The 227,486-nt window shown below is 69.7% G+C and carries 199 protein-coding genes, 16 pseudogenes and 1 riboswitch; of the genes and pseudogenes, 101 read left to right on the forward strand and 114 right to left on the reverse strand.

Features of this window, described 5'->3' with window-relative positions; all coding sequences use genetic code 11:
* Window positions 1-133 precede the first annotated feature (133 nt).
* The 4 genes from ACFY16_RS26755 to ACFY16_RS26770 all read right to left on the reverse strand — a co-directional run bounded on the left by ACFY16_RS26755 (window position 134) and on the right by ACFY16_RS26770 (window position 3,052).
* Window positions 134-1,060 carry a hypothetical protein gene (locus ACFY16_RS26755; RefSeq protein WP_390649733.1) on the reverse strand — a complete coding sequence of 309 codons (927 nt, stop codon included), beginning with the start codon at window positions 1,058-1,060 and terminating at the stop codon, window positions 134-136.
* A 103-nt stretch (window positions 1,061-1,163) separates the two neighbouring features.
* Entirely contained in the window at window positions 1,164-1,613 is a 450-nt protein-coding gene (locus ACFY16_RS26760; protein WP_390649734.1) for a hypothetical protein, read from the reverse strand.
* Window positions 1,614-1,796: 183 nt separating this feature from the next.
* Window positions 1,797-2,453, reverse strand: coding sequence for a DUF2218 domain-containing protein (locus tag ACFY16_RS26765; protein WP_390649735.1), 657 nt, complete (start codon window positions 2,451-2,453; stop codon window positions 1,797-1,799).
* Between the two features lie 35 nt (window positions 2,454-2,488).
* Window positions 2,489-3,052 (reverse strand): class I SAM-dependent methyltransferase, encoded by a 564-nt coding sequence (locus tag ACFY16_RS26770; protein ID WP_390649736.1) that lies wholly within the window; start codon window positions 3,050-3,052, stop codon window positions 2,489-2,491.
* Between the two features lie 187 nt (window positions 3,053-3,239).
* On the opposite strand from ACFY16_RS26770, the gene ACFY16_RS26775 reads away from it, so the two are divergent.
* Entirely contained in the window at window positions 3,240-3,815 is a 576-nt protein-coding gene (locus tag ACFY16_RS26775) for a TetR/AcrR family transcriptional regulator (RefSeq protein WP_390649737.1), read from the forward strand.
* Between the two features lie 268 nt (window positions 3,816-4,083).
* Here the strand turns inward: ACFY16_RS26775 and ACFY16_RS26780 are convergent, their stop codons facing one another.
* From ACFY16_RS26780 to sigJ, 7 genes are all read right to left on the reverse strand, one after another.
* Window positions 4,084-5,319, reverse strand: coding sequence for an FAD-dependent oxidoreductase (locus ACFY16_RS26780; RefSeq protein ID WP_390649738.1), 1,236 nt, complete (start codon window positions 5,317-5,319; stop codon window positions 4,084-4,086).
* A 547-nt stretch (window positions 5,320-5,866) separates the two neighbouring features.
* Window positions 5,867-6,523, reverse strand: coding sequence for a TOPRIM nucleotidyl transferase/hydrolase domain-containing protein (locus ACFY16_RS26785; protein WP_390649739.1), 657 nt, complete (start codon window positions 6,521-6,523; stop codon window positions 5,867-5,869).
* Between the two features lie 529 nt (window positions 6,524-7,052).
* Window positions 7,053-8,594 carry a long-chain fatty acid--CoA ligase gene (locus tag ACFY16_RS26790; RefSeq protein ID WP_390649740.1) on the reverse strand — a complete coding sequence of 514 codons (1,542 nt, stop codon included), beginning with the start codon at window positions 8,592-8,594 and terminating at the stop codon, window positions 7,053-7,055.
* 192 nt (window positions 8,595-8,786) lie between these two features.
* Window positions 8,787-9,347, reverse strand: a complete 561-nt coding sequence (locus tag ACFY16_RS26795; protein ID WP_390649741.1) for a MarR family winged helix-turn-helix transcriptional regulator — start codon at window positions 9,345-9,347, stop codon at window positions 8,787-8,789.
* Window positions 9,348-9,427: 80 nt separating this feature from the next.
* Window positions 9,428-9,940, reverse strand: a complete 513-nt coding sequence (gene paaI, locus ACFY16_RS26800; RefSeq protein WP_390649742.1) for a hydroxyphenylacetyl-CoA thioesterase PaaI — start codon at window positions 9,938-9,940, stop codon at window positions 9,428-9,430.
* Between the two features lie 504 nt (window positions 9,941-10,444).
* Window positions 10,445-11,638 carry an NAD(P)/FAD-dependent oxidoreductase gene (locus ACFY16_RS26805; RefSeq protein ID WP_390649743.1) on the reverse strand — a complete coding sequence of 398 codons (1,194 nt, stop codon included), beginning with the start codon at window positions 11,636-11,638 and terminating at the stop codon, window positions 10,445-10,447.
* Window positions 11,639-11,740: 102 nt separating this feature from the next.
* A complete protein-coding gene (sigJ, locus tag ACFY16_RS26810) occupies window positions 11,741-12,685 on the reverse strand; it encodes an RNA polymerase sigma factor SigJ (protein ID WP_390649744.1) in 945 nt (314 codons plus the stop codon).
* Window positions 12,686-12,897: 212 nt separating this feature from the next.
* Here sigJ and ACFY16_RS26815 point away from each other — a divergent pair.
* A pseudogene (locus ACFY16_RS26815) lies at window positions 12,898-13,029 on the forward strand (helix-turn-helix domain-containing protein); the annotation flags it as partial.
* Between the two features lie 15 nt (window positions 13,030-13,044).
* Here ACFY16_RS26815 and ACFY16_RS26820 read toward each other — a convergent pair.
* Window positions 13,045-13,734, reverse strand: coding sequence for a TetR/AcrR family transcriptional regulator (locus ACFY16_RS26820; RefSeq protein ID WP_390649745.1), 690 nt, complete (start codon window positions 13,732-13,734; stop codon window positions 13,045-13,047).
* 140 nt (window positions 13,735-13,874) lie between these two features.
* Between ACFY16_RS26820 and ACFY16_RS26825 the strand changes: the two genes are divergently transcribed.
* From ACFY16_RS26825 to ACFY16_RS26840, 4 genes are all read left to right on the forward strand, one after another.
* Window positions 13,875-14,111 (forward strand): hypothetical protein, encoded by a 237-nt coding sequence (locus ACFY16_RS26825; protein ID WP_390649746.1) that lies wholly within the window; start codon window positions 13,875-13,877, stop codon window positions 14,109-14,111.
* A 68-nt stretch (window positions 14,112-14,179) separates the two neighbouring features.
* Entirely contained in the window at window positions 14,180-14,488 is a 309-nt protein-coding gene (locus tag ACFY16_RS26830; RefSeq protein WP_390649929.1) for a hypothetical protein, read from the forward strand.
* A 120-nt stretch (window positions 14,489-14,608) separates the two neighbouring features.
* Window positions 14,609-15,352 carry an HAD family hydrolase gene (locus ACFY16_RS26835; protein WP_390649747.1) on the forward strand — a complete coding sequence of 248 codons (744 nt, stop codon included), beginning with the start codon at window positions 14,609-14,611 and terminating at the stop codon, window positions 15,350-15,352.
* Window positions 15,349-17,748, forward strand: coding sequence for a glycoside hydrolase family 65 protein (locus ACFY16_RS26840; RefSeq protein WP_390649748.1), 2,400 nt, complete (start codon window positions 15,349-15,351; stop codon window positions 17,746-17,748). The genes ACFY16_RS26835 and ACFY16_RS26840 overlap by 4 nt, the downstream gene beginning before the upstream one ends.
* Window positions 17,749-17,956: 208 nt before the next feature.
* Here the strand turns inward: ACFY16_RS26840 and ACFY16_RS26845 are convergent.
* From ACFY16_RS26845 to ACFY16_RS26860, 4 genes and pseudogenes are all read right to left on the reverse strand, one after another.
* Window positions 17,957-18,799: pseudogene (locus ACFY16_RS26845) on the reverse strand (alpha/beta fold hydrolase); the annotation flags it as partial.
* 433 nt (window positions 18,800-19,232) lie between these two features.
* Complete coding sequence (locus ACFY16_RS26850) at window positions 19,233-19,463, reverse strand: hypothetical protein (RefSeq protein WP_390649749.1); 231 nt, start codon at window positions 19,461-19,463, stop codon at window positions 19,233-19,235.
* Window positions 19,460-19,732: a hypothetical protein gene (locus ACFY16_RS26855; RefSeq protein WP_390649750.1), complete on the reverse strand. Its 273-nt coding sequence runs from the start codon at window positions 19,730-19,732 to the stop codon at window positions 19,460-19,462. Before ACFY16_RS26855 ends, ACFY16_RS26850 begins: the two co-directional genes overlap by 4 nt.
* A 178-nt stretch (window positions 19,733-19,910) precedes the next feature.
* Window positions 19,911-20,183 (reverse strand): annotated as a pseudogene (locus tag ACFY16_RS26860) (RNA polymerase subunit sigma-24); the annotation flags it as partial.
* 186 nt (window positions 20,184-20,369) lie between these two features.
* Between ACFY16_RS26860 and ACFY16_RS26865 the strand changes: the two are divergent.
* A complete protein-coding gene (locus tag ACFY16_RS26865; RefSeq protein ID WP_390649751.1) occupies window positions 20,370-21,164 on the forward strand; it encodes an SDR family NAD(P)-dependent oxidoreductase in 795 nt (264 codons plus the stop codon).
* Between the two features lie 146 nt (window positions 21,165-21,310).
* Here the strand turns inward: ACFY16_RS26865 and ACFY16_RS26870 are convergent, their stop codons facing one another.
* Both ACFY16_RS26870 and ACFY16_RS26875 read right to left on the reverse strand, forming a co-directional pair.
* Window positions 21,311-22,147 carry a maleylpyruvate isomerase family mycothiol-dependent enzyme gene (locus ACFY16_RS26870; RefSeq protein WP_390649752.1) on the reverse strand — a complete coding sequence of 279 codons (837 nt, stop codon included), beginning with the start codon at window positions 22,145-22,147 and terminating at the stop codon, window positions 21,311-21,313.
* Between the two features lie 256 nt (window positions 22,148-22,403).
* Entirely contained in the window at window positions 22,404-23,429 is a 1,026-nt protein-coding gene (locus tag ACFY16_RS26875; protein ID WP_390649753.1) for a Dyp-type peroxidase, read from the reverse strand.
* Between the two features lie 343 nt (window positions 23,430-23,772).
* On the opposite strand from ACFY16_RS26875, the gene ACFY16_RS26880 reads away from it, so the two are divergent.
* Window positions 23,773-23,970: a hypothetical protein gene (locus ACFY16_RS26880; RefSeq protein WP_390649754.1), complete on the forward strand. Its 198-nt coding sequence runs from the start codon at window positions 23,773-23,775 to the stop codon at window positions 23,968-23,970.
* A gap of 269 nt (window positions 23,971-24,239) precedes the next feature.
* Window positions 24,240-24,779: a manganese efflux pump MntP family protein gene (locus tag ACFY16_RS26885; protein WP_390649755.1), complete on the forward strand. Its 540-nt coding sequence runs from the start codon at window positions 24,240-24,242 to the stop codon at window positions 24,777-24,779.
* A gap of 111 nt (window positions 24,780-24,890) precedes the next feature.
* Here ACFY16_RS26885 and pqqE read toward each other — a convergent pair whose 3' ends face one another.
* The 12 genes from pqqE to ACFY16_RS26945 form a co-directional block, all read right to left on the reverse strand.
* Window positions 24,891-26,033 (reverse strand): pyrroloquinoline quinone biosynthesis protein PqqE, encoded by a 1,143-nt coding sequence (pqqE, locus tag ACFY16_RS26890; protein WP_390649756.1) that lies wholly within the window; start codon window positions 26,031-26,033, stop codon window positions 24,891-24,893.
* Window positions 26,026-26,355 carry a pyrroloquinoline quinone biosynthesis peptide chaperone PqqD gene (pqqD, locus tag ACFY16_RS26895; protein WP_390649757.1) on the reverse strand — a complete coding sequence of 110 codons (330 nt, stop codon included), beginning with the start codon at window positions 26,353-26,355 and terminating at the stop codon, window positions 26,026-26,028. Before pqqD ends, pqqE begins: the two co-directional genes overlap by 8 nt.
* A gap of 5 nt (window positions 26,356-26,360) precedes the next feature.
* Window positions 26,361-27,059 (reverse strand): pyrroloquinoline-quinone synthase PqqC, encoded by a 699-nt coding sequence (pqqC, locus tag ACFY16_RS26900; RefSeq protein ID WP_390649758.1) that lies wholly within the window; start codon window positions 27,057-27,059, stop codon window positions 26,361-26,363.
* Between the two features lie 4 nt (window positions 27,060-27,063).
* Window positions 27,064-27,951 (reverse strand): pyrroloquinoline quinone biosynthesis protein PqqB, encoded by an 888-nt coding sequence (gene pqqB, locus ACFY16_RS26905; protein ID WP_390649759.1) that lies wholly within the window; start codon window positions 27,949-27,951, stop codon window positions 27,064-27,066.
* A gap of 108 nt (window positions 27,952-28,059) precedes the next feature.
* Entirely contained in the window at window positions 28,060-28,155 is a 96-nt protein-coding gene (gene pqqA, locus ACFY16_RS26910) for a pyrroloquinoline quinone precursor peptide PqqA (RefSeq protein WP_390649760.1), read from the reverse strand.
* A 48-nt stretch (window positions 28,156-28,203) separates the two neighbouring features.
* Window positions 28,204-29,907 (reverse strand): PQQ-dependent dehydrogenase, methanol/ethanol family, encoded by a 1,704-nt coding sequence (locus tag ACFY16_RS26915; protein ID WP_390649761.1) that lies wholly within the window; start codon window positions 29,905-29,907, stop codon window positions 28,204-28,206.
* Between the two features lie 16 nt (window positions 29,908-29,923).
* A complete protein-coding gene (locus ACFY16_RS26920) occupies window positions 29,924-30,385 on the reverse strand; it encodes an MSMEG_3727 family PQQ-associated protein (RefSeq protein WP_390649762.1) in 462 nt (153 codons plus the stop codon).
* A gap of 477 nt (window positions 30,386-30,862) precedes the next feature.
* Window positions 30,863-33,010, reverse strand: coding sequence for a catalase/peroxidase HPI (gene katG, locus ACFY16_RS26925; protein WP_390649930.1), 2,148 nt, complete (start codon window positions 33,008-33,010; stop codon window positions 30,863-30,865).
* A gap of 135 nt (window positions 33,011-33,145) precedes the next feature.
* Window positions 33,146-34,540, reverse strand: a complete 1,395-nt coding sequence (locus ACFY16_RS26930) for a LytTR family transcriptional regulator DNA-binding domain-containing protein (RefSeq protein ID WP_390649763.1) — start codon at window positions 34,538-34,540, stop codon at window positions 33,146-33,148.
* Between the two features lie 673 nt (window positions 34,541-35,213).
* Window positions 35,214-35,861 (reverse strand): LuxR C-terminal-related transcriptional regulator, encoded by a 648-nt coding sequence (locus tag ACFY16_RS26935; RefSeq protein WP_390649764.1) that lies wholly within the window; start codon window positions 35,859-35,861, stop codon window positions 35,214-35,216.
* Window positions 35,849-37,903: a sensor histidine kinase gene (locus tag ACFY16_RS26940; protein ID WP_390649765.1), complete on the reverse strand. Its 2,055-nt coding sequence runs from the start codon at window positions 37,901-37,903 to the stop codon at window positions 35,849-35,851. The genes ACFY16_RS26935 and ACFY16_RS26940 overlap by 13 nt, the downstream gene beginning before the upstream one ends.
* On the reverse strand, window positions 37,900-38,259 hold the full coding sequence (locus ACFY16_RS26945; RefSeq protein ID WP_390649766.1) for a response regulator transcription factor: 360 nt from the start codon (window positions 38,257-38,259) through the stop codon (window positions 37,900-37,902). The genes ACFY16_RS26940 and ACFY16_RS26945 overlap by 4 nt, the downstream gene beginning before the upstream one ends.
* Window positions 38,260-38,395: 136 nt before the next feature.
* Between ACFY16_RS26945 and ACFY16_RS26950 the strand changes: the two genes are divergently transcribed.
* Entirely contained in the window at window positions 38,396-39,082 is a 687-nt protein-coding gene (locus ACFY16_RS26950; RefSeq protein WP_390649767.1) for a hypothetical protein, read from the forward strand.
* A 237-nt stretch (window positions 39,083-39,319) separates the two neighbouring features.
* Here ACFY16_RS26950 and ACFY16_RS26955 read toward each other — a convergent pair whose 3' ends face one another.
* Window positions 39,320-40,822, reverse strand: a complete 1,503-nt coding sequence (locus ACFY16_RS26955; protein ID WP_390649768.1) for a carboxylesterase/lipase family protein — start codon at window positions 40,820-40,822, stop codon at window positions 39,320-39,322.
* Window positions 40,823-41,016: 194 nt separating this feature from the next.
* On the opposite strand from ACFY16_RS26955, the pseudogene ACFY16_RS26960 reads away from it, so the two are divergent.
* A pseudogene (locus ACFY16_RS26960) lies at window positions 41,017-41,428 on the forward strand (IS200/IS605 family accessory protein TnpB-related protein); the annotation flags it as partial.
* A 60-nt stretch (window positions 41,429-41,488) separates the two neighbouring features.
* Here the strand turns inward: ACFY16_RS26960 and ACFY16_RS26965 are convergent.
* Both ACFY16_RS26965 and ACFY16_RS26970 read right to left on the reverse strand, forming a co-directional pair.
* Window positions 41,489-42,739: an MFS transporter gene (locus ACFY16_RS26965; RefSeq protein WP_390649769.1), complete on the reverse strand. Its 1,251-nt coding sequence runs from the start codon at window positions 42,737-42,739 to the stop codon at window positions 41,489-41,491.
* A gap of 33 nt (window positions 42,740-42,772) precedes the next feature.
* Complete coding sequence (locus tag ACFY16_RS26970) at window positions 42,773-43,306, reverse strand: cyclophilin-like fold protein (protein ID WP_390649770.1); 534 nt, start codon at window positions 43,304-43,306, stop codon at window positions 42,773-42,775.
* A gap of 320 nt (window positions 43,307-43,626) precedes the next feature.
* Between ACFY16_RS26970 and ACFY16_RS26975 the strand changes: the two genes are divergently transcribed.
* Window positions 43,627-44,514, forward strand: a complete 888-nt coding sequence (locus ACFY16_RS26975; RefSeq protein ID WP_390649771.1) for a helix-turn-helix transcriptional regulator — start codon at window positions 43,627-43,629, stop codon at window positions 44,512-44,514.
* Window positions 44,515-44,666: 152 nt separating this feature from the next.
* Here the strand turns inward: ACFY16_RS26975 and ACFY16_RS26980 are convergent, their stop codons facing one another.
* The gene (locus ACFY16_RS26980) at window positions 44,667-45,068 is read right to left on the reverse strand and encodes a cupin domain-containing protein (protein ID WP_390649772.1); all 402 of its coding nucleotides are present in this window, start codon (window positions 45,066-45,068) and stop codon (window positions 44,667-44,669) included.
* 38 nt (window positions 45,069-45,106) lie between these two features.
* A complete protein-coding gene (locus ACFY16_RS26985) occupies window positions 45,107-45,430 on the reverse strand; it encodes a carboxymuconolactone decarboxylase family protein (RefSeq protein ID WP_390649773.1) in 324 nt (107 codons plus the stop codon).
* A gap of 373 nt (window positions 45,431-45,803) precedes the next feature.
* On the opposite strand from ACFY16_RS26985, the gene ACFY16_RS26990 reads away from it, so the two are divergent.
* Genes ACFY16_RS26990 through ACFY16_RS27015 form a run of 6 tightly spaced genes read left to right on the forward strand, consistent with a single transcriptional unit; the run spans window position 45,804 to window position 52,305 of the window.
* Window positions 45,804-46,760, forward strand: coding sequence for an ABC transporter permease (locus tag ACFY16_RS26990; protein WP_390649774.1), 957 nt, complete (start codon window positions 45,804-45,806; stop codon window positions 46,758-46,760).
* A complete protein-coding gene (locus ACFY16_RS26995) occupies window positions 46,757-47,605 on the forward strand; it encodes an ABC transporter permease (protein WP_390649775.1) in 849 nt (282 codons plus the stop codon). The genes ACFY16_RS26990 and ACFY16_RS26995 overlap by 4 nt, the downstream gene beginning before the upstream one ends.
* Window positions 47,602-49,581 (forward strand): dipeptide ABC transporter ATP-binding protein, encoded by a 1,980-nt coding sequence (locus ACFY16_RS27000; protein ID WP_390649776.1) that lies wholly within the window; start codon window positions 47,602-47,604, stop codon window positions 49,579-49,581. The genes ACFY16_RS26995 and ACFY16_RS27000 overlap by 4 nt, the downstream gene beginning before the upstream one ends.
* A 31-nt stretch (window positions 49,582-49,612) precedes the next feature.
* Window positions 49,613-50,428 carry an alpha/beta fold hydrolase gene (locus ACFY16_RS27005; RefSeq protein WP_390649777.1) on the forward strand — a complete coding sequence of 272 codons (816 nt, stop codon included), beginning with the start codon at window positions 49,613-49,615 and terminating at the stop codon, window positions 50,426-50,428.
* A gap of 25 nt (window positions 50,429-50,453) precedes the next feature.
* Window positions 50,454-51,467: a 2-oxoglutarate and iron-dependent oxygenase domain-containing protein gene (locus ACFY16_RS27010; protein ID WP_390649778.1), complete on the forward strand. Its 1,014-nt coding sequence runs from the start codon at window positions 50,454-50,456 to the stop codon at window positions 51,465-51,467.
* 22 nt (window positions 51,468-51,489) lie between these two features.
* Window positions 51,490-52,305, forward strand: coding sequence for a DUF427 domain-containing protein (locus ACFY16_RS27015; RefSeq protein ID WP_390649779.1), 816 nt, complete (start codon window positions 51,490-51,492; stop codon window positions 52,303-52,305).
* A gap of 212 nt (window positions 52,306-52,517) precedes the next feature.
* Here ACFY16_RS27015 and ACFY16_RS27020 read toward each other — a convergent pair whose 3' ends face one another.
* From ACFY16_RS27020 to ACFY16_RS27030, 3 genes are all read right to left on the reverse strand, one after another.
* Window positions 52,518-53,339 carry a DUF1684 domain-containing protein gene (locus ACFY16_RS27020; protein ID WP_390649780.1) on the reverse strand — a complete coding sequence of 274 codons (822 nt, stop codon included), beginning with the start codon at window positions 53,337-53,339 and terminating at the stop codon, window positions 52,518-52,520.
* A 235-nt stretch (window positions 53,340-53,574) separates the two neighbouring features.
* Window positions 53,575-54,720: a homoserine O-acetyltransferase gene (locus ACFY16_RS27025; protein WP_390649931.1), complete on the reverse strand. Its 1,146-nt coding sequence runs from the start codon at window positions 54,718-54,720 to the stop codon at window positions 53,575-53,577.
* Window positions 54,717-56,078 carry a bifunctional o-acetylhomoserine/o-acetylserine sulfhydrylase gene (locus ACFY16_RS27030; RefSeq protein WP_390649781.1) on the reverse strand — a complete coding sequence of 454 codons (1,362 nt, stop codon included), beginning with the start codon at window positions 56,076-56,078 and terminating at the stop codon, window positions 54,717-54,719. The genes ACFY16_RS27025 and ACFY16_RS27030 overlap by 4 nt, the downstream gene beginning before the upstream one ends.
* Window positions 56,079-56,659: 581 nt before the next feature.
* Here ACFY16_RS27030 and ACFY16_RS27035 point away from each other — a divergent pair.
* The 11 genes and pseudogenes from ACFY16_RS27035 (at window position 56,660) to ACFY16_RS27085 (ending at window position 66,995) form a co-directional block, all read left to right on the forward strand.
* The gene (locus tag ACFY16_RS27035) at window positions 56,660-57,685 is read left to right on the forward strand and encodes an isopenicillin N synthase family dioxygenase (RefSeq protein WP_390649782.1); all 1,026 of its coding nucleotides are present in this window, start codon (window positions 56,660-56,662) and stop codon (window positions 57,683-57,685) included.
* Window positions 57,682-58,988: pseudogene (locus ACFY16_RS27040) on the forward strand (O-acetylhomoserine aminocarboxypropyltransferase/cysteine synthase family protein). The gene ACFY16_RS27035 and the pseudogene ACFY16_RS27040 overlap by 4 nt, the downstream one beginning before the upstream one ends.
* A gap of 56 nt (window positions 58,989-59,044) precedes the next feature.
* Window positions 59,045-59,395, forward strand: a complete 351-nt coding sequence (locus ACFY16_RS27045; RefSeq protein ID WP_390649783.1) for a hypothetical protein — start codon at window positions 59,045-59,047, stop codon at window positions 59,393-59,395.
* The gene (locus ACFY16_RS27050) at window positions 59,392-59,874 is read left to right on the forward strand and encodes a hypothetical protein (RefSeq protein ID WP_390649932.1); all 483 of its coding nucleotides are present in this window, start codon (window positions 59,392-59,394) and stop codon (window positions 59,872-59,874) included. The genes ACFY16_RS27045 and ACFY16_RS27050 overlap by 4 nt, the downstream gene beginning before the upstream one ends.
* Before the next feature lie 7 nt (window positions 59,875-59,881).
* Window positions 59,882-60,832, forward strand: coding sequence for an ABC transporter permease (locus ACFY16_RS27055; protein WP_390649784.1), 951 nt, complete (start codon window positions 59,882-59,884; stop codon window positions 60,830-60,832).
* Window positions 60,829-61,680, forward strand: coding sequence for an ABC transporter permease (locus ACFY16_RS27060; RefSeq protein WP_390649785.1), 852 nt, complete (start codon window positions 60,829-60,831; stop codon window positions 61,678-61,680). Before ACFY16_RS27055 ends, ACFY16_RS27060 begins: the two co-directional genes overlap by 4 nt.
* On the forward strand, window positions 61,677-62,465 hold the full coding sequence (locus tag ACFY16_RS27065; protein WP_390649786.1) for an ATP-binding cassette domain-containing protein: 789 nt from the start codon (window positions 61,677-61,679) through the stop codon (window positions 62,463-62,465). Before ACFY16_RS27060 ends, ACFY16_RS27065 begins: the two co-directional genes overlap by 4 nt.
* Complete coding sequence (locus ACFY16_RS27070) at window positions 62,462-63,247, forward strand: ATP-binding cassette domain-containing protein (protein WP_390649787.1); 786 nt, start codon at window positions 62,462-62,464, stop codon at window positions 63,245-63,247. Before ACFY16_RS27065 ends, ACFY16_RS27070 begins: the two co-directional genes overlap by 4 nt.
* Window positions 63,248-63,260: 13 nt before the next feature.
* A pseudogene (locus ACFY16_RS27075) lies at window positions 63,261-64,452 on the forward strand (NtaA/DmoA family FMN-dependent monooxygenase).
* A complete protein-coding gene (locus ACFY16_RS27080) occupies window positions 64,449-65,777 on the forward strand; it encodes an LLM class flavin-dependent oxidoreductase (RefSeq protein ID WP_390649788.1) in 1,329 nt (442 codons plus the stop codon). The pseudogene ACFY16_RS27075 and the gene ACFY16_RS27080 overlap by 4 nt, the downstream one beginning before the upstream one ends.
* Window positions 65,778-66,182: 405 nt before the next feature.
* Window positions 66,183-66,995 (forward strand): TauD/TfdA dioxygenase family protein, encoded by an 813-nt coding sequence (locus tag ACFY16_RS27085; RefSeq protein WP_390649789.1) that lies wholly within the window; start codon window positions 66,183-66,185, stop codon window positions 66,993-66,995.
* Between the two features lie 576 nt (window positions 66,996-67,571).
* On the opposite strand, the gene ssuE is transcribed toward ACFY16_RS27085, so the two are convergent.
* From ssuE to ACFY16_RS27140, 11 genes are all read right to left on the reverse strand, one after another.
* Window positions 67,572-68,126 (reverse strand): NADPH-dependent FMN reductase, encoded by a 555-nt coding sequence (ssuE, locus tag ACFY16_RS27090; protein WP_390649790.1) that lies wholly within the window; start codon window positions 68,124-68,126, stop codon window positions 67,572-67,574.
* 62 nt (window positions 68,127-68,188) lie between these two features.
* Window positions 68,189-68,956, reverse strand: coding sequence for an alpha/beta hydrolase (locus ACFY16_RS27095; protein ID WP_390649791.1), 768 nt, complete (start codon window positions 68,954-68,956; stop codon window positions 68,189-68,191).
* Complete coding sequence (locus ACFY16_RS27100; protein WP_390649792.1) at window positions 68,953-69,126, reverse strand: hypothetical protein; 174 nt, start codon at window positions 69,124-69,126, stop codon at window positions 68,953-68,955. The genes ACFY16_RS27095 and ACFY16_RS27100 overlap by 4 nt, the downstream gene beginning before the upstream one ends.
* Window positions 69,127-69,244: 118 nt before the next feature.
* Entirely contained in the window at window positions 69,245-70,585 is a 1,341-nt protein-coding gene (locus ACFY16_RS27105) for an LLM class flavin-dependent oxidoreductase (protein ID WP_390649793.1), read from the reverse strand.
* Window positions 70,586-70,609: 24 nt separating this feature from the next.
* Window positions 70,610-71,458, reverse strand: coding sequence for an ABC transporter ATP-binding protein (locus ACFY16_RS27110; protein ID WP_390649794.1), 849 nt, complete (start codon window positions 71,456-71,458; stop codon window positions 70,610-70,612).
* Window positions 71,455-72,336: an ABC transporter ATP-binding protein gene (locus tag ACFY16_RS27115; protein WP_390649795.1), complete on the reverse strand. Its 882-nt coding sequence runs from the start codon at window positions 72,334-72,336 to the stop codon at window positions 71,455-71,457. The genes ACFY16_RS27110 and ACFY16_RS27115 overlap by 4 nt, the downstream gene beginning before the upstream one ends.
* The gene (locus ACFY16_RS27120; RefSeq protein ID WP_351145683.1) at window positions 72,336-73,223 is read right to left on the reverse strand and encodes an ABC transporter permease; all 888 of its coding nucleotides are present in this window, start codon (window positions 73,221-73,223) and stop codon (window positions 72,336-72,338) included. Before ACFY16_RS27120 ends, ACFY16_RS27115 begins: the two co-directional genes overlap by 1 nt.
* Before the next feature lie 3 nt (window positions 73,224-73,226).
* On the reverse strand, window positions 73,227-74,255 hold the full coding sequence (locus ACFY16_RS27125) for an ABC transporter permease (RefSeq protein ID WP_390649796.1): 1,029 nt from the start codon (window positions 74,253-74,255) through the stop codon (window positions 73,227-73,229).
* A gap of 33 nt (window positions 74,256-74,288) precedes the next feature.
* On the reverse strand, window positions 74,289-75,857 hold the full coding sequence (locus ACFY16_RS27130) for an ABC transporter substrate-binding protein (RefSeq protein ID WP_390649797.1): 1,569 nt from the start codon (window positions 75,855-75,857) through the stop codon (window positions 74,289-74,291).
* A gap of 415 nt (window positions 75,858-76,272) precedes the next feature.
* Window positions 76,273-77,256 carry a DsbA family protein gene (locus tag ACFY16_RS27135; RefSeq protein WP_390649798.1) on the reverse strand — a complete coding sequence of 328 codons (984 nt, stop codon included), beginning with the start codon at window positions 77,254-77,256 and terminating at the stop codon, window positions 76,273-76,275.
* Window positions 77,253-77,687 carry an RrF2 family transcriptional regulator gene (locus ACFY16_RS27140; protein ID WP_390649799.1) on the reverse strand — a complete coding sequence of 145 codons (435 nt, stop codon included), beginning with the start codon at window positions 77,685-77,687 and terminating at the stop codon, window positions 77,253-77,255. The genes ACFY16_RS27135 and ACFY16_RS27140 overlap by 4 nt, the downstream gene beginning before the upstream one ends.
* A 138-nt stretch (window positions 77,688-77,825) precedes the next feature.
* On the opposite strand from ACFY16_RS27140, the gene ACFY16_RS27145 reads away from it, so the two are divergent.
* Complete coding sequence (locus ACFY16_RS27145; protein ID WP_390649800.1) at window positions 77,826-78,332, forward strand: cupin domain-containing protein; 507 nt, start codon at window positions 77,826-77,828, stop codon at window positions 78,330-78,332.
* 317 nt (window positions 78,333-78,649) lie between these two features.
* Window positions 78,650-80,284 (forward strand): IS200/IS605 family accessory protein TnpB-related protein, encoded by a 1,635-nt coding sequence (locus ACFY16_RS27150; protein WP_390649801.1) that lies wholly within the window; start codon window positions 78,650-78,652, stop codon window positions 80,282-80,284.
* Window positions 80,285-80,604: 320 nt separating this feature from the next.
* On the opposite strand, the gene ACFY16_RS27155 is transcribed toward ACFY16_RS27150, so the two are convergent.
* The 7 genes from ACFY16_RS27155 to ACFY16_RS27185 all read right to left on the reverse strand — a co-directional run bounded on the left by ACFY16_RS27155 (window position 80,605) and on the right by ACFY16_RS27185 (window position 87,313).
* A complete protein-coding gene (locus tag ACFY16_RS27155) occupies window positions 80,605-80,739 on the reverse strand; it encodes a hypothetical protein (protein ID WP_390649802.1) in 135 nt (44 codons plus the stop codon).
* A complete protein-coding gene (locus tag ACFY16_RS27160) occupies window positions 80,736-81,776 on the reverse strand; it encodes an LLM class flavin-dependent oxidoreductase (protein WP_390649803.1) in 1,041 nt (346 codons plus the stop codon). The genes ACFY16_RS27155 and ACFY16_RS27160 overlap by 4 nt, the downstream gene beginning before the upstream one ends.
* A gap of 13 nt (window positions 81,777-81,789) precedes the next feature.
* Window positions 81,790-83,466, reverse strand: coding sequence for a dipeptide ABC transporter ATP-binding protein (locus ACFY16_RS27165; protein ID WP_390649804.1), 1,677 nt, complete (start codon window positions 83,464-83,466; stop codon window positions 81,790-81,792).
* Complete coding sequence (locus tag ACFY16_RS27170) at window positions 83,463-84,386, reverse strand: ABC transporter permease (RefSeq protein ID WP_390649805.1); 924 nt, start codon at window positions 84,384-84,386, stop codon at window positions 83,463-83,465. Before ACFY16_RS27170 ends, ACFY16_RS27165 begins: the two co-directional genes overlap by 4 nt.
* The gene (locus tag ACFY16_RS27175) at window positions 84,383-85,342 is read right to left on the reverse strand and encodes an ABC transporter permease (protein ID WP_390649806.1); all 960 of its coding nucleotides are present in this window, start codon (window positions 85,340-85,342) and stop codon (window positions 84,383-84,385) included. Before ACFY16_RS27175 ends, ACFY16_RS27170 begins: the two co-directional genes overlap by 4 nt.
* Window positions 85,343-85,345: 3 nt before the next feature.
* Window positions 85,346-86,965 (reverse strand): ABC transporter substrate-binding protein, encoded by a 1,620-nt coding sequence (locus tag ACFY16_RS27180; protein ID WP_390649807.1) that lies wholly within the window; start codon window positions 86,963-86,965, stop codon window positions 85,346-85,348.
* A 216-nt stretch (window positions 86,966-87,181) separates the two neighbouring features.
* Window positions 87,182-87,313 carry a putative leader peptide gene (locus ACFY16_RS27185; protein ID WP_390649808.1) on the reverse strand — a complete coding sequence of 44 codons (132 nt, stop codon included), beginning with the start codon at window positions 87,311-87,313 and terminating at the stop codon, window positions 87,182-87,184.
* A gap of 19 nt (window positions 87,314-87,332) precedes the next feature.
* Window positions 87,333-87,445: riboswitch (SAM riboswitch) on the reverse strand.
* A 416-nt stretch (window positions 87,446-87,861) separates the two neighbouring features.
* Between ACFY16_RS27185 and ACFY16_RS27190 the strand changes: the two genes are divergently transcribed.
* The 7 genes from ACFY16_RS27190 (at window position 87,862) to ACFY16_RS27220 (ending at window position 96,001) form a co-directional block, all read left to right on the forward strand.
* Entirely contained in the window at window positions 87,862-89,196 is a 1,335-nt protein-coding gene (locus tag ACFY16_RS27190) for an MFS transporter (RefSeq protein ID WP_390649809.1), read from the forward strand.
* Window positions 89,189-90,274, forward strand: a complete 1,086-nt coding sequence (locus ACFY16_RS27195; RefSeq protein WP_390649810.1) for an LLM class flavin-dependent oxidoreductase — start codon at window positions 89,189-89,191, stop codon at window positions 90,272-90,274. Before ACFY16_RS27190 ends, ACFY16_RS27195 begins: the two co-directional genes overlap by 8 nt.
* Before the next feature lie 10 nt (window positions 90,275-90,284).
* Window positions 90,285-91,613, forward strand: a complete 1,329-nt coding sequence (locus tag ACFY16_RS27200) for an NtaA/DmoA family FMN-dependent monooxygenase (RefSeq protein WP_390649811.1) — start codon at window positions 90,285-90,287, stop codon at window positions 91,611-91,613.
* Window positions 91,614-92,041: 428 nt separating this feature from the next.
* A complete protein-coding gene (locus tag ACFY16_RS27205; protein ID WP_390649812.1) occupies window positions 92,042-92,251 on the forward strand; it encodes a ferredoxin in 210 nt (69 codons plus the stop codon).
* Entirely contained in the window at window positions 92,241-93,608 is a 1,368-nt protein-coding gene (locus ACFY16_RS27210; protein WP_390649813.1) for an NAD(P)/FAD-dependent oxidoreductase, read from the forward strand. The genes ACFY16_RS27205 and ACFY16_RS27210 overlap by 11 nt, the downstream gene beginning before the upstream one ends.
* 36 nt (window positions 93,609-93,644) lie before the next feature.
* On the forward strand, window positions 93,645-94,856 hold the full coding sequence (locus ACFY16_RS27215; RefSeq protein ID WP_390649814.1) for a cytochrome P450: 1,212 nt from the start codon (window positions 93,645-93,647) through the stop codon (window positions 94,854-94,856).
* Between the two features lie 527 nt (window positions 94,857-95,383).
* Window positions 95,384-96,001 (forward strand): hypothetical protein, encoded by a 618-nt coding sequence (locus tag ACFY16_RS27220; protein WP_390649815.1) that lies wholly within the window; start codon window positions 95,384-95,386, stop codon window positions 95,999-96,001.
* Window positions 96,002-96,360: 359 nt separating this feature from the next.
* Here the strand turns inward: ACFY16_RS27220 and ACFY16_RS27225 are convergent, their stop codons facing one another.
* The 4 genes from ACFY16_RS27225 to ACFY16_RS27240 form a co-directional block, all read right to left on the reverse strand.
* Entirely contained in the window at window positions 96,361-97,236 is an 876-nt protein-coding gene (locus ACFY16_RS27225; protein ID WP_390649816.1) for a hypothetical protein, read from the reverse strand.
* A gap of 105 nt (window positions 97,237-97,341) precedes the next feature.
* A complete protein-coding gene (locus ACFY16_RS27230; RefSeq protein WP_390649817.1) occupies window positions 97,342-97,974 on the reverse strand; it encodes a DUF6461 domain-containing protein in 633 nt (210 codons plus the stop codon).
* 57 nt (window positions 97,975-98,031) lie between these two features.
* Window positions 98,032-98,292, reverse strand: a complete 261-nt coding sequence (locus ACFY16_RS27235; RefSeq protein WP_390649818.1) for a hypothetical protein — start codon at window positions 98,290-98,292, stop codon at window positions 98,032-98,034.
* 164 nt (window positions 98,293-98,456) lie between these two features.
* A complete protein-coding gene (locus tag ACFY16_RS27240) occupies window positions 98,457-99,440 on the reverse strand; it encodes a LuxR C-terminal-related transcriptional regulator (RefSeq protein ID WP_390649819.1) in 984 nt (327 codons plus the stop codon).
* Between the two features lie 237 nt (window positions 99,441-99,677).
* Between ACFY16_RS27240 and ACFY16_RS27245 the strand changes: the two genes are divergently transcribed.
* The 4 genes from ACFY16_RS27245 to ACFY16_RS27260 all read left to right on the forward strand — a co-directional run bounded on the left by ACFY16_RS27245 (window position 99,678) and on the right by ACFY16_RS27260 (window position 108,307).
* Window positions 99,678-103,082 (forward strand): S8 family serine peptidase, encoded by a 3,405-nt coding sequence (locus tag ACFY16_RS27245; RefSeq protein ID WP_390649820.1) that lies wholly within the window; start codon window positions 99,678-99,680, stop codon window positions 103,080-103,082.
* Between the two features lie 290 nt (window positions 103,083-103,372).
* Window positions 103,373-107,170: a S8 family serine peptidase gene (locus ACFY16_RS27250; RefSeq protein WP_390649821.1), complete on the forward strand. Its 3,798-nt coding sequence runs from the start codon at window positions 103,373-103,375 to the stop codon at window positions 107,168-107,170.
* Window positions 107,171-107,366: 196 nt separating this feature from the next.
* A complete protein-coding gene (locus ACFY16_RS27255; RefSeq protein ID WP_390649822.1) occupies window positions 107,367-107,735 on the forward strand; it encodes a hypothetical protein in 369 nt (122 codons plus the stop codon).
* A 23-nt stretch (window positions 107,736-107,758) separates the two neighbouring features.
* Complete coding sequence (locus tag ACFY16_RS27260; RefSeq protein WP_390649823.1) at window positions 107,759-108,307, forward strand: DUF6529 family protein; 549 nt, start codon at window positions 107,759-107,761, stop codon at window positions 108,305-108,307.
* Between the two features lie 299 nt (window positions 108,308-108,606).
* On the opposite strand, the gene ACFY16_RS27265 is transcribed toward ACFY16_RS27260, so the two are convergent.
* Complete coding sequence (locus tag ACFY16_RS27265) at window positions 108,607-110,337, reverse strand: subtype B tannase (protein WP_390649824.1); 1,731 nt, start codon at window positions 110,335-110,337, stop codon at window positions 108,607-108,609.
* 439 nt (window positions 110,338-110,776) lie between these two features.
* On the reverse strand, window positions 110,777-111,622 hold the full coding sequence (locus tag ACFY16_RS27270; protein ID WP_390649933.1) for a LysR family transcriptional regulator: 846 nt from the start codon (window positions 111,620-111,622) through the stop codon (window positions 110,777-110,779).
* 129 nt (window positions 111,623-111,751) lie between these two features.
* Here ACFY16_RS27270 and ACFY16_RS27275 point away from each other — a divergent pair, with 129 nt between their 5' ends.
* Complete coding sequence (locus ACFY16_RS27275; protein WP_390649934.1) at window positions 111,752-112,654, forward strand: NAD(P)H-binding protein; 903 nt, start codon at window positions 111,752-111,754, stop codon at window positions 112,652-112,654.
* Between the two features lie 138 nt (window positions 112,655-112,792).
* Here the strand turns inward: ACFY16_RS27275 and ACFY16_RS27280 are convergent, their stop codons facing one another.
* On the reverse strand, window positions 112,793-113,113 hold the full coding sequence (locus ACFY16_RS27280) for a hypothetical protein (protein ID WP_390649825.1): 321 nt from the start codon (window positions 113,111-113,113) through the stop codon (window positions 112,793-112,795).
* Between the two features lie 19 nt (window positions 113,114-113,132).
* Here ACFY16_RS27280 and ACFY16_RS27285 point away from each other — a divergent pair, with 19 nt between their 5' ends.
* The 3 genes from ACFY16_RS27285 to ACFY16_RS27295 all read left to right on the forward strand — a co-directional run bounded on the left by ACFY16_RS27285 (window position 113,133) and on the right by ACFY16_RS27295 (window position 115,611).
* A complete protein-coding gene (locus tag ACFY16_RS27285; RefSeq protein WP_390649826.1) occupies window positions 113,133-113,558 on the forward strand; it encodes a hypothetical protein in 426 nt (141 codons plus the stop codon).
* A 68-nt stretch (window positions 113,559-113,626) separates the two neighbouring features.
* On the forward strand, window positions 113,627-114,469 hold the full coding sequence (locus ACFY16_RS27290; RefSeq protein ID WP_390649827.1) for a phosphotransferase: 843 nt from the start codon (window positions 113,627-113,629) through the stop codon (window positions 114,467-114,469).
* A 182-nt stretch (window positions 114,470-114,651) separates the two neighbouring features.
* Window positions 114,652-115,611: a hypothetical protein gene (locus ACFY16_RS27295; protein ID WP_390649828.1), complete on the forward strand. Its 960-nt coding sequence runs from the start codon at window positions 114,652-114,654 to the stop codon at window positions 115,609-115,611.
* Window positions 115,612-116,045: 434 nt separating this feature from the next.
* On the opposite strand, the gene ACFY16_RS27300 is transcribed toward ACFY16_RS27295, so the two are convergent.
* A complete protein-coding gene (locus ACFY16_RS27300; RefSeq protein ID WP_390649829.1) occupies window positions 116,046-116,225 on the reverse strand; it encodes a carboxymuconolactone decarboxylase family protein in 180 nt (59 codons plus the stop codon).
* A 122-nt stretch (window positions 116,226-116,347) separates the two neighbouring features.
* Window positions 116,348-117,742, reverse strand: a complete 1,395-nt coding sequence (locus tag ACFY16_RS27305) for an MFS transporter (protein WP_390649830.1) — start codon at window positions 117,740-117,742, stop codon at window positions 116,348-116,350.
* Between the two features lie 154 nt (window positions 117,743-117,896).
* Here ACFY16_RS27305 and ACFY16_RS27310 point away from each other — a divergent pair, with 154 nt between their 5' ends.
* A complete protein-coding gene (locus ACFY16_RS27310; protein WP_390649831.1) occupies window positions 117,897-118,769 on the forward strand; it encodes a helix-turn-helix transcriptional regulator in 873 nt (290 codons plus the stop codon).
* Window positions 118,770-119,129: 360 nt separating this feature from the next.
* On the opposite strand, the gene ACFY16_RS27315 is transcribed toward ACFY16_RS27310, so the two are convergent.
* Both ACFY16_RS27315 and ACFY16_RS27320 read right to left on the reverse strand, forming a co-directional pair.
* A complete protein-coding gene (locus tag ACFY16_RS27315; protein WP_390649832.1) occupies window positions 119,130-120,011 on the reverse strand; it encodes a YegS/Rv2252/BmrU family lipid kinase in 882 nt (293 codons plus the stop codon).
* Window positions 120,012-120,123: 112 nt separating this feature from the next.
* Window positions 120,124-121,716, reverse strand: a complete 1,593-nt coding sequence (locus ACFY16_RS27320; protein WP_390649833.1) for an FAD-binding oxidoreductase — start codon at window positions 121,714-121,716, stop codon at window positions 120,124-120,126.
* Window positions 121,717-121,792: 76 nt separating this feature from the next.
* On the opposite strand from ACFY16_RS27320, the gene ACFY16_RS27325 reads away from it, so the two are divergent.
* From ACFY16_RS27325 to ACFY16_RS27350, 6 genes and pseudogenes are all read left to right on the forward strand, one after another.
* Entirely contained in the window at window positions 121,793-122,392 is a 600-nt protein-coding gene (locus ACFY16_RS27325) for a TetR/AcrR family transcriptional regulator (protein ID WP_390649834.1), read from the forward strand.
* Window positions 122,389-123,987 carry a glycerol-3-phosphate dehydrogenase/oxidase gene (locus ACFY16_RS27330; protein WP_390649835.1) on the forward strand — a complete coding sequence of 533 codons (1,599 nt, stop codon included), beginning with the start codon at window positions 122,389-122,391 and terminating at the stop codon, window positions 123,985-123,987. Before ACFY16_RS27325 ends, ACFY16_RS27330 begins: the two co-directional genes overlap by 4 nt.
* Window positions 123,988-124,551: 564 nt before the next feature.
* On the forward strand, window positions 124,552-125,199 hold the full coding sequence (locus tag ACFY16_RS27335; RefSeq protein ID WP_390649836.1) for an isochorismatase family cysteine hydrolase: 648 nt from the start codon (window positions 124,552-124,554) through the stop codon (window positions 125,197-125,199).
* 76 nt (window positions 125,200-125,275) lie between these two features.
* On the forward strand, window positions 125,276-125,560 hold the full coding sequence (locus ACFY16_RS27340; RefSeq protein WP_390649837.1) for an SDR family oxidoreductase: 285 nt from the start codon (window positions 125,276-125,278) through the stop codon (window positions 125,558-125,560).
* Between the two features lie 324 nt (window positions 125,561-125,884).
* The gene (locus tag ACFY16_RS27345) at window positions 125,885-126,502 is read left to right on the forward strand and encodes a VOC family protein (protein WP_390649838.1); all 618 of its coding nucleotides are present in this window, start codon (window positions 125,885-125,887) and stop codon (window positions 126,500-126,502) included.
* 4 nt (window positions 126,503-126,506) lie between these two features.
* A pseudogene (locus ACFY16_RS27350) lies at window positions 126,507-126,753 on the forward strand (hypothetical protein); the annotation flags it as partial.
* On the opposite strand, the pseudogene ACFY16_RS27355 reads toward ACFY16_RS27350, so the two are convergent.
* A pseudogene (locus ACFY16_RS27355) lies at window positions 126,748-126,995 on the reverse strand (aldo/keto reductase); the annotation flags it as partial. The pseudogenes ACFY16_RS27350 and ACFY16_RS27355 sit on opposite strands and share 6 nt — an antisense overlap.
* A 314-nt stretch (window positions 126,996-127,309) precedes the next feature.
* Window positions 127,310-128,332: a LacI family DNA-binding transcriptional regulator gene (locus ACFY16_RS27360; protein WP_390649839.1), complete on the reverse strand. Its 1,023-nt coding sequence runs from the start codon at window positions 128,330-128,332 to the stop codon at window positions 127,310-127,312.
* Between the two features lie 205 nt (window positions 128,333-128,537).
* On the opposite strand from ACFY16_RS27360, the gene ACFY16_RS27365 reads away from it, so the two are divergent.
* Window positions 128,538-129,536: a glycosyl hydrolase 53 family protein gene (locus ACFY16_RS27365; RefSeq protein ID WP_390649840.1), complete on the forward strand. Its 999-nt coding sequence runs from the start codon at window positions 128,538-128,540 to the stop codon at window positions 129,534-129,536.
* Window positions 129,537-129,576: 40 nt separating this feature from the next.
* Window positions 129,577-130,914, forward strand: a complete 1,338-nt coding sequence (locus ACFY16_RS27370; protein WP_390649841.1) for a right-handed parallel beta-helix repeat-containing protein — start codon at window positions 129,577-129,579, stop codon at window positions 130,912-130,914.
* 580 nt (window positions 130,915-131,494) lie between these two features.
* On the opposite strand, the gene ACFY16_RS27375 is transcribed toward ACFY16_RS27370, so the two are convergent.
* Complete coding sequence (locus ACFY16_RS27375; protein WP_390649842.1) at window positions 131,495-132,259, reverse strand: SDR family NAD(P)-dependent oxidoreductase; 765 nt, start codon at window positions 132,257-132,259, stop codon at window positions 131,495-131,497.
* Between the two features lie 117 nt (window positions 132,260-132,376).
* On the opposite strand from ACFY16_RS27375, the gene ACFY16_RS27380 reads away from it, so the two are divergent.
* Complete coding sequence (locus ACFY16_RS27380) at window positions 132,377-133,042, forward strand: TetR/AcrR family transcriptional regulator C-terminal domain-containing protein (protein ID WP_390649843.1); 666 nt, start codon at window positions 132,377-132,379, stop codon at window positions 133,040-133,042.
* A 217-nt stretch (window positions 133,043-133,259) separates the two neighbouring features.
* Here the strand turns inward: ACFY16_RS27380 and ACFY16_RS27385 are convergent, their stop codons facing one another.
* The gene (locus ACFY16_RS27385) at window positions 133,260-134,039 is read right to left on the reverse strand and encodes a TetR/AcrR family transcriptional regulator (RefSeq protein ID WP_390649844.1); all 780 of its coding nucleotides are present in this window, start codon (window positions 134,037-134,039) and stop codon (window positions 133,260-133,262) included.
* Between the two features lie 75 nt (window positions 134,040-134,114).
* Here ACFY16_RS27385 and ACFY16_RS27390 point away from each other — a divergent pair, with 75 nt between their 5' ends.
* Window positions 134,115-135,014: an NmrA/HSCARG family protein gene (locus ACFY16_RS27390; RefSeq protein ID WP_390649845.1), complete on the forward strand. Its 900-nt coding sequence runs from the start codon at window positions 134,115-134,117 to the stop codon at window positions 135,012-135,014.
* A gap of 217 nt (window positions 135,015-135,231) precedes the next feature.
* On the opposite strand, the gene ACFY16_RS27395 is transcribed toward ACFY16_RS27390, so the two are convergent.
* From ACFY16_RS27395 to ACFY16_RS27410, 4 genes are read right to left on the reverse strand one after another with little or no spacing between them, the layout of a single operon-like run.
* Window positions 135,232-136,029, reverse strand: a complete 798-nt coding sequence (locus ACFY16_RS27395; protein ID WP_390649846.1) for an ABC transporter ATP-binding protein — start codon at window positions 136,027-136,029, stop codon at window positions 135,232-135,234.
* Window positions 136,022-137,029 (reverse strand): ABC transporter ATP-binding protein, encoded by a 1,008-nt coding sequence (locus ACFY16_RS27400; RefSeq protein WP_390649847.1) that lies wholly within the window; start codon window positions 137,027-137,029, stop codon window positions 136,022-136,024. The genes ACFY16_RS27395 and ACFY16_RS27400 overlap by 8 nt, the downstream gene beginning before the upstream one ends.
* Complete coding sequence (locus tag ACFY16_RS27405) at window positions 137,026-137,880, reverse strand: ABC transporter permease (protein ID WP_390649848.1); 855 nt, start codon at window positions 137,878-137,880, stop codon at window positions 137,026-137,028. Before ACFY16_RS27405 ends, ACFY16_RS27400 begins: the two co-directional genes overlap by 4 nt.
* Complete coding sequence (locus tag ACFY16_RS27410) at window positions 137,880-138,188, reverse strand: ABC transporter permease subunit (protein WP_390649849.1); 309 nt, start codon at window positions 138,186-138,188, stop codon at window positions 137,880-137,882. Before ACFY16_RS27410 ends, ACFY16_RS27405 begins: the two co-directional genes overlap by 1 nt.
* Here ACFY16_RS27410 and ACFY16_RS27415 point away from each other — a divergent pair.
* The 3 genes from ACFY16_RS27415 to ACFY16_RS27425 all read left to right on the forward strand — a co-directional run bounded on the left by ACFY16_RS27415 (window position 138,124) and on the right by ACFY16_RS27425 (window position 139,815).
* Window positions 138,124-138,768, forward strand: a complete 645-nt coding sequence (locus tag ACFY16_RS27415; RefSeq protein WP_390649850.1) for an amidase family protein — start codon at window positions 138,124-138,126, stop codon at window positions 138,766-138,768. The two genes, ACFY16_RS27410 and ACFY16_RS27415, sit on opposite strands and share 65 nt — an antisense overlap.
* A gap of 115 nt (window positions 138,769-138,883) precedes the next feature.
* Window positions 138,884-139,216: a non-heme iron oxygenase ferredoxin subunit gene (locus tag ACFY16_RS27420; RefSeq protein WP_390649851.1), complete on the forward strand. Its 333-nt coding sequence runs from the start codon at window positions 138,884-138,886 to the stop codon at window positions 139,214-139,216.
* The gene (locus ACFY16_RS27425) at window positions 139,213-139,815 is read left to right on the forward strand and encodes a TetR/AcrR family transcriptional regulator (RefSeq protein WP_390649852.1); all 603 of its coding nucleotides are present in this window, start codon (window positions 139,213-139,215) and stop codon (window positions 139,813-139,815) included. The genes ACFY16_RS27420 and ACFY16_RS27425 overlap by 4 nt, the downstream gene beginning before the upstream one ends.
* A gap of 113 nt (window positions 139,816-139,928) precedes the next feature.
* On the opposite strand, the pseudogene ACFY16_RS27430 reads toward ACFY16_RS27425, so the two are convergent.
* The 3 genes and pseudogenes from ACFY16_RS27430 to ACFY16_RS27440 all read right to left on the reverse strand — a co-directional run.
* Window positions 139,929-140,117, reverse strand: a pseudogene (locus tag ACFY16_RS27430) (CPCC family cysteine-rich protein); the annotation flags it as partial.
* Window positions 140,118-140,191: 74 nt separating this feature from the next.
* Entirely contained in the window at window positions 140,192-140,830 is a 639-nt protein-coding gene (locus tag ACFY16_RS27435) for a hypothetical protein (protein ID WP_390649853.1), read from the reverse strand.
* On the reverse strand, window positions 140,827-141,573 hold the full coding sequence (locus ACFY16_RS27440; protein WP_390649854.1) for a YqjF family protein: 747 nt from the start codon (window positions 141,571-141,573) through the stop codon (window positions 140,827-140,829). Before ACFY16_RS27440 ends, ACFY16_RS27435 begins: the two co-directional genes overlap by 4 nt.
* A 395-nt stretch (window positions 141,574-141,968) precedes the next feature.
* On the opposite strand from ACFY16_RS27440, the pseudogene ACFY16_RS27445 reads away from it, so the two are divergent.
* Together ACFY16_RS27445 and ACFY16_RS27450 are read left to right on the forward strand one after the other, a co-directional pair.
* A pseudogene (locus ACFY16_RS27445) lies at window positions 141,969-142,849 on the forward strand (hypothetical protein).
* Between the two features lie 455 nt (window positions 142,850-143,304).
* Window positions 143,305-143,703, forward strand: coding sequence for a VOC family protein (locus ACFY16_RS27450; RefSeq protein WP_390649855.1), 399 nt, complete (start codon window positions 143,305-143,307; stop codon window positions 143,701-143,703).
* A gap of 305 nt (window positions 143,704-144,008) precedes the next feature.
* Here ACFY16_RS27450 and ACFY16_RS27455 read toward each other — a convergent pair whose 3' ends face one another.
* The 4 genes from ACFY16_RS27455 to ACFY16_RS27470 all read right to left on the reverse strand — a co-directional run bounded on the left by ACFY16_RS27455 (window position 144,009) and on the right by ACFY16_RS27470 (window position 145,656).
* Window positions 144,009-144,374, reverse strand: a complete 366-nt coding sequence (locus ACFY16_RS27455; RefSeq protein WP_390649856.1) for a peptidoglycan-binding protein — start codon at window positions 144,372-144,374, stop codon at window positions 144,009-144,011.
* A gap of 135 nt (window positions 144,375-144,509) precedes the next feature.
* Complete coding sequence (locus tag ACFY16_RS27460) at window positions 144,510-144,755, reverse strand: hypothetical protein (protein ID WP_390649857.1); 246 nt, start codon at window positions 144,753-144,755, stop codon at window positions 144,510-144,512.
* Between the two features lie 194 nt (window positions 144,756-144,949).
* On the reverse strand, window positions 144,950-145,171 hold the full coding sequence (locus ACFY16_RS27465; RefSeq protein WP_390649858.1) for a helix-turn-helix domain-containing protein: 222 nt from the start codon (window positions 145,169-145,171) through the stop codon (window positions 144,950-144,952).
* The gene (locus tag ACFY16_RS27470) at window positions 145,171-145,656 is read right to left on the reverse strand and encodes a DUF2975 domain-containing protein (RefSeq protein WP_390649859.1); all 486 of its coding nucleotides are present in this window, start codon (window positions 145,654-145,656) and stop codon (window positions 145,171-145,173) included. Before ACFY16_RS27470 ends, ACFY16_RS27465 begins: the two co-directional genes overlap by 1 nt.
* Window positions 145,657-146,234: 578 nt before the next feature.
* Between ACFY16_RS27470 and ACFY16_RS27475 the strand changes: the two genes are divergently transcribed.
* Window positions 146,235-146,834, forward strand: a complete 600-nt coding sequence (locus ACFY16_RS27475; RefSeq protein ID WP_390649860.1) for an HD domain-containing protein — start codon at window positions 146,235-146,237, stop codon at window positions 146,832-146,834.
* A 317-nt stretch (window positions 146,835-147,151) separates the two neighbouring features.
* Here the strand turns inward: ACFY16_RS27475 and ACFY16_RS27480 are convergent.
* Window positions 147,152-147,367: pseudogene (locus ACFY16_RS27480) on the reverse strand (FadR/GntR family transcriptional regulator); the annotation flags it as partial.
* A 159-nt stretch (window positions 147,368-147,526) separates the two neighbouring features.
* Between ACFY16_RS27480 and ACFY16_RS27485 the strand changes: the two are divergent.
* Window positions 147,527-148,033 carry a hypothetical protein gene (locus ACFY16_RS27485; protein WP_390649861.1) on the forward strand — a complete coding sequence of 169 codons (507 nt, stop codon included), beginning with the start codon at window positions 147,527-147,529 and terminating at the stop codon, window positions 148,031-148,033.
* 281 nt (window positions 148,034-148,314) lie between these two features.
* Here the strand turns inward: ACFY16_RS27485 and ACFY16_RS27490 are convergent, their stop codons facing one another.
* The 6 genes and pseudogenes from ACFY16_RS27490 to ACFY16_RS27515 form a co-directional block, all read right to left on the reverse strand.
* Window positions 148,315-148,515: a hypothetical protein gene (locus tag ACFY16_RS27490; protein WP_390649862.1), complete on the reverse strand. Its 201-nt coding sequence runs from the start codon at window positions 148,513-148,515 to the stop codon at window positions 148,315-148,317.
* A 258-nt stretch (window positions 148,516-148,773) separates the two neighbouring features.
* Window positions 148,774-149,818, reverse strand: a pseudogene (locus tag ACFY16_RS27495) (LLM class flavin-dependent oxidoreductase).
* Window positions 149,819-149,880: 62 nt separating this feature from the next.
* The gene (locus ACFY16_RS27500) at window positions 149,881-150,519 is read right to left on the reverse strand and encodes an NAD(P)-dependent oxidoreductase (RefSeq protein ID WP_390649863.1); all 639 of its coding nucleotides are present in this window, start codon (window positions 150,517-150,519) and stop codon (window positions 149,881-149,883) included.
* 317 nt (window positions 150,520-150,836) lie between these two features.
* Window positions 150,837-151,088: a hypothetical protein gene (locus ACFY16_RS27505; RefSeq protein WP_390649864.1), complete on the reverse strand. Its 252-nt coding sequence runs from the start codon at window positions 151,086-151,088 to the stop codon at window positions 150,837-150,839.
* 82 nt (window positions 151,089-151,170) lie between these two features.
* The gene (locus tag ACFY16_RS27510) at window positions 151,171-151,851 is read right to left on the reverse strand and encodes an SDR family NAD(P)-dependent oxidoreductase (RefSeq protein WP_390649865.1); all 681 of its coding nucleotides are present in this window, start codon (window positions 151,849-151,851) and stop codon (window positions 151,171-151,173) included.
* 45 nt (window positions 151,852-151,896) lie between these two features.
* Window positions 151,897-152,835, reverse strand: a complete 939-nt coding sequence (locus ACFY16_RS27515; protein WP_390649866.1) for an NADP-dependent oxidoreductase — start codon at window positions 152,833-152,835, stop codon at window positions 151,897-151,899.
* Window positions 152,836-153,072: 237 nt separating this feature from the next.
* On the opposite strand from ACFY16_RS27515, the gene ACFY16_RS27520 reads away from it, so the two are divergent.
* From ACFY16_RS27520 to ACFY16_RS27530, 3 genes and pseudogenes are all read left to right on the forward strand, one after another.
* The gene (locus tag ACFY16_RS27520; RefSeq protein ID WP_390649867.1) at window positions 153,073-153,624 is read left to right on the forward strand and encodes a TetR/AcrR family transcriptional regulator; all 552 of its coding nucleotides are present in this window, start codon (window positions 153,073-153,075) and stop codon (window positions 153,622-153,624) included.
* Window positions 153,625-153,872: 248 nt separating this feature from the next.
* Window positions 153,873-154,248: pseudogene (locus tag ACFY16_RS27525) on the forward strand (aldehyde dehydrogenase family protein).
* A gap of 49 nt (window positions 154,249-154,297) precedes the next feature.
* Window positions 154,298-154,996 carry a TetR/AcrR family transcriptional regulator gene (locus ACFY16_RS27530; RefSeq protein WP_390649868.1) on the forward strand — a complete coding sequence of 233 codons (699 nt, stop codon included), beginning with the start codon at window positions 154,298-154,300 and terminating at the stop codon, window positions 154,994-154,996.
* 45 nt (window positions 154,997-155,041) lie between these two features.
* Here the strand turns inward: ACFY16_RS27530 and ACFY16_RS27535 are convergent.
* From ACFY16_RS27535 to ACFY16_RS27545, 3 genes and pseudogenes are all read right to left on the reverse strand, one after another.
* Window positions 155,042-155,374 (reverse strand): annotated as a pseudogene (locus tag ACFY16_RS27535) (winged-helix domain-containing protein); the annotation flags it as partial.
* Window positions 155,375-155,728: 354 nt separating this feature from the next.
* Window positions 155,729-157,126 (reverse strand): C4-dicarboxylate transporter DctA, encoded by a 1,398-nt coding sequence (gene dctA, locus ACFY16_RS27540; RefSeq protein WP_390649869.1) that lies wholly within the window; start codon window positions 157,124-157,126, stop codon window positions 155,729-155,731.
* Window positions 157,123-158,241 carry a PrpF domain-containing protein gene (locus ACFY16_RS27545; RefSeq protein WP_390649870.1) on the reverse strand — a complete coding sequence of 373 codons (1,119 nt, stop codon included), beginning with the start codon at window positions 158,239-158,241 and terminating at the stop codon, window positions 157,123-157,125. The genes dctA and ACFY16_RS27545 overlap by 4 nt, the downstream gene beginning before the upstream one ends.
* Before the next feature lie 146 nt (window positions 158,242-158,387).
* On the opposite strand from ACFY16_RS27545, the gene ACFY16_RS27550 reads away from it, so the two are divergent.
* The gene (locus ACFY16_RS27550; RefSeq protein WP_390649871.1) at window positions 158,388-159,293 is read left to right on the forward strand and encodes a LysR family transcriptional regulator; all 906 of its coding nucleotides are present in this window, start codon (window positions 158,388-158,390) and stop codon (window positions 159,291-159,293) included.
* Between the two features lie 628 nt (window positions 159,294-159,921).
* Here the strand turns inward: ACFY16_RS27550 and ACFY16_RS27555 are convergent.
* The gene (locus ACFY16_RS27555; RefSeq protein WP_390649872.1) at window positions 159,922-162,528 is read right to left on the reverse strand and encodes a DUF6185 family protein; all 2,607 of its coding nucleotides are present in this window, start codon (window positions 162,526-162,528) and stop codon (window positions 159,922-159,924) included.
* Window positions 162,529-162,791: 263 nt separating this feature from the next.
* Here ACFY16_RS27555 and ACFY16_RS27560 point away from each other — a divergent pair, with 263 nt between their 5' ends.
* Window positions 162,792-163,052, forward strand: coding sequence for a type ISP restriction/modification enzyme (locus ACFY16_RS27560; RefSeq protein WP_390649873.1), 261 nt, complete (start codon window positions 162,792-162,794; stop codon window positions 163,050-163,052).
* Between the two features lie 265 nt (window positions 163,053-163,317).
* Here the strand turns inward: ACFY16_RS27560 and ACFY16_RS27565 are convergent, their stop codons facing one another.
* Window positions 163,318-163,944, reverse strand: coding sequence for an SMI1/KNR4 family protein (locus ACFY16_RS27565; protein WP_390649874.1), 627 nt, complete (start codon window positions 163,942-163,944; stop codon window positions 163,318-163,320).
* Between the two features lie 273 nt (window positions 163,945-164,217).
* Here ACFY16_RS27565 and ACFY16_RS27570 point away from each other — a divergent pair, with 273 nt between their 5' ends.
* From ACFY16_RS27570 to ACFY16_RS27600, 7 genes are all read left to right on the forward strand, one after another.
* On the forward strand, window positions 164,218-164,502 hold the full coding sequence (locus ACFY16_RS27570; RefSeq protein ID WP_390649935.1) for a transposase family protein: 285 nt from the start codon (window positions 164,218-164,220) through the stop codon (window positions 164,500-164,502).
* Window positions 164,503-164,511: 9 nt separating this feature from the next.
* Entirely contained in the window at window positions 164,512-164,931 is a 420-nt protein-coding gene (locus ACFY16_RS27575) for a hypothetical protein (RefSeq protein WP_390649875.1), read from the forward strand.
* A gap of 339 nt (window positions 164,932-165,270) precedes the next feature.
* Window positions 165,271-166,104, forward strand: a complete 834-nt coding sequence (locus tag ACFY16_RS27580) for a PIG-L family deacetylase (protein ID WP_390649876.1) — start codon at window positions 165,271-165,273, stop codon at window positions 166,102-166,104.
* Between the two features lie 432 nt (window positions 166,105-166,536).
* Window positions 166,537-166,920 carry a hypothetical protein gene (locus ACFY16_RS27585; RefSeq protein WP_390649877.1) on the forward strand — a complete coding sequence of 128 codons (384 nt, stop codon included), beginning with the start codon at window positions 166,537-166,539 and terminating at the stop codon, window positions 166,918-166,920.
* A gap of 12 nt (window positions 166,921-166,932) precedes the next feature.
* Window positions 166,933-167,535 carry a GNAT family N-acetyltransferase gene (locus ACFY16_RS27590; protein ID WP_390649878.1) on the forward strand — a complete coding sequence of 201 codons (603 nt, stop codon included), beginning with the start codon at window positions 166,933-166,935 and terminating at the stop codon, window positions 167,533-167,535.
* A complete protein-coding gene (locus tag ACFY16_RS27595) occupies window positions 167,532-167,741 on the forward strand; it encodes a hypothetical protein (RefSeq protein ID WP_390649879.1) in 210 nt (69 codons plus the stop codon). The genes ACFY16_RS27590 and ACFY16_RS27595 overlap by 4 nt, the downstream gene beginning before the upstream one ends.
* A gap of 938 nt (window positions 167,742-168,679) precedes the next feature.
* Window positions 168,680-169,675 (forward strand): LacI family DNA-binding transcriptional regulator, encoded by a 996-nt coding sequence (locus ACFY16_RS27600; RefSeq protein ID WP_390649936.1) that lies wholly within the window; start codon window positions 168,680-168,682, stop codon window positions 169,673-169,675.
* Window positions 169,676-169,767: 92 nt separating this feature from the next.
* Here the strand turns inward: ACFY16_RS27600 and ACFY16_RS27605 are convergent, their stop codons facing one another.
* Complete coding sequence (locus ACFY16_RS27605; RefSeq protein WP_390649880.1) at window positions 169,768-171,543, reverse strand: glycoside hydrolase family 43 protein; 1,776 nt, start codon at window positions 171,541-171,543, stop codon at window positions 169,768-169,770.
* On the opposite strand from ACFY16_RS27605, the gene ACFY16_RS27610 reads away from it, so the two are divergent.
* The 4 genes from ACFY16_RS27610 to ACFY16_RS27625 all read left to right on the forward strand — a co-directional run bounded on the left by ACFY16_RS27610 (window position 171,534) and on the right by ACFY16_RS27625 (window position 176,035).
* A complete protein-coding gene (locus tag ACFY16_RS27610; protein ID WP_390649881.1) occupies window positions 171,534-172,895 on the forward strand; it encodes an ABC transporter substrate-binding protein in 1,362 nt (453 codons plus the stop codon). The two genes, ACFY16_RS27605 and ACFY16_RS27610, sit on opposite strands and share 10 nt — an antisense overlap.
* Before the next feature lie 59 nt (window positions 172,896-172,954).
* A complete protein-coding gene (locus ACFY16_RS27615) occupies window positions 172,955-173,914 on the forward strand; it encodes a carbohydrate ABC transporter permease (protein ID WP_390649882.1) in 960 nt (319 codons plus the stop codon).
* Window positions 173,911-174,804 (forward strand): carbohydrate ABC transporter permease, encoded by an 894-nt coding sequence (locus ACFY16_RS27620; protein ID WP_390649883.1) that lies wholly within the window; start codon window positions 173,911-173,913, stop codon window positions 174,802-174,804. The genes ACFY16_RS27615 and ACFY16_RS27620 overlap by 4 nt, the downstream gene beginning before the upstream one ends.
* A gap of 301 nt (window positions 174,805-175,105) precedes the next feature.
* Window positions 175,106-176,035, forward strand: coding sequence for an NAD(P)H-binding protein (locus tag ACFY16_RS27625; protein WP_390649884.1), 930 nt, complete (start codon window positions 175,106-175,108; stop codon window positions 176,033-176,035).
* Between the two features lie 902 nt (window positions 176,036-176,937).
* On the opposite strand, the gene ACFY16_RS27630 is transcribed toward ACFY16_RS27625, so the two are convergent.
* Together ACFY16_RS27630 and ACFY16_RS27635 are read right to left on the reverse strand one after the other, a co-directional pair.
* On the reverse strand, window positions 176,938-177,546 hold the full coding sequence (locus ACFY16_RS27630) for a superoxide dismutase (RefSeq protein ID WP_390649885.1): 609 nt from the start codon (window positions 177,544-177,546) through the stop codon (window positions 176,938-176,940).
* 907 nt (window positions 177,547-178,453) lie between these two features.
* Window positions 178,454-179,284: an oxidoreductase gene (locus ACFY16_RS27635; RefSeq protein WP_390649886.1), complete on the reverse strand. Its 831-nt coding sequence runs from the start codon at window positions 179,282-179,284 to the stop codon at window positions 178,454-178,456.
* A gap of 92 nt (window positions 179,285-179,376) precedes the next feature.
* Here ACFY16_RS27635 and ACFY16_RS27640 point away from each other — a divergent pair, with 92 nt between their 5' ends.
* Both ACFY16_RS27640 and ACFY16_RS27645 read left to right on the forward strand, forming a co-directional pair.
* Window positions 179,377-179,952, forward strand: a complete 576-nt coding sequence (locus tag ACFY16_RS27640) for a TetR/AcrR family transcriptional regulator (protein ID WP_390649887.1) — start codon at window positions 179,377-179,379, stop codon at window positions 179,950-179,952.
* Between the two features lie 289 nt (window positions 179,953-180,241).
* Window positions 180,242-180,778 (forward strand): radical SAM protein, encoded by a 537-nt coding sequence (locus ACFY16_RS27645; protein ID WP_390649888.1) that lies wholly within the window; start codon window positions 180,242-180,244, stop codon window positions 180,776-180,778.
* A gap of 1,429 nt (window positions 180,779-182,207) precedes the next feature.
* Here ACFY16_RS27645 and ACFY16_RS27650 read toward each other — a convergent pair.
* On the reverse strand, window positions 182,208-182,906 hold the full coding sequence (locus ACFY16_RS27650) for an SDR family NAD(P)-dependent oxidoreductase (protein WP_390649889.1): 699 nt from the start codon (window positions 182,904-182,906) through the stop codon (window positions 182,208-182,210).
* Between the two features lie 140 nt (window positions 182,907-183,046).
* Between ACFY16_RS27650 and ACFY16_RS27655 the strand changes: the two genes are divergently transcribed.
* The gene (locus tag ACFY16_RS27655) at window positions 183,047-183,913 is read left to right on the forward strand and encodes a helix-turn-helix domain-containing protein (protein ID WP_390649890.1); all 867 of its coding nucleotides are present in this window, start codon (window positions 183,047-183,049) and stop codon (window positions 183,911-183,913) included.
* Between the two features lie 211 nt (window positions 183,914-184,124).
* Here ACFY16_RS27655 and ACFY16_RS27660 read toward each other — a convergent pair whose 3' ends face one another.
* Window positions 184,125-184,421 carry a hypothetical protein gene (locus tag ACFY16_RS27660; RefSeq protein ID WP_390649891.1) on the reverse strand — a complete coding sequence of 99 codons (297 nt, stop codon included), beginning with the start codon at window positions 184,419-184,421 and terminating at the stop codon, window positions 184,125-184,127.
* A 22-nt stretch (window positions 184,422-184,443) separates the two neighbouring features.
* Here ACFY16_RS27660 and ACFY16_RS27665 point away from each other — a divergent pair, with 22 nt between their 5' ends.
* The 3 genes from ACFY16_RS27665 (at window position 184,444) to ACFY16_RS27675 (ending at window position 186,752) form a co-directional block, all read left to right on the forward strand.
* The gene (locus tag ACFY16_RS27665; protein ID WP_390649892.1) at window positions 184,444-185,610 is read left to right on the forward strand and encodes an epoxide hydrolase family protein; all 1,167 of its coding nucleotides are present in this window, start codon (window positions 184,444-184,446) and stop codon (window positions 185,608-185,610) included.
* Window positions 185,611-185,915: 305 nt separating this feature from the next.
* Complete coding sequence (locus tag ACFY16_RS27670; RefSeq protein ID WP_390649893.1) at window positions 185,916-186,284, forward strand: hypothetical protein; 369 nt, start codon at window positions 185,916-185,918, stop codon at window positions 186,282-186,284.
* A 183-nt stretch (window positions 186,285-186,467) separates the two neighbouring features.
* Window positions 186,468-186,752 carry a hypothetical protein gene (locus ACFY16_RS27675; RefSeq protein ID WP_390649894.1) on the forward strand — a complete coding sequence of 95 codons (285 nt, stop codon included), beginning with the start codon at window positions 186,468-186,470 and terminating at the stop codon, window positions 186,750-186,752.
* A 109-nt stretch (window positions 186,753-186,861) separates the two neighbouring features.
* Here ACFY16_RS27675 and ACFY16_RS27680 read toward each other — a convergent pair.
* From ACFY16_RS27680 to ACFY16_RS27725, 10 genes and pseudogenes are all read right to left on the reverse strand, one after another.
* Window positions 186,862-187,626: pseudogene (locus ACFY16_RS27680) on the reverse strand (transposase family protein); the annotation flags it as partial.
* On the reverse strand, window positions 187,508-188,872 hold the full coding sequence (locus ACFY16_RS27685; RefSeq protein ID WP_390649895.1) for an SWIM zinc finger family protein: 1,365 nt from the start codon (window positions 188,870-188,872) through the stop codon (window positions 187,508-187,510). The gene ACFY16_RS27685 and the pseudogene ACFY16_RS27680, both read right to left, overlap by 119 nt.
* Window positions 188,869-191,805 (reverse strand): DEAD/DEAH box helicase, encoded by a 2,937-nt coding sequence (locus ACFY16_RS27690; RefSeq protein ID WP_390649896.1) that lies wholly within the window; start codon window positions 191,803-191,805, stop codon window positions 188,869-188,871. The genes ACFY16_RS27685 and ACFY16_RS27690 overlap by 4 nt, the downstream gene beginning before the upstream one ends.
* Window positions 191,802-191,960 (reverse strand): hypothetical protein, encoded by a 159-nt coding sequence (locus tag ACFY16_RS27695; RefSeq protein WP_390649897.1) that lies wholly within the window; start codon window positions 191,958-191,960, stop codon window positions 191,802-191,804. Before ACFY16_RS27695 ends, ACFY16_RS27690 begins: the two co-directional genes overlap by 4 nt.
* On the reverse strand, window positions 191,957-194,203 hold the full coding sequence (locus tag ACFY16_RS27700) for a plasmid pRiA4b ORF-3 family protein (protein WP_390649898.1): 2,247 nt from the start codon (window positions 194,201-194,203) through the stop codon (window positions 191,957-191,959). Before ACFY16_RS27700 ends, ACFY16_RS27695 begins: the two co-directional genes overlap by 4 nt.
* Before the next feature lie 439 nt (window positions 194,204-194,642).
* Complete coding sequence (locus ACFY16_RS27705; protein WP_390649899.1) at window positions 194,643-198,887, reverse strand: trypsin-like peptidase domain-containing protein; 4,245 nt, start codon at window positions 198,885-198,887, stop codon at window positions 194,643-194,645.
* Window positions 198,884-199,231, reverse strand: a complete 348-nt coding sequence (locus tag ACFY16_RS27710) for a CU044_2847 family protein (RefSeq protein ID WP_390649900.1) — start codon at window positions 199,229-199,231, stop codon at window positions 198,884-198,886. The genes ACFY16_RS27705 and ACFY16_RS27710 overlap by 4 nt, the downstream gene beginning before the upstream one ends.
* A gap of 115 nt (window positions 199,232-199,346) precedes the next feature.
* Window positions 199,347-199,487: a hypothetical protein gene (locus ACFY16_RS27715; protein ID WP_390649901.1), complete on the reverse strand. Its 141-nt coding sequence runs from the start codon at window positions 199,485-199,487 to the stop codon at window positions 199,347-199,349.
* A 444-nt stretch (window positions 199,488-199,931) separates the two neighbouring features.
* Window positions 199,932-202,385 carry a hypothetical protein gene (locus ACFY16_RS27720; protein ID WP_390649902.1) on the reverse strand — a complete coding sequence of 818 codons (2,454 nt, stop codon included), beginning with the start codon at window positions 202,383-202,385 and terminating at the stop codon, window positions 199,932-199,934.
* A gap of 361 nt (window positions 202,386-202,746) precedes the next feature.
* Window positions 202,747-205,665, reverse strand: coding sequence for an AAA family ATPase (locus ACFY16_RS27725; RefSeq protein ID WP_390649903.1), 2,919 nt, complete (start codon window positions 205,663-205,665; stop codon window positions 202,747-202,749).
* Window positions 205,666-205,986: 321 nt separating this feature from the next.
* On the opposite strand from ACFY16_RS27725, the gene ACFY16_RS27730 reads away from it, so the two are divergent.
* Window positions 205,987-207,675 carry a heme peroxidase family protein gene (locus tag ACFY16_RS27730; RefSeq protein ID WP_390649904.1) on the forward strand — a complete coding sequence of 563 codons (1,689 nt, stop codon included), beginning with the start codon at window positions 205,987-205,989 and terminating at the stop codon, window positions 207,673-207,675.
* 344 nt (window positions 207,676-208,019) lie between these two features.
* Window positions 208,020-208,454 carry a hypothetical protein gene (locus ACFY16_RS27735; RefSeq protein WP_390649905.1) on the forward strand — a complete coding sequence of 145 codons (435 nt, stop codon included), beginning with the start codon at window positions 208,020-208,022 and terminating at the stop codon, window positions 208,452-208,454.
* A 467-nt stretch (window positions 208,455-208,921) separates the two neighbouring features.
* On the opposite strand, the gene ACFY16_RS27740 is transcribed toward ACFY16_RS27735, so the two are convergent.
* On the reverse strand, window positions 208,922-209,725 hold the full coding sequence (locus tag ACFY16_RS27740) for a Cof-type HAD-IIB family hydrolase (RefSeq protein ID WP_390649906.1): 804 nt from the start codon (window positions 209,723-209,725) through the stop codon (window positions 208,922-208,924).
* A 360-nt stretch (window positions 209,726-210,085) separates the two neighbouring features.
* On the opposite strand from ACFY16_RS27740, the gene ppgK reads away from it, so the two are divergent.
* The 7 genes from ppgK to ACFY16_RS27775 all read left to right on the forward strand — a co-directional run bounded on the left by ppgK (window position 210,086) and on the right by ACFY16_RS27775 (window position 217,341).
* The gene (ppgK, locus tag ACFY16_RS27745; RefSeq protein WP_390649907.1) at window positions 210,086-210,859 is read left to right on the forward strand and encodes a polyphosphate--glucose phosphotransferase; all 774 of its coding nucleotides are present in this window, start codon (window positions 210,086-210,088) and stop codon (window positions 210,857-210,859) included.
* A 51-nt stretch (window positions 210,860-210,910) separates the two neighbouring features.
* Entirely contained in the window at window positions 210,911-212,977 is a 2,067-nt protein-coding gene (gene tkt / locus ACFY16_RS27750) for a transketolase (RefSeq protein WP_390649908.1), read from the forward strand.
* 144 nt (window positions 212,978-213,121) lie between these two features.
* Window positions 213,122-214,153 carry a phosphogluconate dehydrogenase (NAD(+)-dependent, decarboxylating) gene (gnd, locus tag ACFY16_RS27755; protein WP_390649909.1) on the forward strand — a complete coding sequence of 344 codons (1,032 nt, stop codon included), beginning with the start codon at window positions 213,122-213,124 and terminating at the stop codon, window positions 214,151-214,153.
* A 5-nt stretch (window positions 214,154-214,158) separates the two neighbouring features.
* Window positions 214,159-214,860: a 6-phosphogluconolactonase gene (pgl, locus tag ACFY16_RS27760; protein WP_390649910.1), complete on the forward strand. Its 702-nt coding sequence runs from the start codon at window positions 214,159-214,161 to the stop codon at window positions 214,858-214,860.
* A 43-nt stretch (window positions 214,861-214,903) separates the two neighbouring features.
* Window positions 214,904-216,313: a glucose-6-phosphate dehydrogenase gene (zwf, locus tag ACFY16_RS27765; RefSeq protein WP_390649911.1), complete on the forward strand. Its 1,410-nt coding sequence runs from the start codon at window positions 214,904-214,906 to the stop codon at window positions 216,311-216,313.
* The gene (locus ACFY16_RS27770; RefSeq protein WP_390649937.1) at window positions 216,286-216,636 is read left to right on the forward strand and encodes a transposase; all 351 of its coding nucleotides are present in this window, start codon (window positions 216,286-216,288) and stop codon (window positions 216,634-216,636) included. The genes zwf and ACFY16_RS27770 overlap by 28 nt, the downstream gene beginning before the upstream one ends.
* A 216-nt stretch (window positions 216,637-216,852) precedes the next feature.
* Window positions 216,853-217,341 carry a GNAT family N-acetyltransferase gene (locus ACFY16_RS27775; RefSeq protein ID WP_390649912.1) on the forward strand — a complete coding sequence of 163 codons (489 nt, stop codon included), beginning with the start codon at window positions 216,853-216,855 and terminating at the stop codon, window positions 217,339-217,341.
* Window positions 217,342-217,633: 292 nt separating this feature from the next.
* Here ACFY16_RS27775 and ACFY16_RS27780 read toward each other — a convergent pair whose 3' ends face one another.
* Window positions 217,634-218,854 carry a metallophosphoesterase gene (locus tag ACFY16_RS27780; RefSeq protein WP_390649913.1) on the reverse strand — a complete coding sequence of 407 codons (1,221 nt, stop codon included), beginning with the start codon at window positions 218,852-218,854 and terminating at the stop codon, window positions 217,634-217,636.
* A 498-nt stretch (window positions 218,855-219,352) separates the two neighbouring features.
* Between ACFY16_RS27780 and ACFY16_RS27785 the strand changes: the two genes are divergently transcribed.
* Both ACFY16_RS27785 and ACFY16_RS27790 read left to right on the forward strand, forming a co-directional pair.
* Window positions 219,353-219,643, forward strand: a complete 291-nt coding sequence (locus ACFY16_RS27785) for a hypothetical protein (protein ID WP_390649914.1) — start codon at window positions 219,353-219,355, stop codon at window positions 219,641-219,643.
* Window positions 219,644-219,843: 200 nt separating this feature from the next.
* Entirely contained in the window at window positions 219,844-221,196 is a 1,353-nt protein-coding gene (locus tag ACFY16_RS27790; protein WP_390649915.1) for a tetratricopeptide repeat protein, read from the forward strand.
* Window positions 221,197-221,348: 152 nt separating this feature from the next.
* Here the strand turns inward: ACFY16_RS27790 and ACFY16_RS27795 are convergent, their stop codons facing one another.
* Entirely contained in the window at window positions 221,349-221,888 is a 540-nt protein-coding gene (locus tag ACFY16_RS27795; protein ID WP_390649916.1) for an AAA family ATPase, read from the reverse strand.
* A 247-nt stretch (window positions 221,889-222,135) separates the two neighbouring features.
* On the opposite strand from ACFY16_RS27795, the pseudogene ACFY16_RS27800 reads away from it, so the two are divergent.
* From ACFY16_RS27800 to ACFY16_RS27810, 3 genes and pseudogenes are all read left to right on the forward strand, one after another.
* A pseudogene (locus tag ACFY16_RS27800) lies at window positions 222,136-222,470 on the forward strand (glycosyltransferase); the annotation flags it as partial.
* A gap of 94 nt (window positions 222,471-222,564) precedes the next feature.
* Entirely contained in the window at window positions 222,565-223,887 is a 1,323-nt protein-coding gene (locus ACFY16_RS27805) for an RNA-guided endonuclease InsQ/TnpB family protein (protein ID WP_390649917.1), read from the forward strand.
* Between the two features lie 929 nt (window positions 223,888-224,816).
* Window positions 224,817-224,954: a trypco2 family protein gene (locus tag ACFY16_RS27810; protein WP_390649918.1), complete on the forward strand. Its 138-nt coding sequence runs from the start codon at window positions 224,817-224,819 to the stop codon at window positions 224,952-224,954.
* Between the two features lie 140 nt (window positions 224,955-225,094).
* Here the strand turns inward: ACFY16_RS27810 and ACFY16_RS27815 are convergent, their stop codons facing one another.
* Together ACFY16_RS27815 and ACFY16_RS27820 are read right to left on the reverse strand one after the other, a co-directional pair.
* The gene (locus ACFY16_RS27815; RefSeq protein ID WP_390649919.1) at window positions 225,095-225,607 is read right to left on the reverse strand and encodes a DUF402 domain-containing protein; all 513 of its coding nucleotides are present in this window, start codon (window positions 225,605-225,607) and stop codon (window positions 225,095-225,097) included.
* Window positions 225,608-225,737: 130 nt separating this feature from the next.
* Window positions 225,738-226,397: a TetR family transcriptional regulator gene (locus ACFY16_RS27820; protein WP_390649920.1), complete on the reverse strand. Its 660-nt coding sequence runs from the start codon at window positions 226,395-226,397 to the stop codon at window positions 225,738-225,740.
* Window positions 226,398-226,495: 98 nt separating this feature from the next.
* Between ACFY16_RS27820 and ACFY16_RS27825 the strand changes: the two genes are divergently transcribed.
* A complete protein-coding gene (locus ACFY16_RS27825; RefSeq protein ID WP_390649921.1) occupies window positions 226,496-227,404 on the forward strand; it encodes an SDR family oxidoreductase in 909 nt (302 codons plus the stop codon).
* Window positions 227,405-227,486 lie beyond the last annotated feature (82 nt).

Here is a 227,486-nt window from a genome sequence, read left to right on the forward strand (position 1 = left end):
TCCGGGCGTGAATCTAAACCGCCGACCCGGGCCTTTTGCCGGCCCCCCCCGCGCCCCCCCGGGGGGGGGGGGGGGGGGTGGGGGGGGGGGGGGGGGGGGGCCCCCCCGCGGGGGGCGCCCCACCGCACAGGGGTCAGCCCACGTGCAGGGTCAGGGCAGCGGTGTGCAGCGCGCCGCCGGTCTGGAACTGCAGGAACAGCCGCCAGTTGCCGGAGGTGGGCAGTTCGGCGTTGAAGGCCAGGTCGGGGCCGCCGTGGTCGCCGGTCACCTTGGTGGTGGGGTGAAGGTGGGCGAACGCGGCGTCGCCTTCGTGGAAGGCGGTCAGGTGGGCGTAGGTGTCCAGGTAGGGCTGCAGGTCGGTGACGGGCTTGCCGTCCTTGGCGATGGAGACGGTCAGCGGGTGCGCCATGCCCGCCATCGGCTCGCCCTTGACGGTGACGCTGTACCCGTCGACCTGCGTGCTGCCGGCGGGGGCGGGCAGCGGGGTCTTGGTGGCTTCGCCGGGCACGGTGACGGTGCGCGACAGCACGAAGTCCTTGCCCTTGCCGGGCCCGGAATCGGGGGCGAAGGAGGCGAACAGGCGCCAGGAGCCGGGGGCGAGGGAGGTCAGGTCGGCACTCCAGGTGCCGTCGGCGGCCATGGTGGGGTGGATGTGCTGGAAGCCGCTCAGGTCGGAGCGGATGGCGTAGAAGTGCATCCGCTTGGTCTGGTCGGGGGCGAAGCCGGTGACCGGCTTGCCGTCCGGGTCGGTCACCGTGAACCGGTAGGTGGTCTGCTTGCCGGACGGCAGGGCCGCTGTTTTGGAGGTGAGGCGGTAGCCGTCCTGGGTGTCGGACAGGCCGTTGCCGGAGGCCATGTGGTCCATGCCGGGCATGTCACCCATCGCTTGCGACGTGCTGGGCGAGGAGGACACGGAGGACTTGCTGCCGTGGTCCATGCCGGGCATGGACGAGGAGTCGCTGGAGGAACCGCAGGCGGCCAGCGTCAGCGCCAGAGCGGTCGCGACGCTTGCCGCTGCGAGGCTGCGGCGGCGCGCAGTGAAACGGGAAGAGACGAACATCGAAGTGGGATCTTTCCGGGTGGGCACACCACACCGGTGGTGCGCGGAAACGAGCAGGACACGGTTGCCGGTTCCGGTCTGGGCCGGGTTCGGCACGCGCCTGTCATGTCCGCGCGATGCACACTTGGAGCAGAAGATCTCGTCCGCCGGCTGGTGGCCCGCGCCACACCGTCCCGCCCGCCGCCGCCCGCAGTCGGGCCGGCATCCATAGGGCGAGTACGGCGGCGCCTGCCACGGTGAGCAGGCCGGGCGTAGGCAAGGGGGTCCGCTCGTGGGCGGGGGTCGACACGCACAGCACGCCGGGCATCCCGGGCGCGTCGGCAGCCAGGACGGCGGGGCCGGGATCGTGCGCGGCCCGCGCGGCTGTGGTCATCACAGCGGCGTCGTGGCCGCCGGTCATCGGCGGGGCCGCGATCGCGGGCATGGTGCCGTGGCAGCCCTCCGCGGCCGTGGCCGGGGCGCCATGCATGAGGAACAGGCCGAACAACACCGCGCACACCGCCAGCAGCCGGGTGGTGCCCCGCCTGTCTGCCTGTGCGCTGTCCACGGCCATGCCCTTCCTTCTCGTTCGGTGCCCGCCATCGGACAATACCCCACCTGGGTATCGATGGCTCGATCCGGGTTCGGGTCCTGCCCCCGTGGGACTGCCTGTGTGGGGACTGGCCGGGACCTGCCGGCATGCCCCTGCGCCTGTCCGACCTCGCTCAGCCGAACGCGCGCCGCGGTGCGCTGCGAGCTACTCTGCGTGTCGCCGACTGCGGCGATGCACCTGACGGCCGAGCACTGTCAGTGCCGTGATCTTCACGACGATGACTGCCAGGACGGCACCGACGACCCGGCCCGCCCAGTGTGGCCCGGAGAACACCGCATCGGCCAGGCCTAGATGGACGGCCACGGCAAGGGTGCCGAGGACCGTGATACCTGCCCAGGTGAGACGCCTGCGCCACGCCGAGCCCGATGCCGCGGGTGGGGGCGTGGTGCCGGAGACCTCTGCGCGCTGGGCGGCAGGCTCTTCTTGCTGTTGCCAGTCCACTCGCAGCTCGTCGCGCCTGCCGAACCTGCCGATGTGCGTTTCCAGGAGGTCCTGGAGCCGCCGCAGCCCCTGCTCGTCGTCGGCCTCGGCGTGCAGCACCAGCGCGTCCGGCTCGGCATCCAAGGCGCACCGGCCCCACGGCAGGCTCAGGACGCCCCGGGTCTGGGACCACTCGACGTGGATCTGCTCCGGCTCGAGTTCGGGTGGCAGGTGCGTACCGGCCGGCGGCGTGGCGTCGCCACTCTGGTGAGACCGCGCACGGTCGCCGAGGTGGCGGCCCTTGTTGGTGAAGTGCTTGCACAACTGGACGAGATACCGGCTGGGCCGGTCGGTGGAGATGCGGGCTTCGGCGATCGGCATGGCGATCCTCGGGTCGGTGGCCGTCAAAGGGAGGTTCAGGTCCTGGTCAGAGCGGCGAGCCATGCCTCGACACGGCCCGGGGCGGCGCTGAGTTCGATGGCGGACGGTTCGACGGAGTCGATACGCCAGCCGTCGGCGAACGCCGCTTCGATCTCGCCACGCGTCACCTTGTGGACCGGACCCCATGCGCCGCGGTCCCGGTCACTGATGCAGAGCATGAAACAGCGGCCGCCCGGCCGCAGTGCGGACCGCAGGCCGTCGACGTACGCGGTGCGGTCCTCGCTGTCGAGGACGTGGAAGAGCCCGCAATCGAGCACGGTGTCGAAGCGCTCACCTAAGTCGGCCAGTTGCCGGGCGTCGTGACGCAGGAACAGTGCCGCCAGGTCGCGGGCACGCGCCTTCTCCTCCGCGGTGCGCAGGGCTCGCGCCGCGAGGTCGATGCCAGTGGCGTCGAGCCCGAGGCCGGCGGCCATGAGCACGTGCTCCCCGGTACCGCAGCCGGCATCCAGTACCCGGCCCCTGAGCGCGCCTGCCTCGGCGAGGACGAGGAAGGCGGGCTGGGGGCGGCCGATGTCCCAGGGCGGTGGGGTGACATACAAGTCGTCGGGCTCCCGGGGAGCCGTTGAGGCTGGGTGATGCGATGAGACGGACATGGGGTGCTCCCCTTGTGCGGTCGGATCCTGATGGCCGGGGACAGGGCCCCGGGCGACACTCCCAGATTTATCGAGACACTCTGTCTACGTCAAGTCATGGTGTTTCCAACCGGTCGCCACGTACACTACGGGTGTGCCGAAACTGTGGAACGAGACGATCCAGGAGCACCGCCGCGCGGTACGGGACACGGTGCTGGAGGTCACGGCAGCTCTCGTGGCCGAGCACGGGCTACGGGGCGTGACGATGTCCCGGATCGCCGAGGGGACCGGGATCGGCCGGGCCACGCTGTACAAGTACTTTCCGGACGTCGAATCGATCCTCACGGCGTGGCACGAGCGCCAGATCGCCGACCATCTACAGGAACTTTCGGCGCTGCGCGACGGGCCCGGGGGACCCGGCGAGCGGCTGACGGCGGTCCTCGGTGCCTACGCCTCCATCCAGCGGCGCCGTCACGGTCACGACGCGGAGATCGGTGCCGTGCTGCACCGCGGAGAGCACGTCGCCCACGCCGAGCGGCATCTGCTCCGGTTCGTCAGTGAACTGCTCGCCGGGGGCGTGGAGGCCGGTGAGGTGCGCGATGACGTGTCACCCGACGAGCTGGCCGCCTACTGCCTGCACGCCCTCGGCGCGGCGGGCGGGCTGCGGTCCCAGGCCGCGGCGCGCAGACTCGTCCAGGTCACGATGGACGGCCTGCGCCCCTCGCGCTGAAGGTCCGGCCTCGCGTTGCAGGAACGGGGAGGTCGGTGCCGACACACGCTTCCCCGAGGGGCAGCCCTTGCCGGGGAGATTGGTGGCGCGGGCAGAGCGTACGCCGTCCCGGCACCTGGAAGGTGCGCTGAGAGCACGGGCAAAGCTGCTCGGCCGGGCCGAGATCGACGTCGATGAACAACGGCGCACCTGGCCGGAGTTGCCGTCGGCACCGTGGCCTCGATCGGCGCCGCCCCGCTTGCCTCAGCCCTGGCCGCCACGCTTGCCGTCAGCGCCGCACGGACGCGTCCGGTGGCCGCTCCCGTAGCGCGCCATAGGCGATGAAGTACGCGGGGAGACGGCGTATCAGGCGTGACCCGGTGAGCAGCGCAGTGATGCGCCGGGCCCGGTCCGCGCTGCCGAAAGGTGGCTGTCCCTGCAGGACGGGCGCGATGAAGCGGGCGTGGGCCGTCCGCTGGAGTGCCTGTGTCGCGACGGTGGTGGGACGTCGACGGCGCTGCACCGCGCGCACGTCGCGCAGGCCCACCGCCCCGCGGCGCAGCGGCTCGACCAGGTGTCGGGCGGCGGCCACGGCGTCCTCCACGGCGAGATTGATACCGATGCCGAAGACCGGTGACATCGCGTGCGCCGCGTCGCCGATGCACAGCAGCCCGGGACGATGCCAGCGGCGCAGACGGTCCAGGTGCACGTCGAGCAGCTTGACGTCGTCCCAGGAACGCAGTGCGTGCGTGCGGTCCGCGAGCCAGGGAACGGCGGCTGCATAGTCCGCCAGGAAGCGGTCGAGGCCGGCGGCGCGTCGCTCGGGGTCGGTGCCCTTGGGGATGAGTGCGGCGCACTGCCAGTAGTCCCCGCGGTCGATCATCGCGGTGAGGAAGCGGTCGCCGGCGCCGCCGACGAGTCCGCGTGGATCGCCCTCGTGCCGCGGCAGCCGGAACCACCAGGCGTCCATGGGGCAGTCGAAGCGGTGCAGTCCCAGTTCGGGCCGGGCGCGGGCCAGTGATCCGCGCCCGTCGCAGGCGACCGTGAGAACGGCGCGCAGTTCGCCGGTGCGGCCGTCGCGAGTGCGGTAGCGCACCCCGGTCACCCGCCCGCCTTCGATCAGGAGGGAGGTCGCCTCGGTGTTCATCCGCAGGTGGAAGGATGGTTCGCGGCGGGCCTCGTCGGCGAGAAGGTCGAGCAGGTCCCACTGGGGCACCATCGCCACGTAGTTGTACGGGCCGGGCAGCACCGCGAGGTCCGCGATCGTGATCATCGACCGGCCGGCCCCGACGGGCAACTGGACGGTGCGGACCCGGCGCTGCGGCAGCCGGGCGAAGCGCTCGGCCAAACCCAGATCGTCCAGCAGCGCCAGCGTCGACGGGTGCACGGTGTCGCCGCGAAAGTCGCGCAGGAAGTCGCCGTGCTTCTCCAGCACGGTCACAGCGATGCCCGCCCGGGCCATCAGCAGGGCGAGGACCATGCCCGCGGGGCCGCCTCCCACCACACAACACGTGGTCCGCTCCATCACGGCCCCACCTTCCGGGTGAGCAGTAATTCATCGTCCGATGAAAATTATACTCCCGTGCGGACGTGGCCCAGCCACAGCCGGCAATGTCGGCCCAGCGGTACAACCCGATCACCGCACCCGCGAGGGCCCCACCCGCAAGCCCGTCCAGGGGCCGGTCCGGCAAGGTGGAGAAGAACGGGATCGGATCACCGATGAGGAGATTCCAGAACGGATCGATCTGGGCCAAACCCGCGAGAAGGCCCCCACACAGGAGGCCGACGGCCGTCCCGCCGAGCGCCTTGTGCCTGAAGCGAGCCTGTCGGGGCCCGGATACAGTTGCGGCGTGGTCGTACCGCGGCCAGTGGTCGATCGCGTTGTTCGCGGTGAATGCGCTGATACCACCGATGAACGCGCCGGTGAGTGCCATGCCCCAAGCCCCAACCGTGGCGTCGGGCCAGTCCTTTGACGGTAAGAAGGCTCCCACGATCGCACCGGCGATCGAGCCGAGGACCGCCCATGTCGCGACCTGCACCCAGGGCAGTACCGCGCATGGCGTCGGCCGGTGTCAGACGCGCGTGAGAAGGCGTTCCAGCGGCCGGGGAACGCGCTTGAGGTCCAGGTGCGCGACCAGCGCCTGCGCGTAGAGTGCCTTGCGACCGCTGTGCGTGCCCATGAAGCGCCGCAGTTGGTGTTCCACGGGCCGTTCCCGCTGAGCCGGCTGGCCCTGGAAGGTGCGGAAGGGGCGCATCTCGCCCTGGGCCTCGATCACCTGCTGCACGTCCTCCGCCCCGAGAGCGCGGATCAGCTCGTCCTCCAGGTCGGCGACGCACAGCTGGAACCCGAGTGTCTCCAGACTGGTGTGCGTGAGACCGGACCCGAGCCCGACCCGCTCCAGATGACGCCGGAAGTGCCGCTCCTCGCCGATGTCGCAGAGGCCGGCCAGCGGGCGATCGAGCCCCGGAGGACCGCACACGTCCAGGAAGCGCCCGATGTTCGTCGCTCCTCCGAGCGGTACGACCGCGACACCCTCCGCGCCGAGGTCCCGGCCGTAGCGCGTGGCCAGCGCTTCGAGCGCGACCTGATCACTGCTCCCCTCGACGAGCACGATCGTCCGCAGACCGCCGTCGGCCAGCTCCCGCGCGACCTCGGCGGCCGCACTTGCCCCCGCTCCGCCGGCCGCCCACGCGGCCAGCGCCAGGCGGAATCGCCTCAACTCATCCACGAAACCTCGCCTCCCGACGCCATCCTGGCACGGCCGAGATCCCGTACGCACGCACGTTTTCCGGGCGAAAGGACTCAAGCCCCGGGGCCTCGGCGGACCGTGTGCTGCGAGCCAAGCCTGGGAAGCGGTGGTGGGGCACACCCATCCGCAGCGTTGTCATCAGGCGAGTGAGGAGAATGAATCGAACGCGATGCGATGCAGGCACTCATCCTGCTCTAGGAGGGCCTGTCCGGCTACCAGCTTCCAGGCGGAGGCCCGGAAGCGGGCGGTGAGGACACGGAGGCGCCGGGCGAGCCGGTCCCTGCGTCTTGGGCGCGCGGGTGCCGCGGATCTGTGGTCGGGGGAGGGGAGAGCGGGCAGCGCGGGACCGGCGTCCCGGTTCAGGCAGCCGGAGCGGGCGGGGCCGACCGCGGCAGGGGTGGTGCCCCGCAGGAACTCGCCTGCGTAGGCGGCAGGCCGGGTACCGGCTCGGCCGACAGGGCCGACGGGTGGACGAGGACGACGGACGGCGGCGGAGTGCAGTACTTGTTCACTTCAGCTGCCGTTTGAGGATCTTGCCGCTGGCGGTCATGGGCAGTTCGTCGCAGAACTCGAACAGGCGCGGGTACTTGTAGGCGGCCATGGCGCTCTTGCACCAGGTGCGGAGGGCGTCTTGCGAGAGGTGCGATCCCTGGCGTCGTACGACGTACGCCTTGACTTCCTCGCCGTGTACGGGGTGCGGGACGCCGACCACTGCGGCCAGGCTCACGTCGGGGTGGGTGAGCAGGGCTTCTTCGAGTTCGCGGGGATAGACGTTGTATCCGCCCCGGATGATGAGGTCCTTGGCGCGGTCGACGAGGACGTAGTCGCCGTCGGCGTCACGCCGTGCGATGTCCCCGGTGAAGAACCAGCCGTCGCGCAGGACCTCGGCGGTGGCGTCGGGGCGGCCGAAATAGCCCTTCATGACGTTGTGTCCGCGGATGGCGACCTCGCCCGGCTCACCGTCGGTGACCTCGGTGCCCGAGGGGTCGACCAGACGCATCTCCACGCCCCATACCGGGCCGCCCACCGAGCCGGGTTTCGGCGGGCGGCCGGGATGCTGGAAGGTGACCATGGGGCTGGTCTCGGACAGCCCGTATCCCTCATGGATGCTGATGCCGAAGGCCTTGCGGAAGCGTTCGGCGATCTCGACGGCGAGCGCCGCGCCGCCCGAAATCGCCATGCGGAGCCGCGTGGTGACGGCCTTGCGGGTGTCGTCGTCGACGGGCTCTTCGAGGAGCTTCCAGTACATGGTCGGGACGCCGGCGAAGACGGTGACTTTCTCGCGGGCCAGCGTCCGCATGACCTTCGCCGCCTCGAAGCGCGGCATGAGCACCATGCGGGCGCCGATGCCGAAGATGGCGTTCATCTGGACGGTCTGGCCGAAGCTGTGGAACAGCGGCAGGACGATCAGGTGTACGTCGTCCTGGCGTGCCTCGATGGTGCGGTGGCAGGTGAGCGCGTTGAGCGTCATGTTGGCGTGGGTGAGTTCCGCGCCCTTCGGACTGCCTGTGGTGCCGCTGGTGTAGAGGATCACCGCGGTGTCCGACTCCAGGGTGCAGACGCTCTCGTGCACGTCGCTCCTGCTCGCCAGCACCGTACTCAGAGTGGGGACGTCGGCCAGGGGGGAATCGTCCGCCGGGTCGTCGGTGATCAGGATCAGGTGCTCGCAGGAGGGCGCCTGCGCCACGGCCTCGGCGACCGCTGAGGCCGGCACCGCAGCGGTCGGGCCCGCGTGGCAGAAGAAGGCTTTGACCTGCGAGTCGGTCAGGTGGTAGGCGATCTCCCGTGGCTGCAGCATGACGTTGAGCGGGACGACGGCGGCTCCCGCCTTGAGGATGCCGTAGTAGAGCGTGGGGAATTCGACGCGGTTGGGACAGCTGAGCGCCACCCGGTCGCCGCGGCCGATGCCGCGGTCGGCGAGCAGGTTCGCCACGCGGTTGGCGGCGGCGTCGAGCTCGGCGTAGGTCAGGCGCAGGGGGCCTTGGGTCACGGCCTCGCGATCGGGGTGGTGCCGTGCGGTGTACTCCAGCATGGAGGCGAGATTCAGCATGATCGACTTCCGGTGAGTGCCATCGCGGGAGCGGGCCGTTCGGCTGCGGCGAGGGCCGGTGGCGGCGTTCCGGCTGTGTGTGCGCTATAAGAAGTTTCTAGTGCGTTAAATGAACAACGCTAGGGCTTGATTGTCAATGGGTTGACATAATTTCGGACGGGTGGGGCCTGTACGCGCTGCTGGTGGGCGACGTCAGCCCTGGGTCTTCTTCGCCGACTTGGCGATCCCGCCGGCCACCTTGGTCAGCAGGTCCTTCAAGGTGGCCTGCTCCGCCTCGGTCAAGTCCGCGAACCAGTCCCGCTCGAGCTGGTTCTGGCGTGCGAACGCGTCCTTGATGGCGGCATGGCCGGCCTCGCTCAGCCGTACCGTCACCAGGCGTCGGTCGGTGCTCGACAGCCGTTCTCGGATCACCAGGCCGTCGGCTTCCAGCGTCGCCAGGACACTGGAAGCGGCCTGACGGCTCATGCCCGCCAGGCGCGCGATGTCCCGGGCCTCCGCCTGTCGGAAGATCCACACGATGTACAGGATCCGGAAGCCGCTGTGGCTGAAGCCGCGCGGACGGTGGACGAGACGCTCGGAGTGCTGGCTGTGGGTGTTGGCGGTGCGCAGCAGGAGCATGCCCAGGTGGAAGGCCATGCCGTCGATGTCCGGAAGTTCCCGCCGGGTGAGTTCCAGGGCGACATCACTGAACTCGGGCCCCTGGACCTCGGAAGCGGCTACGGGAGTGGTGTCCGCCGACCCGTCGTCTGTCACCGTTCGCCTCGCCGCTTCCTGCTCGCCGTGGATCCTGCCCTGTGATGCAGTGCAGAGTACCGAGCGGCCCTGCCCCCGCCTCAGCCGCGGGGGCGGTCCGCCGCGGTTCCCGGGGACAGGGCACCCTGCCGCGGTACGACGTTCTTCGTATGCAGACTCTGGCCACGGAAGGTCGCGATCACGTCGCCGTCCTGGTGGGCCACGACGACGTCGTACAAGCCGCTCTTGGGGCCCTGGTGCACTGCCCGGCATGTGGCGCTCAAAGTGTCCCCCGGGCGGGCGGGGGCGAGGTAGTGAACCTGTGCCCCTGTGGAGACGGCCGGCGTCTCTCCCGCGTTCGCGGCGTAGGCGAGCGCGGTGTCGGCGAGCAGGAAGATGATCCCGCCGTGGCAGATTCCGTGACTGTTGAGCATGTCGGGCCGCACGGTCAGGGACAGCCGTGAGTGCCCATCGCCGGCCTCTTCGACGATGATCCCGTGGGCATGGGCGCAGGCGTCCCGCGCCAGAAGGGCCTGAGTGCGGGGCGGCAGATGCCCCGGTGCGGCTGCCTCCCAGGGGTCCCGGAGTGCGGCGTCGTGGTCCGAGGGGGCCATGGATTCCTCGCCTTCGTTCAGAGTGGGGGCGCCGGTGTGGGCGCACCTCGCCATAAAGGCAAAGGATAGACTGTCAACGCCTTGACTTTCTCTGTGGGGGGCATGACCTCCGGGTCACCGGGGCCCGTCGCCCCAGTCGCGCGGCGTTCCGCAGATCCGGCCGCCGACGGTTTGCCCTTCCTCCCTCGGCGCCTGTCTCGTGGCGGCCGTCGCGATTGGGGCCGAGCATGCCGACGGCGCGGCCCAAGGGTGATCGCAGAAGAGGGCGACGAAGCGGTCGCGGTGGCCGTGGTGGAACCGCAGTCGGTGAACCACCACCTCTCCTACCGCTTCGGCAGCCGAAACCCGCTGGGCGTGGGAGCGGCCGGCCTCGCCCTGGCGTCCCTGCACGCCCCTTGCCCGGGCGAGCCCGACGCGCCGGCTGAGGTGCGGCGCGCCGGGGTACGCAGGCACGTACGGCCGCGTCGAGCCGGGCGGGTATGGGCTGCCGTGCCCTTGCGTGAGTCAGGCCGGCGTCTTGAGTGCCGCGCCCGTCCGGGCCGGCCGGCGTACGACGTGGCGGCGCCGGGTCGGCATGAGTGTCGGGTTGGCGACGCCCCAGGCCGCGCCTTTGCAGACGAGCTCCTTGTAGACGGCGGCGAGCCGTCCTGTCAGGGCCGCCCGGACGGCACGGTCGTCGGCGGTGACGTACTGGATCAGGCCTTCCTTGCGGCCCAGCGAGATGCACTGGTTGAAGTAGCGCAGCGGCACGTTCGGGGGCTTCCCGCCGGTCAGGCGCGCCGCGATGGCGTCGGCGGCCTGCCATGCGGTGGGGACGCCCGAGGCGCACGACATCCGCAGTGGCTTGTCGCCGGGGCCCGTCACCATGGCCGCGTCGCCGATGGCGTACACGTCCGGGTGCGAGAGCGAGCGCATGGTCCGGTCGACCACGATTCGGCCTGTGTCGGTCAACTCCAGGGTGGTGGCGTTCGCGATCGGGTGGACGGCGAAGCCGGTGGTCCACACGGTGACCTCGGCCGGGATGGACGTGCCGTCGGCGGTGGCGACGCGGTCGGCCTCGACGCCGGTGACGGCGGCGTGCTCGTGCACGGTGATGCCGAGCTTGTCGAAGACCTTCCGCAGGTGCCGGCGGCCCTTGGGCGAGAGCCAGTCGCCGAGGCCGCCGCGGGCGGCGAGGGCGACATCGAGGTCCGGGCGGGCCTCGGCGATCTCGGTCGCGGCCTCCAGGCCGGTGAGGCCGCCGCCGACAACCACCACGGGCTGTCCGGCGTCGAGGCCGACCAGGCGCTCACGCAGCCGCAGCGCTCCAGGGCGACTGGCGATCTGGTGGGCGTGTTCGGCGGTGCCCGGGACGCCCTGGTCGTTCCAGCCGCTGCCGAGGGCGTACACGAGGGTGTCGTACGCCAGTTCCTCGGCGCCGTTCGCGTCGAGGACGGCGACGGTCTTGCGGTCGACGTCGACGCCGGTGACCTTCGCGAGCCTCAGTTCGACGCCGGTGCCCGCGAACATCTCGGTGAAGGGCCGGGACTTGAGGTCCTGGCCGACCGCGAGCTGGTGCATCCGGACGCGCTCGACGAAGTCGGGCTCGGCGTTGACGAGGGTGATGGCGACGTCTTCGCGGTGCAGCCGCTTGGCGATGCGCCCGGCGGCGATGGCTCCGGTGTATCCGGCTCCGAGGACGACGATGCGGTGCTGCATGTCCTAGCTCCTGTCTTCAGCGGATTCGCCACTTGAACCGGGCAGCCCGCCATTTCCTGACAGCAACGTGATGTGAAGCACCTCACACCAGGGTCTGGAGGGTCAGAAGGCGTTGAGCAGGGGTTCGCCGTGGTCGGAGGCCGCCCACCGCCGGGTCGCCCGTTCGAGCTTGTCGGGGTTGACCTGGTTGCGGGACGCGGCGATGCCCTCGGCGGTGACCTGCAGGCACATGACGCCGATGACCCGGCCGTCGAGGACGGCCACGATGGCGGGGTCGCCGTTGGCGGTCGTGGCGTAGACCTCGGGCGATCCGCCGGCCAGGACGCGCTTGGCCTTGCTCGGTTTGAACAGGCCCCGCATGAACTTCGCGACCGCGAGAGCACCTTCGAACGCCTTGGCACGAGCCGGGACCTTCCCGCCGCCGTCGCCGATCGAGACGGCGTCCTGGGTGAGCAGCCGCACCAGCGGCTCGGTCCGGCCGCTGGTGGCGGCTGCGAGGAACTCCTCGACGATCCGCCGGGCAGCGGCCTCGTCGATCTCCGTGCGGGCCCTGCCGTCCGCGACGTGCTTCTTGGCGCGGTGGAAGATCTGCTGGCTGGCCGCCTCGGTGATGTCGAGGATCTCGGCGATCTCCCGGTGCGGGTAGTCGAAGGCCTCCCGCAGCACGTACACCGCCCGCTCGTTGGCGGAGAGGCGCTCCAGTAGCGTGAGGACCGCGTACGAGACCGATTCTCGCTGTTCGGCGGTGTCGGCCGGGCCGAGCATCGGGTCTCCGGCGAGCAGCGGTTCGGGGAGCCATTGGCCCACATAGGTCTCGCGCCGTGCGCGGGCCGAGGTGAGCTGGTTGAGGCACAGGTTGGTGAGAACCTTCGTCAGCCAGGCCTCAGGGACCTCGATGTGGTCGACGTCGGCGGCCTGCCAGCGCAGGAACGTCTCCTGCACGGCGTCCTCGGCTTCGCTCGCGGAGCCGAAAAGTCGGTAGGCGATGGCCTCCAGGCGGGGCCTGGATGCCTCGAACCGGTCCACGTCGTTCACGGTCAGGGCCATGGCCCGGATCCTAGCTTCCGCGGTACGCGACGGGCGCTGCATTTGCGGCCTTGCGCTACCGGGATTCATTCGCAGTGCACCGGCGTTCACGCCGGTGGTGAAGCGAATCTGAGCATGGCGACGTGGAGCGTCGCCGGATCGTTCCTTCCAGCGGAGCTGGATCCGGCTGGTCCGTCCCCGGGTTGTCGGTGCCTGGTGTCGGCGTCCGGATCGTGCAGCTTCGGTATGCCTTCCGCCTCGACCCGACGCCGGGTCAGCGCAGCGCGCCGGCCCGGGCGTTCGGGTGTGCGCGGGTGGTGAACAACGACGCGATCGCGGCGCGGGAGCGGGCGCGGGGCGGCGGGGGAGGCGTTGAGTTCTCAGGCGGGTCCGGGGCGGGTGATGCGGACCATGGCGCGGTAGAGGGCGGTGTCGGTGGGGGGTTCGGGGAGCGGGGGGAGGGGCGCGCCGGGGGTGGCGTAGGAGCGGAGCATGTGGGCGACGAGGCGGTGCCAAGTGTCGGGGGCTGCGTCGCCTGCTGCGTTGATGACGCCGGCGTTGGCCATGAGCAGGATGACGAGGTCCTGGCTGGTGAAGTCGTCGCGGAGGTGGCCGCTGGTCTTGGCGCGGGCGATGACTTCGAGGAAGCCGTTGTATGCCTCGGCGCGGCGGGCTTCTACGGCTTTGGCGGCGGGGAAGGTCATGGTCAGGACGTCGGCGAAGCCGCGGTCGGCGGCTTGCATGGCGCAGACGGTGTGGATGTAGCCGGTGAAGCCGTGCCAGGGGTCGTCGTCGGCCAGGGCGGTGGCGACGGCGTCGGCGTAGGCGTCCATGCGGTCGGCGAAAACTGCGTTGATCAGTTCGTCGCGGGTGGCGAAGCGGCGGGAGAGGGTGGCTTTGCCGACGCCGGCCTCGCGGGCGACGGAGGCCATGGAGACGCCGAGCCCTTCGGTGGCGAAGAGTCGGCGGGCGGCGGCGAGGATGCGCTCGCGATTGCGTTCGGCGTCGGCGCGCAGCCCCGTCTCGGGCGTGCGACCAGGGTTTTCGTCGGGGGCTGCGATGCGGGTCATGTCACCACCCTACCGAACTGGAACAGGCGGCCCACTTCTTTTGTCGGGCTGGGCAACGTGGCATCGGGACGGCCGTTCCAGTTACCGAGAGGTGTTGTCATGCGTGCTGTCGACTCCATGAAGTCACCGCCGCTCCGGCCGTGGCCGAGGCCGAGACCCCGCGCCCGCAGGCGGGTGAGCTGCTGGTGAGGGTGGCGGTGTCGTCGGTGAACGGCTTCGACGCCGCGACGGCGGCCGGCTACCTGCTGGCGCAGAGCACTTGTTCCGTGGCTGTCGTATTCCTGAGCAAGAAGGTCCGCAAGCCCCCTCGTACGTGGCTCTGCGCTGTGCGAATTCGCTGGTCGACGGGGGCCCCGTACGGGATGCTGCACGCGTGATCGAGCGAGAAGCCGCCGTTCGAGCTGTCGAAGAACAGCTGGAGCGCGACTATCAGCAGTGGCGGGCTGTGAGTGTGGAAGCGGTGCGGATGGCTGTGGTCCGTGTCGAGGAGCACGAACTGGTGTGGATCGTCTCCTGGCAGTCCGAGGAGTTCGCACGCGACCTGACGGATGACTGGAAAGCCAGTCGGTATGCCGAGCGCGCATCCGGTCCCGTTCGTCGGACGTGGCGAGGAAGACGTCGGCGCCACCGTCGCACCAGATGCGTGGCGCCCGGCAGCGGAGCGAACGCGGGCGACCAGCGTGACCAACACCGTTCGGAGCACGCGGCTGAGCAACAGCGGTCCTGGATGCAGGACTCGCTCCTCAGTCTGTAGGAACGGTACGAAAGGCGACGCCCCTGGCTGCTGCTCGGGCCTCGGCCGAGCGGGTGCCTTCCCGGCGTGCCGGGCGGTATCTTGCCGCCGCCGACAGCATGCGCCTTCTAGCCTCGGCGCATGCTGGGGCTTCCTGCTCGCGTCCGCGCCTGCTTGTTCGATCTCGACGGGGTGCTCACCCAGACCGCGAAAGTGCACGCGGTCGCCTGGAAGGAGATGTTCGACGGTTTTCTCCGCGAGCGCGCGACCAGGGAGGGGACCTCGTTCGTGCCTTTTGACGCGGTCGACGACTACGACGAGTACGTGGACGGGCGCCCCCGTGAGGACGGGGTGCGCACATTCCTCGCCGCGCGCGGGGTGCACCTGCCTGAGGGATCACCGGACGACCCACCGGAGGCGGAGACCGTGAACGGGCTGGGCAACCGGAAGAACAACCTGGTGCTGCGGCGGATCCGGGAGGACGGGGTGGAACCCTACGAGGGCTCGGTCCGCTTCGTTCACGCGGCGCGGGAAGCCGGCCTGCGGTGCGCGGTGGTGTCGTCCAGCGCGAACTGCCGGGACGTCCTGGTGGCGGCCGGGATCGAGGGCCTGTTCGACGAGCGGATCGACGGAGTGGTGGCCCACGAACGTCATTTGCGCGGCAAGCCCGCCCCGGACACCTACCTGGAGGCGGCGCGCGGTCTGGGAACGGACCCGGACGAGGCTGCCGTGTTCGAAGACGCCCTGGCCGGCGTCGAGGCGGGCCGGGCGGGCCGGTTCGCCGTGGTCGTCGGGGTCGACCGGGTGGGCCAGGCGGAGCAGTTGCGGGCCCACGGGGCGGATGTGGTCGTCCGGGACCTGGCTGACCTGCTGGAGTCCCGGTGATCACTCATCCCAGCTTCACAGTCGAGCCGTGGTGCCTGCGCGAGACCGAGCTGAACCTCGACGTGCTCGCTCAGAGCGAATCGGTGTTCGCGCTGTCCAACGGGCACATCGGGTGGCGCGGAAACCTCGACGAGGGCGAGCCGCACGGACTGCCCGGCGCGTACCTCAATGGTGTCTACGAGCGGCATCCGCTGCCCTATGCGGAAGCGGGCTACGGATATCCCGAGTCCGGCCAGACGCTGATCAACATTACCGACGGCAAGATCATCCGGCTGCTCGTCGACGACCACCCGTGCGATCTGCGTTACGGCCGGCTGCTGGCGCACGAGCGGGTTCTCGACTTCCGCTCCGGTGTGCTCAGTCGGACCGCGCGGTGGACCTCGCCCGGCGGCCGCACCATCCGCATCACCTCACGCCGGCTCGTGTCCTTCACCCAGCGAGCGGTGGCCGCGGTGGTGTACGAGGTGGAGCCGATCGACGGACCGAGCACGGTGGCCGTACAGTCCGAGTTGGTCGCCAACGAACAGCTGCCCCGCTTCGAGGGCGACCCGCGCGTCGCGGCGGCGACCGAGTCCCCGCTGGTGCCCGAGGAGCACTTTGCGCAGGAGACCCGGCTGCGGCTCGTGCACTCCACCACCCGTAGCGCACTGCGGGTGGCGGCGGCGGCCGACCACCTCGTGGAGGGGCCCGAGAGCACGAGCTGGACGGTGCAGAGCGAGCCCGACGTAGCCCGTCTGACAGTGACCGCGGACCTGACGCCCGGTCAGCCACTGAGGCTGGTCAAGTTCGTGGCGTACGGCTGGTCGGGCGAACGCTCGCTGCCGGCCGTGCACGATCAGGTGGACGGGGCGGTGGCGGCCGCGGTCAGCACCGGCTGGGACGGACTGGTTGCCGCCCAACGGACGTACCTGGACCGCTTCTGGGCCGGCGCGGACGTCGAGGTGGAGGGCGACGCGGAGATCCAACAGGCGGTGCGATTCGCGCTTTTCCATGTCCTCCAGGCGGCGGCCCGCGGCGAGAACCGGGCGATCCCGGCGAAGGGCCTGACCGGAACCGGGTACGACGGGCACTCCTTCTGGGACACCGAGTCCTACGTGCTGCCGGTACTGACGTTCACCGCGCCGGAGGCCGTCGCGTCGGCGCTGAGATGGCGGCACCAGACGCTGCCGGCGGCGCGGGACCGCGCCAGTCAACTCGGGCTGTCGGGGGCGACGTTCCCCTGGCGAACCATCGACGGGGCCGAGTGCTCCGCCTACTGGCCCGCCGGGACAGCCGCCTTCCACGTGAACGCCGACATCGCCATGGCCGCCGTACGGTACGTCATGGTGACCGGAGACAAGGATTTCGAACGGAGCGAGGGCCTCGACCTTCTGGTGAACACCGCCCGGTTGTGGCGATCCCTCGGTCACCACGACGCGGAAGGCGTCTTCCACATCGACGGGGTCACCGGACCGGACGAGTACAGCGCCTTCGCCCGGGACAATCTGTACACCAACCTGGTGGCCCGGCAGAACTTGCTCGCTGCCGCGGACGTGGCCCTGCGTCATCCGGACCGGGCCACCGAGCTCGGTGTCGACGAAGAGGAGGCTGCGGTGTGGCGGGACGCCGCGGCCCGCATGGCGGTGCCGTACAACGAGTCTCTCGGCGTCCACGAACAGTCGGCCGGTTTCACGACCTTCCAGCACTGGGACTTCGACGCGACCCCGTCCGACAACTACCCGCTGCTGCTGCACTATCCCTACTTCGACCTCTACCGCAAGCAGGTGGTGAAGCAGGCGGACCTTGTGCTGGCGATGATGGAGTGCCCGAACGCCTTCACCGACGAGCAGAAGGCACGCAATTTCGCGTACTACGAAGCGCTGACCGTGCGCGATTCCTCCCTGTCGGCATCCTGCCAGGCGGTGCTCGCCGCTGAGACCGGGCACATGCGGCTGGCCTACAGCTACCTCGGCGAGGCCGCGCTGATGGACCTGGACGATCTCGAGCACAACACCCGTGACGGGCTGCACATCGCTTCCCTCGCCGGGACCTGGATCGCCCTGGTCGCGGGCTTCGGGGGAATGCGCAGGTACGTCGAGGAGGACGGCACGTCGGACCGGCTGGCGTTCGCACCGCGCTTGCCGGAAGCGCTGTCCAGAGTGGCGTTCACCGTGCTGGTTCGCGGACGCAGGCTGAAGGTGGACATCCGCCAGACCCATGCGCGGTACCAGGTGGTCGAAGGAGAACCGCTGGTCGTACTGCACCACGGAGAGCCGATGACCGTGCTCAGCGACGCGCCGGTCGACCGCCGGGTGCCTCCGGCGCCCTCGCGCCCCGAGCCGCAACAGCCGCAGGGCCGTCGGCCGATGGGTCTGCCCATGGGGGAGGACTCCCGGACAGGGACACCACCCGAGTAGCGCGGTACAGACTGAAGAACAAGCGTCAGCGACCGCTTTTCGCTTCCGATCGCCATCGGCGGCCGAGGAGGACGACGGCAGAACCGGCGGCCACCGACGCACCGGCTATGCCGCCGAGGGCGATGGCCTGTGTGGTCGGCCGCCCGGAGCCGCTGTTCGCGAGGGTGGGGCCGGAAGGATCGGCGCCGGTCATCGTCGCCGTGGTGGCGGTGGCCTGGGCTGCCTGCTCGACCAGGCGGGTGACCTGGCCCGGCTGGGAGACCGAGACGGCGTGGGACGCTTTGACCTCGACGGTGTGTGCGTGGGCGCGCTGGGCCATGAAGCGCTGCGCGGCCGGTGGGATGTTGCGGTCCTCGGTGGTGATCAGGGTCCAGGTGGGGATGGTCTTCCAGGCGGCCTTGGTGGCCTTTTCCCCCAGGGCCGAGGCGGCCACGGGACGCTGGGTGGCGGCCATCAGGTCGGTGACTGACCTGGGCACGTCGGCGGCGAACTGGTCGTGGAATTTGTCGGCCTTGATGTACTGGTCGGTGCCGGTGCCACCGCCAGGAAGGGGGAAGGGCACCGAGTTGAGGGCGCTGCCAAGAGTGCTCCCGGGGAACTTGTTGGACAGTCCCAGGGAACTTTCCCCCTCCGCGGGGCTGAAGGCCGCGATGTAGACCAGCGCCTTGACCTGGGCGTCACCGACGGCAGCCTCGCTGATCACGGAGCCGCCGTAGGAGTGACCGACGAGCACGACCGGACCGTCCACGCTCTTCAGCACACTGTGGATGTACTCGGCGTCACTGGCCAGCCCGCGCAGCGGGTTGGCGGGAGCGATGACCGAATAACCCGCCTGCTGCAGGCGGGTTATTACCCCGTTCCAGCTTGAGGCGTCCGCGAACGCGCCGTGCACCAGCACCACCGTCGGCTTCTTCTGCATCGAGCGAGGCTCGGCCTTCGCGGCACCGGCCGGACCCGCCGTGGCCGTCAGCGTGAGTGCTGCCGTGCCCGCGAGTGCGCCGAGCGCAGCGGCGTGCCTGAGGGTGGGGGAGAAGACGGCCTTGAGGTTCATGGTGTGTCTCCTTGAAGTGTGGTGACGTGGACGCGACTTGGTGCGTCCGCACCTCGGTGAGGGAGGCTTGTGGCCGCTGTGTCAAGCAGCCGCCCAGCCTGCGTCACGGCTGGGCTTGCCCCAACGTGGTGACGACGGCATGGGTGTACGCGGGGCCCTTCAGCCCCGGCGCGGTGTACACCTCGTGGGAGGAAGGACGGAGAGGCACACCCGCCGGCCTGTCCGCTGCTTGCGTACCTGATCGACGAGAACGACCGCAGAACCGGCGGCCACAGACGCGCCCCGGATGCCGCCGAAAATGATCTCCTCCGTGGTGCGCCGCCAGGAGTCAGTGCTCGCGAGGGCCGGCCGACGGGATCGGCGGCAGTGATCGTGGAGGCAATGGCAGCCTGCAGGATCAGGCCGGCGACGGCATCGGCGTCGGGGCGGGCGATCAGAGATATGTAGCAGGTGTTGATCTCCACGGTGTGGAGTCGGTGCGCATGGCCTTGAAGCGTTCCAGGTCCGGATTGGTGGCCATGTCCTGCCGGACTATGGCGGTGTCGAGGGTGCTGGGGAACCGGGCGGACAACGTCATGCCACTCCTGCCCACGTCGGGCATCAACGCCGGGACGTACACCAGGGCCTTGACGTGGGGATGGCCGGCTTCGGCTGTGCTGATCACGGTTCCGCCGTAGAAGTGGTCAGCCAGCGCCCCTTGATGCTGTTGAGCACGGAGGCGATGTGGGTCGAGTCGCTGAACAGCCCGCACAGCCGTTTTGCCAGGGCCATGACCGTGTAGCCGCGGCGTTCCAGCCACTCGATCAGCCCGCTCCGGCCGGAACCACCGGCGAAGGCGCCGTGCACCGGAACGACGGTGGGCTTCCCGCCGCCTGTGTCACCGTCCGTGACAGCCGGTGCCGCCGGGGCCACGCACAGGGTGGCGACGGCCAATCCCCCTACCGCGCTGTGGAGACGCCGCGTGCGGCGTCGTATGCCATGGACCGCATTCATTCTGTTCTCGCCTTCCGTCAGACCCTACGGCAACAGCTTCACGCGTCGGTGGCCCCGAGCCAGCTCATCCAGTGCAATCGGGTGAAATCGGCATGGCAGTCGATGTGACCGCGACCTGTCAGCGACACCAGTGGGCGTTGAGCCCGGCGGCCCGGTGCGTCAGGTGGTCGCGCTCGGCGAGATCGGGTGTCTTCCGGGCCGTCTCGGCGTACAGCCGTGCCGCCGTCGCCAGGTCGCCGTCGCGCTCGTGGAGGCACGCCGTCATCCCGGCGTGGCGGGGCAGCGAGTCGTCCAGCGCGATGAGCGCCGCCAGTCCGGCGCGCGGTCCGTCGGCCTCGCCGACGGCCACGGCGCGATCGAGCCGGACGACCGGGCCGTCGGTCAGGCGTGAGTTCGTCCTTGCCGGGCACGAAGTCCTCCCAGTGCAGCAGGGGCGGGAACAGCTCCCGTACGGCGTCCGCATCCGCGGCTACGAATGATGGATCGCCAGGAGACGGGGTCCGGCTGCTCGCCTGAGCCAGCGGCGCCGGTTCCGCTTACCCTCGACACATGCGGTGATCAATCCAGAAGGAGCGCCATGGACCTCCAGCTCGAGAACAAGGTCGCCGTCGTCACTGGGGCCAGCAAGGGCATCGGCCTCGCCATCGCCGCCGCGTTCGCCCGTGAAGGCGTACACGTCATCGCCGGCAGCCGGAGCATCACTCCCGAGCTCGAAGCGCTCCACGAGAAGTACGGCGCCATCGCAGTCCCCGTCGACCTGTCCACCGCAGACGGACCAGACACACTCGTCCGGCTCGCGGTGGACGAGTTCGGCAGGGTCGACGTCCTGGTCAACAACCTGGGTGTCGCGACACCCCGCCCGAGCTTCCTGGACATCGACGACACCGAGTGGCAACGCATCTTCAACGTGACCCTGTTCAGCGCGGTCCGGGCCAGCCGCGCGGCGCTTCCCCACCTGCTGGACGCGGACGGGGGATCCATCATCAACATCAGCTCGATCAACGCGCGCCTGCCGTTCCCCGCAGTCGTGGACTACTCCGCAGCCAAGGCCGGCCTGAGCAGCCTGACCAAGTCACTGTCCGAAGAGTTCGCACCCCGAGGTGTCCGGGTCAACGCGATCGCCCCGGGACCGGTCCGCACTCCCTTCTGGACCGCGCCGGGCGGCTTCGCCGATGCCACGGCGGCCCAGGCGGGTACCACCGCGCAGGAAGCCATTGACGTCGTCGTGCCGCAGAGCATGGGCATCTCCACCGGCCGTGTCACCGAAGCCCGCGAAGTCGCCGATCTGGCTCTCTTCCTCGCCTCGCCGCTCGCCGGCAACATCACAGGAGCCGAGTTCACCATCGACGGCGGCCAGATCAAGACGGTGTGACTCCCTGCCCATGCCTACCCCGGCCCATCGGGAACGACACCGACAGAGCCGGGCGCCTGCCCAGGGCGGCGGAGAGACCGACAGGGCGGCGGAGAGACCGTTCACTCCAGCGGTGGTACGTGGTGCGTTGGCTGCTCGGTATGGGATCAGGGCGCGGTGAACAGGGTCGGGAAACGGGGCGCCAGCCAGGGTTTGCGTCCCCAGGCAACGACCTGTCCCTGTCCGATGGCCCGCCAGGGGTTGCGACGGCCCAGGGCTATGAGGAGGAAGGTCACGGGTTCGATCAGGATGGTGCAGTCTGGACGTTCCAGCGGCGTCGGGGTCACGTGCACTGCGCCGTCGCCCAAGGTGACGCCGAACGCCGCGCCGCCCCGGAGGCGGATGGCGTAGCGGACAGCCAGATCAGCGATGGCGGCCGGGTCGACGACGCGCGGCATGACCGAGAGCATGAACGGCATGCACAGCCCGACACGATCGCGGTCGATCATGTGCGGGCGCTTCAGCGCACGAGCGAGGTCGTAACCGTGGCCCAGCATGTGCGTCAGCAGGTAGGACGCGAGAACGTGCCGGTTCATGGGACCCAGGGGTGTGACGAGTGCCGGGGCGGCGGCGCTCTCGTCCCTCGCGCTCCGCTCCACGGCGTCGAGGAATGTGTCGGCCTGCTTTGTGATCATCGACGCCAGCGGCTGTGCGCCGCGCTCCCCGAACGTGGCGAGGGACTGTGCGTTGGCAGTGGCCAGACTCTGCGGGGTGCCGTCCCCGTAGGGGCGTTCGTGCCCGGCTGCGAGGTCGGCCATCAGCTCGTTGGCCAGTGCCAGATGGGCGGCCGCCTCGCCGACCGTCCACTCCGAATCCGGTACGGGAACGGTCGTGTCGGAGGCGCTTTTCAACAGCGTGGCGATGTCACCGGCAGTCTCACGTATTCCTCGTGCGAGCCCTTCGGGTAGCGGCCCGCCGATGTCCTGCTGCGTCGTAGGCTGCACGCTGCCTGTCCCCTCCCGCCTGCCGCGCCCCTCGCGTATCCGGCGCGCCGAACCCAATCAGACTTGAGGACGCCCGACAAGCCCTGGCACTCCATGGTGCTGTCCGGCCTCGAGGTGTGGTCCGGACGACGGGACCTCGGGCGTGCTCGTGGGCGCCGAAAGCCATGCCACTGACGATCCCCCATTACGCCTCGGTCGTGGTCTTCTGCCTGCCTCGTCGGTGCCGGGGCCGGTGCCAGTGCGCGGTGGGGGTTGTTCATCGGGGGGTGCCCCGCTTGAGGTCGCCGATGCCCAAGGATCCGTCGGAGGCCCGAGCCGAGAGCGTCGCTTCCGGCGCGGCCGGCGGGTCGTCGAGGAAGTCGGCGGTGGGTACGTGGAACAGGGTGCCGGTGACCGCTGTGGAGAAGTCGAGCAGCCGATCGTGGTTGCCCCGCGGATCGCCGATGAACATGTTCTCCAGCATGCGCTCGATGACCGACGGGGTGCTGGCGTAGCCGATGAAGTACGTGCCGAACTCGCCGCGTCCGGGTGCACCGAAGGGCATGTTGTCGCGCAGGATCTGCCGCTCCGTGCCGTCCGGGTCGGTGATCGTGGTGAGCGCGACGTGCGAATCGGCAGGTTTGAGGTCGTCGGGCAGCTCGATGTCGGAGAGTTTGCGGCGTCCGACCGCCCGTTCCTGCGCCTCGACCGGCAGGGCGTTCCACGCCGGCAGGTCGTGCAGGTACTTCTGCACCACGACGTAGCTGCCCCCGGTGAAGTCCGGGTCCTGCTCCGGATCGGCGGCACCGATCACGACGGCGGTGCGCGCGGCGAGGCCGGTGGGGTTCTCGGTGCCGTCGACGAAGCCGAGGAGATCGCGCTCGTCGAAGTACTTGAAACCGGACACCTCGTCGCGGACGGTGACCATGCCGCGCAGCCGGTCCATCAGCTGCGTGGCCAGCTCGAAGCACAGGTCCGGCTGCCGGGCCTTGATGTGGAAGAGCAGGTCCCCCGGGGTGGCGGGTGCGGTGTGCCGAGCGCCGGCCACCTCCCGGAAGGGATGCAGCTCGGCTGGTCTGGGGCCGACGAACAGCCGGTCCCAGACATCGGAGCCGATGCCGGTGACGCAGGTCAGCTCCCCTTCCGGGATCCGGAAACCGACGGACCGCACCAGAGCGGCGAGGTCGGTCAGCAGCTCCCGTACGACCGGCTCCCCGCCGGGATCGACGGTCACGACCAGGAAGACGGCGGAACCGGTGAGTGGGCTCAGTACCGCCTGCGCGACGGATTGCGGCTCGGGCACGAACTCTCCTTATTCTTCGGCGAAATCCTTCGGTGAACACGGAGGCCGGACTCGATCAGCCTCTCATCCGGAACTCACTTCTTCGCGGCGTCATCAAGGATCCGCGGCACCGCCTACGGCTCGGTGCGAGCCGTAGGCGGCCCGGCGGTCGGGCGTGGCTCTCTGGCCGCCCTCGACGCGAGGTCAACCGGCCGCCCCCGCCGACCAGGTTGCCGACCGGCTGTAGCCCCGCCTGTCTCACCCCCTGAGCGGCGCCGTCCAGGTGCGGCGAGTGGCAGCCACGCCGGGGCCGGCAGAGGATGAGAGGGCTGCTCCCGCGCCGTGCCGCTAAGGACGGCCGGACATGTGCTGGTGGTCGTCGCTGATCACGGTCGGCCGGGACGGGCTGCGCATTCAACGGGCATTCGCCGCACCGTCGGCGATCGCACCGACCAGCCGCGCCGTCGCTCTGAGCACCGCAACCGTCGACGCCGTCGAGGCCCTTGCCGTCACCATCGCCTCCCGCCACCGCCACCGCCCCCGTCGCCACGCGGCAGCCTGACATTCCGCAGGGTTGTCGTCCCCCTCGACCTAGGTGTATTGCCATCGCTGCGAGACGCCTGCACCTCCTACCGCGGTCTGACACCAAAGCAGTCACCTGTCGAGTTGCGCGCGACGCGCTGGTCGCGCAAACAGCAGTTGCAGGCCGTAAATCACCTGCGATTAATCAGCGAGCCTTCTGGAAGCGATGGCGGGCGAGTAGTGTCGAAGTTTTCCGTAAATCGGGTTGCCAGGTTTTTTTCGCGAAACATCTGAGATACCATATAAATTATGATCTGGGAAATGCTCGTCCTGGGTTTCGTGCTCAGTCTCGACAATTTCCGAGTATCGATCGCGCTCGGTACCATCCCCTTCGGTCTGAAGCGCGCGGTGCAGGTTGCGCTGATCTTCGGGCTGTGGGACGCGATCATGCCCCTGGTCGGGATGTTGATCGGTCGCCAGATCGGGGAGTCCGTCGGGGACGTCGCCGATTTGGTGGGCGCGGCCGCGCTCGGCGGGTACGGTCTCTACCTCGTCATCTCGGCCCTTCGGAACCCCGAGCCGGACGAGTTGGACCACCCGTGGGCGTTGTTCGGCATCCCGTTGACGCTGAGTCTCGACAACTTGTTCGCCGGGGCGAGCCTGGGGATCCTTGGGCTCTCGCCGTGGTTCTCGGCCGCCGTCTTCGGCGCCATGACGGCAGTGTTGTCGCTCGTCGGGCTGCGGCTCGGGCGGGCCGCAGCGCGCCTCATCCCGATCCGCTCGGACCTGTTGAGCGGGGTCACCTTGATCATCGCCGCTGCCGCGCTGCCGTTGTGGTTCGGCGGCTAGCCCGCTCACTTGACCCTGGGAGCGGGCCCCACCCGCTCCACCGGGACGCAGGCCACGGGAGGCGGGCCGGCCGGCGGGCTGGGGATCAGCGGAAGATCGTCGGCCCGTGAGTCAGCAGCCTTGGCGGCCTCGAGCGCCCGGGCGACCAGGTCGCGGTCGGGCGACAGGTCGCAGACCGGGTCGGTGCGAGCGGGGGATCAGCGGATCGTCGGCCCGCGAGTCGGCGTTGGCGGCCTCGACCGCCCGGGCGACCAGATCGTGGTCGGGCGACAGGTAGCAGACCGGGTCGGTACGGGCGGCGTCACCAGTGAGCAGGAACGCCTGGCAGCGGCACCCGCCGAAGTCCACCTCCCGCCGGAAGCAGCTCCGGCAGGGCTCCGGCATCCAGTCGGTCCCCCGGAACGCGGTCATCACCGGGGACTCGGCCCAGATCCACTCCAGCGAGTCCTCCCGTACGCTGGCCCGCGGCAACGGCAGGGACTGGGCAGCCGGACAGGGCAGGACGTCGCCGTTCGGCGTCACGGTCAGCTGCCGGGACGCCCAGCCGCCCATGCACGGCTTCGGGTAACGGCTGTAGTAGTCGGAGATGACGTAGATGACGTCCATGCGGTCCCGCAACCGCTCACAGGCGGCCCGCACGACGGCCTCGGCGGCCTTGAGCTGCGCCCGGCTCGGCAGCAGCGCGCCACGGTTCCGCCAGGCCCAGCCGTAGTACTGGGTGTTGGCGAGCTCCAGCCGGTCGGCGCCCACCTCCTCGGCCAGCTTGAGGACGTCGGCAACACGGTCGATGTTGTGCCGGTGCAGCACCACGTTCATGGTCAGCGGCCAGCCCAGCTCCTTGACCACGCCCATCGCCTCGATCTTGCGCTGGAAGGACGGGATGCCGGCGATCCGGTCGGACACGGCCGCTTCGTCGGCCTGGATGCTGATCTGCACGTGGTCCAGGCCGGCGGCCCGCAGCTGCTCGGCCCTCGGACGCGAGAGCCCGACGGCGCTGGTGATGAGGTTGGTGTAAAGGCCCAGGTCGTGGGCGTCCGCCACGATCTCCACCAGGTCGCGCCGCAGCAGCGGTTCCCCGCCGGACAGGTGGCATTGCAGAACCCCGAGGTCGCCGGCCTCGACGAGCACCCGCCGCCACTCGTCGGTGGACAGCTCGTCCTGGTAGCCGGCCATGTTCAGCGGGTTGGAGCAGTACGGGCAGGCCAGCGGGCAGCGGTAGGTGAGCTCGGCGAGCAAACCGAACGGGCTATCCATCGGTGAGCTCCATCCAGCGCCGGGCGACGAGCCGGGTCAGGAACTGCCGCACCTCGTCCCCGGGGACGGTCTGGTAGCGGGCGCCCAGCTCGGTCACGATCTCGGCTACGGTGCGCCGCCCGTCGCACAGCTCGAGGATGGCCGCGCCGCTGCCGTTCAGAACCACCACCGTCTCGGGATGCAGCAGGATCTGACGCTGCCTGGTCCGGCAGAAGGTCAGCCGGACATGGCGCGCCAACCGGGGCCGGTCCGAGCCGGACACCTCGACGCCGGGTCCGGTCCTGGTTCTGGTCTGGGTCGCTCCGGTACGGCTCGGGTCCATGGTGCTCACTCCGGGTAGGCCTGTTCGATGGCGTCCATCAGGCTCCACAGGACGTCGCACTTGAACGACAGCGCGTCGACGGCGCGCGCCTGGGACTCGGCGGACAGGCAGTGCGCGGTGACCACCTCGAGGGCGTGCTCGCAGTCGCGTGGGGCCTGCTCCAGGCGGGTCCGGAAATAGGCAAGGCCCCCGGGGTCGATCCACGGGTACCACCGCTCGAACGCGGCCAGCCGCGCCGTCATCAGGTCGGGCGCGAACAGCTCGGTGAGCGAGGACGCCACCGCCTCCACCCACGGGCGGTTCCGGGCGAAGTTCACATACGCGTCGACGGCGAACCGCACCCCGGGTACCAGGTGGCGGTGGTCGCGGACCTCCTGGCGGGTCAGCCCGGCGGCCTCGCCGAGGCGCAGCCACGCCTCGATGCCACCCTCGCCGGCGGCGGTGCCGTCGTGGTCGACGATCCGTCGGATCCAGCGGCGGCGGACATCGAGGTCGGGGCAGTTGGAAAGGATCGCGGCATCCTTGCGGGGAATGCTCTCCTGGTAGTAGAAGCGGTTGGCCACCCAGCCCCGGACCTGCCGGCGACTCAGCCGGCCGGCGTTCATCCGGACGTGGAACGGGTGCTGGTCGTGGTACCGCCGCGAGTGGGCCCGCAACGCCTCGACGAAGCCGTCGGCGCCGGTTCTGCTGGTCGTTGTCGTCACGGCTCTACACCCGGACCTCGAGGCCGTCCATGGCCACTTCCATGCCGCTCTCCTCCAAGGTACGCCGCTCGGGCGTGCCCTCCAGGAGGATCGGGTTGGTGTTGTTCATGTGCACGAAGACCGTCCGCCCCACGCCCAGCGGCGGGAGCTGCGCCAGGCTGCCGTCCGGGCCGTCGATGGGCAGGTGGCCCATCTCCCGGGACGTCTTGCCGGCCAGGCCGAGCCGTACGAGTTCGTCGTCGCGCCAGCAGGTCCCGTCGATCAGCAGGCATGCGCAGCCCTCGATCTCCGCGCGCAGCGCCGGTGTCAGCGATTGCACCGCCGGCAGGTACACCAGTGTCCCTCCGCTGCGCTCGTCGGTCAGCCGGTAGCCCACGACGCGGCCGTGGTCCACGCCGGCTCCGAACCGATCGCGCTTGACGGTGGGCACGTCGAACGCCCGGCAGGACAGTCCGTCCGCCAGGGCAAGGTCGGCGCCAGGGATCACTGCCCGCCACTCGACCGGGCAGTAGCGCTCGAGCGTGCGCAGAATCCCCGAACCGTCACACAGAGTCTTGTGCACCGCAGACGTGGCGTACAGCCGCAGAGCGCGGGCCTCGCGCAACAGAAGCAGGCCCAACGTGTGGTCCAGCTCGGCGTCGGTGAGCAGCACCGCCTCCAGCGGCGTCGTCCGGTCGTCGTGCGGGTGCAGGCCGGGGAAGGCCTCGATCTGGGTGCGGACGTCGGGCGAGGCGTTGAGGAGGAACCACCGGTGTCGGTCGGCGCTGACCGCGACCGACGACTGGGTGCGCGCGAGGCCGCCCCGGGAGCGGACCGCGGCACACACCGGGCAGCCGCAGTTCCACTGCGGGGAGCCGCCCCCCGCTGCCGAGCCCAGCACTCGCAGCAACACGCCGGCACTCCGTCCATCGAAGATCCGGGCCCGTCGCAGGCCCGGCCGTCTGTGGCGTCCCGAACCGCCGGAGGGCGCCGGACCAGGTCCGGCGCCGTCCTCCGTCCGCTAGTCCTCCATCCGATCGAGATACATGGTCACTTCGGCCGCGACTGTGATCTCGTCAAACTCGGGCGTCTCCCACACATCGAGCTGAGACTCCATGGATCCACCTCCTGTCTGCCCGGATTACGGCAGGTTCCGGGGCACGCGTCACGACGGTTCCGGGAGCGCGAAGACGATCAGGGCGCTTCCGTGTCCCGCGCCGAGCATGCCGGGGAGGAACCCCTCGGCCCATCCGCCCCAACCGACCGGCACGGCGATGTACTGCCTGCCGTCGACCATGTAGGTGGTCGGGCTGCTGTGGTGGCCGCTCCCGCACTGGAACTGCCAGAGCAGCTCCCCGTTGCGGGAGTCGAGCGCGTTGAACTCCCCGGAGGCTTCACCGGCGAACACCAGGTCGCCGCCGGTGGCCAGCACCGAGGCGCACATCGGGAGTTCGTTGCGCCAGCGCCACTTCTCCTCGCCGGTGGCGTCGAACGCGCTGATGGACCCCGCCATGTCGTCGATGTCCACCTGAACGCCCGCGCCCCAGTACGGAATGCTCTCCTTGAACTCCCGGCGCCGCCGGGTTGCCGTGGCTCCGGTGTCCTGGACCGGGACGTAGAAGAGCCCGGTCTTCGGGCTGTAGGCCGCATGGGTCCATTCCTTGGCGCCGGCCGGACCCGGGTAGAAGTGGACCGGCTCTCCCTCCTTCTCCGGGTACACCTTGGCCGTCACCCTGCCGTCCCTCGTGATCGCCCCCCACGTGATCCGGTCCACGAAGGGAGTGATCTGGACCCTCTCGCCGCTCGTGCGGTCAAGGACGAAGAAGTAGCCGTTCTTGTCGAAGTGCCCGAGCAGTTTGCGCCCGTCCTGCTCGAACAGGATGCACTCGGCGATGCTGTCGTAGTCCCACAGGTCGTGCGGGGTGCACTGGTAGTGCCAGCGGATCTGACCGCTGTCCACATCGACGGCGATGATGCTGTCGGTGAAGAGGTTGTCGCCCTCGCGGACGCCTCCGTCGAAGTCGGGCGCCGGGTTGCCGGTGCCGACGTACAGCAGGTTCGTCTCCGGGTCGAAGGTGCCGGTGACCCAGCAGTTCGCCCCGCCCCGTGCCCAGGCCTCGCCGTCGGCGGGCCAGGTCTCCGAGCCGGGCTCCCCAGGCTTCGGCACCGTGTAGCAGCGCCACTGGTGCTCGCCGGTTTCGAGGTCGAACGCGTCGAGGTGGCCGCGTACGCCGAACTCGCCGCCGGAACTCCCGACGATGACCATGTTCTTCACGATCAGCGGGGCGACCGTGGCGCTCTCCCCGGCCCGGACGTCTCCGTAGGTCTTGTCCCAGACCTGCTTGCCGGTGGTGGCGTCGAGTGCGAGCACACGGGCATTCGCCGTGACGAAGAAGACCTTCCCCTGAGCCACGGCGACCCCACGGTTCACGTTCCCGCAGCACAGGGAGACGTCGAAGGGGACCGCATGCTTGTACCGCCAGATCTCCACGCCCGTCTTCGCGTCGAGGGCCCAGACCCAGCCGTCCCAGCCGGAGAGGAACATGACCCCGTCGACGATGATCGGGGCGGCCTCGAACGAGTAGGTCGACGCGCCCGCGATCAGGCCGGTCGTGCCGGCCTGGAAGACCCAGGCGGGGACCATGCGCTTGACGTTCTCCGTGTTGATCTGGTCCAGCGGGCTGTACCGCTGTCCGTTGTAGGCGCCGTAGTAGGTCAGCCAGTTCTGGGGTTCCTCGCGGGCATTGAGGAGGCGCTCGTAGTTGACGCCGGCCACCACCGGCGGGGCAACGTCCCCGCCCGCGACCTTGCCGCTCAGCCTCCCCTGGTCGACAGCCTCACCCGCGTCCACGTAGTCGACGGTGGTCATCTGCTCCTCCTTCTTCCTACGGCCGCGGCTGTTCGGGACGGTCGAGGCGAGCCTCCGGCGGGGCGTCCCCCAGGACGACGATGGCCCCGGTCAGTCCCCGGCCCTCGTCATTGCCCGTGGGCGAGCTGAACCAGTAGTAGCCAGGCCCGTCGAGGTTGAGGTGCGCCCGTCCCCGAGAATGGTTGACCAACCAGATGAACTTCCGGTCGCCATTGCTCGGCAGGAGCGCGCAGTGCGTGTTCATGTCGTCATTGACGAGCTCGAGATCGAGATCGCCTCCATGGGGCATGACCAGAATGGAGGGATCCCAGGCCAGCTCATCCGGGTGGATACGAATGGTGGCCTGCATGTGGCCTTCCGATCCCTCGGTGGCCTGCCCGACACTTCCGGTTCCCAGCACTTGTCCCAGCGTTGCCTTGTTCTGTGCGGCCAACCCGATCTTGTCCAGCAGGTCGGCTCGCTCCTGCGCGGTCGTCATCGGGGCTTCACTCCCCTCATTCCGAATCCATATTCATTCCGCATCGCCGCGCTGGCCGCATCGCCGCGCTGGCGGCGGCACGTCACAGCCGGTTGCACACCACCGCTCGGCGAAAATGTTCTCCGAATCGACCTCGAAAATTCCTTTTTTCGCGTCGCCCGATGCCCGGCTGCAATCGGTAGTCAGGGAGCGCGCTGCGCCGGATGAATCACACCGAAAAGGGTGAGAAATTACTAGTCAATAAGCACGCTACGCCGGATGAATCACACCGACAAGGGTGAGCGCCGGTTCGGGCCCGCTCATGCCGTTCGTCCGCGACCAGCTACCGTTCGTACCCGATATGCCACCGTTGGGAGGAGGCGAGCCGCACTGCATCGCCTCGCGCCGGGGCCGGCGGCAGCCCCGATCAATCGTCGCCGATCAACACCGGCTGACCGGTCAGGACGGCTCTCCTGACATCTGGGCCTCGATGGGGGATCAAGCCAGGTCGTACCGATCGAGGTTCATGACCTTGTCCCAGGCGGCGACGAAGTCCTGCACGAACTTCTCCCGTGCGTCGTCGCTCGCGTAGACCTCCGCGACGGCACGCAGCTCGGAGTTCGAGCCGAAGACGAGGTCGACACGGCTACCGGTCCACTTGACCCCGCCGGTGGCGCGGTCGCGGCCCTCGAAGGTCTCGGCGGTCGCGGATGTCGGCTTCCATTCCGTGCCCGTGTCGAGCAGATTCACGAAGAAGTCGTTGGTCAGCGACCCGGGCGCCGAGGTGAAGACGCCCAGCGGCGACTGCTGGTAGTTGGCGCCCAGCACCCGCAGACCACCCACGAGGACGGTCATCTCGGGCGCGCTCAGATTCAGCAAGTTGGCGCGGTCGACCAGCAGATGCTCCGACCGCAGCCGGTTGCCCTTGCCGCGGTAGTAGTTGCGGAACCCGTCCGCTGTCGGCTCGAGCGGGGCGAAGGACTCCACATCGGTCCACTCCTGCGTGGCGTCCGTGCGTCCCGGAGTGAAGGGGACCTGGACGTGGTAGCCGGCGGTCTTGGCGGCCTGCTCGACGGCGGCGGCTCCGCCGAGCACGATGAGGTCGGCCAGCGAGATCTTCACGTCCCCGGTCCGGGAGCTGTCGAAGGACTTCTGGATCCCCTCCAGGGTGCGCAGCACTTGTGCCAGCGTGTCGGGGTCGTTGACCTCCCAGCCCCGCTGCGGCTCGAGGCGGATGCGCGCGCCGTTCGCCCCGCCACGCTTGTCGCTGATGCGGAACGTCGAGGCCGACGCCCACGCGGTCGAGACGAGTTGGGAGACCGACAGCCCGGAGGCGAGGATCTGGCTCTTGAGCGCGGCGGTGTCCGCCGCCCCGACGAGCTCTTGGTCCGCGGCGGGGATCGGGTCCTGCCAGATCAGCGTCTCCTGGGGGACCAGCGGTCCGAGGTAGCGCTGGATCGGGCCCATGTCGAGGTGCGTCAGCTTGAACCAGGCCCGGGCGAACGCATCCGCGAGCTGGTCCGGGTTCTCCAGGAAGCGCCGCGAGATCGGCTCGTAGACCGGGTCCAGCCGCAGCGCGAGGTCGGTGGTCAGCATGGTCGGGGCGTGTGTCGTCGATGGGTCGTGGGCGTCCGGCACGGTGCCGGCCCCGCCGCCGTCTCTCGGGATCCACTGCCACAGACCCGCGGGGCTCAGCTCCAGGTCCCACTCGTAGCCGAACAGGGTCTCGAAGAAGCTGTTGTCCCATCTCGTCGGGGTGGGTGTCCACGTACCCTCGAGCCCGCTGGAGATGGCGTCCGTGCCCTTCCCGGTGCCGTAGCTGCTCTTCCACCCCAGGCCCTGCTCCTCGAGGGGGGCGCCCTCGGGTTCGGGGCCGAGGTAGACGTCCGGGGCGGCCGCGCCGTGGGTCTTGCCGAACGTGTGGCCGCCCGCGATCAGCGCGACGGTCTCCTCGTCGTTCATCCCCATGCGCCGGAACGTCTCGCGGATGTCCCGGGCCGCGGTGAGCGGGTCCGGGACGGTGTTCGGTCCCTCCGGGTTGACGTAGATGAGGCCCATCTGGACGGCGGCCAGAGGGTTCTCCAGCTCCCGGACGCCGCCGTAGCGTTCGTTGCCGAGCCAGGCGCGCTCGGGACCCCAGTAGATGTCCTCGTCGGGCTCCCAGACGTCCGGCCGGCCGCCGGCGAAGCCGAAGGTCGTGAAGCCCATCGTCTCCAGGGCGCGGTTGCCCGCGAAGATCATCAGGTCGGCCCACGAAATCTTGCGGCCGTATTTCTTCTTCACCGGCCAGAGCAGCCGGCGCGCCTTGTCGAGGTTGCGATTGTCCGGCCAGCTGTTCAGCGGCGCGAAACGCTGCATGCCCGCGCCGGCGCCGCCGCGGCCGTCGTCGATGCGGTACGTCCCGGCGCAATGCCACACCATCCGGATCACGAGCGGCCCGTAGTGGCCGAAGTCGGCCGGCCACCATTCCTGCGACGTCGTCAGCACCTGGTCGACGTCCCGCGCCAGGGCGTCGAGGTCGAGCGTCCGGAACTCCGCGGCGTAGTCGAAGTCCTCGCCCATGGGGTCGGCCATGACGGGGTGTTTCCGGAGGATCGTCAGGTCGAGCTGGTTCGGCCACCAGTCGCGGTTGCTCGCGCTGCCGATGGGGTGGCTGCGGTGCCCGGCCGGGACAGAGAGGCCGAGGCCGCCCGCGCTCACATCGTTCCTCTCGCCGACAACGGCGTCCGGGCTGTCAGACACGGGATCTTCCTTCCGGGAACCATGGTCGTCCCGGGGAACTCAGATGTCCAGCGCGCGCCGCACGGCCGGCGCGTTCCGCCGGGAAACCGGCACCATCTGGTGCATCCGGTCGTCCATGATCAGAGACAGCTCGCCCTTGAGCCCGCGCTCGATCTCCCGGATGCGGCTGAGGTTGACCACATACCGGCGGTGCACCCGCAGGAAGCCGGCATCCGCCAGCTCACTGTCGAGCTTGTCCAGGCTCAGAGAGGCGGCTCGCAACCGCCCCTGATCGGTGGAGAGCCACACGTCGTTTCCCTGCGATTCGGCGAAGGAGACTTCCGGCAGCCGCAGCAGCACCATCCGGTTGTCGCGCATCGCGACCAGTCGGCGCGGCCGCACCCGAGGGTGCGCGGGCCCCTCCGCCTGGGGCAACCGTGCCCCCTCGGAGACGCCGAACGAGACCAGGTTCCCGATCAGGTGTCCGGACGAGAAGACGGGTCGGATGCTGATCGATGTCGGCTCGTCGGCGAGGTGGGCGAAGATCTGCGTCGAGCCGACCCAGTCAGGATTGTGGGCTGCCTGCCTGGTGGCGTACCGGGCGGCTGTGATCAGTTCCGGCAGCCCGGGGTTCCATCGCAGCGTGGGGTCGACCGCCGGGGTGCATGCCGGGACGCCCAGGAGCACACTTGCCATGTCGTCGGCGATCACCACCTTGCCCGCGGTGTCCACCGCGGCGAGCGCCACACCGGAGCGCGCCCTGGCCTGGGTGTAGGCCGCGACCAGCTCGGCGCCGCTGTCCCGGGCGCGCCTCTTCAGCGGGTGCTGGGTCATGGTGGCCGCGTTCGCCAGCCAGCTTTCCGCGGACGCGGGAAGCCGGCTGCGCCAGCAGCAGAGGTTCAGGACCGCGATCGGTTCCCTGGTCACCACGTCCCGCACCGCGATGCCCGCGCAGACCCAGTTGTGGAACGCCTGGCACCAGTGCTCCGCGCCCCTGATCGGTACCGGGCCGTGCGCCTCGAGCGCCGTGCCCATGCCGTTCGTGCCGACCGCGCACTCGGACCAGCAGAACCAGGGCGCCAGATTGGAGTCGCCGGCTCTGGCGAGGGTGGCTTGATCACCCCACTCGGCCAGGATCCGGCCAGTGGCGTCGGTGACGGTGACGACGCCACCGAGGTTGCCCACTTCATGTGCCACGGAGGCGGCACGGAAACCCAGCTCAGCGAATACGACATCGTGCTCGGGCATGTGGTCGGGCTCCACGACGGCTACCGGAGCCTGTGTGAGGTGAGGATCGACCCGGTATTGCTCCCGGCAGCGATGCCAGGAGATCGCCACCAGGGGCCGGACACCCGGGACGTGATCCTCGCCTTGTACGAACCGTTCCCACGCCGCGAGCACGGTGCCGCTGCCCAGGTTCGCCGAGACGGGCTCAAGCCGATGTACGTCCCTCATGGTTCAGAACCACCCTTGGTTCATCCCCCGACGCCCGACGGCGTGCGCGCGGTCCGCGCCGATCGCTCATCGCGGCCGGGCCTACAGCGGACTGGACACCGCGTCGCGCGTCTTCCTGCGTCACTCGTTCCAGGCTGTGTCACAGACCTGCACTCCCCACCCTAGGTACCGTGGGCGGGCTGCGCACGTCCCTCTCCGGCCGGTGTGTGCGAAATGTAGCTTCCTGGCCGGCCGTGGACAGCGCGCACCCGCGGGCGAGGTACCCGGCTCACAGCAGCCGGTCCACCCGGTGGATCGGTACTCGAAGCAGCGCCCGTGCCCAGCCGGACGCGCAAGTCTTCTGCCGATATCGGCTTCTGCTGAGCCATGCGATGCGCTTTGTCCTGCCGCCGGTGAAGTCTCGGTCGACCAGGTCCGGCGGTCGGGGTGCCCACTGCTCCGGCACGGTGGTGCGGCGCCGCCGGCCGCCGATGACGCTCTCGATGCCGAGGTCGGCCGTGGAACGACTGGAAGCCGCCTCGTCATGTCGATACCTGGAATTCTGAGAACGGGTGTGGCCAGCGAACACGCTCAGCCGGACAGCAATCCATGGACGCATGACGAGCGGGGCCCCAGGCACGGGGTCGGGCTGACGGTCGAGCAGGCAGCCCTGCTGAGTCTTCCTCCGGGACTGTCAATTGGCCCGGAGAAACGTCAGGACCGCGAGGACGCGGCGGTGGTCGGCGGCGTCCTGGGGCAGGTTGAGTTTGGTGAAGATGCTCCGCACGTGCGCCTCGATGGTCTTGGGGCTCAGATACAGCTCTGTGGACAGGGCGAGGTTGGAGCGGCCCTGGGCCATGAGTTCCAGGACCCGCCGCTCGCGTTGGGTGAGCGGTGCCAGCGGGTCGTGCACGCGCTTGCGGCCGAGGAGGCGAGCGATGAGTTCGGGGTCGAGTACGCAGTCGCCGTTCGCGACCCGTCGCACATCGTTGGTGAACGCCTGTAGGTCCGCCACCCGATCCTTGAGCAGGTAGCCGACGCCGGACTGGAATTCGGTCATCAGTTGCATGGCGTAGGACGTTTCGACGTGCTGGGACAGGAGCAGCAGCCCGACGTCGGGGTGTGCGCGCCGGAGTTGGATCGCGGCCTGCATACCCTCGTCGGAGTGGCCCGGCGGCATTCGGATGTCGATGATCGCAACGGCGGGCGGCTCGTGCCGTACGAGCGCCATGAGCTCGATGGCGTCGCCGGCCTTGCCGGTGACGTCGAAGCCCGCCTCGGCCAGGATGCGGGCCAGGCCCTCGCGGAAGAGTACGGTGTCGTCGGCGACTACCACGCGCATGGAATCTCCGCTCGGAGTCGGGTGCCGCTGTCGGCGGGGCTGTGTACCGTCAGCCGGCCGTTGAGCGTCGCCAGCCGGTCGAGGATGCCTTGGAGACCATTGCCCCACCGCCCGTCCGCGCCGCCTCGGCCGTCGTCGGCCACTTCCACGCTCAGCCGGTTGTCGGCGATCTGGCCGGTGACCACGATGGCCGTGGCGCCCGAGTGCTTGGTGGCGTTGGTCAGGGCCTCGCTGACGATGAAGTAGGCGGCCGCTTCGACCTCGCGGGGAAGTCGGGTGCCGAGCGGCACGTCGACAGTGACGGGGATCGGTGAGCGTTCGGCGAGAGAGCCGAGCGCCGCGCCGAGTCCTTCCTGGGTGAGGACGGCCGGGTGGATGCCGCGTGCGAGTTCACGCAGCTCGGCCAGCGCGAGGTTCAGCTGGCGGCGGGCGTCCTCGATCGTGCCGGCGAGGGCGACGTCGGGTGCCGCCCGCGTGGCTATCGCCTGGAGGGTGAGCGTGAGAACGACGAGGCGCTGCTGGGCCCCGTCGTGGAGATCGCGCTCCAGACAACGGCGCGCCTCGTCCTGCGCCGCGACGATGCGCTTTGCCGCCGCTTGCAACTCGACTGCCTGCACCGAGATCTGATGCAGCCGACGCCGCAGCTCCTCGCCGAGTCCGATGTTGTCGAGTACGAGTTCGGCCTGCGCCACCAGGTCCTGCAGCAACCGGTCCTCGGCGACGGTCAGCACTTCGCCGCGCGCCTTGGTCAGCGCCACCGCGCCGCGCACGGCACCTCGGCAATCGATCGGCCGCACGTGGGTGCGCCCGCCGTCGGCCAGCGCCGCGAGCGAGGTCGGCGCGGGGACGACGGGCGTACCGGGGGCGGCCGTCGGAGGCCAGGTGGCCACCGCCACGAGTTCCGCCTCGGCGCCCACCCACAGAGTGACCTCGGCCGCACCGACGCCGTCGGCGATGGTCGAGGCGAGGCCGGTGAACAGGTCGGCGTCGTGGCCGCCATGGCTGACGTGGGTGGACAACCGTGCCAGCGACTCGTACGGCGTGGGCCGGCGCCCGTAGACGAGCCGGTCCGCAGCCGTCTGGACCCGTCGGCGCACCCGTTCGAACACGACGGCGACGACTGCCGTCGCAGCCAGCGGCAACCACGGGCCGCCGGCGTCGGCAACGCCGATGAGCCGCCCGATGCCGACCACTACGACCACGTACACCGTCGTGACGATGACGGCCAGCGCGCCGTACACCACGGTCTTGTTGATCAGCAGGTCGATGTCGTACAACCGGTACTTGACGATCGCCACGGCCGCGGCGATGGCCACCAGCGGCACCGCCAGCACCCCGAGCGCGGGAGTACGGAACACGACAAGGCCGACGCCCATGGCTACCGCACCCATGACCACGGCGTACGCGAACCAGCGCAACTGCCGTGCCTCGTCGCCGCACGCGCGGCGGAGCCGGACGACGGCGCCGATCACCCACACAAGCTGGAACAGCAGATAAGCCGCGGGCCCGAGCACGTTCCACACACGTTGTGCCATCTCGTAGCCGACGACGCGAAACGGGTGCGCGATGGCGAGGCCGTTGTCCGCGTACTCGACCGGCCACACCGCCGAGGTCAGCGAGAGCAGTGCGGCCGCAGGCACCATCGCTGCCACCACGACCCGCCAACGCGGCGAGGGCAGCCTGCCGTCGGGGAAACACAGCAGGGTTACGCCGGACAGCGCCAGCACCAGCGCGAGCGGCCAGGCGCCCAGCCAACCGAGCCACACGGCGCTCGGCTCGTCCGCGCCGACGGACCCGATCGCGTACTGGCGGCCGAAGAACATGACCGCATGCGCGACCCCCGTCGCGAGGAACAGCCAGCCCTCGCGGTGTCCCGGCCGCCGGTCGAGTACGAACACTCCGACAGCTGTGAACGTCGTCGCGATCAGCCCGTTGTGGAGATTGGCCAAGAAGACGCCGCAAGCGAAGCCGCCGGCAACGAGGGCGCCGGAGATCAGGCCGAGGCCGAACGGGGCGAGGCGGGGGCGGCGATGCTCGGTCATGGTCTGTCGATGACCTGGGCGAGACTGGCCACCGACAGGTCGGCCTTCGGGATGAACCCGGTGGCGCCACTGTTGGCCACGCGGCGCCCGTAGTCCGCCGTGTCACGCGTGGAGACCAACACGATGGTGACGCCCTCGCTGAGGGTCATGATCTGCGGTATCAGGTCGAACCCGCTGACATCGGGCAGCTGGATGTCCAACAGCACCACCTCCGGACGGACCGCGGCGATGGCCTCGAGCGCGGACCGCCCGTCCGGGCACAACGCCGCAACCTCGAACCCGGCCGCCGACACGAGTTCGGCGGCCAGCGCCCTGAACTCGGCGTGGTCGTCCACGATGACGGCGTTCCGGTGCATGCACAGATGCTGGCACAACCGCGCCGTTCCCCGCTTGAGGGCTAACCCTTATCAGCTCGAGGGCACGCCCTGATGAACGGCCACGCCGGGATTCCTACGGTTCCGGTAGTCGTTCGCCAGTCCGGAAGGATGTCCCATGTCAACTACGCCAACTCCCGCGCCCGTCACACGGGCCAGGGCAACGATCATCGGGTGGCTGCTGCTCGCCGGCGGCACCGCCTTCCTCGTCGGCGGCGGCATACATCCGAGGGCCGACGCGTCCGACGGCGGCGCCAGGGAACGGTTGCGGGTCATGTTCGAGGACGGGGGCTGGTACCCGTCGCAGGCGTTCATGCTGGCCGGCACCGCTGCCATGGCAGTCGCACTGGTCGCGCTCGTACGGTGCCGCCGGCTGACGGGCGCGTCGTGGGCGCGGTACGCGGCCGTGGTTGCGGCGGTGGGCGCGGCGCTGGCCTCGGTGGCACTGCTGTTGCACCTGCTCGCCGCGGGCGAGGCGGACCGGCTTGCCGAGGGCGGCAGCGCGCCGATCACCGACACAGTGGTGGTGGTCGACACGATCGTCATTCCCGTGTTCGGCCTTGGCATCGCGGCACTCGCGTCGGTCGGAGCGATCACGCGGGCCGTCGGCAACGTGGTGGTCGCGATTCCCGGTGTCGTCGGTGGGGTGGGTTACGCCCTCGCCGCCGGAACCATCCTGATCTCCGACCACCTCGACGCGCTGTTCCCTACCGCCATCGGCATCGCGCTCTGGGCTGCGGCGGTAGGCGTGCAGCTGCTGCTGCTGGACCGCCGCGCCGCGGCCACGGTAGCGGATTCGGCGTAGCGGCACCGCGCCGGACCGGCCACGTGAGGGGGCGGCCGAGTCGCTGAGGCGGGAACGGCTCGAGAACTGCGGTGACTTCTCGAGCTTCGCCACCAGGGACTCGACCGCGCCCGCCCTTGTGGGCGAGACCGACGGCATCGGCGGTGGCCGGTCGTTGAGCAGCTCATGGGACGGGACGAGGCGCATGTGGGCCAGTGACTACTTGGGCTGTTCGAGGTGTCGGGGTGGTTCCCCAGTTCACGGACACAGGACTGGAAAGTCGGCCTTGACCCATAGAGCGCGGATAGCGGCGGCCTTGTCATCGACGGGCTCGTCGTCGGTGCTCCAAATCTTGGCCTGGGCTGTGGAGTTGTTGACCGACGGCCAGCCCGGGTTCCCGGTGGTGGCGAAATCAGCCCACGCGCGCACCATGCGGCGTGCCAGTCCGTGGTCTGCGGAGGTGGGTGCGCCGCCGATGAGGAAAGCCAGGCAATCGCTGTCGAGGTTGCCGAAGGCGAAGGGGATGTCCGCACAGTGCCAGGCTCGCACGACCCCGTTCGGGCCGGTGCGCCGACGATCGAAACGCGACAGGAACGCCCGGCCGCCGGCTTGGGCGTGAAGCTCGACGAGTCGGTTGCTGTACTCGCCGAACAGCAGATCCCCGAAGACGGCCAGGTAGACGTCGAGCACCGGGGCGTGGGGCATCGCAGCGCGGTAGCCGGCCACCAGGCCGTCAGGGAGGCTGAAGTCTTCGGCGAAGAGGGCCAGCTGTTCATCGGTGGTGATCTTCGCGCTGCTGCCGACGGCGTCGAGCAGCCAGTACTCCTCCGTGGTGTGGCAGACCAGCAGGTCCACCCCCCGGGTCGCGCCGGCGGCCATCCCCGTGAGGGGGTCGGTGGGCAGTACAGCGCCGTCGAGGACGGGGGCGTAGAGCGCGGGGTCGTAGTGGCGGGACCCGGAGGCGGGGTCACGCCGGTAGTCGTCGACCACCCGGTCGGAGGCGATGACCAGGGCCTCCGGGGTCGCTGAAGTCAGGCCCTCGGCTGTGGCGGGGCAGCCCGCTGCCGCAGCGATCTCGCGGGTGGTCGCCGCAGCGATTTCAAGCGTGTAGCAAGGGCTGGCGGCGCTGTGGGCGATGGCACGGTGGAACAGGCCGCGGGCGCGATCCATCACCATCAGGCAGGCAACCGAAGCGGCCCCGGAGGACTGGCCGGCGACCGTGACGTTGCCAGGATCGCCACCGAAGGCGGCGATGTTCTCACGAACCCAGCGCAGGGCCGCGACCTGATCGAGCAGGCCCCGGTTGTCCGGGTAGGCGGTTGCTTCGGCGGCGGGGACGTGGCCGAAACCTTCGAAACCGAGCCGATAGTTGAGGGTGACCACGACCAGACCGGCACCTGCCAGCGCAGTGCCGTCGAAGTCGGGTTGGGCTGAGGATCCGAAAGTGTAGGCACCGCCATGGATCCAGACCAGGACGGGGAGACGGCCGCCTTCGGGGGCCGGGGTCCATATGTTGACGGTGAGGATGTCCTCGTCGTCGGGCGACCACACGGGTGCGCCGGGCAGTTGCGCCGACTGCGGGGCGATTGGGCCGAAGGCCGTGCAGTCCCGCACTCCGGTCCACGCGGGTGCCGGGAAAGGTTCCCGGAACCGGTTGACGCCGAACGGCGCGGCGGCATAGGGGATACCAAGGACGGCGACGACTTCGGCAGAGGCCCGAAAACCTTGGACCGAACCGTTCTTCGTCTTGAAGGTGTCCATCGGAAGACTGCCTCTCATTGCACGCCAGATCGCCGAGGAGGACGGGGCTTCAGCTTTGCACTGCGCGGCACCCCAGGACCAACACCAAGATCATGATGATTGACGCACCAGTGATGTCAATCCCCCGCTGCTACAAGTGGGGGTCGACCGATCAGCAGTCGACCGACCGTCAGAACCGCGTTCTGGCCGAGGCCGGAACGATGGCCGCCGAGCAGGACATCGCCATCGTGGCGGTCGACCCGGCATACACCTCCCGGTGGGGGCCCAGCACTGGCAGCAGCCACTGACGAGCAGTAACCCACAGGTTTCCCGGCACGATGCGGCGAGCATCGCGATCGGGCGACGCGCCCTCGGACACCCGAACAGGCGACGGACGGCACCGCCCCCACACGACCAGAGCGATCGTGTCGGGCATCGGACCGCCCAGGCCGAACCGGGAACCCGTAGGCGTGAGGAACCCCGCCCCGCGTCCCCGGACCACGCACCAGATGCGTGCCGACCGGCAGCGGAGCGAAAGCGGGCGACCAGCGTGCCCAACACCGTTCGGAGCACGCGGCTGAACAACAGCGGTCCTGGATGCAGGACCCGCTCCCGCACAGTCTCTAGGAACGGTTCATGACGATTGCTCCCAACAGGATCTGTGCGAGGCGGATTTGGGTTGGGGACTCAGCGGGCGTCCTCTGTCGGCTTCTGTTCTGAGTGGCCCCTGGTGGGGCCGTGCTGGGCGACGATCCGTGCCGGGCGGGATGTGCCGCTGAGCGCGAGGACGATGAGCGGAATGAGGGTGAGAGCCGCGGAGACGGTACCGACCAGGGCCGGGCCGGTCAGACCGAGAGAGGAGCCCAGGGCCCGTCCGGCGATCGCGGAGCCGGCCGCGATGCCGGTGTTGTACGCCGACGTGGTCAGGGCGGAGGTGAGGGTGGGGGAGTCGCCGGCGAAGCGGACGGCGAGCGAGGTGACGACCGGGTTGACGGTGAACCCGGTCAGCGCCATCAGGAAGACCAGGACGACGGCTGCGACCGGGCTGGTCGACAGCGGGATCAGCACCAGCAGCGTGACAGCGGTCCCGGCGGCGGCCGTGATCGTCGTGGCCATGGGGAAGCAGTCACCCAGACGGCCGCCGATCGCGGTGCCGCCGAGAGCGCCGATACCGAAAGCGATCAGGACCAGCGGCACGACACCGGCCGCGATGCCGGCGCGGTCGGTCAGCAGCGGGGTGATGTACGTGTACGTGGCGAGGACACCGCCCATGATCAGCACCGCGGCGGCGAGCGCCAGCCACAGCCTGCCCTGCCGCAGCGCACGAATCTCGGCACGCACGGACACCTGACCCCGCTGCTCCATCTGACGGATGAAGCGCCCGACGAACACGGCGGCCAGGACAGCCAGCACGGCCAGTGCCCAGAACGGACCGCGCCAGCCCGTGTGCTGCCCGACGAACGAGCCGATCGGCACACCGACGACGTTGGCCAGGGTCAGACCGCCCATCATGACGCCGACCGCACGGGTCGAGTTGGCGGGGCCCGCGGCGGCGGTGGCGATGACGAATCCGACGGCCCAGAACGCGCCGGTGGCCAGTGCCGTGACCGCCCGGGCGGCGAGCACGACGGCGAACGAGGTGCTCAGTACGGCGACGACATGGCCGAGCGCGAAGACTACCAGGGCCAGGACGAGCGTGCGGCGCTGCGGCAGGCGCAGGGTGGCCAGGGCCATGGTCGGCCCGCCGACGATCATGCCGACGGCGAAGGCGGTGATCAGCAGTCCGGCGTGCGAGACGCTGACGCCGAGATCGCCGGCGATCTCCGGCAGGAGTCCCGCGATGACGAACTCGGTGGTTCCCATCAGGAACGTGCCGGCTGCGAGTACCCAGACGACGAAGGGCAGCTTGCCGGTGGCGGATCCGGCTGCTGGGGACATCAAAGACTTCTTTCCGTACGAGTAGCGGGGTGTTCAGGAGGCGGGCTCGATGGTGATCCGCTCGGCCCGGGCCAGCTGATCGGGGGCCGCGTCGATGTGGCCGAGGATGAGGAGGTCCGGGGAGGCGGAGGGGCCGTCCTGGTAGAAGAGGGCGAGGTTGCCCCACGGCGCGAAGTAGGCGATGTCGCCGGCCTTGGCCGCGACCGGGGCAGGCGCGCCGTCGGTGGTGAGTCTGCGGGGCGGGTAGCCGATGCGCTCCGTCCCGTGGAAGTCCTCCAGGTCCAGGGTGAGCGGGAGGAGAGTGGCGAGGTCGCGGGCGGCGGGGCTGTCGTTCGATGTCGCGTCGACGGGGCGGCCGTCGAGGGTGACACGGATGTCCATGGCAGAGGTCCTGTCGGAGCGGGACGGGGTGCTGGCGGCCGGTGTCTCCTGCCGCGCTGTCGACGAGGCGGGCGCGGACGGCGAGACGGAGGCGTCGGAGGAATCACCGGAACAGGCGGTCAGCGCCAGCAGCAGAGTGGCCGCCGGGGTGGCACGGAGCAGAGTCCCTCGGTGTGTGGAGGGCATGGCGTGGTCCGTCACATCGCTCGGGCATGGGTTACGTCGCCGGGGGCGTGGATCACTGCTCCGTGCATCAGGGGCTCCTTCGTGTGCTGAGGCAGTACCGGTGGGGTGGGCCGGCAGTCGCCGAGTGCAGGTGCAGACCGAGTACGTACGGCGAACCCCCTGACATCGACGCGGGGCCGGCCCGGCCACCGATTTCATAGCCGGTGGGAAACCGCCGCGGATTCCAGGTAACCGGCTTCTCTCGCGCGCATCGAGTCACCGTCAAGGGGTGTACTGGCAGTACATCCCTGTGACTGCGCTCGGGACGTACCGTCGAAGGCGTGGACAACCGTGAAGAGGTCCGCGAGTTCCTCACCTCGCGCCGCGCAAAGATCACCCCGGAGCAGGCGGGCCTGCCTTCCGGCAGCCGACGACGCGTGCCCGGACTGCGCAGGAGCGAAGTCGCAGCCCTCGCCGACATGAGCGTCGAGTACTACGCCAAACTCGAACGCGGGAACCTCGCCGGCGTCTCCCCGGCCGTCCTCGAAGCAGTCGCCCGCGCACTCAAGCTCGACGACGCCGAACGCGCCCACCTGCTCAACCTCGCGCACGCCGCAGACGGCTCCGACGCCCTCACCCGCCCCCGGCGTCGCACCACCCGCCAGTGGACACCCCACCGCAGCCTGCAATGGACCTTGGACGCCATCACCGCCGGGCCGGCCTTCGTCCGCAACGGCCGCATGGACGTCCTCGCCGCCAACCAGCTCGCGCGTGCCTTCTACGCCGACGTGTACGCCTCGCCGCACAACCAGGCGAACCTCGCCCGCTTCAACTTCCTCGACCCCACGTCCCGCACCTTCTACCCCGACTGGGACACCTTCGCCGACGTCGCGGTGGCGATCCTGCGCACCGAAGCCGGCCGCAACCCCCACGACAAGGACCTCCACGACCTCGTCGGCGAGCTGTGCACCCGCAGCGACGAGTTCCGCACCCGCTGGGGCGCCCACAACGTCCGCCACCACGGCACCGGCACCAAACGCTTCCACCACCAGGTCGTCGGAGAGCTCACCCTCGCTTTCGAGGGCCTCGAAATGGCTGCCGAACCCGGCCTCACACTCACCATCTACACCGCCGAACCCGGCTCGCCTTCCGAAGAGGGACTGCGCCTCCTCGCTTCCTGGGCTGCCACCCAAGAAGCCGACGCCACGGGACACTCCTCGACCAGCTGACCACGGTTTACGGGACTCACCGCTGGGTGACGCCGTCGGGTTGACGATCTCCGGCAAAAGGCGCGCTCCTCGAAGCGCGCCTTCCCGGGACAGCAGAGATCGGCTCCGCGCAGAATGACGTTTTCCTGCAGACGGTTCGGAACGGGAGCCGGTCAGCGACGGGTGCTGGTGCGCGGCCCGCCGTACTCGGCGTCGCTGACATGGTCGAGCCAGTCGACCTCGTCGCTCTCCCACAGCGCGATGTGCGTCATGAAGTGGTCCGGGGCGGCACCATGCCAATGCTCCTCACCGGCCGGGGTCCAGATCGTGTCACCGGGGTGGGCTTCGAGGATCTCGCCGCCGCGTGACTGGATCAGGGCGATGCCCTCGACGATGTAGAGGGCCTGGCCCAGACCATGGGAGTGCCAGGCGGTACGGGCGCCGGGCGCGAAGCGCACCGCGTTCGCGCGTGCCCGCGAGGGTTCCTCGCCGCGGTAGATGACATCGGCCCACGCGTCGCCGGTGAACCACTGCTCGGGAAGCTTCATCGTCGGCTGCTTGGTCAACAGTTCCATGGGGTGGTGCTCCTTGTATCTCGTGCAAATCCGCGTATTCAGGCGGCCGACTGGTCGTCGGCGATCTTCTTGAGCTGGGTGATCGCGGTCATGGCGTTGGGCCAGCCTGCGTAGAACGCGAGGTGGGTGATCGCCTCGGACAGCTCCTCGACGCTCAGCCCGTTCTCCAGTGCCTTGCTCAGGTGGTAGCCGAGCTGTTCGGTGCGGTAGAGCGCTGCCAGCACACTGACCGTGATCAGGCTGCGGTCCCGGGGCGACAGCTCCGGCCGCTCCCACACGTCACCGAACAGCACGTCGTCGGTGACCTCCACGAGCTTCGGCGCGATCGCGGCCAGCTCCTTGGGTGCGGACTGCTTCGTCATGGGGCGACTCCTCACTTCACTTCACGAAAGGTTTGCAATCGGGGCAATTCCAAGGGCCGCCACCGCGGCCATCAGTGAGGAAATCGCAGGTCACGCGCATGTGGAAGGTACCGCTGTTACAGGTACCGACAGGACCCCCCACGCCTGGGCCGAGCGTCCTGGCCTGCATGTGTGGAACCAAGAGCGATATCCGTGAGTTCCTCGCCTGCCGCGGGGCGAAGATCACCCCGCGGCAGGCAGGACGCCCCTCGCTCGGCGAGAAGCGACTCGCATGGCGCACCCCTGGTGCGCCTACAACAGCGGCAAGTTCCGGGGCGTCCAGGCCCACCCCAGCCAGTATGTCGACTTCACCACCGTCTCCCGGGTCTGAGCCATGACCCGATTTCTGCTCCGCCGCCTCGCCGCCGTCCCGCTGACGCTGCTCGCGGTCTCCCTTCTGGTATTCCTCGCCACCCAGGTGCTGCCCGGCGACGTGGCCCGTACGGTACTGGGCCGGGAAGCTTCCGACGGTTCGGTGCGCGCTCTCAACCACGAACTCGGCCTCGACCGGCCGCTTGCGGTGCAGTACGGGAGCTGGCTCGGGCACTTCGTCACCGGCGACTGGGGCACGTCGTACACGCTGCATGTGCCCGTGCGCGGGCTGCTCCTGGAGCGGTTGGGGCACTCGGTGTTCCTGGCGGTGTTCGCGTTCGTGCTGCTGGTGCCGGTCGCGCTCACCCTCGGCGTGATCGCGGGGCTGTACCACGGCCGGGTGCTGGACCGGACGATCAGCTCCACGACCCTGGCGCTGGGCGCCACACCGGAGTTCGTGACCGGGGTCGTCCTGCTGGTGGTGTTCTCCGTGCAGTTGCGGTGGCTGCCCGCGTCCGCGCAGACCCAGCCCGGGGCCGACGGCCTGGGTCAGACCCTGTGGCACCTGCTGTTGCCGGCGATCTCGCTGGTGCTGGTGTGCACCGGCTATGTCGCCCGGCACGTGCGCGCCAGCACCGTTGCCGTCGTCGAGGGGCCCTACGTCCGCGCGGCCCGGCTGCGGGGCAACGGCCCAGCACGGATCGTCCTGCGGCACGTGCTGCGCAACGCCACGGTGCCGGCCACCAGTGCCCTCGGCGTCCAGCTGCAGTACATGCTCGGCGGCATCGTGGTGGTCGAGCTGCTCTTCAACTACCCGGGAGCCGGAGCCTTGTTGCTGCAGTCGGCGCAGGACAAGGACTTGCCGACGCTCCAGGCGAGCGCCCTGGTGCTGGGCGCCCTCTACATGCTGGTCGTGCTGCTCGCCGACCTCGTCCACCGGTTGCTGGATCCGCGCATACGGCTCGGAGGTGCGGCGTGAGCACCGTATCGATCGCCCTGCGGCCGCTGGGACGACTGGGCGGGCTGCCGGTCGCCTCCGCCGTCGGAGCCGCCGTGATCGTGTTGTGGACGGCGGTCGCCCTGTTCTGGGCGCACCTGGTGCCGTACGCACCCGACGTACAGCGTCCCCAGGACCGGTTTCTGTCGCCGAGCGGCGAACACTGGCTGGGCACCGACCAGTTCGGCCGTGACGTGTTCTCCCGCACTCTCGCCGGGGCACGCCCCGTCCTGGAGGTGGCACCGGCCGCGACCGCGCTGGCCGTCCTGGCGGGCACCGTGATCGGGCTGGTCACGGGCGGGGTGGGCGGCTGGCTGGACGATGTGGTGATGCGGATCGTCGACGCCGTCGTGGTCTTTCCGGCCATCATCGCCGCGGTGCTGTTCGTGGCATTCCTGGGCCACTCCACGCTGGTGCTCGTGCTCGTCGTCGCGGCCGCTCTCACCACGCTGGTCGCGCGAAGCGTACGGGCGGCGACCCTCGTCGAGCGGGAGAAGCCGTACGTCGAGGCGGCCCGGCTTCGCGGTGAGCCCCTGTGGTCGCTGCTCGGCCGCGAGATCCTGCCCAACGTCCGCTCCACCGTGTATGTGGAGGCGACCTCCCGGCTCGGCGACGCGGTGTTCGCCGCCGCGACTCTTTCCTTCCTCGGCCTCGGCCAGCCACCCGGCTCACCGGAGTGGGGTGCGGCCGTCGCCGACAACCGGGTGTGGCTGAACAACGCGCCCTGGACGGTCCTCGCGCCCGCCCTGGCGATCGTCTCCCTGGTGGTCGGGGTGGCCCTGGTCGCGGACACCTCACGGCGGGCGGCGGGAGGTGCGGCCGAATGAGCACCGATGAACAGGGGCTCGTCGTCGAGGGGTTGAGCGCCGCGTACGGCTCCGCCCAGGTCCTGTACGACGTGTCGTTCACCGTCGCCCCCGGCGAGATCTTCGGCCTGGTCGGCGAGTCGGGCTGCGGCAAGTCGACCCTGGCGTACGCGCTGGCCCGCCACTTCGCGCCGGGCGGGCGGGTACTCGGCGGCGGTGTGCGGCTGGACGGCACCGACATACTGGGCCTCAGCGGAAGGCGGTTGCGGGAGTGGCGGGCTACCCGGCTCGCCTTCGTGCACCAGGACGCGGCGGGATCCCTCGATCCGACGATGCGGATCGGCAGGCAGCTGGCCGAAGTGCTGCGCGGCCGCGGTCTGTCACGCCGTGAGAGTGCCGAGCGCGTCGTCGAACTCCTGCGCACGGTGCGGCTGCCCGAGCCGGAGCGGCTCGTGCACCGCTACCCGCACCAGTTGTCCGGAGGGCAGCAGCAACGTGTGGTGATCGCCGCCGCGCTCGCGGTACAGCCGAGCCTGCTGATCCTCGACGAGCCGACGACGGGGCTCGACGCCTCGGTCGAGCACGAAGTACTGGGCCTGCTCGAGGAGTTGCGCGGCCGGCTGAACGCCGCGGTGGTCTTCGTCAGCCACGACCTCGGCCTGATCGGCCGCATGTGCGACCGCCTGGGCGTGCTGTATGCGGGCCGCCTCGTCGAGACCGGGCGGGTGGGCGAGGTCCTGGCCGCCCCCGCCCACCCGTACACCGCGGGCCTCCTGGCCGCCGTGCCGGTGCTCGGCGTCAGGCGGCACGAGCGCCCCCTGCGGCCTCTGCCCGGTCGGCTGCCGCTGCCGGGCGAGACCACGACCGGCTGCGCCTTCGCACCCCGCTGCGCGCTGGCCGAGGGCGCCTGCCGGGCAGCCGAACCCGCGCTGGACGCGGAGGCCGTGCCGGGGCGGGCGGTGCGCTGCCTGCACCCGGGGGAGGCCACGGTCGGGGTCGGCACGCCGGCGGGGAGCGAACGGTCGAGAGAAACGCCTGCCGCCCTTGTCGAAGTGCAGGGTCTTGTGCGGCAGTTCGGGCACACCGTCGCGGTCGACCACGTCGATCTGACCATCCACGAGGGTGAAGTCCTGGGCCTGGTGGGTGAGTCGGGCAGCGGCAAGACCACCCTCGCCCGTGCCATCGCGGGTCTCGCCCCCGACGGCGAGGGAACCCTACGGCTGCGCGGCGAACCACTGCCCGCGCGCCTCGCCCGGCGCGACGCGCGCCTGCGCCCGCGCATCCAGATGGTCTTCCAGAACCCGGACGCCTCCCTCAACCCCAGCCACACCGTGCGCACCGTCCTGAGGAGAGCGCTCGCCGCCCTCGGAGATCCCTCGGGTACGTCCCTCGACGCTCTCCTGGACCGCACCCGCATCGACGCCGACCTCCTCGATCGCCACCCCACCCAGCTGTCCGGCGGGCAGAAACAGCGCGTCTCCATCGCCCGCAGCTTCGCGGGACGGCCGGACCTGGTCATCTGCGACGAACCCGTGTCCGCCCTGGACGTCAGCGTGCAGGCGGCGGTGCTGGAGGTGCTGGCCGACCAGCGGGACCGTACGGGGACGTCGTACCTCTTCATCTCGCACGACCTCGCGGTCGTCGGCTATCTCGCCGACCGGATCGCCGTCATGTACCGCGGCGCGATCGTCGAGGAGGGGCCCGCGGCCGACGTGCTGGGCGGTCCGTCGCATCCGTACACGGCCCTGCTCGTCGAGGCCGCTTCGCGCCCGGTGGCGGCGAGCCCGCCCGAAGCACCGGACAACGGCCCGCCACGACCGAACGGCTGTCGCTTCGCCGACCGCTGCACCCGCCGGATCGCCGGGCTGTGCGAGGACGTACCGCCGCCGGAACGCGACCTGGGCGCGGGCCATGTCGTGCGCTGCCATCTCGACCCTTCCGACCTGCCGGCCGGGATTCCGGCCACCGCCGCGCTGAGCGTGGCCGATCCCTTGTGACCCGATAACCGCCCGAGCACCGGGAGCCCTCATGACCACGACCACGAGCACCGCCGCCGAGGAGTTCGCCGACCTGCCGGACGCCCCCGTCATCCAGCGCCGTTGGGTGACCGTGGCCACCGGCGGTCACGTCGGCGGCGTCTTCTGGCACACGCACAAGCCCACCATCGTCCTACTGCATGACGCCGGTTCCAGCGCCCGTGCATGGGACGACGTCCTGCTGGCCCTGGACCGGCCCGCCGTCGCCCTGGACCTGCCCGGCCACGGCCGCTCCAGCAGGCGCGGCCGGGGCGACTACCGTCCCCGACGACTGGCCGGCACGCTGGAGGAGACCGTCCGCTCCTTCGCGCCGGGAGGCGTGCCTGTCGTAGGGGTCGGGTTCGGCGCGCTGGCCGCGATCGCCCTGAAGGCGAAGTTCCCGCACAGCACCGGACGCCTCGTCCTCGTCGACGCACTGCCCGGCACGCTGTCACCGGGCCTGCGGCTGTGGCCCACGCCCAGTCCCGAGTTCGCCACCCGCGACGACGCGGCGGCCTGGCTGGAAGGGCGCGGTGCGACCGACGCCGCCCGTACAGCCGAACTGGAGACGGAGCAGGCCGCGGACGGCATCTGGTCCTGGCGCCACCACCTCGGCAGCCTGCCCGCCGACGCGCCCACCGCACTCGACGACGAGACACTCTGGGAGCAACTCGCCGCCGTCCCTGCCCCGTTGCTCGTCCGCACCGAGGGCGGCCCGCTCGAGGCGGTGTCCCTCGACCGCTTCCGAGCCCAGGCACCCGACGGCGACATCGTCACCGTCCACGCCGATCCGCAGGCCCTCGCGGACGTCCTGCGCCCCCTGACCTGAACCCACGACCGAAGGAGTACCCGTCATGTCGGACGACATCCCCGTCATCGACCTCGCCGCCGCCCTCGCCGACGACGCCCCCGAGGGCCTGCTGGACACCGTGCGCCGCGCCGCCGAGACCATCGGCATCATCCAGGTCGTCAACCACGGCGTCCCCACCGAGGTGATCGCCGGGTTCAACGACGGCTTCGGCCGCGTCCTCGACCTGTCCTTGGAGCAGAAGGAGCAGCTGGCCAGCCCCACCGGGCACCCCTACCGCGGCTGGCGGCAGTGGCCCGACGACTTCGGCCGCCTGGAACTCGAACGATTCAGCATCGCCCAGTACGACGACACGGACGCGGCCGAGGCCGCCGGGCTCTCCCCGGAGCACGCCACCCTCTACGCACACGCCAACGTGTGGCCACCGCAGGAGCCCGGCCTGCGCGCCGCGACCCACCGCTACCACGACGCGTTCGTGGACGTAGCGCGCCGCGTCCTCGGCCTGTACGCGCGCGTGCTGGACGTGCCCGCGGAGACCTTCCCGCTCGGCGACGACGTCTACACGACGGTGGTCGTCAACAACTACCCGAAGTGGCCGCACGAAGGCGCGTCGGACGAGGAGAAGCTCCTCCTCCTGGAACACGCCGACAGCTCCGCGCTCACCGTGCTCCACCAGGAAGGTGACTACGCCGGGCTGCAGGGTCAGCGTCCCGACGGCACCTGGACCCCCGTACCGATCAGGCCCGACGCCCTCCAGGTGTTCACCGGCACTCTTCTGACCAACTGGACGGAAGGCCGGCTGCGCCCCGGACGGCACCGTGTGGTGGCCGGCGGCTCGGTGACCCGGCGTTCCTCGGCGGTGTTCGTCCACCCGAGCCTGGACACGGTCGTGGAACCGTTGCCGGCCTTCGCCGACCCGGACGGCTCCGACTTCGAACCGGTCTCGGTGTGGGAGCGGGCCAGTGGCAACGTAGAGGAGTACCTGCGGGTCTTCGGCCGTCCCGAGCAGCTCGCGGCCTGGCGGGAGAACCGCCCTTACGTCGCCGAAGTCATCGCGTGAGCCAGCCGAAGGAGAGCCGGTCATGACCACATTCCCCACCGCACAGGCCGTGCGGACCACCCCCGAGGGGCTCCTGTGGGAGCCGAGCGAGCGCTGGGTGCGCGGCCGTAAGGGTGACGTCACGGTCGTCGACAGCCGCCACCCCGTCCTCGTCTGGGAGCCGGGTGTTCCCGTACCTCTGTACGCGTTCCCGCGTGCGGAGGTACGCGAGGAGCTCCTTCGTCCCGCGAAGAACCCACCGACCGGCACGCACACCGGCTCGCAGGTCTTCTACGACGTGGAAGTCGACGGCGAGTCGCTGGAGAACGCCGCCTGGACCTACCCGGCCGACGACCTGGCCGGCCACATCGCCTTCGAGTGGTTCCGGCGCGTCGGGCGGGGCCTGGACCACTGGTACGAGGAGGAGGAAGAGATCTTCATCCACCCCCGTGACCCGCACAAGCGGGTGGACGCCATCCCCAGCAGCCGTCACCTCGTGGTCGAGATCGACGGCACGGTCGTCGCGGACACCCACCGGCCGGTCCTGCTCTTCGAGACCGGCCTGCCCACCCGCTACTACATCCCGCGCGAGGATGTCCGCCTCGACCTGCTCGAAGCCACCGACCATCACACCGGCTGCCCGTACAAGGGCACCGCCGAGTACTGGTCGTGGCGCGGTGCGGCCGATGTCCCGCCCAACCTCGTCTGGAGTTACCCGGACCCGCTGCCCGCGGTCGGCGCCATCCAGGGGCTCCTCGCCTTCTACAACGAGGCGGTCGACATCACCCTCGAGGGCGAACGGGTGGAGCGCCCCGTCACGCACTTCACCAGGACGCTCTCGGAGCAACAGCGCACATGACGGTCACAGCGATGCGCTCGGACCGCTGGAGGTCTTCCGGCGGCTCGACCACCTCACGGACGGGCGCATCGGCTGGGCGGCTCGGTGTCTTCGCGGCCCCGGAGTGGTGACCGTCCCGGTCGATGGCCGGCTCAGCGCCCACGGCGGCATCCTGCCCCCGCCGACGGCCGCGGACGACGGCGCTGACGGGGGGCCAGGAGACGCGCGTCCCGTCAGGGTCGTCCGCCGCGCTCCAGCGGGATCCTCTCGCCCGTCTCGATCGCGACCGGCAGCCGGTTCTCGGTCGGAGGCAGTGGGCAGGTGGCCAGGTCCGTGTAGGCGCAGGGCAGGTTGGCGGCGCGGTTGAAGTCGATCGTCACCCTGCCCTCGGCGTCGGGGGCGGGGAGCTGGAGGGAGCGGTTCGCCGCGTAAGTGGTCACGCCGGAGGTCTTGTCGGTGAACAGCACCATGAGGGCGCCGGGCGTCCTGCCGTTGAAGGCGGTGAGCCGGTGCGGTGTGCCGTCCAGTTCGAACTCGACCTGGCCGGGGGAGTCGTAGACATGCTCCAGACCCTCGACGGCGGCACCGACGGTCACCGGGCGCGGGGAGTCGAAGGGCAGGAAGCGGCCGGAGAGGACCCAGCGCGGGTCGGGCTCGTAGGCCGGCGTGCCTGTGAAGGCCGTACGCAGCGGGTTGCCGGGGTGGCGGGGCCGCACGATGTCGTGCCCGCCGCGCTTGGCGACCTCGATCACCGCGTCGCCCCAGCCGATGTACACACTGCTGCGCTCGGGAAGGACACCGAAGTCGTGGCGGCCGTGCACCACTTGCTCGTCGACGGTGATCTCCTCGCCCGCGTCGAGTTCGACCACGATCCCGTCGGAGGTGCTCGACCAGGCTCCGGGCGCGTCCTCGAAGCGGGTGGGCTCCTGGCTCAGCCAGCGGAGGCTGGTGATCGCGAGGAACCCGTGCGGGCCGGACAGCACCGCTTCCTTCTGCCGGTGCCACTCCTCCCACTCCTGCACGAAGCTCACCCGGTCGACGTCTTGGACGGTCATATCCGCTCCCTCTCGCAGCACTGCTCGTTCTTCTTGCAACTACTGGGCCTGCGCAGGTCATCCCGCCTGAGGGAACTCTTGACGCCGAGAGAATTGTCGATCTACGGCGAGCGCGAGCTACGAGTTCCGGCAGACCAAGAACGCCGACAGGCGAAGGCGCTGGCGGTCGTCAGGCGGTCGCCGACTCCGCCGCCGGGCATGGACTCGCCCGCTACCTGGTGATCCGTTTCCTCCGTTATTTGACGAGTTCGCCCACGAGCGCGGCGACCTGCTCCACTTCGATCAGGAAGCCGTCGTGACCGTAGGGCGATTCGATCACCCGGAGGTGATCCGCTGCGTTGATCCCGGCAGCCAGCTCCGCCTGCTGGGCGAGGGGATACAGGCGGTCCGAGCTCACTCCGGCGACCAGCGTTCTGGCGGTCACGCGGCGCAGGGCGGCGCGTGTACCGCCGCGACCGCGCCCGATGTCGTGCGTGTTCATGGCGTCCGCCAGCACGACATAGCTGCCCGCGTCGAAGCGGCGCACCAGCTTGGCGGCGTGGTGGTCGAGATAGGACTCGACCTGGTACCGGCCGCCGTTCCAGGGGTCCTCCGTACCCTGGGGCGTACGACCGAAGCGGACCTGCAACTCCGGCTCGCTGCGGTAGGTGACGTGGGCGAGGCGGCGCGCCAGACCGAGTCCCGCGTGCGGACCCCGGCCCGTGACGTGGTAGTCGCCGCCGCGCCAGTGCGGGTCGCTGCGGATGGCGTGGAGCTGAATGCCTGCCCAGGCGATCTGCTCCGCGCTCGCCGCCGCCGTGGTGGCCAGCAGCAGGAGCGCGCCCGTGCGGTCCGGATACGACACGGCCCACTCCACGGCGCGCATTCCGCCCATGGAGCCGCCGATCACCAGGGCCCAGCGGTCGATGCCGAGTGCGTCGGCCAGGCCGGCTTCCGCGGCGACCTGGTCGCGCTGTGTCAGAGCGGGGAAGGCGCCTCCCCAGTACCGTCCGTCGGGACGCGTCGAGGACGGTCCGGTACTGCCCTGACAGCCGCCCAGCACATTGGGAGCGACGACGAACCAGCGGTCCGTGTCCAAGGCCAGAGCAGGCCCGATGAGCCCGTCCCACCAGCCGGGGGTGGGGTGACCGGGTTCGGCCGGTCCGGCGACATGGCTGTCGCCGGTGAGCGCGTGGAGCACCAGTACGGCATTGGAGCGGTCCGGTGCGAGCCGTCCCCAGGTCTCGAACGCCAGCCGCACTCCGGGCAGTTCACCTCCCGCCTCCAACGGCAGCGGTTTCTCCCGGACGTGCCATTGGCGGCGCCCCGGAGCGTCCCCCTCCCGCCAGGCCCCGGAGGCCGGCGGGAGGGGGACCTCGGAGGTCGTCGGTACGGTGTTCAGGACGCGCCCTTCGCCGCGCGGAAGCCTGCCTCCAGATCGGCCTTGAGATCGGCGAGGTTCTCGATGCCGACCGACAGACGCACCAGGCCGGGCGAGGTGCCGGTCGCCGCCAACTGCGCGTCGTCCAGCTGGCTGTGGGTCGTGGACGCCGGATGGATGATGAGACTGCGTACGTCGCCGATGTTGGCGAGATGGCTGAGCAGCTCGACGGCATCGACGAACCGCTTGCCGGCCTCGACCCCGTCCCGCAGTTCGAAGGCCAGGATCGCGCCGGCGCCACGCGGCAGATAGCGCCGCCCCGCCTCGTACCACCGGTTGGACTCCAGGCCCGGGTAGTGGACGGCGGCGACCTCGTCGCGCCCTTCCAGCCATTCGGCCAGGGCCTGGGCGTTGGCGGAGTGCCGTTCGATGCGCAGGCTGAGCGTCTCCACACCTTGCAGCAGCAGGAAGGCCGAGTGCGGGGAGAGGGCGGGCCCGATGTCGCGGAGCAGCTGGACGCGCAGTTTGATGGCGAAGGCGCCCGGGCCGAGGGCGGGCCAGTACTGCAGGCCGTGGTAGCTGGGGTCCGGCTCGCTGAAGTCGGGGAAGCGCTCGGCGTGCGCGCCGAAGTCGAAGGTGCCGCCGTCCACGACGACGCCGGCGATGGTGGTGCCGTGGCCGCCGAGGAACTTGGTCGCGGAGTGGACGACGATGTCGGCGCCGTGCTCGATGGGCCGCAGCAGATACGGGGTCGGCACGGTGTTGTCCACGATCAGTGGGACACCCGCCTCGTGCGCGACGTCGGCCACCGCCCGTACGTCGAGCACGTTGCCGCGCGGATTGCCGAGTGTCTCGGCGAACAGGGCCTTCGTGTTCGGCCGGATCGCCGCTCGCCAGGCTTCGACGTCGTCCGGGTCGTCGACGAAGGACACCTCGATGCCGAACTTGGGCAGGGTGTGGCGGAACAGGTTGTACGTGCCGCCGTACAGGGACGTGCTGGAGACGATGTGGTCGCCCGCGCTCGCCAGCGTCAGGATGGCGAGGGTCTCCGCTGCCTGCCCGGAGGCCAGGGCCACTGCCGCGATCCCGCCTTCGAGCGCGGCGATCCGCTGCTCGAAGACGTCCTGGGTCGGGTTGTGGATACGGGTGTAGATGTTGCCCGGCTCGGCGAGCGAGAACAGGTCGGCGGCGTGCTGGGTGTCACGGAAGACGAACGACGTCGTCTGGTAGATCGGCGTCGCCCGTGCGCCGGTCGTCGGGTCCGGTGCGGCGCCGGCGTGGATCTGCTTGGTCTCGAACGACCAGGCCGAGGTGTCGGGGCCGGCTGGCTCGTCCTCGGGGGTGTGGCCTGCGGTGACGGAGTCGATCGGCTGGCTCATGGTTCTCCCTTGTACGGGGCGTGCGGGGTGCCTGAAGGGACCGCGGTTGTGCCGTCCTCGACCGAAGAGGGCAGGGCGAAGGACACCGCGGCGCGGTGGTGAAGAGGGGGATCGGATGCCGGAGCGGGGGCGTCAGCTCACGGCGGAACAACGCGTGGTGGTGACACGCACGTAGTCAACGTGGCGGCGGGTCACAAGCACGGTCATGAGGTCAGGTAACCACAGTTGGTGAGGTCGCACCAGCACGACACCGGAAGAAGGAAGACGGCGCCTCGCCCGGTCGCTGTCTCACCCGTCGGGACACCCTGTGGACGCACCTGCGAGCGTGTGCTTTGATCCGGCCATGGAGACCACTGGCCAGGCACACACGGTGCTGCTCGACCCGTTCTGGGTGAGCCGCCGCGCCGACCAGTTCGACCAGATCTGTCGTTGACCGCCGTATAACGGCTCGCGTCGCCCCTCCCTTTCCCGACCCGCTCTCGGCGCGCACCCCTCAGCCCTGTCGGCAATCGGACGTTCCCGTACGGCCGTTGCCACGCGCGCCGCCATGTCCGGGTCAGCTGCCGCCGCGAAGGAAACCCATGGCACAGCCCACCGCCCTGCCCGTCATCGACATCTCCCGCTTCCGAGATCCCGGCACCGATCGCGGCGCCTTCCTGGCCGAACTCCGCGCCGCCGCCCACGAAGTGGGGTTCTTCTACGCCACCGGACATGGCGTTCCCGCGTCCGTACGGGACGAGGCCCTGCACGCGGCCCGCGCCTTCTTCGCCCTTCCGGAAGAACTGCGGCTGGAGATCGAGAACCTCAACTCCCCTCAGTTCCGCGGATATACGCGCACCGGAACCGAGTACACGGCCGGCAGCGCCGACTGGCGCGAGCAGATCGACATCGGTCCGGAGCGCGCTGCCGTGGACGTCGCACCCGGCGATCCCGACTACCTCCGGCTCGTCGGTCCGAACCAATGGCCCTCCGCGCTACCGGAGTTGCGCGACATCGTGCTGCGCTGGCAGGCGGAAGCGCTGCGGGTGAGCCGGGAGGTGCTGCGGGCACTGGCAGCCGCGCTCGGACAGGACGAGGGCTACTTCGACCAGTGGTTCGACGACGAGGCTGCCGTGCACGTGAAGATCGTGCACTATCCGCCGCGCCCCGCAGCCGACGCCGACCAGGGAGTGGGCGCCCACAAGGACTACGGCTATCTCGCCCTGTTGCAGCAGGACGAGGTCGGCGGTCTTCAGGTCCAGCGCGAGGACGGCGGCTGGATCGACGCCGTACCCGTCCCGGACGCCTTCGTGTTCAACATCGGCGAGATGCTGGAGATCGCCACCCAGGGCTATCTGAAGGCCACTCGACACCGGGTTGTCAGCCCGCAGCCGGGCGTCGACCGCTACTCCATCCCCTTCTTCCTCGGCCCGCGCCTCGACGCGGTCGTCAAGCCCCTCCAACTGCCGCCGGAGCTGGCGGCACGCAGCCGTGGTGTCACCGACGACCCGGACAACCCGCTCCTGGCGGCCTTCGGGCAGAACGCCGTGGTCGGCTGGCTCCGCTCGCATCCGCGGGTCGCCGAACGCTGGTGGGCCGACGTCCTGGCGAAGGGGGAAGGACGATGAGCGACTGGGCCTTCGAGACACGTCAGGTCCACGCGGGCGCCGTACCCGACCCCACCACCGGCGCACGCGCCGTGCCGATCCACCAGACCACCAGTTACGTCTACCGCGACACCGCGACACCGCGCACGCCGCCGCGGCCTTCGAACTCGCCGACCTCACCACGCACGCGTACACCCGGCTGTCGAACCCGACCACCGCCGTGGCCGAGGAGCGCATCGCGGCCCTGGAGGGCGGTTCGGCGGCCGTGGCGGTGGCCAGCGGCCAGGCCGCGACCGCCCTGGCCCTCCTGAACCTGGCGCGCGCAGGCGACCACATCGTCGCCTCGTCCTCCCTCTACGGCGGTACCCGCACCCTCCTGGAGCACACGTTCGCCGACTTCGGCATCGATGTCACCTTCGTCGACGACCCGGACGACCTGGGCGCCTGGTACTCCGCCGTACGCCCGACCACCCAGGCCTTCTTCGGCGAGAGCATCGGCAACCCGCGCGGCAACGTCCTCGACATCGAGGCCGTCGCCCGCATCGCCCACGAAGCAGGCGTCCCGCTCGTCATCGACAACACCGTGCTCACGCCCTACCTGCTGCGCCCCTTGGAGCACGGTGCCGACATCGTCGTGCACTCCACCACCAAGTTCCTCTCCGGACACGGCACCGGCATCGGCGGGGTCGTCGTCGACAGCGGCCACTTCGACTTCGGGGTGGACCCCGAACGGTGGCCGGGCCTGACCCGCCCAGACCCGACGTACAACGGGCTGTCCTTCTGGGACTCCTTCTCCGGCCTCGGGCTCGCCTACGCGCTGCGTCTGCGCACCCGGCTGGTCCGGGATCTGGGACCGGCCGTCTCACCCTTCAACAGCTTTCTGCTCCTCCAGGGACTGGAGACACTCAGCGTGCGCATCGAGCGGCACGTCGCGAACGCACAGACACTGGCCGCATGGCTGGAGGTACAGCCACAGGTCGACCGAGTCCACTATGCGGGACTGCCGTCCAGTCCCTGGGTGACCCAGGCCAAGCGGTACCTGCCGCGCGGCGCCGGAGCTGTCCTCGCCTTCGAACTCGCCGACGGACTGGAAGCCGGTCGCCGCTTCGTCGAAGGCGTGCGGCTGTTCAGCCATCTCGCGAACATCGGCGACGTACGCAGCCTGGTCATCCATCCCGCCTCCACCACCCACGCCCAACTCGACGCCGGTCAGCAGGCGGCGGCCGGTGTGACCCCGGGCCTGGTGCGGCTCTCCGTAGGCCTCGAAGGCGTCGACGACCTCATCGCCGACCTCGAGACCGGCCTGAGAGCGGCCGCCGCATGAGCACCGACAACCTCTGCGAACCACGCACCGCCGACAGCCAAGGAGCACGATCCGCCATGCGCCGCAGCACCGCCGCCCGGCTCGCCGCCACCGCAGCACTCGTCGGCCTGGCCGCCACCGCCTGCGGCACCGGCTCGGCCGACGACCCGGCGAACGCCGGACAGACCAGCCAGGCCGCCGAGCCGACCGAGATCGACACCGGCGCCACCGTCGACGTACGCCTCGTGCTGGAGCCGACGAGCCTCGACATCGCCTCGACAGCGGGCGCGGCGCTCGACCAGATCCTGCTCGACAACATCTACCAGGGTCTGCTGACCCGCGACGAGGACAACAAAGTCGAGCCGAGCCTCGCCACCACATCACCTCGATCGACGCGTACAACCCGGACAGCGCCAAGAAGCTGCTGAAGCAGGCGGGTTACGGCGACGGCCTGAAGCTCACCGTCAAGATTCCCAACATCTACCCGACCGAGATCGGCGACTACCTCGCCTCCCAGCTGGGGCTGGTCGGCATCCGACTCACCGTCCGGCAGGTGGAGTTCCAGTCCTGGCTCGACGCCGTCTACACCAAGCACGACTTCCAGCTCAGCCTTGTCGACCACGCCGAGGCCCGCGATCTGTACAACTTCGCCAACCCCGACTACTACTTCGGCTACGACAACGCCGACGTCCAGAAGTGGTACGACGCAGCACAGACCGCGTCGAGCGACTCCCAGCGCGACACTCTGCTGAAGAAGGCGGCCAGGCAGGTCTCCGAGGACGCCGCCGCCGACTGGCTGTTCGTCAGCCAGACCCTCACCGTCGTCCGCAGCGGCGTCACCGGCGTGCCGCGCAGCTTCACCAGCAACCACTACTCCCTCGCGGACCTCGCCGTGGCGAAGAAGTGAGCCCGGCATGACGCTCTATCTGCTGCGTCGGGCAGGGCTCCTGTTGGTGTCCCTGTTCGCTGCCAGCGTGCTGATCTTCCTGGTGCTGCGGCTCCTGCCCGGAGACGTCGCCCAGACGATCGGCGGTATCAAGGCCACGCCGGCCCAGGTCGCGGCCGTACGCCACGACCTGGGGCTGGACCGGCCGCTCGTCGCGCAGTACGGCAGCTGGATCGGGGGAGTGGTGACCGGTGACTTCGGGCGGTCGGTCCTCGACGGTACGTCGGTGTCCGGGCAACTCGCCGAGAAGTTCGCCGTGACCGGTCCACTGACCGTGGGCGCCGTCGTGTTCGCCCTCGCCTTCGCCGTGCCCCTGGGTATCCTCGCTGCCGTGCGCCGGGACTCGCGGCTCGGCGGCGCGGTCAACGCCCTCGGGCAGCTCGGCACCGCGCTGCCCACCCTGTGGGTCGGACTCCTGCTCGTCGTGGTGTTCGCCGTCCAGGTCCGGTGGCTGCCCGCACAGGGGTTCCCCGTCGACGGCTGGGACGAGCCGGGGCAGGCGCTGCGCAGCCTCGTCCTGCCCTGGCTGACCCTGGCCCTCGCCGAGGGCGCCGTACTGCTGCGGTTCGTACGGTCCGCCGTACTGGACGTCCTGCATCAGGACTGGCTGCGCACCGCCCGGGCCAAGGGGCACACCCGCACCGGAGCGCTGGTACGGCACGGGCTGCGCAACGCGGCCGTACCGGTGGTGTCGGTGCTCGGACTGCAGATCGCCGCACTGATCGCGGGCGCGGTCGTCGTGGAGCAGGTGTTCGTGCTCCCCGGGGTCGGCCAGATGCTGATCACGGACGTCGGCAACCGGGACCTGGACAAGGTGCAGGGCGAGATCCTGCTGCTCACCGGCGCGGTGCTGGTCATCGGGTTCCTCGTGGACCTCGCCCACCGGCTGATCGATCCGAGGCTCCGGAGCGCCGTATGAAAGTCCCCCTCGTCGTCCGGGCACTGCTCGGCAGCCGCAGCGGCCTCGTCGGCTCCGCCCTCGTCGGTCTGCTCGTGCTGTCCGCCCTGGTCTCCCTCGTCTGGACGCCGTACGACCCCACACTCGTCCGGCCACAGGACGGCTGGCTCCTGCCGTTCTCCGGCGGCCACGTCCTCGGCACCGACAAGCTGGGCCGCGACGAACTCAGCCAGTTGCTCACCGGAGCCCGCAGCACCCTGCGGACCGCCCTGCTCGCGACGGCCGTCGCGGCCTTCGTCGGGCTCGCCCTGGCACTCGCGGCCGTCCTCGGCCCGCGCTGGATCGGTGCCGCCGTCGTCCAGTTCACGGACGTGCTGATCGCGTTCCCCGTCCTGCTGATCGCCATGATCCTCACCGCGGTGTACGGCGGCTCCACCTGGACCGTGGTCACTGCGATCGGCGTCGGAGCGGGCGTCAACCTGGCCCGGATAGCCCGCGCCGAGGCGGGGCGTGTCCTGGGCACCGACTACGTCCTGGCCGCCCACGCCGCCGGATCCGGAACCTGGCGCACCGTCCGCAGACACCTGCTGCCGAACATCGCGCCCACGCTCATCGTGCAGCTCTCGCTCGTGCTGTCCGTCGCGGTGCTCGCCGAGGCCGCGCTGTCGTTCCTCGGGTTCGGCGCTCCTGCGCCCGCGGTCTCCTGGGGGCGCATGCTGCAGGAGCAGCAGCAGTACATCGCCGCGCGCCCGCTGCTCGTCATCTGGCCAGGCCTCGCCGTCGCCGCCTCCGTGCTCGGCTTCAACCTGCTCGGAGACGGTCTGCGCGAGGCCACGGACGCGCGCCTGCGGGTTCGGGAGGCGGCGTGAGCCTGTTGACGATCACCGACCTGAGCGTGCGGATCGGCGGCACGACAGTGGTCGACGAAGTGAGCCTGGCGGTGGCTTCCGGCGAACGGCTCGCGCTGATCGGCGAGTCCGGCTCCGGCAAGTCGCTCACCGCCCTCGCCGTCATGGGACTCCTCCCCGACGGCGCCGAGGCCACCGGCAGCATCCGCCTCGGCGGACAGGAACTCCTCCGCCTCGGCGACCGGGAGCTGTCCAGGCTGCGCGGCGAGAACATGGCGATGGTCTTCCAGGAACCGATGAGCGCGCTCAACCCGCTGATGCGCATCGGGAAGCAACTCGCCGAGCCCCTGCGGCTGCACCGCGGCCTGAACCGGCGCCGGGCCGCGGCCGCCGCCGTCGAGGTCGCCGAACAGGTCGGACTGCCCGACCCCGAACTCGTCGTACGTGCCTGGCCGCACCAGCTCTCCGGCGGGCAACGCCAGCGCGTCGGCCTGGCCATGGCACTCGCGACCCGCCCCGCGCTGCTCATCGCCGACGAACCCACCACCGCGCTCGACGTCACCGTCCAGGCCGACATGCTGAAGCTGTTGGACGACCTCGTCCAACAGCACGGCACGTCACTGCTGTTCATCAGCCACGACCTCGCCGTGGTCGCCCAGGTGTGCCCACGAGCCGCCGTACTCAAGGAGGGGCGGCTCGTCGAGGAAGGCGTCACCGACACGGTCGTACGAACACCCCGACACCCGTATACGCGGCGGCTCGTGGAAGCCGCCCGTGCAACGGGCTCTAAGGAGGTCGCCCTATGACATCGCTGCTCAGGGGAACCGGCCTGAGCCGCAGTTTCCGGCTGCCGCGCACCTCGCTGCTCGCACCGGCCGTCCACCGTCACGCCGTACGGGATGTGTCGCTGGAGCTGACGGAAGGCAGGAGCCTCGGGATCGTGGGGGAGTCCGGCTCCGGAAAGTCGACCCTCGCCAGGCTCCTGCTGGCCCTGGACACGCCTGATTCCGGAACTGTGCACTACCGGGACCGGGAGGTACGGCCGGGTGCGCCCCGCCGGCTGACCTGGTTCCGCCGCGAGGTGCAGATCGTCCTCCAGGACCCGATGGGTTCCCTTGACCCGCGTGCCACCGTGCGCGACATCGTCGCCGAACCGCTGGAGTGCCTGCGGCTGCCCGGCGACCACGACGACCGGGTGGACGAACTGCTGCGCGCCGTAGGCCTGGACCCGTCCGTGCGCGGTCGCTACCCGCACGAGTTCTCCGGCGGGCAGCGGCAGCGCATCGCCATCGCGCGGGCGCTCGCCCCCGGGCCGAAGGTCCTCGTCGGGGACGAACCGCTGAGCGCCCTCGACGTCTCCGTACGCGCCCAGATCCTAGCCCTCCTAAACGAACTTGCCGACGCGCACGGGCTGACGCTGCTGCTCGTCTCGCACGACATCGGCGTCGTACGGCATCTGTGTACCGACGTCCTGGTGATGAAGGACGGCCTGGCCGTCGAACAGGGCTCGGCCGCATCCGTCCTGGCCGATCCCCGACACCCGTACACACAAGGCTTGTTGGCCGCCGTACCCCGGCTGCCCGCATGACCGGGAGGCTCGCATGACCGCAGAGACCGAACGCCGACTCACCCTGGGAGCCCTCGTCCACGGCTCCGGCGGCCACATCGCCGGCTGGCGGCACCCCGACGCCCGCCCCGACGGACAGCTCGACTTCGCCTTCCACGCCGATCTCGCCCGTACCCTCGAACGCGGCCGGTTCGACGCGCTGTTCGTCGCCGACGTCGTCGCCATCTGGGGCCACCAGCTCGACTCCCTGTCCCGCACGGGACGTGCCGAGCACTTCGAGCCACTGACGCTGTTGGCCGCGCTGGCCCTGGTCACCGACCACATCGGTCTCGCGGCGACGGCGACCACCACCTACAACCACCCGTTCCACATCGCCCGCAAGTTCGCCTCCCTGGACCACATCTCGGCAGGCCGCGCCGGCTGGAACGTCGTCACCTCCGTCGTACCGCTCGAAGCGTCCAACTTCGGCCGCGACAGCCATCTCGAACACGAGCTGCGCTACCGCCGCGCCGACGAGTTCGTGCAGGTCGTCAAGGCACTCTGGGACAGCTTCGACGACGACGCGCTGCTACGGGACAAGGCGACGGGACGCTACTACGACCCCACAGGGCTGCAGCCTCCGCACCACGAGGGCGAGCACTTCGCCGTACGAGGGCCCTTGAACATCTCGCGGCCTCCGCAGGGCCACCCGGTCGTCTTCCAGGCGGGATCCTCGCAGACGGGGCGGGAGTTCGCCGCCCGGCACGGGGAAGTCCTGTTCACCACCCAGCACGAGCTGGGCGCAGCCAAGGAGTTCTACGCGGACGTCAAGGCACGCGCCGCCGGCCACGGCCGTGACCCGGCCCACGTCCTGGTCTGGCCGGGCCTCAGCCCCCTCGTCACGGCCACCGAGGCGGAGGCGCGGCGGCGGCTCGCCGAACTCCAGGACCTCATCCACGACGACGTCGCACGGCGTCTCGTCCAGGACAACATCGGCGATCTCGACCTGAGCGACCGCCCGTTGGACGGCCCGCTGCCCGACATCCCCGACAGCAACCGCAGCAAGTCGCGGCGCGACCTGCTCGTGAAGCTCGCCCACGACGAGAAGTTGACGATCCGTCAGCTGGCCGGGCGCTTCGCGACGCGGGCTGCTGCGCACCGAATACGAGGGCACCACCCTGCGCGAGAACCTCGGTCTGCCGCGCCCCGCCGTCGCCGAGCGACACTTTCAGGAGACCCGACGATGAGCCCTCGCCGTACCGACCAGCTCCACCTCAACGCCTTCCTCAAGCCGCCGGGGGAGTACCTGGCCGCCTGGCGGCACCCGGACACCGCCGCCGACGCGGGCGTGAACATCCGGGAGGTGCTCTCCTTCGCCCGCATCGCCGAACGAGCCACCTTCGACGCGGTGTTCCTCGCGGACCTCGTCGGAGTGCCATTCGCGAGCCAGGACGTACTCAGCAGAGTCAGCGTCGTCAACGACTCCTTCGAACCGACCACCCTGCTGGCCGCCCTCGCCGCCGGCACCTCCAGGATCGGCCTGATCGCCACCGCTTCGACCAGCTACAACGAGCCCTACCACGTGGCCCGTTCCTTCGCCTCGATCGACCACATCTCCGGCGGGCGGGCCGGCTGGAACGTAGTCACCTCCCTCAACGACGGCGAGGCGCGAAACTTCGGTCTCGATGCCCATCTCGACCACGCCACCCGCTACGACCGTGCCGAGGAGTTCCACGACGTGGTGACGGGCCTGTGGGACTCCTTCGAGGACGACGCGTTCCACCACGACCAGGCGAGCGGCGTCTACTTCGACCCGGCCAAGCTGCACGCGCTCCACCACGAGGGCAAGCACCTCAAGGTCGCCGGACCCCTCAACATCGCCCGCCCTCCGCAGGGACACCCCGTCATCGTGCAGGCGGGCGCCTCGGAGGCGGGCAAGAACCTGGCGTCACGGATCGCCGAGGTGATCTTCTCCGGCATCAAGGACCTGGCCAAGGCACAGGAGTTCTACGCCGAGATCAAGGAACGGGCCGCCGCCCACGGCCGTGACCCGGACCACCTCAAGGTGCTGCCCGCCCTGTCCGTCATCACCGCCCCCAGCGAGTCCGAGGCCCGCGACAAGCTCGCCCGTCTCACCGAACTCCTGCCCCCACAGGTCGCTCTCGCGGACCTCTCGTACTGGCTCGGCGGCTTCGACCTCAGCGACCATCCCCTGGACGGTCCGCTCCCCGAACTCCCGGTCTCCAACCAGTCGCACACCGCACAGCAGCAGATCTACGCGGAGGCACGCCGCGACAACCTCACCATCCGCGACCTCGTCCAGCGCTTCGCCAACGACGACCGCACCATCACGGGGACCCCGCAGCAGATCGCCGACCACATCGAGGAGTGGTTCCACGGCCGCGCCGCCGACGGCTTCAACGTGGTCTTCCCGTATCTGCCCGGCACTCTGTCCGACTTCGCCGAGCTGGTCGTCCCCGAGCTGCGCCGCCGGGGCCTCTTCCGCACGCATTACACGGGCAGCACCCTGCGCGACCACCTCGGCCTGCCGCGGCCGCCACGGCTCGGTTGAGGGCCGCCCGACCGAGGCCGTGCCTGGCCGCCCGAGAGCCAGGACCGGTCCGGGATCGAGTCCCGTTTGCAGAACGGACTACGGCCAGACCTCCTTCATCGACAAGAGCCACATCCTGGAGTGCGAGGCCTTCCCCGAGCGCGGTGTGGTCGTCCTCGTCCGCGACACCGTGGGCTTCTGACACGCTTGCCCGGAAGATTCATGCACCTGCAATGATCCGGCCCGGGCTCGCCTGATAGACATGGTGAGGTGAGCATCCCAGTGCTGCTGTACCGCAGGTTGTACGTGGATCTGGCGCGTGTCGACGTGTCCGCGTGTCGTCGCGTCTGACGTCGCCTTCACCTGTCCGGCAGGAGGCGATCCCAGCGTGAGATCCCCGTAACGGCTGCACACCGAGGGAGAGCAATGAGCACTGTCGCGAGCTACGAGATCCGACGGGCGGGGCCGCGGTTCGGCGCGGAGGTGACCGGCATCGACTTGAAGGCCGGCGTCGACGACCGGACCGCCGAGGAACTGCGCCACGCATTCCGGGACCACAAGGTGCTGGTCTTCCGCGACCAGCACCTGACGCCCAGTCAGCACGTCGAGGCCGTACGTATCTTCGCGGAACCGTTCGACCACCCGACCGCTGTGAAGGACTCCACCCATCCGTTGGTCTACCCGTACAACGTTCAGAAGACGGGCAAGGCCAGTACCTGGCACATCGGCGGTCTGTGGCGGCAGCCCGTCTTCGCGATCGAGTCGCTGACGTACGAGGTGGTGCCCGAGCTGGGCGGGCACACACTCTGGGCCGATCTTCAGGCGGCGTACGACGATCTGTCCGAGCCGTTCAAGTTGCTGCTTGAGTCGGTCGGCGCGCTCTACGACGGTAATGCGGAGAACTACGCGCAGGGCAGTCGGCGGACCGCGGTCGGGGAGACCGTCGAGCATCCGGTCGTTCTCGAGCACCCCGAGACGGGCCGGAAGGGGCTGTTCATCAGCACCTCGGCGATCGGCCTGACCGGCGTCACGGCGGCGGAGGGGAAGGTGCTGCTCGACCATCTGCTGCGGCACGCGTCGTCGCCCGACTACACGATCCGCTTCGGCTGGACCCCGGGCGACTTCGTGCTCTGGGACAACCGGGCGACCTGGCACTACGCCGTGGACGACTACGGCGACGGCGCCCGCGCCTACCGCAAGGTCATCGGAGTGGAGCCGGTGCGGCAGCCCGCGGCCTGACCCCGTTCGATGAGGTGCCCTGCGCCCGCCGCGACAGGGCGGGCGCAGGGCACTTCACGTCGGGGCCGGTTCTGCCCGCGGCTGTGGCAGGGGAGTTTGTCGGGGAGGGCTCGGCCGTCGAAGTAGGCTGCGCTCAGGCCGCCGCCGTGCAGCGCGACCACGGTGGCGCGCGGCGCCTCGTGCACCGGTTCGGCGAGAAGTCCTGACACGGCTGTTGCCTTCCCGGCCAGCCTGACCGCCCGGACACCGGGGACTTCGGGCCGACCGCCGGCAGGTTCCGGACGTCGGCCGACAAGGCCCTCTCCACGGGCGTGTCCCTTCTCAGCGCCCGGCGCGCAGGTCTGACCCCAGCCTCCGGGGCTCGCGAGGCAAGGCGCAAGACAGCTTGCTCAAGAACTGGGTCCGGTTTCCCAAGGCCAGTACGTCGATCTCAGGCCGGTGTCAGCTCCGTGTCGCAGAAACGTCAACTTTCGCAGCCAGGACGGCCGTACCGATGGCCACTCCAGCAGTGGAGCTTTTGGCTCGCGAGGCTGTTGGTCCGGTCGACTCGGGCGAGGCACTTGCCCTTCGATGGCCTCACCCCGTGGCGGCGAGGGTGTCCGTACGTCCGCTCAGGGCGGCGGAGAACTGGTCTGTGACCTGCTCCAGTGCCTCGGCGGCAGCGGGCGCGACGATCGACGCGCCGCCTTCTGCGGCGATGTCCTGGTCGAGTGTGAACCAGCCGGGCACGATGTGCGCCGCGCCCATGGAACTCAGAACCGGGCGCAGCGCGTAGTCGATGGCAAGGACGTGGGCCGTGCTGCCACCGGTGGCCAGCGGCAGCACGGTCTTGCCGGTCAGCGCGTACTGCGGGAGCAGGTCGAGAAGCGACTTCAACAGGCCCGAGTAGGCGGCCTTGTACACAGGCGTGCCGATCACGACCCCGTCCGCCCGCGCGAACAGATCCGTGGCGGCGACGATCGCCGGATGCCCGAAGTCAGCGCCGAGCAGCGCCTCGGGTGGGAGGGTACGCACCTCCAGTGGGGTCACCTCGTGCCCCTGCCGCCGCAGCCGGTCGTCCAGGTGACGCAACAGCCGGGTGGTACGGGAGGTGGGAGAGGGACTTCCGGAAACGGACAGTATGGCAGCCATGCGGGGACCTTTCTGGAATGAGGTTCAGACGTGCGAACAAGGCCGACTCGTACGGCAGTTGCTCACCACGCGCTCGACCGCACCGTGACCACGGGGCGCAGCTCGTTTCGGAGCGTTTCGAGGAATGAGACGACTTCGGCCGCCGCCGAACGGTGCTGGAGGTCGTTGAGGACGTCGTGATGGGCGCCGTGCACGACCGACAGACGGGCACGGGGCAGCGACTTCGCCGTGCGTGCCAGCACCTCGTGGTCGGCGAGGGGGTCGGCGTCCCCGACGAGGAGCAGGACCGGAATGTCGACGGCGCCGTCGTGGACGGCGGTGAGCAGGGCATCCGGCAGGGCGTCGTCGAGCGCGCCCCGCCGCACCCGGGGATCCTCGGTGAGCACGCTCCGGTGGGCGGGGCAGGAGGTCCGGATGGCGAGTTCGTCGTCCCAGGTCTCGACGGCGCCCGCGGCCCGGCCGGGCAGACCGGCGAGGACGAGGGCGTCGGGCTGCCGAGCGGCTGGTGTCCCGGCCCGGCCGAGGAGCGCGGCGATCGCGGCGGCACCCGAGTCGACTCCGACGAGCACGACAGGCTGGACCACATCGCCCTCGGACGCGGTGCCCTCGATCGTGTCGGCCATCTGGGCGGCGAAGCCGTCCAACGTGGCGCCGAGGTTCTCGCCGGCGAGGTCCGGGCCGTCGATCACGCGCACACGGTAGGCGTCCGCGGCGAGCCGCTTGCCGAAGCGGGCGTAGGTTGCGCGTGTCTCGCCCCGGCCGGGAACCACGACGACGGTGCCGCGGGTGCGCAGGCCTTCGGGGCCGTAGTAGTCGCTGTACTGGGTCATGTCACACTCCTGCGGATGCGGATGCGGATGCGGATGCGGCCTGGTGGGCGGGCGTCCAGCCCACCGCGGGGGGCCGCTTCGGTCGCGATGAGTTCGAGCGCGCGGACGGTCGCGGCGTGGTCGGGAACGGCGGGGTTGAGCTGGGCGATCAGATCCGTCGCGACGGGCACCCTCTCTGGCCCGCGCCGACGATCACGACGTCGACCGCCGACGGGGGAGTGGCGAACGGGAAGCGGACGGTGTGGACGTCACGGCCCCCGTCACCGACGCTTCGCTCACGGCTCAGCCTCAGTCCTGCACGAACTGCGGCTCGCGGGCGTGCCGGTTGACCGGGACCGGCAGTCCGAGGTTCCCGCGCAGCGTGTCGGCCGCGTACTCGGTGCGGAACAGGCCGCGCTTCTGGAGGATCGGCACCACACCGTCGATGAAGAGGTGCAGCTCTTCCTCGGTGCGGAAGGCGAGATTGATGCCGTCGAAGGTCCCGGCGTCGAACCACCGCTCGATGGTGTCGGCGACGGTGCGCGGGTCGCCGACGAACGGCGACTGACGGAACTGGTTCACCGAATCAGCTACTTGACGTAGCGTCAGGTTTTCCGCGCGGGCCCGCTCGATGAGCTTCGCCGCGCCGGTGCGGCCGCCCTTCTCGGCGAGGTGCGTGACATCCGGGAAGGGTGCGTCCAGGTCGTGCACGCTGAAGTCGTAGGCCCCGAAGGAACGGCCCAGCAGGGCGAGGTTGCGGTCGAAGTCGTTGTCCTCCTCGAAGATCTCCCGCTCGCGGCGGCGGGCCGCCTCGTCGGTGGCGGCGACGATCGGGCCGCCGTGGATGAAGATCTTGATGTGGTCGGGGTCGCGGCCGTAGGCGGCGGTGCGCTTCTTGATGTCGGCGTAGTACTCCTGCGCCTGCTCCAGGGTGCCGCCGGGCGCGTAGATGCCCTCGGCGACCTGAGCGGCGAGATCGCGGCCCTCTTCGGACACCCCGGCCTGGAAGATCACCGGCTGGCCCTGCGGCGAGCGGGAGAGGTTGAGCGGCCCGGCCACCTTGAAGTGCTCACCCACGTGATCGAGTTCGTGCAGCTTGGACGGGTCCAGGAAGACGCCCCGCTCGACGTCGCCGGGGAAGGCGTCGTCCTCGTAGGAGTCCCACAGCCCGCGGGCGACCTGGACGAACTCCAGGGCGCGGCCGTAGCGGGTGGCGTAGTCGAGGTGCTCGTCCAGCCCGTAGTTGCGGGAGGTGCCGGTGTCGAAGCTGGTGACGACGTTCCAGCCCGCGCGACCGCCGCTGATGTGATCGAGCGAGGCGAACCGGCGGGCGAGGTTGAAGGGTGAGTTGTATGTCGAACTCGCCGTGCCGACCAGGCCGATGTGCCGGGTGTGGGTGGCGACCGCGGACAGCAGGGTCAGGGGCTCCAGGCGGTTGAGGTAGTGCGCCGGGTAGGTCGCGTTGATGAACTGGCTGTCCACGATGAACAGGGCGTCGAACAGGGCGTGTTCGGCTGCCTGCGCCAACCGGATGTAGTAGTCGATGTCGATGCTGGCGTTCTTCGCGACGCGCGGGTCCTTCCACAGGCCGTGCTGGCCCGGGCCGCCGACGCCGTAGGGGTGGAGGGCGAGGTGGATGGTGCGGGACATTTCTGTTCCTGTCTGTCGTGGGGGTCAGGCGTGCAACAGGGCGCGCAGCGCCTCGCGTTCGGCCCGGTCGGCGGGCGCGCTGTGCAGGGTGGGAGCGGACCTGACGAGCAGGCGTGTGTAGGGGTGTTGCGGTGTGCTGATGACGTCACCGGCGGCGCCGACCTCGACCAGTTCGCCCTGGTACAGAACCGCCATGCGGTCGGCGACACCAGCCACGGAGCCGAGGTCGTGGGAGATGAAGACGAGGGCCACGCCGTCGGCGCGGAGTTCCTTGAGGATCTGCAGGACCTGGACGCGGTTGGCGGAGTCCAGGGCGCTGACCGGCTCGTCCAGGATGACCAGGCGCGGTTCGGTGACCAGGGCCCTTGCCACCGCGACGCGTTGGCGCTGCCCGCCGGAGAGCTCGCCGGGCAACCGGTCGAGGAGGTCCTCGGTGAGGCGGACCCGGGAGAGGAAGGCTCGCACCCGGCCGGCCGCCTCCGCGCGGGACACACCCTGGATGAGCAGCGGTTCGGCCAACGAGTCCTCGATTGTGAGATCCGGGTCGAGACTGCGCAGGGGGTCCTGGAAGACGTACTGGATCACGCCCCGGCGGCGCAGCGCGCGCCACTGGCGGGGACCATGAGTGCTGACATCCTCCCCGCCGACGACGATCGAGCCGGCCGAGGCGCGCACCAGGCCGAGTACGGAACGCGCGAGCGTGGACTTGCCCGAGCCCGTCTCGCCGATGATGCCGACCGTCTCGCCCGGCGCGATGCTCAGGGAGACGTCGTGCAGGACGCGGCGGCGTCGGCGGCGCGGTCCGTAGTGCACTTCCAGGCCCTCGACCGCCAGGACCGGGGCGGTGGGCTCCTGGATCTGATCGGTTCTCACGCGTCCTCCTCGGGGGCCAGGAACCTGTCCAGCCCGTACTGCTCGTGCTCGGCGATCAGGAGCCGGGTGTATTCGTGGCGGGGATGGTGGAGGACCTCGTGGGTCGGGCCCTGTTCGACCACCTCGCCCTGGCGCAGGACGAGGACCTCGTCGCACAGCTGGGCGACGACGGCCAGGTCGTGGGAGACCACGACGAGGGCCAGACCGGTTCGTTCGCGCAGGTCGGCAAGCAGGTCGAGGATCTCGGCCTGGACAGTGACGTCGAGCGCGGTCGTGGCTTCGTCGGCGATCAGGACGCGCGGGTCGGCGGCGATCGCCGCGGCGATGAGCACCCGCTGGAGCATGCCGCCTGACAGCTCGTAGGTGTACTGGCCGTACACCAGCTCCGGATCCCGCAGGTGCACGGCGCGCAGCAGCTCGATCGTGCGCCGGCGCGCCTCGCGCCGCTTGACCTTCTTCTTGACCCGAATCACCTCGGCGACCTGCGCGCCCACCCGGATCGAGGGGTTGAGGTAGGAGGCCGGGTCCTGGAAGACCGCGCTGATCGTCGAGCCCCGCAGGGAGGTCCACTCGGCGGGGGAGAACCCGGTGATGTCGCGGCCGTCGAGCTCGATCGAACCGCCGGTGATTTCGAAGTGGGCGGGCAGGATGCCCAGGGCGGCCCGGCAGGTGAGCGTCTTTCCGCTGCCGGACTCGCCGACGATGCCGACCGTCCTGCCCGGGGTGAGGTCGAAGCTCACCCCGTGGACGATCTCCCGTCCGCCGACCTGGTCGCTGATGCGCACGTCGCGCACCGACAGCGCGGGCGGCGACGACGGCTGGGCCCGCTCTGCGATGTCCTCGGCGGGCGCTTGGAGCTTCTCGGACAGCGTGCTCATCACGCACCTCCGGCGGGAGCGGGGTCGGCCTTGTCGAGCCGGTTGGCGCGGGCCCTACGGCTGTTGAGCAGCGCGCGGCCCGCCTCGCCGGAGACGTCGCGGATGGCGTCGGCGAGGAGGTTGCAGGCCCAGACGGTGACCACGATCAGCAGGGCCGGAGTGAGCGGCGCCCACGGACGGTGGCTGAGGTAGCCGAGGTCAGAGGCGAGCAGACCGCCCCAGGTGGGAGCGGGTGGCTGCACACCGATGCCGAGGAACGTCAGGCTCGACACGATCACGAAGCCGACGCCTATGGTCTGGGCGAGGGCGACCGCGATGGGCGGCAGTACCTTGACCCAGACGTGGCGGCGCACGACCCAGCCGAGTGAGGCGCCGGAGATGAGCGCGGCCTCCACGTACTGCGAGCGGGCCACGGCGAGCGTGGCGGCGCGGGAGACCCGGTAGAACAGTGGGGAGACCAGCACCCCGGTGACGAGCATCGCCTGGGTGATGCCGTTGCCGAGCAGCGCGACGACGGCGACGGCGAACAGCAGGAAGGGGAGGGCGACCAGGGTGTCGGCGAGCCTGAGGGTGATCCATTCGAAGGCCCGGCCCAGGTAGACCGACAGGATGCCGGGGACCACACCGACCACCAGCGCGGTCAGCGCGACCTCCAGCGAGCCGAGCACGCTGACACGGGAACCGTCGAGGAGCCGGCTCAGCACATCCCGGCCCAGGTAGTCGGTCCCCAGCCAGTGCGCGCCGGAAGCGGCGGCGAGGGTGTTGTCACTGGTCGCCAGCGGATCCTGGGGAGCCAGCAGCGGGCCGAGCGCGGCGAGGACGGCGATCACGGCCAGAACGGCCACGGCGATCCGCCCGGACGGCAGGGCCAGAACACGGCGCACCATGGGTCACACCCCCCGCTGCGATGCGGGCGTCACACGTGCCAGCACCAGGTTGACGAGCAGGTTGAACACGACGACCAGGACGATCGACACGACGAGGACGCCCTGTACGGCCGGTACGTCGCCGGCCTGCGCGGAGTCGTTGGCGAACCGCCCGAACCCCTGGAGACCGAAGATCCACTCCGTGACGACGGAGGCACCGACGAGGGAGGGGAACTTCAGGCCGAGGGTCGCGAGCGCCGGCCCGAGCCCGTTGCGCAGCACGTGGCCGAAGAAGACCCGGCGTGGGCTGAGGCCCCTTACGACGGCGCCCGTCACATAGTTCTCGCGGTAGGCCGCGATGAGACTGGAGCGCAGTTGGCGGGCGACGTCGGCGACGACGTCGAAGCTCAACGCGACGGCCGGCAGGGTGATGTGGGCGAGCCACGGCCCCAGTCCCTGCTCCGCAGGGATGTACCCGGCGGAAGGGAACAGCTTCAGTTGGACGGCGAAGACCGCGACCAGCACGATCCCGACGACGAAGGCCGGCATCACCGAGATCGCCGTGACGAAGCCGGTGATGGCGCGGTCGATCCAGGTCGTGCGGCGCAGGGCCGCGACCGTGCCGAGGGCGAAGCCCACGACCACGCCGATCAGCAGCGCGAAGGTCGCCACCGACAGGCTCACGCCGAGGCCGAGGCCGATCAGGGTGGAGATGTCGGCGCCGTTGGTCCAGCTCGTCCCGAGCTGTCCGTGCAGGACGCCGTTGAACCAGTCGCCGTACTGCACCAGGAAGGGCCGGTCCAGGCCCCACTGTGCCTCGACCCTGGCGATCGCCTCGGGTGTCGCCTCCTCGCCCAGTTGGATCCGCGCCGGGCTGAGCCCGCTGAGCGAGCGCAGCGCGAACGTCACGAACGTCGCGACCAGGAAGACGGGCACGAAGATCGCGATCGAGCGGGCGAGGGTGGCCAGGACGCGGCCCAGTGTGTGCCGCGTCCTGGCCGCGGCGACCGTGCGACGGACGTCGGGTGTGGCGTGAGCTTCCGTCGTCGTCATGGGGTGCCCCCTCTCGGTGGTGGACGAAGGTGGTCAGTTGCCGCCGATGGTCACGCCGGTCCAGTCGATATGGGCCGGGTTCTTCGGCAGGTCGGAGACGGACTTGCTCTTGGCGATGAGGTTGGGCTGGGAGTACGTGAACACCAGCGCCCTGCTCTGCAGACCGGCGCGGGTAGCGGCCTGGAGGACCTTCGTGTAGTCGGGCGAGTCCAGGGGGGTCTGGCGGACCTTGGCGACGGCCGCCTCGAAGCCGGAGGGCTCGTAGGGCGAGCTGAGGTTGAGGGGGCCGTTGGGGCCGAAGTGCGCGGTAAGGGTCTGTACCGCGGAGTCCCGACCCGTGGTGCTGTACATCGAGAACGTCAGGTCCTTGGCGAAGAACGGCGTCGCCCAGTTCTTGTCGATCTTGATGTTGACGGTGATGCCGACCTTCGCCAGTTGCGACTGGACGATCTCCGCCTGGGGGTCGTCCGCCGGGATGACCAGGTTCAGCTTGATGTCACCGGACTTGTATCCCGCCTCGGCGAGGAGTTTCTTCGACTTCGCCGGGTCATAGGGGTAGTCGTTCGCGGACTCGGGGTCGTAGGCCACGTATCCCTTCGGGAAGGGCTGGTCGGTCACCTCGCCGTAGCCGAACGTCAGCTTGTCGACGAACTCCTGACGGTGGATGGCGTAGCGGACCGCGTCGACGACCTTGTCGTTGTCGAACGGTGCCTTGTTGATGTTCAGGCTGATGTTGGAGGCGTTGAACCCGGGCTGGACGAAGACGTCCAGGCCGGCCTTCTTGGCGGCGTCCGCCTGACTGGGGTCGATGTCGGCGAAGTTGTAGACGCCGGTCTGCAGGCCGGAGACCACCGTGGACGCATCGGGGGCCGAGGTCAGTTCGACGTTGTCGATGTGGATGTTCTTGGCGTCCCAGTAGTCCGGGTTCTTCTTCAGGACCGCCTTGGTGCCGGGCACGATCTGCGTGACGACGAACGGGCCCGCGCCGACCGGGTTCTGGTCCAGCTTCTGCGGGGACTTCGCCGCCTTCGGGCTGGCGATCTGCAGCACGCGCTCCCCGAGCAACTGGGGGATCTGGTAGTCGACCTGGCTGAGATGGACGACCGCGTCGAGCCCCTCGGCGTCCACCGACTTGATGGAGGTCAGGTCGCCGAAGAGCGCCGAGTTCTTCTGGTTCTTGGCGCGTTCGATGGCAGCCTGCACGGCGGTGGCGTCGACCGGCTCCCCGTCGCTGAACTTGAGGCCCGGGCGCAGATGGAAGGTGATCTGGTCGCCCTTCGCGTTGTACTCCCAGCTCTTGGCCAGGTCGGGCACGGCCTTTCCGTTCTCGTCGGTGCGGGTCAACGAGGCGTACACCAGGGAGAGTTCGCGGAACTGGGCACCGCTGCCGCCGACCACCGGGTCCCAGTGGGTGGGGAAGTAGGAAGAGGTCCACTTCAGGGCAGCGTTGCCGCTCGCGGACGCGGTGCCACCGCCGCAGGCGCTGAGGGCCGGGACGAGCACGGTGGCGAGGGCGGTCCCCAGGGCGGCTGCGCGCAGTCGGGCCCGGCGCCGGGTGCGGAGGTTCAGTCTGGGGCGGTGCGGCGTGAGTCGTCCGAACATCTCAATTCTTTCTTCGAGGGCTCCGGCCGTGTCAGGGCTGCGGGCTCGGGAACGAGGGCGGTGTGGGCGCGGCATCGGACGTCGGCGCATGCCGAGACGGGCACGCCGACGCGCTGCGGTGCGCGCAGGGGCATGCCGAACTCAGGGCATGAGAAGTCGGCGGAGTCGCGGGGGAGAGCCGGGATGTGAGAGGGAGGCAGGCAACGAGGTGCGAAGGAGGCGGCGCGCCATGACAGGCACTGGGCGGCCAAGCGGCGTGAGGCCGGAGCCGGCGGTCAGGTGCCTGTGGGCCGTGGGTGGCGGGCGGTCAGCGACAGAGGGCGCTGCAGGTGCGCCGCAGGTCCACGTAGCGGCACACCACACCGGGGTGCGTCGTAAGCATGCTGCACATCCTGGGGTGAGCCGTCAGCGGCTGTCAATGGACATCAAAAGGTGTCTCATTCGGCGGGACGGCCTCTGAGTGCTGATCAGAGCCCTGTCGGAGCACGGCAGGAGAGCTGCGCCGGACAGCCGGGTGCGTCTCTGCCTCCTCGGAATGCAGCCACACGGGGCCGTTGCCCGTCTCCACCCGCACGGCGCCCGCCGGGGGCCACGGACCGTCCGTGAGCAGCCGGCGCTCAGGCTCGGTGAGGCTCCGGTAGCGCGCGAGCGCCTCGGCCGGATCCAGCCGTACCGGGGCCGCCTGCAGCCCCGGCTCCAGGGCGTCGACCGCCGAGGTGTATTCCTCGTAGGGCCGCCAGCCGGGCACTGGGCGGACACCGGCGGGCGAACGGACGAGCAGTGTCGGCAGCGCGTACCGGTACCCACCGTCGGGGGTCTCCTTGACGGCGCCGGGATGCGGGGAGGACCCGTCCGGCACGGACAGCACCTCGCGGACCGGCCGACGTGCCTCGGCATGGTCGGCGCGCACCCGATCGAGGACGGCTGCCGAGGCCGCGTCGGCCGTCAGCCGTTCGTGGTCCAGCCCCGGCATCCCCCGTACCGCCGACAACGCGAGCGCGGGCGTGTCCGCGGGCTCGCCGAGGACGAAGACGCTCTCCCGCAGTCGGCGCAGTACCCGCTCGGCCACATCGGGGCCCTGCAGTTCGGCGGCCTTGGCGACCAGCGAGGCGGGCCATGAACTCGCCGCCACCCGGCTCAGCCTGAACGCCCTGGGGGCGTGGGTGTGCCCGCTGATGTTCTCGACGTAGCGGGAGTACCAGGCGGTCTCGGCGGCCGCATCGGGTGCCGGGTCGTCGTCGTGGTCGAACAGGATGCAGTACACGCGTCGCCAGTGGACCCGGCCGGCGAGTGCCGCACGCAGCCCGCGGAAGACGGGCTCCGACCCCCAGGCCCAGGGGCACAGCGGATCGGTGTACTCCACCACCTCGAGCGGCGCGCGGCCCGTTTCGTCCGTCACGCGGCTCCCTTCCGGTCCAGCGGTTCGCCCACCTTCTCGGGCAGCAGCGCGGTCAGCGTGGTCCCGCCCAGAACGGCGGCGGCATCCGCCTCGATACGGCGCCACACCCCGGGCAGTCCGGTGGCGGGACCCGGGTAGTCGAGCCCGTCCAGCGGCTCGCCCCGCAGCGTGATCAACTCACCGTCCACGGCGCGCGCGACATCGAGCAGGGTGATCTCCTCGGCGGGCCGGCCGAGCCAGTAGCCGCCTTCACAGCCGCGCTGGCTGCGCACCAGACCGGCCCTCCGCAGCTCGCCTACCACGGACTTCAGGAAGCGGAACGGGATCTGCTGCGAGGAGGCGATGGCCTCGCAGGTCAGGGGGCGGTCGGGTTCGCGGGCGAGCTCCAGCAGGGCCCGCGCGGCGTAGTCCGCCTTCGCGGAGATATGCATGCGCACATGATGCCCGACGGGCGGGCCGCCGCCAGGGTTTCCGCCCTTCTCCCACTTATATTGCGGGAACATTGCCGCAGGTGAAGCGCAATGGATACCTCTTGACATCCTTTTCCGGGCCGCTTTAGCGTCCGACCCATGAGCGAGCCGCTGACCACCCCCGGCGAAGGTTTCCACCCTCATCTCGGCGACAGTGCCGACCACCCGACGACGCCCCTCCGCGCCCGACTGCACCACATCCGCGCCGACGAACTCGACGGCGACACCGCCCAGACCGGAGGCATGCGCAGGTTCGCCGCCATCAGCGGCAAGACGGTCGGTTCCGAGAAGCTGTGGATGGGCCAGACGCACGTCGCCCCGTCGACCTCCTCCTCGGACCATCACCACGGCGAGTCCGAGACCGCCATCCATGTGATCAGCGGACACCCCGAGTTCGTCTTCCTCGACGACTCCGACGGCACTCCGCAGGAGATTCGGCTGCGTACCTCTCCGGGCGACTACATCTTCGTCCCCCCGTTCGTGCCGCACCGCGAGGAGAACCCGGATCCCACCGAGGAGGCCGTCGTGGTCATCGCCCGCAGCACCCAGGAGGCGATCGTCGTCAACCTTCCGCGCCTGTACGTCCTGGGGCACGAGGAACACTGAACGGCCGCGCACGGCCTCGGACGTCGGGCGGACCGTGTCCAGTCAACGGACCTCGTCGAGCCTGCCCGTGGCCACATCGAAGACGAAGCCGCGGATGCCGTCCTTGTGCACGACGAAGGGGTTCGGAACTGTTGTCACTTGAGCGTGCACGAGTGCGTTTTCGCGAGCATGAGTGCGCGCCGGCTTCCGCAGCTGGGCGTGCGGACGGGTTTTCGGCCGACGGGAACGGGAGTGTGTCCGTCGAATGCGTGACCTTTGCGGGCGGGGTTCGTTGGGCGGGGTGACGGGATGGTGCGGCGCTGGGTGGGGGTGACGGGATGGGCAGGCTGCGGGAGGTGGCCGCGCCGTTCGTGGTGCCCGGCCCCGCAGGTGTGGCCATCCGGGGCCGGTTGCGGGTGTCGCAGGCGGATGCGGTGGTGCTGGCCGAGGTGGGGGTGTTCCTCGGCTCGCTGGCCGCGGGTGATCTCGCGGTGCGTTCCCGGCAGGGACTGGAGCACGGCAGTGAGAGCTGGGCGGTGCGCAAGCGGGAGTTGACCGGGGTCTGTTCGGCGCGGTGGGCGGGCAGTATCACCAAGGCCACGCACGATCAGTGGGCGCTGGCCCGGCGGGGGCAGGCGGCGGAGATGGCGTGGCTGCGGGGGCAGATCACGCGCATCGAGGCGCGGCTGGCGCGTCCGCTGGGCGCGAAGGCGGACAAGCGGGCGGGGCTGGCGAGGGGGTACGGCTCGCGGTCGGAGTGGCATGCCAAGTCCCGCCGCCTGCACGCGCTCCAGTCCCGACTGGCCCGGGTGGAGGCCAACTGGGTGGTGGGCCGGGTCCATGTGGTGCGCGGCGGGAAGAAGCTCGCCCGTCTGCGCCACCACCCGGATGCAGCCGGGCTGAGCCCGCAGGGCTGGCGGGAGCGGTGGAAGGCGGCACGAATGTTCCTGGCCGCGGACGGGGAGTCCGGCAAACGCTTCGGCAACGAGACGATCCGTATCACCGACACCGGACAGCTCTCCCTCAGACTCCCCGCCGCGCTGGCGCACCTGGCCAACGCCCCGCACGGCCGGTACGTGCTCGATGCGACCGTGCAGTTCACGCACCGGGGTGCGGAGTGGCTGGACCGGATCAGCAACAATCGGGCGGTCGCCTACCGCATCCACCACGACGTCCTGCGGGGCCGCTGGTACGTGACCGCCTCCTGGCAGCGCGCGGCCGCCCCGGTCCTACCACTTCAGGCGGCGCTCGCCCGGGGCGTGGTCGCCGTCGACATGAACGACGACCACCTCGCCGCCTGGCGTCTCGACCCGCACGGCAACCCGGTCGGCGAGCCCCGCCGCTACTTCTACGACCTCACCGGCGCCACCCACCACCGGGATGCACAGATCCGCCACGCCCTCACCAGGCTGCTGCACCACACCCGCACCACCGGCGCGGCAGCCATCGCCGTCGAGGACCTGGACTTCACCGACGGCCGGTGCCGGGAGAAGCACGGCCGCAACAAACGCTTCCGGCGACTGATCTCCCGCTTCCCCACCGCGAAGCTGAGGGCGCGGCTGGTGGCGATGGCCGCCGAACAGGACATCACCATCGTCGCGGTCGACCCGGCCTACACCTCCCGGTGGGGCGCCCAGCACTGGCAGAAGCCCCTCACCACCAGCAACCGACAGGTTTCCCGGCACGATGCGGCGAGCATCGCGATCGGGCGACGCGCCCTCGGACATCCGATCCGGCGACGGACGACACCGCCCCCACACGACCAGAGCGATCGTGCGGGGCATCGGACCGCCCAGGCCCGACCGGAAACCCGAGAGCGTGAGGAACCCCGCCCCCGCATCCCCGGACCACGGACGAGATCCATGCCGCCCGGCAGCGGAGCGAAAGCGGGCGACCAGCGTGCCCAACACCGTTCGGAGCACGCGGCTGAGCAGCGGTCCTGGATGCAGGACGCACTCCCGCTCAGTCCGTAGGAACGGTCCGCCTTGATGCGCGCGATCGACTTGCCGCACGTCGGTGTCCAGATCGGCACGCCTCCGCCGCCCAGGGCGGACGGCTCCCGGTGTCCTTCTGGACCGTGTCCTTGAACCCGTCGTCGGTGAAGGTCAGCATGCCGCAGTCGGTGTGGTGGATGCACGGTCCGCTTGTTGCCGCGGTTGCCTCAGTCGAAGAACAGGCGGCGGCGCCCGCCGTCGACCGGCCGCAGGATCTCGACGTCACCGCTGAAACGGACCTTGCCGCTGCCGTCGAGCGGCGCGAGGCCGAGGTCGGGGACGGCCCTGTGGGCGGGTGCCTACGGGTCCACGGCGTAGTGGGCGGTCGCGGTGAGCACCTCGTACGCCCCGGTGCCGGCGAAGCGGTGGCCTTCGGCGAACGGCTCGCGGGTGTGCACCTCCAGCCGGACGGCCGGCTCCGGACGGGGACTCATCGGGCCGCCTGCTGAACCGCCGAGGAGGCGGGGTGCCAGCCCAGTTCGGGTGCGATCAGGTGTCGTACGTCGTGCAGGATCTGCTCGTATTCCTCCCGGTGGAACTCGTACGGCAGTTCCAGGCGCAGTTCGGACACCTCGGCGATCACAGGATCGGCGGTCAGCCGCTCCAGGATCTGCTCGGCGGTCCCCACGACGTCCGGGGCGAACAGGGTGGGCTTCGGGCCTTGGGGCGTGAGGGTCCGTTCGTGGCGGCTTGCCGCATAGGCGCGGTAGCGGGTCCGGGTGGTCGCGTCGGCGCTGTCGAGCGGCACGATCACCCGGCCCAGGGCCACGCGCGCCGGACGGTCCCCGGACAGCGTGCGCCGGTATTCGGACAGCAGGTTCAGCTGGGCCGTGGTGAAGTCGTCGGTGCCCTCGCCGGTGACGATGTTGCCGGACAGCAGACCGAGGCCGTTCTCGGCGGCCCAGCGGACCGAGCGCAGGCTCCCGCCGCCGTACCAGATCCGCCCTGCCAGCCCGGGGGCGTGCGGTTGCAGATGGGGGCGCTGGACGTTGCCCGGCGAGTGTATGACCGCGTCCGGGGCGCCGAGGTAGTCGCCGCGCAGGTTCTCGACGACCCGGGCGATCCTGCCGTACGACAGGTCGAAGCCGCGCCAGTCCCCGTCGTACACCAGGTCGCCGAGCAGGTCGGCGTGCGGCATCCCGGTGCTGAAACCGATCTGGAGCCGGCCTTGGGACAGCACATCGGCCAGCGCGAGGTCCTCGGCCAGGCGGAACGGGCTCTCGTAGCCGATGGGGATGACCGCGGTGCCGAGCTCGATCCGCTCGGTGCGCTGGCCGGCCGCGGCGAGGAACACGGCCGCCGAGCCGACGCCGTGTTCGAGGTGGCGCTGCCTGATCCAGGCGCCGTCGTAGCCGAGCCGTTCGCCGTACTCGAACAGCTGGAGCGTCTCCTCCAGACCCGGGTAGGGGTCGTCGTCGGCGAAGTTGCCGGGCGTGAGAAAGGCCAGCGACGTGATGGTGGGATTGCTCATGGGACGACGGTCCTCAACTCGTGGTGGTTTCCGTGGCGGGGGAGGGGAGGCCGCCGCCGGGTATCGCCGCGAGCAGTTCGCGGGTGTACTCGTGGCGGGGCTCGGTGAACAGGTCCTCGGGCGGGCCCGTCTCGACGACGTGTCCGGCCCGCATGACGGCGACCTGGTGCGCGATCTGCCGCACGACGGCCAGGTCGTGGGAGATGAACAGGTACGCCACGCCGGTGTCCTCCTGCAACTCGGCCAGCAGGTCAAGGACTTGGGCCTGGACGGACACGTCGAGCGCGGAGACGGGTTCGTCGCACACCACCAGGTCGGGCGAGAGGGCGAGGGCACGGGCGATGGCCACGCGCTGGCGCTGTCCGCCGGACAGCTCCGCGGGGCGGCGCTCCAGCGTCGAGGCGGGCAGCGCGACCCGGTCGAGCAGTTCGCGGGCGCGGGCGAGACGGGAGGCGCGGTCGCCGACCTTGAACGCCCGCAGCGGCTCGGTGATCACCTCGCCGATGGAGAAGCGCGGGTCGAGCGATGCGTACGGATTCTGGTAGACGAGCTGCGCGCGGCGGCGCAGCAGCCTGGCCTGGGCACCCTTGGCGGCGGTGACGTCGGTGCCGTCGAAGAGGACCTGTCCGGAGGTCGCGTCGGTGAGGCGGAGCACCAGGCGGGCGGTGGTGGACTTGCCCGAGCCCGATTCGCCGACCAGGGCGAGGGTCTGCCCGCGCCGCAGGGTGAGGCTGACGTCGTCGACCGCGCGCAGGGTCCGGGCCTCGCCGCCGGCACGTGGCAGCCTGAACTCCTTGACCAGGTTGCGTACTTCGACCAGGGGTGCCGCGTCGGCCGGCACGGCGGAGACCGGGGCACGGGGCCGGGCCGTGGTCAGGCTCGGGGCGCTGGCCAGCAGCCGCCGGGTGTACTCGTGCCGGGGGTCGGCCAGGACGGCACGGGTCTCACCCGCCTCGACGACCTTGCCCTGCTCCATGACGACCAGGCGCTGCGAGCGGTCTGCGGCCACCCCGAGGTCATGGGTCACGAGCAGGATCGCGGTGCCCGACTCCTCGGTGAGGTGCTGGAGATGGTCGAGGATGACGCGCTGCACGGTGACGTCGAGCGCGCTGGTCGGCTCGTCGGCAACGATCAGCCTGGGCTTCGCGGCGATGGCGACGGCGATCAGCACCCGTTGCCGCATGCCGCCGGACAGCTCGTGCGGGTACTGCCGGGCGCGGACGGCCGCGTCGGACAGCCCGGCCCGGCCCAGCACGGCGACCGCCTCGGCAGCTGCCGTACGACGGGTCGCGAGACCGTGGATGCGCAGCACCTCGGCGACCTGCTCGCCGATCCGCTTGACCGGGTTGAGCGAGACCGTCGGATCCTGCGGGACCAGCCCGATCTGCGCGCCGCGCACGGTGCGCAGCTCCGCCTCCGACAGCGTGGCGAGGTCATGCCGGCCGAAGCGGACCGTGCCTTGGTCGATGGTGCCGTTCGCCGCCAGCAGCCGGGTGACGGCGTGCGCGGTGGTGCTCTTGCCGGAGCCGGACTCGCCGACCACGGCGGTCACCTGCCCGGGCCATACGTCGAGGTCCACGCCTCGCACGGCCGGTACCGTACCGCTGCGGGTGCGGTACGACACGGACAGGTCGCGAATCTCCAGCAGTGGTGTGGTCACGTCCTCACCGTTCTCCCGTTCGTCGGTCATCGCTGCCGGGACCATTCGCCGTCCAGCGCCCTGGCGATGCGGTTGGTGGCCAGCACGGTCGCGGCGATCGCCAGGCCGGGCAGCGCGGTCAGCCACCAGGCGTTGGCCAGGTAGTTGCGGCCGTCGGAGATCAACGTCCCCCATTCGGGGGCCGGCGGCGGCGCGCCGTAGCCGAGGAAGCTCAGCGCCGACACGGCCAGGATCGAGGCGCCGAAGTCCAGCGTGGCCAGCACGATCACCGGGCCGGCGGCGTTGGGCAGGACGTGCCGTGCCAGCACCGAGTACCAGCGGGCCCCGCAGGAGCGGGACGCCTCGACGAAGACCGCCTGCCGTACCCGCAGGACCTCGGCGCGCGCCACCCGGGCGAAGGAGGCGACGCTCGCGATGCCGACCGCGACCGCCACCTTCACCGTCCCGTACCCGAGCGCGGTGACGAGGGCCAGCGACAGGAACAGCGCCGGGATGGAGAGGAGGACGTCGACGAAGCGCATCAGCACGTCGTCCACCCAGCGGCCCACGAATCCGGCGACCACACCGAGCAGACCACCGACCACGAACGCGACCAGGACCGCGATCAGTGTGGCCTTGAGGGACAGTTGGGCGCCGTGGACCACGCGGGAGAACACGTCGCGTCCCAGTTCGTCCGTGCCGAACCAGTGACTGCCGCTCGGGCCGCGGAAGTTCTGGGACGGCACCCCCTTCAGGGGGTCCTGCGAGGTGAGCAGATCCGGCCAGAACGAGGCCAGTACCACCAGCGCGAGCACGGCGGCCGACAGCAGCAGACCGGGGCGGCGCAGCAGGAACCGCAGCACCTGCCGTACGTCGGCACGGCGGCTCGGTTGCGCAGGGGATCCCGCCTCGACCGGCCGGGCGAGGCCGAGGGCGGCCTCGGCCTGATCGTCGACAAGGCTCTGACTCATGCGAAGCTCGCCCTCCTGTCCGAGGCCACCACGATCCGCGGGTCCAGCAGGGGATAGACGAGGTCGACGACCAGGTTCGTCGCCACGAAGATCAACGCCCCGAACACCACCACCCCCTGGACCAGCGGGATGTCCTGGGAGGTGACCGCCGCCGCGGTCACCCGGCCCAGACCGTCGCGGGAGAACACCGTCTCGACGACCACCGAACCGGCGATCAGCTGCCCGACCAGCAGACCGACGACCGTCAGCGCGGGCAGTGACGCGTTGCGCAGCGCGTGCCGCAGATGCACCCGCCACCGGCCGGCGCCCTTGGCGCGCGCGGTCTCCAAATAGGCCTGGTCCAGGGCGGTGCGCAGGCTCTTGGCCAGTACCTGCGCGACCTGCGCGCCGGTCGGGATCGCCAACGTCAGGGCCGGCAGTACCAGGCCTCGCAGCCCGTCGTTGCCGAATGCCGGGAACCAGTGCAGCCGGAAGGAGAACGCCTCGACGAGCAGCAGCCCCACCCAGAACGTCGGGACCGACACCCCGAGCGGGGGCAGCGACAGCAGCAGCTGCCGTAGCCACCGCTGACCGGTGTACGTCGCCACCACCGCGAGACCGCCGCCGAGCACCACCGCGAGCAGCAGCGCGGCAGCGGTCAACTGGAGTGTCTGCGGCAGCGCGTCGGCCAGGGTGGAGGTCACCGGGTGGCCGGTGGAGACCGCGTCGCCGAAGTCCCCGCGCACCGCCCGGCCGAGATACTCGGCGTACTGCACCAGCACCGGCTTGTCGAAGCCGTACTCGTGCCGCAGCGCGGCGAGTTGGGCCGGATCGACCTGCCCCGAGTCCATCCCGGCACCGGCCATCGCGGTCACCGGGTCACCGGGCAGGAAGTCCAGCACCAGGAACGACACCGTGTAGGCCGCCCACAGCACCCCGACCGCCTGCGCCAGCCGCTTGATCACATAGCGACGCATGCGCTAACCGATCCAGGTGTCGTGCAGCTGGATCCGGCTGCCCGAGTCGAAGGCGAGGTCGTGCACCTTCTTCGACACGCCCAGCTGGGTCTGGAGCTCCACCACCGGCGCGTAGTAAGCGTTCTGCACGAGCAGCTTCTGTGCCTCGACCACCAGCTGCTTGCGCTTCGCGGTGTCCGTGGTCGCGGCCTGCGCGGACAGCGCCGTGTCCAGTGAACTGGCGGACAGGTGGTAGAAGTTGCCCAGCTGGGTGGAGAAGGAGCTGCGCAGAATGTCGGGGTCGGAGCGGGTCACGTTGCCCCACACCACGTCGAAGTCACCCGACTGGAGCGTGGTGGAGAACTGGCTGACCTGGAGCTGCTTGAGCACCACGTCGACCCCGACGGCGTTCAGTTGCTGCTGGACCAGCTCGAGTGCGGGCTGGTTGGTGGCGGAGTTGGGGAACCAGGTGATGGTCAGGCTCAGCTTCTTGCCGTCCTTGGTGCGGCTGCCGTCGCTGCCCGCCTTCCAACCGGCGGTGTCCAGCAGGGACTTCGCCCTGGCCGCGTCGAAGGCGAGGTCTGAGGCGAGGTTGGTGTAGTCGGGTGTGGTGTGCGCCAGGACGCTGGTCGCCGGCTGGGTGCCGGTCGGGAACACGGTGTCGGCGATCTGCTGCCGGTCGATGGCGGACAGGATCGCCTGGCGCACCTTTGTTTCCTTCAGGACAGGCCGAGCGTTGTTGAACCCGAGACCGAACACCACGCCGGGGTTGGCCCGGCGAAGGAGGGTGACCCGACCGCCCTTGAGCGCCGCCTCGTTGGCCTTTCCGACGCTGCTGATCGCGTCCACCTGCCCGGACTGGAGACTGCCGGCCCGGACCCCTGCCTCGGGCACCACCTTGAACACCAGCTTGTCCAGGTAGGCCTCGCCCTTCTTGGACCACAGCGAGGAGCCCCAGGCGTAGCCGGTGCGCTTGGCCAGGGTGATCGACTGGTTCTGCACATACTGCTTCAGTACGAACGGCCCGGATCCGATCACGCCGTCGCTGCACTTCTGCTGCGGGGTCTTCTTCACGCTGGCCGACGACTCGATGCCCAGCGAGTGGGTCGAGGTCGCCTGGAGGAACTGGGCGTTGGGCACCTTGAACGTCACCTTGACGGTGAGCGGGTCCACCACGGTGGTGCTCTTGACGCCGCTCAGATAGCCCTGGGCGAGGGTCCCCAGGGCGCCGAGCTTCGGCACCGCGTCGAAGTTGTCCTTGACCACCTGTGCGGTCAGCTCCGACCCGTCGCTGAAGGTGACACCCGACCGCAGGTGGAATGTGAACGTCGTCGCCTCGGCGTCGATGTCCCAGCTCTTGGCCAGCCACGGCACGATCTTGCCGGTCTCGGGGTCCTGGTCGGTCAGGGAGTCCACGCTCTGGCGCACCGAGTAGATGCTTTCGTTGCTGCCGGACTGTTGCGGGTCCACGCAGCCGGCGTCGGAACCCACCGCGAAGGTCAAGGTGCCGCCGGACTTCGCCGGGCGGCTTCCGCTGCCGGAGTCGTCACCGCCCGACCCGCAGGCGGTCAGCAGAACACTGGTGGTCAGCAGGGCGGCCAGGGGCGCCCATTGGGAGAGTCTGATATCCGGGAGTGCTTTCACGGAAGGGTTTCTCCTACTCGTGTTCACCAGGCACGGGGTGCCGTGCGAGGCACGGCCGTACATGGGCGTGCGGGCCCGGCCGGATCGACACCGGCAGCGGGGGAGCGCTGTACAGACAGGGGGCCAGGGAGAAAGACACCGAGAGCGGTGGCAAGGAGAAAAGTACGAAGAAGCCGTGGCTGGGTAACGGACGTCAGTCGACGCCGACCGAGCTCGTCAGGCCTGACAGAGGCAGCTGGTCGAGCGCTTCAGATCGATGTGGCGTCGGCGCGAGAGCTGGGAGAACGCCGTGGCGTCGGTGAAGGAGACAGCCGGGTCACCACAGTGCCGCATGCCGGTCCTCCCCATCTCCGGCCCCGGTCCCGGGGCCACGCGCTTGCGGGAATTGTCGTGATCCCGCCGGGCTTTCACCTGGAGCACCCCACCGCGCGGGAGGGTTGCCGGTCAGCGAGCCAGGGCTTGACGCTGACACTCAATGCCCGTCGCGATGCTACGGAGCGGCCTTGTCGTACGTCAATGCCGGAATCGGGCGCCCTGTTCGAGAAGGCGGGGCCGTCTCACGTGCCGGGACGCGTGGTGGACGCTCCTCGCGCCGTGTGCTTTGATCCGGCCATGGAGACCGCAGGTCAGGCACGCACCGTGCTGCTCGATCCCTTCTGGGTGGGCCGCCGCGCCGATCAGTTCGACCAGACCTGTCGCTGACCACTCGCTCCCTTCAGTCCTTTCTGCGCCCGTGCACCGCCGTGCCTTCGCGCGGATCCGGACCGGCATCGCCGGCCGCCTCCGGTGGGGAACCCGTCGTGCGGCCCTTCTCCGCCCGCCTCGGCCGCCCCGGGGCTCTCCCTGCGACGCGTCCGTCGCGTGCACCACCTGGCCGACCCATCGGAAAGAGACGCATGGCCGTCAACAGCACCGCCCCGGCAGGGGTGTTCGCCGCGCTGCGGGTCCGTGACTATCGGATCTACTGGAGCACGGGTCTGGTGTCCAACGTCGGCAGCGCCATGCAGGGTGTCGCGCTGGACTGGTACGTCCTGACGCTCACCCACAGCGGGACCGCGCTCGGCTGGGTCGTGGGCCTTCAGTTCGCCCCAGTGCTGCTGTTCGGCCTGTGGGGCGGGGTCATAGCCGACCGGTACGACCGGCGGGCCCTGCTGCTGTGGACCCAGACGCTGTACGCCGTGCAGGCCCTGCTCCTGACGGTGATGGTGCTCTCCGGCCATGCCCCGCTGTGGCTTCTGTACGTCCTGTCCTTCGCCCTGGGCTGCGTGTTCACGGTGGAGAACCCCGCTCGGCTGTCCTTCGTCACCGAACTGGTCGGCCGGGCTCTGATCCCGAAGGCGGCGGGCCTGAACATCCTGTCCCTGAACGCCGCCCGCCTGATCGGCCCGGCGATCGCCGGTGTGCTGGTCGGGGCGATCGGTACCGGGTGGGTGTTCGCTCTCAACGCCGTGTCCTTCACGGTCGTCCTCGCGGGTCTGCTGTCGATCCGTCCACGGGCGCCGGAGACACGCGCCGTCTCCCGGCCCCCGTGGACGGGAGCGGGGGCGGAGGGGCTGCGCTATGTGGCCGCGCGGCCCGAACTCGTCGGCGTGTTCACGATCTTCGGCCTGGTCGCCACCTTCGCGGTCAACTTCCCGACCACGCTGACCCTGTTCGCCGGCCGGGTCTTCGACGTCGGCTCCCGGGGGCTCGGCATCATGAACACGGCCCTGGCCATCGGCACCGTCGCCGGGACGATCGCCGCCACGCGCGGTGTCTCGCCCCGGGTGCGGACCGTCGTGGTCGGCGCGTTGCTGTTCGGCGGTTTCGAAGCACTGGCGGCGGTCATGCCCACGTACCCCGCCTTCCTCGCCTTGTTGCTGCCCGCCGGTTTCACACTGATGACGCTGAACACGGCGGTGAGCGCCTTCGTCCAGTCGGAGGTCAGCGACGCCATGCGCGGCCGGGTCATGGCGGTCTACACAGTGATCTCCATGGGCGGCGGCCCGGTCGGCGCCCCCGTCATCGGCTGGATCTCCCAGCACGCGGGAGTGCGCTGCGGACTGGCCACGGGCGCCGCGACCGCCGTCCTGGCGGCGGTCGGCGTGGCGCTATGGCTGGCACGGGCGTCACCCTCGGCGCCCGTCCTGGCCGCGCCGCCGATCTCCCGGTCCGTGGCGACCGGTCGCCCCACTGCTTCTGACCGCACACCTGAATCCGAACCGTCCACCGGAGGAACTCCCCATGACTGACCGCCACACCGGGCTGCCCGGTCTGCGCCTCGCCCTTGAGGCCGACGGAGGTGGTGCCCACCCCGCCGCCCAAGCGGCCCCGACTCCGCAGGCGGTGCGGGAGGCGGCCGTCTCCGCCGAGCACGCCGGCTTCGCCCTCGTCACCTTCGCCGACACGCCGCTGCCGCCCGGCACCGGCCCGGAGCCCGTCGGCCGTATCGAGGCCGGAACCCGCGCGGCGTACGTCTCGGGCCTCACCGACCGCATCGGACTCGCGCCCACGCTGCACATCACGACCACCGAGCCCTTCCACCTCGCCACCCAACTGGCGGGCCTCGACCACGCATCGCACGGCCGGGCCGCCTGGCTGGTGGGAGCGGCGGCCGGCGCGGACGACCTCGCCACCGTCGGACGATCCCTGCTCCCCGTCGATGCGCTGCACCGGGAGATCGCGGACGTCGTCGACACCGCCCGTGCCCTGTGGGACTCCTGGGAGGACGACGCGGTCATCAAGGACGCCGCCACCGGCCGCTTCCTGGACCCGGACCGCGTGCACCACATCGACTTCGAGGGCGCCTCCTTCACCGTCAAGGGTCCCCTGATCACGCCCCGCCCGCCGCAGGGGCAGATCGTCGTCCTCGCCCCGGACGCGCTGGAGATCGACGAACGCGCCGACGTGATCCTGGTGGCCCGCCCCACGATCGCCGAAATCGCCTCCCGCACGGCCACCGCCCGGGAGAGCGGCGCACCCCTGGTCTTCGCCGAGGTGGAGGTCGTACTCGACACCGCCGTCCCGGCCGCCGACCGGCTGGCCGAGCTGAACAGCACGGCCGCGTGGCCGGAGACCGGACGGCTGCGCCACACCGGCTCCCCGGAAGCGCTGACCGGACTCCTCACCGAACTCGCCCGGTCCGTCGACGGCGTACGGCTGCACCCTGCCGTCCTCGCCGACGACCTGCCCGTCCTGGCCGACCGGGTGCTGCCCGCCCTGGCCGCCGCCGGACTCCACCATCCGCCCCGTCCCGGCGCCACGCTGCGCACCACGCTCGGTCTGCCCCGCCCCGCCAACCGATTCGCCGCCGCGACCACGAACGCCTGAGGTGACCGCCATGACCGAACCGTCCTCCCGTCCCCAGCTCCACCTCGGCCTGTTCTTCACGGGCGTGGGACCCCAGCTGATCTGGACCGACCCCGACGCCCCCTCGCACACCGCGATCGAGACCTTCGTCGACGTGGTGCGAACGCTGGAGCGGGGACTCTTCGACGCCTTCTTCCTCGGCGAGGGACTGCGGGTGCGCGAGAACCGGGGAAGGATCTTCGACCTCGACGTGGCCGGTCGCCCCGACGCCATCACCCAACTGTCCGCGCTGGCGGCCGTCACCGAGCGGATCGGCCTGGTGGCCACCCAGAACACCACCTACAACTACCCGGCCGATCTCGCGCGCCGCCTGGCGAGCCTCGACGTGCTGTCCGCAGGCCGGGCCGGATGGAACATCGTCACCACCGACAACGCCTGGACCGGAGCCAACTTCCGGCAGGGAGGCTGGCTGGAGCACGAACGCCGTTACGACCGCGCGGGACAGTTCGTCGACACGGCCAAGGAACTGTGGTCGTCCTGGGACGGCCGAGGCCCTGCCCGCCTGGTCGAGAGGGACACCGACCTGGTTCGGCTGCGGGCCACCGCCACCGTACCGGTGAGCCCACAGGGCAGGCCGGTGCTCTTCCAGGCGGGAGACTCCGACGGCGGCCGCGAACTCGCCGCCCGCCACGCCGACGTCGTCTTCTCCGCCAACACCGAGTACGGCAAGGCCGTCGCCTACGCGGCCGACCTGCGCGACCGGCTGGCCCGGCACGGCCGGTCCCCGGACTCGCTGCGGATCCTGCCGGGCGCGAGCGTCGTCCTCGGCGACACCCCGGCGGAGGCGGAGGAGAAGGCCCGCTGGGTGCGCGGGGAGCAGATCAACGGGCCCCGGGCGCTCGCCTTCCTGGAGCAGTACTGGGGCACCGACCTGTCCGCCTACGACCCGGACGGACCGCTGCCCGACATCGAGCCCAGCGAGGACGAACTCGACCCCTCACGCGGCACGATCGCGATCGCGCACCGCACCGGCAAAACCGCCCTGATCCGCAAGTGGCGCGAGCTGGCGACCGAACGGGACCTGTCGATACGGCAGTTGGTGCTGGAGGTGGCACCGGGCCACCCGGCGTTCGTCGGCACGCCCTCAGCGGTCGCCGACGAGTGGACCCGCTACGTCACCACCCGCGCCGTCGACGGATTCAACATCGTGCCCCACCTGCTCCCGTCGTCGGTCACCGACATCGTCGACAAGCTGGTCCCGGAACTCCAGAACCGAGGCGTCTACCGTACGGAATACAGGGGCAGCACCCTGCGTGACCATCTGGAACTGCCGCCGCTCGCCGCCACGCAGGTCGACTGAGCGAACCTCCCACCTCCGCCTCAACACCATTTTCGGGAACAAGGCGGAACTGCGGCGTCGTGCCGGAGGCCCGGAGGTGTCCCTGCACCGTTCCTAACCAGTGTGCACAGGTGCCCACTGCTGCGTACTGGGCGCATCCCGAACGGTTTTGGATGCGCTCGGTTCCCGCTTTCGCTTCCCGTTCGGCGACGGCCCTCCAGGGGGCCGGTCCCTGCTGGGTGGGCGGGTCCCTCACGCCACTGCCTGAGCCGGTTCGAGCGGACGGGATGAGCCCGGCCGTCGGTGTGGTCGCCGGGGCGCGCGGCCGCTCCACGGCGGCCTTCGTCGCTCTGCGTGCACCCCCGGACGGGTCAGCCGAGCTGCCGTCGGCCGCTGTCTGGACTCAGGATCGTCAGTGGACGGCTGCGCGACGCGAGGAGTGGTTGGGGATGCGGATTGTTGTGGATCTCAACCGCTGCCAGGGGTACGCGCAGTGCGTGTTCCTCGCTCCGAACCTGTTCGAACTGCACGGCGAGGAGGCACTGCTGTACAACCCAGAGGTCCCCGAGGACCAGCTCGAACACGTTCAGCGGGCCGCGGCTGCCTGCCCGGTGCAGGCCGTCCTCGTGGGAGAAGAGGCGAGCACAGTTGTCCAGTGATCTGCGCAGCGGCCGGATTGTCATCGTCGGAGCATCGCTGGCCGGGCTGCGCGCCGCCGAGACCCTCCGCGAGAAGGGCTTCACCGGCTCGCTGACCGTGGTCGGCGACGAGCCCCATCCGCCCTACGACCGGCCGCCGCTGTCCAAGCAGGTGCTGCTCGGCAAGGCGGCGGCGACCTCCGTCGAGTTGCCGATGCGTCGTGACCCGGAGGCGGACTGGCAGCTCGGGGTCCGCGCCACCGGACTCGACCCGATGGACAAGCGGGTGCTGCTCTCCGACGGCAGGTCCCTGTCGTTCGACCGGCTGCTGATCGCCACCGGAACCCGGGCCCGGCCCTGGCCGAATGCGGACGAGGGCGCCCTGGACGGGGTGTTCACCCTGCGCACCATCGAGGACGCGGGCCGTCTTGCCGAGCGCCTGGACGCCGGGCCGCGCCGGGTCCTGGTGATCGGCGCCGGGTTCACCGGCTCCGAGATCGCCTCCGCGTGCCGAGAGCGGGGCATCGACGTGACGGTCGCGGAGCGCGGGCCCGCGCCCCTGGTGGGGGCGCTCGGCGGAACGCTCGGCAAGTTCGCGGCACGTCTGCACCGCGCCCACGGCGTGGACCTGCGGACCGGGGTGACGGTCACCGCGCTGCGCGGGAACGGCCGGTTCACCGGCGCGGACCTCTCCGACGGCAGCCATGTCGAGGCCGATGTCGCCGTGGTCGCCCTCGGGGCGGTCCGCAACACCGAGTGGCTGGTGGACTCCGGCCTTGCCGCCGGGCCGCGCGGGGTCGCCTGCGACGCCGGATGCCGCGCCTTCGACATGTACGGGATCGTCACCGACGACGTCTTCGTGGCCGGCGACGTGGCCCGTTTCCCACACCCCCTCTTCGAGTATCAGATGCTCTCCCTGGAGCACTGGGGCAATGCGGTGGAGCAGGCCGAGGTGGCGGCCCACAACATGGTCAATCCGGGGCCGCGCCGACGCCCGCACCTGACGGTCCCGGCCTTCTGGTCGAGCCAGTTCGGCCTCAACATCAAGTCCGTCGGCGTCCCCACCTTCTCCGACCAGGTGGTCATCGCCCAGGGCTCGGTCGAGGACGAACGCCTGGTGGCGGTGTACGGCTACCGGGGCCGGATCACGGCCGCGGTCACCGTCAACATGGCCAAGTGGCTGGAGCACTACCAGCGCCTGATCGAGACGGCCGCCCCGTTCCCGCCCGAGCCCGGCGCCGCCGACCGCCGGGCCGCCGCCGACTTCCCGATCCCCTCCGACGTGCCGGACCCCAAGGTACTTTCGCACGGCCCCACCGTCGCCCTCACCGGCCATCTGCCGGACCGCCGGTTGACCAGGGTGTGGCCCGCCGGCTGACACCACCCTCCCTCCCAGTCGACGAGGAGTCCCGGCATGACCGCCGACACCCTGCTGGCACGGATCACCGACTACGCCAACCGCCCCAACCCCTACCCGCTCTACGCCGAACTCCGCGAGGCAGGTCCCGTGGTGCGCCAGACGGACGGCAGCTATCTGGTCGGCACGTACCACGAGATCAACTCGCTGCTGCACGACCCGTGCATCAGCTCCGACATCCGCAACCTCGCCGTCCCGCTCAGCGGCCTGCCCGACGAGGAGCGGCAATCGCCGGCCTTCATCCGGCTCGACGACCCCGAGCACCAGCGGCTGCGCAGCATCGCGATGCGGCCGTTCGGACCACCGCACAGCCCGGGACGGGTCGACGCCCTGCGGGGGGAGATCACGCAGATCACCGAGGAGCTGATCGACGCGTTCGGGGACCGCAAGCAGATCGACATCGTCGACGACTTCGCCTACCCCCTGCCCGTCACGGTCATCTGCCGGCTGCTGGGCGTGCCGCGTGAGGACGAGCCGACCTTCCGCACATGGTCCTCAGCGATCATCGAGGCCGCCGACGTCCGGCCAGGCGAGGACCGCACCGAGCACGAACGGGCCGGGGAACAGGCCCGGGCGGAAACGGGCCGTTACCTCATCGACCTTGCCGAGCGCCGCCGCGGCCACCCGACCGACGACATGCTGTCCGCGTTCGTCAACGAGCAGGATCCAGCCGCGCGCCTCACCCCTGAGGAACTGGCGGTCACCGGCACGACTCTGCTGGTCGCCGGGCACGAGACCACCGTCAACCTGATCACCAACGGCCTGCTCACCCTGCTGCGCCATCCCGATCAGATGGAACACCTGCGCCGTGAACCCGCCCTGATGCCGAAGGCGGTGGAGGAACTGCTGCGCTACGAGCCCCCGGTCCACATGCTGCCGCGGCGCACCCCGCTCGCCGACGTGGAGATCGCGGGTACCACCATCCCCAAGGGCGCACGGCTGCTGCTGATGCTGGCCTCCGGCAACCGCGACCCCAGGCGCTTCCGCGACCCCGAGCAGTTCGACCCGACGCGCGAGGACAACCAGCACTTCGGCTTCGGCAGCGGCATCCACATCTGCTATGGCGCGGCGCTGGCCCGCCTGGAAGCACAGATCGCGCTGAACACGCTGATTCATCGCCTAGGCACCCCGAGCCTGGTCGAGGACCCGCCCCCGTACCGGACCAGCGCCACGCTCCGGGGCCCCCGCCACCTGCTCGTCGACATCTGAACCGTGAGCGATGGCGCCGCCCGCTGTACTGTCATCGGGCCGATCGAGTCGAAGAGCCCACACCGCGAACGCCGTTCTGGCTCCGATGATCGCTGGTAGTCCACGACGTGGATGCGCCGGCTGCTGATGAGGCTCACGGCATCATGTCAGAGCCCTCCGACTCCAGTACCCCGCTCCAGCGGGCGGGCCGCCGGAATCGGGTACGAATTGCGCTTCCCCGGCGAAGGCACCGCCGACCTCACCCTCCAGCAGCTCCGCGGCTGCGAAAGAACCCGCATCCGCAAACTCTGCACCACCACTCCCGACGCAACGGCGCGCCCCGGATTCAAACACGACCACAAACCCGGCGACGCTTTCGCCGCAGGCGACGCCGTCAACCGTCTGATCACATCGCGGGGCCGTAGACGAAGCAGCTGTGATGGCGCGACGGACTGAGCTCAGCTGCGGGTCGCTGGTGAGCTGGTGCTCTGGGGGATTGAGTACGGGTACTCATGTGGGCGGTCGTCAGCAGCCTGCATGGTACGGACATGCGATCGATTCTCCTCCCGAAGTCCTTGCTGGCGGCCGCGCTCGGCGGCGTCGTTGTCCTGGCCGGCTTCGGCACGCAGAACGCCACCGCCGATCAATCCTCTACGGCCGGCGTCGCCTCGGCGACCGACGATGCGGAGACGCGGTTCCTGGAGTTGGCGAACCTCATCTCGCAGAGCTGCGCTCCGGACGTCTCCAACAGCACCGATGATGTGGCACCGGCTTCCACGGCCGACACCACGGCAGCGGAGCCGACCCCCGACTCCACCATGCCCATCCTGGTCGATGAGGTGCCGCTGACCGCGGGAGAGCAGTGCGCCGCCGAGAGGCACGCACGGCGCATCAGCCGGGCGTTCTCGGGCATGGACACGGCCACGTACGAGCAGATGCAGACGAAGCTGACGAGCCTGAACTACCCGGCGGCGCGGATCTACCGCATGCCGGACTTCTCGGGCGAGCCCGTGGCAAGGCTCGACCTGCGCGTGGGGGCCGACCACTTGGCTCTGGAGGTCACCGGTACCTACCTGGGCGTGATGGTCGAGGCGTTCGGCGCTCCGGAGGGCGTGAGCGTGACCGAGGTGCGCCTGAAGCCGCAGCTGGACGCGCCCACATCCTGAGGCCCCCGCCGACGCCCACCGGGCCGTGCCGCCGGGTCACGCCGAGAGCGTCGACTCCGGCGGCGTGGCACCACTGCCGGTCCAGGTGTTCACGCCGTACGACTCCACCTACAACGCAGTGGAACTGCCCCGCACTGGTCAACTCCGAACCCCGGCACGTCCACTTCGAGAATTCCGCTGATGCGCACGAAAGCGCGCTGCAATGCGCCTCCGACCGAACTCCCGCCGGAAGGATGGAGGGTTGACCCAGCGTCAAGGTCAAGCCCGCTCCGCCATGGCATCCAGATCGCCGGCGCTGATGCGGGTCGTCCCGTGATGCGTTCCGTCGCTTTGCCGCTTCCAGGTCCGGGACTTGGTGGTCAGGCACCATCCCGGCTTGTCCGCGGCGAAGCAGTTACCGCCCTGAGCGAACGACTTTCTGGGTCGGGTGTTGTGACGGGGGCGTTGAGTCGCGAGTGGGCGGCCTCGAGGAACGATTCCCGGGCGGCGTGGAATCTCTCGATCAATTGAATGATGTCCACCGGGTTCTCCGCGTCGTTCAGGAGGTCGTGGATCTGCTCGTCGGTCAGCCCGCCCAAGCCCCCAAGGATCCGTCGTGCATGCCCTCGCGCCTCCCAATAATCGGCTCCCCGACCGCGCTGGCGGTTGGCAGCATCGTGTGCTTCGCCAAGCCGATGGAGAGCATCCCAGACATGGGTGAGGCGAGACCCCGCTTCTTCCTCGAACAGGTTGAGGGTGGCCCGTGCGCGTTCGGCCGCGCCCCATCGCAATCCACCTATGGCATATCGGCGTCCCGTTTCCAGCAATTCGTTGGCGACCTCACCCAGTTCCGATGATTCGAGACGCACGACGTAATACGCGGTGGTGGCCCGGTGCAGGACCTCGTCGGCTGCTGTGTGCGCAGCCTCGATCTCGTCGTGCGAAGCGGCTTGGTCCATCGGCGTCGACAAGCGATCCAGCTCCGCCGTGATGACCAGGAATTGCACACAGGCGTCCCGCTGGACACCTCGCCGCCAGTGATCATGGTTGGACGATGCCGTTGCGAGTGCTGCCAGGTATGTCCCCTCCGCCTGGGCCAGTGCCCCTCGCATCGTCCAGCGGCCGACCATGAGAGCGGCCGGAATGCCGATCGCGGCGACCGCCGCTGCCGATATTGCTCCAATACCCGAAAGATCCACGGCCACATCCTGGTGCATCGCTGCCTTGCCGTCGTAGAAGAGAAGGTCGTCCGCCACTACCAGGAGCACCTCCACCGACGGCGCCAGGTTCGGCCGGAGGACGAGTGCCGCGACGCGACGAGCCAGGGGAAAACCTGGTGGGTGTGTCGGTCCGGTTGCGGGTCACGCCGGTTCCAGCAAAACGGCCGGCAGCGTCCCGCTCACGATCGGTTCCCGCGGCAGCGAGAGCCCGAAGAACTCCTCGACAACGCCCAGCGCGGCGCGGTGGACCTCCCTTCGGTTCCGCTCCGGGTCCGGGAGGCCGGCGGCCGTGAGCCGCTCCTGCAGTCGAGCGGCTGTAACGGGGTCGCCTTCGACCTTTTCGTAGCCCCATGATCCGTCCAGATGCAGGTTGAAGGCGGCCAGCAGCCGACCGTCGTGGAAATAGGCGAACTGGGGCGGTACCGGCTTGCCGTTCTCCTCCTCGTACTCCAGGAGGCAGACATGCGCGCCGTCGCGCGAGGCCGGTGTCATCGGTCCGAACTCGGCCTGCCAGCCGCCGTAGGCAACCGCGTATGTCCAGTCCCCCACGGAGCCGAGGCGCAGCCCGACGTCGTAGTGGTCGTCCATGAGCTCCAGGAGCGAGGTTCCAGTGTGGTCGCCGACCGGCACGACGACGTGCTCCGTGTCGTACAGCAGGGCCGCCGCAAGGCGCTGGGCGAGTTCCTGCGGGGAGAGGCCGCGGGCGAGTACCACGTGGTAGCCCCCGAAAGCGATGGATTGTCGGTCAGCGAGCCAGGTCGTTCCGTCTGTCATGACCGCCATCCTGACTGCTGCCTCTGACAACGCATGCGGCGGGCCCATCGTGCCGGCTCAGCACGCCGGCGGTCCCGAAGCCTGCGCCGCTTCGACGTCGCGTGCGACGGCCTGGGCGGACGTCGCGCCTGGAGATGAGGCCGGCAGGTCCTGTACGGCCGACTCCGTCATCGGCTTCGCGAACTCCTTGCTCTCCACGCCGTAGAACGTCGCGTTCGCGGGCCTGACGGGGGAGTACCGGGGCCACAACGCCGCGAAGAACTCAAGGCTGCCGGACTGGCGGTGACAGCCTGTGGAGTGCACGTAAGACCGGAACATGTTCCGGCACCGTGCGGTGAAGCAGGAAGCCTTGGAATCCGAACCGGAGCCCGCACCGCGTACCGGCACAGCACCGGAGCGCAAGGCCGGAATCCTCGGGCTTCGGCCCGAGGAGCAAGTCAAGCAGCCAGGGGAACGCTCGGTTGCAGCTGCGAGCCCGCTCGTCAGATCCAGCCCTGTCGGGTCGCCTCCATGGCCAGCTGGAAACGTGTCTGCGCCCCGAAGCGCCGCATGAGCCTGGTGATGTGCCGCTGCACGGTGCGTTCGCTCCATCCCAGGGCCCTGCCCGCCGACTTGTCCGTGGCACCCGACGACAGCAGCGTCAGGAGCTTCGTCTCCTCCTGGGTCAGCCGGGCCGAGCCGTCGTCGAGGGAGACGGCGGCCGACGGCCGTATCTGCACGCTGCGCTCCCACACCGCCTCGAACAGCGCCACCAGCGCGTCCAGCAGCGGCGAGGGATGGATGACGTACGAGGCGGTCACCGTGTCGTCGCCCGGCCGCAGCAGTGGGAGCATGGCCACCCGGTCGTCGGAGATCGCCAGTTTCGTCGGCAGGCCGGTGGCGATCCGGGCCTGTTCGCCCAGGCGGATCCCGATGGTGACGTCGTCCAGCCAACCCGGTAGTTCCAGCACCGAGCTGTCGTAGATCACGCGGTACTTGACGCCGCGTCTGAGCAACTCCAGCTCGATGCCGTTGGGTTCGGAGTGGCCGGCCGCCGCGGCATACGGCGGGCTGTCGAAGCCCCGCATCTGGGTGCGCGAGGCCCGCTGCATCTCCACCCAGTTGCGGTTGACGTCGTCCCGTCCGGAGATGACCTCGACGAGCTGGTCGGGCTGTGCGAAGCGGCTGCCGGCGCGATACGCGGCCATCAGGGCGGAGAGATGGGAGCGCACACCGTCCAACGCCCGTTCGCGCTCGCGCAGTACGGCCTCCAGACCGCTGTCCGGTGACACCGCCACGTAGGTGACGGGCCGGCCCGGCATGCTCAGCGCGAGACCCAGATCGACGAGGGTCCGCAGCGAGCGGCCCGTCGCCTGTGCGGAAAGGCCGCAGTCGGTGGCGAGTTCGGCCCTCGTCGCCTGCGACCTCCGGATCAGGGCGTCGTAGACGGCCTCGTCGCGCTCATCCAGGCCGATCGGTTCCAGCACGGCACATCACCTCTTCTCGCGTCACACATGTCTCCTCGTGTGGCCGCACCCTGTCGTTTTCCTGCCAACTGACGTGAAGTCGCCTCCGGTTGATCTTGTCAGGAGCTCGAAGCGGATGTCAGCGTTCGAACAGTTACGTGATCGGCCCGAAACCCCGACGTGAACACACGTCGCAGAAGGAGTGCCCCCATGCCGCTCCCGGCCCGTTCGACGCGCGGGCAACACCGTTACAGACGGATGTTGACCGCCCTGGGCATATGCGCCACCGTGCTGACAGCCACCCCTGCAATGGCGCAGGGCACCCCCGACCCCACTGACCCGTCCCTGCCGGCGGCCGCCGAAGCGAAGATCGACCCCAGCCTGCTGAAGCGGATGAACGCCGCCGAGGCACGCGGCGACGGACGCGTCGAAGCGGCCGTCGTCCTCCGCCAGACCACCGCGGCCCCGGACCCCGGTGGCACCCCGGCCGAGGTGCGCGACGAGCTGACCGACGCCGCCGAGTCGGTGCAGGAGCCGGTCGTGGACCTCGTCGAGGCTCAGGACGACCAGGTGCTCAACACGTTCTGGCTGAAGAACATGGTGCTGGTCAAGGCCACGCCCGACACCCTCGGCCGGCTCGCGGGGCTCGCCTACGTCGACCACATCATCCCCAACTTCACCGTCCAGGCGCCGCCCGCCGAGACCGTGGATACGAGCGCCTCGGCCGTCGCGGCCGCCACCGAGCAGCCGACCACCTGGGGCCTGGCCAGGATCGGCGCCGACAAGGTGCACAGCGAGCGGAACATCACCGGTGACGGTGTCCGCGTCGCCGTGCTCGACACCGGCATCGACGCGAGCCACCCCGACCTGGCGGGCAAGCTGACCGGCGAGGACCCCGACGACCCGACCCACCCCGGCGGCTGGATCGAGTTCGACGAGGACGGAAAGCCCGTACCGCACTCCGTACCGCACGACACCCGCTACCACGGCACCCATGTCGCGGGCACCATCGCCGGCGGCGCCGCCTCCGGCACCCAGATCGGTGTCGCCCCCGACGTCGACCTGATGGGCGCGGTCGTCATCCCCAACGGCAGCGGCAGCCTGGCGCAGGTGCTCGCCGGCATGCAGTGGGCCGTCGCCCCGTACGCGGCCGACGGCACCCCCGCCGGGCAGCCCGCGGACGTCGTCAGCATGTCGCTCGGAGCCGAGGGCTACGCCGACGAGTTCATCGAGCCCACCCGCAACATCCTGCGCGCCGGCGCCTTCCCGTCCTTCGCCATCGGCAACGAGTGCGTCAACGGCTCGGCAAGCCCGGGCAACGTCTACGACGCCGTGTCGGTCGGCGCCACCGACGAGGACGACAACGTCCCCGAGTTCTCCTGCGGCGAGGTCGTCGAGAAGAGCAGCTGGAACGCCCCGCCCGCCGACTGGCCCGACAGCTGGGTCGTGCCGAACGTCTCCGCGCCCGGCGTCGATGTCCTGTCGGCGCTGCCCGGCGGCGGATACGGCCTCCTCGACGGCACCTCGATGGCCACCCCGCATGTCTCCGGCACCGTCGCCCTGATGCTCCAGGCCGATCCGGACCTCTCCCCCGAGGAGGCCCTGTCCATCCTCACCGGCACCTCCTTCTTCGACGACCGCTACGGCGCGCGCCCCAATTCCCGCCACGGATACGGCCGTATCGACGCCTACGCGGCGGTGGCGGAGGCGTCCCTGCGCAGCGGCGTGCGGGGCACGGTCACCGACGGAAAGTCCGGCAAGCCGCTCGCGGGCGTCACGGTGACCCGCACCGACACCGGTCGTGCGGTGACCACCGACGCACAGGGCCACTTCTCGATCCGGCTCGCACCCGGCACGCACGAACTGAAGCTGTCCCGCTTCGGATACGTGACCACCACGATCCGGCAGCAGGTCGTCGCCGATCGCTACATCGACGTGGATCCGGGCCTGACCCGAACCCGTTGGGGCACCATCAGCGGCACGGTGACCTACGAGCCCACCGAATCGACGGTGCCCGGTACGACCGTCGCGGTCCTGGACGTCCCCGACGAGCTGACCGCCGTGACGGACCGCAACGGCCGCTACACCATCCACGACGTGCCCGTCGGCACCTACGGCGTCCGGGCCACCGCAGCCGGCATCTCCCGGTCCACGCCGCTGACCGTGACCGTGGGCGGCCGGACCGTTGACGTCAGGAACGCCGACCTGGAGCTGCCACGCCCCTCCGCCACCGACCGCGTCTCCCTCACGGCCCAGGGCGGCCAACTCGACAGCGACGCCTGGTGGCCCGACGTGAACGACGACGGCCAGGTCGTCGCCTTCGCGAGCCCGGCCACCAACCTCGTGCCCGGCGACACCAACGGCACGCTCGACATCTTCGTCTCCGACCGGGAGGCGGGGACCGTCGAAAGGGTGTCGGTCGCCTCCGACGGCACCCAGGGTGACGACTTCTCGCTGAGCCCGTCCCTGAGCGGCGACGGACGCTACGTCGGGTTCAACAGCGGTGCCGGCAACCTGGTGTCCGGCGACACCAACGGGCAGACGGACGCCTTCGTCCACGACCGGTCGACCGGCACCACGGAAATGGTGTCGGTGGCCTCCGACGGCACCCTCGCCAACGGCCTGTCGTCGGCGCCCTCCCTCAGTGGCGACGGACGCTACGCCACCTTCATCAGCGACGCCGACAACCTGGTGCCCGGCGACACCAACAAGTCCACCGACGTCTTCCTGCACGACCGGCAGACCGGCGAGACGGTCCTCGTCTCGCAGACCCCGGACGGCGCCCCGGCGAGCGGCAACTCCCGTGAGCCGTCGATCAGTTCGGACGGCCGGTACATCGCCTTCCAGAGCTCGGCGGGCGACCTGGTGCCCGGCGACACCGACGGCGCCATCGACGTCTTCGTCCGCGACCGGGTGGCGGGCACCACCACCCTGGTCGGTCCCGAGGGCGAGAACACCGGACCGAGCATCAGCGGCAACGGACAGGTGGTCGCCTTCACCCACGGCTGGCAGCTCTACGTCAGCGATCTGAAGACGGGAGAGAACGAGCAGGTCTCCGTCACCGGCAGCGGTGAGACGGCCGACGACTGGGCCTTCGCGCCCTCTCTCAGCGAGGACGGCACGAAGGTCGCCTTCTACAGCTACGCGGCCAACCTCAGCGCGGGCGACACCAACGGCCGGCCGGACGTCTTCGTGCGCGACCGGACCGCCGGCACCACGACCCGGATCTCGGGCGGTCCGGAGGACACCGAGGGCGACGGCCTCTCGGAGCTCCCGTCCCTCAGCGGCGACGGCCGCACCGTCGCCTTCGAGAGCACCTCGGCCAACCTCGTGGCCCAGGACAGCAACGGTCACTCGGACATCTTCGTCCACGACCTGGCTCCCGGCCCCGAAGCGCTCTTCGCGCTGAGCGACCTGACGGTGACCCCGTCCCAGGCGCGGCCCGGAGCACCGGTCCGGGTGACGGCACACGTCAAGAACGTCGGCGAGGTGAAGGGGACGTACGAGGCCGAACTGACGGTCGCGGGGGAGCCCGAGCAACAGCGCTCCGTCACGGTCGGCGAGGACCGGGACGCCCTGGTGAGCTTCACCGTGCGCCGCGATCCCGCCGGCACCTACAGCCTGCGACTCGGGCCGCTCACCGGGCAGTTCACGGTGAGATAGCCCTCGCGGCAGGGGACCGGCCGCTTCCGCGCCGGGGAACCGGCCGGTCCTCACGAGGAACGGCGGTCCCGCCGCCGGCCCAGCCGGCCGGCGGCGGGACCGCGGGAGCAGGCGCCCCGACAGCGCCGGTCCCGGCCCTCGCGGGGCGCCTGCTCCCACAAGCGCCACTGGCAACACCGGTAGGCAAGTCGACAACCCGATGCCCCTTCCTGCGGCGCCCGCCGCGAGCCCAGCCCCCCGGGACGCATATGTCCGTGGGCCCGCACAATCCTCCGAGTCAAGGGAATCCGTTGACACACTATTCCCCCGGCAGAAGACGGCGCCTGCTTGTATCGGCGGCCGCCCTCCTGGTCACCGCGGCGACCCCGCAACTGGCCGCGTCCGCCGACACTCAGACCACCCCAGGCGCGACATCCCTCGCGCTCTCCGACAACGTTGCCGGACCGTCCGGGGCCACCCCGTCCATGGTGACCCTGGTGACCGGAGACGAGGTCACCGTCACCCCCGGCGCGGATGGCGCCCCCGACAACATCGCCGTGCGCGGCCCCGACGGGGAGACCACCGGCGCACGCGTCATGACCGTGGGCGGTGACACCTACGTCTATCCCGACTCGGCCCGCGCCTACCTGGCCGCCGGCACCCTGGACAAGCAGCTGTTCAACGTCACCCGGCTGGTGGCCGACGGCTACGACGACGCCCACCTCGACCGGCTCCCGCTGATCGTCACCTACGAGGGCAAGAAGGCGGGCGCGGCCACCCTCGGCCGCCGGGCCGACGCGCTGCCCGGCGACGTCACCGGCATACGCCCGCTCACCAGCGTCAACGGCGTCGCGCTCGCCGCGGACCGCGACGACACCGGCGCCCTGTGGTCCGGGCTGACCGGCACCGACCCGGACTCCGCCGGGGCGGGCGCCGCCGCCGCTGACCCCACCGCCGAGTTCACGGGCGGCGTCGCCAAGGTGTGGCTCGACGGCAGGGCCGAGGCCACGCTCAGCGACTCGGTCGCCCAGATCGGCGCCCCCGAGGTCTGGTCCGGCGGCAACACCGGCGAAGGCGTGGACGTGGCCGTCCTCGACACCGGCTACGACCCGGACCACCCCGATCTGAAGGACGCCGTCGAGGACAGCGACAGCTTCGTCCCCGGCGAGGACATCACCGACCGCCACGGCCACGGCACCCATGTCGCCTCCACCATCGCGGGCAGCGGCGCCGCTTCCGACGGCAAGGAGAAGGGCGTCGCGCCCGGCGTCGACCTGCACATCGGCAAGGTCCTCAGCGACGAGGGCTACGGATACGACTCCTGGATCCTGGCCGGCATGGAATGGGCGGCGCGTGACGAGCACGCCCGGGTCATCAGCATGAGCCTCGGCGAGAGCAGGAACGCCGACGGCGAGACCGTACTCGCCCAGGCCGTGGACGAGCTGAGCGCGGAGACCGGCGCCCTGTTCACCATCGCCGCCGGCAACGACGGCCCGTTCGCGCAGACCGTCCGCTCGCCCGGCACCGCCGACGCGGCCCTGACCGTCGGCGCCGTCGACTCCACGGACGCCATCGCGGAGTTCTCCAGCCGCGGCCCGCGCTACGGCGACGACGCACTCAAGCCGGAGATCACCGCACCCGGCGTCGGCATCCTGGCCGCCCGATCCCAGTACGCGGCCGAGGGATCCGGGTCCTATCTCTCCATGAGCGGCACCTCCATGGCCACCCCGCACGTGGCCGGCGCCGCCGCCCTGGTGGCCGCCGCGCACCCGGACTGGACGGGCAGCCAGATCAAGGACGCCCTGGTCAGCACGGTGCACCCGACGCCGGACATCGGCGTTGACGACGGCGGCAACGGCCGGGTCGACGCCGCCGCCGCGGCCACCGCCACCCTCACCGCCACGGCGAAGGCGGACGCCGGGATCCACTCGCCCGGCGAGGACGAGGGCACCGTCGACAAGAACGTCACCTGGACCAACACCGGCGACCAGGCCGTCACCGTCGACCTGGCGGTGGACGCGCCCGGCGTCCCGGCCGGTGTCTTCACCGTCTCCCAGGACCGGCTCGACGTCCCCGCGCACGGCACCGCGAGCGTCACCGTCACCACCGACCTCACCAAGGCCGGCGAGGCGCAGCGCTGGACCGGCCGGCTGACCGCGACCGCCGGCGGCAGCGTGCGCACCCGCACCCTGCTCGGCGTCAGCACCCGCCAGCGGCTCTTCCACGTCAGGACCAAGGTCACCGGACGCTCGGGCGAACTCACCGACGGCGCCCTCACCTTCTACCGCAAGGGCGACGAGTACGCGGGCGACTACCCGTACGGCAACGGCGGTACCGAGGAACTCCTGCCGCCCGGCACCTACACCGTCTACGCAGACTTCCGGGTCGAGGGCACCCACGGCCCGGCGTCGGCCGGCTACGCGCGGCTGGTGCTGCCGCAGGTGGAGATCACCGGCGACACCGACCTGCTGCTCGACGGCACCAAGCTGCGCCAGGTCACCGCGGTGACGCCGAAGAAGACGGAGACCTTCGCCACCCGCCTCGACTACCACCGCGCGTTCGGCGACGGCAGTTCGGTGACCGACAGCGTCCTGGTCGGCGACGGCTACGACAGCCTGTGGACGGCGCCCGCGGCGCCCGCCGACGACGGGGAGCAGTACCTGACGGTCCGCTGGCGCGACCAGGAGCCGCTGCTGACCGTCACGGCCGGCGCGCAGGACTTCGACGACCTGTGGATCATGCCCGGCTCCACCAAGCTGCCCGAGGGCGAATACGGCCTCGACCTCATCCACCCCGGCGACGGTCTGGCGGCCGACTACAAGGGCGTCGACGCCGCGGGCAAGGCCGCCGTGGTGCGCTGGGACTCCAGCGACGAGGACAGCTCGGACCATCAGATCAGGGCCGCGCAGGCGGCGGGCGTGAAGCTGCTGCTGTTCGTCAACGACCTCGACGGACGTCTGCGTGAACCGATCATCAAGTCGACCATCGAGGTCGTCGGCCTGTCCCGCACCGAGGGCGAGCAGCTCATCTCCAAGGTGGACGCGAGCAGTGCGGGCAGCGTGCCCCTGACCGCGGCCTCCCGCCCCGACACCGACTACTTGTACGACCTGGTCCACACCTGGAAGGGACGCATCCCCGCCGACCTCACCTACGCCCCCAAGGAGCGCCAACTCGCCCGCGTGGAAGAGAACTTCACTAACCCGGGCGGCCGTGAGGTCTACGAGTACCGCTACGACGTCCACCCGTGGACGGCGTACAACGTGGAGATCGGCCGGCTGAGCACGGCGGGCGCCCACCGCACCGACTACGTCACCACCGACGACAGCTTCTCCTGGTCCGAGGAGACGCTGCTGTTCCCGCTGGCGTACAGCACGTCCGGCCCGGTCCGGTACCCGGCGGCCAGGACAACGCACGTGAACTGGTTCGGCCCGGTGATCCGGCCGCGCCTCAACAGCAGCGTCCAGGCGCCCGAGCGCACCGGCGACCGGATCGAGGTCAGCATCCCGGCCTGGGGCGACTCCGGCGGCAACCACGCCAACTCCGCCCCGTTCGGCAGCGACCACAGCACCGGCACGACCGAGCTGTACCGGGACGGCACCCTGCTGGCCACCGGCTCCAGCTATCTGTCGGCGGCCGTGCCCGCCTCCAAGGGCGGCTACCGGCTGGTGTTCTCGGCGAGCCGGGACGCCACGACCGAGTTTCCGTACTCGACTTCCACGAGAACGGAGTGGACGTTCGCCTCGGCCGCCCCGCGCGGCACGCAGACGGACCAACTCCCGCTGGTGCAACTGGACTACGCCCTGCCCACCGACGCCGACGGCAAGACGGCCCCCGGCGCGACATTGCTGGTCACCCCGCTCCACCTGACGGGCGGCCCGCACACCGCACTGCACACGCGGAAGGTGGAACTGTCCTACGACGACGGTGCCACCTGGACCACGGCCTGCCTCACCAGCCGTGGCGCCGGAAAGGTCAGCACGGTCCTGAAGGCACCTGACTCGGCCCAGTACGTCACGCTGCGCGTGCGGGCGGAGGACGACCGCGGGAACTCCGTCACGCAGACGGTGGTCCGGGCGGCGGGGATCGCAGGGCGAGGCGCCGCGCAGTGACGCGGCATGACGAGATGACGCCGTGGCAAGTTCACCCGGCGGCCCGTGAGGGTCGCCGGGTGAACTCGCCGATACGCCCAGGCGGACCACTCGGAGTGGACAGGACCCGAGCACCCGGGGCCAACTGGGAGAACAGGTCCGCTGGGGTCACTTCCCGCAGCTGCCTGGATGCGCCGTCCGACACCATGGAGCGCTCGTGAAAGGAATGGCCGCGCTGGCAGTGCCGGCGGTTTCCGCCATGCCGCTTGCTGCTGCAAGCGGCTGTCTCAGCCGGACGATGTCGACTACGCCGACCGGTGGCGGAGCATGCGCGTTTGCCTGGCCGCCGCCGCTCACCTCCGGCACGCCCAAGGCGGCCCCGTTTGCCAGGAGCAACCTGATCAGCACCTCGAAACGCTCCAACGGCATCACTCAAGTGACCTACACCGGGCACCTTCTGCACTGTTTCACCGGTGCCACGACGGCCGGTGACACCAACGGCGAGAAAACCAGCGCGTCCAGTGCCACAGTGGTACGTCGTAAACGCGCCCGGCAGCAAGGTCGAACCCGATTGATTGGGGACTGATGACCGGGCACACGGACGCTCGGATGCGGCGTCCCGCACGAACGGTGGCGGGCTTTTTGGCGGCATTGCTGCCGATCGCGGTCGCGGTGGGGGTGTACGCGTTCGGCCGCACGCACACACCCGACTACACCAGCGGCCTGTTCGGGCAGCACGGCCTCGGCGTCTACGATCTCAAGGCGCGCCTGGGTAGCGCTCTGATGGCACTCGCGGTCGTCCAACTGCTGCTCGGGCTGTGGATCTACCGGCGCCTACCGGGAGCGGGGGCCGCGCCGCACCGGGTGCACCCCACACACCGGCTCATCGGCCTCCTTGCCTTTCTGCTCTCGCTGCCCATCTCCTACCACTGCGTCACGGCGTACGGAGTTGACTTGTCGAGCAGCCGAGTCGCGGTGCACTCCATCACGGGCTGCGTCCTGTACGGCGCGTTCGTCGCCAAGGTCTTGGTGGTACACAGCCGCCGACTGCCCGGTTGGGCGCTTCCGGCCGCCGGCGGCGCCCTGGTCACCGCCATCGCACTGATGTGGTACACAGCCGCCTTGTGGTTCTTCACCGGCTCCGCCCCCGGCTTCTGATGAACTGGCATACACGGTCTCGCGGTCGTCGGGATTCGATGGCACGGGACAACGGCGGCCACCCCTTCCTTGCCGGCGTGGACGGTGGGTGCTGACGCCGTGACTCCCCGGTCCTGCGATCAGGCGCGTGGAGGTGACAGCTCTCAGCCGTATGCAAGGCGCTCGGCAGAAACCCGGCCGAGCGCCTGCCCAGACCGCTCACAGCTTGATCAGCTCACCGCCGTATGCCCTCACTCCTCGAACCCGTCATGAGGAGGGGGCCCGAAGTCGTGGACCGCCCTGCGCGGTGAGCAGCCGGCCTATCCATGGTGGCCGGAGGCGAGCGGGTCTCCGGCCCTGCGGAGGACCTTGGCGATCCACGCCATGGCCTCGGGCACGTCGTAGTTGCCGGCGTGCGGCTGGTTCCAGGCGAGTTCGTAGTCGACGTCCTTGACCTGCTTGTCCGCTTCGAGCGCCCGGTCGACGTTGATCGAGACGATGAACGAGGTGTCCCGGTCGCGGGTGCCGTTGCGGACGTACCAGTTCGGCGCGGTGTCGGCGCCGGTGCCGATGAAGTCCATGGGGTTGATCAGGTGGATCTGGTCGTCGACGGTGGTGCTCCGCTTGTCGGTGTACTGATCCCAGGTCAGGCCGGTGTCGTCGATCCCGCTGCCGTCGCCGGCGACGTCGTTGTGATCCCAGCTGTACTCGGTGTAGTTCATGTACTTCTGGGTCGGGGGACCGAAGAGGTTGGTCTCGGTGCCGCTGATGGTGTTCCCGTTGACGCCCACGGCGTCGAAGGCGGGCGTCGTTTTGAGCGTGGCCTGGGTGGCGACGAAGGCGAGGTACTTCTTCATGTCGACCGAGCGCACCTTGTCGGTGGCGTTGTCGACGTCGATCCAGTCGTTGACGTACGACTTGGTCGTCGGCGTGCCTCCGAAGCCCCCGGACTGGATGTCGAAGGTGCCGCCGATCGCCGGGATCGTGTGGGCGGCGTCAGCTCGCATATAGGTCTCCGTGGAGCGGATGACCTCCCGCTTGATGGTGTCGATCAGGTTCGCGGAGGTGAGCTGGGAGCCGTCGGGGTTGCGCAGCCCGAGGCTCTTCTCGTACGCCGGGAACTGGGCCGCGATCGCGGCGGCGTCCTCGGGGGAGGCGTTCTCGCCGGTGTCGTCGCGGGTGCCGAGGATGTTGTACAGCCACTCGTAGGCCTTGTCGGCGTTGCCGAGGTCGGTGATCGGGCAGTACGCGTTGACGGCGAAGACGTCGTCGCGCAGGGTGCTGTGGCCGTTCGCGTCGATGCCGGCAGCGCCGATCCGGGCGAGGTAGGGGTCGTACTCACTGCTGTTGCCGGACGCGCCCAGGATCGACACCAGCGCGCCGCCGCCGCTGGTGCCGTTGATGACGATCCGCTCGGCGCTGCCGGGCATCGTGGCGTCGTTCAGGCGCAGATAGCGGACGGCGGCCTTGGCGTCCACCACCGCCGCGGGGGCCTTGCCGGGGGACGAGCCGTCGGCGCCGACCAGCCCGCGGCTCCGGTTGGCGACGTCGACGAAGACGTATCCGGCCTTCAGCGCGGCGCCGACGTTGCTCGTCGAGCTGCTGTAGGACGTGCCGCCGGTCACGCTCGCCTTGATGTAACTGGCCATCCAGCCACCGTTGTTCACCGCGAAGTAGATCGGCGCCCGCTGGTTGCCGAAGGCGCTCTCAGGGACGAACACGTTCATGCTCTGGTAGCCGCAGGCGGTGTTGGAAATCGTGGTGCTTCCGAAGATGCCGGACTGCTGTGCCGCCGCTGCGACCGGCTTCGCGACGTAGCAGATCTCCTTGTACCAGCGCACGTTCATCGGCTGGCCGTCGACGGTGACGGTGATCGTCGTGTAAGCGGCGGAGCCGAAGGCCAGCGTGGCGTCCTCCGGGTCCGCGGCATGGCCGCGCCTTTGGGACGGGACTGCCCCGGAAGCCGCCGCGAAGGGGGCCGGGACAGCGATGGCCGCCAGGGCGAGGGAGCCCGCGATCGCCATGCCTCTCAGGAGGTGCTTGCGGGCCACAGGGCGTCCTTCCCGAATACCAGTGGGGTGTGGAGCGCATCGCGTCCGGAGGACGCCGAGAGCCACTGCATGGGGTCTCCCTCATTGAGCACCAAGTGCTTCGCTGATGCCTCGGGGCCAAGGCGTGAAGCACGCTACAAGATTGTTAACAATATGCACAGCGATCTCGCAGGCATTTATGTTGAAGATTTCAGCCGCCTGAGCCGAGGCGACAGACCTCCTTTGCTGTGTCCCGCACGGCGTCCGCGCTGGAGACGCCTCCGCGAGAGTGCCGGTGCTCCCGGCAGCGCCCTGCCGAGGTCCGTCGACGCCAGGGCCTGTCGTTCGCATCAGGCCGGCTTCCGGCGACGGCGCACCGCGACGGAGGAATCCGGACAGGCCATGTGGCTGACGAGCAAGGGGTCCTCCGTGGCGTGCGTCCACGCCGAGGTGCGGCCCCCTACGACGCTTTCGACTCCCGGACGGTGTCGGCCACGGACGCCGAGACGCGGACGAGTGCTGCCGTGGCGGTCGAGCGGGACTGCTGCGGCCAGGCGATGGCCAGGACTGACGGCGGGGCGTCCGGGACCGACCGGTAGACGACGCCGGGGCGCGGGTATCGACCGGCCACGGAGGCGGGCAGCAGGGGGGTAGGACCGCCGAGTGCAACGAGCGTGAGCAGTTGGGCGAGGTCGCCGCCCTCGCTGCGGCTCTTCTCGATGAACCGGTTCACCTCGTCGGGGCGGAGCCCGAGATCGGCGAGGGCCAGGTGGTCGCGCGCGGCGAGCGCGTGGGTGGCAGCGAGCGCGGCGACGCGTGGTTCCGCGATCAGTGTCTCCGAGTCGAGGCCGGAACGGTCGAAGGGCTCATGGACCAAGGCCGCGTCGGCTTCCCCCCGGCGCAGCAGCCGCGGCTGTTCGTGCCAGCCGCACAGCCGGACGGCGACCGGTACGGCCGCGGGATCGGACGCAAAGCGCGCCAGGATCGGCTCCAACAGGCCCGCGTCCCCGTCTGCCTTGACGGTCAGGATGAGCTTCGGCTCGGGCGTCGCGGCACGCTGAGCGCGCCGCTCGGCGGCCTGCAGGGCGTCCAGGGCGATCCTCGCCTCCGCGAGCAGCACCGCGCCCGCCGGGGTGAGCGCCACTGTGTGAGTGCTCCGCTCGAAGAGCACGACGCCCATGTCCTTCTCCAACTGGCGGATCGCGCGGGACAAGGGAGGCGCAGAGATACCCAACCGTCCGGCCGCGCGGGTGAAGTTGAGTTCCTCGGCGACGGCGACGAAGTAGCGCAGCGGGCGGGATTCCACGTACGCCACCTCCGCTCCGTCTGGAATTGCCCTCAGGGTAACAAGCGTGAGCGGATCGGTCCTTCAGCTCTGGCACGCGACGCAGCAGGCTCGACGACATCCAGCCAGGCACCTCTCTTGGAGCTAATGATGATCGTCGTCACCACTCCCACCGGCCAGATCGGCCGACAGGTCCTCGACCACCTCCTGAACGCCCTGGGCAGCACGGTAGGGATCCGAGTGATCGCCCGCGACCCAGCTCGGCTCGCCTCCCGGGTACACGAGCGCGTCGAGGTCGTACGGGGATCGCACGCCGATCCCGCCGTCCTGGCAGAGGCGTGCGCGGGCGCCGACCGCCTGTTCTGGCTGGTGCCCCCGGCACCCCAGGCCGACAGTGTGGAGGGCCACTTCCAGGGCTTCACCGAGTCGCTGCGCGAGGTGATCAAGGGCCAGGGCGTGGAGCGTGTCGTGAGCGTCTCGACCCTGGGCCGCACGGTGGCGAAGCACGCCGGGCAGATCTCCGCCTCGCTTGCCATGGACGAGTCGATCATGGCTACGGGTGTGCACTACCGGGCGCTGTGCCCGCCGTTCCTGATGGAGAACCTGCTGGGCCAGACCGCATCGATCCGTGGTGCCGGGGTGTTCTTCCTGGCGATGACCGAGGACCGCGTGCTGCGCACCTGCGCCACCCGCGACATCGCCGCCACGGCGGCCCGGCTGCTGCTCGATGGCTCCTGGACCGGGCAGCATGATGTCCCGCTGGTCGGACCCGACGACCTGACCCCGCAGGGCATGGCACGGGTCGTCTCCGAGGCGCTGGACTGTCCCGTGCGCGTGCAGTTGACCAGCAGCGCCGACTACAAGGCGTCGGCTTTGCGCCTTGGCGCGAGCGAGGCCTGGGCGCAGGGACTGGCTGACATGGTGGACGCCCTGAACGGCCAGGACATCTACGGTGCCGCCGAGCCGAGCACTCCCGAGTCTGCGCCCACCGGCTTCCGCGAGTGGTGCGAGGAGGTGCTCAGGGCCGCGGTCCTGCGCCAAGCCGTGTTGTAGAACCTGCCGGCCTGCTTGTTCGGCCGTCCGACGAGATCTCGGGCGGCCGGCACCTGTTCCCCGGGCCCCAGGGCGACGGCGTCCTTGCCCAGGATCAGGCGCTATACGTGTCGCCGTACTCGGCGTGGGTCTCCTCGATCAGCGGCATGAGCTGTTCATCGCGAAGCCGACACGCAGACTTCGGCCGCGTCTGGCGGGCAAAACAGGTGGACGGTGACAGGTCCAGCACCCGGCAGGCGGGATCGACACCCCGAGACCCTTCTCGCGCAGGTGGTCGATCACTTGCTCGGCCTCGTCCGGGGACGGTCGATCTCCTGGGCAAAACACGCCGGCCGCCTTCAGGATCTCGTTCGCCCGCCTCAACTCCGCAGTCTCTTTGCGGAGTTGCTTCGCTTCCTCGCGATCGGCGGTGGTCAGCCGGTCGTCCCGCTCACCGCGGTCGGCCTCGGCGACCCGCAACGGCCAGGCCATTCCCCTCGTGACCCACTACGTCTCGCACGAAAGACTCTGGTCAGAACCCATGCCGTTGCTGTTCCAGCGTCAGCTGGGGACAGTCCGCAACGTCATCGCCCCAGACCCAGTCCTCAACGTGCTTGCACGCAGCTGCGAAGAAAACGCCGAGATCAACACGGCATTCGTCGGAACCAAGTTCACGCCGCACGACTTCCGCCGACTGTTCGCGACCGAGATCGTCAACGGCGGCCTTCCGATTATGTTGCCCAGGCTCGCCGAGTTGGAGAAGGATCTCTGGCTGAGGCGTAAGAGGGCCCAGGAGGAGCAATGGCTCGGCGAAATCGAAGGAATCGACTTGACACTCACCTTCCTCCGGACCGAGCAGGCAGATCCCGAACGACTCACACGCCGGGTCCCCGCCGGCCTGGGAATCCCACGGCCACGTCATTAGGAGAACCGTAACCAAACCGCTCAGTTCCCCCCAGACGTGTATGTGTACTCAACGATGAGGAGGACCGTATGGAGCCATCCGAACTCCGCCGCGCAGTTGAGGCAGGATGGGTGACCGCTTCGGAGGTGGGCCTTCAGGTCAACGATGTGGTCGTCATCCACAACTCGGACCGCGTCGCACTGCGCCTGGTTCCTTGCGATGTTCTGGCTCGGGTCGCACCTTCAGGGCATCTGGCCGATTCCGAGTTCGAAGTACAGGTTGCTCACCATCTCGCCGACGTCGACGCTCCGGTGGCTGAGCTCGACCCTCGGGCCGGCCCCCGAGTCCATGTGCGTGACGCCTTCGCGATCTCGCTCTGGACCTACTACGAACCTGTGGGATCAGAGATCGCGCCAGCCGACTACGCAGACGCGCTCATGCGGCACCATGCCGCCCTGCGCCAGATCGATCTGGACGCACCGCATTTCACCGATCGAGTCGCCGTGGCACTGAGAGAGGTGAACAACCGGGAGCAGTCCCCCGAGCTGCCCGATTCTGACCGGGAACTCCTCAGCGACACGCTCAGTGGTCTGAGCGCCGCGATCAGCATCGACAAAGCCGGCGACCAGCTGTTGCACGGCGAGCCGCATCCGGGCAACCTCCTGAACACAAGGAAGGGGCCGCTTTTCGTGGACCTCGCCACGTGCTGCCGTGGGCCGATCGAGTTCGACCTCGCCCATGCGCCCGAAGAAGTGGGAAGGCACTATGCGGGGGCTGACCACGACCTGATTCAACGGTGCCGCGCCCTGAACTGGGCGATGTTCTCGGCCTGGCGCTGGCGCCGAAACGACCAAATGCCTGACCGGAACCACTGGAGAGCGGAGGGGCTCAACCAGGTCCGTGCTGCACTTGATCGCTGCGGACTGGGCTGAACTCGAGACAGAAGGGCTGCTGGGCCGGTCCCGATCCGCTGCGCCCCACCTTCGGGCACGGAACCGAAAGGATCAAGGTGCCGCCGCGTCCGAGATCGGCGTGGAGTGGAAGGCGATGCGGGCGGCCTACTGTGTGAGGGTCACCGCATGCCTCTCATCCGGCCGGCGAGGAGCACCAGTCTGTGAATGTCGAGATCGACCCGCTTGTACGCGACACCGCCGCCCGATTAGGGGGCAGCGTTCCCTACGCGCTGAAGGCCCTGGCCGGCCGGCTGGCCGACGACCCTGACATGGGCCGGCCTTCAGGACTGCACGGTGTCCTCACCGTGACCGTCGACAGCGACATGTTCGAAGACTGCCCCAACCTGTCCGTGGGCTACATTCGTGAGCCGGACCGGATCGAGATCTGCTCCCTGCGACCGGTCCCCTCCACCAAGCCCTCCACCGAGGCCGATGACCAGGACCGCGAGCAGGAACTGGCCCAAGACCTAGACGACGCTCCCGACGCTGCCGGCGCGGCGGTCACCGTACGGGAGGTCGCCGATGCCTGGCATCGCATCACCCGCTGGCTCCAGAACAACGCCCCGGTCTCCTATGCTGCGCTCCGCGCCGGTGCGAGCCCCGCCGCGCTCGCCGCGCTGGAAGAGGACCTCGGTATCCGGATACCCGTCGAGCTGCGCGTCCTATGGCTGCTGACCGCAGGCGACGACGGGGGCAACGGCTGGGGATGCCTTCCGGGCAACAAGGCCCTCGTGCCCCTGGACGCCGTAGCCGCCACCTACCGGCTGAAGATGGATTCCCAGGCCCACCAGGACACCCTCGACGCGGACCGCCCCGAGGACGAGCGGATCACCGTGTGGAAGGCAACCCGAATTCCGGTTGTCGCCTTGGGCCCAGCTGACAGTACCTCGGGCCTGTATCTGGATGCCGCAACCGGCTACTTGGGCCGCTGGTCCCGTTACAACGAGCACCCCGGCGAAGAATTCGACACCTTGGTCAGCTACTTGGAGGAGGCTGCCGACATGCTCGAATCCCCGGCCTTGGCCACCCAGGACAAGCCCGGCCTGATCGGCGGGGCGCTGGTGTGGCTCAGCAATGTGACCCCCGCCCTGGAGGACAGGTGGCAGCCTCTGACCGGCTGACCATGCGCGACGAGGGGGCCAGCCCTGCGGGTCGGACTCCCTTGCCTGCTACCACTTCCTGAAGCTCACGCTCCGTACTTCGTCAGCCGATCTTGCTCCGTTTGCAGGTAGGGGTAACTGACGTGCACTGGTTGAATCCCGGAAATGTCACGAAGAACCCGTCACCGTCGAGCAGTCGCCGCTCTGGGGCCGGGAACCGCTCAACGCCTTCTGCTTCTGCTGGCTCGGGATGGCTGCACGCCCGCACCGCTACTTCTCGGGCAGCTTGAGGGTCGCGGGACGCGTGCGCAGTTCCATCAGGTGGCTCCTTGAGCGAGTGGGGTGGGTCAGCTGGTGAAGAGGTCTTTGGTGACGGCCATGGCGGACATGGCGCGGGGCCGGCCGGTGCAGAAGGCGAGGTGCGTGATTGCCTCGATCAGCTGTGCCTCGGTGACTCAGTTGTCCTTGGCGCGAGCCAGGTGGTGGCGCAGCTGCTCGGTGCTGCCGCTGGTGACCAGGCTCGCCACGGTGATCAGCGAGCGGTCGCGAGGGTTGGGGCCGGGGCGCTCCCATACCTCGCAGAACAGGATGTCGTCGGTGAAGTGCACCAGTTGCGGGGCGAAGTCGCCGAACATCTTCGCTGCGCCCGAGGGCTACTCGGTGTCGGACATGGGTGGCTCCTCTCGTCGGGTCCCGTGGTGGCGGGGCGGCGGGCTACGGGTTGTGCCGGACGGTGCCGCTGTCGGCGTGGGCCGGGTCAGGTGGCATGCGGGGTGGCGGCCATGCGGGTGGCGGCCAGCGCCGCGGCCAGAGCGACGGCGGCGGCCAGGGTGAGGCTGATGCGCAGGCCGTGCTGGAAGCCGGCCGTGCCGGAGACCATGGCGCCGAAGACGGCCACGGCCAGGGCGCCGCCGATCTGGCGGCTGGTGTTGAACACCCCGCTGGCGGTGCCGGTCTGATCGGCCGGCACGTGCTCAAGCAGCACCGCGGTGGTCGGTGGCATCACCAGCGGCCCGCCCAGGCCGACGGGGATCAGCAGCAGGGAGCTGGCCCACACCGGTGCCGAGGCCGGCAGTACGGCCAGGGCGATCGATCCGGCCGCGATCAGCACCAGCCCGGTGATGACCGGTACGCGGGGCCCGGTACGTTCCGCGATCCGTGAGGAGAACGGGGTCAGGCAGGCGCTCAGCAGCATCATCGGCACAAACGCGATCCCGGCTCCCAGCGCGGACAGTCCGTGCTGCTGCTGGAAGTCGAGGCTGAACACGAACGGCAGTCCGTAGAAGCCGACCATGAACGCGAAGCCGATGCCGGTTGCGATCACCACCGTGGTGGAGCGGAACAGGGACAGCGGCACCATCGGGTGCGCCACTTTGGCCTGTACCAGCACGAACGCGGCGAGCGCGACGGCCGCGATGCCCAGCGAGATCAGCACCTTCGGTGCGCTGAACCCGGCCTCGCCGGCCTCGATCGCGCCGAAGGTCAGCCCGCCCATCGCGAGGATGCCGGTGATCTGCCCGATCCAGTCGAACGGCGCCGGACGCGTCGGGGACTGTGGGCTGCGGGCGAGCAGTGCCAGAGTCAGCAGGCCGACCGGCAGGTTGATGAAGAAGATCATCCGCCAGGAGGCCAGGCTCAGCACACCGCCCAGCACCGGGCCCGCGGCGGCGGCCACGGCACCGCCCATCGCCCAGATCCCCACCGCACGGGCCCGGCGGACCGGATCGGGGAAGGCGTGACGGACCAGAGCCATCGAGGTCGGCATGGTCACAGCCGCGCCAACGCCCTGCACCACCCGGGCGGCGATGAGGACCGGCAGCGACGGGGCCAGCCCGCACGCCAGCGAGGCGACCACGAACAGGACCAGGCCACCGGCGAACGCCTTACGCGCACCGATCCGGTCCGACAGGGCACCCGCGGACAGCAGCAGGGCTGCGAACATCAGCGTGTAGCCGTCGACCACCCACTGCAGGCCGGTGATCCCGCCGCCGAGCGCGTCACGGATCGAGGGCAGGGCGACATTCACGATCGTCGCGTCCAGGGTGATCACGAAGAACCCGAGCACAGCGGCGGCCAGCGTCGCCGTGGCGTGCCGGCTGCTGTCAGCTGTGCCGACCGCCGGTGAGCGGCGCGAGGAAGCGGTGACGGTCATGGCGGGGCGTGATCCTTCCGGTGGGTGAAACGCGCCGGGCCAGACGGTCCGGTCACCCATCCACAGAAGCACCCACCGCCTCTGACCTGGGAGTCCTTGTTGGGAGGGGTACTGGCAGGGACCCCCGCGGACGACACCGGCCTACGCTTGAACGGTGCCAGCCGACACCGTCCGCGAAGACATCCGCACCTTCCTCACCAGCCGCCGTGCCCGCATCACCCCCAAGGAGGCCGGCCTGCCCGACTTCGGGGGGCGGCGGCAGGTCTCCGGGCTGCGACGTTCAGAGGTCGCCCAGCTCGCCGCCATCAGCGTCGAGTACTACACCCGCATCGAACGCGGCAACGTCGGAGGCGTCTCCGAGGACATCCTCGACGCCCTCGCAGGCGCCCTGCGCCTGGACGACGTCGAACGCGCCCACCTGGCCGCGCTGGTCCGCGCCGCCAACAACCCCCACCGCGTCCTCGACCGGGACGGCGGCGCCAGCCATGTACGGCCCAGCCTCCAGCAGATCCTCGACGCCATGACCGGGGCTGCCGCCTTCGTCCGCAACGCCCACCTGGACATCCTCGCCACCAACGCTCTCGCCCGCGCCCTGTACGCAGAGGCCCTCGACAGCGACGAGCAGCCGCCCAACCTGGCCCGCTTCGTCTTCCGTGACCCCCGGGCCCGACGCTTCTACCGCGACTGGGAGGGCATCGCCCACGACGCGGTAGGCAGCCTGCGCACCGAGGCCGCCCGTAGCCCCGCCGACACCGACCTCGCCGACCTCATCGACGAACTCGTCACCTACAGCGACGAGTTCGCCCAGCGGTGGGACGCCCACGACGTCGAGTACTACCGCAGCGGCCGGCAGCGCTTCCACCACCCGGACGTCGGCGACCTCGACCTCGACTACGACGCTCTTGAAGTTCCCGCCGACCCCGGGCTGACCATCGTCACCTACACCCTCGCACCCACCGGGCGGCACGTCGCAGCTTTCGCGCGTCTCCGCGGGCCCCAGCCATCGGCCTGTCGATCACACGGATGACGAGGATGGCATTGTCCATCCGCGACGCACCGCTGATTGTGCCCTGCGCTGCAGACTCCGGTCGTGGGTACCGGGCGGACGAGCACCTTCAGCCGCTGAATGCCTTGCGCCGGTTGGCGAATCCGGTCGGGCGAGTGGGAGTTGTCGACTCGGTCGGGTCGCGTGGCGTGGCCCGAGGACAGAGCAGGGCATTCACCCCAGGCTGAGCAGGATGACGGCGGCGGCCGAACTCACCAGGCCTGCCGCCTGTGCGCGGGTGACCTTCTCGCGTAGGACCGCGAGTTCGAGAGCCGTCGGGACGGCCGGGTGCCGGCATCCGGGACGGGCGGCGCGGCAGGTCTGCTCCGGGCCGGCCGACGCTCAGAACAGCATGGCCAGGTCGCCTGGCCGCACCCGGGCGGTGACGGGCAGGACGGCCTCGACCTCCCCGTCGGCGCCGTAGGGCACAGGCCGGTCGGCCTCGATGTGGATCTCCCTGCCCCGCAGGACGACGACTTCGGGTCGTTCGACGTGGGCGCCGGTCTTGAGTTCGTTCATCAGGGTGAAGAACAGGCGACGGGGGGCCTCCCGGATCATGACGACGTCCAGCAGGCCGTCGTCCACACGAGCGGTCGGGGCGACGATGCGCCCGGAGCCGTAGTAGCCGGAGTTGGCGGCCACGACGGTGTATCCGCGGTGCAGGTGTTCCTGCCCGTCGAGGGTGACCCGGTAGGACGCCGGGCGCCAACCGGCGACGGCGCGCAGCCCGCCGGCATAGTACGAGGCGGCCCCACGCAGTATGCGCGCCTGGTTCGCATGCCGGTTGGCGAGCGCGTCGACGCCCGCGTACACGCTGCCCAGCACGATGGTGCGGGGGTGCACCGCCGACTCGACCTCGATGGTGTCCACACGCCGAGGCTCGCTGTCGATCAGGACACGGGCCAGGCCGGCCGCGTCGGTGGGCAGTTGGAGAGCCCGGGCGAAGTCGTTGCCGCGGCCCGCGGGCACCAAGCCCAGTACGGCCTCCGTACCGCTGAGAGCGCCGCCTATGCCCCCGGCCATGCCGTCGCCGCCGACGGCGAGTACGACCCGGCCCTGCTCCCCGGCCCGGCGTGCCAGCTCCTGGGCGTGGACGAGGCTGCGGCTGTACTCGGTGTCCAGCCCCGCTCCGGCCTCCCGCAGCAGACGGGCGACCTGGAGCAGCGCCGCCGCTCCGGCTGAGTCGCCCGCAGTGGGATTGACGACGGCGGTGAACTGTCGCATCGGTGTGCCTCCGGGCGGTGACGGTGGGACGGAGCGGAACGGCCCCGGTGCGGGGCCGGAGTCTGATGGCGGACCGGCGGCCGGACGGCAACCGGGGGTCTGCGCGGGGGAGTCACTCCACGGGCAGCAGCACCCCGGGATTGAGAAGGCCGTCGGGGTCCAGCCGCCGCTTGACGGCGCGCAGGGCCTCGACACCCAGCGGCCCGGCCTCCCGCACGTACCAGTCGCGGTGATCGGTGCCCACTCCGTGGTGGTGGCTGATCGTACCGCCTGCGTTCAGGACGGCCTCGTTGGCGGCCGTCTTGGCCGGTGCCCAGTGGGCCACGGCGTCCTCGCCCTGTGCGCTGACCACGGTGAAGTACAGCGAGGCGCCGTTCTCGTACACGTGCGAGATGTGGCACATCACGAGGGGCGGGGTGCCGGCCGCGGTGAGGGTGTCGGTCAGCGCGGTTCGCACGGCCGCGTAGAGCTCGGGAACACGCGACCAGAACGTCGCCGTCTCCAGGGTCTCGGCGAAGGCGCCGGCGTCGAGCAGGGAGTCCCGCAGGTACGGTGCCGCATAGCGGCCGTGTGCCCAGCGTTCGCCGGGCTCCGCGCCCAGGAAGGTGCCTCCGGCGGCGCGCAGCACCGCGGCGGCCCGCTCGCGGCGGCTCGCCGTTTCCTCCTCGGTCCCCTCGTATCCGGCGATCGCCGTGCATCCGGCGTTGGCCGGCATCTCGGCCGAACCGATGGCGTCGGGCTGGGCGAGACCGATGAAGGTCTCCGTCTCGTCGGACAGTCGTAGCACCGTGGGACGCGGGCCGTCCTGGGCGAGCCGGCGCAGGGCGGTGGCGCCCTGCTCGAAGGAGGCGAAGCGCCACCCTTCGTAGATACGGGTCTGCGGCAGGGGCCTGACGCGTACCGTGACGGCGGTGATGACACCGAAGGCTCCCTCGGAGCCGAGGATCAGCTGCCGCAGATCGGGGCCGGCCGCCGAGCGCGGCGCGCGTCCCGCATTCAGGGTGCCTTCGGGGGTCGCGACGGTGAGGCCGAGGACCATCTCGTCGAAGCGGCCGTATCCGGCGGAGGCCTGTCCGCTGGAACGGGCGGCTGCGAATCCGCCGATCGTCGCCCACTCGTAGGACTGGGGGAAGTGCCCGAGGGTGAACCCGTGCTCGGCCAGGAGCGCCTCCGCGTCGGGTGCGCGAAGGCCCGGCTGGAGGGTGGCGGTCCGGGAGACGGGGTCGACGTCGAGCAGGGCGTTCATACGGCGCAGGTCCAGGGCGACGAAGGCGCGGCGCTCGGGTGCGAGGCCGCCGACGACGGACGTACCGCCTCCGAACGGGACGACCGCGAGGCCGTGTTCGGCGCACACCCGCAGCACGGCGAGGACCTCGCTGTGGGTGGCGGGCAGGACGACGGCCGCCGGGGCGTCCACGACGTCTCCGGAACGGATCTTCAACAGGTCGGGCGTGGACTTGCCGCGCGTGTGCCTGATCCGGCTCTCCGCGTCGGTGTTCACATGGGCCTCGCCGCCGACGGCCTCCGCCAGCGCGCGCAGGGCGGCGGCGTCCAACGGGGACTCGGGAAGGGAGATCTCCTCAAGAGCGTGCGTGTCGGTGTCCCGCGGCTTGACGCCGAGCAGGTCCCGCAGCAGAGCGGTCACCGAGTCGGGCAGCGGTGCCGCCTTGGCGGGGTCGCCCCAGCCACTCCACAGCATGTCCATGAACGGTTCGTCCTCATCGGTCGGTTGGCGACGCGCCGTCTCCCGTACGGCCGCACAGGGCGTTACACTGTTACACATGGCGCCTATTCGTCACAACCGCTCGGACAACGATCCCGTCCTCGACGCCGCACGCGACTGCGTGCTGGCGTTCGGCGTCCAGCGCACCACCCTCACCGACGTCGCCCGCCGCGCCGGCGTCTCGCGGATGACGCTCTACCGCCGCTGGCCCGACGTGCGGTCACTGGTCGGCGATCTGATGACGCGTGAGTGGATCGACGTGGCGAGCCGCGCCATGCCGCAGCGCCGGCCCGGCCGGGACATGCGCGGCCTGATCGTGGACGGTCTCGTGGCCGGAGTCGCGGCGTTCCGGGCCCACCCGCTCTTCCGCAAGATCATCGACGTCGACCCCGAACTCCTGCTGACCTACGTCCTGGACCGCCGGGGAGCCAGCCAGGAAGCCCTGCTGAGCCTGCTCGCCGACGCCCTGACCGAGGGCCACGCCGACGGGTCGGTGCGGCGGACACACACAGGCCGGCAGGCCCGCGCGGTACTGCTCGTGGTCCAGTCCTTCACCCTGTCGCTGCGGACCATGACCGACGAGGACGACCCCGAACTCACCAGCTCCGCCTTCCTCGACGAACTGCGCACCCTTCTGGAGAGGACCCTGACACCATGAGCCCCACCAGCAGTCAGTCCGACTCGGCCTCCCCCGCCTCCGGATCGTCGCTCTCCGCCGCCCGCCGGCTCCGCGAACTGACCGAGGCCGTCGATTCCGACGTGGTGGACGTCCTGGTCGTCGGGCTCGGCGCCACCGGCTCCGGGGTCGCGCTGGACGCCGCCGCGCGCGGCCTCAGCGTCGTCGCCGTCGACGCCCACGACCTCGCCTTCGGCACATCGCGCTGGAGTTCCAAACTCATCCACGGCGGACTGCGCTACCTGGCTTCAGGGCAGCTCGACGTCGCCCACGAAAGCGCTGTCGAACGCGGTGTCCTCATGGAACGCACCGCCCCTCACCTGGTGCACGCCCAGCCCTTCGTCCTGCCCCTGACGCCTTCGGTGTCACGCGGTCAGGCGTCCCTGGCCTGGGCCGGCTTCCGGGCCGGGGACGCCCTGCGCCTGGCAGCCCGCACCTCCCGTGCCACCCTGCCCGCGCCGCGCCGCCTTTCCGCAGTCGAAGCCCACCACTTGACACCGTCCGTACGCCCCGGCGGCCTGCGCGGCGGCCTGCTGTCCTGGGACGGCCGGGTGACCGACGACGCCCGCCTGGTCACCGCGCTCGCCCGCACCGCCGCCGCCCACGGCGCGAAAATCCTCACCAGGGTCAGGGCCCTGGAGCTCAGCGGGACCACCGCCCGCGTCCGCGACGAACTCACCGGAGAACAAGGCGAGATCAGGGCCCGCGCGGTAATCAACGCATCCGGCGTGTGGGCGGGCGATCTGGTCGAGGGCATCCGCATCCGCCCCTCGCGCGGCACCCATCTGGTCCTGCGCGCCGACCTGCTCGGGCCGCTGCCCGCGGGCCTGCACATTCCGATTCCAGGGGAGAGCAGTCGATTCGTCCTCGTGCTGCCGCAGGACGACGGCCGCGTGTACGTCGGCCTGACCGACGAGCCCGTCGACGGTGACATACCAGACGTGCCCGAGGTGCCCGAGTCGGACATCGGCTTCCTGCTGGACGTCCTGGGCTCCGCCCTGCACACACCGGTGAGGCGCCACGACGTCGTGGGCGCCTTCGCGGGACTACGCCCCCTGCTGGACACCGTGCCGACACGGTCTGCGGACACCACCCGTACCTCCGACATCTCGCGCCGGCACGCCGTCCTCACCTCCGGCGAAGGGGTGGTCACCGTCGTCGGAGGGAAACTCACCACCTATCGGCGCATGGCACAGGACGCCGTCGACGCGGTGGTCGAGGCCCGCGGCCTGCGCGCCGGTGCCTCGACCACCGCGTCCCTGCCCCTGGTCGGAGCCGCCGCCCCGCACCGGCTGGGCGTGCTCGCGGCCCCCGGCCACCTGGTTCGCCGCTACGGCACCGAGGCTCCCGCCGTGCATGCTCTGGGCACCCGCGATCCCCACCTGAACGAGCCCGTGGTGCCGGGGAACCCCGTCACACGTGGAGCCCTGCTGTGGGCCGCCCTGCACGAGGGCGCCCTGGACGAGGCCGATCTCCTGGACCGGCGTACCCGCATCGGGCTCGTGCCGCAGGACCGGGCGGCGGCCGTGGCGGCGGCCCGGGAAGCACTCGACGCGGCCGCCGCTCAGCCTGCTTGAAACGCCCCCGCGGACGGCGCGCAGCGGCACAAGGCGCCGCGCCGCCGGCCGGGGCGGAGCAGCTTCCGCCGGGACTGCTCGTGGAGGTCGACGCCCTGGCAGTCATGTAGACGGTGGTGCGGGCGGGGAAGGGCTCGCCGACGGCCGCCGCGTACGCCTCGTTCGGCCGGCGGTCGTGCAACCGGTCTCGTTCCTGCGGCGTCGGGGCGGCCTCCGCCCCTGCGCGCCATCGCCAACGGCTCGGTCCCGAGCCCGCGCCAGGACGGCTCGGCCAGGTGGGCGGGATCGGTGAGATACCGCATCGGCGAGGAGGACGATGCGGACATGGGGCAGCGGCTACCCCACGCCCAGCTGATCACCGTCTCGGCGACCGTGTCCAGATTGATGTAGGCCTGCCCTGGCCGGGTACCACCCGGCGCGGATGCCTTTCGGCCGGACGAGTGACAGACTGAAGGCCGAGTTGGCCGTCTGCGCCATAGGGCGCCTGGGGCCTGTCCTGGCCGTCCACTCCTTCTTGCATCCCAGCTGCGATCGATCCGTTCGCTGACCAGATGGGAACTGTTCATGGCTTCTGAAGCGCCGTACCCCCCGGACCAAACCGCTCTTCTTATCGTTGACCCGTACAACGACTTCCTTTCCGAAGGCGGCAAGCTTTGGCCCCGAGCAAAGGAAGTGGCGGAAGGCATCGGCCTGCTCGACCACATGCGCACCATCCTCGCCACGGCCCGCAGCCGGGGCTTTCGCGTCTTCATCGTGCCCCACCACCAGACGACGCCGAACGACTACAACACGTGGGACCACCTGTCCCCGACCCAACAGCGCATCGTGACCCAGCAGACCTTTGCCGAGGGCAGCTGGGGGGCCGAGTGGCACCCCGACTTCCACCCCCGCGAGGACGAGCTCGTCATGCGCCAGCACTGGGCCTCGAGCGGCTTCGCGAACACAGACCTCGACTTCATGCTCAAGCAGCACCACATCCGGAAGATCCTGCTGATCGGTATGCGGGCCAACACCTGTGTGGACACCACCGCACGCTTCGGCCAGGAGCTGGGCTACCACGTGACCCTCATCCGCGACGCCATCGCCTCCTTCAGCTGGGAGGAGATGACAGCGACATTCGAGCTCAACGCACCCCTGTACGCCCACGCCATCCTCACAACAGATGAGTTCGTCGACCTCGTGAACGGCGGGACCGGCAGGGGCTCCCCGTAGTGCCAAATCCTCGGCATCCGGGTTTGGCCGGCCGGGCGCTGGACTGGTCGGCCTCAGCGGCCCGCCTACGGATCCTGTGCATCCTCGGCGCGCAGGAGCGCAGACCGCCAACCTGGCACTGGAGGTCGCCCCTGTCAGGGTCAACCTCCTCGCGGCCGGGTTCGTGGACACACCGCTGTCGGCCTCCCTCCTCGGTGACCGACTGGAGGCACGACGCGAGGAGTTGAGGAAGACGCTGCCGATCGGCCGAGTGGTCGGACCGGCGGATGTTGCAGCCCTCGCGCTGCACATCATGGCCAACGGAGCCCTCACTGGCGCCACGTACGACATCGACGGAGGCCAGCAGCTCGTCGCACACTGACCGTCCACTGCCCACTGCCCACGGCCCAGGCCGCAGTCGGCCGTCGAGCGCGCGGGCTCCCGCAGGCAGCACCGCTTCGTCCGGCGCCTTTCGGGATCAGCCGCCGGCGAAGTGGGCGAGCGTCCACATGCGACCTGATCGAACGCGTGTCTACGCTGGAACGCGACACAGCCCGTTCGACAGGGCGTCAGGGAGCTGCCGGGCCGGGCGTGAGACGAGGCGCTCGCAACGGGTTTCGAGTGCCGTGGGATGCGCCCTCCAGGCCCGGCGCCACCCCGGATCCGGTCGTCGCCGGTATCCCCACCGAGACGGGAAGCGCAAGCCATGGACATGAAACTCGAGGTCGTCGTGGTGCCGGTGTCCGACGTCGACCGGGCCAAGGACTTCTACACGGCGCTGGGCTGGAGGCTCGACGCGGACATCACCCCTGACGGGGACTTCCGGGTGGTGCAAGTGACCCCTCCGGGTTCTCCGGCGTCGGTCATCTTCGGCGGATCGGTCACCGAACAGGCCCCGGGCTCGGCTCGAGGCCTGCACCTGGTCGTCGACGACATCGAGGCCGCCCATGACGAGCTGATACGGCGCGGCGCCGACCCGAGCGACGTGTTTCACGACGCCGGCGGCGTCTTCCACCACGCCGGCGCTGACGCCCGGGTGCCTGGCCCTGATCCACAACGCGGCAGTTACGGCTCCTTCCTGTCGTTCAGTGACCCGGACGGCAACGGTTGGCTGCTGCAGGAGGTCACCACACGGCTTCCGGGACGGCTGGACCCCGCGACCACGTCGTTCGCCTCGGCCGAGGACCTGGCGGGCGCCCTGCGGCGGGCCGCGGCGGCGCACGGTGAGCACGAGGCGCGTATCGGCGCGGAGGACCCGGACTGGCCGGACTGGTACGCGCGGTACCTGGTGAGCGAGCAGACCGGGACGGAACCGCCCTCGTGAGCGCTCGGATGCGCGGTCCAAGGCGGCACACCCCGGCACCAGCCGGGTCAAGTACTGAGAACACCCTCTTGGTCGGCTTCCTCGGCGTCAACGTCCTCGCCCCAGTCCTCACCGACGAGGGCCGCGCCGACCTGGCGTACAAACTGCTGCACCGGGGCGCGCTTCCGTCCTGGCTGTTTTAGGTGAGAAACGGCGCCACGACGGTCGAAGAGCGCTGGAACTCATACTCGAAGCAGGACGGGTTCGGCCCGCCCTCTGAGCCCGCGGCCGACGATCCGTTCGCTGCGGTCGTAGGGCCGGGCGGTGTCGATGAAGGCGACGCCCAGATCCATGGCGGTGCAGCGCGCGCACCCCGGATTCGTCGTCGGCGCCCACCCAGGCGCCCTGACCGAGACCCCACGCCCCATAACCGATCTCGGACACCGTCAAGCCCGGTACGGCCAAGTTCCCGATACCGCTCATGTGCTATCCGACTCCTCTGATGACGCCCCATGCCGAGGGCCGCGTTCTGTGTGCCTTCCGGCACCGCGAACTACCTGCACGACGCTGCGGACGGTGGCCTTCGGATCACCGCGTCACCGAGGCGTCTTTGTGCAGGGGGCCGCAGGTTTCGGCGGTCACTATGGGGAGCAGAGGAATCGTGATCGGCAACTTGAACGAATATCCGGCGCGCGACGGCGTCGCGCCCGACCGGTGGGCCAGCGCTCCGCACCTGTTCCACAACACCCGAAGGCTGCGGGCGGTGGACACGGTTGACCGGTGGCTACCGCCCGCGGAGCGTACGGAACGTGGTGAGTCGCACCACCCTCACGCGTCGGTAGGGCTGGGCGGGGTAGCCGTCGTGCCTCGGAGGACGAGCTTCGTGGCCAGGCGGATGTCGTCGGTCGCGAGGGGCTGGTGAGCGATGAGGGACATCAGGGCGCGGGTGCCCGCTCGCCCCATCTCTTGCAGGGGCTGCCGCACGGTGGTCAGCGGTGGGGCGCTGTGCGCGGCCTGCGGCAGGTCGTCGAAGCCGACGATCGACAGGTCGTCGGGTACGGAGAGTCCGAGCGTTCGGGCGGCGCTGAGGGCGCCGAGCGCTATCAGGTCCGCGCCGGCGACGATGGCGGTGGGACGCTGCTCGGCGGTCAGCAGCTTCGTGGCCGCGTACACGCCGCCCTGGTGGTTGAAGTTCGACGAGGCCACCAGGGCGGGATCCGGTTGTATACCGGCCAGGCGCAGGGCGTCGGCGTAGCCGCGGTAGCGCAGTTCGGTGCTCTCGTGGTCGTCCTCGCCGCGGATGTAGGCGATGCGCCGGTGGCCGGCCTCGATCAGATGGTGGGTGCCGGCCCGTCCGCCGTCGTAGTTGTCGACCGTAACCCTGGGCAGGCGCAGGTCGAGGCGACGCGGATCGATGACGACGACCGGAAGGTCGCCCGCCTGGATCTCCTGTGCCGTATCCGGATCGAGGACGGGCGCGATGAGCAGCAGTCCGTCGACGAGACCGCCCGCGAAGGCCGCGATGCGGTCACGCTCGTGGATGGCGTCGAGACAAGCACGCAGGAGCAGTTCGCGTTCGTCGTCGGCGACTTCCTGGGCGATGCCACGCACGATTTCGAGGCTGTACTGCGCGGTGAGATCCAGGGTGAGAACACCGATGAGGCCGGTGCGGCCTCGCTTGCCGTTGCGGGCGCTGGGTGGGGTGTAGCCGAGTCGTTTCGCGACCTGCAGAACCCGCTGCCGCGTGGCCTCCGATGCTCCGGGGCGTGCGTTGACGACGTTGGAGACGGTCATGGCGGACACACCGGCCTCCGCGGCGACCTGCGCGATCGTGACTCTAGGGGTGGGCATGGTCATCGTCTCCGTACAGCTTTATAAAGCCCGGTACAGGGATTGACAAAAGTACTTTACCGGCGCAGTTTGTGGTTGTCATGGGCCCGACATCTCTGGGGAACGGGCCGTCTCGCACGGCGATCAACGGCCAGCCCGGCAACGAGGGGAACCCGAAATGACCGACGGCAAATCAACCGAACCGTTAGGCATACGGCGGCGCAGCGTGCTGCTGGGTGCCGCGGCCGGCGCGGGAGCGCTGGCGCTCGGGGCCGGACCCCTGGCCACCCCGGCGGAGGCGGCGAGCTTCATCAAGGGCGCGGACATCAGCTGGCTGCCGCAGATGGAGGCGACCGGCTACTACTGGAACAACAGCGCCGGCGTGCGGCAGGACCTGTTCGCCATCCTCAAGGCGTACGGCATCACCGCGGTCAGTCTGCGGACCTGGGTCAACCCTTCCAGTGATCCGGGCAACGGGCACTGCAGCATCGAGGAGACCGCGCAGCTGGCGCAGCGGGCCAAGAACGCCGGCATGCAGGTCCTCGTCGGATTCCACTTCGGCGACACCTGGAACTCGGTCGGGGTGCAGAACCCGCCGGCGGACTGGGCCGCCATGAACTACAGCCAGATGCTCGACGCCATGTACGACTACGTTTACCACTCGTGCAACGTCATCAAGTACTACGGCGTGACACCGGCCTGGGTGAAGATCGGCAACGAGACCAACTCCGGTATCTGCAAGCCGATCGGCAGCGTCGGCCGCCCGGACCAGATGACGGGTCTGCTGAATGCCGCCTACGACATGTCCAAGCATGTCTTCCCCAGCACCCCGGTATTGGTGCACCTGGCGCAGCCGCAGAACCTGGACAGCATCCAGAACTTCCTCAACGCCTACCGGGACAACGACGGGAAGTGGGACATCACCGGCCTGTCCTCGTACGCGCAGGGTGGCAACGTATCCGGCGTGCTGGCCAACATGCAGACCATCCAGACCAGCTACGGCAAGCCGGTCATGCAGGTCGAGTACGGCGGGCCGGTGGGCAAGCCCACCCAGGTGCGCGACTCGCTGCCCGCGTTCATCACGGGACTGAAGGGGTTCGGAGGCCTGGGCACCTTCTTCTGGGAGCCCGAGGGCTATCCCTCGTTCAACAGCTACAACAGCTCGGCCTGGGACGAGACCACCCGCCGCCCCACCGCGGCCCTGGACGGCTTCCTCGACGTGTGAGCGTGGCACGGGAGAGGAGCGACTCAATCTGGAGTGTGTGATGAGACCTGCCACGATCGTCGGACGTGTCCTGCTGGTTTCGGCGGTCACGGTGATCCCCCTGGCGACTGTCGACAGTTGGGCGGCCGCGAGCCGCGCGGCGGCGAACGTGTACTACGTCGCACCGAACGGCAGCGACAGTGCCGCGGGAACGCAGGCCGCTCCCTGGGCTTCGATCGCCCATGCCCAGGCCGTCGCCCAGCCGGGTGACACGGTGTACTTCCGGGACGGCACCTACGCCTACACGCACGGGATCAGCGCTTGTCAGAGCCAGACGGCCAGAGTCGACGCGATCACCCTGAACAAGAGCGGCAGCTCGGGTAATCCGATCAGGTACTGGGCCTACCCGGGGGAGAAGCCGGTCTTCGACTTCTCGGGCATGACTGACGACTGCCGTATCAAAGGCTTCGACGTCACCGGGAGTTGGATCCACCTCAAGGGGCTGGAAGTCACCGGCGTGCCGCAGAACAACAACCTGAACCACGAGTCCTGGGGGATCTGGATCTCCGGGAGCAACAACACCTTCGAAGGGATCAACACCCATCACCACATGGGGCCAGGGCTGTTCATCCAGAACGGAGGCGGCAACCTCGTCTTCAATACGGATTCGCACGACAACTACGACCTGAACTCCTCCAACGGGGCCGGGGAGAACGCCGACGGCTTCGGTGCGCACATCTCGGCCAACAACCCCGGGAACGTCTTCCGGGGCTGCCGCGCGTGGTGGAACGCCGACGACGGGTTCGACCTCATCAGCGCCTACTCGTCCGTGACCATCGAGAACTCCTGGGCATGGCGCAACGGCTACGTTCCGGGAACGACCACGGGAGCCGGCAACGGAAGCGGCTTCAAGGCGGGCGGCTATGGCGGCGACTATGACGCCGGCGCCGTCAAGCACACGGTCCGAACGTCGGTGGCCTTCGCCAACAAGGCGGGGGGCTTCTACGCCAACCATCATCCGCTCGCCAACGACTTCTTCAACAACACGAGTTACGGAAACCACCCCGACTTCGACATGCTCGGGGTCGACTCGAGCGGCGCCGCCGTCGGCCGGGGCAACCTGCGCAACAACCTCGCCTACACCGGTACCCTGACGGCGAACATGACCGGCACGAACGCCTCGTACAACTCCTGGAACCTGGGCCTCGCCCTGTCGGACGCGCAGTTCCAGAGTGTGTCGACGTCCGGCTGGGATGCGCCCCGCCAAGCGGACGGCAGTCTGCCCGTCCTGTCCAGCCTCCGCCCCGCGGCGAACAGTGTTCTGATCGACAAGGGCACCGGCGTCGGCCTGCCGTACAAGGGACAGGCGCCGGATCTCGGTGCTTTCGAAGCTTCCTGACACGGCCCCTGGCTCACGGCCGACCACATGGTGGCCCTGCTCGATACGTGGCATCGAGCAGGGCCGCTTGTGATGTGCGGCACCTTGGAAATAAGCGGAGGGCCCCTGCCGTGAGCCCATCCGGACGTCCGAGGAGTAGCGAACCGCTTTCACCGGGTGAGGCGGAGTGCCGGGCAAGCGCCGTCATGCCGCTGTGGGCGGCGGCCGAAACACCCGCGTCGCCATCGCGTTGCTGTTGTCGAGTGCCACCGGCATGGCCTTCTTCGCCTCACCAGCGGTGGGTCCTGTATCTGGAGCGGTGGCTCAAGGCCCCGCTCCAGCGGTCGGGCAGCAGTCTGCAAGCCCGGGCCCGCGGCAGCCCACAGGGCTCGGCGGTCTCACCTGTGTTGTCCAACCTGTTCATGCACTACGCGTTCGACGCCTGGTGGCTGCGGGCGGTGCGAGCGCCGGGCACCATGGCCTCCGCGGCGGCGAGGTCGAGGTGGGAGTTCATGCCCAGCTCGAACCGGCCGTAGGGGGTTCAGCCGGGTCCAGGTTCGTGGATCGTATGCGTGGAGCCGACGTGACCTGACGACAGGCCCTAGCCGAGGAGGCCGCCACCGGTGACGTCGAGGGAGACCCCGGTGATCCAGTCCGCTTCCTCGGTCGCGAGGAAGACGACCACGCCGGCAACGTCCCGCGGCTCGGCGAGGCGCTTGTACGCCGAGAACTGGGACAGCTGCTCCCTCAGCTCGGGGATCTGGAAGACCGGACTCCCGTTGTCCGTGACACCGGGGAGCACACTGTTGACCGTGATCCCTCGCGGGGCCAGGTGACGCGCGAAGTGCAGCGAGAGCTGCTCGAGCGCGCCCTTGGACATCGCGTAGACGGCCTGCGAGGGGGTCGCGACCCGGGTCAGGCCGGTGGAGATGTTCACGACGCGTCCCCCGTCGGGGATCAGTCCGAGGGCTCGCTGGATGACGAAGAAGGGCGCCTTGGTGTTGACCGCGAAGGCCTTGTCGAACTCCTCGGCGGTGACCTCCTCGGGAACGGTACCCCTCGACACCTCGGCAGCGTTGTTCACCAGGATGTCCAGCGTGGCCCGCCCGGTGCGCTCGGTCAGGCCGGCCTCAAGGCCAGCGAACAGTTGATCGATGTCGCCGGGTGTGCCCAGCTCCGCGCCGACCGTGAAGGCCTGACCGCCGTCCTTCTCGATGAGTTCGACGGTTTCCTGGGCGGCTTGCTCGTTGTGCGCGTAGTGCACGGCGACCAAGGCGCCCTCACGGGCCAGGCCGATGGCCGTGGCCCGGCCGATGCCCCGGCTGGAACCGGTGACGAGAGCGGTCTTCCCGCTGAGCTTTCCCATGATCATGTCCTTCTCGACAGCGCGGACTGCGCGCCGTCTCCTGCGGAGAGGCAGTGGCACAGACCGACTCGGAATCCTTGGACGGCGTCCAAGGCGTGTCATGAGTATTATTGTGCAGTGTCCAAGACGTCAAATTCGCAAGAGCCCTGCCCCGCGGTGTCCCGTGCCCATGTCGGCCTGACCGAGGGGCAGATCATTGCTGCCGCGCTGGAAGTGCTGGAGAGCGACGGTTTCGACAGACTGTCGCTGAGGGCCGTCGCCGGCCGACTGGCGGTGCGGGTCAACGCGGTGGCCTGGCATGTGAAGGACAAGGCCAGCCTGCTCAGCGCGGTGGCTGACGCGATGATGGCCGACTGCCTGCCCGCCCGCCTGCCCCGGGATCCGGAGGAAAGGGTTCGCAGGATCCTCAAGTCGTTCCGCGCGACACTGCGTTCCCACCGCGACGGAGCCCGTCTGGCGCGGGAGGGCTTCTCGTTGGCCCGTCCTCACTGGCTGGCGTTCGCCGAGGCGTTCCACGCCGCCCTGCGCGCCACCGGGCGCAGCCCCAAGGACGTGGCCTGGACAGCCTGGACCCTGATCTACTTCGTGATCAGCCTGGTCAACGAGGAACAGGCATCACCCGACCGCACCCCTGGCGTCGAGGCGGCGGCCGCCGACCCTGCGACCTGCCCCGTTCTCGCGGAGGCGATCGAGCACCTCACCGGGTCGAATTTCGACGACCGCTTCGCGTACGGGGTCGACCTGATTCTCACCGGGCGCTCCGCCGCGCACGAAGTCGACTAGTTTCTATCCGGACACTCACTCCGACGCCGGGACAAATGCCCGGATCAGGTGGGAGCCCGTACACCACGTCCTGGACTGGTACTCCAGCTGTAGATCGTGATCTTCATGTCTGGGATGCAGCTTGCCGCCGGTAACGACTGGTGCGGGATCGAAACAGCGATCTCAGCCGTGGGCATCGTCCTACTCGGCACCTCCGATCCCAGGGACACGTTTTCCGTTAGGAAAGCGTTGCCGTGCCGAGGCGGCGGCGATGTGCTCGCTGCCGGCAGGTCGCTCCGCAGTAGCGTGCCGGGCGGCCAGTGGACCGGGCCTCAAGCCGGGCCCCGCATTCCTCGCACCGCGACGCTGCGTGAAGCGTGCCGGGAGTGTCACGAAAGCCCCGTCCTTGCGTGACGAAGGAGGGAGCCCGCAGGCTCTCCAGCGCCAGCCGCACCATGCGCGTGCCGCCGTTCCGGTCGCGGTGGGCGGCCCGTATCGTCGCGCACCCGACGGTGAGGGCTGCGACATCGTCCGCGCTGACGTCGGTGCGGACCCCACCAGCCTGCTGGGCTGCGCGGAGCAGTTCGTCAAGTGCCTGGCGGAACCGTCGCGCCGACGCGGCCAGGCTTGGCCGTGGCCAGCTCGTCTGCGTGGTCAAGGCGTCGCATGCGTGCTTGCGCCCGTGGGACGTTTCGACGACCTCCAGGAGGAAGCCGAAGAGTGCCGCGGCAGGGTCAACGCGGGTCGCCCACTGTCGAGCGGTTTCCACCAGGTCGTCGATCTGCTGGACGAGTACGGCCTCCAGCAGGATCTCCTTACTGGGGAAGTGCCGGTACACGGTGCCGGCGCCGACCCCCGCCTGCCGTGCGATCGCGCCGAGTGAGACGTCCAGGCCGTGCTGGTCGAACGCCTGCGAAGCGGCGGCGAGCACCGTCCTGCGGTTACGGCGGGCATCGGCCCGGCCGGTGTCCTCGGGAGCTGCGGTCATGTCACGTAATCCCTTGTCCGTGCCACTCAACCGGGTGGAGCATTCCACATCGACCCCGGGCCCAATCCGACCGTATCCACCGACCATCCGGGGGCGGAGGATGACATGAGCACTGACCGCTTGGTTGTCGTGACCGGTGCGACCGGTCGGCAGGGCGGCGCCACCGCACGCCGGCTCCTGGCGGCCGGCAGGCCGGTGCGCGCGCTCGTGCGGGACACGACCGCACCCGCCGCCACATCACTCGAAGCTGCGGGAGCGGAGCTCGTGCGCGGCGACTTCGACGACCCGTCGAGTCTGCCTGCCGCGCTGGAGGGAGCAGCGTCACTGTTCGCCGTACCGCCCGTGGCGTTCGGACCGGCCGGCTCCGACGTGAAGCGCGAGTTCACCCGTGGCCGGGCACTGATCGATGCCGCGGCTGCAGTGGGAGTCGAGCACGTCGTGTTCACGGGTGTCGCGTCCACGCCGGGTCGCCCGGGTGGCTCCGAGGGGAAGAAACGCATCGAGGAGTACCTGCGTGAGCGGATCCGGTCGGTGACCGTGCTGCGTCCGGTGCGGTTCATGTCGAACTTTCTCGGTTCGACGCCCATCGGTCTCGACGGCATCGCCCACGGCGTGCACCGGCACATCTTCCCGCCGGACGAACCTGTCCAGATCATCGCGGTGGAGGACATCGCCGAGTTCGCGGCGCTGGCCTTCGATCAGCCGGACCGGTTCGCGGGACGAAGTCTGGAGCTGGCCGGGGACGCGCCTACCCCGGCCGAGGCGGTCGCCGCGATCAGCGAGGCCACCGGTGCCGCAATTCGCTATGAGCAGATCACCCACGCCGAGGCAACCGCACTCAACCCCGAGATCGCCCAGGTCCGGGAGCGCTGGGCAGCCGGATCGCGCTGGCACGCCGACATCGAGGCGCTGCGCATCATCCATCCCGGACTGCGTACGCTCGAGGACTGGCTTGCCGAATCCGGCGCCATCCTGCTGCGGAAGCGGCTCCTTGAAACCGCCTAGAACTCCAGCTGTAGGTCGTGATCTTGCTGGTGTGGGCTCCATCACGTGCTCGTCGAGCGCGGACAGGGCGATGTTCGCCAGCAGCGGGGAGAGGATGCCGCCCGATTGGAAAGAATTGAGCAATATGGCGGAAGAGCGGCGAAGAAGCCGGAATCGACGGAGGTTCCTTTCCCGCGGCATCCGACGGTCGTGCCAATGCCCGCCGACCTGCTCACGTTCAGGCCCGCTGTCGTCCGGGCTTCCAGCCGGCTCGTGGCACAGCGTCGAGCAGGCGGCGGGTGTAGTCACGCTGGGGATGGTCGAGGACCTGTGCGGTGGGGCCGGACTCGACGATCCGGCCCTCGTGCATGACCACGCAGTCGTCGCTGATCTGCCGTACGACACCCAGGTCGTGGGAGACGAAGAGGTACGCAACGCCCGTGTCGCGCCGCAGGTCGTCCAGGAGGTTGAGGACCTGGGCCTGGACGCTGACGTCGAGTGCGGCCACCGCCTCGTCGAGGATGAGGAGTTGGGGACGGGCCGCCAACGCGCGGGCAATGGCGACGCGTTGGCGCTGTCCTCCGGAGAGTGCGCGGGGGCGGCAGCGGCCCGTGCGCTCGTCGAGTCCTACTTGTTCGAGGAGTTCGGCGACCTGTGCCTCGGTGGCGCGCGGGGCGCCTTCTCGGTGCTCGTCGAGGACCTCGGCGATCGCCGAGGCGGCCGTCTGGCGGGGGTCGAGGGAGGAGTTGGGGTCCTGGAAGACCATCTGGACCTGCCGGGCCCGCCGCTTGCGCTCGGCCCGGTCGATCCGTCCCGTGGAGCGGTGTTCCCCGGCGAACTCGACCGTGCCCTCGGTCGCCGACTCCAGGCCGGCGATGATCCGGGCGCAGGTCGTCTTTCCCGAGCCGGACTGGCCGACGACCGCGAGAGATCCGCCTGCGGGAATGCGGAAGGACACGTCGTCGACAGCGGTGAATTCCTCGCCCCGCGCGGCGAACTTCTTACGCAGGCCCGTCACGGTGAGCAGGTCAGTCATGGGTGGCCATCTCCTCGCATGTCAGGGTTCCGCGCAGCTCCCGAGCCCGGTGGCAGGCCACGTCATGTCCGTCCAACTGCAGGGCCGGAGGGGCTTGTTCGCGGCACAGGCCGAGCGCGTGCGGACAGCGCGGGGCGAACACGCACCCCTTCTCGATCTCGTACGCGGCACTGGGCCGGCCGGGGATCGCCGCGAGTCGGCCCCGCTGCGTGGTGCTGGGACGGGCGGCCAACAGGGCCGTCGTGTAGGGGTGCAGGGGGTTGTCGTAGAGCGTGGTCGCCGGACCGGTTTCCGCGAGTGAACCGGCGTACAGTACGGCCAGGTTGTCCGTGACAGCGGTGGCGAGGTCCAGGTCGTGGGTGATCAGGATCATGGCCAGGCCGCGTTCGCGGCGCTGCTCGTCGAGGATGGCCAGGACCTCTTCCTGGGTGGTGACGTCGAGTGCGGTGGTGGGTTCGTCCGCGACGATCAGGCGGGGTTCGGCGAGCAGCGCGGCGGCGATCATGACGCGTTGGAGGAGGCCGCCGGACAGCTGGTGCGGGTACTGGGTCATACGGCGTTCGCCGTCGGGGATGCCCACCTCGGCGAGTTGGGCGACGGCCTTGGCCGCCGCCTCGCGCCGGGTGACGTCCTCGCGTAGGCGCAGGCCCTCGGTGAGGAAGTCCCCGACGGTCCGGACGGGGTTGATGTGGGCTCGGGGGTCCTGGTGGATCATCGCGATCTCGGACGCCCGCCAGGCGCGCAGCTCACGGGGGCCGAAGCTGTAGACGTCGCGGCCGTCGAACGTGACCGCGCCGCGTACGCGGACGCCGGGTGCCAGGAGCCGTTGTACGGCGCGTACGGTCATGGACTTGCCGGAGCCGGATTCGCCCACGATGCCGAGGGCTTCGCCGGCGCGGACCTGGAAGCGGACGTCGCTGACGATCGGCCGGATTTCATGGTCCACGGTCACGTCGATGTCGAGGTGTTCCACGGTCAACAGTGGGTCTTGGGTCGTCATGCGGGCACCTCCGCTCGCTGGGCGAGCCGTTCGCCGAGCACGTTGACGGTCACCACGGTCAGCACGATGAGGGCGCCGGCGACGAGGGTTTCCTGGGGGGAGCCGTTGAGGAGGGAGGCGCGCCCCTCGGAGATCATCAGGCCCCAGTCGGTGGCGGGTGGCCGGGCGCCGAGGCCGATGAAGGAGATGGCCGCGAGGTCGACCAGTGCGGAGGCGAAGGCGATGGTCGCCTGGGCGCGGATCAGGGGCCAGAGGGCGGGCAGCAGGTGCCGGACGTTGATGCGCCAGGAGGAGAAGCCGGCCATGAGGCAGGCCTCCACATAGGGCAGGTGGCGCCGGCGTACGGCCGCTGACCGGATCACCCGGGCGAGGAAGGGGATGTAGGCGAGGCTGAGCGCGGCGACGGGGGCGGTGAGGCCGGTGCCGAAGACGCCGACCGCGAGGATGGCGAAGAGGAGGCTGGGGAAGGCGAGCAGGATGTCCAGGACGCGGCTGAGCAGGGTGTCGGTGCGGCCGCCGTACCAGGCCATGACCAGGGCGAGGGCGGTGCCGCCGAGCGTGGCGGCCAGGACCACGACGGCGGGGCCGAGCAGGGTGAGAGTGGCGCCGGACAGGGCGCGGCTGAGGATGTCGCGGCCCAGTGCGTCGGTGCCCAGGAGGTGGGTGGCGGACGGGCCCGTGTCGGCGGCCAGGACGTCGGTCCGGCGGGGGTCGTAGGGGGCCAGGAACGGGCCGAGTACGGCGAGCAGGACCAGGAGCGCGCAGAGGACGGCCGTGGCGGCCAGGACCGGGTCGAAGCGGCGGCGGGTGCGCCTGCGGGACAGGGTCAGGGCGGGGGCGGTGACGGTCATCAGGCGGGCCTCCGCTCGCGGATGCGTGGATCGAGAACCCGCTGAAGGCTGTCGATCACTGTGGTGACCAGGACGAACAGCAGGACCAGCAGCAGGCTGATGGCCATGACCACGTTGTAGTCCTTGCCCTGGACGCTGGTGACGAGGAAGGAGCCGATGCCGTCGATGCCGAAGGCGGTCTCCACGACGACGGTTCCGGCCACGAGCCCGGCGACGAGGGTTCCGGTGACCGTGACGATCGGGATGGCGGCGTTGCGCAGGATGTGCCGGCGGAAGACGAGCGCGCTGGTCGAGCGCGCGGCCCGCACGTTCGAGACGGAACTCGGCGCACATGTCGAGGAAGTGGCCGTCGAACTTCCCGATCCCATCCAGTACTTCTCCGACTACTGGGCACCTCAGGCACTGGCTGCCCTGGAGGACATGGTCATCGGCCATGGATTCGACCCCGCCCTCTCCGAACGGCACTTCGCCGAGTTCGCCCAGCGGGCGCGCGGCGTATCCGCCGTCGACTACTACCGGGTCGCGGTGCAGACGCGCGCCCGGATCGCGGCCGGATTCGCGGCGGTCTTCGCCCGGTACGATCTCCTCCTCACGCCCACCATGCCGGTGGCTGCCTTCCCTCACCCCGGCCCCGAGGGCGGCCCGGTGACAGTCGACGGGCAGCCGGTGAAGGAACCCGTCTACGACTTCCACCGCTTCACCGAACCCCCGAGCCACGCCGGGCATCCGGCCCTCACCGTGCCCTGCGGTTTCACGGAAGAGGGTCTGCCCGTCGGACTCCAGGTCATCGGGCCGCACCACGCCGACGACGCCGTCCTGCGCGCGGCCGCCGTCTACGAGGGGCACGCGGGGTGGCACAGGCGCCGACCTGCCCTCGAGGTGTCCTAGGACCATGTGCCGAGGGTGATTCGGGCTGCAGGCCGGTGCCGGTACTGGTCCCGGTCATTAGCTTGGGTGATCAGCCTGGTCGAACCCCCGACCCTGGACGTATCCGAGGAGTTCGATGTCCATCAGCGGTTACACCTACCTCTGCCGGTTCGACGTACTGGAGGAGGGCGTTCCGCGACGGTTCGAGGTCGAGGGCGTGCCCGTCTCCCTGGTCCTGACCGGGGATGAGCTCTTCGCGATCCACGACGTGTGCTCGCACAGTGCCGTCTCGCTCTCCGAGGGCGAGGTAGACGGGTGCACGGTCGAGTGCTGGCTGCACGGCTCCCGCTTCGACCTGCGCAGCGGAAAACCCCTCGACCCGCCGGCCTCGCGGCCCGTCCCGGTGTATCCGGTGCGGATCGAGGACGGTTGCGTATACGTCGATGCCGTACCGCGGAGTCATGGATGACCGAGCCTTCGGGCGATCTCACGGGGGAGCGTGCGGACGCCGTCCGCAACCGTGCCCGGCTGTTGGAGGCGGCTGCCTGGCTGGTGGCCGAGCGGGGCGCCGAGCACGTGACGATGCACCAGGTCGCGCAGATCGCCGGCGTGGGCAAGGGCACGCTCTTCCGCCGGTTCGGTGACCGCAACGGACTCCTGCTGGCTTTGCTGGACGACGTCGAGGCGGAGTTCTACGAGGCGTACACCCTGGGTCCACCACCGCTGGGACCGGGGGTACCGGCGAAGGACCGGCTGACCGCGTTTGGTTGCGCTCTGATCGAGAGGGTCGCCGACCAGACGGACCTGGGCCCGGCACTGGGCCGCCAGGTTCCCAGCGAACGCCGCCAGGCCTCGCACTACGGCCGGGCCTTCCGCCGGCACGTCCAGTCGCTCCTGCGGGAGGCGGGAGTCGTGGGCGACCACGCCCTGCTCACCCATGCCCTGCTCGCCTTCGTCGACCTGGAGACCCTGGACCACTTGCGGACCGACGACCAGGTCACCACCGCACGCCTGAAGAGCGCCTGGGCGGATCTGGTACGGCGGGTGACCGGCGCCGACGAACGATGAACGTCCGGCACCGTTCTCACGTGAGGAACACGCGCACGGCGTTCGTCCTGGTGACGCTCAGCCTGCCTGCGTGTCGTCCGTGAGCGTGGCGGTGTCCTTGGCCGGCGGGCCACTCGGAGGCCGAGGCCGCAGTTCGGGCCGCCCCGGATCGCGTCCGTGCCGTGCTCGTCCTGGCCGTCGTCCTCCCAGAAACAGACACGGCAGATCTCGTACGCTCCGCGTTCGGCGAGGGTGATGAAGCCACAGCAGGGACAGGCGATACGGTCCGTCCTCAGCCCTTCCCTGAAGTGCCGCCCACGGATTCCCGCGCTGTCGTCCTACCCAAGGCTTCTCCCCTCATCCGGACGGCCCGCCCGGACCCCCGGGTTGGCATCCCTCACTCGGGTCCCAGAGCCACCGTCGTCGTGACTCGGGTGAGCGCGGGTTTCCTCGGCACCGAACCGAAGCCGAAGCGCACGGGAGGTTCGACGGGCGCCGTCACGCCCAGATCGACGCCTTCGAAGAACGCCGAGACGAGGCGGATCGGCCGTAGGTCCCGAGCGCCGTACCACTCGCGGCGGCCCGCACGGGCACTTCCACGGGTCCGCACTCCGGGCAGCACCCACCGGGCCGGCCGGTCCGTGAGCACGCTCCACGCCGTACGGCGGGCGAGCGCCCCGGGCACGGCGCGCAGCAGCAGGCCCAGAGGCCCGCACCGCGCGGTGACGAAGCGCAACTCGAGTGAGCCCGCCGTCACGCTCCACGTGTGGGCCGCGACGCCGACCCGCACCGGCACGACGCGCACGGAGTCGAAGACGTACGTGGCGCCGATGAAGTCCGCCGTCTCCCGCGTGGGGGCCAGCAGCAGCCGCTCCCCGTCGGCCCGCTCCAGCATCACGTCGCTGAACGCGCCGAACGGTGACCGCTGCCAGTGGCCGAGCACGACGCGGGTCCCGGAGGAGGTGCCCAGGCCCGCGATCCAGCCCTCGAAGCGCAGCCTGCGGGGGCGCGCGACCGAGGTACCACCTCGCTTCATCGGCCGGGTCCCGCCGGAGCGGACCCGCACAGCGACCCGCTCTCAGGAAGCGGCGGCCGTCGGCGGGCAGGAAGTGAGGCTCCCAGCCGCACATTCCTGACTCCTTCCGAGAAGTGCACGACGGGCTCGCCGGAGGGGGCCGGAAGGCCCGCCGAGGCGGTGAGCGTCTCCTCCAGCACCTCGACGCCGGCGCTGGCCAGCGACCATGGTTCGTGCTCCACGGGCGTCTCCCAGAGCATGCCGAGCCGACGCGTGTACGCCCGCCAGCGCGAGATCAGCCATACGTCCCGCTCCGTCGGCCGCTCGATGGGGACGCCGGGGCGCACGACCAGACGGTAGGAGGCTCCGCCCGCCCCTCTCCGCCCGGAGTAGACGAGGGTCTCCTCCCGCCTGGTGACGTCGAGGGCGCCGGCGTGGCACGGCGCGCCGATCCCTCGCGCCGCCAGCATCAGTGGCCAGGCGACCTCCAGGGAGAAGAACCACAGCCCGTCCCGGCCGCTCGGGTGCCGCACATAGGTCCTCAGGTTGGTCTCCGGGAACGTGGGCAGCCCGCGCGTCCCGGCCGGTACGCCGGGCAGGCGTACGTCCGCCATCACGAACGGCGTGAGCCCCACCCAGGCCGCGCCCCGGTACTCGTCCACGACCAGAGGCTCGGGCACCAGCGCCTGGACCGCCTCCACCGGGAACGACCAGTGGACGAACGTCTGCGTCAGCCAGCCCGCCCGCAGCGCTGGCAGCCTCACCCGCTGTTCCGCACCGTACGCCACCACGCACCGCGAGTCCCCTCGCCCAGCCGGTGGAAACGCAGCGTGCGAGCACTGGGCCCACAGGACCCGCCCCGCGGCTGGGTTACTTGCTTCAGCGCCCGCCGGCCCGCTCGGCGTGGGGCCTTGCGCGGCCTTGCGCCCGAACGGCGGACATGTGCGGCCGTCCGGGCGTGTGCGGTGGCCGGGACCTCTGGAGAGCTGAAACCTGACTGCGGTGCCCTGGCACCGGCATGCACTACGGCGTCGGCGGTCCTGACCGGGCGCGAGCTGGATGTCGTGGAGTCGGGATGGACCGAGTGGCATGAGGGCGGGCCGGAGGTGTGGAGACGCTGAACGCGCGCAAAGGCCGCCGGGGCGGCGGAGGGCACGACGTGGAGGCCTTTCTCGACGAGCTCTACATCACGCCGCCGTCCGACTTCGTCGCACGCCGGGAGACGCTGGCCGCCGCCGCGAAAACAGCCGGCCGGGTGGACGATGCCCGCCGGTTGCATGCCGCCCGCCGTCCCACCCTCGCCGCCTGGGCGGCGAACCTCCTGCTGCGCTCCCAGCCGGAGGAAAGCCGGCAGTTCCTGGAACTGGGACGGGCGCTGCGCGAGGCCTACCACGCCCTGGACGCCGACGGACTCAAAGATCTCTCCGCGCAGCGCCGCCGTGTCGTCACCGCCCTGTCACGGCAGGCCGCCCAGCTCGCCCGCGATGCCGGGCACCGGCTCTCGGCGTCGGCCCAGCAGGACCTCGAAGCGACCCTGCGCGCCGTGCTCGCCGATCCGGACGCAGCCGACCAGTGGGCGGCGGCCGCCTGGTCAACGCCCTCACCCCGCCATTGGAATTCCGCCCCGGTACCCCACCCGCGGCTGAGCGGCCAGGCACCCGGGGACACCCGGCGCCCCCGCCCGGGGCGCGGGCCTCCAAGGACGAACTCGCCGAGCGGCGCCGCCCCCGCCAGCAGCTTGCCCAGGCGAAGGAGGCAGCCGAGGCGGCCGAGCAGCGCCTTCGTGAAGAGCGCGCACGGCAAGCGGACGTCGACGCCGAGCTGCAGCGGGCGCGCGAACGCACTGAGCAGGCCCGCCGACGGATGTCCGCCGCCGAGGAGTAAATGCAGCAGGCGCGCGAGGAGTACCAGCAAGCCGACAACGAGGAGCAGGAGGCCGAGGAACACAGCCGATCCGCCGCCGACGCCCTCGCCCAGGCGGAGCGGGAGGCACGCGAGACGGCGCAGCACGTACACCGCATGACCGCAGCCACCACCTAGGCAGCACCGGATCAGCAGAGCGCAACGCCCGCCCTTCCCCCACGGCCTCCACCTGCTGCTCTTCACGCCGGCGCCGGGCGCGCGCCTGCTTCAGGAGTGACACCGCGGGCAGCAGGCGCCCCTGCCGGGCGCGCCACCAGCAGCAGGCACAGGAGTGAACGGTCAATGCCGCGCCCATGACCTGGAGACCGACCGAGCCGATGCTCGCTGCGGTCTTGAAGAGCCCCGACCGCCGCAGCGGTGGGCGGCTGAGCCGGTGGGACGGTTCCGGGCGGAGATCTCCGCGGAGGCAGGGCGAGTGGAACGTCGGATTTGCCGCATGACAGCGCCCGGGATCACTCGGTACAACGGATGGTGGCGGCTGGCGGTGTCCGTGGGGCCGGTGTCACAGGCAGGTCTTAGCCTCGTCCTCGAAAGACTGAAGCCTGTACCTGGAGGGCAGCACCATGGCCTCGATGCCACAGAAGATCACTACGTTCCTCATGTTCGAGGGCAGGGCGGAGGAGGCGCTGACCTTCTACATGTCGCTGTTCGAGGACGCCGAGGTCGTCGAAATCTCCCGCTACGGCGCCGACGGCCCAGGCGAGGCGGGCACGGTCCAGCGCGCCACGTTCTCGCTCGCCGGACAGCGGTTCATGTGCATCGACAGCTACGTCAAGCACGCCTTCGGGTTCACCCCGGCGGTGTCGCTGTTCGTCGAGTGCGACACCGAGGCCGAGCTCGACCGCCTCTATGGTGCCCTCGCTGAACAGGGCACGGAGCTCATGCCGCTGGGCTCGTACGGCTTCAGCGCCAAATTCGGCTGGGTGAACGACCGCTTCGGCGTCTCCTGGCAGCTGAACCTGCAGAAGTGACCAAGTGGTACGGCGCAAAATCCGAAACGGAAGACCGTAAGCGGCTGTCATTCCATAGGTACTCGCGTGACGTCCGTTTCATGATCATGCGAGTCCGAGGAGGGCGAGCGGTCGGCCGGCGTCGCGGGCCTTGTGCCGGAGGCCGGCGGCGAGGCTGCTATTCCGGCGAGGTGGCGCTGATGGCGAGATTGCGTCAGCCCAGGACGGCCCCAGGGCGGCGGCGTTCGTGCGTCGCCTGTTGACACAGGGCTCTCACCAGGCTCGCGATGTGCTCGCTCGTCCGGGACGGGCTGGTCATCGGTTGCTCAGGATGGATAGGGGTCGTAGCAGTCCAGGGCCGGGTGGTAAAGCACTTGCCAGGTGCGGCCCTCGATGACGCCGCTTGGCGGCAGTCCGTGGCAGCCCTGGATCCACTCGATCTTCTTCAGCATGACCGAGTCGAAGGCCCCGTCGAGGGCGAGCTTGGGCGGCTGGCCTCCCCACGCGTTGCTCAGGCATTGCGCCTGCTTGACCGCCGCGCCGTTGTCACCGTACGTAAGCGTGGGCCGAGACGTCGGTGAGAGGTAGGAACACTGATCGGGTACCGCTGCGGCGACATCTGGCACTGCCAGGCCCAGTGCTGCGGCCGTACACAGCGCCGCGCCCAAGGTGACCAGTCTGCGCTGTCTCATGCCGCTCCTTCCGGTCCGGCCACTCGCTGGAGCGGCCCGGCGTCTGGGGGCGGTTAGCACGCTTCATTATCCCCACGGTCAACAACGCCCGCGAGTTGCGAGCGTTACGGCCGCGGCAACGGCGTCAACCAACGTCTACGCACACGCTGCGTCATCACCTGCCGAGCCCGCGGACACCTCCGCACCGCCTAAATTCGAAGACCCATCAAACTGCCGTCGATCGTCAAGAACATCTTCGGCCTCTCCGGGCGCATGATGCACGATGCGCTGGTCGCCGGAGTACGAGATCCGCAGCAACTCGCGGAGCTCGCCCAGGGCAAGGCGAAGGCCAAGCGGGAAGCCCTCGTCCTGGCATTGACCGGCCAGTTCGACGAGCACCATGCCTATCTGCTGAACATGCGCAGGTCGCGATCGTCGACAGGGACAGTGTGGTGCAGGTCGACCGGAATCTACCCAACGAGGTCGGGACGGTGCTGCGGGTGATCGGCGATCCATGTCCATGCGGTCCACGTGCGCCACGTGCCCGTGTCACGGGCCGGTGGTGTCAGGCGTTTTCACGCTCGCTCCAGGGCACGTCATCCGCTGGCGGCGTCCTCGGCCTCCCAGCGCAGCAGGTCGCCCGGCTGGCACTTGAGCACCTCGCAGAGCGCGGCGAGCGTCGCGAAGCGTACCGCCTTGGCGCGGCCGTTCTTGAGTACCGCCAGGTTGGCGGGCGTGATCCCCACCCGGTCCGCGAGTTCGCCCACGGACATCTTCCGCCTGGCCAGCATCACGTCGATGTCGACGACGATGGGCATCAGATCACCTCGTCCAACTCGGCCTGCATCTGCGCCGCTTCGACGTCGCGCGCGACGGCCTGGGCGAGCAGCATCCGCAGCACGAGCACGATGAGCGCGACCCCCAGGATGGCCACGCCAACCCCGCCCATGATGACGGTGACGCCCGGGTCGTCCCGCTGGCCCGGCGCATTGATGGCCGTGACCGCGAACCACAACAGGGCAGCCGCCACGATCGCGCCGATCACGCCGTCCACGTACCGGAAGGCGGCGTGGGAGAACACGGTTCCGCGTCGCGCCATCGTCACCAGCCGCCCTACGCAGACCAGGGCGACCTGGACCGACACCATGCCCAGGATCGTGATCACACGCAGCGGGGTCAGCGGAAGCGACCCGTCCTCCGGGTCGGTGGCCAACGCCCACACCATCCCTACCTGTACGAACACGGTCCCGGCGAGCACCACCACGAGCACGGCGCGCAGCGCACGCACTGTCAGCTTTCCCACGACCCATCCTTCCATCGAGTTACGATGGAAATCTATCGAAATTCGATAGGGGAAACAAGGGCTGGGACGGAGGGTGGGCGGCGGTTTCGCACCGTGACGGGACGCCGCCGCCTCTCACGGCATGGTGGTTGCGCTAACCGGCTTGGTCTTGCCGAAGTCGGCCCCGCTTGAGCACAAACTGAGCAGTGGTCCGGCGACAGCCCCCGACTACCCCGACCACGACGCCGTTTCGGCCACGGCCCCGACCATGGTGGTCAGCCTGCTGCTGACTCGCCAACCACCACTGCCTTGCTACGAGGCGAGGGTAATGTCCGATGTCCCTGGATGCGGGATCCCGACTCTGCCTCGCGGCCGTGCGGCATGGCGAGTACGTCTTGGGTGGCTGACACTCAAACGAGTCTCTATGGATGTCCCGGCATGCCGAGACCGAGTGGGAGGAGCTACCGCCGCCATGGTGTGCCCCTCCTGTCGCATGGCACAAAGATGGCGAAAGATGTCACCCGTGCCACGGTCAAGGGTGGCATTGAGGCCCTTAATCTGCACATATGACCTTCTCACTTGATCTGCCTACCGGCCCCTTGGCCGAGGCCATCCTCGCGACCGTGCGTGCCTCGGAGACCCCTTCGATGTTCAATCACAGCGTGCGGAGTTTCTTCTTCGCCCAGCTGTTGGCTGAGCACGAGGGATGCCTGGAGGACGCCGCCTACGACCGTGACCTGCTGTTCGCTTCCTCCGTCCTGCACGACTTGGGCACGGGCAGCCTGGCGAAGGGCGAAGCCCGCTTCGAGGTGGAAGGCGCGGACCTGGCGGCGGACCTGTTGCGAGAGCACAGGGTTCCCGAGGCGGACATCGACCGCGTGTGGGAGGCGATCGCCTTGCACACATCTATCGGTATCGTCGAACGCCGCGGTTTGTTGTGCTACCTCACCGGCGTGGGCGCGGCCATCGACTTCGGTCCCAGGGCGGAGATCGTCTCCGGGTGGGAGAAGCAGATCGATGCCGCCTATCCCCGCCTCGGTATGGTCCGCTCGGTCGTTGATGCGATCGTGGAGCGGGCGGCCCGGTCAGCCGCCGCGGCCCCCATCGGTTCCATCGGCGGCGAACTGCTGCGCGAACGAAGCGCCAAGGGCGTGACCAGCCTGGAGTTGGCCGCACCTTCTTCCCCTTGGGGGGAGTAGTCGCCGTGCCTACGTGCCGAGATCTCGGCGCCCAGCAGGACGGGTCTGAGATTGACCTCTGGGAGAACCGGGACGCCACCTTGGCTACCCGGATGGGGGGATTGCGCGGCGGTCCCTCTTGCGGCGGCGCCCTGCGTGGGCGACTGCGTCGATGAGCTCTTCCCGGCTCAACTTGGAGCGGCCGGTGATGTTCTGCTCGGTGGCCCGCTGGTACAGCTCCGCCTTGCTCAGCTGCCGTAGCTCGCTCTTGCCTGAACTGCGCCGGCTGCGGGCTGTGGCCGATGCGCGGGCTGTCTTCGGCGGCGCCTTCGTGGCGGCGATCCGTCGCCCTGCCGGGCCTCAAGCATGCCGGTGTGCACCAACGCCCGTACGGCCCCGCGGACCGTGTTGCGTCCCACCCCCAGCTGCTCCACCAGCGCAGGCTTCGACGGGATCCGGGAGTCCAGCGGCCACTCGCCACTGGCGATCAGATCCTCGACCTGCTCGATGACGACGTCCACGAGATTCGTCCGCGCAGCGCTGCGCAACGGCAGGGCCCTGGCTCCCTTCCTGGCAACGCCTCGACGCCAACAGACATGTGGTCATCGCACGTTTGGACGCAGGCCATGTGTGACCCGGACATGGCCGAGGAGATATGACGTGTTCATGGTTAATTCACGTGGACATCTTCTCCGTCCTCAATCCTCGCGATCATGAAATCCCTGAAGGCCCTGCGCCTGACCCTGCCCGTGGGGCTCGCCGCCCTCATGCTCACTGCGGCGGGCTCGATGTCCACCGCGTCGGCAGCCACCCATTGGGTGTACAGGAACGCCTATGAGAACAACTGCCTCACCGCGTCGACCGTGACCGACAACGTCTGGTCGGGCCCTTGCAACGAGGGGCCGGGCACCTACTGGTACTGGGGCAGCGAGTCGACCACCGACTACTTCGGAGTGACCTTCCACCGACTGGTGAGCTTGGCCACCGGCGACTGCCTCACCACAGATGCCAAGACCGACACGAACGCCGTGTGGATGAGCCCCTGCGGAAGCGCCCCCAACCAGTGGTGGAACGGCGACGGCAACAACCTTGAGACCGACTCCGTGTGGGGGGGAAATTACCTGCGCACCTCGGCCAACGGTGATGCCGTCTATACCACTCCCTACACCCAGGCCGGCATCGAGCCCGCACGGTGGACCTGGTACGGCACGCACAACTGACGCCGGCCGCCCCACGGCGTGACGGAGGCCCTCACTCCCCAGGGAGCGAGGGCCCTTTCCCTTCACCGCATGCCCCAACCGCCTGTAGACGCCGGGAGTCCCCATGGCTGAAGACTCCAGAGGGCCAACACCGGGCCCCATCGAGCACTCCCACCGTGCCGGGGAAGGAGCGGACGCACCAGGCCATCAGACCGGCCCCGTCCGCGAGGTACACCTCGCACAGCACCCGCCCCCGTTCGGCCAGTCATGCCGTGACATCACCCGGGCCTCCCGCCACAGCGTCAGAATCCTGCGGGATGTGTGGCGGGAGCCGTGCAGCTGTCCAGGTCGCAGCCGCCTGAGTCGTTTCCGGTGATCTGGATGGTCGGGTGGGTCTCATCCCAAGCCGTACGCAGCGTGTCGAGGAGACGGTCGGTCTGCTGCGCTCCGGTGATGGCGTACTGCTGGTCGATCACGAGGAACGGTGCGCCGGTGGCGTCCATGCGTTGCGCTTGCCGGAGTTCGTCCTGGACCTTCTGCTGTAGTAGCCCTGGGTGAGCACGCTGTGTGTCTTGCCTTGCTCCAGCCCGATCTCGCCGGCGAGTGGGAGTAGGTCGGTGAGGGTGAAGATGGGGCGGGCCCGTCCGAAGTAGGCGCGGCGCGGAAGATGGCGTGCCAGGCGGTCCGGTTCTCATTTGGGGGTGCGGCGTGGCTGCCGTTGCAACGTTGCGGGGTCCCGGCCGCGTCGCAGGGTGTCGGGTTCAGGCCGGGTCGCCAGGCAGGGCAACTTCCTTGCGGATGGTGGGGGCGACTTCGGTGGCCAGGAGTTCGATGCACTCGTTCACCATGCCGGGCGGCATACCGCCGAAGTCGATCTGTCCCATGAAGCGGTCGATGCCGAGGAGTTCGCGTTCGGTGAGGATCTTGTCGATGACTTCCTGAGGGCTGCCGGTCATCAGCGCGCCGGAGGGGCCGGCGACGGCCTCGAACTGGTCGGGGCTGATCAGCCAGCCGCGTCCGCCGGGGGTCTTGGGGCGCAGGTACTCGCGGTAGTAGGGGTAGAGGTCGCGGCGGGCGTCCTGGGAGGTCTTGCCGACGTAGAAGTGGCTGGTGACGCCCAGGCGGAGTGCCTGGGGGGTGTGGCCTGCGGCCTGGCCGAGGCCGCGGTAGTGGTCGGTGAGGACGCGGGCGCGGCGGATGTCGCCGCCGATGAGGCCGAGAACCATGGGCAGGCCGAGGCGGGCGGCGCGTTCGGCGCTGGCGGGGGTGCCGCCGACTCCGAGCCACAGCGGCAGCTTGTCCTGCTGGGGGCGGGGCGGGGAGGTGGTTGAGGGCGGGGCGGTGGCGGCCGTTCCAGGTGACGTGTTCGTTGTCGCGGATGGCGAGCAGGAGGTCGAGTTTCTCGGCGAAGACGGCGTCGTAGTGGGCGGGGTCGATGCCGAAGAGGGTGAAGGCTTCGATGAAGGCGCTGCGTCCGGCGATGATCTCGGCGCGTCCGTTGCTGAGGTGGTCGAGGGAGGCGAAGTCCTGGTGGAGGCGGACGGGGTCGAGGGTGGACAGGACGGAGACGGCGCTGGTGAGGCGGATGTTGGTGGTGGCCTGGGCGGTGGCGGCCAGGGGGATGGCGGGGTTGGCGACGGAGAAGTCGGGGCTGTGGTGTTCGCCGAGGCCGAAGACGTCGAGGCCGGCCTGGTCGGCGGCGATGGCGTAGGAGACGATCTCGCGGGTGCGGCGGGCCGGGTCGTGGAGGCGGCCGGTGGTGGGGTCGGTCTGCAGGTCGGACAGGGACAGGATGCCGAGTTCCACGGCAGGCTCCTCGAAGTGTTTCGGAGCGGTGCCGGCCGGTGGGGCCGGCAGAGCGGGCTGGGTCAGTTGCTGATGGCGGGCATGGCCCGCTGGTAGCGGGTGTCGGTGAGCTGGGAGACGAGGAACGCGGCGATGTCGGCGCGGCTCATGGCGGAGCCGACTTTGTCGTGGCCGAGGAAGCCGGAGCGGATGCGGCCGGTGGCCGGCTTGTTCGTCGGGTTGGTGATGCGGGCGATCGTGTAGTCGAGGTCGGAGCTGGTGACTGCCTCAGTCATGCCCTTCAGTTCGGCCAGCGCGTCGGGGAACATCAGCCTGGCCATGACGGGCAGCACCTTGTGCTTCCAGTGGGGCTTGTCGCGCGGGTCGGCGAGCGACGGCGTGGCCAGGCCGATGAGCCGGGACACCTTCTGCTCGCGCATGACGTCGACGACGGTGCGGGTGCCGTCAGCGAGCTGAGTTCCGGTCGCGGACCGCTTCAGCGAGGGGCCGAGCGCGCTGATGACCGCGTTCGCGCCGGTGACGGCCTGCTGGATGGCATCGCGGTCGGACAGCTGCCCGGTGACGATGGTGAGGCGGGGGTGGGTGAAGGCGAGTTTGTCGGGGCTGCGCACGAGGGCGGTGACCTGGTGGCCGTCGTCCAGGATCAGCTGGACGAGGAGGCGGCCGATGGCGCCGGTCGCGCCGAAGACGGTGACGTTCATCAAGGGGTTCCTTGCGGGGGGAGTCAGGGGCCGGACGGTGGGGGGTCCAGCCGTCGGCGACGAACTTGTGGCCCCAGGCTTCGGAGGCGGAGGGGCTGCTGTGCACGAAGTCGTAGGACAGAAGGAGTTCGCCGCTGGCGATCCGAACTCGATGTCGAAGCCGCTGGGAGAGCGCATGTCGAAGAAGATGAAGAACTCGGACATTTGCCGTCCCAGGGTGTCGGTGACGGGCACATCGTTGCGTTCCTGCACGAGGTCCCAGACGTGGCCGACGTCGTCCAAGCGGGTGGACTTGATCGCGATGTGCTGCACGCCCTTCAGGTCAGGAACCCGACGTAGCTCAGGCAGTGGGAGCGGGGGGAGCTACCGGAGAACTGCAGGCCCGACACGCTGCCGTCTGGGGTGGTGGCCGTCCAGCGGCCGAACGGCTCCAGCCCGAGCACGTCGGTGGTGAACGCCTCCAGTTCCTCGGTGACCTCCGGGACGACGAACAGGACATGCCCCACGCCGTCCGTGCCGTTGACGAGCGAACCGGCCGTCGGCTTGCCCGGCCGGAACGCGACGTTCACGGCACGAAATCCTTCAGGTCTGTATGCGAGAAAAGGGGGCGGGGAAAGGCGCTGGACAGCCGCCCCTCCCCGGGTGGCGGAGTCAGCCGGTGAAGACGGCCTCGGCGCGGTCGCGGTTTTCGTGCAGGTCCCAGTACAGGGGGGCGATCTGCTCGGGCGTGGCCGTGGGGATGCCCTCGGGGCCGCCCTCACCGATCCACACGCCGATCGCCACGTGGGCGGCGTGAACGCCGCTCCCGTTCAGCTCCTTGTTCAGGTTGATGACCCAGTTGCGCAGGGCCGCTGCGGCGGCGTTGACGTTGCCCATCATGGGATTGGGGTTCACCGAGCCGCCGCCGGTGGTGAACAGCAACGTCCCGGCGCCGGCCTCGCGCATCGCGGGCAGTACCGCGTGGGCGGCGGCGACGGCACCGTAGAAGGTGTACTCGATCTGCGGCTGCAGGTTCTCGACCGTCACCTCGGTGGGGACGGCCATGGTGAAGCCGGGCACCGGGGAGTGCGGGGCCGGGGAGTACTCCAGTACGTCGATGTTGCCGAAGCGGGCCTTCACGGCGTCCAGGGCGGCGGTCAGGGAGGGCCGGTCCATAACGTCGGCGGCGAAGCCTTCGGCGGTGATGCCCTCGGAGCCGAGCTGCTCGGCCAGGGCGTCGAGCTTGTCCTTGCTGCGGGAGATCAGCGCGACATTGAAGCCGCGGCTGCCGAAGGTACGGGCGATGGCCAGGCCCATGCCGGGGCCGGCGCCGATGATGGCGATGGTGGACACGATGAGAACTCTTTCCAAGCGGTGCAGGTGAGGCAGCGGGGTGGGTCAGGAGCAGGTGACGGCGATCTTGCCGAGCGCGCCGGCGCCGAACGCGGCGAACGCCTGGTCGGCCTGCTGAAGCGGGTAAGTGGCGGTGACCGGCACGCGCAGCGCGCCGGAGGCGGCCTGACCGGCCAGCGTGGCCAGGGTCTGGGCGTTCGCGTCGGCCATGATCGAGTGGACGGTGACGGCCTCGCCCTCGACGGCGGCCTTCGTCAGGCCGAGGGTGGAGGCGATCCGCCCACCGGGCCGCAGCAGGCCCGCAAGCGCCACGCCATCGCCCGCCAGGTGCACGATTGCGTCCACGCCCTCGGGCGCGAGAGCACGGACCTGCGCGGCAAGGTCACCGGTGAAGTCCACGATGGAGACGTCGGCGTCGGTCAGGCCGGTGATGAAGTCGGCCTCGGCGCCAGGGCGGGCGGTGGCCATCACTCGGGCGCCGCGGGCGGCGGCCAACTGGACGGCCAGCGCCCCGACCCCGCCGGTGGCGCCCGAGATGAGTACGGTCTCGCCCCCGGCCACGTCCAGCGCGGCAATGCTGTCGAAGGCCGCGGTCCCGGCCAGACCCAGCGCGCCGGCGTCCTTCACGTCCAGGCCCTCGGGGACATGGGCGACGCCGTAGGCGGCGGACACGGTCACGTACTCGGCCAGCGACCCGGTGCCCAGGAACGGCTTCATCACCACGCCGAAGACCGCGTCGCCGACCGCGAAGCCCTCCACGCCCTCACCGAGCGCCTCGACGGTGCCCGCGAAGTCCTTGCCGACCACCAGCGGGAACCGGTGCTCCATCATCCCCTGCAGGTAGCCGGCCGCCGTCGCGGCGTCGAAGCCGTTCACCGATGACACCGCCACCTTCACCAGCAGTTCCCCCGCCTCCGGGCGGGGAGCGTCGACCTCGGCCACGGCCGGAGCCGCGGGGACCTCGTTCAGTGCCACAGCGCGCATGACAACACCTCTCATTAACTGGAACGGCCTTCCCGGTTCCAGGTGCCCAGCGTAACAACAGAATTGGGCCGCTTGTTCCAGTTCGGTAGGGTGATGTCATGACCCGCATCGCAGCCCCCGACGAAAACCCTGGTCGCACGCCCGAGGCAGGGCTGCGCGCCGACGCCGAACGTAATCGCGACCGCATCCTCGCGGCCGCCCGCCCGCCTGTTCTCCACCGAAGGGCTCGGTGTCTCCATGGCCTCCGTCGCGCGCGAGGCCGGCGTCGGCAAAGCCACCCTCTCCCGCCGCTTCGCCACCCGCGACGACCTCGTCAACGCAGTTTTCGCCGACCGTATGGACGCCTACGTCGACGCCGTAGCCACCGCCCTGGCCGACGACGACCCCTGGCACGGCTTCACCGGCTACATCCACGCCATCTGCGCCATGCAGGCCGCCGACCGCGGCTTCGCCGACGTCCTGACCATGACCTTCCCCGCCGCCAAAGCGCTCGAAGCCCGCCGCGCCGAGGCGTTCAACGGGATGCTCGAACTCATCGCCCGCGCCAAGGAAACCGGACATCTGCGCGACGACTTCATCTCGCAGGACGTCGTCATCCTGCTCATGGCCAACGCCGGCGTCATCAACGCCGCAGGCGACGCAGCACCCGACACCTGGCGCCGCTTGGCCGCCCACATGCTCCGCTCCTACGCCACCCCCGACGCACCCATGCCCCCGCTGCCGGACGCCCCCGCCCCCGCCGCCCTCTACCGCGCCATGGTCCGCCTCACCCGGCCCGGCCCCGCCTGACCCTGGCCGGGCAGGAAGGTCCGGCTCTCGCTGTCCGCAGCATTACGGCCACGCAAGCCCGGAGTTGTGGTCGGCGACGTTGGGCGGATACCCCCCTGACCAGGCCCGCGGCGCGTCCGACGCCGAGATAGTGGCGCTGCTGCGCAGGCATCCAGACGTCGCCGACGTTGCCGTCGCCTCGATGCCTGACACCTGACGGGGGTGCACAGCCACGGCGAGGGTGGTGGCACGGCCTGGGCGTGCGGTAGATGTGCTCGGTGGACCGGGTGCCGACCACCTACCCGTTCTTCACCAGCCCGTCCAAGGCAGGTCCCGCTCTCGCGGCAGGCTGCACCGTCGTACTCAAGCCTGCCCCCTCAACGCCGCTGTCCGCACTGCTGCTGGCCGAGGCCGCTGAGGATGCGGGGCTTCCGCCTCAATGTCGTTCCCACAGGTGATGTCGAGGCCGGACAACGGCTCACGGGACACCCCGGGGTCGATGTCGTCAGCTTGACCGGATCGGTGCCCGTCGGGGCGGCCTTGGCGATCGCGGCCAGCGGAACGACAGGCTCGGCGACGGCGAAGTCCGGGCTGTGGTGCTCGCCGAGACCGAAGACGTCCAAGCCACTTGGTCGGCGGCGATAGCGGAGCAGTCAAAAATGGAAAGGGTAATCCGATTGCTAGACTGGCTGGTATGAGCCCTGATGCCCAGCACTCCGAAGACCGCGTCGCCCAGCCCCTACGGAGCGACGCCGAGCGGAACCGGGGGCGGATCCTCGCCGCCGCACGCCGGGTGTTCGCCCGCGACGGACTGGGCGCCTCCATGGCGTCCGTGGCCCGCGAGGCCGGCGTGGGGATCGCCACCATCTTCCGCCACTTCCCCACCAAGGAAGGGCTCGTCGCCGCCGTGTTCGCCGACCGCATGGACGCCTACGCCGACGCGGTCGTCGTCGCTCTCGAAGACCCCGACCCCTGGCACGGTTTCACCGTCTACATCGAGACCGCCTGTGCGATGCAGGCTGCGGACCAGGGCTTCGCCGACGTGTTGACCACGAATTTCCCCACTGCCAAGGCCATGGAGGAGCGCCGCAACGAGGCCATCGCGGGCATGGTGCGGCTCATCGACCGTGCCAAGGCGACGGGTCGTCTGCGTGAGGATTTCGACACCTCTGATCTGGTGCTGCTGCACATGGCCAACGCCGGTGTCGTCAGCGCCTGCGGCGATTCCGCTCCCGACGCCTGGCGACGCGTCGTGGCCTTGTTCATCCAGTCCCTCGAAGGCCCGGCCCGCGGTCCTCTGCCCGCCTCCCCTGACCACGACGCCCTCCACAAGGCCATGCGCCGCACCGGCCCGGCTGGGCTCACCACGCCGGAACCGGACACGACCAGTTGACCCCCGGGGCGGTGCCGGCGTGCCTGGGCGGGGGGCTGCGGCAGCACGTCGAAGAAAGCCCCGCTCGGCCAGTCGGTTCAGCTTCGAGCGCACCGCCTCCGAGCGGGCCGGCTCTTTGGACATCCTCAGCTCACCGCAGACCTGCTTGACCATGACCGACGTATCCGCCCGTCGCACCACGTCCATGATCCGCTGGTAGTCCTCTGGCAGTAGCGTCTCGTCGGTGTCGCGCTCGCGCTGCGGCACCAGCAGCACCGCGCGGCCCGCGACCTGGCCGGGCACCCCCGGGCGTCGTCCTCGTTTCGGCGTGCAGCTGCTCGGCCAGCCGACCCGCGACCCGCTCGGCGACGGTGAGTTCCTCGAGCTCGTCGCGCACATCTTGAAGCTGCTGGCTCAACTTCTCTGCCGGCAGCTCCAGTTCGACCCGGAGGGCCGTGATCAGTCCATGAAGGTCCGGCTCTGCATCCCTGGCCACCTGACGCACCTCCCGCCCGGATCGTACGGACAGGTACCTCGCTCGCGCCGGGGAATCCGTGGATCTCTGATCACCGAAACGGCAGACGATGGGGGAGTTCTGCGCGGCGTTCGCCGGACTTGATCAGCGGTTGGAAGACTAGGTATACGGGAAGGTCAGACGGTCCTGATCAGGCCGGACGGCGAGTATGACGTCCTGTTGAGACGTAGGCGGGGCGGCCCGGAGCGTCTGCTCCGGGCCGCCCCGCCCGTGCGACGTCAGCGTGCGGCGGGGACGGGGTCGTGGGTTGGTGCGGGTGTCTCCTTCGGATCGGGCTCGGCTGTCACCGCAGAAGGAGCGGGGGCAGGGGTATAGGGAATCTCGCCGCGCAGGACGGCCTTGGCGCGGTCCTCGTCCAGCTCGCCCTCCCAGCGGGCGACGGCCAGGGTGGCGACGCCGTTGCCGACCAGACTGGTCAGGGCGCGGGCTTCGGACATGAACCGGTCGACGCCGAAGATCAGCGCGAGGGCGGCGACCGGGACGTGTGGGACAGCGCTGAGAGTGGCGGCCAAGGCGATGAAACCGGAGCCGGTGACGCCTGCGGCTCCCTTGGAGGTGAGGAGCATGACGGCGAGCATGGCCAGCTGCTGGGTGAGGCTGAGGTGGATGCCGAGGGCCTGGGCGAGGAAGACCGAGCCCATGGTCAGGTAGATGGCGGTGCCGTCGAGGTTGAAGGAGTACCCGGCGGGCAGCGTGATGCCGACGACCGGTTTCGAGGCGCCCACGTGCTGGAGCTTGGCCATCATCCGCGGCAGGACGGGCTCGGTGGAGGAGGTGCCCAGGACGATCAGCAGTTCTTCCTTGATGTAGCGCAGGAAGGGCAGAAGTCGCAGTCCGTTCAGGCGCATCACGGTCCCGAGGACGACCAGGACGAAGAGGAGGGCGGTCAGCCAGAACGAGCCGACCAGCAGGGCCAGGTGGCGCAGGGTGCCCAGGCCGTAGTTGCCGATGGTGAAAGCCATCGAGCCGAACGCGCCGATGGGAGCCAGCCGCATGATCCAGCGGATGAGCGTGAACAGAACCGTGGAGAACTTCTCGACGCCTCGGGCGATGCCCAGACCGGCCTCCCCGCTGGCGTGCAGGCCGAAGCCGAACAGCACCGACACCAGCAGCACTGGCAGGATCTCGTTGCCGGTCAGGGCGCTGACCAGGGTGGCCGGGATGATGGCGAGGAGGAACTCGGCGAAACCCTCGTGGGTCGTGGTCGCCTCCGGCGGCAGGCCCTTGGTGGACAGGGTCGAGACGTCGATGTGCAGACCGCTGCCCGGCTTGACGACGTTGACGACGACCAGGCCGACCATCATGGCCACGGTGGTCAGCACCTCGAAGTAGACCAGAGCCTTCAGGCTCACGCGGCCGACCGCGCGGGCGTTGCCCATGGAGGCGATGCCGTGGACGACCGTGCAGAAGATGATCGGCGCGATGAACATCTTCACCAACGCGATGAAGCCGTCGCCGAGCGGTTTGAGGTCAGCGCCGGCGGACGGCCACAGCCCGCCCATGGCGGCGCCGAGGAGGACGGCGATCAGGCACTGGATGTAGAGGTGGGACAGCATCCGGCGGATGCGGCCCGGTGATGCAATGACGGTACCCGGGGCGGCGTCGTTGCGGCTCATGCGGGGCGTCCTTCCAGGACGGGAACGAGGAGTTCGGCTCGGGCGATACGCCGGGCGGCGCGGTGCAACAGCACCGTGGAGGAAGCGCCGTCCGGTGCGGGGACGGCTCGGGTGGCGATCACGCCGGCGGGGGTGCCCAGGCGCAGCGTGCCGTCGACGGTCTGCCGGGCGACGCGGTGGGCGAGGGTGCCAGGCGTGGCGGCGGCCGTGGCCAGGGCCACGGCGGAGGTCAGGCCGATCGCCGGGTGCGGGGCGTGCATGGAGACCATGCGCACGGCCAGGTCGTACTCGTCCTGGTTGACGAGTATGCCCTGGGTGGTGCGATAGAGCGCGGGTCGGGCGACAACGCCCACTTTCGGCACCGCGTGGCTGACCGGATCGCCCTCGCGGGCCAGGCCCATGGCCAGCGCTGCCTGGCGGCGCAGCAGTGCCAGCGCGGGCACTGCGGTGGCGAACGCGGTGAGGGATTCCGTGCCGTCGAGGCCGAACGCCTTGGCCTCGAACAGTGCGGTCGGCGCGCCGGCGTCCACCAGGGATGCCTCGACGGGACCGTCCGGGCCGGTCAGCTCGTCCAGGGCCCGGCCGGTGGGCAGAGCGCGGCCGGTCGTCGAGCCCGCCGGGTCCTGAAACCCGAGCAGAACCGGCACGCCCGGCGCTGAGGTACCCGGCACCACGGCCGTGCCCTCCTCCGGGGCCACTCCCGCGGGGGTCGGGATCCTGGCGGTGAGGCGGGCCCCGGTGTTGACGTTGAGCATGCGGACGGTGGTGGTGTCCGGTGCGATGGGCACGAGATCGTGGTGGACGGCGTACAGGGCCACGGCGGTGGCGCAGTTGCCGCAGTTGCTGGCCCACTCCACGCGCTCGTCGCCGATTCCGACCTGCGCGAAGGCGTACTCGACATCCACGCCGGGTTGGGTCGACGCCTGTACGACGGCGGCCTTGGATGTGGTGGAGGAGGCGCCGCCCACGCCGTCGATCTGGCGGGGATCGGCGGCGTTGAAGGCGGCGAGCAGCAGGGCATCGACGTCCACGCCCGTGGCGGCCACGTCGCGGTGGTCGAAGATCCAGCACTTGCTGGTTCCTCCGCGGATCATCTCGCCCTGCAGACGCAGCACAACCGACTCCTCACAGCCAGGGAAGGGGAAATCCACCGACGGTCTCGCCGTGCGTGGTGTCCTCCACGGTGGGTTACGGCAGCGTGAAGTACAATCTCGGAAATCTGCATGGCTATTAAGCTCAAGTGAACGCTGGAGGTGACGGCATGCTCGACGTTCGGCGCATCCTGCTGTTCACGGAGGTCGCCCGGCGCGGCTCGGTGACCGCGACAGCCCGCGCCCTGAACTACACCCCGTCAGCGGTATCGCAGCAGATCAGCCGCCTGGAAACGGAGGCAGGACAGCCCCTGCTGGAACGCCACGCCCGGGGCGTCACCCTCACCGACGCCGGACGGGCGCTGGCCGAACGAGGGCACCGGATCGAACGCGAACTGCAGGCCGCGGAAAACGAACTCGCCGACTACGCCGGTCTGCGTGCGGGCACCCTGCGCATCGGCACCTTCCCTACCGTCGGCGCCTCGCTCCTCCCGCAGGCCGTGATCGCCTTCCGGGACGCCCACCCCGACGTACGGCTGACCGTCCGCAGCGCCCGCATCGCCGGGCTCTGGACCATGCTGGAGAACCGGGAGATCGAGATGTCGCTGATGTGGGACTACGACTGGAGCCGAATCGACCGGGAGGACATCGTCGTCACCCCACTCCTCGATGACCCGCCGGCCCTTCTCGTCAGCGACCACCATCCACTCGCAGGCCGCGACGCCGCCTCACTCGCCGACTTCGCACACGACCCCTGGATCACCCGCGCCGACCATCACCCGGTGGCCGAAGCCCTCGTCCGCGGCTGCCGCGCCGTCGGCTTCGAGCCCCACATCGCCTACGAGGCCCACGACTACCAAGAAGCCCAGGCCATGGTCGCCGCCGGCATCGGCGTCGCCCTCGCCCCCACCCTGGCCCTGGAGGGTATCCGACCCGGCGTCCACGTCCTGCCCCTCCAGCCGCCGGCCCCCATCCGCCGCATCCTCCTGGTTCGCATGGCCGACCACTCGCTCACCCCCGCCGCCCTGACCTTCGCCGGACTCCTCCGCGACGCCGCTGCGGCCCGAACCCTCTGACACCGAACCACGCCCATCGGTCATGGAACCGTCGCGCTCACGCCGCCAATCCAGGCCCTGAGCTTCGGTGTTGGACGTGGGCAACGGGCGACGGCAAGCAACCCTGGCCATACGTTGGGTTCGTAATCCGGAAGGAGCACGGGGTCCGAGGTGGGCGTGGCGTCGGCTCCGGCGGTGACAGGCCGAGGGCATGGTCGATGTCTTCCACTTCGGGGTGATGGCAGTGGGCGGTTTCGCCTGGTCAGCGGATCCGGGGCAGCGCCCCGTCCGGGGGTGCGGCTTTCACGTACTTGACGGCGATCTCGAGGTGGCCCACCAGAAGAACTGGCGCATCCTCACAAAGCTCCGCCCGCACGTCCGTCACGTCACCACGCTCCTGCGCACCCCGCTCGTACTGACCAACATCGAGATCGCGCTGACAGACGATCTAGACGCCAGACAATCGCCCCCGACCAGCGCGAGTACACAACCCACCACACACACCAGCCCCGTGACCAGCGAATTCAAGATGGTAGATCCTCATTGCCGACAGGGCGTTGTGGGGGATGCCGGGGCGGTGAACGAGACGACCCCAAGGGACAAGGACGTTAACGGGGGCCGCCGCCGGGCGAACGTCGAGGGGGACCGGTCACTGCCGCGGCTGCGACATGCCGCCGGACAATTGCCGCCAGAGCAGCACGGCAGCCGTCACCTGGGTGAGGAGATAGGCGACCTGCGTGGAGACGCCCCGCATCTGATAGATCGACAAGAGTAGGCCGTAGCGCGTGGGCCAGAACAGCCTCTCCTCGCTGAAGGTCGCCATGTCCATCCACATGCTCGTGAGCGTGAGGACGATGAGCAGGAGCAGGACGTTCAGGAACGCGTAGCCGATTCCTGCGTCCTTGATACTGGCGGCCCAGGCGCCCAGCGAGACGGGAATGGCATAGGCGACGGTCAGGCTCAGGGCGCGCACGGGACTGCGGTGCCCGGGCAGGAGGCGCCACAACGCCCCGAGAACGAAGCCGGCACCTGTCCATGCCACCTGGAAGGTGATGAACTTCACCACGATCTCTGGAATTCCGATGGGGTCATGGAGCGTGACGAACCACTTGTCGTAATCCTTGACATTGTTGAGCCAGACGAGCGCCCCACTGAACGGAATGCCGAACCAGAAAGCCAAGCGCGCGGCGTACAACGCGTTGTCCCACCAGTGGTATTCCGGCCCCCACCCCATGGCGATGTCCATCACCGAAACCTGGTTGCCGAGCGGAGAGCCGCCAGAAACGTCGATCAGTGACTGGCGCTGCACTCTCAGGTCGTTTTCCAGCTCTTTCCGGGTAGCGCCCTCTGCGTGTCCGTGGTCCACCCCGTACAGTCGTTGGTGCAGGTCACGGTACTCGCGGGCTTTCTGTAGCAGTGCACCGCGGCGGTCCGTGGTGCTCAGCCAGTGAGCGCAGAACGTCTCTCCTGCCTGACGCAGCACGGACCTTCGCCGGCCCACGGCAAGGACCAGATACAACGAGAGGATGTTCAAGGCGAGCCACAGGCCGTAAAGCACAATGAAGTTCGCAAATGCTACGTGCCTGAGCCCCAGGACAAGGGAGAACACGGCGGCCGTGAGCAGGAGTTCGAGCCCGGTCGGCCCCAGGGACATCTGCCCCTCTTGACTGGCGAGGCGGTCCTTCTCCTCCTTGACGCGAAAGTGCATCAGAGCGAGGAATGCGAGACCTGTTAGCACCCACGTGTAGGCGTAGAGCCACGTGATGCCCGTTTGCGGGAATTCTACCAGGAATTTGTAGGTATCGGAGTTCGATTGCTCCATGAGCCAACGCACGCGTTTCTGCTGGTGTTTGTTTGCCTCCCAGAAGCTGAAGGTCATGGCCGCAGCAAGCAGCAACAGCAAGGCTCCGACGACTGTGAGGCAGCGGGCCGGCGCGCTGTTCCAGGTGCGGGTCCAGGATTTGGGTACCAGTTCTCCCTCCTGGAGGAAGCGCCATGCCCACGCCGCAATCGCGGCCAGCCACAGCCACAGCGTCACCAACCCCAGAACTGCGAGCCCGACCAAGCCGGGCACGGTCGACGGCGGTTTCGGGCTTAACTCTGCAGCCAGGCCGAAGAACGGAATCCAGAGGACGAGCAGGCCCAGGGAGGCCGCCACTGAAGCAGTCCAGATGACAACCCGAGCCGGGCGACGGTTCCGGAGGGTTTCCGGACGGCCGGAATGGTCACCCGTGGTATGCGGGACGGCGGGTGACACCACCCGAGGCGATGGGCGGGCCACCAGGACCAGAACCAATGCCGCTGCAATGACGAGGTGGGCGCGCCACCATGGCGTAAGGCCTTTATCGAACACGTGCCACGTCAGCAGAAACAGCATCACGGCGACTGCCAAACTGAGCGCGGCCCACTGCAGAACGGCAATCGCGGGGCTCTCCCTGAAGGTGGTGCCTCCGCCGCCGACCCACCGCCTGAATCTCTGCACGGGTTGCCGGCGCGTCCCCGGCACAGGAGCCGGATAGGGCCGCAGAACGAGCAGTGTGACGGCTGCGATCAGCAACGCGACGCACGCCCACCACGATGCGGCGCCGAGCTTGCTCCGGGTCCCGACCTGGTTGTCCAGGGCTTCGGAGCGTTGCCAGGGGGGATTCACTTCGACCCGGACGTCCCGGGGCATCCGCTCGGACCACACCAGCTTCGTCTCGTCGGCGGATGACACCTGGGGGCGGATGTCTGTGGCACTGAGGCCGCCCAGTTGGATCTCGATGTGTTCCCACGGGATCTTCACCAGTGTTGTCGGCGGCTGGAGATCAAGCATCCAGTTCTTCTTCTTTTCGACGTCGATCCGCCAGGGGCCCAGCAGGACCGGTCCGTAGCTCTTGAGCCAGGCGATCGCCGTGTAGTCGACCGTGACCCGGTTCTTCTCGGCGGTTACAGAGGGCTCACTGAAGCGCCATTCGTCCCTGTGGAGTGCGGATCTGCCTGGTCCCCGCAGCAGGCAGCGCATCGCCGTCCGGTACCCCTTCGAGTCCTCACCGAGCATCAAGTCGCGGGCCAGGGGCCATTTGTCCGCCTCCACCACGATGGAAGTGTTCGCCGTTGCCTGGACGAGAGGCTGGTCATGTTCGGCGAACCGAATCTCCGCCTTGCTGACACGGGCGGCGAGTCGCGCGGCCTGGCAGTCGTCAGGTGCATTCCCCGCCGCCTCCGCCGGCCACGTAACGACGCACATCATCGCCACGATCACCAGCGACAGCACTCGCGGCCACCTTCGGACTGCCGCCGTCGCGTCCCCACTCTGTTCTGGCAATACGTACACAGCGCCCTCATCCGCATCGCACGGTCCGGATCAAAACGCCACAGAGGTAACGCATAAGAGGCCGCATGTCATGCGCAGACACAGCGGAATTCCGGTAGCCCACTCCGTCGGCCGCCACACGGATGTGCAGGAACGATTTGCAGGAACAAGGCGACTATTCGACGATGGAATCGAATGAGAATCGGACAGTTGACGGAAAAGTCATGACCGAGACGAGGGGATTCGGTCCCACGAGGCCGCTTCTCCGCTTGGAAGATGCCGAAGGTCCCTTCGATCAGCAGTGGATCATTCCGGACAACAGGGTCCTCGACAGATGCTCGCCGGAGCTGTGGGAGAACGGGGCCGAGGGTCAAATACACATCGTCGAGAAGTACTCCGGACGTTTGGGCGATGGCCTCGCCACGCAGTTCACCGTGCTGATGCCGGATATGGATCACTTCGCTGGCTGGGTGGTGGCAGGGTGATCCCCCTCTTGCAGAAGGATGGCACCCCGAATGTGGTTCCCGGTCTTCTCCAGCCACCTTCGTAACTCCCGCGGTGGTGTGTCTGTCATCGCCGAGGACCTGGCCGCGTACATCGCGAGAGGTTTGTGGACCCGGTGGCGAGGAGGCAGTCCCGGGGTGGTGGCGGCTGGTGACCAGGACGCGCGTTGCCCTGGCGGATTACCTGGCGAGCGTCATGCCCCGGTTTCCCCGGATTTGTCCGGTGGCAACGGGACCTCGCCGGTGGTCACCAGCACAGCAGATCCATGGACCTCCGGCCGAGCCAGTCCGCGAACGACACAGCTCGGCCGTCCAGGTTCAGCGGAAGGATCCGGTCGCAGGTGGCCCGGGCGTCAAACCACATCGTGCCCCGGTGTGGGCCAGTGACAATGAGCAGCGTGGAGAACCCGCAGCCGTTCTCCTGGATGAACACAGCGCCGGATGTCTTGCGCTCCTGGAGCACCTCGTACTCGGCATCCCAGCTCTTCCACGCTGCCTGGTAGGTGTCGAGGTCCGGGAAGTTCTCCTCCAGCGGCTCGCGGTCGTCCAGCTCCTCTTCGTAACCTCGGTAGGAGTCGGGATGTGGAAAGGCAGTGGTGAGCAAGTCGTAGTTGGTGCTGGAGTCGCCGTGCCAGCCCCAGCCCGCCGCACTTGGGCGCAGGCGGCGCACTGCACCGCCCGCGCTCTGCCGGAGCAGATAGTCCCGGTACTCGTCCGGAAACGTGATCCCCAGCCCCGCCTCCGCTGCGCGGACCTCCTCTTCGGACAGCGGCGGCGACTGAGGCGCATTCCGGCTGGATGGCGGGAGGCTGGGCTCACCGTAGCGTCGTCCACGCGCCAGGCGCTCGGCCTCCGCTATCCAGTCGATCGTCATTCGCATGAGGGTAGACAGGATTGAGCCATCGTGCTGGGCCGTGACTTGACGACTGCCGCGTGGGTTCTTGAGGTGTGGAGATCAAGCAGGCCCGCAAGACCATGTCGCATCCTTCCTTCTGCGGTGTCTCACGCCAACACATCGGCGAGTTGATGAAGAACTCGCACCACGCTGGGAGACTGGGAGACACGCTGTGAGTCCGGGCGCCATGAGCGGCGCCGGGGTGCTCACCGACGGCAAAGCGGGGCCGGGCCGAGGCACGAACTGGTCTTTATCGACCGAGTGCTGGGGACCCTGGTCCACCTGCGTACCGGCCTGACCCGCCAGGCCCTGGCCGTGCTCTACGGGGTGGGCTCCCCCACCATCGGCCGGGCTATCGGCGAGATCCGCCCGCTGGCGGACCCGTGGATCTGCCGTATCCGAGCGTGGCCCGGGATCCGGCTGCGCACGGTGGAGGATGTGTTCGCCTACGCCAAGTCCGGCGTGATCTTGCAGATCGACATTCACGGTGACCACTTCTTCTGTCATTTCTATGCGCGCGTCGTTGATATTTTCTAGAGTCGAGCCATGACGAACACTCCCTTCAGGGACACAGCCAAGGCGCTCGCTGAGCGCATGGACTACATCGCCATGCAGGTTGGCTGCGACAGGGCGCGCTCACACAGTTGGTGGCGCAACGTCGTGGAACACGGTCCCTGGAAGGGGCAGCAGGGGCGCACCGCGCCGCCGACACCCGACGAGTGGGCCGGGATCGCGAAGCTGTTCGGCACGACCGAAGACCAAGTGTGCGCGATGATCTCCGCCGATTGGTTCGGCGTTCAGCCTGGCGCCGAGGTCTCGGCACGTGTCATGAAGCTCGCGCCGTTGCTCGACGAACTGACCGAGAAGGAGGCTGAAGCCGTAGGCGTCATCGTCCGCAGCATGACATCGCCTCTGGCGCCCCGCGCCCCTCGCAGGGTGGTCAAAGTGCCGAGGAATCGCGATTGATGGGCACCGCACGGCTCCGTTCGCACGGTCGGCCCGGGGTCTCCCGCCCCGGCCGGGCGGACGCGAATCCACGCGGCGGCCCGAGGCCATACACATGGCAGTACAGAGGTCGCGCCTGTACCTCGTTCGCGTTGAACGCCGCCGCCTGGAAGGCCAAGCGGCCGCCCCGGGAACAGACGGTCCGGCCGGCACGGTTGCATCGACCGAGGGACCGGCGCCGCACCGGCGGGGAACACGGAGATCACAAGGTCGTCCGCCCCACCAGGATCCGGGCCCTCGAGGTCGCGGTACGCCCGCCGCGCACTCGGACCAACACGTATTTCTGCAGGAGGATGTTTCATGACTGACCGGCCCTTGACGCTCATGGCAGTACACGCCCACCCCGACGACGAAGCCACCGGAACCGGAGGGGTCCTCGCGCGGTACGCGGCGGAAGGCATCCGCACGGTTCTCGTGACGTGTACCGACGGCGGTTGCGGTGACGGGCCGGGGGGTGTCAAGCCGGGCGATCCCGGGCACGATCCGGCGGCTGTCGCCTTGATGCGCCGTCAAGAACTCAAGGCGAGCTGTGACGTCCTGAAGGTCAGCGATCTGGAGATGCTGGACTATGCCGACTCCGGGATGATGGGCTGGCCGAGCAACGACGCCCCCGGATCCTTCTGGCAGACCCCCGTGCAGGAAGGCGCGGCCCGACTCGCGGAACTCATGCGGCACTACCGGCCTGATGTGGTCGTCACCTACGACGAGAACGGCTTCTACGGCCACCCCGACCACATCCAGGCCCACCGCATCACGATGGCGGCGCTGGAGATGACCGCGCTGGCAGCGAAGGTGTACTGGACGACGATGCCCCGCTCGATGATGCAGCGGTTCGGCGAGATCATGCGCGAGTTTCACGAGGACATGCCGGAGCCGGATCCTGCCGAGGCCGCAGCGATGGCCGAGATCGGCCTCCCCGACGATGAGATCACCACGTGGGTGGACACCACCGCGTTCAGCGGTCAGAAGTTCGACGCGCTGGCCGCGCACGCCAGTCAGGGCGAGAACATCTTCTTCCTCAAGATGGGCAAGGAGAGGTTCGGCGAGTTGATGGGCATGGAGACCTTCGTACGTGTCCAGGACGCCACCGGTGCGGCCGTACCCGAGAACGATCTCTTCGCCGGACTGCGCTGATCCGCCCGTCCGACTGGGTCCCGGGAAAGCCCATCGGCCGCGCGGCGCGACCGAGCGGGTCACACACCCGGAGGGTCTTCAACTGTTGCGGGTTTGGTTTAAGCATGCTGGTTGATGCTGCTTCGCGTCACGGAGGCGGTCCCTTGGACTCTCTCACCCGTTTCGTCGTACTTGGTAGCGGTTTCCGCTGTTTTTGAGTAAGGGTGTTTCCCCTTCGCAGCGTCGCGGGACGGCGACGGTCGTGGTTTTCCGTGCGGTGCGCTGCCGCTCGGGTGGGGTGGCTCGGGCGGATCGGCGGGACACGGTGAGGCCGTGTCCTTGTGTGATGGTCGTTCGTTAGATCGATCGGAGTGCAGGGTGCCCGGGGGCGGCCGCTGCGGGGGACTGACCGGGATCGTGCGGGGAAACGGGGGGGTGGGTGTGGCCGGGTTGATGGCGACGGCCACCTGTACCGCCTTTGCTGGTGTGCTGGAGGGCAGTGGTGAGCGGGTCGGGCAGGGCGTGCTGTTCGAACGGGTGGTTTTCCTGGCGGAGTTGAGCCGGGAGCTGACGGGTGCTGTGGTGGCTTCCCGGTGGGACGAGGCCTGTCTGGACGTGCTGGCCGGCGGGGTGGACGAGCGGGGTGAGGCGCTGCCGTCCAAGGGGTGGATGGCGCTGCGCCGCCTGGGCTGGCCGCAGGACCTCACAGAGTGTCGTCTGTTGCTCGTTCGGGCGAGGCTATTTCTCGACCAAGCACCGGTCTCTGCCGACGCTTCTCCGGCCCAGGTCATCAGATCTGGGCTGGCGGGGGTTTCTGTCCGCGTCAGGCCCAGGTGAGATGATGGTCCAGTGCCAGAGCTGATCCGCCCCGACTTCCGCCTGCACGCCTCGTATGTGGATGCGATGCGCGAGCTCCAGGCAGAGGGGCGGGGAGGTCCTGATGACGACTCCACGCTGGGCAGGGCCATTCGCGAGTACGGCCCCCGGTGGCAGGACCCGCAGGTCTTCGCCAAGTACGTCGACGGCATCCTCGCCGACGCCGAGGTGGCAGGGCACCCGGAGGGGTATGTCCCTCGCAGCACGTTCTGGTACGTCGACGGAAACACCTACCTGGGACGGGTGGCGATCCGCCACTTTCTTACGCCCGCGCTGCGGGAACGCAACGGTCACATCGGCTACTACGTCCGGCCGACAGCCCGCCGCCGCGGCCACGCCACGGCGATACTGCGTGCCGCGCTCCCCCTCGCCCGCGAGCTGGGCATCGAGTCGGCCCTGATCACCTGCGACCTGGACAACACCGCGTCTCGCAAGGTGATCGAAGCCTGTGGCGGTGTGTACGAAGGCGCCCGCAGCGGCAAACTGCGCTTCTGGGCGCCTACGCTCGCCCGGATCGACAATCAGGACCAGGGGCAGGCAGGCGATGCTCCGAGCACCTCAGCGCGGTCCATGTGAGCGGTCTGGTGGCGTTGTCCTACGGCGGTGGCATCGCGGCGGGCGTTCTGGTGGAGTGGCTCGGCATCCGGCTTCGCCACCCTGTGCGCAGGCTCGGCGAGACGATGCTGGACAACCTCGCGATCATCCTGATCCCGTTCAGCGCGTATCGGTGGCCGAGCAGGTCGAGGCGTCGGGCGTGCTCGCGGTGGTGGTGTGCGGGTTGATCATGAGCCAGGCCGGGCCGAGCCCGTCGACAGACGATGGCGTTCTGGTCGCTGGCGACGTACCTGCTCAACGGCGCCCTGTTCGTCCTGGTCGGCCTTGAGGCGCAGGCGGCGGTCCGCAGCCTGTCTGGTACCGCCCTCACCGAGGCACTCCTCATGGTGGCCGCGGTCTCCAATGCCGTATGGGTCACCGGGCCCGAGGAGTCAGCGCTCTGGCCGGATTCCGGTCGCATCTGGCGTGACTGCATCGAGACGACGGAAGCGCTGCGCTCCGGGCTGGCGTCCCGCGTGCAGAGTGAGTGCTCCTTGTCGCCACGCGACTACGCAGTGCTCCTCGCGCTGCGAGATGCGGAAGGGCGGCGACTGCGCCCCTCTGGCGGCCCGCATCGACTGGCAGCGCAGCCGTCTCTCGCACCAGCTCGGGCGCATGGAGCGACGGAGGCTGATCCGGCGCGAGGAGTGCCTCACCGACAGCCGGGGTGCTGAAGTGGTACTCACGGGGGTGCGGAAGCGTTCCGCTACGTGTCCCTGCCGCATCTGTGAGCCGTCCGTGAGCTGTTCGTGCATCCCCTCACATCGGACCAGCTCGCCGCGGCCGGACAGATCGCGATGGCGCTTCGTACCCGCATGAAGGTGCCGCGGGACACCTGAGTGGCGGAGCCGTCCACTTGCGTGATCGGCCCAGACCGTCATCGTTCTCGATGTCCGGCTTCGAACGATCGTCGCTGCCTGCATGGGACATCATGGACAGTGGAAAACAGCGTCGGGCTTGGGCAACTGCTTCGGGGCGTGGCGCGGTCGCCATCCGGTATCCGCCCGGCGGACGGCCCGTTGCGGGCATTTGGCCCCGAAGCCTGTGACAATATCGGCGGTGAGCGCAGGGCTGCGTGCTGGGGTTGAGGTAGAGGACGAGCGACATGAACCGGCCACCAGGAATGATGGACGTTGCACGTGAGGCCGGCGTCTCGCACATCACGGTCTCCCGGGTCATCAACGGCCATCCGTCGGTGCGGCCGGAGACCCGGACCCGAGTCGAGGCCGCGATCCAGAAGCTGGGCTACCGCCGCAACAGCGTGGCCAGGGCCCTCAAGAGCCGCCGTTCGTCGACGATCGGAGTGGTGATCGTCGGGTCGGAGCTGTTTGAGTTGCCCCGCATCATTCTCGGAGCGGAGACGGCTGCCAAGCAAGCCGGTTACTGGGTGAGCCTGGCGAGCTGGCAGGGTGAGAGCACCACCGGTGACCTGGTGGAGACGTTGCAACGGCTCACCGATCAGTCGGTGGAGGCGATTGCGGTCGTGGCCGACCGCCCTGTCGTGGTGGAGGCGCTGTCCGGCCTCGTTTTCGGGGTGCCTGTGGCGGTGGTGATGTCCGGCAGCGTACCCAACCCCGATCTGAGCTTCGTCGAGGTCGATCAGGAACTGGGCGCCCGTCTGGCGGTTCGGCACCTTCTCGATCTCGGACATCGGCGCATCGCCCATCTGACGGGTGCCCTGCGCACCTTCGACGCGCAGGCGCGCGTCGAAGGTTGGCAGGCCGAGATCGCGGCCGCGGGAGCGGAGGGAGCCATGCTGGAAGGGGACTTCACCGCGGAGAGCGGGTTTCGCCTCGCCCACGAGCTCTGCCTGGGCGACGCCGGTCTGCCGACCGCAGTCTTCGCGGGGAACGACCAGATGGCCATGGGAGTGCTGGCCGCGTTCGCGGAACGGGGCGTCCGGGTTCCGCAGGACGTGTCACTCGTAGGGTTCGACGACATCAAGGGGGCCGGATACCTCGTGCCCGCCCTGACCACGGTTCGACAGGATTTCGTCCACCTCGGCAAGAGCGCCGTCGAACTGCTCCTGCGGATGCTGCGCGGAGAGCAGGCGGTGCGACAGAAGATCACGCCGGAGCTCGTCGTGCGGCGCAGCACCGCTGCTCCGCGCGTGGGTTCCTGACCAGGCTCTATTGCCGCCGAACGAACTCCCACCGCAGACGGGTCAGTTCATGGCGACGTATCACCGCACCATTACCCGGCAGGGATGATCATTTACTGAGGGATCCTAGCTAGTGCCGTCAGCTGCATCTTCCCGTCCGTGCCGCCGGTTTCGGCCTGTCCGGGGGAGGTTGAAACCGGCGCGTAGTCAAACCAGCGTATGTGTGCTTCAGCCTTTGCGGCTACGGTGTTGCCCGTGCCGTACAGACCTATGTGGACGCCGACGAACCCCCCGGCTCGTTCCGTGCTGAAGAAGGGCCGCTCGATGCTGCCGAGGGTTGTCCAGGTGCGGTCTTCGACGCGGAAGGTGTAACCGGACTCGTCGCTGTCCACCGCGAGGACGACCTCGTCGGCCGTCACGGTGACCGCCGCGAGGCGGGTATCGGTGCCTGCCTCGCGGGCGGTGAGCACGACGTGAGGAATTCCTGAGGCGTCGACGGTCAGGGCCAGAGTGGCGTGCTGGTCGTGGTTCTGGAAGACGGCCAGCCCCGCTTCCTGGGTCGGTGCGCCGGCGGTGAAGCGGATCCGGGCACTGGCGCGCAGGCGCAGATGCTGCTGGCGGCGGGCGATGAACGCGGGGGTACCCGTTGAGCTGAGGGGCTCGGGGGACAGGCGGATGGTCAGGCCGCCTTCCCCGGGACGGAGCGAAACGAGATCGTCGACCGGTCCGCGCAGGCTGTTCCATTCCGGGCCGAGTGCGGTGCCGTCGAAGTGGTCCCGCACTCGGCCGTCCTGGTGTGGGCCCGCGGCTGTCGCGGGGGCTCCGGCGGGCAGCCGTTCCGACAGTCGCACCCGTCCGGTTTCCGGTGCGAAGACGGGACCTCTGGGGGTCCATTCGACCGGTACGAGGAACACCTCGCGGCCGAGCGTGTGCGTGCCGCCGGTCGGCCGCACAGCCAGGGCCACGGCCCACGTTTCCCCGGCGGGCGTGTCGACGAGGTCGACATGGCCGACGTTGTGCACGGGCTCTGCCGCGCCGCGGTGGCGGTGAGTGAGCAGGGGGCTCCTGGGATCCGTGGCATAGGGGCCGGTGACGGTGTCGGAACGGGCCGCGGTCACGGCGTGATGGTGTTCGGTGCCCCCCTCTGCGGCGACCAGATAGTACAGACCGTCGCGTTTGTACAGGTGCGGCGCTTCCACCCAGGCACCGCGCATCGCGCCGTGCCACAGGACATGGGTCGGGCCGACCAGGGCCAGGGTGTCGAGGTCGAGTTCGCGCATCCACAGCTCACCGGGGCCGGTCACGTCCGGCTGGGCGGCGTCGCGGCAGGCGGTGAACCAGCAGCGGCCGTCGTCGTCGAAGAACAGCGAGGGGTCGATGCCATCCGCGTCCAGCACGATCGGGTCGGACCAGGGGCCGGCCGCATCGGAGGCGGTGCAGAGGAACGTGACGCTGCCCTGGCGGCCTTTCGCCAGGGTCGAGACCACGTAGAAGGTGCCCTCGTGATGACGGATGGTGGGAGCCCAGATGCCGTCCGAGACGTCCAGGCCGGTCAGCGACAGTTGGGAGGACCGGTGCACCACGTGACCCAGAGGGCTCCAGCGCACCAGGTCCCGGCTGTGGAAGACCGGGATCCCGGGGTAGTACGCGAACGATGACGTGACCAGGTAGAAGTCCTCTCCGACCCGGCAGATCGACGGGTCCGGATGGCTGCCGGCAAGAACGGGGTTGGCGAACGTCGGCACGAGGGCGCACTCCGAGGCAGGTGTGGGGGTGGAGAGGGATTGGTCGCGGCACAGGCCTTGACAGGTTGTTAACGTTAACATCAGGATCCGGACGAAGAACACAGGCAGGCACCACACGTCGAAGGAGACGTGAAATGACCGCATCACCCCCGCCCTCCGTCCGGTCTGACCGTCCGCGGCGGCGCCCAGCCCCCGGGAAGCTGGCCGCCGCCGCACTGGCAGGCGTTCTCGCGGCTGCCTCCCTGGCCGGCTGCTCGTCCGGCGACGACTCGGCCTCCGACGGCGGACCGGTCACGCTCCAGTTCTGGACCTACACCCTCAAGGGCGGGGATCCGGCGGCGAAGGCGATCGTGGACAAGTACCACCAGGAGCACCCCGACGTCACGATCAAGCTGTCGGAGGTCGGCGGCACCCAGGAGACCGCCTCCAAGCTGCTCGCCGCCGACAAGGCCGACGACACCCCTGACGTCGTGCAGCTCGAGTACCGGGCCCTGCCGTCCCTGGTGGTGGCCGGGGCGGTGAAGGAGATCACCCAGGACGTCGCGAGCGTCAAGAACAAGATCGAGCCGAACATCTGGGACCTGACGACCCTCAACAAGCAGGTCTACGGCGTTCCGCAGGACATCGGGCCCATGATGTTCACCTACCGCAAGGACCTCTTCGCCAAGTACGGCGTCAAGGTCCCCACCACCTGGGCCGAGTACGCCGACGCAGCCGAACAGATCCACAAGAAGGACCCGCAGGCCTACATCGCCAGCTTCTCCACCAGTCAGTTCGAGTTCTTCGCGGCCCAGGCCGCCCAGGCCGGCGCCCAGTGGTGGAGCAATGACGGCAAGAGCTGGACCGTCGGCATCGACAGCGAGCCGTCGCTGAAGACGGCCGACTACTGGCAGGACCTGGTCGAACGGGACCTGGTCAAGGTCGAGCCGCTGTTGACACCGGAGTGGAACGCACAGGTCAACGACGGGAAGATCCTCAGCTGGGCTGCGGCGGCATGGGCTCCCAGCGTCCTCTACTCCGTCGCCCCCGACACGGCGGGCAAGTGGGCTTCGGCGCCGCTGCCGCAGTGGAAGGCAGGAGACCCTGCCGTGTCCTTCCTGGGCGGCTCCACCTACCTGGTGCCGGCGAAGTCGAAGCACGCCAAGGAGGCGGCGGACTTCGCGACCTGGCTGGGCGCCTCCGACGAAGGCTCCAAGCTGCTGCTCGGCCTGGACATCTACCCCAGCGGCAACGCCGGCCGCGCCGTGACCCTCACCCATGAGCCGCCCAAGCTCATGCCGCAGCAGAAGGACTTCTACAAGGTCGCCGACCAGGTCATCAAGAACACCACCATCCCCGTCGTGTGGGGCCCTGACGTCAACCTCGCACAGAGCGGGTTCACCGACGCCCTGAACAAGGCCGCATCCAACAAGACCTCGTTCCGCGACGTGTACCGAGCGACCCAGAAAACGGTGGTCGGCGATCTGAAGAAGTCGGGCTACACCGTCACCCAGTAACGAGGACCGGGTCCCGGTCGCTCGCGTAACCCGGCCAACCGAGAACTCCAGGACGCACTATGTCACGCACCGCCGCCTCGCCTCCTGCACCCGTCACCACCTCACCGCCGAGACGCCGCAGGCAGATCCGGACGCAGGCCACACCATGGCTGTTCGCAGCTCCTGCCGTCCTGTTCTTCTCCATGTTCCTGATCATCCCGATCGGCTACGCGGTCTACCTCAGCTTCCGCGGGTTCCGTATCCAGGGCGGCGGTGCGTTCGGCCGACGGGTCGAGACCTTCGTCGGGTTCGACAACTACCAGGCCGTCTTCACCGATCACGAATATCTCGCCGGGCTCGGCCGGACCCTCCTGTACGGCATCGTCGCCGTCCCCAGTGTTCTCGCTCTGGCGCTGCTGTTCGCGCTGCTTCTGGACACTCCCCGCGTCCGTGCCCGCAGCTTCGCCCGGACCGCCATCTTCCTGCCCTACGCCGTGCCCGGCGTCATCGCCAGCCTCCTGTGGGGCTTTCTGTACCTGCCCAGCACCAGCCCGGTGAACTACGTAGCCGGCAAACTCCACGCGGGTCCGCTGGACTTCTTCGGTTATCCGACGCTGTACTTCGCCCTCGCCAACATCGCTCTGTGGTCCGGCGTCGGCTTCAACATGGTGATCATCTACACCGCGCTGCGGTCCATCTCACCGTCGGTCTACGAGGCGGCCCGCATCGACGGCGCGAGCGAACTGCAGATCGCCCTCCGTATCAAGATCCCTCTCGTCGCTCCGGCCCTGGTGCTGACCGGCCTGTTCTCCGTCATCGGGACCTTGCAGCTGTACAGCGAACCGGCCACGCTGCGGCCGGTGACCACGTCCATCTCCTACACCTGGGTACCTCTGATGAAGATCTACCAAGAGGCCTTCACGAACGACGATCTCGGTGGTGCCGCCGCCGCCTCCGTCGTCCTGGCCGTGGGCATCCTCGCCCTCTCGCTGCTCCTGCTGCGGGTCCTTCAGCGCCGTACCTTCGGAGACAACGCATGAGCGCCCCCACCCGGGAACGCGCCCTCGCCCCGGTCACCCGCCCGTTGTCCCAGCAGGATCGCCCGGCGCGGCCCCTGCTGCCGACGATCGCCCTTCTCCTCGGCGCGCTGTACTGCCTCACCCCCGTCGTGTGGGTCGTCGTCGCCGCCTCCAAGACCCCCCGCGAACTGTTCACGAGCTTCTCCTTCACGCCCGGTACCGGCCTGCTGCGCAACTTCACCGACCTGAGTACCTACGCCGGGGGACAGTTCTGGCGGTGGGCGGCCAACTCCCTGTTGTACGCGGGCCTCGGCGCGGTGGCATCCACCCTGGTCTCCGCCATGTGCGGATACGCCCTGGCGAAATTCCGCTTCCGCGGCCGGGAGGTCCTCTTTTCCGCCATCCTCGCCGGCGTGCTCGTCCCCGGCATCGTGCTCGCCGTCCCGCAATACCTGCTCATGGCGCGGCTCGGACTCGCCGGAACGTACTGGTCCGTACTGTTGCCCGTCGTCATCAACCCGTTCGGCATCTTCCTGTGCCGGGTCTATGCCGCCTCCGCGGTGCCCGACAGCACGTTGGAAGCTGCTCGTCTGGACGGCGCCGGCGAGGGGCGGATCTTCGCCTCCATCGCGCTGCCCATGATGACCCACGGTCTCGTGACGGTCTTCCTGCTGCAGTTCGTCGGCATCTGGAACAACTTCCTACTGCCGTTCGTCATGCTCTCCGACCAGGACAAATACCCCATCACGCTGGGCCTGTACACGTTCCTGTCCAAGGGGGCGGGGGACACCGACCTGTATCCCCTGATCATCATGGGCTCGGCCGTCTCGGTCCTTCCTCTGATCGCCCTGGTCCTGAGCCTGCAGCGTTTCTGGCGCGCGGATCTCCTGGCCGGAGGCCTGAAGGGGTAATCCGGTCCACACCCACCGGGCCGGCCCCGACCCACCGCCCGGCCACGCCCGGGCGCCGTGCACGTCCCACCGTTCCTAGGGACTCAGCGGGAGCGAGTCCTGCATCCAGGACCGCTGTTGCTCAGCCGCGTGCTCCGAACGGTGTTGGGCACGCTGGTCGCCCGCGTTCGCTCCGCTGCCGGGCGGCACGCATCTGGTGCGGCCGGCCGCATGCTCCGCCTCCGTGCGGGCCGTTTCCGGAGCGCCGAGGGCGCGTCGGCCTCCGGTTGCGCGCCGACGACGCGCACCGCAGGCTGCTCCTATGGACCGCACCCCGAAGGGCAGCGTGCTCCCCCTGCTGGTGACGGGCGCGGCGGGTAGCGTCGGCGCCGTCGGACGAACCGTGGTCGAAATTCTCCGGCAACGGGACCTGCCCGTGCGGGCCATGGTGCGTCGCGACGACGAACGGGCGGAGGCGCTGCGCGCGACGGGTGCCGAGGTCGTCGTCGGAGACCTCACGCGCGCGGGCGATGTGGCTGACGCCCTGTCCGGTTGTGGACGGATGTACTTCGGCATGGGCGTGTCGGCGCAGTATCTGGAGGCTGCCATGACGGTGGCGGCCGTCGCGCGCGCGTACGGGCGCTTGGAAGCGTTCGTGAACATGTCGCAGCTGACCGTCTCCGAGATGGACCTCACCAGCGACTCCGAGTCTGTGCAGCAGCGGCAGCACTGGCTGGTGGAGCAGGTCCTCGACTGGTCAGGCATGCCCGTCGTCCAGGTCCGGCCCACCGTGTTCCTGGAGAACCCGCTGTTCCGTGTCGGCTTCTCCTCGATCGCGAAGGACGGAAGCATCAGGTTGCCCTTCGGCCAGGCGAAAACGTCCCCTGTAGCGGCCGGGGATGTCGCCGCGGTCGTGGCGGAGATCCTGGCCGATCCGGCCCCGCACACCGGCCGCATCTATGAACTGACCGGCCCCCGCTCCGAGGACATCTCCGCCATGGCGGCTGAGGTTTCCACAGCTCTGGGCCAACCCGTCAGTTACACCAACGTCGGCCTGCAGGAATGGATCGACGACGACCTCAGATCGCTGGGGCTGCCGGACCACGTCTTCCAGCACATCTCCACCATGGCTCGTCTTCACGCGGAGAACCGATACGACCGCAGGGCGGACGGCGTCGAGCGGGTCACCGGGCGGCCTCCTATCGGGGTCGCCGAATACGTTCGTGAGAACCCCAGCCTGCTCAGCTCCTGAAGCCGAATCCTCGCGGTTCGGGTCGCGCAGTAGATGTCAGAAGAAACGCACTTCACCGAGGTCGATACTGACCATCAGATGGGTTCCGGCAGACCCGCAGGCTCGAGACGAAGGGCGACGTAAGTTCTCTTTCCCCGCCCTGAAGAAAGAGTCCGGCGTGGCCCTCCCCGAGTACGGCGGCGCCGCGGACACCTCGCCTCGACCCCGGCTTCCAGCCCCTCTCGCCCCGGCCGCCGTCCACGGCCGGTCCTGGAACGCAAGCACTGACCACCGGTCGCTTCGTACGCCACCCGGGTGCACCGCGCGGCGTGGGCGAGACGAAGGTGAGCCCACCGCCGACGCGGATGATGGCGCCGTTATAGAGGGCGGCCTGGCCACCCTCCGCCTGGCCGCCGACCGGGGTGATCTGCAGCCAGTTGGTTCCGTCGGTGGTCCGTGCGAGTCGGCCGTCCGGTGTGGCCGCGTAGAGCCTCCGGACGCCACCACGTCGCAGAGCGCCCCGTCGCCGAGCCCGGTGTCGCGCGCATCCCACCGTCCGCCGTCCGCGCGCCGACGGAAGAGCCCGCGGCTGGTGGCGGCCCAGACGATGCCGGGTGTTGTGGGGTCGAGTGCCAGGGACCGGACGGCCGCGCCCGCGTCCTCGATCGTCTCCAGCTGCCAGGGGTCGGCAGCGGCCGCTCCGGTGGCCGCGAGCGCCGCGACCGCCGCGGCGGGTCCGGTCGCGACCCGGACACCGACGCCTTGTACGGTCCCGGCCTGCGCCCCCGGGCCGATCGGCGGCCGTTCGCCGGTCCCCACATAGGCCACGTCGGTGGCCGGGGTGTCCCACTGCACGGAGATGGCTCCAACAGCCGGGAGCGCTGAGGTCTCCCGGCCCGCTGTTGGGTCGGTGGTGGTGCTCGTCAGATGTTGGCTGCCGCAGCGAATCGGGTGGCGACGTCTTCCCAGTTGACCAGGTCCCACAGCTTGGTGACGTAGTCGGGGCGGACGTTCTTGTACTGCAGGTAGTAGGCGTGTTCCCAGGCGTCGAATACCAGGAGCGGGGTGCTGCCCTGGCCGACGTTGCCGTGGTGGTCGTAGACCTGCTCCACGATCAGGCGCTTGCCGAGGGGTTCCCAGGCGAGCACGCCCCAGCCGGAGCCCTGGACGGACGCGGTCGCGACGGTGAGCTGCTTTTTGAATTGCTCGAAGCCGCCGAGGTGTTCGTCGATGGCGTCGGCGAGGGCTCCGTCGGGGCGGTCGCCGCCGTCAGGGGAGAGGTTCTGCCAGAAGATCGAGTGCAGGACGTGGCCGGAGAGGTTGAAGGCGAAGGTCTTCTCCAGCCCGACCAGTGAGGTGGGCGTGATCTGGTCCTTGTCGCGGACCTCGGCGATCTGTTCGAGGGTGTCGTTGGCGCCCTTGACGTAGGCGGCGTGGTGTTTGGCGTGGTGCAGTTCCAGGATCTGCCCGGTGATGGCCGGCTCCAGCGCGGCGTAGTCGTAGGGCAGGTCGGGAAGCGCGTAGGTGCCCATCAGGCACGTCCCCTTTCCGGGTGAGTGATCGTCCGGGGACAGCCTATGCCACTATTGCGAATAGCTTGCAACAACGAATGGAATGCATCAACATGATCTGTGGCGGGGTCGGCCCGTCAGTCTTCGGTGTCTGAGCGCCCTTCCGTCCGTTCGGCGCTTCCTTCCCGGAGAGTGATCGTCTTCTCACCCGGCGCCCGCCGGACTCCGGCCGGCCCCGCTGTCGCGTGCGTGGACAGTCTCTGGCAGGCGTCGACGGCGGGTGGGACAGCGTGATCAGGGCCGCGATTTCGGGCCGGCGCGGGCCAAGGTGATGGCCGTGACTTTGAGAACGATCAGTTCCGCTCGGCTTCGCGGGATGCCGGTTGGCCGGTGCGCAACCCCGCTGGCCGACGGGGACGCGGTCACGCCGACCGGTCCCGTTCCAGGCTTCTGATCAGCAACGTCCTGCGCCTGCGAGCCCATGGAGCCCTGCTCACCGTGTTACTGGGGCGTCGAACGCGTGCCGGGCGCGGTGGGCGCGGGTTTCCGGGCCCGAGACACTCCTGTCGGCTCGGTAGAAGAGTTGCTGGGTGAGTGTGTGCGCATCACGGACGCCCGCCTTGGGCGTCAAGACGGGCCTCAGGCCCTCCTGGAGACACTCGAACAAGCGCTCGATAAAGGTGTTGCGAGCGGAGACGAAGCAGCGTTGCTCGATGTGCACCGCAGCGCATGCGCGAGAGGGCGACAGGCGACCCCCGCCCGCGCATTGCGACGTCTCCAGCGATCACGCAACACACCTACTGGCTTTGCTCACGAGTTGCGCCAGCGTTGGTGGGGGAGTTCGGGAGGCGCCTGGGCGGTCACTGTGAATCGAACAGTTCACAGGATTCGACAGCGCCCTGCGCGTCGCGAGCGCCTCCCGGACAGCTCAGCGGGGCATGCCGACGGCGCGGGAGATGACGGTGTCGAAGGCACGGTCGGGCAGGATGCGGCGCAGGGCGATGAGAGGGCGGGCGCCGAAGCCGGTGGCGTGGCGGGTCTTGGAGCGGCGTGCGGTGACGGCTTTGCCGATGGCGTCGGCGATGACGCTGGGCGGGGAGTTGCGCTTGGTGTTGGCCTCGGAACGCAGGGAGGAGGCCACGGCGGCGGCCTGCGGGGCATAGGCGCCGTCGGCGGAGGACTTCTCCAGCTTGTCGGCGGCAATGCCGCCCCATTCGGTGGCGATGCCGCCGGGTTCGATCACGACGACGTCGATGCCGAAGGGCTTGGCCTCCAGCCGCAGGCAGTCACTGAGGGCTTCCAGGGCGAACTTGGTGCCGTGGTACCAGCCACCGAGCGGGGTGTAGATCTTGCCGCCCAGCGAGGTGACGTTGACGACGGTGCCGGATCGCTGGGCGCGCATGTGGGGCAGGACGAGCTGGGTCAGGCGGATCGCGCCGAAGACGTTGACCTCGAACTGGTAGCGGGCCTCGTCAAGGGGGACGTCTTCGAGGGCGCCGTAGGAGCCGTATCCGGCGTTGTTGACCAGCACGTCGATGCGGCTGGTGTCAGCGGTGATCTTCTCGATGCCGGCGCGCATGGAGTCGTCGTCGGTGACGTCCATCGCCAGCGGCCGGATGCCGCGGTCGGCCAGCTTCTGCAGCCGGTCGGTGCGGCGGGCGGCCCCGTAGACGGTGTAACCGAGCTCGTGGAGCTTGAGGGCGGTGGCCTCGCCGATGCCGGAGGAGGCACCGGTGACGAGGGCGGTCTTGGAAGGCATGGCGGAGTCCTCACGAATAAGATGAACTGTGGTTCACCATCTATACTGAACCTTGGTTCACATTGATGCAAGTGGAAAGGCAGGCACCTCCCGTGACCCCAGCCAGGGCGCCGCGCGCCGACGCGGTCCGCAACCGCAAAAAGATCCTCGCCGCCGCCGGAGAGCAGATCACCGCGCACGGCCCCGAGGTAGGCATGGACGAGATCGCCGCCGCGGCAGGCGTGGCCGTGGGAACCCTGTACCGACACTTCCCCACCAAGACGGACCTGGTCGCGGCGGTCGTCGCCGCATACGTCGCCCGCGTCGCCGACGACGCCGAGACCGCGCTCGGCCGCGTCCAGGCCGGAGCCCATGCTGTGGACGAGCTGACCGCGTTCCTCGGCCGCGTCATCGAGGCGTCTGCGACCGACCGCGCGGTCAAGGCCGCCGCCCAGACCCTGGGCGCGGAGCCGGGCGACCGCGGCGATGAGGACCGCGCCGGTGCCGCTGTCGCCGCCCTCATCCGAGTCGGCCAGGCCGACGGCGACATCCACCCCGACGTCACCGTCAGCGACATCTACCTGCTGTTCTCCACCGCGCCCACCGACCAGCCACGCACGGCCCGCGCCCGTTGGCTCGCCCTTATCACGCCGGGGCTGACCACCCGGGCCCGGCAAGCAGGCAACTGACGCAGGGAGGCTCGGACATCGGGTCAGACGGGTGCTGTGCTTCTCGTGAACATCGAACACGGTTGCGCCAGCGTTCTGTTCAAAGTATTGATCCAGAGCCACGCAACGAAGCCGTTCGCACGCTTCCGAGTGGTTATTGAGCCGTTGAAGCAAGTTGTAGCGCCTGTCGGGAACATCAGGCTTCATGACAGTCCGTCAAGATGAGGTGCGGCGGTCCGTGCAGACCGCGGGGCCAGCGCGGCCGCCTGGGCGTGATGGAGGCCCGGCGCGGCTGGCTCGGACGGCACCGGTGGTGCTGGCCCAGCCCACGACGTTGTGCAACCTGGACGACACCTACTGCTACCTGCCGGAGCGGGCGGTGGCCCGCCGTATGACGGCGGAGGTCGCCGATGCGGTCGCGGCGGGAGTGGGGGAGTGGAGCAGGGAGCATCCGGTGGCGGTGCTGTGGCACGGCGGCGAGCCGTTGGCTGCCGGGGTAGCGTACCTGCGCTTTCTGATGGACCGCTTCGGGCAGGGCGAGGACCATCTGGTCACCCACGCGGTGCAGACCAACGCCACCCTGATCGACGAGCGGTGGTGCGAGCTGTTCGCCACCCGCGGTATGCGAGTCGGTGTCAGTCTCGACGGCGCTGGGAAGGCCAACGCGGCACGCGTGGACCGCCGCGGACACGTGACCACAGACAGGGGCCGCCTGCTGGGAGGCCGACCCCACGATGCGGGTCCGGGAGTTCGACCAGGCCTACAGCTACATCCGGGCCGAACTGGCCGGGACAGCGCAGGCGCGAGCTGCGGCGCCCGTCAATGCCCTGCCGATGGTCACCCATGACGGCGAGGTCGTACCCGTAGGGCCGGACCTGGCGGGGTTCTCTTCCCCCCGGCACGGGCCCTTCACCGTCGGCAACGTACTGCGCACCCCCTCACCCGCCTCATCGCGACGGTTGTTGGTGTGTGACGACGCCGCACCGGGCACGCGCAGGGGTGCTTGGGGGAAGGTATGCGCTGGCGGGTGCATCCGTACGTGGGTACGTGGCTGTCCAGACGTTCACCGGGCCTTGATTGCGGACAGGCCCATTCAGGACCCCCTGGGCTGAACGCCACTCGTCTCGTCATCCAGGGGTCTCGCCGCCGGACATCCGCCACGTAAACACGTGCCCAACTGGGGAGAGTCAGATATGCGCCCATTGCAGAGAATTGTGGTCGCGCTCACGACAGCCTTTCTGTTCGCCGGGACGGGAACCGCACTCCCGGCACACGCCGCACCACAAGAGTGCGATTCGGTCGCGACACTCACTTCTGCGTCGTCGACCGCGAACCAGTTGCCGGGTCTGGTGCCCGTCAACCTCCAGAACCTGATCGGCCCGTTGGCGAGACTTGAGTGCTAACCCTTGAACGTCCTCGGCGTCCGTGCGTAGCGGGTGGGCCATCGCCGAGGTGAGCCATGGCGGACGCCCTTCGGGCGTATCTCCTCCAACGGCCTTCCCGGGCCCGCGGGTGCGGTGCGTCGCCGAGCTCGACGAACCCGCCCGCCTCGTCCCGCCCACCACCGCTGAGGCCTGTACGGTGCCCGCTGTACCCTCAGCCCGACTGATCCCGGGCTGGGAGGCAACGGCCGTGACGGCCTGCCCCGGTTCCTCCTCCGGCTCCGGACCCTCCTCCGGCTCCGGATCCTTCTCGCTCGTGCCGAAGGGCCCGGAGCCGTGGGGGCTCGCGCTCCGGGCGGCATCGCGCCGCCCCCAAGCTGACTGCCAGCCGGCCGCGCGTCACGACTGCGCCTTAGCCCGGGCGAGCTCCTTGAGAACCCGGCGATAGGCGAACGGGACCATGCTGTCGGCAACGGCTCGTTTCACCCGTTGCCGAGACATCCCCGCGGGTGTCCAGGGAGCAGCGGCGGCCGGGCCCCGGATCGGGCTCGGGGCTTCCGCACGGCTTCCAGTGACGTCAGCGTGCGAACTTCTCGACGGCCGCCTGATCGACGGCCGGACCTGGGATGAGTATCCCGCCACGGCGGACGTGGTGGGTCTGTGACCCGGATACGCGTCAAAGAGGGCCGGGGCTGATCTTGAAGCCCTGTTGAGCCCGGCGGTCAGGGGTTTTCAGGACCACCCCGGGCCCCTTCCCGGCGGCCCTGTGACCTGGGCAGCCGGGCCAGCCGCACCGGTATCCGGCGGCAGTATTCGACGAGGCGGCCGAGCCAGGGAGGTAGGTGGGTGGGTGCTGTGCGCAAGGACGCCCCCCTTGCGCCGGTGATGTCGGCTTTACCAGGGGAGCTCGTGGTCTTCCTCGTGGAAGGTGCCGGTGGGGCCGTCCTTGCCGATGGTCGCCATGCGCACGATGACCTCGGCGCTCTCCTCGACCGGACGCCCACCGGGAAAATCGGCAGTGAAGTCGGTGGCGGTGAAGCCGGGCTCGACGGCGTTGACCTTGATCTCGGGCAGTGCCTTGGCGTACTGGACGGTGAGCATCGAGACGGCCGCCTTGCTGGAGCCGTACACGATGAAGGCGTTGTGCGACTGGTGGCGCTCGGGATTGGTGACTGCCCAGAAGGAGCCGAGTGCGCTGGAGACGTTCACCACGACCGGATTGTCGGACTTGCGCAGCAGCGGGATCGCGGCCTGGGTGACGCGGACGACGCCGACGACGTTGGTCTCGAATACGGCGTGCGCGGACTCGGCGGTGACGCCGTCGGCGCCGACGATGTTGTTCGCGATGCCGGCGTTGTTGACCAGGACGTCGAGGCGGCCCTCGCGCTCCTCGATCGCGCCCATGGCGGTCCGCACCGAGGCGTCGTCGGTGACGTCGAGCTGTACGAACCGCGCGCCGAGCTCGGCCGCGGCCGCCTTGCCGCGCTCCGTGCTGCGCGCTCCGACGTAGACGGTGTGTCCCTCCTTGATCAGCCGGCGGGCGGTCTCACGACCGAGTCCCTTGTTCGCCCCGGTGATGAGTGTCACGGTCATGACTGGTTGTTCCTCTCTTCGATGAACCAGCTCGTGTGCCATCCATCGTCCGGCGAGGCGCGGCATTGAGGCAGAGCCCCCGTGATCCTGGGGGTGACAGGACCAGGCAAGCGCCCGGGGACCCGCCTACGCTTTTCTTCATGACCCGCGACACCAACACCCTCGGCGAGTACCTGCGCGCCCGCCGCGAGCTCGTCACGCCGGACAGTGTCGGTCTGCCTCAACTCGGCGTCCGCCGCGTTCCCGGCCTGCGCCGCGAGGAAGTCGCGATGCTCGCCGGTATCAGTGCCGACTACTACCTGCGCCTCGAACAGGGCCGCGACCGCAACCCCTCCGTCCAGGTGCTCGAATCGCTCGCCCGTGTGCTCCAGCTCGACGACGACGGCACCGCCTATCTGCTCAGCCTGGCCTCTGAAAGGCCCCGCCGCGCACGCCGTCGGCCCCGCAAGGAGGCCGTGCCCTCCGGCATCCGCAAGCTCCTGGACTCACTGACGCTGCCGGCCTTCCTGGAAGGCCGCTACTTCGACGTCCTGGCAGCCAACGCGCTGGCGGCGGCGCTCTCGCCCCGCCTGGTCACCGGCCACAATCGCCTGCGCGACGTGTTCCTCGATCCCGCCGAATACTCCCTCTACCCCGACTGGGAGGACGCCACCGCCGGGCTGGTCGCCGGGTTCCGGCAGTCGGTCGGCACGGACACCGACGATCCGCGCTTCATCGAGCTCGTGGGCGAGCTCTCGCTGGCCAGCGACCGCTTCCGCCGGCTCTGGGCCCGCCATGACGTCCACGTCCGCGAAGGCACCTCCATCACACTCGACCATCCGCAAGTCGGCGCGCTCACCCTGAACCGGGAGAAACTCGCGGTCTCCGGATCAGCCGGCCTGCTCCTCGTCGTCTACCACGCCGACGCCGGCACCGAAAACGCCGAGAAACTCAGTCTGTTGTCCTCTTACCAAGCCGTTCCCCACACCCCAGCCCCCACAGACCGCGCCAGCGCGACCCCCGACTGACTCACAATCCGCGCCAGGATGCCCACCTGCGCCCTGCCCGCCTCTCCTGGTGCTCGCCCGCCGTTGGCGCACCCTGCGGCACGTCACGTTGAGGCCCTGGCCGCCCTTGCCCCCGACAAACCGCGCGTCACGGCCCTGAAGGCGCCCTCGTGACCGAACTTTTCGACCACGGCGCGGGTGCGGTCGTCGCGTTGGCTGCCGGGAACCCGTGTCAGCGCAGGGCGTCGGTGACGGCGTCGGCGAGGGGGGCGGTGGGCCGTCCGGTCAGGCGGCTCAGGTCGCCCGAGCCGGTGAACAGCTCGCCGCGGCCCAGGCCGAGGTCGGCGTCGGCGAGGACGTGCGCCAGGTCGGCGGGCAGGCCCGCGCCGGTCAGCGCCTCGGCGAGCTTCTGCGCCGGCAGGTCGGTGTAGGCGATCGGCTTGCCGGTGGCGGCCGAGACGGTGTCGGCGAGTTCGGCCAGGGTGAAAGCCTCGAAGCGGCCGACACCGCTGACGCCGTGCCCGCACACTCAGCACACCAAGGAGGAACCCATGCCGACCGACACCCCCGTGATCTCGGTCAGTGACGCCGAACTGCACGACCTCCGCGCCCGGTTGCGGGCCACCCGCTGGGCCGAGCCCTGGCCCGTCAAAGGCTGGGAGGCCGGTACCGACACCGCGGAACTCCGCCGCCTCGTCGCCCACTGGGCCTCCGGCTACGACTGGCGCCGCCATGAGACCGCCGTCAATGCCCTGCCCTCCCATTTCGCCGACCTCGACGGCACGCCCGTGCACTACCTCCGCTACGACGGCGAACACCCGGACGCGCTGCCCATCGTCCTGACGCACGGCTGGCCCAGCTCCTTCCTCGAACTCGCCGCCCTCGCCGAACGTCTGGCCACCCCGTCCCGGTTCGGCGGGGCAGCCGAGGACGCCTTCACCGTGATCGTCCCCTCCCTGCCCGGCTTCGCCTTCTCGCCGCAGCGGCCCACGCTCACCGGAGCCGAACAGACCCACAACCTGTGGCACTGCCTGATGCACGAAGAACTCGGCTTCGAGCGGTACGCGGCGCACGGCGGAGACCTGGGCGCCGGCATCACCTCCAGGCTCGCCGAGGCCCACCCTGAGGCGCTGGTCGGCATCCACGTGCTCGCCGTGGCCGCCCCGGCTGCCTACGACCCGGACAGCCTCACCACGGAGGAAAAGGACTACCTGGCCTCCGGCGCGTCCTGGCAGGCACAGGAAGGCGGCTACCAGCACCAGCAGAACACCCGCCCTCTCAGCCTCGCCCCCGCCCTGGCCGACTCGCCCGCCGGTCTGCTGGCCTGGATCGTGGAGAAGTACCGCGCCTGGAGCGACAGCGGAGGAGACCTGTCCTCGCGGTTCAGCGACGACTTCGTCCTCACCCAGGCATCCCTGTACTGGTTCACCGGCACGATCTCCACCTCGTTCCGGCCCTACTACGAGTACGCCCACGGCCTGACCCGGCGAGTGGAACGGGTGAACGTACCCACGGCTGTCGCCCTGTTCCCCGCGGACCTGAGCCGGCCGCCACGAAGTTGGGCGGAGCGCACCTACAACATCACGCGCTACACGCACATGCCTCGCGGCGGGCACTTCGCCGCCCACGAGGAACCCGGCCTGCTGGCCCACGACATCACCGAGTTCTTCCGCGACCACCGTTCACCCCTGCCCCCGGTCCCACGGTCCCACGCGTGACTTCGCCCTCGACGACCGCGGCCAGGCCGTCGACGCCTACCTTGCCCGCGCCACCGCCCATCTGCCCGAACCGATGACCGGCCAGCTCGCCCACTGACTGGTGTGCATCGTGAATTCGCAGGTCACGGGTCTGGTGTGAGTGACGACTCGTGCACTCGCGCTGATCGGTGGCCGATGACCATGGTGTAGATCATCGGGCGAGTCCGGTTCCGGCGGGATGCCGGGTTCGGCTGCACTCGCGACCGACTCCCGCCTACGATCCGTCAGCAGGTCGGCACGCCATGAGACCACGGGAGGCTGCGGGGATGCAGGAGCGGCAGTGGATCACCGCTCGCCGGAGCGAACTGGTCGCCCTCGCCGAGCAGTTGACCAAGCAGCTTCAGGAGGTCCAGGTCGAGCGGGACGAACTGGCTATCGCGGAGCGGGTGTTGAACCGCAGCAGCGACTGCCCGGCGCAGTACCCGTACAACGCGGTCGGCACGTCCGCCCTCAACGACGTGACCAGCGGCAGCAACGGCTCCTGCTGCACCAGCCACTTCTGCACCGGGACGTCGGGCTACGACGGCCCGACGCTAGGGCACCCCCGAGGGCCTGGACGCCTTCACCGACTGAGCGCAGGCCGGAACGGACTGAGCACGACCTCCCCGTCGGGTCACGGGGAGCCGCCTGGATGAGGAGTACGTGGGGCCTCCTCGGCAGCATGGAAAGGGAAACGGGTCACGGCAGCCGACCGCTGCCCGTTTTCCCGTCACAATGACCGGACTCGCATACAGCCCCGCCGTTCCGACGTGACGGCGCATCGGGCACCATCGTCCGGAGAACGCCGCCCAACTCACTACGTCCCGGGGGAAGACCACATGAAGCGCACGCTCGCAGTCCTGCTGACCGTCGCCGCACTCACCGCGCCACTGGCCGGTTGCAGCAGCAAGTCGAAGACCGTCACCGGCACCGTCGTCAGCAAGGACACGGACTACGAGTGCAAGACGAAGAAGAAGGGCACGAAGAAGACCCGCAGCTGCCACACCGAGTACGAACTGACGGTCCGCACGAAGGGCGGGGACGAGGAAGAGATCGACGTCAGCAGCAGCGCCTACGGCAACTGCGTCGAGGGGTCGAGCTACCCCAAGTGCATCACGCGCTAGCAGTGAGCAGTGTGCATCGTGAAGCCGCAGGTCAAGGGGCTGGTGTGCGTGGGGTTCGGGGTGCTCGGGCTGGTCGTGGGCGGATGGCTACGGCGAAGATCACCGGTCCCCGGGAGACTTCGCGGTTTGTGAGGACCAGCAGGGCCCTGACCAGGGCGGTCGCCCATTTCGGGTCGGTGCGGACCTTGCCGAGCACGCGCCAGTTCTTGAGGTGGGCGAAGCCGTGCTCGACCGGAGCCCGGACGGCCGCCAGTGCCTTGTTGGAGAGCTTCTGGCCTCGCGTCAGGGGTCGGTTCCGGGCGGCCTTGTAGCCGGTGATCACCGCGGGGTCGGCGTCGGGATCTGTGTCGTCGAGTCCGACGAACCCCAGGTCGGCGACGGCCCCGAGCCCGGCCGTCCGCAACTTGTGCGTGAGCTGATCGTGTCGGCAGGCGGTGATCTCCGAGGTCCGTCCGGGCCGGGTGGCCGAGACCCAGAGCAGTCGGCCCCTGTCGTCGGTGAGCGCGATCACGAGCAGGCCATGGCATTTGCTCTTGCCGGAGTAGTTCTTCCGGTTCTCGTCTCCGCTGCGTCTGCGGGTGCGGATCAACGTGCCGTCCGGCAGCAAGATCCCGCCGCCCTTTCGGACGATCTTCTTCAAGGCACGGTCCAGACGTGGGGCGCGGGCGGCCAGGAGCCCGACGACCTCGCACACCCGCCGGGTAACGGTGGTGCGGTGCACCCCGTTTCCACCGGCCAGATCGCCGGGCCGCTGGTCACAGCGCCGGACCGCCAGCACGATCCCCGCGATCCTTCCCGCGGGCAGGGCCCGCCACCGCGAGCCGATCTTCTTCAGATAACCGCGTATCAGGTCGGCGAGATAGTTTCGCGGTGCGGGCGGCCAGGAAAGCGGCGACGGGGTCGGCTGTGGCGGGGGCGCAAGGCCACCATTCGGCAGTGGTGCCATGGTCTTCTCGGATGTAGGGGTGCCAGTGGTTGTCGGGACCGAGGCGGATCTGGATGCCGTCGTCGTCGGCGGTGAGGCGGTTGCGCCACACGCGCAGCCGCGGGGCGCCGTCGGTGTCGTGCGTGGCGTCGGGGTCGGCGAGGGCGGTGCGGGCGGCGGCCATGGCGGCGGGGTCCGGAGTGAGCGGTGCGCGTGCGGTGGCGATGCCGGCCGGTCCGCCGTGGCGCAGGGCGTGGACCAGGCGGGTGAAGTCGAGCGGAGGCACACCTGTGGCAAGGACGAGCCGATGGAACCAGTCCTCACTGACATTGGTCGCGGCGAGGCGTACGGCGTCCTCGAGCGGGGCGTTGGTGAGTGAGGTGGTGTGCCCGGCGGCGAGGCCGCGGGCCCGCTGAGCGGTGTCGCGGGTGAGGGCTTGGAGGTCGTCGAGGGTGAAGGGGGCGCCGGGTGGGGGAGTGGTGGTGAGTGGGGAGGGGGCCGCCTCTGATTCCCTGGGCGTGCCTGTGGTGGTCTCGGGGGCGGGCAGGGCGAAGGTGCCGTTCCAGGAGGTGAACGCGTCGCGGGCCGACACGCCCCGGCCGCGGGGTGTCTCGCTGCTTTCCGTCGCGGTGCCGGTGAGGGCTTGGCGGTGGGTGCGCAGTTCGCTCAGGACGGCGTCCTTGGTGCGGCCGCGGAGGGTGAAGAGCCAGAAGGGATCGTCGTCGAGGTGAGCGGCGGTGGCGTAGCACAAGGCGGCGGCGTGCTTGCAGGGGTAGCCCCAGTCCGGGCAGGAGCATTCGGGATCGAGTTCGCTCGCCTCGGGCAGGAGAGGAACGCCGGCGGTGCGGGCGTCGGCGACGAGGTCGGCGGGCATCTCGCCGTCGAGCAGGGCCGCGGTGCGGCCGGCCTGGGCGGCGATGGCGTGGAGGAGGGTGTCCCACTGGGTGTCGGTGAGGACGCGTAGGTGCACGGCGGCGTCGTAGGGCCAGGGGGTGCTGCCCTCGACCTTGGCGCGCAGCAGGCCGGGGACGGCGGTGACCGGGCCGACCATGCCCTTGCGCGCGTAGGTGCGGCCGCGGGAAAGGCGGCCGGCGTCGAGGGTGGAGGCCTCCAGGGCGTCCACCCAGGCCTGGCCCCACCAGGTAGCGGCGAAGGCGCGGGTGCCGGTGCGGGGGGCCTTGCGTGCGGGGGTCATGCCTCGAACTCCTTGGAGAGTGCGACGAGTTCGGTGAGTTCGGCGTCGGAGAGTTCGGTCAGGGAGGCCTCGCCGGAGGCGATGACCTGGTCCGCGAGGGCACGTTTGGCGCCGAGCAGGCGGGCCACCTTGTCCTCGACGGTGCCCTGGGTGATGAGCCGGTGCACCTGGACGGGGTGGTCTTGGCCGATGCGGTAGGCGCGGTCGGTGGCCTGGTCCTCGACAGCCGGGTTCCACCAGCGGTCGTAGTGGATCACGTGGGTGGCGCGGGTGAGGTTGAGGCCGGTGCCGGCAGCCTTCAAGGAGAGCAGGAAGACGGGGAAGTCGCCCTGCTGGAAGGCGGCGACCATCTCCTCGCGCCGGGGGACGGGGGTGGCGCCGTGCAGGTAGCGAGCGCGGACGCCGCGGTCGGCGAAGTGCCGCTCCAGCAGGCGGCCCATCTGCTTGTACTGGGTGAAGACCAGAGCGCTCTCGCCTTCGGCGACCACCGTGTCGAGCAGTTCGTCGAGGAGGTCCAGCTTGCCGGAGCGGCCGGACAGGGGTCCGGTCTCGCGCAAGTAGTGGGCGGGGTGGTTGCAGATCTGCTTGAGCGCGGTGAGGAGTTTGAGTACCAGGCCGCGGCGGGCGATGCCGTCCGCCTTCTCGATGAGGACCATGGTCTCGCGGACCTGCGCCTCGTACAGGGCGGCCTGCTCGCGGGTGAGCGTGATGGGGTGGTCGGTCTCGGTCTTGGCCGGGAGTTCGGGGGCGATGCCGGGGTCCGACTTGCGGCGGCGCAGCAGGAACGGGCGGGTCAGGCGGGTGAGTTGCCCGGCGGCCTGTTGGGCCGCTGCGGCGGTTTCCTCGTCTGGGTCGGTGCCGAGCGCGCCGCGTTCGATGGCTTTCGCGAAGCGGTCTCGGAAGGCCGGCAGCGGGCCGAGCAGGCCGGGGGTGGTCCAGTCGAGCAGTGCCCACAGCTCGGAGAGGTTGTTCTCCACCGGGGTACCGGTGAGCGCGACGCGGGCGCGGGCGGGCAGGGCACGCAGCTCGCGGGCGGTTGTGGAGTAGGGATTTTTGACGTGCTGCGCCTCGTCGGCGGCGACGAGCGACCACTTGACCGCGGCGAGCCGCTCCCGGTCGCGGCGCAGCACCCCGTAGGTGACCAGGACGAGTTCGTGCCCGGCGAGGTGGTCGAGGGTGCGTTCGCCGCCGTGGTAGCGGCGCACCGGGACGCCGGGGGTGAAGCGGGCGGCCTCGCGCTGCCAGTTGCCCAGGAGCGAGGCCGGGCAGGCCACGAGGGTGGGCCCCGCGGTGTCGGGATGTTCCTGGCGGTGCAGGTGGAGGGCGAGCAGGGTGATCGTCTTACCGAGGCCCATGTCGTCGGCGAGGATCCCGCCGAGGGTGAGACGGGTCATGTCCGCCAGCCAGGCCAGGCCCCGCTGCTGGTAGCCGCGCAGGGTGGCGGTCAGGCCCTCCGGAACCTGGACGGGGGCGCGGGCCTCGGGGTCGCGCAACCGGACGACCAGCTCGCCGAACGCGCCGGCCGCCTCCACCGCGACGCGCTCGCCGTCCCATTCCACTTCTCCGGTCAGCACCGCCTGGAGAGCGTCGAGCGGGGCGAGTTCGCGGGTGCGCTGCCGCTTGAGGCGGGCCACCAACTTCGGGTCGGCGACGACCCACTGGTCGCGGAGTTTGACCAGCGGGCGGCGGGCCTCGGCGAGCAGATCGAGTTCGGCGTCGGTGAGCTTCGTGCCGCCGAGCGCGACATGCCAGGAGAAGTCGAGCAGGGCGTCGCGGCCCAGCAGGGTGTCCACACTCGCGCCGGGAGCGCTGGCCGCCCCGATCTCCGCGCGCGACTCAAGCGCCTTGACCAGCTCGCGCGGCCAGTGCACGCGCACACCCGCCGTGCGTAGCGCGTCGGTGGCATCTCCCAGCAGTTCCATGGCCTCTTCGTCGTCGAGTCGGAGCGCGCTGGGGGCGGCCTCGGCCAGCAGGCGGGTCAGCGGCTGCCAGGCGCGGGCAGCGCGGCGCAGCGCGAGCAGTGCCTCGGCCTCGGCGCGCGGGCCGAGCAGGCGCTGCGCGCGGTGTGGGTCGGCCCACATGTCCGCGGCGTCCAGGACCAGGGACGCATCGGCAGCGGTGCGCAACTGCAGAACGGCCTGGAAAGAGCGGCGCCGCCCGGCCGGAGGTTCCACCCTCAGTTCCACGCTGACCTGCGCGGCCCGCTCGGCGGCGGCCTCGGCCGCCCACTGGGCCAGGCGCGGGTGCAGGGCGGTGGTGCGGTCGGCGTACGGGTTGCCGGGCACGGCCCAGCCGGCGGCCGGGGTTCGCGGCAGAGCGTCGGCGAGTGCATCGCAGAACTCTCGTACCAGGACGGCCGGTTCGGCGATGCGCGGCGTCCCGTCGCCGGTTCGGGGCGCGGGGAGGTTGTGGGCGTACGGGGGCAGAGCGGCGGCCAGCGCGTCCAGGTCCCGCTTGCCGCGCGTGCCGGGCGGCCCGAAGCGCCAGGTGGTGTAGGTGTCGCTGGTCAGCGCCGGATACAGGCGCCCCTCGCCGAGCAGCTCCAGGGCGCGGTGGGCGACGGCCGACCATGCGGCGAGCGACGGATGGACGCCGCAGGAGGGCAGGTCGAGCAGGAGCGCGAGCGTGTCGCCGGGGGAGAGCGCGCACCCTTCGAGGGTGCGAGTCCGTACCCCGCCGCCGTGCGGCAGGACCACTGACAGGCGGACTTGCTTCACCGCCTCGGGTGCTGCGGCCTGGGCGGCCGCGCGGCGGGCATCGGCGTCGGGGTGGTAGAGCACCAGACGGCCGAGCCGGGCCGGCAGTCCCGGCTCGGCCGGGGTGAACACGGCGGCCCAGCCGCCGGCGGCGAGGTGCTCGCGTGCCCAGGCGACGGCGGAGGGATCGGCAAGGGGCGACGTCTGGGCGTCGATCTCTCTGACGAGCAGGCTCACTTGGTGCTCCTCGCGGTGCGTACGGTGTTCCGGTCGGCCGGGGTGGAGACGGCGGTCCTGCCACCGATGGTGAGGTGCTCGCGTGCCCGGACGGCGGCAGCGGGGCCCGCGAGCGGTACACCCCCGACGTCGATCTTGCCGAGGAGCAGGCTCATGTGGTGCTCCCCGCCTTGAACGCGGCCTTCCGTAGCCGCTTGGCCAGGGCCTTGTCGACGGGCTTGGCGGCGTCGGCCAGTGCACCGAGCACCTCACCGGCGTGCGGATGGCCGGCGCGCCACAAGTCGTCCGCATGCTCGGCCACCTGGTCGAGGGGACGCGGCCTCGGCCCTGCCAACAGCCTCTCGCGGAGCGCCTGTTCACCGCGGCGGGCGAACGGCAGCGCGCCGTCCACCAGCATCCACTCCAAGCCCCACGCGGCCTGCCCGTCGGCGGGCTCGCCGATCCGGCGCAGCATCGAGGCCGCCGCGTGCGAGCAACCAGTGACCTGCGCGACGGCCGCCTTACGCAGCACCGCCTTCGCCCGCCCGGCCTCGTCCGCCTCCAGCACGGCCGCCAGCACCCGCGGGGCCTCGAGTCGGCGCAACGCGTCGGCCGGCTCCGTACCGGCGCAGGCGTCCACCACCTGCACCGCCGCGTCCGCCGCGGAGCGTCCCGCCAGCCAGCCCGCCATCTCCGCCGCCGCATCCACCTCGCTCGGATACGAGGGGAGCGCGGCCAGCAGCTCGCGGGCGTCCGCCCCGGCGAGCGAACCGATTACCGGCGCCGGGATGCCCGCTCCTGCCAGCAGCGTGCGCAGGCCGGAGCGGCCCAGCGGGGTGAGCCGGAAGCGGCCGACCGGCAGCGGGTCGCGCCCCCCGCCGTCGAGAAGCACAGCGAGGGCGTCGTCTGCCAAAGCCCGGTCGTCTTCGCACTCGGCGGCGCCGAACAGCTCCAGCGTTCCGGCGACGTCGTCATATTGCTCGGCGAGGAGCGCCGACACCAACTGCCGGGCCGGCCCCCCAGGCAGCCCCTCCAAGCCGCCGGTCAGGTAATCCGCTACGTCCAGCCACTCCTCTTCGGGCAGCCCGTACGCCGCAAGCAGCATCAAGAACACCACTGGCGGCGCCTCCTCGATCAGCGCCCGCAGCGGTGTCAACTCGCCCAGTGGCCCCTCCAGCACGGGAAAGGTGAGGGAGAACTCGATTGCTGCGCCCGCAACAGCCCCCTGCCAGGCAGCCAACAGCGCCGCGTCGTCGCCCTCCTCCGGCACCTCGTCGCCGACGTACGCGCGATTGCCCTCCACCTCGACGAAGCCGCAGTTCAGCGCCCATTCCCAGGGCAGGTCCACCAGTTCCATGTCGCCCGCGCTGCGGATTCTCGCCAACCGTGCGACACGTTCCTTCGGATCGCCCCATTCCTCAGGGTCGATGCGCCACAGCTCGGCCTCCTCCACAGCCTGCCGGGCGAGCTTCGGCCGCAGCACCCCCTTTGGGGTCAGCTCCCGACCGTCGCCGCACCACTGACCCAGCCGCACCGCTGCCATGAAGACGGGCGTCTCGCGCACCGCGCGGGCCAACTCCGACTCGACGGGCAGCCGCACGGCCGGCAGCCGCACGTCCGCGGCGTCGAAGAGGTCGGACAGCGACTCCTCCTCAGCCGACCTGTCACCGACATCACCGGGCAGCGGATGCAGGTCGCCGCATCCGCAGAGGTACATCCCCGCAGGTACGCTCCGCGCGCTCCGTTCGCTGCGCCTCGCCCGCCGCGTGCCTGCCGCCCGCCTCAGCCGGACCTCAGCGAGTGCCCGGGTGACCTCGGCGGGGCCGAAGGCTGCCGGGTCGAAGTCCTCCTCGTACATGCCGGCCAGCACTTCGTCGTGCAGCCCGTCGTACTCCACCGACTCCTCACCGCCGTGCCGGATGAGCGTGGAACGCGGGCGCTCCCCCGCCTCGTACCGCTGCAGCAGCTCCGCCAGACCCCATACGCCACCGAGGTCCTCGGCGGCGGGCATGGCGCGTCGCCCACCCGTGCACAGTGCGAACTCCCCCTCGCCCTGCCCGGCGGGGCGTACCTCCTCCACCGTGATCCGGTGCAACCAGTCGTCGCCGAAGTCGTAGGTGTAGTCCATGCGGTCGCCGGTGCGCGGCAGGACGTCCGTGAGGGCAGCCTTCGCCTCGTCAAGGGCAGGGACGCCGAAGTCGTCCGGCGGGGCATACCGCCCACCCGAGGGATCCTCGAAGGCGTGCAGGTGTATGTCCTGCCAGCCGAACGCCACTTGGATCACGTCGTGCAGTGAGCCCAGCGAAACGTCCGAGGGCACCACAATGCGTCGCCACACCGGCGGCTTCATCCCCTCCAGCTGGACCTTCAGCTGGTGGACGGAGGGCGTGTCCTTGCCGGAGCTGGGCTGGGCAGTCATGAGCTGAGGGCTTCCCACTTGTCGCAGGCATACGCGCGGCAGCGCGCCGCGCGCCCGCCGCCGTACGCCGAATGGCTGATGGTGGCCATTCTCGCAGCCGCGAACCGCCGGACTGGCCGCTCGACGGAATCCCACCCGGCTGACTTGCGTGCGGGCCGCATCTTGTGCTTTGGCCTGCCGTGCCGCAGGGCGTCGCGCTGTGCGGCAAGGAGAGCGTGCGGCAATCGGCATCGGCAGGACGACGTTCCGGTGCCCGCCTTGGCGGGGTTTCGCGCGATGACGGTGACCGTCGAGAGCGGGCGGTCATCGGCCGGTGTCAGGGTCGAGCCGGCCCATCAGGGGCGTCCGCGGCGTCCTTGCGCGATGCCGGTTCCTCCGGATTGCTCACCGAATCGGTGCCTCACTCGTCGGGGACACGATCCTTGACAGGTTTGCGGCTTCAGGGGCAGAAGCGGCCCGCATCGTCCACTCCGAGGCCGTGGAGGATGTTGTTGAGGTCGGTGGGGTTGTACTCATGGTTGAGGACGGCGCAGAGTGCTTTGGCCAGGTCCTCACCCTGCAGTGGGATCTTCAGGGTCTGGTATCCGACCATGTACTCCAGGGTCTGGCCGTGGATGGCGAGGATTCCGGGGGAGACGCCCGGCACGATCTCCGGATCGGCATCGTCGCTCACCTTCACCGGGTGGAAGATGTCCGCTCCGTAGGAAGTGGCGTAAAAGACACCGGAGTTCAGGAACGTCACCCGCATGTCGATGTCCGGTGTGGAGACGGACCAGACGGGCTCCGCGCGGTCGAATGTCCACAGAGACGTCCATCCGAAGGACGACACCAGCAGTCCGTCGCCGCGGCCCAGAAACGCCATCTGGCCCTCCTCGTACAGGGTTCCGTAGACACTGGTGTCCACGCCCGCCTCGACGGCGCCCAGCCGACGGGTGGCTCCCTGCCGCAGCCGCCACAGTTCTATGCGTCCGTCCTCGAAGAGCACGGCCACCTCGCCCGGATGCTCCGGGCGTGCTACCAGAGCGAGGCAGGTTTCGCGGGCCAGGGGGTTCTCGCCGCGGGCGGCGCACGGCGCACCGGGTATGAGTTCGGGCAGTGCCGGACGGCCGGAGAGGGAGAAGCGGTACAGCCCGTCCTCGGTGAGTACTGCGACGTCGGAGTTGCTCAGCGGTGCCGCGTCGAGGACCGGCCGGGCGGGACCCCGGTGCGGCATGGTGAGGATCCGGGGGGCGGGGTCGGACAGCCGGAAGTAGCCGAGTCCGTCGGTGTTCCAGAAGCCGAAGTACGCGTCGTCGGTGGTCAGGGGGCCAGAGCCTTGCCAGTCGTCGGCGTTCGACGAGGTGGTCAATCTGGTGCGCGGTCCGTCCGTTCGCCTTGACACGACGGTCAGGACAGACTCCTTGGCGTACTCGGACTCCGTCTTCGCATAGACGGCATGGTCGTCCGTCAGCAGCATGGGTTCGCTGTCGTAGTTCCTCACTTCTGCCCCGGAATCCGCCGACACGGGTTCGCTGGCCGATCGTACGAGATCGTTTCCGACGCCCCAAAACAGCCAGGGGGAGGCCCCCGGACGCGTCACCACGACCGTCGGCAGGCCCACGGTGTAGCCGAACTGCTCCGACGGGGAATGGGCTTGGTACGCTTTGTCCTCACGAAGGTCGAGAACCGGGGTCGAGCCGTCGGACCGCGAGCTGAGCAGGAAGCGGCCGGAGAGGTCGAAGGACCAGCCGGAGAAGGGACTCGACTCGCCGCCCGAAACGGTCGGCATGCGCGGTGACAGCCGCCCGGCCTCGTCCAGCAGGTACGCGGCGGTCATCGTGTAGTCCCCGTCCGTGACGACGATTCCCCTGCCGCCCGGAGCGAAGGAGGCGGATGCGACGTCCGGCAGCGACCAGTGGGGCGCGCCCGAAGAGCGCGCCTCGATCCCGACGGACGCCCGGCCGGCCCGGGGGCCGTCCCAGGTGAGTGCCACGTCGCCGCTGTTGGTCACCAGGGCTGCGTCGGTCACACAGCGGCTGCCCTTCGGGCGACCGGTCACGCTGTCGACGCGCCGGGGATCTGGCTCCGTGGTCCAGACCGTGCGCCAACCGCTCGCCGTGCCGCACGACTCCGCGCTGCCGCCCGTCACCAGATGCAGCAGCCGTCGGCCGTCGGGCGAGAAGTCGAGGCGCAGCGTCGACAGGCCCTCGGTGCTGCGCACTGGTGCCCACCGCCCGGCCGCCGCGCGCTTCCACCGGTGCCCCACTGGTTCCCAGATCGCGAACTCGCCGTTGCCTGCCGCAACAGCCACGCGGTCTCCATCGTCGCTGACGTCGACCGCGTCGGCCTTCTGTGGAACCCCGCTGAGCCGTACGACCCGCTCGGTACCCGAGTCCGACACCGTGACGACCGAGACTGTTCGTCGTTCCCCGTGCGGCGTCACCTGAACGAAGACGTGGCCGTCGTTCGAGGCAGCGAAGTGGCTGTTCCCGCTCTCGCCGATCCCGTCCTCGACCACCGTCGTACCCGCCAGCGCCATGTACTGGTTCAGCAACGCCGCCCGCGCCTGCGCAGTGTCCGACCGCCGCCACGCCTCCAGCGCCAGCGCGATCGACTGCGACGGAGCCGTACCCAGGCGTGCGTCGGCCTCGGAGGCCAACACCCGTGACGCGATCTGGTCGTTGGCCGCCCGCTGCTGCTCCGCCTTCTGGAAGGAGAACACCGCCAGCACCCCCGCCGCCAGCGCCAGCAACGCGATGCACGCCGTCGTCACCCGCAGCCGTCGCACACCCCGCCGACGTCTCCAGTCGCTCTGTTCGATGTAGGCGAGCTCCTCCTTGCCGATGTCCGGGGCGCGCCGCGTCCGCCATTCCAGGGCCCGTTCCAGCACCGCCCCGCGCATCAGTGCCCCGGGGTCCCGGTTGTTCTGCTGCCATACGGCGGTCGCCGCGCGCACCTGTTCCTGCCAGGCGCGGAAATCGCGGGTCTCCTCCAGCCAGGCCTGGGCGCGGGGCCACTGCCGGATCAACGACTCGTGAGCAAGGTCGACGATCTCCTCGCCCTCCGCCGTGTGGTTGAGGATCACCAGCCGGGTGAGGCTCAACGCGTGGGCAGCGTTGCGGAGTTGGCGGTCAAGGCCGTCGAGGCGAGCTGGCATCCGAACGAACTCCGACTTCTCGTCCGGGCGAGCCAGCTGGGCGAGGAGCCGGCGCAGGGTGTCCTCGCCGAGGTCGGCCAGGGCGGGCGCGACCGACTGTTCCGCATAGGCCGTCAGCGCGCCGCCCACCCGCCCGAGGGATTCGTAGGCCGCGTGCGTGAGAAGGGTGTGCCGACGGCTCTCCCACAGGCGGGTCAGTGCGAACTGAACGAGCGGCAGGCAGCTCGGCTCCGCCTCCGCGTCGTCCACGATCCGCTCCGGCAGCCCCGGTTCGAAGGCCAGGCCCGGGACCCGGCCGGCCGAGCCGGTGATGGCGCGCAGCAGCGCGGGGCGATCGAGCGGCGCGATGATCTGCGTGCCCTCGCTCAGCAGCCCGGCCATCCCCGGCTCGACCAGGCCGTCGAGCGAACCGTGCCGGAGAGTGGCGACGACACGGAGCGCACGGCCGGAGGTGGGGTGTACGGCCCGGGTCATGGCAACGGCCAGGGCCAGCAGCCGGCGGGCCTCGTCGGGCTCGGCGGCGGCGACCTCCTCGAACTGGTCGAGGAACAGGACGTGGCCCCGGTCGCCGCTGCGAGCGAGGAGTTCCTCGGTCAGCAGCGCTGCGGTCTCGGTCAAGCGTCCCTCCACGGTGTCCGGTTCGACCGCCAGCGCCCGTGCCAGGGCACGTACGGGGCGGGCACCCCGGATGGGCCGGAACGCGGTCACCGAGTAGCCCCGGGAGCGAAGTTCAGGTAGCACACCCGCGCGTACGAGGGAGGACTTGCCGCTGCCCGACGCGCCGACGACGGTGACGAAGGCGTACCGGAGTACGGTGTCGGTCACCCGGCTGACATCCGTCTCCCGGCCGTAGAAGAACTCCGCGTCCTCCTCCCGGAACGGCTCCAGACCCCGGTACGGACAGCGCCGCAGTCCGGGCTGCAGTTCGACCAGCGTGGCGGACGGCACCAGGTAGGCGGTGTCCTCGCGTTCGCCGCGGGCCGTGGCCACCACCATGCCGATGACGCCGCCGAGTTCTTCGTCCCACACGGGACACCCACTGAATCCGCGGGAGATGCGGCGCAGCCGGTCGTACTCCTCGGACAGCGCGATCCACCCGGCACCGACTCGGTCGCGCACGCGCCCCTGCGCCCACTGGCCGTGGTCGCTGCCGGCCGGGAAACCGAGCACTCGGAAGCGGTGCCCCCACATCTCGCCGCTGCTGACCAGTGGCACCGGGCGGACTGTCTGGGGGAGTTCCTCGGGCAGCCGCAGCAGGGCGATGTCCCCGCTGCCGTCTTCGCCGACCGGTTCCCAGGAGGAGACCCTGACGGGGTAGGTCCGCTGTGCGTGCGACGCGTGATGCAGCAGCGGGAAGTCGAGGGTGACTGTGCCGTCGGGGAGGTCGCGGGACCGCTCTGCGTGCTCGGTGCCGAGCGCCTGCGCGACGACGTGCGCGCAGGTGCACACGGTGTCCGGCGCGATGAGGAAGCCGGCTCCGGCGACGGTGCCGTCCGGCGCCAGCACTCTCGCGACCGCCGGCGCAAGGCGGTCGACGGCGCTGGTCATGATGGGCCGGCCGCGCTGGAGGAAGCGGAGTTGTCCCAGGTCGCGGTCACCGTGAAGCTGGCCTCGGTCGCCGCCCTGGCCACCACGACTCCCGCTCCCGCCACAACAGTGATGCCGAACTGCACGGTCACGGCCTGCGGTACGGTGGCCAGTCCCCGGACCGTGTCGACGACCGACTGCAGGGCCGGGCGTACCCCGGAGAGCGCCTCGTCCAGGGACTGGGCGCCTTGGCGCAGACCGTCGGCCAGCCGTCCCACCCGGTCGACGCCTGGCGGCGCTTCCCCCTGCACCTCGACCAGCAGCACGCTGCCGTCCGCCAGCGCCAATTCCCCCACGTACGACATGGGTCCCCCTGACCAGCCGTCATCCACAGCACTGTAGATATTGCAGCCAGTAACACCCATGAGCACAAGATGCGGAGCGCGGAAGCCGGGAGGGGTGGGGGGTGCCTACCGGACGTCACACGGCGGTGTGGCGGGCGCCTTGGCGCTCGGCGGCTTTGTCGTGCGTTTCGCTGTGCTGCGTGACCATGCGTGCTGCGGGAGACGGTGCGCGCTTGGCGGCAAGGACGAACAGCGGCACCAGGCTGAGAGCGGTCACCACGGTTCCGACCAGGGGCGGCCCGGTCAGGCCGGGCGGTCGTCCGTGCCGTCGTAGATGGGGGCGTGCAGGGCGTGCCCGAGCGCGTTGGCGGCGGCGAGGTCCCGTCATTTTGCAGTGGCAGCGGAGGCCAAGCCGAACACCATGGGGCGTCAGCGGGCGCAGGCCATCGCCGCCGGGCTCCCTGACACGGAGCACGATCTGGCCGGCCATCTGCTCCGCGTTCGCGTCGTGAGCCGTCCTGGCGTGCAGGCTCGCTGAGGGGCGAGGCGCTGGGTGGCGTGCCCGCCCTACTGCGGATGCGTCTCGTCGACCACCCAGGACAGGTATGCCTCCGACCCCCCGGCGGACCGTCCGAGGTCTTTCGGCCGTGGCAGCCGTCGCGGTACCCGCCGCACCGCGACCTTCGTGGGCCCCGGTGCGGTGGGGCGCGTTCGGGGTGGGTCAGGCGGTGGACTCGTCGTCGTGGACGGTGACACGGGCGTAGTTGTGGCCGATCACTGCGCCGACGGGCACCGAGACGTAGATCTTGTAGACGGTGTCCGCGGTGGACTGGACGACGGTGTCGTCCACGACCGGCAGTCGGACTGTGCGGGACGTGGTGCGGGCCGGGAAGGTGATCTTCCGTGCGGCGGTGGCGAGTTGGGTTCCGGTGCCGGCCACGGACTGGAGGTTGACGGTGACCGGGGTGCGGGAGGCCGAGGACAGGGTGACGGTGACCGGGACGGTGCCGGCGTCCTCGGCGGCCGAGGCAGCGGCGACCGAGACCTGCGGCAGGTCGCTCGGTCCGCCACTGTCGGCGCGGACGGTCTGGAAGGCCACGTCGGAGAGGTAGACACCGCCCGCCGTGGCCGGGGCGGTCAGGGTGATGCGGCGGATGTCCGACAGGTCGACGCCGTGTGCCGTACGCAGCGGCCAACTCACCGTCTGCAGCCAGGTCTTGGGCAGCAGGGTGCTGGTGCCGGAGGACGGGTTGCCCTTCAGGGCGTCGCTGAGCGAGGAGACGGCCACGGCGGCCGTACGGCCTTGGCCGTCGGTGAGCTGGACGGTCAGGTCGGTGTCCGGCCCGGTCTCGTCGACGGCGGCGCGGAACGCGAGGCTGTCGTACCGGCGGACGTCGCGTGAGCCCTTGGGCACGTCCACGACCACCTCGGCGCGGGTTTCCGCGCTGTCCGGCCAGGTGAAGTGGAGCAGCGGGGTCGCCTCCACGTTGCCCGCGTAGTTGGCGGGGGTCCAGGACGGAAAGCGGGAGGTGTAGGTGGAGGTGGTGCAGGCGCCCAGGGCGCTGATGGTGGGGCGGCCGGTGAAGCCGGCGCAGTAGGTGCCGGTACCGCCGGTGACGGTGACATCGGGCGACGGGCCGGTCAGCGGCGCGATGTCCGAGCGGCTGCGGCCGGGCGCCTGGACCTCGGTGTGCACGGTGGCCGCGCCGACCGTCGTCGACGTGCCCTGGCTGCCGTCGAACAAGGGCAGGAAGCGGTCCTGACCGCCCAGGGTGAGCTGGAAGAAGCCGGACATCAGGGCCGTTCCGACCTCCGACTGTTCGGCGGCCGTCAGTCGGGTCGTGGTGGACGAGCCGCTGCCGCACACCGCGTCGGTGGAGGCGGACCAGTCGTCGCTCGCGGGGGCGACGGCGACGCCGGGCGTCCACTCGGTGTTGAAGAAGTTGTGGTCGGCGCCCCTCACCATGAGCGAGGAACGCAGCACGTCGTCGTCGGCACCGGAGTAGCGGGTGTCGTCGAAGAAGTGCTGGCCCTGCTGGTTGGAGACGTCTCCGTCGCAGTAGGGCAGGACGACCGCCATGGCCACGTCCGGCAGGGTCTCGCGGCCGAAGTCGATGGGGGCGAGCGGGAGCACTGCCTCGATGCCGTACGGGTGGGCGCGGCCGGCGTTGAGCAGCGCCGCCTTCACCACGCCCTCGCCGCCGCGGGAGTGGCCCATGAGTCCGACGTGGGACAGATCCAGACGACCCTTCAGCAGAGGGCTCATGCCGGGCGCGATGCCTTTGTCGGCGCGGGCGAGCAGGTCGAGGTGGTCGAGGACGAGCTGGCCGCGGGCGAGGGTGCCGGCGTCGTCGGTGTACGAGGCGTCCTGGGAGTTGATGCCGTCCGCGCTGATGGAGACGACGGCGTAGCCCTGGGAGGCGAGGGTCTGGGCGGCGTCGTTGTAGCCGAGGTAGCTGGGGATCGGCTGGTAGCCGTCGGGGCAGGGCCAGGCGGTGTTGTTGGTCTTGGCGGTGTCCGCGTTCCAGCAGGCGGAGTGGCGGCCGTGCAGGAAGAGCACGACGGGGCGTTCGCCCTTGGCGTCGGTCGGTATCCAGACGGCGGCGCGGAGTTCGACGCTGCGATCGCTCAGGCCGCTGAGGGTGGCGGCGGTGTCGCCGAAGTCGTAGTCGGCGCGAGCCACGGTGTAGGGGCCCTGCGCGGTGGCGGCGGCGGTGAGTGCGGCCGCGTCGGCGGTGGGCTTGCCCGGGCGGCCGGTGCCCTTGGGCGCGTGCCGGGACAAGGTGGTGGTGTCGGCGGTTCCGTTCCAGGCGACCTGGACGTCGTCCGGGTGGGCCGCGCGCGGGTCGGTGGTGACCAGGGTGAGGGTGCGGCCGTCGGCGGTCTGCCGGGCGTAGCCGAGGGAGGCGCCGTCGACGGCGATCTCGGGGACTGCGTCGCGTACGGGCAGCGGGTCGATCAGTTCCAGGGTGAGGTGGTAGCCGTCGCCGGACTCGGTGACGGACCAGCTGCGGTCGGCCGCGGAGCCGGTCACGGTGGCGGCGGGCTCGGGGGTGGCCGATGCCGCCATGGAGGTGCCGGTCAGGGGAAGACTCAGGGCGAGGGCGGCGACGGTTACCCGCACCCGGCCTGCGGCCCGGCCCCGTCTCGGGCGGCGGGGACTCGGTATGGACATGCGGCGGATCCTTTCGTGCGTGATCGACGCCGCACGGGGAGGGCGAACGCCAGGTCGGGTGCGACGCCGGACAGCACGCAGATCATCACCGCTATTGATCACCCGAATGTCGTTCTTGTTTCCCAGTGATCAATTGAGACTGGTGTCGTTCGGTTCGCGATGCCCTGGATGGGTGCCATGTCCGGGGCGGGGGTGCCAAGTTGAGGGGGCCGGATCGTCCGCGGCACGCCGCCCTCCATGTGCCGGGCGGTCCCAAAGGCCGACGTCGGCCCGATCCCTCAACCCGCAACGCCGTCAGGCCTGTTCGGTTGGATCAGGAGGTGGAGGGGCCGCCGACCTCGGGGCTGCGAACTACGGCCCGCTACCCGGTGACCCCGGCATGGGCCAGGCAGCGGGCCAGGCCCGAGCGTGAACGGACGCCCAGCTTGCGGTAGACGCGGGTGAGATGCGCCTCGATCGTCTTGCGGGACAGGAAGAGCGACGCTGCGGCCTCCACGTTGCTGAGACCTTCACCTATGGCGCGCGCCACCTGGAGCTCCTGCGGCGTGAGCAGAGCCACCAGAGGCGGTTCCTTCCCGTGGGCGGCGGAGCGGTGCCCCGCCGCCGCGACCTCCGCCTCGGCTCGGACCGCCCACGGAACAGCGCCCAGCGCGGAGAACGTCCGCTGTGCGAGCAGCAGCGGCTCCCGTGCCGCAGACGGCCGCCGGAACCGGCGCAGCACCTCTCCTCCGACAAGCCGTGTCCGAGCCGACTCGAAGACCATCTCCTTGCCGGCATGGACGCGTTCCGCGACGGCCAGCCAGTCGGCGGCCTCCTCGGCGGACCGCGCGAGCATCACCCGGCATCGGGCGTGCGCGGCCGCCGGCCACGCCAGACCGGTCGCCGTGTCGCGCTCCCGCAGCCAGTCCGCGACCGCGACGGCCCCCTCCCTCGCCCCCGTGCGCAGACAGGCCTCGGCGAGGTCGGCCACCCACGGCATGAGGGTGGGATTGACAAGTCCCATCTCGTCCGCCAGGTCGAACGCTGCCTCCAGGTGCGTACGCGCTGCTTGCGGATCACCGGCGGCGAGTGCGGACGTACCGAGTGCACCGCGTGCGAACAGGCCCAGGCCGCGCAGTCGACTGCCGCACCAGCGCTCGTACTGCGCCACACGCTCCTGGCAGTCCGCGAAGTCGCCGCGAAGGGCGTCCAGCCGCGCGAGCTGGACCAACGCGTAACCCGTCATCGCCAGATGCCCGAACTCCTCCGCCCAGCGCAGCGCCTCGGTGGCGTCCGCGCGAGCCATCGGCCAGCGCGACCACATCTCCACCTGGCACCGCGCCAGCAGCGCGTACGGCAGGAGGGCAGGGGAGTTGTCGCGTCGCATCCCCTCGATCACCGTGTCCAGTACGCGGCGGGCGAGGTCCCCGTCGCCGGTCCAGGACAGGCCCTGCGCGATCTCCATCGTCACCTGACGTTCGTCAGGGCCGGTTCGGCCGCACGTCTCCTCCAGCAGCGCGCGCAGGGTCGTACGGCCTTCGCTCACGTCGCCGCCCAGAACCTGTGCCCGGGCGCGCATGACGGCGGCTTGTCGACGCCGGGTGCCGCGGGTGCCGTCCGCCAGTTCCTCGCAGCGCGCGGCGATGTCGCACGCGTCGCGCATCTGTCCGTCCATCGTCGCGGGCACCACAGCGGCCCCGTACAGCTGAGAGGCACGCGAGCGGTCCACCGACTCCACCGTCCGGGCCGCGCCGACCAGCAGCCGGTGCGCGCGGCCCGGATCTCCGAGCCAGGTGCAGGCCTGGCCGCGCAACAACTCGATGTCCGCGGTGAGCAACGGGTCCCGGCTGTGCGACAGAGCTTGTTCGCACCACTCGGCGGCGTCGCGCGTCGTACCGCCGTAGAAGGCGTCGTGCGCAGCTTCGAACAGTCGGCGGGCCGCGTCTGCGGAGTCCGGCGACAGCTCGGCAGCACGACGCCAGGCGGGCGCGGCAGCCGCCAACGCCCCGTGCTGCCGCGCCTGGCGGGCGTCGGACACCAGGCGAGCAGCGACCGATTCGTCCGGGCCGGGGGCGGCGGCAGCCAGGTACCAGGTCTGCAGTTCGCCCGAACTCAGGGCGGCCAGTCTGCGGTAGACCTCCCGCCGCCGGACCGTGGGGCATTGTCCCAGCACCACTGGCCGCAGCACGGGATGCCGCAGCTCGCAGGCGCCGTCCCGCATCCGTACCAGCCCGGCCGCCTCGGCCGCGTCCAGATCGGCGGTCGTGAGTCCGTCGGACGCCAACGCCCTTGGCAGCAGGGGCCATTGCGGGGTTCGGCTGGCGGCGACGTACACCAGCGCCTCTCGACTGCGCGGCGGCAGCATGCGCAACTGTCCGCGCCACGCCCGCTCCACCAGCGGCCCGGGCGCCTCCCATGAGTCGTCCCACGGCTCGGCTCCGCACGCTCGGGTCCGGTTGAGGGCCGCCGCGTACTCCACCAGGACCAAGGGGTTGCCCCGCGCCAGCCGTACGATCCGGCCTGCCGCCCGATCCGCCCGGTCGAGCGCCTGCCGCCGCAACAGCGTCCAGCACTCGTCGTCCGTCAGCGGCCTCAGCGTGGTGTGCGGCACGCTTTCCTGGATCCCGTCCTCCTCCGGGCCTTCGCGCGCCGCCATGACCAGGGCCACTCGCTCCGTGGCCAGCCGCCGGGCCACGAACTGCAAGACCTGGCGTGACGATGGATCGGCCCAGTGCAGGTCGTCGACGAGGACCAGCAGGGGCCCCGACTCCCCGGCTGCGGCCAGCACGCCGAGCGCGCCCGCGCACACCGCGTACGGGTTCGGCTCGGCCACATCCGTGAGCGCGAGACAGCCCTCAATGGCTCTCCGCTGGGCCGGCGGCAGCTCGCCGAAGTGGCCGCGGAGCGGCAGCAGCACATCAGCGACCACCGCGTACGGCAGCACGGCTTCCGACTCCACTCCGCAGGCCCACAGCACGCGGGCGCCTTGGCAGCGGGCGGCCGCGTGGCGCAACACCATGCTCTTGCCGATCCCCGGTTCACCGCTCAGCAGCAGAGCGCCGCCCCGCTGTGGCAGGGCGTCCACCAGGCCGTTCACCAGGTCTCGTTCGGCGCGCCGGCCGACGAGGGCAACGGGTCCTGCGACGGACGCCACCTCGTCGGGCGCGGCGGGAGCCACGTCGCAGTACGGCCCGTGCGCCGAGGCGAGCGTGGGCCGGCGCACACCCGAGTTGCCCGGTACGCGGACCGGATCGCATGCCGCTCCGCCCGCCGGCCCGCCGGTCATCACTGGTTCTTCCATGACGCCCCCGTACGCCTGCCGCTCCATTGCGGCGGTCCGTGATTTCTCCAGGGTGCCCCCGGGAGGGTGATCGGCGTGGACGGTCGGGACAGCCGTACGACGGCCTCCGTACGGTGCTGTCCGTGCGGTGAGCCCATGGCGCGTAGGACCTGCCGGGTGCATCCGGCGCCGCCGACTCGGCAGGTGGCGTAGGCGTTCCGGCGGGTGTGCTGCTCAAGAATGCGGGAGCGCATGTCCCGGGCGGAGGTAGGGAGTTCCCCGAAGCCGTGGTGCGAGCGTTCGGACATACTCGCGTGTTCTTCGACCGGAAAGGGGCAGGGCATGGCTGAGCAGGGACAGTTCCGGCGGGTGATCACGAACCTCACGCACGGCGGGCATGCGATTCTCGACAGTGCGGACGAGGCGGAGAAGACCGCCCAGACCCAGGAAAGCCTGAGCACGCGCAGCACGGTGGTCCAGGAGTCCACCGACGTCGCGGCGCACGTGGGTACCACTGCTTTCGACTACCTGTTCACCGACCTCGCGAAGAAGTTCCCGGAGCGGCATCTGCCGCAGGACGACGTCACAACGGTGGTCAAAGCGCTGCTCGACCTGGGCTCGGCGATGGTGGAGACCCCGGACGAGGTGCGCGCCCCGGAGCTCAACTCGCCGATTCCGCCGATCTACACCTACTGGGGCCAGTTCGTCGACCACGATCTGACGGCCGCGACCGACCGTGACCTGGTGATCAGCATCACCGATGAGAACCTGCCGCCCGTGCCGCCGGACGAAGTGGTCAAGAAGCTGGAGAATCTGCGGATCCCGGCACTGAACCTCGACTCCGTCTACGGCGACGGGCCGTTCGCGGCACCGGTGGCGGGCAAGGACGCCGTCCCCTACGACGGGATCAAGTTCCGGCTGGGCCTGCTCTCGCCGGTTCCCTCCAGTGTGGGCGCGCTGATCCCTCCGGTCGACGACACAGAACGGGATCTGCCGCGCAAGGCCGACCGCACCCCGCTCGTCGGCGACACGCGCAACGACGAGAACCTGGTGGTGGCCCAACTGCATGTGGCGTTCCTGCGGTTCCACAACGCGGCGGTCGACTGGGTGCGCGACAACGAGCCCGAGTTCGAATCGGACGCCGAGGTCTTCCGACGGGCCAGGGACCTCACCCGGTGGACCTACCAGTGGTTGTGCGTGCACGACTATCTGCACACCGTGGCGCGCCCCGACGTCGTCGACCTCGTGAACACCGCGGAGGGCAACCTGCTCGACTTGGACCGTCGCGGCATCTACATGCCGATCGAGTTCGCGGTGGCGGCCTTCCGCTTCGGCCACAGCATGGTGCGCGGCGCCTACGACTGGAACCGCAACTTCGGCCGCCCCGGCGACAGGGCCCCCGTGTCCACGCTGGACCAACTCTTCCAGTTCACCGGCAGGGGCGGTTTCGTCGGCACGCTGTCGACGCTCCCGTCGAACTGGCCGGCGGAGTGGGACCGGATGGTCGACAAGAACAGTCCGCTCGCCAACCGCTTCGCGCGGTTCATCGACACCAGGCTCGCGCCACCGCTCGCCGACCTGCGCAACGAGGGCAACGACCCGGGCTTGGCCGACCGGATCAAGAAACTGCTCAAGCAGCTCGCCCAGCGCAACCTTCTGCGCGGCTACCGGCTGGCCGCCCCCACGGGACAGGCGGTGGCCGAGGCGCTCGGAATCGCACCCCTCAGCCGCGCGGAACTCGAGCAGGGCACCAGCGACGGGGTCAAGAACGCCCTGGAGGCGGGTGGCCTGTTCGACAGGACCCCGCTGTGGTTCTACGTGCTGAAGGAGGCCGAAGTGAGGGAGCTGGGCCGGCGGCTCGGCGAGGTCGGCAGCCGCATCGTCGCCGAGACCGTCATCGGCCAGATCCGCAAGGACCCCGGCTCGTACGCCAACCAGACGAGCTGGAGCCCCGCGCGGGGCGTCCTGCTCCCGAACGGTAGGCCAGTGCGCACGATCGCGGACTTCCTCCGGTTCGCCGGCGTCCTCTGACCACACGACACCCTTGAGCCGTCCTCCCCATGCCCCCGCCGACCTGCTTCGGCGGGGGCGCAATGGGTGCTCCATAAGGATTTCCCGAAAGCGCCGTACGTCCCAGGGCGGCGGTCTGCAGATCGCCCACCAGACCGTGCTTGGCGATGGGGGGCAGCGGTCCATGACTGTCCCATCCCAAAGGTTCCGACGCAATCCACTGTTCGGCAGGCCGTGTACGGGCGCCTCTCGGAGCCGCGGACAGGGCCATGGGCCCGCGGGTACCCGAGAGCACAGGCGGCCGCGCAACACTCATAGGCCACTACCGATTGCGGGATGAGGTGGTGCTGGATCTCATGGACCCCATGCAGCAGCAAACCTATCCACCAGACGATTCCGTGCCTCCGATGGAGCGATCGCACTGGGTGGCCTTCGCCGGAATCCTGCTATTGGTCAGCGCCCTCTTCAACCTGCTCAACGGATTTGTGGCGATCTTCAATCACGGCTACTACTCGACCGTCTATTCCGGAGGCAACAGGCTGCTCATCTTCAATTACACGGCTTGGGGCTGGATCTGGGTCGCCATCGGCATCGTAATGGCCCTGGCGGGTCTCGGCGTGCTCGTGGGCTCCAGAGCGGCGCGGCTGACGGGCATCTGTCTGGCAGCGTTCTGTCTCGTCGGTCAGATGATCTTCCTTCCGGTCTACCCCTTCTGGTCTCTGCTCACGATGCTGGTGTCCGTGCTGGTCATCTACGGTCTGCTGGCCGAGCCGCGGCACGTGCACGGCGTGCGCTTGTAGCGCAGCGCAGGCCCGGAGGACATTGCCGCATCGGGGGCACGGCTCGCGGCGGTTGTCGCGCCTGTGGTGGCACCGCTACTGGCACCCTGCCCGCTCGGTGTCGGTGGCGCACACCGAGCTGCCGCAGCCGGCCCGTGCCCGGGGAGCAGCGCGGACCGCATTCCTACGCGCCATGGGCGGGCGGTCTGTCGAGTGGCGTGCTCGTCGGCCACTGGCTGGTGGGGCGAGGCCGTGCAGGCGCGGGGCTGGGGGTGTTCCGCCGGCGGACGGTCCGCTCGCTCATCGTGGAGTGGTGCCGCTCGGACAGGCGTGGCACCTGCTCGACGAAGTCCTCTGTCAGCTGGGCCGCAGCCTCGGCGACACGTTGTTTCTCATGCTGGACGCTTACGGTCCTCCTCCTTGACCAGGCCAGGCCAGGCCAGGTCTCAGGCTCAGGGGCGCCAGGCCCGGGCATGCGGTGACGCGGGTCATAGGATGAACTGCTCGACCGCTTTCGCGAAGCCCTCCTCCTCGTTGCTCGTTGTAACCCGCCTCGCCGCGCGCTGGACCTCGTGGCTGGCGTTGCCCATCGCGATGGACAGTCCCGAGTGGGCGAACATCAGTACGTCGTTGGGCATGTCGCCGATCGTGGCGATCTGTTCGGGGGAAATCCGGAGCTTGGCGGACCAGTATTTGACGACACCGCCCTTGTTCGCCTGCGGATGGGTCACATCGAGGTAGTAGGGCTGCGAGCGCGCGGCCGAGACATGGTCGCCGAACTGCGCGCGAGCTGCGACCGCGGCCGCCTCGACGACCTGGTGGTCATCGCTGACCCCGACGACCTTGGCGGTGCCCTGCTCGAGCCCGTCGAAGCCGGGAACGAGCGTGGGCGCGAACTGCACCGTCCAGCTCTCGCGATCCACGTGCGGTCCCTTCACGTCGCGGACGTACCAATCGGCACCCCGGTAGATCCAGACGCTGAGGTCGAACGACTCCATCAGCGCGACGACCGGGGCCACCACCTCCGCGGGAATGACCTGCTGCTCGACAACGGTCATATCCGGGTTGACGATGAGACCACCGTTGAAGGCGGCGAGTTCAGTGGCCAGCGCCAGGGGCTTGATGATCATGGACATGCCGCGGGGCGGTCTCCCGCTGGTCACCGCGAAGAGGACGCCGGCGTCGTAGAGCTTGTGGACCGCACGGACGGCGCGGTCGGTGAGGACCTTGTCGCTCGTGACCAGAGTGCCGTCGACGTCGGCAAGAAGCAGGCGGATCGGGCGGGTTGGCATCACGCCTCCTTAAGCTCTGGTCGCGGCCGGTCCGGTTGGGGAGAGGCAACGGCTCATGGATGCGCGGGACCTGCGGGACGGGTTCCCAGTCGGCTTGATTTCCGAAAGTTGCTGGAGGTTAGCGTCGCGGCTGGCATGAGTCCCAGTCGCGTTCCTCTCGAACAGAGGGGAAGGTCAATGCCGTCGAGGGCGCGCAATGCTTGGATGTACCCCTTGGGCTTCGATATAACCCTATAAGGGTGATGTGGCGAATATAAGGGTCATGTGCGAGTGTAAGAATTATATGGCGAAGCCCATACGGGGTCTGATGTCCAAAATTCACACAACACATTTTGGGCCAGCCCCTGAGGGGAGCGGGCAGTGGCGCAGGCAAGTCCGGACAAGACGGCCCACGTGCTGGGGGTCGACATCGGCGGGACCGGTATCAAGGGAGCACCGGTCGACCTCGAGCTCGGCAGCCTCATCGGTGAGCGGGTCCGGATCCCGACCCCGCATCCGGCGACCCCGGGGGCAGTCACGGACGTGGTCGTGCAGGTGCTCTCGCAGATCGGCGTCCCAGGACCGGTCGGGCTGACGCTCCCGGCAGTCATCCGGGGCGGCAAAGTCCAGACGACGTCCAATATCGACCCGGCCTGGATGGAGACGGACGCGGCCCAGCTTTTCGCACGAGCGACCGGCCGCGACGTGAGGGTAGTGAACGACGCCGACGCGGCAGGGATCGCCGAGATGCGCTTCGGCGCCGGCAAGGGACGCAAGGGCGTCGTCGTGATGGTGACGCTCGGCACCGGTATCGGCAGCGCCGTCTTCTCCGACGGGTACCTGGTGCCCAACAGCGAGCTGGGCCACCTGCCGCTGCACCACGGGGATGCCGAGGACTGGGCCGCGGAGTCGGTGCGCGAGCACGACGACCTGTCCTGGAAGAAATGGGCGCACCGTCTGGAGACGTATCTCGAGCTCGTCCAGCGGCTGCTGTGGCCCGACCTGATCGTCATCGGCGGCGGCGTCAGCAAGAAGGCCGACAAGTTCCTGCCGCACATCGAGCTCAGGACCGAGATCGTGCCGGCGCAGCTGTTGAACGACGCGGGCATTGTCGGCGCGGCCCTCTTCGCCCCGGCCGGGGAAGCTCAACCCTAGTCTGCCGCGCTCGATATGAGCGCAGGGGCAGCACCTTCAGGGAGGCTCGCATTGAGCAACAACGACCTGGAAACACTTTCCGTCAACACGATCCGCACTCTGTGCATGGACGCCATCCAGGCGGCCAACTCCGGCCATCCGGGGACACCGATGGGAATCGCCCCGGTCGCGTACACGCTCTGGCAACGCTTCCTGCGCTTCGACCCGGCCGACCCGATCTGGCCCAACCGCGACCGCTTCGTGCTGTCGGAAGGACACGCCTCCGCGTTGCTCTGGTCGCTGCTCCACCTCACCGGCGTGCAGGCTGTCGACCCCGACTACGAGGTCCTCGGCCGCCCCGCCGTGACCCTCGACGACCTCAGGACGTTCCGTCAGCTCGGCTCGCGCTGCCCCGGGCACCCGGAGTACCGGTGGACCAGTGGCGTGGAGACCACGACCGGCCCGCTCGGCCAGGGCGTTGCGACCTCAGTCGGGATGGCGATCGCCGGGCAGTGGCTCGCCGCCCGGTACAACCGCGACGACTTCACCGTCTTCGACTTCGACGTGTACGCGATGGCCGGCGACGGCTGCATGCAGGAGGGGATCTCCTCGGAGGCTGCCTCGCTCGCAGCCCACCAGCGGCTGTCGAACCTTTGCTGGATCTACGACTCCAACAGGGTGACGATCGAGGGCCACACCGACATCGCGTTCACCGAGGATGTGGCGGCCCGGTTCATCGGCTACGGCTGGAACGTCACCACCGTGGCCGACGCCAACGACCTCGATGCCGTGGCCCGTGCGCTGCACACCTTCAAGTCCGAGAACGAGCGCCCGACGCTCATCGTGGTGCACAGCCACATCGGCTACGGGTCACCGGTCGAGGACACCCCGAAGGCGCACGGCGCGCCGTTCGGCGTGGAGGGCGTCAAGTCAACCAAGCGATTCCTCGGGATGCCGGAAGACAAGGACTTCTTCGTTCCCGACGGCGTCTACGAGCACTTCGCCGCAGGCGTCGGCACGCGCAGTCGCGAAGCCCGGACGAGCTGGGAGGCACGAATCGGGGCCTACTCAACCGCCCATCCCGAGCTCGCCGACGAGCTGAGGCGCATCCAGCGGCGTGAACTGCCGGAGGGCTGGGAGTCGGCGCTGCCGACCTTCCCGGCCGACCCCAAAGGCATCGCCAGCCGTGACTCCAGCGGCCAGGTGCTCAACGCGCTTGCCCAAGCCGTGCCGTGGGTGCTTGGCGGGTCGGCGGACCTTGCGCCGTCGACCAAGACCAACCTCACGTTCCCCGACGCCGGCGACTTCCAGGCCGATGACCGCTCGGGGCGCAACCTCCACTTCGGGATCCGCGAGCACGCCGCCACCGCGATCACGAACGGGATGGCGCTGACCAAGCTGCGCCCGTACTGGTCGGGGTTCCTGATCTTCTCGGACTACGCACGCGGCGCGATCCGGCTTTCAGCGCTGATGGAGATCCCGGTCGTGCACATCTTCACCCACGACTCGATCGGGGTCGGCGAGGACGGTCCCACCCACCAGCCGGTCGAGCAGCTCGCGTCGCTGCGCGCGATGCCGGGGCTGCTGGTATTCCGCCCGGCCGACGCGAACGAGGTCGTCGAGACCTGGCGGATCGTCGCCGCGCTCAGACATGAGCCGGCGGTGCTGGTCCTGTCCCGTCAGGCACTGCCGACCCTCGACCGCTCCGAGATGGGGGCCGCATCCGGGGTGGCCAGGGGAGCCTACGTTCTGGTCGACGCGGCGGACGGCAAGCCCGACGTCATCCTGCTCGCCACCGGGTCGGAGGTGCAACTCGCGCTCGCCGCCCGTGACGAGCTTGCCGCCGAGGGCCTCGCTGCTCGCGTGGTCAGCATGCCCTGCTGGGAATTGTTCGACCGCCAGCCCAAGGAATACCGCGACTCGGTCATCCCGCCCGGGGTCAGGGCCCGGGTCGCCATCGAGCAGGCGGCGACCCTCGGCTGGGACCGTTACGTCGGCGACGGCGGCGCGGTCGTCGGCATGCACACGTTCGGGGCGTCGGCGCCGCTCAAGATGCTGCTGACCAAATTCGGCTTCACTCCCGAGAAGGTCACCCAGCTTGCCCGCGAGTGCGTGGCCGCCGGTAGGGAGCAGGCGTGAACGTAACCCAGGCGCGTCACAAGGTGCTTGCTGTCGCGATCATCCCGGAGCTCGAGAGCGCGACCGACCCTGAACTCGGCCACGACTCGTCCACGAACGCGCTGATCCGGCACTACCGCACGCTCAAGGACCAGGAGGCGTCACATGGCGACAGACAAGCCCATGCAGCTCGGGATGATCGGGCTCGGCCGGATGGGGGCGAACCTGGTGCGTCGGCTGATGCGAGACGGCCACCAATGCGTCGTGTCCGACGTCAACGCGGCCGCCGTCGCCGAACTGGCCGGCGAGGGCGCGACGGGCGCAGACTCACCCCGGGATCTCGTGGCGAAACTGGACAAGCCACGGGCCGTATGGCTCATGCTTCCGGCTGCGATCGTCGACTCCATCCTCGACCAGCTCGAGCCGTTGCTGGAGCCCGGCGACATCCTGATCGACGGCGGCAATTCCTACTACCGCGACGACATCACACGGGCCAAGCGTCTTGCCGGCAAGTCGCTGCACTATGTCGACTGCGGGACCAGCGGTGGTGTCTGGGGGCTGGAGCGCGGCTACTGCCTGATGATCGGCGGCGAGGCCGAGGTCGTGGCGCATCTGGACCCGATCTTCAAGACGATCGCTCCCGGCGAGGGCCGCGCCGAACCGACGCCGAGCCGGACCCGGACCGACGGCACCGCCCCACTCGGGTATCTGCACTGCGGGCCGAACGGCGCCGGGCACTTCGTGAAGATGGTCCACAACGGGGTCGAGTACGGGATGATGGCCGCGATCGCCGAGGGCCTCAGCATCATCAAGCGCGCGGACGCCGGCAAAAGCAGGCAAGAGGTCGACGCGGAGACGACGCCCCTGCGCGATGCGTGGGCCTACCAGTACGACATCGACGTCGGAGAGGTGGCAGAGGTCTGGCGGCGTGGCTCGGTCGTCGGCTCGTGGCTGGTCGACCTGATCGCCGACGCCTTCGCCGGCTCGCCCTCCCTCGACGGCTTCGCCGGGCGGGTCTCCGACTCCGGGGAAGGCCGCTGGACCGTCCTCGCCGCGGTGGACGAAGGCGTCCCGGCACCGGTCATCACCACCTCGCTCTACGAGCGCTTCGAGTCCAGGCAGGCCGGGGAGTTCACCGACAAGATCCTCTCGGCGATGCGTTCCGAGTTCGGCGGACACGCCGAAAAGAAGGGCTGAGGGCTGTGCATCACGAACTCGAGGTCGTCGCCGACCCCGATGCGGTCGCCGGCACCGCGGCGGCGTTCGTGGCGCGGCTGGCCCGTGCCTGCGTGCAAGCCCACGGCCGATTCACGTTCGCCGTCAGCGGGGGGCACACGCCGTGGGCGATGTTCGCGCGGCTCGCACATGAGGACGTCCCCTGGGAGCACATGGCGGTATTCCAGGTCGACGAGCGGGTCGCGCCCGACGGCGACCCGGACCGTAACCTCACCCACCTGCGGGAGAGCCTCGGTGCGGCGCCGGCCGAGGTCATGGCAATGCCCGTGAACGACGCCGATCTTGACGCGGCGGCCGCCGCCTACGGGCGGTCGCTGCCCGGGCGTTTCGACCTCGTTCACCTGGGCCTCGGCCCGGACGGGCACACCGCCTCGCTGGTGCCACGGGACCCGGTACTCGAAGTCGCGGACCGGCTGGTGGCCCTGACGGCGCCCTACATGGGCCACCAGCGCATGACACTCACCTATCCTGCGCTCGCTCGCGCCCAGCAGGTGATCTGGCTCATCACCGGAGCGGACAAGCACGAACCGCTCACAAGGCTCGTTGGCGGAGACCGGTCGATTCCCGCCGGCCGGGTCGAGGCGGCGGCGTCGCTCGTCCTCGCGGACGCGGCGGCGGCCGGCCGGGGTCCTGCTCACGTCGGCGCCCAGCCGCCGACAGGACCATGAGGCCCCGACCCCATTGCCGTGCCGGCCCCGTAAGGAGGACGAGGTGGCTTCGAACTCGTCGAACGTTCCCGCAGACGTGCTGGTCATTTTCGGGATCAGTGGCGACCTCGCGCGAAAGATGACGTTCCGCTCGCTCTATCGGCTGGAACGGCGCAAACTACTGACCTGCCCCATCGTCGGAGTGGCGCGCGACGGCTGGTCCGACGACGCCCTGCGTGACCACGCCCGCGCGGCGATCAAGGCAGCGGGTGAGCCGCTCGACGACAGCGTTTTTGCCCGGTTCGCCGCCCGACTCAGCTACGTGCAGGGCGATTACGCCGACGAGGAGACGTTCCATCGCCTCGCCCGGGCGGTCAACGGCAAGCGGCGCCCGGTCTTCTACCTGGAGATCCCGCCGTCGCTGTTTGCCCGGGTGGTCGGAGGCCTGGCAGGCGCCGGGCTGACCAAGGGCTCCCGGGTTGTCGTGGAGAAACCATTCGGGCATGACCTCGCGTCCGCCCGCGCCCTCAACGCCGAGCTGCGTCAGCTCCTCGACGAGGATCAGCTGCTGAGGATCGATCACTTCCTCGGCAAAGAGCCGGCCATGGACATCCAGTTCCTGCGGTTCGCCAACTCCGTGTTCGAGCCGGTGTGGAACCGCGACCACATCTCCTGCGTGCAGATCACCATGGCCGAGGACTTCGGGGTCGAGGACCGCGGCCACTTCTACGACCCGGTCGGCGCGCTCCGTGACGTCGTGCAGAACCATCTGCTGCAGCTGCTCGCCCTGATGGCGTCCGAGCCGCCATCAGCCGCCGATGCGGACGCGCTCCGGGACCGCCGGGTTGATGTGTTCCGGGCGATCCCCGACGCCGACCCGGCCCACTACGTCCGCGGGCAGTATGAGGGGTACCTGCAGATTCCCGGCGTGCGGCCGCGCTCGCGCACCGAGACCTTCGTCGGGTTGCGGCTGGAGGTCGAGAACTGGCGCTGGTCCGGGGTGCCGTTCTTCATCCGCGCCGGCAAGTCCCTCCCCGAGCGAGTGACCGAGATCCGGATCGTGTTCAAGCGCCCGCCGCGGCTTGCGTTCGCGGAGCGGTTCGCGCCCGAGCCCGACCAGTGGATCCTGCGGATCGATCCGAGCCCTGGCGTGAACTTCCGCATCCAGGCCAAGCAGCCGGGCAAACAGGACACGCAACTGGTGGACCTTGACCTCCTCTTCGCCGCCGAGCTCGGTGAGGCACCCGAGCCGTACGAGCGCCTGCTCAGTGATGCAATGCAAGGCAACGCGAGCCTGTTCACCCGGGAGGACTCGGTGGAGGAGACGTGGCGAATCGTCCAGCCACTGCTGGAGGCACCCGGCGACCCCGAGCGCTACCGGCAGGGGACGTGGGGACCGGCGGACGCGAGCAAGCTCGTCGCCGGATACCCGCGATGGCACGAACCATGGCTGCCGCCGAGGTCTCCCGACTGACACAGCCGTGCCACGCTCCGCAGCTGCTCACGGTGGTGGGTGAGACGTCTTTCGCCGCGCTGTGCGAGGTCAGCCCTGTGGAGCGTTCCTCGAGTGGTCGGCAGTACCGGCGTCTCAATCGTGGCGGCGACCGGCAGGCCAACGCCGCCCTGCACCGGATCGTGCAGACTCGCCTGCGCGTCGACCCGCGCCCCCGGGACTCCTACGAACGCCGCATCAAGGAGCGCAAGACCCGTTACGAAAACGTCCGGTGCCTCAAACGCTACGCTGCCCGGGAGGTCTTCCACCTGGTCTGGCCCACACAGTCATGCCCCCCGTTATAGGGGCAGTGTGATAGCGGGTGACACGGCGAGGCCCGCCAGAAACCCTTCCGACGGGGACCTCCGCGCGGCGCCGTGAGACGCCGAAGCGCTCCGGCGCGGCTTCGGCGTGAGATCGGTTGCGCTCGCACGAGTGGTTCCCGGGAGCGGTGCAGGAACGCCTGCCCGAGCAGCCGACCCGCCGCAGGAAGGCACTCCCCGGTGCGAAATACTCTCCCGATGAGTTCACGCACTTCCCCGGTCAGCCAGCCGATCACGATACGAAGGGCAGTCGCGCGGGATGCCAAACGGCTCACGCGGCTCGTGCGTGGCTCAGGCGCCTACGAGGGCAAGTACGCAGCCGCAGTGGCGGGCTACCGGGTCGGTCCTGATTACATCGAAGCCCACCGCGCCTTCGTAGCCGTCGGCGCCGACGAGCAAGGAGGCCGGGTCATCGGGTTCTACTCGCTCGTCCTCGCGCCACCGGAGCTCGACCTGCTGTTCGTCGCCGACGAAGCGCAAGGACGTGGTATTGGACGGCTGCTCGTCGCGCACATGCAGTCCGAGGCCCGTGCCGCCGGGCTCGACCGTGTCCAGGTCGTGTCGCATCTTCCCGCCGAGGGCTTCTACCACCGCGTCGGTGCAGTGCGGACCGGGACCGCGCTCGCGAACCCGCCCGCCGTGCCGTGGGACCGTCCCAAATTCGAGTTTCGCATTCCCTCGGAATGACGCGGTGTGCCGGTTCGCAGGGCACCGGCTTCGCCTGCATGGTGGCCGGCATGCAGGAGCCGCTGGACGCCGCGCGCTCCGTCTGCAGGTCGCTGGGGCCGTAGCCGGTGGGGGAGTCCGCGGCGGCGTTCGGCCGGACGGTCTGGGGCGCGATGCCCTTCTTCGCCGCCTGCTCTTCCTGGAAGGCGATCATGCCGCTGGTGACGCGCAGGGCGTTGCAGGATGCGTAGCCCTTCTTCGGGGTGCCGGCGCACTGCAGCATCTCCAAGCGGACCCGTCGGCCCGCCCAGCGCTACAGCGTGGGGGGCCGCTGCGGGGAGCGGAGTACGAGCAGGGTGATCTCGCTCGGGGCGAAGACGCGGAAGGGCGGGCCCCAGAAGCCGGTGCCGCGGCTGGTGTAGAGGAGGGTGCGGGTGCCGTGGCGGCTGAGGCCGGCGAGGGCGGGCTGGTCGATGCGGACCAGGTGGTGGAAGGGCCAGATCTGGCCGCCGTGGGTGTGGCCGGAGAGCTGGAGGTCGACGCCGCCGGCTGCCGCCCGGTCGACGAACTTGGGCTGGTGGGCCAGGAGCAGGACGGGGTGGTCGGGGTCGGCGCCGTGCAGGGCTCCGGCGAGGTGGGCGCCGTGGCCGGCCAGACCGGAGGACTCGGCCGTGACGTCATCCACGCCGGCGACCACGAGGGTGTCGCCACCGCGTTCGAGCAGCAGATGACGGTTGCGCAGCGGCTCCCAGCCCAGCTCGTCCATCAGGTCGACCCAGCCCTGGGCCTCGCTGTAGTACTCGTGGTTGCCGGTGACGTAGACCCGGGCCCGGGTGGCCTGCACGGTGCCGAGTGGGGCGGCCTGGGCGCGGCGGCGTTCGGCCGTGCCGTCCGCGATGTCGCCGGTGTGGCAGACCAGGTCGGCCTTCAGCGTGTTGACCGTCTCGCAGACCCGCGCCGACCAGCGGGCGCGGTCCAGCGGGCCGTAGTGGGTGTCGGTGATGAGGACGACGCGCGTGCCGTCCAACCCGGCCCCCAGGCGCGGAAGTTGCACATCCAGGCGGCGTACCCGTGGTACCCGGCGGGCCTCGGCGTACCCCCAGGCGAGCAGCACGGCGGCTACGCCGAGGACCGCCCAAGTGACGATCCGGGCCCGGCTCTGCCCGTCGCCCAGGCCGGCCACGGTCAGGGCGAGGCGCAGCAGGACGCCGAGCAGGACGGACCAGGTGAACAGTACCCAGCTGGCCCCAAGGAGGGTGTCCCCGACGATCGCCGCCCAGTCCTGCTGCCGCCGGCCGTGGCCGCGCACCATCGCGAGCGGCATACCGATCAGACCGAGGACGAACAGGGCGGTGCCGCCCAGCGCCACGGGGAGCGGCCAGTGCTGGCCGGCGTGCAGCAGCACCCAGCAGGGCACAGTCCACAGCAGGACGGGGGCGATCAAAGGTATGTAGCGCATCAGGCGGCGCAGTCGACTCTGCTGGGTCGCATGCACCGCACCGTCCGCGGATCGGGCTTCGCTGGTGTCGGTCACGCTTCCCCTCCTCAAGTAACCACACTACGGACGCGCGCACTGTATCGGGTCGTCCGGGGGGACGTCTTGCCGATCATTGATGCCCATGTCATCGGCAACGTGCGCGACGGGGCGACCGGCCCGAACCCGATCGATCAGGAGAATCGGCATTTCCACCGCGCGCGGGGTGGCCCCTGGCGTGGCGGGCATGAGCACTGTTCGAGCGGCCACGGCCGCTACCTCCTCCTCGACTGCTGTGCGCACACGGCCGCGTGCACGGCGGGGCACGCCCGGCGGAGGCCAGAGCGCCGGGATCGGGCTGGTGCTGGGCGGGCTTTCGTCGCAGGAGTTCGGTGCGGCCGTGGCCACCCCCTGTTCCCGCGGGCCGCAGCCGCCGGAATCGTGCCCCTGCGGCTGGTCCTGTCGGCGCTTCTGAGCCTTGGGGCCGTGAACACGTCTTGGAGCGATGAGACGTTGCCGATGTCATGAGTGCGTGCACGACTGATTATGATCTTGATCATGTCTGTGCAGAACTCCGACAAAGCCCTTTCCCGTAAACAGAGACTTCAGGAGAAGCAGCGCCGCCAGTTGGCGGTGGTCGACACCGTGGACAAGGCCGAGGCCAAGGTCCGCAAGGCGGAGGTCGAACTGGCCGTAGCTGTCACTGAGGCAGTGCAGGTGTTCGGCGACGAGCAGGCCGCGTCCGAAGGGCTCGACATGCCCGTCGAAGCGATCCGGCGCTTTCTTGGCATGGCGCAGGACGAAGCGGCCCGTACCGACAACCTCGCCGAGGTCGCTGGCGCATCCTGAGCTTGGCGTTCGTGGCGACCCGTGGTGTTGGAGGCGGCGGACACCGCGATCGGCACGCGCGGGTCGTCGAGGTCGTTGGCGTACGCCTCGCGCTCCTTCGCCGTCCAGGCGGAGGCGCCAGCTGCTGGGGAGCGTCATTCCACGTACGCGACATTCGGAGCTGAAGGTGATGTCAGGGGAACGGGCTACGGTACGTCGCCGTGGACGCTGCTGATCTTGACTATCGGGCCCGGACGCAGTCCGGCTGCATCCCGCCGCATCTGGTCTCCCGGCTTCTCGAACTCGACCATGCCGAGAAGGTGGAGTTTTGGGCCGGCCATGGGGAGTGGTTCTGCGCGCGGGAGTGGGCGCGGCTGCTCGGTGAACAGGGCCGACAGGCTGAGGCGCTGGAGATACTCGCCCCCTATCTCGCTACGGGCTGGTGGACGGCCACCAGGACCACGGCGGAACTATTGGAGATCTGGGGGCGGGCCGACGAGGCGATCGTGCTGACCCGAACTTGCACGGAGCTCGGGCATCCGCTGGCACTGGAGTCCTGTGCACGATTGCTCGTCCGGCACGGCCGCAGCGACGAGGCGTTCACTTTGCTGCAGCCGCACATCGACGACTGGTTCCTCGCTGCGGCCCTGGTGGACGTAGCGGAGGGCGCTGGCCGAGACGAGGAGGCAGCCGAGTTGCTCGCCGCCCGGATCCCGGACGAACACCGTTGTGACACTCCGTGGTGCTGCCGCGGCCTCGGTCCCGACACGGCGATCGGCTTGCTCGCCACGATCCGTGAACGCCAGGGCCGCATCGACGAAGCAATCGCTCTGCTCCGCACCCGGGACGCCACCTCGGTCAACGGTCGGGACCAGCTGGCCGATCTGCTGGCCCGGCACGGCCGGACCGGGGAATTGCGCGCCTACACAGCAATCGAGAGGCTGGGGTACGCCGCACGGCGCCTCGCACAACTGCTGGAAGAACGCGGTGACGTGGAGGGGGCGATCGCGGCATACCGGCAGGCTGACGAACCTGCCGGCTACAACCCCAACTCGGCTGTCCACCTCGCGCAGCTGCTGGCCCGGCACGGTCGGGGGAACGAAGCGATCGAGGTAATGCGCCACCAGGCCGACGCCCGCAACGGGGACGACTGGATCCTCCACACTCTGTCCGACCTGTACCTCGATCAGGGCCGCCCCGAGGACGGCCTGGCGCACCTCGACGCCCTCGCCGCCGCCCGCGGGGGCGAGGAGGACTGGGACCTCTTCTGGATACGACTTCCGCTGATGGCCGCCTGCGACGGGGCTGACGAAGCGATTGAGCGGGCCCGGGCTCACCCCGAGGGCGGCACGTCGTACGCGGCACCACACATTGCCGAGCTGCTCGCCGGCGTCGGACGCACCGAGGAGGCCGTCGCCGTCCTGCGTCCCCACGCCCCCGCAAACAGCCACGACCTGGCCGGCTACCTCATTGACCTCGGCTGCATCGAAGAGGCCGTGGCCGTCCTACACCAGGACAAGCCTCGTCCGCCACAGCCCTGGACCACCGCTTGGAGCGAAGAACCCCCGTTCTGAAGATCTGCCCGGCGCAGTCCCACGGGCCGGTCGGCCCGCCGAGTTGACCGCGTCACAAGGGGCCCTGAACCCTCAGCGGACTGTTGTCGGCCGGCGTGACGGGCTTCGAGCAAGGCGGTTTCGGTCGGAAGAGCCGAGGAACAGTGTGCCGGTCAGGCGGACGCTCCCCAGCCGGTAGCGGCCACCACCTCACGGGCGATGTCCACGACGGGCCGCCCGTCAGTCACCACCCGCACAGTGTCAGCAGCTACCCGCTCGTTCAAGAGCCGTGCCTTGCGGGCGCTCGCCTTCAGCTCCTGCTCCAGTTCCGAGCCGAGCTCCCGGCCCGCCAACCGCTCGCCGGCGGTGGTGTCGGATGCGGTGAGCAGAACCCGTACGATCCGCACGCCTGCCCCCATGGCACGCTCGAACATGCCCGTCGTCTCGGGCAGCACACTCAGGGTGTTCGTATAGATCAGGCGGCGGTAACCGCGCTGGGCGAAGTTCCCCCATACGGCAGTCAGATTGCTCTCGGTGATCTCCGAGCGGTGCGGATCCCCGTCCGGGGCCGGATGGACCTGCCCCATGAAGTCACCCTCGATGACGGCGTGAGAGACCGCCATGGCTCGCAGCCGTGCCGAAACCTCCCAGGCCACCGTCGTCTTGCCGACACCGGCACGCCCTCCGATGAGCAGTACCTCCGCGTGATCCATGAAGGCAGCTTGCCAGCCCGCGACCACGTCACGCGATCCGATATCGCTCTACGCCCATGACCGCAGCCCTACCCCACCACCAAGTTCACATCGGTGGTCATCGGGTCCGCGCCTGCCTGCCGGCCCGCCGGCAGGCAGGAAGGCGCGACGACGCCGACGTCGCAGCGGCCGTACCCGGTCACGGGTCGTACGCTCCTCACCGGCATGGGGATGGACGCGACAGCTCCTCACCTTTCCGCCCGGCCTGATGCGTGGCGGATTCGCGCGCGGCCGACGTTGGCCGGGTTGCTCAGCCGCTACTGTGGCGACCCGTCTGATCTCCGCGCCAGATTCGGAGCACCCACACGTGAACAGCGATCCGTTTCGTCTTGTCGTCACAGGCGGCGGGACTGGCGGGCACACCTATCCCGCGCTCACCGCGGTGCGTACTCTGCAGGCCCGGCTGGCGCTGAGGGTCGGGCGCTCGAGACTCTGTGGATCGGGACGGCTGACGGCCTGGAGGCGCGGGTGGCCCCGGCTGAGGGTATTACGTTCACCAGCGTGGTGACGGGCAAGTTCCGCCGTTCAAAAAAACCCGCAAGGTGGACGTGCAGGTTGTAGACGATGTGAGGGCCAGTGCGCACATCCGGGTTTGGATTCCAGCGTGGCGACATGAACCAAACGGTACAGTGATCGTGTGGCCACGGAACGTGTGCTGGAGAGGCGGCAGTTCGGGCATCGCGCCCGGCTGGCGCTGACGCCAGCGCAGACCCGGCTCGTGGACGACCAGGCGCACGCCGCCCGCGCGATGTGGAATCAGCTCCACGACCTGTGGCAGATGACGCCGAAGTGCCGGCGCTCCCTGACCCGCATGGACCAGACGCTGCGGCAGGCCCGTAAGGAGATCGACTGGTACGCGGTGCTGCCCGCGCAGGCCGCACAAGCAGTCCTCAAGACGTACCTCCAGGCGTGGAAGAACTGCTGGGACGGCCGGGCCGAGGAGCCGATGTTCAAGGCCCGCATCCGCACCGTGATGTCCGTGGACATTCCCCAGGGCCGCGACCTGCACATCAAGCGGGTGCACCGCCGCTGGGGCGTGGTCAACATCCCCAAGATCGGCCGCGTCCGCTTCCGCTGGACCAAAGATCTCCCCGTCGGCAAAAACGCCGACAAGGACAACCGCATCACCGGGGCCCGGCTCGTCAACGACGCGCTCGGCTGGCACATCGCCTTCCGCGTCCAGACCCTTCAGCCCAGGCCCGAACCGCACACCGGCCCGGAAGTCGGCATCGACGCCGGAGTGAACCTCCCTCTCGCCCTGTCCGACGGCAACCATCAGGACCACGGACGGCCGCCCCGACTCCCGGACGGCACCGCCGACCGCGACAAGTGGCTGAACCCGGACGAGAAAGCCAAGCTGCTCCGCCTGGAACACAGGGCCGCACACCGCAAGTCCTTCCGCAAGCCCAAGGAGCGCAGCTCCCACCGGCTGCATGCCACCTACGACCAGATCAAGCAGCTCCGCGCAAGAGCCACGCGCCGCGCGCTCGACTGGCAGCACAAGACCACCACCGCCACCGCCCGCCAGTACGGCACGGTCGTGGTCGAAGCACTCACCATCACGAACATGACCAAGAGCGCCCGGGGCACCGTGGAGGAGCCGGGGAGGAACGTCGCGCAGAAGTCCGGCCTGAACCGCTCCATCAGCCAGGAGGCGTGGGGCCGGACCGTGACCATGCTGACGTACAAGACCGCCCGCCAGGGTGGCACCCTGCACAAGGTTCCCGCTGCGAACACCTCCCGGCGCTGCTCCGCCTGCGGGTTCATCACCCCCGGCAGCCGCGAGGACCAGGCCACGTTCGTATGCAAGAACCCGGACTGCGGTTGGGAAGGCAACGCCGACCACAACGCAGCCCGGAACGTCTTGCACCTGTACCGGATGGGCCACCGGCTCGTCCCGGCTGCCGGAAGGGCAGTCGTCAGGCGCACACGCGGCGTCAAGCCCGCCACCGCAAGGTAGGCAGGAATCTCCTTCCTGAGCTTGTGAAGGGAGGAGAGCACTTCAAACCGAGCACCAGGTGATCGACCCGCGCAGCGAAGACCGGACAGCGGCCTTCTAGGTCTAGCTCAGAAGCAGAATCCGAGGGGTTCGCGCGTACGGGATTGCTCCCGGCGCCGCGAACACCTCGGTTTCACTCCGTCGCTCACCTTGGTGAAATGGCTGACGAGCGGAAGGCGCCTGGTATACCGGCTTACACCTGGCCGCTACGGGCGGAAAGGCGCCTGTGCCGGGAGCGTGTGGAATCCCGATGCACGATCCGCCAGTTGATGGCGCAGGTGGTAGTCCGGTGCCAGGACGGACGCCGCCATGCCCTCGATCCGGTGCGGGACCACCGATCCCGCCACCGACTTGGCGCCGGCCCCGCTGCCGCCAAGGGCGGCTCGTTCAGCACCTCGGTTACCGTGACCCGGGCATCCACCAGCCGCTGAAGTGCACGTTTCGCCTCACCGAGCGCGGCCTGCACCCGCTCGGCATCCTCCCTCAACCGCACGACCTCTTCCCGGACCTTCTTCTCCCGGGCCTCCAGCAGACCAAGCACCGACGCCACCAGCCACCTCCGCACGTGACGTGAACGGACCGACCACGCCCATCTCTCCCGCCGCCGAACGGAGTTCATGCCCACCCATCCCGAACCAAACGATCACGTTCGAAAAGCGGATGGCGTCTCAGATTGCCGGACGGCGTGGTGAGTTCGCCACAGACACACGCCTCAGCTTGAGACCTGCGCCAGGGGCACCCCTTCGTGCTGCTCCTGGACACACCGGAGTCGGCTCGGGGCTGGAGCACTGTAGGTGGCCGGTGTTGTGTCACTGGGACGCTGGGATGCGGCACACTGCTGGGCTGGAATCGCTTGATCACCCGGAGGTGTTCCGGGGGAGGGGATTGTTGTGGCTATCAGTCTGGCGGAGGCACTGAAGGAACTGCGGGAGGAGCTGAACCGGGCGCAGGATTCGGGGACGAGGCGGCAGCTCCAGTTCGAAGTGGAGGAGGGCGGCCTTTCCAGCCATCTCATGGCGAACCGCTGACAGCCATACCCAGAGCCCCTGGGTCCCGCTGATCTTACGAGTGACCAGTTCGAACCACGATCAGAAAGTAGGGCATCCGCTGCGGTGGACGGCCTCTGATCGCCGGAACCTGACGAAAGCGGAACCAACCACGAGGCTTGCTACACGACCATGTCCAGCCATCTGCGGTACTCACTGCTGAAAGGCTCTGTACCGTCTCGCAGAGCCGCGGTGAGCCAGTCGGCTGCCGCAGTCGCTTGCGCTACCACGTCCGGCGGATAGCCGTACTGGAGCTGATGACGAGCGAATTCGTCCTCGTCGTCGACGAAGACGGCACCTGTCGCTCGTATCCGGCACACATCGAGATCCAGGTCAATCATGGTGACCTCTGCCGGACTCGGCCACTCGGACCGCGTGGCGACATCGCAGTAGACGTCCAGACGCGCAGGAGATGCCTGAAAGAGCGCGGTCCACCAGGCATCGCGGGGGAAGAGCATGACCCGCGGCTCCTCGGTCGTATAGACCGGGCCTACTCCGCCTTTGCTGTAGACCGTACCGGTCGGCGCCCCCAGCCATACGCCGTGCTTGTCCTCACCGAGTCGGACCATCGGATGATGCCAATGTAGGCGGCCATCGAACTTGCGTGCGGAGACGAGAACCTCGGCAACGGTCATGATCAGAAGACTACTTGGCACGCTTCCTCGGTGAACCTTCCCGGTCAGAGCACTGTTGTGATGTCTCATGAGGTTGGTGCCACGGCCGCCATCACTGCACGGTCGGGAGGGCGTCGCTGCCGAGCGGTCCCTATTGGCGTGCGAGGAGGCCAGAGGCGGTCACTGCCGTGGTGCGGCGGACCAGGTCGGTGAAGTCCAGGCGCATGGCGGCGAGCGATGGATCGGAGGCGTAGGCGGCCAGCATCTCTGGGGAGGGGCGGCTGCACTGCCATGCGGTCATGGCCATCAGCAGGGTGGTCTCGGCCAGTGAGGCGGCATCGTTGGAGGTCAGTTCGGGAAGGTGCCGCCGGGCGAGCCCGACCAGGGCGTGTAGCGACTGCTGGGCTCTGCGCTTGTGCCGGATGCCGGCGTCGGTGGAGATGTTCTGCTCCAGTACCGCGCCCTGCGCGCTGAGCAGATCGCACAGTACTGGTCGTCGTGCCATCGAGGTGGCCAGCAGATCGGCCAGGTGGTCCCCGCGCTCTCGCGGCGTGCCCTGACCGGGGCGGGGTGCCTGCTCCAGTTCGGCGATCCAGTCCGCGATCTCCGCGTCCAGCAGATCGAGCAGGACCGCCTCGCGCGATTCGAAGTAGCGCAGCACGTTCGCCTTGGCCAGGCCGACACGGCGGCTCAGCTCATTCAGGCTCAGCCTGGCCACCGGCATCTCCGTGAGCATCGCGGCCGCGGTGTCCAGGATCTGCCGCCGCCGCTGGGTGCGCTGTTCGTCGGTCCGGGCTCGCTGGAAGGTCATCCTCACATATTACGCACCGGCGGTACTTTGCTAAGTGACCACCGGTACTTTACTCTGGAGCGGAGACAAGATACCGGCGGTACGTAAAGAGGTTCGTGATGTATCAGGTTCCCGACCAGCAGGGAAAGCTCGCCGTAGTGACCGGCGCCAACAGCGGCACGGGCAAGGAGGCGGCCAAGCGCCTCGCCGGCGCCGGGGCGCACGTCATCCTCGCGGTGCGCACCCCGGCCAAGGGCGAACAGGCGAAGGCCGAGATCCTCGCCGCGCACCCCGGCGCCCGCGTGCAGGTCTGTCGCCTCGACCTGGCAGAGCTGTCCTCGGTGCAGGACTTCGCGGACAGCCTGATAGCCGAGGGGAGGCCGCTGGACCTGCTGCTCAACAACGCCGGAGTGATGAACGTGCCCCAGCGCACCGAGACCGCGGACGGTTTCGAACTCCAGCTGGGCAGCAACTTCCTCGGGCCGTTCGCCCTCACCAACCGGCTTCTGCCGCTGCTGCTCGCCGCCCCTGCGCCACGGGTGGCCACGATGAGCAGCGGCACCGCCAACCGGGCGCGCATCGATTTCGACGACCTGCAGTCCGCACGCAGCTACAGCCCGACCCGGGCCTACGCTCAGTCCAAGCTGGCCGACATGCTGATGATGGTGCACCTGGCCGAGCTCGCGGCCCAGCGCGGTTGGTCCCTGCTGTCGGCCGGCGCGCACCCCGGCTACACCCGCACCAACCTGATGACCTCCGGGCCCACCCTCAACGGCGGCCGACCTGGTCTGATGGAGTCGATCCTGTACAAGATCGTGCCCTCCCAGGGGCCCGAGCAAGGGGCGGAACCTCTGCTGTTCGCCGCGACGAGTCCCGCCGCCACCGCTGGCGGCTACTACGGGCCGCGATGGGGGATGGTCGGTCCGACGAAGCCGGTCGGACTGCCGCGACCGGGCCGGGACAAGAGCGCCGCGGCACGCCTGTGGACTGAGGCCGAACGCCTCACCGGCGTCTCCGTCCCCGCTTGAGGACATCGACCAGCCGTCCCGAGCACGGACCCTGCTGCACCCTGCGGCTGATCCCGCCGCAAGGTGTCGGGCGTGCCTCGGC

This window comes from Streptomyces sp. NPDC001315 (genome assembly GCF_042896175.1).
GTDB lineage: Bacteria > Actinomycetota > Actinomycetes > Streptomycetales > Streptomycetaceae > Streptomyces.

Excerpts from the sequence above, each read along its gene's own strand:
- ACFY16_RS27140 (WP_390649799.1), bottom strand. The coding sequence starts at position 77,687 with ATGCATATCTCCGCGAAGGCGGACTACGCCGCGCGGGCCCTGCTGGAG.
- ACFY16_RS27215 (WP_390649814.1), top strand. The coding sequence starts at position 93,645 with ATGACCGCCGACACCCTGCTGGCACGGATCACCGACTACGCCAACCGC.
- ACFY16_RS27420 (WP_390649851.1), top strand. The coding sequence starts at position 138,884 with ATGTCCATCAGCGGTTACACCTACCTCTGCCGGTTCGACGTACTGGAG.
- ACFY16_RS27115 (WP_390649795.1), bottom strand. The coding sequence starts at position 72,336 with ATGAGCACGCTGTCCGAGAAGCTCCAAGCGCCCGCCGAGGACATCGCA.
- dctA (WP_390649869.1), bottom strand. The coding sequence starts at position 157,126 with ATGAGCCGCAACGACGCCGCCCCGGGTACCGTCATTGCATCACCGGGC.
- ACFY16_RS27560 (WP_390649873.1), top strand. The coding sequence starts at position 162,792 with ATGACCGAGACGAGGGGATTCGGTCCCACGAGGCCGCTTCTCCGCTTG.
- ACFY16_RS27785 (WP_390649914.1), top strand. The coding sequence starts at position 219,353 with ATGTCTGTGCAGAACTCCGACAAAGCCCTTTCCCGTAAACAGAGACTT.
- ACFY16_RS26760 (WP_390649734.1), bottom strand. The coding sequence starts at position 1,613 with ATGGCCGTGGACAGCGCACAGGCAGACAGGCGGGGCACCACCCGGCTG.
- ACFY16_RS27550 (WP_390649871.1), top strand. The coding sequence starts at position 158,388 with ATGCTCGACGTTCGGCGCATCCTGCTGTTCACGGAGGTCGCCCGGCGC.
- ACFY16_RS26920 (WP_390649762.1), bottom strand. The coding sequence starts at position 30,385 with ATGACGACCGCGCAGGAGCGAGCCGACCTGCTGGACAAGATCGGGTTG.
- ACFY16_RS27130 (WP_390649797.1), bottom strand. The coding sequence starts at position 75,857 with ATGTTCGGACGACTCACGCCGCACCGCCCCAGACTGAACCTCCGCACC.
- ACFY16_RS27415 (WP_390649850.1), top strand. The coding sequence starts at position 138,124 with ATGGCGGCGTTGCGCAGGATGTGCCGGCGGAAGACGAGCGCGCTGGTC.
- ACFY16_RS27455 (WP_390649856.1), bottom strand. The coding sequence starts at position 144,374 with ATGAGACAGCGCAGACTGGTCACCTTGGGCGCGGCGCTGTGTACGGCC.
- ACFY16_RS27425 (WP_390649852.1), top strand. The coding sequence starts at position 139,213 with ATGACCGAGCCTTCGGGCGATCTCACGGGGGAGCGTGCGGACGCCGTC.
- ACFY16_RS27700 (WP_390649898.1), bottom strand. The coding sequence starts at position 194,203 with ATGACTGCCCAGCCCAGCTCCGGCAAGGACACGCCCTCCGTCCACCAG.
- ACFY16_RS27360 (WP_390649839.1), bottom strand. The coding sequence starts at position 128,332 with ATGCCCACCCCTAGAGTCACGATCGCGCAGGTCGCCGCGGAGGCCGGT.
- ACFY16_RS27275 (WP_390649934.1), top strand. The coding sequence starts at position 111,752 with ATGATCGTCGTCACCACTCCCACCGGCCAGATCGGCCGACAGGTCCTC.
- ACFY16_RS27160 (WP_390649803.1), bottom strand. The coding sequence starts at position 81,776 with ATGAGCAATCCCACCATCACGTCGCTGGCCTTTCTCACGCCCGGCAAC.
- ACFY16_RS27155 (WP_390649802.1), bottom strand. The coding sequence starts at position 80,739 with ATGAGTCCCCGTCCGGAGCCGGCCGTCCGGCTGGAGGTGCACACCCGC.
- ACFY16_RS27055 (WP_390649784.1), top strand. The coding sequence starts at position 59,882 with ATGACGCTCTATCTGCTGCGTCGGGCAGGGCTCCTGTTGGTGTCCCTG.
- ACFY16_RS27045 (WP_390649783.1), top strand. The coding sequence starts at position 59,045 with ATGCGCCGCAGCACCGCCGCCCGGCTCGCCGCCACCGCAGCACTCGTC.
- ACFY16_RS27615 (WP_390649882.1), top strand. The coding sequence starts at position 172,955 with ATGTCACGCACCGCCGCCTCGCCTCCTGCACCCGTCACCACCTCACCG.
- ACFY16_RS27125 (WP_390649796.1), bottom strand. The coding sequence starts at position 74,255 with ATGACGACGACGGAAGCTCACGCCACACCCGACGTCCGTCGCACGGTC.
- ACFY16_RS27305 (WP_390649830.1), bottom strand. The coding sequence starts at position 117,742 with ATGACCGTCACCGCTTCCTCGCGCCGCTCACCGGCGGTCGGCACAGCT.
- pqqD (WP_390649757.1), bottom strand. The coding sequence starts at position 26,355 with ATGGACCCGAGCCGTACCGGAGCGACCCAGACCAGAACCAGGACCGGA.
- ACFY16_RS27390 (WP_390649845.1), top strand. The coding sequence starts at position 134,115 with ATGAGCACTGACCGCTTGGTTGTCGTGACCGGTGCGACCGGTCGGCAG.
- ACFY16_RS27500 (WP_390649863.1), bottom strand. The coding sequence starts at position 150,519 with ATGAACGTCACCGTCTTCGGCGCGACCGGCGCCATCGGCCGCCTCCTC.
- ACFY16_RS27085 (WP_390649789.1), top strand. The coding sequence starts at position 66,183 with ATGAGCACTGTCGCGAGCTACGAGATCCGACGGGCGGGGCCGCGGTTC.
- ACFY16_RS27730 (WP_390649904.1), top strand. The coding sequence starts at position 205,987 with ATGGCTGAGCAGGGACAGTTCCGGCGGGTGATCACGAACCTCACGCAC.
- ACFY16_RS27325 (WP_390649834.1), top strand. The coding sequence starts at position 121,793 with ATGGCGCCTATTCGTCACAACCGCTCGGACAACGATCCCGTCCTCGAC.
- sigJ (WP_390649744.1), bottom strand. The coding sequence starts at position 12,685 with ATGGCCCTGACCGTGAACGACGTGGACCGGTTCGAGGCATCCAGGCCC.
- ACFY16_RS27290 (WP_390649827.1), top strand. The coding sequence starts at position 113,627 with ATGGAGCCATCCGAACTCCGCCGCGCAGTTGAGGCAGGATGGGTGACC.
- ACFY16_RS27015 (WP_390649779.1), top strand. The coding sequence starts at position 51,490 with ATGACCACATTCCCCACCGCACAGGCCGTGCGGACCACCCCCGAGGGG.
- ACFY16_RS27675 (WP_390649894.1), top strand. The coding sequence starts at position 186,468 with ATGAAGCGCACGCTCGCAGTCCTGCTGACCGTCGCCGCACTCACCGCG.
- ACFY16_RS27585 (WP_390649877.1), top strand. The coding sequence starts at position 166,537 with ATGGCGACGGCCACCTGTACCGCCTTTGCTGGTGTGCTGGAGGGCAGT.
- ACFY16_RS27435 (WP_390649853.1), bottom strand. The coding sequence starts at position 140,830 with ATGAAGCGAGGTGGTACCTCGGTCGCGCGCCCCCGCAGGCTGCGCTTC.
- ACFY16_RS27630 (WP_390649885.1), bottom strand. The coding sequence starts at position 177,546 with ATGGGCACCTACGCGCTTCCCGACCTGCCCTACGACTACGCCGCGCTG.
- ACFY16_RS26930 (WP_390649763.1), bottom strand. The coding sequence starts at position 34,540 with ATGAGGGACGTACATCGGCTTGAGCCCGTCTCGGCGAACCTGGGCAGC.
- ACFY16_RS27575 (WP_390649875.1), top strand. The coding sequence starts at position 164,512 with ATGACGAACACTCCCTTCAGGGACACAGCCAAGGCGCTCGCTGAGCGC.
- ACFY16_RS27450 (WP_390649855.1), top strand. The coding sequence starts at position 143,305 with ATGCCACAGAAGATCACTACGTTCCTCATGTTCGAGGGCAGGGCGGAG.
- ACFY16_RS26985 (WP_390649773.1), bottom strand. The coding sequence starts at position 45,430 with ATGACGAAGCAGTCCGCACCCAAGGAGCTGGCCGCGATCGCGCCGAAG.
- ACFY16_RS26835 (WP_390649747.1), top strand. The coding sequence starts at position 14,609 with ATGCTGGGGCTTCCTGCTCGCGTCCGCGCCTGCTTGTTCGATCTCGAC.
- ACFY16_RS27400 (WP_390649847.1), bottom strand. The coding sequence starts at position 137,029 with ATGACGACCCAAGACCCACTGTTGACCGTGGAACACCTCGACATCGAC.
- ACFY16_RS27485 (WP_390649861.1), top strand. The coding sequence starts at position 147,527 with ATGAAATCCCTGAAGGCCCTGCGCCTGACCCTGCCCGTGGGGCTCGCC.
- ACFY16_RS27520 (WP_390649867.1), top strand. The coding sequence starts at position 153,073 with ATGGCCTCCGTCGCGCGCGAGGCCGGCGTCGGCAAAGCCACCCTCTCC.
- ACFY16_RS26865 (WP_390649751.1), top strand. The coding sequence starts at position 20,370 with ATGGACCTCCAGCTCGAGAACAAGGTCGCCGTCGTCACTGGGGCCAGC.
- ACFY16_RS27580 (WP_390649876.1), top strand. The coding sequence starts at position 165,271 with ATGACTGACCGGCCCTTGACGCTCATGGCAGTACACGCCCACCCCGAC.
- ACFY16_RS27150 (WP_390649801.1), top strand. The coding sequence starts at position 78,650 with ATGGGCAGGCTGCGGGAGGTGGCCGCGCCGTTCGTGGTGCCCGGCCCC.
- ssuE (WP_390649790.1), bottom strand. The coding sequence starts at position 68,126 with ATGGCTGCCATACTGTCCGTTTCCGGAAGTCCCTCTCCCACCTCCCGT.
- ACFY16_RS27695 (WP_390649897.1), bottom strand. The coding sequence starts at position 191,960 with ATGAGCCTGCTCCTCGGCAAGATCGACGTCGGGGGTGTACCGCTCGCG.
- ACFY16_RS26980 (WP_390649772.1), bottom strand. The coding sequence starts at position 45,068 with ATGGAACTGTTGACCAAGCAGCCGACGATGAAGCTTCCCGAGCAGTGG.
- ACFY16_RS27635 (WP_390649886.1), bottom strand. The coding sequence starts at position 179,284 with ATGCCTTCCAAGACCGCCCTCGTCACCGGTGCCTCCTCCGGCATCGGC.
- ACFY16_RS27775 (WP_390649912.1), top strand. The coding sequence starts at position 216,853 with ATGAGTTCACGCACTTCCCCGGTCAGCCAGCCGATCACGATACGAAGG.
- ACFY16_RS27490 (WP_390649862.1), bottom strand. The coding sequence starts at position 148,515 with ATGGACGCCACCGGCGCACCGTTCCTCGTGATCGACCAGCAGTACGCC.
- ACFY16_RS27395 (WP_390649846.1), bottom strand. The coding sequence starts at position 136,029 with ATGACTGACCTGCTCACCGTGACGGGCCTGCGTAAGAAGTTCGCCGCG.
- ACFY16_RS26950 (WP_390649767.1), top strand. The coding sequence starts at position 38,396 with ATGTCAACTACGCCAACTCCCGCGCCCGTCACACGGGCCAGGGCAACG.
- ACFY16_RS27620 (WP_390649883.1), top strand. The coding sequence starts at position 173,911 with ATGAGCGCCCCCACCCGGGAACGCGCCCTCGCCCCGGTCACCCGCCCG.
- ACFY16_RS27070 (WP_390649787.1), top strand. The coding sequence starts at position 62,462 with ATGACATCGCTGCTCAGGGGAACCGGCCTGAGCCGCAGTTTCCGGCTG.
- ACFY16_RS27740 (WP_390649906.1), bottom strand. The coding sequence starts at position 209,725 with ATGCCAACCCGCCCGATCCGCCTGCTTCTTGCCGACGTCGACGGCACT.
- ACFY16_RS27625 (WP_390649884.1), top strand. The coding sequence starts at position 175,106 with ATGGACCGCACCCCGAAGGGCAGCGTGCTCCCCCTGCTGGTGACGGGC.
- ACFY16_RS27530 (WP_390649868.1), top strand. The coding sequence starts at position 154,298 with ATGAGCCCTGATGCCCAGCACTCCGAAGACCGCGTCGCCCAGCCCCTA.
- ACFY16_RS27060 (WP_390649785.1), top strand. The coding sequence starts at position 60,829 with ATGAAAGTCCCCCTCGTCGTCCGGGCACTGCTCGGCAGCCGCAGCGGC.
- ACFY16_RS27165 (WP_390649804.1), bottom strand. The coding sequence starts at position 83,466 with ATGACCGACGAACGGGAGAACGGTGAGGACGTGACCACACCACTGCTG.
- ACFY16_RS27825 (WP_390649921.1), top strand. The coding sequence starts at position 226,496 with ATGTATCAGGTTCCCGACCAGCAGGGAAAGCTCGCCGTAGTGACCGGC.
- ACFY16_RS27205 (WP_390649812.1), top strand. The coding sequence starts at position 92,042 with ATGCGGATTGTTGTGGATCTCAACCGCTGCCAGGGGTACGCGCAGTGC.
- ACFY16_RS27345 (WP_390649838.1), top strand. The coding sequence starts at position 125,885 with ATGGACATGAAACTCGAGGTCGTCGTGGTGCCGGTGTCCGACGTCGAC.
- ACFY16_RS27320 (WP_390649833.1), bottom strand. The coding sequence starts at position 121,716 with ATGGACATGCTGTGGAGTGGCTGGGGCGACCCCGCCAAGGCGGCACCG.
- ACFY16_RS27095 (WP_390649791.1), bottom strand. The coding sequence starts at position 68,956 with ATGACCCAGTACAGCGACTACTACGGCCCCGAAGGCCTGCGCACCCGC.
- ACFY16_RS27190 (WP_390649809.1), top strand. The coding sequence starts at position 87,862 with ATGGCCGTCAACAGCACCGCCCCGGCAGGGGTGTTCGCCGCGCTGCGG.
- ACFY16_RS27120 (WP_351145683.1), bottom strand. The coding sequence starts at position 73,223 with ATGGTGCGCCGTGTTCTGGCCCTGCCGTCCGGGCGGATCGCCGTGGCC.
- ACFY16_RS27375 (WP_390649842.1), bottom strand. The coding sequence starts at position 132,259 with ATGGGAAAGCTCAGCGGGAAGACCGCTCTCGTCACCGGTTCCAGCCGG.
- ACFY16_RS26805 (WP_390649743.1), bottom strand. The coding sequence starts at position 11,638 with ATGCAGCACCGCATCGTCGTCCTCGGAGCCGGATACACCGGAGCCATC.
- ACFY16_RS26915 (WP_390649761.1), bottom strand. The coding sequence starts at position 29,907 with ATGACCACCGTCGACTACGTGGACGCGGGTGAGGCTGTCGACCAGGGG.
- ACFY16_RS26765 (WP_390649735.1), bottom strand. The coding sequence starts at position 2,453 with ATGCCGATCGCCGAAGCCCGCATCTCCACCGACCGGCCCAGCCGGTAT.
- ACFY16_RS26970 (WP_390649770.1), bottom strand. The coding sequence starts at position 43,306 with ATGCCCTCCACACACCGAGGGACTCTGCTCCGTGCCACCCCGGCGGCC.
- ACFY16_RS27010 (WP_390649778.1), top strand. The coding sequence starts at position 50,454 with ATGTCGGACGACATCCCCGTCATCGACCTCGCCGCCGCCCTCGCCGAC.
- ACFY16_RS27770 (WP_390649937.1), top strand. The coding sequence starts at position 216,286 with ATGGCTGCCGCCGAGGTCTCCCGACTGACACAGCCGTGCCACGCTCCG.
- ACFY16_RS27200 (WP_390649811.1), top strand. The coding sequence starts at position 90,285 with ATGACCGAACCGTCCTCCCGTCCCCAGCTCCACCTCGGCCTGTTCTTC.
- ACFY16_RS27725 (WP_390649903.1), bottom strand. The coding sequence starts at position 205,665 with ATGGAAGAACCAGTGATGACCGGCGGGCCGGCGGGCGGAGCGGCATGC.
- ACFY16_RS27605 (WP_390649880.1), bottom strand. The coding sequence starts at position 171,543 with ATGCGGTCATTTCACGTCTCCTTCGACGTGTGGTGCCTGCCTGTGTTC.
- ACFY16_RS27600 (WP_390649936.1), top strand. The coding sequence starts at position 168,680 with ATGGACGTTGCACGTGAGGCCGGCGTCTCGCACATCACGGTCTCCCGG.
- ACFY16_RS27105 (WP_390649793.1), bottom strand. The coding sequence starts at position 70,585 with ATGTCCCGCACCATCCACCTCGCCCTCCACCCCTACGGCGTCGGCGGC.
- ACFY16_RS27650 (WP_390649889.1), bottom strand. The coding sequence starts at position 182,906 with ATGACCGTGACACTCATCACCGGGGCGAACAAGGGACTCGGTCGTGAG.
- ACFY16_RS27515 (WP_390649866.1), bottom strand. The coding sequence starts at position 152,835 with ATGCGCGCTGTGGCACTGAACGAGGTCCCCGCGGCTCCGGCCGTGGCC.
- ACFY16_RS27820 (WP_390649920.1), bottom strand. The coding sequence starts at position 226,397 with ATGACCTTCCAGCGAGCCCGGACCGACGAACAGCGCACCCAGCGGCGG.
- ACFY16_RS27175 (WP_390649806.1), bottom strand. The coding sequence starts at position 85,342 with ATGCGTCGCTATGTGATCAAGCGGCTGGCGCAGGCGGTCGGGGTGCTG.
- paaI (WP_390649742.1), bottom strand. The coding sequence starts at position 9,940 with ATGGCCCCCTCGGACCACGACGCCGCACTCCGGGACCCCTGGGAGGCA.
- ACFY16_RS27145 (WP_390649800.1), top strand. The coding sequence starts at position 77,826 with ATGAGCGAGCCGCTGACCACCCCCGGCGAAGGTTTCCACCCTCATCTC.
- ACFY16_RS26820 (WP_390649745.1), bottom strand. The coding sequence starts at position 13,734 with ATGACCCGCATCGCAGCCCCCGACGAAAACCCTGGTCGCACGCCCGAG.
- ACFY16_RS27000 (WP_390649776.1), top strand. The coding sequence starts at position 47,602 with ATGAGCACCGATGAACAGGGGCTCGTCGTCGAGGGGTTGAGCGCCGCG.
- ACFY16_RS27710 (WP_390649900.1), bottom strand. The coding sequence starts at position 199,231 with ATGTCGTACGTGGGGGAATTGGCGCTGGCGGACGGCAGCGTGCTGCTG.
- ACFY16_RS27315 (WP_390649832.1), bottom strand. The coding sequence starts at position 120,011 with ATGCGACAGTTCACCGCCGTCGTCAATCCCACTGCGGGCGACTCAGCC.
- ACFY16_RS27685 (WP_390649895.1), bottom strand. The coding sequence starts at position 188,872 with ATGACCCCCGCACGCAAGGCCCCCCGCACCGGCACCCGCGCCTTCGCC.
- gnd (WP_390649909.1), top strand. The coding sequence starts at position 213,122 with ATGGCGACAGACAAGCCCATGCAGCTCGGGATGATCGGGCTCGGCCGG.
- ACFY16_RS27335 (WP_390649836.1), top strand. The coding sequence starts at position 124,552 with ATGGCTTCTGAAGCGCCGTACCCCCCGGACCAAACCGCTCTTCTTATC.
- ACFY16_RS27260 (WP_390649823.1), top strand. The coding sequence starts at position 107,759 with ATGCGGCGTCCCGCACGAACGGTGGCGGGCTTTTTGGCGGCATTGCTG.
- ACFY16_RS27405 (WP_390649848.1), bottom strand. The coding sequence starts at position 137,880 with ATGACCGTCACCGCCCCCGCCCTGACCCTGTCCCGCAGGCGCACCCGC.
- ACFY16_RS27170 (WP_390649805.1), bottom strand. The coding sequence starts at position 84,386 with ATGAGTCAGAGCCTTGTCGACGATCAGGCCGAGGCCGCCCTCGGCCTC.
- pqqE (WP_390649756.1), bottom strand. The coding sequence starts at position 26,033 with ATGGATAGCCCGTTCGGTTTGCTCGCCGAGCTCACCTACCGCTGCCCG.
- ACFY16_RS27245 (WP_390649820.1), top strand. The coding sequence starts at position 99,678 with ATGTTGACCGCCCTGGGCATATGCGCCACCGTGCTGACAGCCACCCCT.
- ACFY16_RS27720 (WP_390649902.1), bottom strand. The coding sequence starts at position 202,385 with ATGTCCATACCGAGTCCCCGCCGCCCGAGACGGGGCCGGGCCGCAGGC.
- ACFY16_RS27665 (WP_390649892.1), top strand. The coding sequence starts at position 184,444 with ATGCCGACCGACACCCCCGTGATCTCGGTCAGTGACGCCGAACTGCAC.
- ACFY16_RS27610 (WP_390649881.1), top strand. The coding sequence starts at position 171,534 with ATGACCGCATCACCCCCGCCCTCCGTCCGGTCTGACCGTCCGCGGCGG.
- ACFY16_RS26755 (WP_390649733.1), bottom strand. The coding sequence starts at position 1,060 with ATGTTCGTCTCTTCCCGTTTCACTGCGCGCCGCCGCAGCCTCGCAGCG.
- ACFY16_RS27300 (WP_390649829.1), bottom strand. The coding sequence starts at position 116,225 with ATGTTCGGCGACTTCGCCCCGCAACTGGTGCACTTCACCGACGACATC.
- ACFY16_RS27330 (WP_390649835.1), top strand. The coding sequence starts at position 122,389 with ATGAGCCCCACCAGCAGTCAGTCCGACTCGGCCTCCCCCGCCTCCGGA.
- ACFY16_RS27185 (WP_390649808.1), bottom strand. The coding sequence starts at position 87,313 with ATGGGGAGGACCGGCATGCGGCACTGTGGTGACCCGGCTGTCTCCTTC.
- ACFY16_RS26790 (WP_390649740.1), bottom strand. The coding sequence starts at position 8,594 with ATGCTGAATCTCGCCTCCATGCTGGAGTACACCGCACGGCACCACCCC.
- ACFY16_RS26940 (WP_390649765.1), bottom strand. The coding sequence starts at position 37,903 with ATGACCGAGCATCGCCGCCCCCGCCTCGCCCCGTTCGGCCTCGGCCTG.
- ACFY16_RS26955 (WP_390649768.1), bottom strand. The coding sequence starts at position 40,822 with ATGGACACCTTCAAGACGAAGAACGGTTCGGTCCAAGGTTTTCGGGCC.
- ACFY16_RS27370 (WP_390649841.1), top strand. The coding sequence starts at position 129,577 with ATGAGACCTGCCACGATCGTCGGACGTGTCCTGCTGGTTTCGGCGGTC.
- ACFY16_RS27020 (WP_390649780.1), bottom strand. The coding sequence starts at position 53,339 with ATGACCGTCCAAGACGTCGACCGGGTGAGCTTCGTGCAGGAGTGGGAG.
- ACFY16_RS27230 (WP_390649817.1), bottom strand. The coding sequence starts at position 97,974 with ATGACAGACGGAACGACCTGGCTCGCTGACCGACAATCCATCGCTTTC.
- ACFY16_RS26965 (WP_390649769.1), bottom strand. The coding sequence starts at position 42,739 with ATGTCCCCAGCAGCCGGATCCGCCACCGGCAAGCTGCCCTTCGTCGTC.
- ACFY16_RS26780 (WP_390649738.1), bottom strand. The coding sequence starts at position 5,319 with ATGGAGCGGACCACGTGTTGTGTGGTGGGAGGCGGCCCCGCGGGCATG.
- ACFY16_RS27030 (WP_390649781.1), bottom strand. The coding sequence starts at position 56,078 with ATGAGCCAGCCGATCGACTCCGTCACCGCAGGCCACACCCCCGAGGAC.
- ACFY16_RS27080 (WP_390649788.1), top strand. The coding sequence starts at position 64,449 with ATGAGCCCTCGCCGTACCGACCAGCTCCACCTCAACGCCTTCCTCAAG.
- ACFY16_RS27705 (WP_390649899.1), bottom strand. The coding sequence starts at position 198,887 with ATGACCAGCGCCGTCGACCGCCTTGCGCCGGCGGTCGCGAGAGTGCTG.
- ACFY16_RS26990 (WP_390649774.1), top strand. The coding sequence starts at position 45,804 with ATGACCCGATTTCTGCTCCGCCGCCTCGCCGCCGTCCCGCTGACGCTG.
- ACFY16_RS26880 (WP_390649754.1), top strand. The coding sequence starts at position 23,773 with ATGTGCTGGTGGTCGTCGCTGATCACGGTCGGCCGGGACGGGCTGCGC.
- ACFY16_RS27670 (WP_390649893.1), top strand. The coding sequence starts at position 185,916 with ATGCAGGAGCGGCAGTGGATCACCGCTCGCCGGAGCGAACTGGTCGCC.
- ACFY16_RS26885 (WP_390649755.1), top strand. The coding sequence starts at position 24,240 with ATGATCTGGGAAATGCTCGTCCTGGGTTTCGTGCTCAGTCTCGACAAT.
- ACFY16_RS27005 (WP_390649777.1), top strand. The coding sequence starts at position 49,613 with ATGACCACGACCACGAGCACCGCCGCCGAGGAGTTCGCCGACCTGCCG.
- ACFY16_RS27195 (WP_390649810.1), top strand. The coding sequence starts at position 89,189 with ATGACTGACCGCCACACCGGGCTGCCCGGTCTGCGCCTCGCCCTTGAG.
- pqqA (WP_390649760.1), bottom strand. The coding sequence starts at position 28,155 with ATGGAGTCTCAGCTCGATGTGTGGGAGACGCCCGAGTTTGACGAGATC.
- ACFY16_RS27035 (WP_390649782.1), top strand. The coding sequence starts at position 56,660 with ATGGCACAGCCCACCGCCCTGCCCGTCATCGACATCTCCCGCTTCCGA.
- ACFY16_RS26935 (WP_390649764.1), bottom strand. The coding sequence starts at position 35,861 with ATGCGCGTGGTAGTCGCCGACGACACCGTACTCTTCCGCGAGGGCCTG.
- ACFY16_RS27235 (WP_390649818.1), bottom strand. The coding sequence starts at position 98,292 with ATGTTCCGGTCTTACGTGCACTCCACAGGCTGTCACCGCCAGTCCGGC.
- ACFY16_RS27795 (WP_390649916.1), bottom strand. The coding sequence starts at position 221,888 with ATGGATCACGCGGAGGTACTGCTCATCGGAGGGCGTGCCGGTGTCGGC.
- ACFY16_RS27460 (WP_390649857.1), bottom strand. The coding sequence starts at position 144,755 with ATGGTGCTCGTCGAACTGGCCGGTCAATGCCAGGACGAGGGCTTCCCG.
- ACFY16_RS26945 (WP_390649766.1), bottom strand. The coding sequence starts at position 38,259 with ATGCACCGGAACGCCGTCATCGTGGACGACCACGCCGAGTTCAGGGCG.
- ACFY16_RS27220 (WP_390649815.1), top strand. The coding sequence starts at position 95,384 with ATGCGATCGATTCTCCTCCCGAAGTCCTTGCTGGCGGCCGCGCTCGGC.
- ACFY16_RS27655 (WP_390649890.1), top strand. The coding sequence starts at position 183,047 with ATGACCCGCGACACCAACACCCTCGGCGAGTACCTGCGCGCCCGCCGC.
- ACFY16_RS27735 (WP_390649905.1), top strand. The coding sequence starts at position 208,020 with ATGCAGCAGCAAACCTATCCACCAGACGATTCCGTGCCTCCGATGGAG.
- ACFY16_RS27565 (WP_390649874.1), bottom strand. The coding sequence starts at position 163,944 with ATGACGATCGACTGGATAGCGGAGGCCGAGCGCCTGGCGCGTGGACGA.
- ACFY16_RS27465 (WP_390649858.1), bottom strand. The coding sequence starts at position 145,171 with ATGCCCATCGTCGTCGACATCGACGTGATGCTGGCCAGGCGGAAGATG.
- ACFY16_RS27815 (WP_390649919.1), bottom strand. The coding sequence starts at position 225,607 with ATGACCGTTGCCGAGGTTCTCGTCTCCGCACGCAAGTTCGATGGCCGC.